The sequence below is a fragment of the Nocardioides sp. OK12 genome (genome assembly GCF_024341885.1).
Classification (GTDB): Bacteria; Actinomycetota; Actinomycetes; order Propionibacteriales; family Nocardioidaceae; genus Nocardioides; species Nocardioides marinisabuli.
This window is the reverse complement of sequence record NZ_BNET01000005.1, coordinates 1-225405: the sequence shown is the minus strand read 5'-3', so window position 1 is coordinate 225405 and position 225405 is coordinate 1. Positions and strand designations below refer to the sequence as shown.

General features: G+C 73.1%; 222 protein-coding genes and 1 tRNA gene (1 of these 223 only partly in view). 149 read left to right on the top strand and 74 right to left on the bottom strand.

The genetic code is table 11. The features are described 5' to 3' along the window. Both OCU29_RS14335 and OCU29_RS14330 read right to left on the bottom strand, forming a co-directional pair. On the bottom strand, positions 1–274 hold the 5' end (the start) of the coding sequence (locus OCU29_RS14335) for a sensor histidine kinase (RefSeq protein ID WP_261820447.1). 1781 nt of this gene lie to the left of the window's left edge; the window shows 274 of its 2055 coding nt (coding positions 1–274); the start codon lies at positions 272–274; its stop codon lies off the left edge, out of view. Positions 275–351: 77 nt separating this feature from the next. Continuing rightward, positions 352–792: a response regulator gene (locus OCU29_RS14330; protein ID WP_261820446.1), complete on the bottom strand. Its 441-nt coding sequence runs from the start codon at positions 790–792 to the stop codon at positions 352–354. A gap of 138 nt (positions 793–930) precedes the next feature. On the opposite strand from OCU29_RS14330, the gene OCU29_RS14325 reads away from it, so the two are divergent. Further along, positions 931–1905: a response regulator transcription factor gene (locus OCU29_RS14325; protein WP_261820445.1), complete on the top strand. Its 975-nt coding sequence runs from the start codon at positions 931–933 to the stop codon at positions 1903–1905. Here OCU29_RS14325 and OCU29_RS14320 read toward each other — a convergent pair. After that, positions 1902–3143: an alpha/beta hydrolase gene (locus OCU29_RS14320; RefSeq protein WP_261820444.1), complete on the bottom strand. Its 1242-nt coding sequence runs from the start codon at positions 3141–3143 to the stop codon at positions 1902–1904. The two genes, OCU29_RS14325 and OCU29_RS14320, sit on opposite strands and share 4 nt — an antisense overlap. A gap of 102 nt (positions 3144–3245) precedes the next feature. Here OCU29_RS14320 and OCU29_RS14315 point away from each other — a divergent pair, with 102 nt between their 5' ends. Further along, positions 3246–4661 (top strand): wax ester/triacylglycerol synthase family O-acyltransferase, encoded by a 1416-nt coding sequence (locus OCU29_RS14315; RefSeq protein WP_261820443.1) that lies wholly within the window; start codon positions 3246–3248, stop codon positions 4659–4661. Here the strand turns inward: OCU29_RS14315 and OCU29_RS14310 are convergent. Further along, positions 4642–5535, bottom strand: a complete 894-nt coding sequence (locus OCU29_RS14310) for an alpha/beta fold hydrolase (protein WP_261820442.1) — start codon at positions 5533–5535, stop codon at positions 4642–4644. The genes OCU29_RS14315 and OCU29_RS14310 overlap by 20 nt on opposite strands. Positions 5536–5657: 122 nt before the next feature. Between OCU29_RS14310 and OCU29_RS14305 the strand changes: the two genes are divergently transcribed. Genes OCU29_RS14305 through OCU29_RS14275 form a run of 7 tightly spaced genes read left to right on the top strand, consistent with a single transcriptional unit; the run spans position 5658 to position 11730 of the window. Beyond that, the gene (locus tag OCU29_RS14305; protein ID WP_261820441.1) at positions 5658–7844 is read left to right on the top strand and encodes an acyl-CoA dehydrogenase; all 2187 of its coding nucleotides are present in this window, start codon (positions 5658–5660) and stop codon (positions 7842–7844) included. Further along, complete coding sequence (locus OCU29_RS14300; RefSeq protein WP_261820440.1) at positions 7841–8380, top strand: MaoC family dehydratase N-terminal domain-containing protein; 540 nt, start codon at positions 7841–7843, stop codon at positions 8378–8380. Before OCU29_RS14305 ends, OCU29_RS14300 begins: the two co-directional genes overlap by 4 nt. Then, a complete protein-coding gene (locus OCU29_RS14295; RefSeq protein ID WP_261820439.1) occupies positions 8377–8784 on the top strand; it encodes a Zn-ribbon domain-containing OB-fold protein in 408 nt (135 codons plus the stop codon). Before OCU29_RS14300 ends, OCU29_RS14295 begins: the two co-directional genes overlap by 4 nt. Further along, positions 8781–9182 (top strand): MaoC/PaaZ C-terminal domain-containing protein, encoded by a 402-nt coding sequence (locus OCU29_RS14290; protein WP_261820438.1) that lies wholly within the window; start codon positions 8781–8783, stop codon positions 9180–9182. The genes OCU29_RS14295 and OCU29_RS14290 overlap by 4 nt, the downstream gene beginning before the upstream one ends. Next, positions 9179–10354: a lipid-transfer protein gene (locus OCU29_RS14285; protein WP_261820437.1), complete on the top strand. Its 1176-nt coding sequence runs from the start codon at positions 9179–9181 to the stop codon at positions 10352–10354. The genes OCU29_RS14290 and OCU29_RS14285 overlap by 4 nt, the downstream gene beginning before the upstream one ends. A 9-nt stretch (positions 10355–10363) precedes the next feature. Further along, the gene (locus tag OCU29_RS14280) at positions 10364–10840 is read left to right on the top strand and encodes an MOSC domain-containing protein (RefSeq protein WP_261820436.1); all 477 of its coding nucleotides are present in this window, start codon (positions 10364–10366) and stop codon (positions 10838–10840) included. A 32-nt stretch (positions 10841–10872) separates the two neighbouring features. Next, positions 10873–11730, top strand: coding sequence for a phosphotransferase family protein (locus tag OCU29_RS14275; protein ID WP_261820435.1), 858 nt, complete (start codon positions 10873–10875; stop codon positions 11728–11730). A 134-nt stretch (positions 11731–11864) separates the two neighbouring features. Here OCU29_RS14275 and OCU29_RS14270 read toward each other — a convergent pair whose 3' ends face one another. Then, positions 11865–12605 (bottom strand): dienelactone hydrolase family protein, encoded by a 741-nt coding sequence (locus OCU29_RS14270; RefSeq protein WP_261820434.1) that lies wholly within the window; start codon positions 12603–12605, stop codon positions 11865–11867. A 40-nt stretch (positions 12606–12645) separates the two neighbouring features. On the opposite strand from OCU29_RS14270, the gene OCU29_RS14265 reads away from it, so the two are divergent. Genes OCU29_RS14265 through OCU29_RS14255 form a run of 3 tightly spaced genes read left to right on the top strand, consistent with a single transcriptional unit; the run spans position 12646 to position 15184 of the window. Beyond that, positions 12646–13053, top strand: a complete 408-nt coding sequence (locus tag OCU29_RS14265) for a hypothetical protein (RefSeq protein ID WP_261820433.1) — start codon at positions 12646–12648, stop codon at positions 13051–13053. A 47-nt stretch (positions 13054–13100) separates the two neighbouring features. Then, the gene (locus tag OCU29_RS14260) at positions 13101–14609 is read left to right on the top strand and encodes a cryptochrome/photolyase family protein (RefSeq protein ID WP_261820432.1); all 1509 of its coding nucleotides are present in this window, start codon (positions 13101–13103) and stop codon (positions 14607–14609) included. Positions 14610–14632: 23 nt separating this feature from the next. Next, positions 14633–15184, top strand: a complete 552-nt coding sequence (locus OCU29_RS14255; RefSeq protein WP_261820431.1) for an SPFH domain-containing protein — start codon at positions 14633–14635, stop codon at positions 15182–15184. Positions 15185–15203: 19 nt separating this feature from the next. Here OCU29_RS14255 and OCU29_RS14250 read toward each other — a convergent pair whose 3' ends face one another. Continuing rightward, positions 15204–15518: a multidrug efflux SMR transporter gene (locus tag OCU29_RS14250; RefSeq protein WP_179616692.1), complete on the bottom strand. Its 315-nt coding sequence runs from the start codon at positions 15516–15518 to the stop codon at positions 15204–15206. Between the two features lie 42 nt (positions 15519–15560). Here OCU29_RS14250 and OCU29_RS14245 point away from each other — a divergent pair, with 42 nt between their 5' ends. The 3 genes from OCU29_RS14245 to OCU29_RS14235 are packed head-to-tail and all read left to right on the top strand — an operon-like array spanning position 15561 to position 17739. Then, positions 15561–16064, top strand: coding sequence for a 2'-5' RNA ligase family protein (locus tag OCU29_RS14245; RefSeq protein WP_261820430.1), 504 nt, complete (start codon positions 15561–15563; stop codon positions 16062–16064). 41 nt (positions 16065–16105) lie between these two features. Beyond that, positions 16106–17320 (top strand): DUF480 domain-containing protein, encoded by a 1215-nt coding sequence (locus tag OCU29_RS14240; RefSeq protein ID WP_261820429.1) that lies wholly within the window; start codon positions 16106–16108, stop codon positions 17318–17320. Next, complete coding sequence (locus tag OCU29_RS14235) at positions 17320–17739, top strand: glutaredoxin domain-containing protein (protein ID WP_261820428.1); 420 nt, start codon at positions 17320–17322, stop codon at positions 17737–17739. Before OCU29_RS14240 ends, OCU29_RS14235 begins: the two co-directional genes overlap by 1 nt. Positions 17740–17762: 23 nt before the next feature. On the opposite strand, the gene OCU29_RS14230 is transcribed toward OCU29_RS14235, so the two are convergent. Next, the gene (locus OCU29_RS14230; protein WP_261820427.1) at positions 17763–18641 is read right to left on the bottom strand and encodes a MaoC/PaaZ C-terminal domain-containing protein; all 879 of its coding nucleotides are present in this window, start codon (positions 18639–18641) and stop codon (positions 17763–17765) included. Beyond that, entirely contained in the window at positions 18641–20389 is a 1749-nt protein-coding gene (kstD, locus tag OCU29_RS14225) for a 3-oxosteroid 1-dehydrogenase (RefSeq protein WP_261820426.1), read from the bottom strand. Before kstD ends, OCU29_RS14230 begins: the two co-directional genes overlap by 1 nt. Before the next feature lie 35 nt (positions 20390–20424). Between kstD and OCU29_RS14220 the strand changes: the two genes are divergently transcribed. The 6 genes from OCU29_RS14220 to OCU29_RS14195 all read left to right on the top strand — a co-directional run bounded on the left by OCU29_RS14220 (position 20425) and on the right by OCU29_RS14195 (position 26132). Continuing rightward, entirely contained in the window at positions 20425–21357 is a 933-nt protein-coding gene (locus OCU29_RS14220; RefSeq protein ID WP_261820425.1) for an acetaldehyde dehydrogenase (acetylating), read from the top strand. Next, on the top strand, positions 21354–22442 hold the full coding sequence (gene dmpG / locus OCU29_RS14215; RefSeq protein ID WP_179616685.1) for a 4-hydroxy-2-oxovalerate aldolase: 1089 nt from the start codon (positions 21354–21356) through the stop codon (positions 22440–22442). The genes OCU29_RS14220 and dmpG overlap by 4 nt, the downstream gene beginning before the upstream one ends. Before the next feature lie 73 nt (positions 22443–22515). Next, positions 22516–23682 carry a 3-hydroxy-9,10-secoandrosta-1,3,5(10)-triene-9,17-dione monooxygenase oxygenase subunit gene (gene hsaA, locus OCU29_RS14210; protein ID WP_261820424.1) on the top strand — a complete coding sequence of 389 codons (1167 nt, stop codon included), beginning with the start codon at positions 22516–22518 and terminating at the stop codon, positions 23680–23682. Position 23683: 1 nt separating this feature from the next. After that, positions 23684–24577 carry a 4,5:9,10-diseco-3-hydroxy-5,9,17-trioxoandrosta-1(10),2-diene-4-oate hydrolase gene (gene hsaD / locus OCU29_RS14205; RefSeq protein WP_261820423.1) on the top strand — a complete coding sequence of 298 codons (894 nt, stop codon included), beginning with the start codon at positions 23684–23686 and terminating at the stop codon, positions 24575–24577. After that, positions 24574–25473: an iron-dependent extradiol dioxygenase HsaC gene (gene hsaC / locus OCU29_RS14200; protein WP_306799026.1), complete on the top strand. Its 900-nt coding sequence runs from the start codon at positions 24574–24576 to the stop codon at positions 25471–25473. The genes hsaD and hsaC overlap by 4 nt, the downstream gene beginning before the upstream one ends. Positions 25474–25490: 17 nt before the next feature. Beyond that, positions 25491–26132: a flavin reductase family protein gene (locus OCU29_RS14195; RefSeq protein WP_246305179.1), complete on the top strand. Its 642-nt coding sequence runs from the start codon at positions 25491–25493 to the stop codon at positions 26130–26132. Positions 26133–26156: 24 nt separating this feature from the next. Here OCU29_RS14195 and OCU29_RS14190 read toward each other — a convergent pair whose 3' ends face one another. Beyond that, positions 26157–27518, bottom strand: a complete 1362-nt coding sequence (locus tag OCU29_RS14190; RefSeq protein ID WP_261820422.1) for a CehA/McbA family metallohydrolase — start codon at positions 27516–27518, stop codon at positions 26157–26159. Between the two features lie 65 nt (positions 27519–27583). Here OCU29_RS14190 and OCU29_RS14185 point away from each other — a divergent pair, with 65 nt between their 5' ends. Continuing rightward, entirely contained in the window at positions 27584–28234 is a 651-nt protein-coding gene (locus OCU29_RS14185) for a hypothetical protein (RefSeq protein ID WP_179616682.1), read from the top strand. 90 nt (positions 28235–28324) lie between these two features. Here the strand turns inward: OCU29_RS14185 and OCU29_RS14180 are convergent, their stop codons facing one another. Together OCU29_RS14180 and OCU29_RS14175 are read right to left on the bottom strand one after the other, a co-directional pair. Further along, on the bottom strand, positions 28325–29260 hold the full coding sequence (locus OCU29_RS14180) for a type IV toxin-antitoxin system AbiEi family antitoxin domain-containing protein (protein ID WP_261820421.1): 936 nt from the start codon (positions 29258–29260) through the stop codon (positions 28325–28327). Positions 29261–29433: 173 nt separating this feature from the next. Continuing rightward, positions 29434–30597, bottom strand: coding sequence for a steroid 3-ketoacyl-CoA thiolase (locus tag OCU29_RS14175; protein ID WP_261820420.1), 1164 nt, complete (start codon positions 30595–30597; stop codon positions 29434–29436). A gap of 131 nt (positions 30598–30728) precedes the next feature. Here OCU29_RS14175 and OCU29_RS14170 point away from each other — a divergent pair, with 131 nt between their 5' ends. Together OCU29_RS14170 and OCU29_RS14165 are read left to right on the top strand one after the other, a co-directional pair. Further along, entirely contained in the window at positions 30729–31964 is a 1236-nt protein-coding gene (locus OCU29_RS14170) for a cytochrome P450 (protein ID WP_261820419.1), read from the top strand. Beyond that, positions 31961–33199, top strand: a complete 1239-nt coding sequence (locus OCU29_RS14165) for a cytochrome P450 (RefSeq protein WP_261820418.1) — start codon at positions 31961–31963, stop codon at positions 33197–33199. Before OCU29_RS14170 ends, OCU29_RS14165 begins: the two co-directional genes overlap by 4 nt. A 5-nt stretch (positions 33200–33204) precedes the next feature. Here OCU29_RS14165 and map read toward each other — a convergent pair whose 3' ends face one another. The 4 genes from map to OCU29_RS14145 are packed head-to-tail and all read right to left on the bottom strand — an operon-like array spanning position 33205 to position 37194. Then, positions 33205–33972: a type I methionyl aminopeptidase gene (gene map, locus OCU29_RS14160; protein ID WP_261820417.1), complete on the bottom strand. Its 768-nt coding sequence runs from the start codon at positions 33970–33972 to the stop codon at positions 33205–33207. A gap of 30 nt (positions 33973–34002) precedes the next feature. Further along, positions 34003–35166: a thiolase domain-containing protein gene (locus OCU29_RS14155; protein ID WP_261820416.1), complete on the bottom strand. Its 1164-nt coding sequence runs from the start codon at positions 35164–35166 to the stop codon at positions 34003–34005. Next, positions 35163–36215 (bottom strand): thiolase domain-containing protein, encoded by a 1053-nt coding sequence (locus tag OCU29_RS14150; protein ID WP_261820415.1) that lies wholly within the window; start codon positions 36213–36215, stop codon positions 35163–35165. Before OCU29_RS14150 ends, OCU29_RS14155 begins: the two co-directional genes overlap by 4 nt. Positions 36216–36237: 22 nt before the next feature. Continuing rightward, positions 36238–37194 (bottom strand): Zn-ribbon domain-containing OB-fold protein, encoded by a 957-nt coding sequence (locus tag OCU29_RS14145; RefSeq protein ID WP_261820414.1) that lies wholly within the window; start codon positions 37192–37194, stop codon positions 36238–36240. A gap of 58 nt (positions 37195–37252) precedes the next feature. Between OCU29_RS14145 and OCU29_RS14140 the strand changes: the two genes are divergently transcribed. Continuing rightward, on the top strand, positions 37253–38296 hold the full coding sequence (locus OCU29_RS14140; RefSeq protein ID WP_261820413.1) for an LLM class F420-dependent oxidoreductase: 1044 nt from the start codon (positions 37253–37255) through the stop codon (positions 38294–38296). A gap of 98 nt (positions 38297–38394) precedes the next feature. Then, entirely contained in the window at positions 38395–39996 is a 1602-nt protein-coding gene (gene fadD8, locus OCU29_RS14135; RefSeq protein ID WP_261820412.1) for a fatty-acid--CoA ligase FadD8, read from the top strand. A 21-nt stretch (positions 39997–40017) separates the two neighbouring features. Here fadD8 and OCU29_RS14130 read toward each other — a convergent pair whose 3' ends face one another. Further along, positions 40018–40848 carry a crotonase/enoyl-CoA hydratase family protein gene (locus OCU29_RS14130; protein ID WP_261820411.1) on the bottom strand — a complete coding sequence of 277 codons (831 nt, stop codon included), beginning with the start codon at positions 40846–40848 and terminating at the stop codon, positions 40018–40020. Positions 40849–40895: 47 nt separating this feature from the next. Between OCU29_RS14130 and OCU29_RS14125 the strand changes: the two genes are divergently transcribed. Both OCU29_RS14125 and OCU29_RS14120 read left to right on the top strand, forming a co-directional pair. Then, positions 40896–42533 carry an acyl-CoA synthetase gene (locus OCU29_RS14125; RefSeq protein ID WP_261820410.1) on the top strand — a complete coding sequence of 546 codons (1638 nt, stop codon included), beginning with the start codon at positions 40896–40898 and terminating at the stop codon, positions 42531–42533. A 31-nt stretch (positions 42534–42564) separates the two neighbouring features. After that, a complete protein-coding gene (locus OCU29_RS14120) occupies positions 42565–43668 on the top strand; it encodes a nitronate monooxygenase family protein (RefSeq protein WP_261820409.1) in 1104 nt (367 codons plus the stop codon). 66 nt (positions 43669–43734) lie between these two features. Here the strand turns inward: OCU29_RS14120 and fadD1 are convergent, their stop codons facing one another. Then, entirely contained in the window at positions 43735–45303 is a 1569-nt protein-coding gene (gene fadD1, locus OCU29_RS14115; RefSeq protein ID WP_261820408.1) for a fatty-acid--CoA ligase FadD1, read from the bottom strand. 384 nt (positions 45304–45687) lie between these two features. Here fadD1 and OCU29_RS14110 point away from each other — a divergent pair, with 384 nt between their 5' ends. The 4 genes from OCU29_RS14110 (at position 45688) to OCU29_RS14095 (ending at position 51055) form a co-directional block, all read left to right on the top strand. Next, the gene (locus OCU29_RS14110) at positions 45688–48471 is read left to right on the top strand and encodes a CHAT domain-containing tetratricopeptide repeat protein (protein ID WP_261820407.1); all 2784 of its coding nucleotides are present in this window, start codon (positions 45688–45690) and stop codon (positions 48469–48471) included. A gap of 75 nt (positions 48472–48546) precedes the next feature. After that, positions 48547–49140: an RNA polymerase sigma factor gene (locus OCU29_RS14105; RefSeq protein WP_261820406.1), complete on the top strand. Its 594-nt coding sequence runs from the start codon at positions 48547–48549 to the stop codon at positions 49138–49140. After that, positions 49137–49778 (top strand): hypothetical protein, encoded by a 642-nt coding sequence (locus OCU29_RS14100; RefSeq protein ID WP_261820405.1) that lies wholly within the window; start codon positions 49137–49139, stop codon positions 49776–49778. The genes OCU29_RS14105 and OCU29_RS14100 overlap by 4 nt, the downstream gene beginning before the upstream one ends. Next, on the top strand, positions 49778–51055 hold the full coding sequence (locus tag OCU29_RS14095; RefSeq protein ID WP_261820404.1) for a S8 family serine peptidase: 1278 nt from the start codon (positions 49778–49780) through the stop codon (positions 51053–51055). Before OCU29_RS14100 ends, OCU29_RS14095 begins: the two co-directional genes overlap by 1 nt. A 16-nt stretch (positions 51056–51071) precedes the next feature. Here the strand turns inward: OCU29_RS14095 and OCU29_RS14090 are convergent, their stop codons facing one another. Continuing rightward, positions 51072–52175 carry an acyl-CoA dehydrogenase family protein gene (locus OCU29_RS14090; RefSeq protein WP_261820403.1) on the bottom strand — a complete coding sequence of 368 codons (1104 nt, stop codon included), beginning with the start codon at positions 52173–52175 and terminating at the stop codon, positions 51072–51074. 5 nt (positions 52176–52180) lie between these two features. Further along, complete coding sequence (locus OCU29_RS14085; protein WP_261820402.1) at positions 52181–53368, bottom strand: acyl-CoA dehydrogenase family protein; 1188 nt, start codon at positions 53366–53368, stop codon at positions 52181–52183. A 132-nt stretch (positions 53369–53500) separates the two neighbouring features. On the opposite strand from OCU29_RS14085, the gene OCU29_RS14080 reads away from it, so the two are divergent. The 4 genes from OCU29_RS14080 (at position 53501) to OCU29_RS14065 (ending at position 56862) form a co-directional block, all read left to right on the top strand. Then, positions 53501–54676: a Rieske 2Fe-2S domain-containing protein gene (locus OCU29_RS14080; protein WP_261820401.1), complete on the top strand. Its 1176-nt coding sequence runs from the start codon at positions 53501–53503 to the stop codon at positions 54674–54676. Then, the gene (locus OCU29_RS14075) at positions 54676–54978 is read left to right on the top strand and encodes a hypothetical protein (protein WP_179616661.1); all 303 of its coding nucleotides are present in this window, start codon (positions 54676–54678) and stop codon (positions 54976–54978) included. The genes OCU29_RS14080 and OCU29_RS14075 overlap by 1 nt, the downstream gene beginning before the upstream one ends. A 4-nt stretch (positions 54979–54982) precedes the next feature. Beyond that, the gene (locus tag OCU29_RS14070) at positions 54983–56038 is read left to right on the top strand and encodes a ferredoxin--NADP reductase (RefSeq protein WP_261820400.1); all 1056 of its coding nucleotides are present in this window, start codon (positions 54983–54985) and stop codon (positions 56036–56038) included. A gap of 203 nt (positions 56039–56241) precedes the next feature. Then, positions 56242–56862 carry a hypothetical protein gene (locus OCU29_RS14065; protein ID WP_261820399.1) on the top strand — a complete coding sequence of 207 codons (621 nt, stop codon included), beginning with the start codon at positions 56242–56244 and terminating at the stop codon, positions 56860–56862. Positions 56863–56866: 4 nt separating this feature from the next. Here the strand turns inward: OCU29_RS14065 and OCU29_RS14060 are convergent, their stop codons facing one another. After that, entirely contained in the window at positions 56867–57538 is a 672-nt protein-coding gene (locus tag OCU29_RS14060) for an MBL fold metallo-hydrolase (RefSeq protein WP_261820398.1), read from the bottom strand. A 183-nt stretch (positions 57539–57721) separates the two neighbouring features. Between OCU29_RS14060 and uvrA the strand changes: the two genes are divergently transcribed. The 11 genes from uvrA to OCU29_RS14005 all read left to right on the top strand — a co-directional run bounded on the left by uvrA (position 57722) and on the right by OCU29_RS14005 (position 70047). Continuing rightward, a complete protein-coding gene (gene uvrA, locus OCU29_RS14055; protein ID WP_261820397.1) occupies positions 57722–60748 on the top strand; it encodes an excinuclease ABC subunit UvrA in 3027 nt (1008 codons plus the stop codon). Between the two features lie 52 nt (positions 60749–60800). Beyond that, positions 60801–61244, top strand: a complete 444-nt coding sequence (locus OCU29_RS14050) for a Rieske (2Fe-2S) protein (RefSeq protein ID WP_261820396.1) — start codon at positions 60801–60803, stop codon at positions 61242–61244. A 37-nt stretch (positions 61245–61281) separates the two neighbouring features. Next, positions 61282–63294 (top strand): excinuclease ABC subunit UvrC, encoded by a 2013-nt coding sequence (gene uvrC, locus OCU29_RS14045; protein WP_179616655.1) that lies wholly within the window; start codon positions 61282–61284, stop codon positions 63292–63294. Further along, positions 63291–64166, top strand: coding sequence for an RNase adapter RapZ (gene rapZ / locus OCU29_RS14040; RefSeq protein WP_179616654.1), 876 nt, complete (start codon positions 63291–63293; stop codon positions 64164–64166). The genes uvrC and rapZ overlap by 4 nt, the downstream gene beginning before the upstream one ends. Positions 64167–64173: 7 nt before the next feature. Then, positions 64174–65193: a uridine diphosphate-N-acetylglucosamine-binding protein YvcK gene (gene yvcK, locus OCU29_RS14035; RefSeq protein WP_261820395.1), complete on the top strand. Its 1020-nt coding sequence runs from the start codon at positions 64174–64176 to the stop codon at positions 65191–65193. A 19-nt stretch (positions 65194–65212) separates the two neighbouring features. Next, on the top strand, positions 65213–66199 hold the full coding sequence (gene whiA, locus OCU29_RS14030; protein WP_179616653.1) for a DNA-binding protein WhiA: 987 nt from the start codon (positions 65213–65215) through the stop codon (positions 66197–66199). Positions 66200–66343: 144 nt separating this feature from the next. Further along, the gene (gene gap, locus OCU29_RS14025) at positions 66344–67342 is read left to right on the top strand and encodes a type I glyceraldehyde-3-phosphate dehydrogenase (protein WP_179616652.1); all 999 of its coding nucleotides are present in this window, start codon (positions 66344–66346) and stop codon (positions 67340–67342) included. Positions 67343–67344: 2 nt separating this feature from the next. Next, positions 67345–68571, top strand: a complete 1227-nt coding sequence (gene pgk, locus OCU29_RS14020; protein ID WP_261820394.1) for a phosphoglycerate kinase — start codon at positions 67345–67347, stop codon at positions 68569–68571. Between the two features lie 5 nt (positions 68572–68576). Then, positions 68577–69386 (top strand): triose-phosphate isomerase, encoded by an 810-nt coding sequence (gene tpiA / locus OCU29_RS14015; RefSeq protein ID WP_261820393.1) that lies wholly within the window; start codon positions 68577–68579, stop codon positions 69384–69386. Positions 69387–69417: 31 nt separating this feature from the next. Next, positions 69418–69648 (top strand): preprotein translocase subunit SecG, encoded by a 231-nt coding sequence (gene secG / locus OCU29_RS14010; protein ID WP_179616650.1) that lies wholly within the window; start codon positions 69418–69420, stop codon positions 69646–69648. A 39-nt stretch (positions 69649–69687) separates the two neighbouring features. Beyond that, complete coding sequence (locus OCU29_RS14005) at positions 69688–70047, top strand: RNA polymerase-binding protein RbpA (protein WP_261820392.1); 360 nt, start codon at positions 69688–69690, stop codon at positions 70045–70047. A gap of 104 nt (positions 70048–70151) precedes the next feature. On the opposite strand, the gene OCU29_RS14000 is transcribed toward OCU29_RS14005, so the two are convergent. The 5 genes from OCU29_RS14000 to tkt all read right to left on the bottom strand — a co-directional run bounded on the left by OCU29_RS14000 (position 70152) and on the right by tkt (position 76820). Next, positions 70152–71111, bottom strand: a complete 960-nt coding sequence (locus OCU29_RS14000; protein WP_261820391.1) for a hypothetical protein — start codon at positions 71109–71111, stop codon at positions 70152–70154. 128 nt (positions 71112–71239) lie between these two features. After that, the gene (pgl, locus tag OCU29_RS13995; protein WP_179616647.1) at positions 71240–71971 is read right to left on the bottom strand and encodes a 6-phosphogluconolactonase; all 732 of its coding nucleotides are present in this window, start codon (positions 71969–71971) and stop codon (positions 71240–71242) included. Continuing rightward, positions 71968–73641: a glucose-6-phosphate isomerase gene (pgi, locus tag OCU29_RS13990; protein WP_261820390.1), complete on the bottom strand. Its 1674-nt coding sequence runs from the start codon at positions 73639–73641 to the stop codon at positions 71968–71970. The genes pgl and pgi overlap by 4 nt, the downstream gene beginning before the upstream one ends. After that, positions 73638–74744: a transaldolase gene (gene tal / locus OCU29_RS13985; protein WP_179616645.1), complete on the bottom strand. Its 1107-nt coding sequence runs from the start codon at positions 74742–74744 to the stop codon at positions 73638–73640. Before tal ends, pgi begins: the two co-directional genes overlap by 4 nt. Before the next feature lie 48 nt (positions 74745–74792). Next, entirely contained in the window at positions 74793–76820 is a 2028-nt protein-coding gene (gene tkt, locus OCU29_RS13980) for a transketolase (RefSeq protein WP_218877279.1), read from the bottom strand. Between the two features lie 257 nt (positions 76821–77077). Here tkt and OCU29_RS13975 point away from each other — a divergent pair, with 257 nt between their 5' ends. Further along, positions 77078–78007, top strand: a complete 930-nt coding sequence (locus OCU29_RS13975) for a heme o synthase (protein WP_179617527.1) — start codon at positions 77078–77080, stop codon at positions 78005–78007. A 355-nt stretch (positions 78008–78362) separates the two neighbouring features. On the opposite strand, the gene OCU29_RS13970 is transcribed toward OCU29_RS13975, so the two are convergent. The 3 genes from OCU29_RS13970 to OCU29_RS13960 are packed head-to-tail and all read right to left on the bottom strand — an operon-like array spanning position 78363 to position 80919. Beyond that, a complete protein-coding gene (locus tag OCU29_RS13970; RefSeq protein WP_261820388.1) occupies positions 78363–79217 on the bottom strand; it encodes a heme A synthase in 855 nt (284 codons plus the stop codon). Positions 79218–79231: 14 nt separating this feature from the next. Continuing rightward, positions 79232–80017, bottom strand: coding sequence for an ABC transporter permease (locus OCU29_RS13965; protein WP_261820387.1), 786 nt, complete (start codon positions 80015–80017; stop codon positions 79232–79234). Further along, the gene (locus tag OCU29_RS13960) at positions 80014–80919 is read right to left on the bottom strand and encodes an ABC transporter ATP-binding protein (RefSeq protein ID WP_179617525.1); all 906 of its coding nucleotides are present in this window, start codon (positions 80917–80919) and stop codon (positions 80014–80016) included. The genes OCU29_RS13965 and OCU29_RS13960 overlap by 4 nt, the downstream gene beginning before the upstream one ends. A 128-nt stretch (positions 80920–81047) precedes the next feature. Between OCU29_RS13960 and OCU29_RS13955 the strand changes: the two genes are divergently transcribed. From OCU29_RS13955 to OCU29_RS13885, 15 genes are all read left to right on the top strand, one after another. Then, positions 81048–81416, top strand: a complete 369-nt coding sequence (locus OCU29_RS13955; RefSeq protein WP_261820386.1) for a hypothetical protein — start codon at positions 81048–81050, stop codon at positions 81414–81416. Next, positions 81409–81819 (top strand): hypothetical protein, encoded by a 411-nt coding sequence (locus tag OCU29_RS13950; RefSeq protein ID WP_179616642.1) that lies wholly within the window; start codon positions 81409–81411, stop codon positions 81817–81819. Before OCU29_RS13955 ends, OCU29_RS13950 begins: the two co-directional genes overlap by 8 nt. Positions 81820–81867: 48 nt before the next feature. Beyond that, complete coding sequence (locus tag OCU29_RS13945) at positions 81868–82599, top strand: metalloregulator ArsR/SmtB family transcription factor (RefSeq protein WP_179616641.1); 732 nt, start codon at positions 81868–81870, stop codon at positions 82597–82599. Continuing rightward, the gene (gene sufB, locus OCU29_RS13940) at positions 82596–84014 is read left to right on the top strand and encodes a Fe-S cluster assembly protein SufB (protein WP_261820385.1); all 1419 of its coding nucleotides are present in this window, start codon (positions 82596–82598) and stop codon (positions 84012–84014) included. The genes OCU29_RS13945 and sufB overlap by 4 nt, the downstream gene beginning before the upstream one ends. A gap of 51 nt (positions 84015–84065) precedes the next feature. Next, positions 84066–85259, top strand: a complete 1194-nt coding sequence (gene sufD, locus OCU29_RS13935; protein ID WP_261820384.1) for a Fe-S cluster assembly protein SufD — start codon at positions 84066–84068, stop codon at positions 85257–85259. Beyond that, on the top strand, positions 85256–85591 hold the full coding sequence (locus OCU29_RS13930; RefSeq protein ID WP_179616638.1) for a non-heme iron oxygenase ferredoxin subunit: 336 nt from the start codon (positions 85256–85258) through the stop codon (positions 85589–85591). The genes sufD and OCU29_RS13930 overlap by 4 nt, the downstream gene beginning before the upstream one ends. A 31-nt stretch (positions 85592–85622) precedes the next feature. After that, positions 85623–86381, top strand: a complete 759-nt coding sequence (gene sufC, locus OCU29_RS13925; RefSeq protein ID WP_179616637.1) for a Fe-S cluster assembly ATPase SufC — start codon at positions 85623–85625, stop codon at positions 86379–86381. A 67-nt stretch (positions 86382–86448) separates the two neighbouring features. Then, a complete protein-coding gene (locus OCU29_RS13920; protein WP_179616636.1) occupies positions 86449–87714 on the top strand; it encodes an aminotransferase class V-fold PLP-dependent enzyme in 1266 nt (421 codons plus the stop codon). 13 nt (positions 87715–87727) lie between these two features. Next, a complete protein-coding gene (gene sufU, locus OCU29_RS13915) occupies positions 87728–88180 on the top strand; it encodes a Fe-S cluster assembly sulfur transfer protein SufU (protein ID WP_261820383.1) in 453 nt (150 codons plus the stop codon). A gap of 52 nt (positions 88181–88232) precedes the next feature. Beyond that, a complete protein-coding gene (locus tag OCU29_RS13910; RefSeq protein ID WP_218877274.1) occupies positions 88233–88598 on the top strand; it encodes a metal-sulfur cluster assembly factor in 366 nt (121 codons plus the stop codon). 26 nt (positions 88599–88624) lie between these two features. Next, positions 88625–89152: an ASCH domain-containing protein gene (locus tag OCU29_RS13905; RefSeq protein ID WP_261820382.1), complete on the top strand. Its 528-nt coding sequence runs from the start codon at positions 88625–88627 to the stop codon at positions 89150–89152. Positions 89153–89232: 80 nt separating this feature from the next. Next, positions 89233–89616, top strand: a complete 384-nt coding sequence (locus tag OCU29_RS13900; protein WP_261820381.1) for a VOC family protein — start codon at positions 89233–89235, stop codon at positions 89614–89616. 4 nt (positions 89617–89620) lie between these two features. Continuing rightward, positions 89621–90055: a VOC family protein gene (locus OCU29_RS13895; protein WP_261820380.1), complete on the top strand. Its 435-nt coding sequence runs from the start codon at positions 89621–89623 to the stop codon at positions 90053–90055. A gap of 4 nt (positions 90056–90059) precedes the next feature. Further along, positions 90060–90770, top strand: coding sequence for a maleylpyruvate isomerase family mycothiol-dependent enzyme (locus OCU29_RS13890; RefSeq protein WP_261820379.1), 711 nt, complete (start codon positions 90060–90062; stop codon positions 90768–90770). A 70-nt stretch (positions 90771–90840) separates the two neighbouring features. Further along, on the top strand, positions 90841–91716 hold the full coding sequence (locus OCU29_RS13885; protein WP_261820378.1) for an alpha/beta fold hydrolase: 876 nt from the start codon (positions 90841–90843) through the stop codon (positions 91714–91716). Between the two features lie 12 nt (positions 91717–91728). Here OCU29_RS13885 and OCU29_RS13880 read toward each other — a convergent pair whose 3' ends face one another. Further along, entirely contained in the window at positions 91729–92403 is a 675-nt protein-coding gene (locus OCU29_RS13880; protein WP_261820606.1) for a 4a-hydroxytetrahydrobiopterin dehydratase, read from the bottom strand. Between the two features lie 172 nt (positions 92404–92575). On the opposite strand from OCU29_RS13880, the gene OCU29_RS13875 reads away from it, so the two are divergent. From OCU29_RS13875 to OCU29_RS13835, 9 genes are all read left to right on the top strand, one after another. Next, on the top strand, positions 92576–93178 hold the full coding sequence (locus tag OCU29_RS13875) for a DUF4956 domain-containing protein (RefSeq protein ID WP_261820377.1): 603 nt from the start codon (positions 92576–92578) through the stop codon (positions 93176–93178). Then, positions 93175–94026 carry a polyphosphate polymerase domain-containing protein gene (locus OCU29_RS13870; RefSeq protein WP_261820376.1) on the top strand — a complete coding sequence of 284 codons (852 nt, stop codon included), beginning with the start codon at positions 93175–93177 and terminating at the stop codon, positions 94024–94026. The genes OCU29_RS13875 and OCU29_RS13870 overlap by 4 nt, the downstream gene beginning before the upstream one ends. Continuing rightward, positions 94023–95441, top strand: a complete 1419-nt coding sequence (locus OCU29_RS13865) for a CotH kinase family protein (protein WP_261820375.1) — start codon at positions 94023–94025, stop codon at positions 95439–95441. Before OCU29_RS13870 ends, OCU29_RS13865 begins: the two co-directional genes overlap by 4 nt. 487 nt (positions 95442–95928) lie before the next feature. Then, positions 95929–96150: a DUF2007 domain-containing protein gene (locus OCU29_RS13860; RefSeq protein ID WP_261820374.1), complete on the top strand. Its 222-nt coding sequence runs from the start codon at positions 95929–95931 to the stop codon at positions 96148–96150. Between the two features lie 113 nt (positions 96151–96263). Further along, the gene (locus OCU29_RS13855) at positions 96264–97703 is read left to right on the top strand and encodes a hypothetical protein (RefSeq protein WP_261820373.1); all 1440 of its coding nucleotides are present in this window, start codon (positions 96264–96266) and stop codon (positions 97701–97703) included. A gap of 30 nt (positions 97704–97733) precedes the next feature. Further along, positions 97734–98348: an acVLRF1 family peptidyl-tRNA hydrolase gene (locus OCU29_RS13850; RefSeq protein ID WP_261820372.1), complete on the top strand. Its 615-nt coding sequence runs from the start codon at positions 97734–97736 to the stop codon at positions 98346–98348. Positions 98349–98392: 44 nt separating this feature from the next. Beyond that, entirely contained in the window at positions 98393–99283 is an 891-nt protein-coding gene (locus tag OCU29_RS13845) for an ABC transporter ATP-binding protein (protein ID WP_179616625.1), read from the top strand. Beyond that, positions 99280–100869, top strand: a complete 1590-nt coding sequence (locus OCU29_RS13840; protein WP_261820371.1) for an ABC transporter permease — start codon at positions 99280–99282, stop codon at positions 100867–100869. The genes OCU29_RS13845 and OCU29_RS13840 overlap by 4 nt, the downstream gene beginning before the upstream one ends. A 67-nt stretch (positions 100870–100936) precedes the next feature. Further along, entirely contained in the window at positions 100937–101797 is an 861-nt protein-coding gene (locus OCU29_RS13835) for a phosphotransferase (protein ID WP_368858982.1), read from the top strand. 7 nt (positions 101798–101804) lie between these two features. On the opposite strand, the gene OCU29_RS13830 is transcribed toward OCU29_RS13835, so the two are convergent. Continuing rightward, the gene (locus OCU29_RS13830) at positions 101805–102764 is read right to left on the bottom strand and encodes a neutral zinc metallopeptidase (RefSeq protein WP_261820369.1); all 960 of its coding nucleotides are present in this window, start codon (positions 102762–102764) and stop codon (positions 101805–101807) included. 79 nt (positions 102765–102843) lie between these two features. Between OCU29_RS13830 and OCU29_RS13825 the strand changes: the two genes are divergently transcribed. The 3 genes from OCU29_RS13825 to OCU29_RS13815 are packed head-to-tail and all read left to right on the top strand — an operon-like array spanning position 102844 to position 107198. Continuing rightward, positions 102844–104442 carry an ABC-F family ATP-binding cassette domain-containing protein gene (locus tag OCU29_RS13825; RefSeq protein ID WP_261820368.1) on the top strand — a complete coding sequence of 533 codons (1599 nt, stop codon included), beginning with the start codon at positions 102844–102846 and terminating at the stop codon, positions 104440–104442. 43 nt (positions 104443–104485) lie between these two features. Continuing rightward, positions 104486–105283 carry an enoyl-CoA hydratase/isomerase family protein gene (locus OCU29_RS13820; RefSeq protein WP_261820367.1) on the top strand — a complete coding sequence of 266 codons (798 nt, stop codon included), beginning with the start codon at positions 104486–104488 and terminating at the stop codon, positions 105281–105283. Between the two features lie 43 nt (positions 105284–105326). Beyond that, entirely contained in the window at positions 105327–107198 is a 1872-nt protein-coding gene (locus OCU29_RS13815; protein ID WP_261820605.1) for an ABC transporter ATP-binding protein, read from the top strand. A 10-nt stretch (positions 107199–107208) separates the two neighbouring features. On the opposite strand, the gene OCU29_RS13810 is transcribed toward OCU29_RS13815, so the two are convergent. Then, positions 107209–108018 (bottom strand): SURF1 family protein, encoded by an 810-nt coding sequence (locus OCU29_RS13810; protein WP_261820366.1) that lies wholly within the window; start codon positions 108016–108018, stop codon positions 107209–107211. Between the two features lie 70 nt (positions 108019–108088). Between OCU29_RS13810 and moaA the strand changes: the two genes are divergently transcribed. Next, positions 108089–109087: a GTP 3',8-cyclase MoaA gene (gene moaA, locus OCU29_RS13805; protein WP_261820365.1), complete on the top strand. Its 999-nt coding sequence runs from the start codon at positions 108089–108091 to the stop codon at positions 109085–109087. Positions 109088–109112: 25 nt separating this feature from the next. On the opposite strand, the gene OCU29_RS13800 is transcribed toward moaA, so the two are convergent. From OCU29_RS13800 to OCU29_RS13790, 3 genes are all read right to left on the bottom strand, one after another. Next, positions 109113–109679: a hypothetical protein gene (locus tag OCU29_RS13800; protein WP_261820364.1), complete on the bottom strand. Its 567-nt coding sequence runs from the start codon at positions 109677–109679 to the stop codon at positions 109113–109115. 69 nt (positions 109680–109748) lie between these two features. Beyond that, positions 109749–109961, bottom strand: a complete 213-nt coding sequence (locus tag OCU29_RS13795) for an acetone carboxylase (protein WP_261820363.1) — start codon at positions 109959–109961, stop codon at positions 109749–109751. Continuing rightward, entirely contained in the window at positions 109958–110263 is a 306-nt protein-coding gene (locus tag OCU29_RS13790; RefSeq protein WP_261820362.1) for a DUF3099 domain-containing protein, read from the bottom strand. The genes OCU29_RS13795 and OCU29_RS13790 overlap by 4 nt, the downstream gene beginning before the upstream one ends. Positions 110264–110332: 69 nt before the next feature. Here OCU29_RS13790 and OCU29_RS13785 point away from each other — a divergent pair, with 69 nt between their 5' ends. The 5 genes from OCU29_RS13785 (at position 110333) to OCU29_RS13765 (ending at position 115694) form a co-directional block, all read left to right on the top strand. Next, complete coding sequence (locus tag OCU29_RS13785) at positions 110333–110545, top strand: dodecin (RefSeq protein WP_179616615.1); 213 nt, start codon at positions 110333–110335, stop codon at positions 110543–110545. 75 nt (positions 110546–110620) lie between these two features. Next, entirely contained in the window at positions 110621–111367 is a 747-nt protein-coding gene (fabG, locus tag OCU29_RS13780) for a 3-oxoacyl-ACP reductase FabG (RefSeq protein WP_179616614.1), read from the top strand. A gap of 43 nt (positions 111368–111410) precedes the next feature. Continuing rightward, entirely contained in the window at positions 111411–112181 is a 771-nt protein-coding gene (gene fabI / locus OCU29_RS13775; protein WP_261820361.1) for an enoyl-ACP reductase FabI, read from the top strand. 26 nt (positions 112182–112207) lie between these two features. Then, the gene (locus tag OCU29_RS13770) at positions 112208–113968 is read left to right on the top strand and encodes a Mur ligase family protein (protein ID WP_261820360.1); all 1761 of its coding nucleotides are present in this window, start codon (positions 112208–112210) and stop codon (positions 113966–113968) included. Positions 113969–114041: 73 nt separating this feature from the next. After that, the gene (locus OCU29_RS13765; RefSeq protein ID WP_261820359.1) at positions 114042–115694 is read left to right on the top strand and encodes a long-chain fatty acid--CoA ligase; all 1653 of its coding nucleotides are present in this window, start codon (positions 114042–114044) and stop codon (positions 115692–115694) included. Between the two features lie 127 nt (positions 115695–115821). Here OCU29_RS13765 and cphA read toward each other — a convergent pair whose 3' ends face one another. After that, positions 115822–118599 (bottom strand): cyanophycin synthetase, encoded by a 2778-nt coding sequence (cphA, locus tag OCU29_RS13760; RefSeq protein ID WP_261820358.1) that lies wholly within the window; start codon positions 118597–118599, stop codon positions 115822–115824. After that, positions 118596–119621, bottom strand: a complete 1026-nt coding sequence (locus OCU29_RS13755; RefSeq protein ID WP_179616610.1) for a cyanophycinase — start codon at positions 119619–119621, stop codon at positions 118596–118598. The genes cphA and OCU29_RS13755 overlap by 4 nt, the downstream gene beginning before the upstream one ends. Positions 119622–119713: 92 nt before the next feature. Here OCU29_RS13755 and OCU29_RS13750 point away from each other — a divergent pair, with 92 nt between their 5' ends. After that, entirely contained in the window at positions 119714–120235 is a 522-nt protein-coding gene (locus OCU29_RS13750) for a histidine phosphatase family protein (protein WP_179616609.1), read from the top strand. A gap of 17 nt (positions 120236–120252) precedes the next feature. Here the strand turns inward: OCU29_RS13750 and serB are convergent, their stop codons facing one another. Beyond that, positions 120253–121488: a phosphoserine phosphatase SerB gene (gene serB, locus OCU29_RS13745; protein WP_179616608.1), complete on the bottom strand. Its 1236-nt coding sequence runs from the start codon at positions 121486–121488 to the stop codon at positions 120253–120255. A gap of 107 nt (positions 121489–121595) precedes the next feature. Between serB and OCU29_RS13740 the strand changes: the two genes are divergently transcribed. Continuing rightward, positions 121596–124025: a zinc ribbon domain-containing protein gene (locus tag OCU29_RS13740; protein WP_261820357.1), complete on the top strand. Its 2430-nt coding sequence runs from the start codon at positions 121596–121598 to the stop codon at positions 124023–124025. Positions 124026–124041: 16 nt separating this feature from the next. Here OCU29_RS13740 and secD read toward each other — a convergent pair whose 3' ends face one another. Continuing rightward, complete coding sequence (gene secD / locus OCU29_RS13735; RefSeq protein ID WP_179616606.1) at positions 124042–126372, bottom strand: protein translocase subunit SecD; 2331 nt, start codon at positions 126370–126372, stop codon at positions 124042–124044. A 46-nt stretch (positions 126373–126418) separates the two neighbouring features. Next, a complete protein-coding gene (locus OCU29_RS13730; RefSeq protein ID WP_261820356.1) occupies positions 126419–127195 on the bottom strand; it encodes a hypothetical protein in 777 nt (258 codons plus the stop codon). Between the two features lie 36 nt (positions 127196–127231). Here OCU29_RS13730 and OCU29_RS13725 point away from each other — a divergent pair, with 36 nt between their 5' ends. From OCU29_RS13725 to OCU29_RS13710, 4 genes are all read left to right on the top strand, one after another. After that, complete coding sequence (locus OCU29_RS13725) at positions 127232–128026, top strand: ABC transporter ATP-binding protein (protein ID WP_261820355.1); 795 nt, start codon at positions 127232–127234, stop codon at positions 128024–128026. A gap of 48 nt (positions 128027–128074) precedes the next feature. Beyond that, positions 128075–128536, top strand: a complete 462-nt coding sequence (locus OCU29_RS13720) for an NfeD family protein (RefSeq protein ID WP_179616603.1) — start codon at positions 128075–128077, stop codon at positions 128534–128536. Positions 128537–128602: 66 nt separating this feature from the next. Beyond that, a complete protein-coding gene (locus OCU29_RS13715; RefSeq protein WP_261820354.1) occupies positions 128603–129706 on the top strand; it encodes an SPFH domain-containing protein in 1104 nt (367 codons plus the stop codon). 11 nt (positions 129707–129717) lie between these two features. Next, the gene (locus tag OCU29_RS13710; protein WP_179616601.1) at positions 129718–130491 is read left to right on the top strand and encodes a sulfite exporter TauE/SafE family protein; all 774 of its coding nucleotides are present in this window, start codon (positions 129718–129720) and stop codon (positions 130489–130491) included. Here the strand turns inward: OCU29_RS13710 and OCU29_RS13705 are convergent. From OCU29_RS13705 to OCU29_RS13695, 3 genes are read right to left on the bottom strand one after another with little or no spacing between them, the layout of a single operon-like run. After that, positions 130488–131471, bottom strand: a complete 984-nt coding sequence (locus tag OCU29_RS13705; protein WP_261820353.1) for an alpha/beta hydrolase — start codon at positions 131469–131471, stop codon at positions 130488–130490. The genes OCU29_RS13710 and OCU29_RS13705 overlap by 4 nt on opposite strands. 12 nt (positions 131472–131483) lie before the next feature. Next, entirely contained in the window at positions 131484–132326 is an 843-nt protein-coding gene (locus OCU29_RS13700; protein WP_179616599.1) for a glycerophosphodiester phosphodiesterase, read from the bottom strand. 49 nt (positions 132327–132375) lie between these two features. Next, complete coding sequence (locus OCU29_RS13695; protein ID WP_261820352.1) at positions 132376–133875, bottom strand: catalase; 1500 nt, start codon at positions 133873–133875, stop codon at positions 132376–132378. 139 nt (positions 133876–134014) lie between these two features. Here OCU29_RS13695 and OCU29_RS13690 point away from each other — a divergent pair, with 139 nt between their 5' ends. The 4 genes from OCU29_RS13690 (at position 134015) to OCU29_RS13675 (ending at position 137712) form a co-directional block, all read left to right on the top strand. Then, positions 134015–135148, top strand: a complete 1134-nt coding sequence (locus tag OCU29_RS13690) for a PP2C family protein-serine/threonine phosphatase (protein ID WP_261820351.1) — start codon at positions 134015–134017, stop codon at positions 135146–135148. 113 nt (positions 135149–135261) lie between these two features. Further along, a complete protein-coding gene (locus OCU29_RS13685; protein ID WP_261820350.1) occupies positions 135262–135930 on the top strand; it encodes a class F sortase in 669 nt (222 codons plus the stop codon). Between the two features lie 73 nt (positions 135931–136003). Next, positions 136004–137092 carry an LLM class flavin-dependent oxidoreductase gene (locus OCU29_RS13680; RefSeq protein WP_261820604.1) on the top strand — a complete coding sequence of 363 codons (1089 nt, stop codon included), beginning with the start codon at positions 136004–136006 and terminating at the stop codon, positions 137090–137092. Next, the gene (locus tag OCU29_RS13675; RefSeq protein WP_261820349.1) at positions 137089–137712 is read left to right on the top strand and encodes a CE1759 family FMN reductase; all 624 of its coding nucleotides are present in this window, start codon (positions 137089–137091) and stop codon (positions 137710–137712) included. Before OCU29_RS13680 ends, OCU29_RS13675 begins: the two co-directional genes overlap by 4 nt. A 28-nt stretch (positions 137713–137740) precedes the next feature. On the opposite strand, the gene OCU29_RS13670 is transcribed toward OCU29_RS13675, so the two are convergent. Beyond that, positions 137741–138271 carry a YbhB/YbcL family Raf kinase inhibitor-like protein gene (locus OCU29_RS13670; RefSeq protein ID WP_179616595.1) on the bottom strand — a complete coding sequence of 177 codons (531 nt, stop codon included), beginning with the start codon at positions 138269–138271 and terminating at the stop codon, positions 137741–137743. Between the two features lie 86 nt (positions 138272–138357). Between OCU29_RS13670 and cobA the strand changes: the two genes are divergently transcribed. Together cobA and OCU29_RS13660 are read left to right on the top strand one after the other, a co-directional pair. Further along, a complete protein-coding gene (gene cobA / locus OCU29_RS13665; RefSeq protein ID WP_261820348.1) occupies positions 138358–139653 on the top strand; it encodes a uroporphyrinogen-III C-methyltransferase in 1296 nt (431 codons plus the stop codon). Between the two features lies 1 nt (position 139654). Next, complete coding sequence (locus tag OCU29_RS13660; protein WP_261820347.1) at positions 139655–140458, top strand: RNA methyltransferase; 804 nt, start codon at positions 139655–139657, stop codon at positions 140456–140458. A 3-nt stretch (positions 140459–140461) separates the two neighbouring features. Here the strand turns inward: OCU29_RS13660 and OCU29_RS13655 are convergent, their stop codons facing one another. Beyond that, a complete protein-coding gene (locus tag OCU29_RS13655; protein ID WP_261820346.1) occupies positions 140462–141100 on the bottom strand; it encodes a hypothetical protein in 639 nt (212 codons plus the stop codon). Between the two features lie 29 nt (positions 141101–141129). On the opposite strand from OCU29_RS13655, the gene OCU29_RS13650 reads away from it, so the two are divergent. Next, positions 141130–141738, top strand: coding sequence for a hypothetical protein (locus tag OCU29_RS13650; RefSeq protein ID WP_261820345.1), 609 nt, complete (start codon positions 141130–141132; stop codon positions 141736–141738). 118 nt (positions 141739–141856) lie between these two features. On the opposite strand, the gene def is transcribed toward OCU29_RS13650, so the two are convergent. Beyond that, positions 141857–142453, bottom strand: a complete 597-nt coding sequence (def, locus tag OCU29_RS13645; protein WP_179616589.1) for a peptide deformylase — start codon at positions 142451–142453, stop codon at positions 141857–141859. A gap of 111 nt (positions 142454–142564) precedes the next feature. On the opposite strand from def, the gene OCU29_RS13640 reads away from it, so the two are divergent. Beyond that, positions 142565–143941 (top strand): acyl-CoA dehydrogenase family protein, encoded by a 1377-nt coding sequence (locus OCU29_RS13640; RefSeq protein WP_261820344.1) that lies wholly within the window; start codon positions 142565–142567, stop codon positions 143939–143941. Between the two features lie 13 nt (positions 143942–143954). Then, complete coding sequence (locus OCU29_RS13635; RefSeq protein WP_179616587.1) at positions 143955–145172, top strand: acyl-CoA dehydrogenase family protein; 1218 nt, start codon at positions 143955–143957, stop codon at positions 145170–145172. Positions 145173–145238: 66 nt separating this feature from the next. On the opposite strand, the gene OCU29_RS13630 is transcribed toward OCU29_RS13635, so the two are convergent. The 3 genes from OCU29_RS13630 to OCU29_RS13620 all read right to left on the bottom strand — a co-directional run bounded on the left by OCU29_RS13630 (position 145239) and on the right by OCU29_RS13620 (position 146725). Next, positions 145239–145898: a hypothetical protein gene (locus OCU29_RS13630; RefSeq protein ID WP_261820343.1), complete on the bottom strand. Its 660-nt coding sequence runs from the start codon at positions 145896–145898 to the stop codon at positions 145239–145241. A gap of 109 nt (positions 145899–146007) precedes the next feature. After that, positions 146008–146385 carry a hypothetical protein gene (locus tag OCU29_RS13625; protein WP_261820342.1) on the bottom strand — a complete coding sequence of 126 codons (378 nt, stop codon included), beginning with the start codon at positions 146383–146385 and terminating at the stop codon, positions 146008–146010. 52 nt (positions 146386–146437) lie between these two features. Further along, positions 146438–146725: a YiaA/YiaB family inner membrane protein gene (locus tag OCU29_RS13620; RefSeq protein ID WP_179616584.1), complete on the bottom strand. Its 288-nt coding sequence runs from the start codon at positions 146723–146725 to the stop codon at positions 146438–146440. Positions 146726–146879: 154 nt separating this feature from the next. Here OCU29_RS13620 and OCU29_RS13615 point away from each other — a divergent pair, with 154 nt between their 5' ends. Continuing rightward, positions 146880–148217, top strand: coding sequence for a DUF2252 domain-containing protein (locus OCU29_RS13615; RefSeq protein ID WP_261820341.1), 1338 nt, complete (start codon positions 146880–146882; stop codon positions 148215–148217). Here OCU29_RS13615 and galK read toward each other — a convergent pair. Further along, positions 148214–149404 (bottom strand): galactokinase, encoded by a 1191-nt coding sequence (gene galK / locus OCU29_RS13610; protein WP_261820340.1) that lies wholly within the window; start codon positions 149402–149404, stop codon positions 148214–148216. The two genes, OCU29_RS13615 and galK, sit on opposite strands and share 4 nt — an antisense overlap. A 59-nt stretch (positions 149405–149463) precedes the next feature. Between galK and OCU29_RS13605 the strand changes: the two genes are divergently transcribed. The 3 genes from OCU29_RS13605 (at position 149464) to OCU29_RS13595 (ending at position 152242) form a co-directional block, all read left to right on the top strand. Beyond that, a complete protein-coding gene (locus tag OCU29_RS13605) occupies positions 149464–149862 on the top strand; it encodes an ankyrin repeat domain-containing protein (protein WP_261820339.1) in 399 nt (132 codons plus the stop codon). A gap of 236 nt (positions 149863–150098) precedes the next feature. Then, complete coding sequence (locus tag OCU29_RS13600; protein ID WP_261820338.1) at positions 150099–150551, top strand: hypothetical protein; 453 nt, start codon at positions 150099–150101, stop codon at positions 150549–150551. Positions 150552–150808: 257 nt separating this feature from the next. Further along, positions 150809–152242, top strand: coding sequence for a GuaB1 family IMP dehydrogenase-related protein (locus OCU29_RS13595; RefSeq protein ID WP_179616579.1), 1434 nt, complete (start codon positions 150809–150811; stop codon positions 152240–152242). 33 nt (positions 152243–152275) lie between these two features. Here the strand turns inward: OCU29_RS13595 and OCU29_RS13590 are convergent, their stop codons facing one another. Then, a complete protein-coding gene (locus tag OCU29_RS13590) occupies positions 152276–152857 on the bottom strand; it encodes a LysR family substrate-binding domain-containing protein (RefSeq protein ID WP_261820337.1) in 582 nt (193 codons plus the stop codon). 188 nt (positions 152858–153045) lie between these two features. Between OCU29_RS13590 and OCU29_RS13585 the strand changes: the two genes are divergently transcribed. The 3 genes from OCU29_RS13585 to OCU29_RS13575 are packed head-to-tail and all read left to right on the top strand — an operon-like array spanning position 153046 to position 156163. Then, complete coding sequence (locus tag OCU29_RS13585; protein WP_261820336.1) at positions 153046–154092, top strand: acyl-CoA dehydrogenase; 1047 nt, start codon at positions 153046–153048, stop codon at positions 154090–154092. Continuing rightward, a complete protein-coding gene (locus tag OCU29_RS13580; RefSeq protein ID WP_261820335.1) occupies positions 154080–155456 on the top strand; it encodes a bifunctional PIG-L family deacetylase/class I SAM-dependent methyltransferase in 1377 nt (458 codons plus the stop codon). Before OCU29_RS13585 ends, OCU29_RS13580 begins: the two co-directional genes overlap by 13 nt. After that, complete coding sequence (locus tag OCU29_RS13575; protein ID WP_261820334.1) at positions 155453–156163, top strand: glycosyltransferase family 2 protein; 711 nt, start codon at positions 155453–155455, stop codon at positions 156161–156163. The genes OCU29_RS13580 and OCU29_RS13575 overlap by 4 nt, the downstream gene beginning before the upstream one ends. A 7-nt stretch (positions 156164–156170) precedes the next feature. Here the strand turns inward: OCU29_RS13575 and OCU29_RS13570 are convergent, their stop codons facing one another. The 3 genes from OCU29_RS13570 to OCU29_RS13560 all read right to left on the bottom strand — a co-directional run bounded on the left by OCU29_RS13570 (position 156171) and on the right by OCU29_RS13560 (position 158309). Further along, positions 156171–157670 carry an alpha/beta hydrolase gene (locus OCU29_RS13570; RefSeq protein WP_261820333.1) on the bottom strand — a complete coding sequence of 500 codons (1500 nt, stop codon included), beginning with the start codon at positions 157668–157670 and terminating at the stop codon, positions 156171–156173. A gap of 44 nt (positions 157671–157714) precedes the next feature. After that, entirely contained in the window at positions 157715–158092 is a 378-nt protein-coding gene (locus OCU29_RS13565) for a hypothetical protein (protein ID WP_261820332.1), read from the bottom strand. Between the two features lie 131 nt (positions 158093–158223). After that, a tRNA-Leu gene (locus OCU29_RS13560) sits at positions 158224–158309 on the bottom strand. Positions 158310–158457: 148 nt separating this feature from the next. Here OCU29_RS13560 and OCU29_RS13555 point away from each other — a divergent pair. The 3 genes from OCU29_RS13555 (at position 158458) to OCU29_RS13545 (ending at position 161141) form a co-directional block, all read left to right on the top strand. Beyond that, a complete protein-coding gene (locus OCU29_RS13555; RefSeq protein ID WP_261820331.1) occupies positions 158458–159810 on the top strand; it encodes a M20/M25/M40 family metallo-hydrolase in 1353 nt (450 codons plus the stop codon). Positions 159811–159980: 170 nt separating this feature from the next. Next, complete coding sequence (locus tag OCU29_RS13550; RefSeq protein WP_261820330.1) at positions 159981–160697, top strand: Type 1 glutamine amidotransferase-like domain-containing protein; 717 nt, start codon at positions 159981–159983, stop codon at positions 160695–160697. Positions 160698–160823: 126 nt separating this feature from the next. Continuing rightward, on the top strand, positions 160824–161141 hold the full coding sequence (locus OCU29_RS13545; RefSeq protein WP_261820329.1) for a hypothetical protein: 318 nt from the start codon (positions 160824–160826) through the stop codon (positions 161139–161141). Between the two features lie 87 nt (positions 161142–161228). On the opposite strand, the gene OCU29_RS13540 is transcribed toward OCU29_RS13545, so the two are convergent. Further along, a complete protein-coding gene (locus tag OCU29_RS13540) occupies positions 161229–162053 on the bottom strand; it encodes an undecaprenyl-diphosphate phosphatase (protein WP_261820328.1) in 825 nt (274 codons plus the stop codon). A 73-nt stretch (positions 162054–162126) separates the two neighbouring features. Here OCU29_RS13540 and OCU29_RS13535 point away from each other — a divergent pair, with 73 nt between their 5' ends. Both OCU29_RS13535 and OCU29_RS13530 read left to right on the top strand, forming a co-directional pair. Beyond that, a complete protein-coding gene (locus tag OCU29_RS13535; protein ID WP_261820327.1) occupies positions 162127–163074 on the top strand; it encodes an aldo/keto reductase in 948 nt (315 codons plus the stop codon). 61 nt (positions 163075–163135) lie between these two features. Continuing rightward, entirely contained in the window at positions 163136–163354 is a 219-nt protein-coding gene (locus OCU29_RS13530; protein ID WP_179616572.1) for a DUF5703 family protein, read from the top strand. Between the two features lie 25 nt (positions 163355–163379). Here the strand turns inward: OCU29_RS13530 and OCU29_RS13525 are convergent, their stop codons facing one another. Next, complete coding sequence (locus OCU29_RS13525; protein WP_261820326.1) at positions 163380–164360, bottom strand: magnesium and cobalt transport protein CorA; 981 nt, start codon at positions 164358–164360, stop codon at positions 163380–163382. Between the two features lie 53 nt (positions 164361–164413). Between OCU29_RS13525 and OCU29_RS13520 the strand changes: the two genes are divergently transcribed. Genes OCU29_RS13520 through mshC form a run of 4 tightly spaced genes read left to right on the top strand, consistent with a single transcriptional unit; the run spans position 164414 to position 167815 of the window. Further along, positions 164414–165184, top strand: a complete 771-nt coding sequence (locus tag OCU29_RS13520) for a histidine phosphatase family protein (RefSeq protein WP_179616570.1) — start codon at positions 164414–164416, stop codon at positions 165182–165184. A gap of 5 nt (positions 165185–165189) precedes the next feature. Continuing rightward, entirely contained in the window at positions 165190–165765 is a 576-nt protein-coding gene (locus OCU29_RS13515) for a DUF3090 domain-containing protein (protein WP_179616569.1), read from the top strand. A gap of 8 nt (positions 165766–165773) precedes the next feature. Continuing rightward, the gene (locus OCU29_RS13510) at positions 165774–166553 is read left to right on the top strand and encodes an SCO1664 family protein (RefSeq protein ID WP_261820325.1); all 780 of its coding nucleotides are present in this window, start codon (positions 165774–165776) and stop codon (positions 166551–166553) included. Positions 166554–166576: 23 nt separating this feature from the next. Further along, a complete protein-coding gene (gene mshC, locus OCU29_RS13505) occupies positions 166577–167815 on the top strand; it encodes a cysteine--1-D-myo-inosityl 2-amino-2-deoxy-alpha-D-glucopyranoside ligase (protein WP_261820324.1) in 1239 nt (412 codons plus the stop codon). Between the two features lie 21 nt (positions 167816–167836). Here the strand turns inward: mshC and OCU29_RS13500 are convergent, their stop codons facing one another. Then, positions 167837–168685, bottom strand: coding sequence for a PAC2 family protein (locus OCU29_RS13500; protein ID WP_179616566.1), 849 nt, complete (start codon positions 168683–168685; stop codon positions 167837–167839). Positions 168686–168871: 186 nt separating this feature from the next. Between OCU29_RS13500 and metH the strand changes: the two genes are divergently transcribed. The 5 genes from metH to OCU29_RS13475 all read left to right on the top strand — a co-directional run bounded on the left by metH (position 168872) and on the right by OCU29_RS13475 (position 176003). Further along, positions 168872–172609: a methionine synthase gene (metH, locus tag OCU29_RS13495; protein ID WP_261820603.1), complete on the top strand. Its 3738-nt coding sequence runs from the start codon at positions 168872–168874 to the stop codon at positions 172607–172609. A 2-nt stretch (positions 172610–172611) separates the two neighbouring features. Then, a complete protein-coding gene (locus OCU29_RS13490) occupies positions 172612–173292 on the top strand; it encodes an HAD family phosphatase (protein WP_261820323.1) in 681 nt (226 codons plus the stop codon). A 328-nt stretch (positions 173293–173620) separates the two neighbouring features. Continuing rightward, positions 173621–174052 carry a hypothetical protein gene (locus OCU29_RS13485; RefSeq protein WP_179616565.1) on the top strand — a complete coding sequence of 144 codons (432 nt, stop codon included), beginning with the start codon at positions 173621–173623 and terminating at the stop codon, positions 174050–174052. After that, positions 174049–175368 (top strand): sensor histidine kinase, encoded by a 1320-nt coding sequence (locus OCU29_RS13480; RefSeq protein WP_179616564.1) that lies wholly within the window; start codon positions 174049–174051, stop codon positions 175366–175368. The genes OCU29_RS13485 and OCU29_RS13480 overlap by 4 nt, the downstream gene beginning before the upstream one ends. Beyond that, on the top strand, positions 175365–176003 hold the full coding sequence (locus OCU29_RS13475) for a response regulator transcription factor (protein WP_258016975.1): 639 nt from the start codon (positions 175365–175367) through the stop codon (positions 176001–176003). The genes OCU29_RS13480 and OCU29_RS13475 overlap by 4 nt, the downstream gene beginning before the upstream one ends. 6 nt (positions 176004–176009) lie before the next feature. On the opposite strand, the gene OCU29_RS13470 is transcribed toward OCU29_RS13475, so the two are convergent. Beyond that, the gene (locus tag OCU29_RS13470) at positions 176010–176963 is read right to left on the bottom strand and encodes a PD-(D/E)XK nuclease family protein (RefSeq protein WP_261820322.1); all 954 of its coding nucleotides are present in this window, start codon (positions 176961–176963) and stop codon (positions 176010–176012) included. Positions 176964–177035: 72 nt separating this feature from the next. Between OCU29_RS13470 and OCU29_RS13465 the strand changes: the two genes are divergently transcribed. From OCU29_RS13465 to arc, 3 genes are all read left to right on the top strand, one after another. Continuing rightward, positions 177036–178181: a site-2 protease family protein gene (locus OCU29_RS13465; protein ID WP_261820321.1), complete on the top strand. Its 1146-nt coding sequence runs from the start codon at positions 177036–177038 to the stop codon at positions 178179–178181. 150 nt (positions 178182–178331) lie between these two features. Next, a complete protein-coding gene (locus tag OCU29_RS13460; protein WP_261820602.1) occupies positions 178332–179243 on the top strand; it encodes a tRNA (adenine-N1)-methyltransferase in 912 nt (303 codons plus the stop codon). 114 nt (positions 179244–179357) lie between these two features. Beyond that, the gene (gene arc / locus OCU29_RS13455) at positions 179358–181127 is read left to right on the top strand and encodes a proteasome ATPase (protein WP_179616561.1); all 1770 of its coding nucleotides are present in this window, start codon (positions 179358–179360) and stop codon (positions 181125–181127) included. A gap of 111 nt (positions 181128–181238) precedes the next feature. Here arc and OCU29_RS13450 read toward each other — a convergent pair whose 3' ends face one another. Further along, positions 181239–181865 (bottom strand): class I SAM-dependent methyltransferase, encoded by a 627-nt coding sequence (locus OCU29_RS13450; RefSeq protein WP_261820320.1) that lies wholly within the window; start codon positions 181863–181865, stop codon positions 181239–181241. Between the two features lie 42 nt (positions 181866–181907). On the opposite strand from OCU29_RS13450, the gene dop reads away from it, so the two are divergent. The 13 genes from dop to OCU29_RS13385 all read left to right on the top strand — a co-directional run bounded on the left by dop (position 181908) and on the right by OCU29_RS13385 (position 195444). Then, positions 181908–183416, top strand: coding sequence for a depupylase/deamidase Dop (dop, locus tag OCU29_RS13445; protein WP_306799024.1), 1509 nt, complete (start codon positions 181908–181910; stop codon positions 183414–183416). A 67-nt stretch (positions 183417–183483) separates the two neighbouring features. Continuing rightward, positions 183484–183681 (top strand): ubiquitin-like protein Pup, encoded by a 198-nt coding sequence (locus OCU29_RS13440; RefSeq protein WP_179616559.1) that lies wholly within the window; start codon positions 183484–183486, stop codon positions 183679–183681. Between the two features lie 2 nt (positions 183682–183683). Then, positions 183684–184523, top strand: coding sequence for a proteasome subunit beta (gene prcB, locus OCU29_RS13435; RefSeq protein ID WP_261820600.1), 840 nt, complete (start codon positions 183684–183686; stop codon positions 184521–184523). A gap of 4 nt (positions 184524–184527) precedes the next feature. Then, positions 184528–185307 (top strand): proteasome subunit alpha, encoded by a 780-nt coding sequence (prcA, locus tag OCU29_RS13430; protein ID WP_261820319.1) that lies wholly within the window; start codon positions 184528–184530, stop codon positions 185305–185307. A 48-nt stretch (positions 185308–185355) separates the two neighbouring features. Continuing rightward, positions 185356–186717 carry a Pup--protein ligase gene (gene pafA, locus OCU29_RS13425; protein ID WP_179616557.1) on the top strand — a complete coding sequence of 454 codons (1362 nt, stop codon included), beginning with the start codon at positions 185356–185358 and terminating at the stop codon, positions 186715–186717. A gap of 121 nt (positions 186718–186838) precedes the next feature. After that, on the top strand, positions 186839–187930 hold the full coding sequence (locus OCU29_RS13420; RefSeq protein WP_261820318.1) for an FKBP-type peptidyl-prolyl cis-trans isomerase: 1092 nt from the start codon (positions 186839–186841) through the stop codon (positions 187928–187930). A gap of 48 nt (positions 187931–187978) precedes the next feature. Then, complete coding sequence (locus OCU29_RS13415) at positions 187979–188965, top strand: YafY family protein (protein ID WP_261820317.1); 987 nt, start codon at positions 187979–187981, stop codon at positions 188963–188965. Continuing rightward, the gene (locus OCU29_RS13410; protein ID WP_261820316.1) at positions 188962–189978 is read left to right on the top strand and encodes a YafY family protein; all 1017 of its coding nucleotides are present in this window, start codon (positions 188962–188964) and stop codon (positions 189976–189978) included. The genes OCU29_RS13415 and OCU29_RS13410 overlap by 4 nt, the downstream gene beginning before the upstream one ends. Positions 189979–190051: 73 nt before the next feature. Continuing rightward, the gene (gene tatA, locus OCU29_RS13405; RefSeq protein WP_179616553.1) at positions 190052–190348 is read left to right on the top strand and encodes a Sec-independent protein translocase subunit TatA; all 297 of its coding nucleotides are present in this window, start codon (positions 190052–190054) and stop codon (positions 190346–190348) included. Between the two features lie 46 nt (positions 190349–190394). After that, positions 190395–191234, top strand: a complete 840-nt coding sequence (gene tatC, locus OCU29_RS13400) for a twin-arginine translocase subunit TatC (RefSeq protein WP_258016974.1) — start codon at positions 190395–190397, stop codon at positions 191232–191234. Then, positions 191231–191668 (top strand): hypothetical protein, encoded by a 438-nt coding sequence (locus tag OCU29_RS13395; RefSeq protein ID WP_179616552.1) that lies wholly within the window; start codon positions 191231–191233, stop codon positions 191666–191668. Before tatC ends, OCU29_RS13395 begins: the two co-directional genes overlap by 4 nt. Before the next feature lie 2 nt (positions 191669–191670). Further along, positions 191671–192552: a YegS/Rv2252/BmrU family lipid kinase gene (locus tag OCU29_RS13390; protein ID WP_261820315.1), complete on the top strand. Its 882-nt coding sequence runs from the start codon at positions 191671–191673 to the stop codon at positions 192550–192552. Positions 192553–192600: 48 nt separating this feature from the next. Further along, the gene (locus tag OCU29_RS13385) at positions 192601–195444 is read left to right on the top strand and encodes an RNA helicase (protein WP_261820314.1); all 2844 of its coding nucleotides are present in this window, start codon (positions 192601–192603) and stop codon (positions 195442–195444) included. 21 nt (positions 195445–195465) lie between these two features. On the opposite strand, the gene OCU29_RS13380 is transcribed toward OCU29_RS13385, so the two are convergent. Continuing rightward, complete coding sequence (locus tag OCU29_RS13380) at positions 195466–196374, bottom strand: 5'-3' exonuclease (protein ID WP_261820599.1); 909 nt, start codon at positions 196372–196374, stop codon at positions 195466–195468. A gap of 101 nt (positions 196375–196475) precedes the next feature. Between OCU29_RS13380 and OCU29_RS13375 the strand changes: the two genes are divergently transcribed. Further along, positions 196476–196937 (top strand): Lrp/AsnC family transcriptional regulator, encoded by a 462-nt coding sequence (locus OCU29_RS13375; protein ID WP_219633731.1) that lies wholly within the window; start codon positions 196476–196478, stop codon positions 196935–196937. Positions 196938–196984: 47 nt separating this feature from the next. On the opposite strand, the gene OCU29_RS13370 is transcribed toward OCU29_RS13375, so the two are convergent. The 5 genes from OCU29_RS13370 to OCU29_RS13350 all read right to left on the bottom strand — a co-directional run bounded on the left by OCU29_RS13370 (position 196985) and on the right by OCU29_RS13350 (position 203009). After that, positions 196985–198451, bottom strand: coding sequence for a KamA family radical SAM protein (locus OCU29_RS13370; RefSeq protein WP_179616548.1), 1467 nt, complete (start codon positions 198449–198451; stop codon positions 196985–196987). 77 nt (positions 198452–198528) lie between these two features. Then, on the bottom strand, positions 198529–199167 hold the full coding sequence (locus tag OCU29_RS13365) for a hypothetical protein (protein ID WP_179616547.1): 639 nt from the start codon (positions 199165–199167) through the stop codon (positions 198529–198531). Further along, positions 199155–200768 (bottom strand): amidohydrolase, encoded by a 1614-nt coding sequence (locus OCU29_RS13360; RefSeq protein WP_261820313.1) that lies wholly within the window; start codon positions 200766–200768, stop codon positions 199155–199157. Before OCU29_RS13360 ends, OCU29_RS13365 begins: the two co-directional genes overlap by 13 nt. Then, complete coding sequence (locus OCU29_RS13355) at positions 200765–202255, bottom strand: AMP-binding protein (protein WP_261820312.1); 1491 nt, start codon at positions 202253–202255, stop codon at positions 200765–200767. The genes OCU29_RS13360 and OCU29_RS13355 overlap by 4 nt, the downstream gene beginning before the upstream one ends. Then, the gene (locus OCU29_RS13350) at positions 202248–203009 is read right to left on the bottom strand and encodes an enoyl-CoA hydratase/isomerase family protein (RefSeq protein WP_261820311.1); all 762 of its coding nucleotides are present in this window, start codon (positions 203007–203009) and stop codon (positions 202248–202250) included. Before OCU29_RS13350 ends, OCU29_RS13355 begins: the two co-directional genes overlap by 8 nt. Positions 203010–203082: 73 nt before the next feature. On the opposite strand from OCU29_RS13350, the gene OCU29_RS13345 reads away from it, so the two are divergent. From OCU29_RS13345 to OCU29_RS13330, 4 genes are all read left to right on the top strand, one after another. Beyond that, positions 203083–203688: a TetR/AcrR family transcriptional regulator gene (locus OCU29_RS13345; RefSeq protein ID WP_261820310.1), complete on the top strand. Its 606-nt coding sequence runs from the start codon at positions 203083–203085 to the stop codon at positions 203686–203688. A gap of 361 nt (positions 203689–204049) precedes the next feature. Next, the gene (lnt, locus tag OCU29_RS13340; RefSeq protein WP_261820309.1) at positions 204050–205651 is read left to right on the top strand and encodes an apolipoprotein N-acyltransferase; all 1602 of its coding nucleotides are present in this window, start codon (positions 204050–204052) and stop codon (positions 205649–205651) included. After that, positions 205648–206487, top strand: coding sequence for a polyprenol monophosphomannose synthase (locus tag OCU29_RS13335; RefSeq protein WP_261820308.1), 840 nt, complete (start codon positions 205648–205650; stop codon positions 206485–206487). The genes lnt and OCU29_RS13335 overlap by 4 nt, the downstream gene beginning before the upstream one ends. Continuing rightward, positions 206484–207026 carry an FxsA family protein gene (locus tag OCU29_RS13330; RefSeq protein WP_179616542.1) on the top strand — a complete coding sequence of 181 codons (543 nt, stop codon included), beginning with the start codon at positions 206484–206486 and terminating at the stop codon, positions 207024–207026. The genes OCU29_RS13335 and OCU29_RS13330 overlap by 4 nt, the downstream gene beginning before the upstream one ends. Before the next feature lie 12 nt (positions 207027–207038). Here the strand turns inward: OCU29_RS13330 and OCU29_RS13325 are convergent, their stop codons facing one another. The 4 genes from OCU29_RS13325 to OCU29_RS13310 all read right to left on the bottom strand — a co-directional run bounded on the left by OCU29_RS13325 (position 207039) and on the right by OCU29_RS13310 (position 211358). Then, a complete protein-coding gene (locus OCU29_RS13325; protein ID WP_179616541.1) occupies positions 207039–207425 on the bottom strand; it encodes an RNA polymerase-binding protein RbpA in 387 nt (128 codons plus the stop codon). Between the two features lie 123 nt (positions 207426–207548). Next, positions 207549–208934, bottom strand: coding sequence for an MFS transporter (locus tag OCU29_RS13320; protein ID WP_179616540.1), 1386 nt, complete (start codon positions 208932–208934; stop codon positions 207549–207551). Beyond that, positions 208924–209706 carry a glycerophosphodiester phosphodiesterase gene (locus OCU29_RS13315; RefSeq protein WP_179617505.1) on the bottom strand — a complete coding sequence of 261 codons (783 nt, stop codon included), beginning with the start codon at positions 209704–209706 and terminating at the stop codon, positions 208924–208926. Before OCU29_RS13315 ends, OCU29_RS13320 begins: the two co-directional genes overlap by 11 nt. 98 nt (positions 209707–209804) lie before the next feature. Continuing rightward, positions 209805–211358: a UDP-N-acetylglucosamine 1-carboxyvinyltransferase gene (locus OCU29_RS13310; RefSeq protein ID WP_179616539.1), complete on the bottom strand. Its 1554-nt coding sequence runs from the start codon at positions 211356–211358 to the stop codon at positions 209805–209807. A gap of 98 nt (positions 211359–211456) precedes the next feature. Between OCU29_RS13310 and OCU29_RS13305 the strand changes: the two genes are divergently transcribed. Both OCU29_RS13305 and OCU29_RS13300 read left to right on the top strand, forming a co-directional pair. Further along, positions 211457–212488: a zinc-dependent alcohol dehydrogenase family protein gene (locus tag OCU29_RS13305; RefSeq protein ID WP_261820307.1), complete on the top strand. Its 1032-nt coding sequence runs from the start codon at positions 211457–211459 to the stop codon at positions 212486–212488. Then, positions 212485–214140, top strand: coding sequence for an alkaline phosphatase D family protein (locus tag OCU29_RS13300; RefSeq protein ID WP_261820306.1), 1656 nt, complete (start codon positions 212485–212487; stop codon positions 214138–214140). Before OCU29_RS13305 ends, OCU29_RS13300 begins: the two co-directional genes overlap by 4 nt. 1 nt (position 214141) lies before the next feature. Here OCU29_RS13300 and OCU29_RS13295 read toward each other — a convergent pair whose 3' ends face one another. Both OCU29_RS13295 and OCU29_RS13290 read right to left on the bottom strand, forming a co-directional pair. Then, positions 214142–214300 (bottom strand): hypothetical protein, encoded by a 159-nt coding sequence (locus OCU29_RS13295; RefSeq protein ID WP_179616537.1) that lies wholly within the window; start codon positions 214298–214300, stop codon positions 214142–214144. A gap of 195 nt (positions 214301–214495) precedes the next feature. Next, positions 214496–215503, bottom strand: a complete 1008-nt coding sequence (locus OCU29_RS13290; RefSeq protein ID WP_261820305.1) for a YeiH family protein — start codon at positions 215501–215503, stop codon at positions 214496–214498. Positions 215504–215595: 92 nt separating this feature from the next. Here OCU29_RS13290 and OCU29_RS13285 point away from each other — a divergent pair, with 92 nt between their 5' ends. From OCU29_RS13285 to OCU29_RS13265, 5 genes are all read left to right on the top strand, one after another. Then, the gene (locus tag OCU29_RS13285; RefSeq protein WP_261820304.1) at positions 215596–216486 is read left to right on the top strand and encodes a LysR substrate-binding domain-containing protein; all 891 of its coding nucleotides are present in this window, start codon (positions 215596–215598) and stop codon (positions 216484–216486) included. A gap of 41 nt (positions 216487–216527) precedes the next feature. Beyond that, a complete protein-coding gene (locus tag OCU29_RS13280) occupies positions 216528–217322 on the top strand; it encodes an alpha/beta fold hydrolase (RefSeq protein WP_261820303.1) in 795 nt (264 codons plus the stop codon). Between the two features lie 336 nt (positions 217323–217658). Beyond that, positions 217659–218276 carry a GrpB family protein gene (locus OCU29_RS13275; protein WP_261820302.1) on the top strand — a complete coding sequence of 206 codons (618 nt, stop codon included), beginning with the start codon at positions 217659–217661 and terminating at the stop codon, positions 218274–218276. Continuing rightward, positions 218273–219022, top strand: coding sequence for a tyrosine-protein phosphatase (locus OCU29_RS13270; protein WP_261820301.1), 750 nt, complete (start codon positions 218273–218275; stop codon positions 219020–219022). Before OCU29_RS13275 ends, OCU29_RS13270 begins: the two co-directional genes overlap by 4 nt. 8 nt (positions 219023–219030) lie before the next feature. Next, positions 219031–219402, top strand: a complete 372-nt coding sequence (locus OCU29_RS13265; protein ID WP_261820300.1) for a hypothetical protein — start codon at positions 219031–219033, stop codon at positions 219400–219402. On the opposite strand, the gene OCU29_RS13260 is transcribed toward OCU29_RS13265, so the two are convergent. Further along, entirely contained in the window at positions 219382–219684 is a 303-nt protein-coding gene (locus OCU29_RS13260; protein WP_261820299.1) for an NUDIX domain-containing protein, read from the bottom strand. The two genes, OCU29_RS13265 and OCU29_RS13260, sit on opposite strands and share 21 nt — an antisense overlap. A 21-nt stretch (positions 219685–219705) precedes the next feature. After that, entirely contained in the window at positions 219706–220983 is a 1278-nt protein-coding gene (locus OCU29_RS13255; RefSeq protein WP_261820298.1) for an HNH endonuclease signature motif containing protein, read from the bottom strand. 122 nt (positions 220984–221105) lie between these two features. Here OCU29_RS13255 and OCU29_RS13250 point away from each other — a divergent pair, with 122 nt between their 5' ends. The 3 genes from OCU29_RS13250 to OCU29_RS13240 all read left to right on the top strand — a co-directional run bounded on the left by OCU29_RS13250 (position 221106) and on the right by OCU29_RS13240 (position 223478). Next, positions 221106–221873 carry a 2-phosphosulfolactate phosphatase gene (locus OCU29_RS13250; RefSeq protein WP_261820297.1) on the top strand — a complete coding sequence of 256 codons (768 nt, stop codon included), beginning with the start codon at positions 221106–221108 and terminating at the stop codon, positions 221871–221873. A 145-nt stretch (positions 221874–222018) separates the two neighbouring features. Beyond that, positions 222019–223041 carry a cellulase family glycosylhydrolase gene (locus OCU29_RS13245; protein ID WP_261820296.1) on the top strand — a complete coding sequence of 341 codons (1023 nt, stop codon included), beginning with the start codon at positions 222019–222021 and terminating at the stop codon, positions 223039–223041. Next, a complete protein-coding gene (locus OCU29_RS13240) occupies positions 223038–223478 on the top strand; it encodes a DUF309 domain-containing protein (protein ID WP_261820295.1) in 441 nt (146 codons plus the stop codon). The genes OCU29_RS13245 and OCU29_RS13240 overlap by 4 nt, the downstream gene beginning before the upstream one ends. Here OCU29_RS13240 and OCU29_RS13235 read toward each other — a convergent pair whose 3' ends face one another. Together OCU29_RS13235 and OCU29_RS13230 are read right to left on the bottom strand one after the other, a co-directional pair. After that, positions 223479–224093, bottom strand: coding sequence for a GyrI-like domain-containing protein (locus tag OCU29_RS13235; RefSeq protein WP_261820294.1), 615 nt, complete (start codon positions 224091–224093; stop codon positions 223479–223481). It lies immediately after the preceding gene. A 12-nt stretch (positions 224094–224105) separates the two neighbouring features. Next, a complete protein-coding gene (locus OCU29_RS13230; RefSeq protein WP_179616524.1) occupies positions 224106–224498 on the bottom strand; it encodes a VOC family protein in 393 nt (130 codons plus the stop codon). Positions 224499–224552: 54 nt separating this feature from the next. Between OCU29_RS13230 and OCU29_RS13225 the strand changes: the two genes are divergently transcribed. Then, positions 224553–225332 (top strand): nucleotidyltransferase domain-containing protein, encoded by a 780-nt coding sequence (locus OCU29_RS13225; RefSeq protein WP_261820293.1) that lies wholly within the window; start codon positions 224553–224555, stop codon positions 225330–225332. The last annotated feature ends 73 nt before the right edge of the window (positions 225333–225405 follow it).

Sequence of the window (225405 nt, the reverse complement as noted above, 5' to 3'; positions counted from 1 at the left end):
CGTAGACAGAGGAGAGCGGGACCGGGCGGCCGCCCACGACGTTGGCGGCGGCCGACATCACCACCAGCAGTGCGAGGAGCATCGGCCAGTGCCGTCGGTCGTGGAGCAGCAGCAGACCGGCGCCGACGCCGGAGGCGGGCCACCAGGCCGCGACCTCGGTGCCGGGGACGGCGAAGCGCACGGCGACCACGCCGAGCACGAAGACCAGCGCCAGCAGTCCGGCAGCCGCCGCCACCGGGACGCGGCGTGTGGCCTCGACGGTGGGGGTGGTCACCCACCCATCATGGTTCCAGCGTGCCGCGGGGGGTGGACCCGGTGCCGGTGAGTCGCGCGTCAGGACCGGGTGCGTCGTCACCGGCTGCCCTGGGCCTCGCGGCAGTCCTCGGCCTGCAGCGGGTCGGCGTTCGGCGCACGGCGGTCCAGGTGCAGCTGGACGACGCGGGTCAGGTCCGCGACCCGGAAAGGCTTGGGCAGGTAGCCGTCGGCGCCGGCCGCGAGACCCGCGTCGATGTCCTCCGGCGCGGTCAGGGCCGAGAGCAGCACCACGGTGGTGCGCGGTCGGCGGCCGTGCGAGCGCCGCTCCATGCTGCGCAGCGACGCGGTGAACCCGATCCCGCCGAGCACCGGCATGCTCACGTCGACGATCGCCAGGTCGACGGGCTGCTGCTCGAGGTGGTCCAGCGCTCGGGCACCGTCGGGGCAGGTGGCGACATCGTGGCCCTCGGTGGTCAGCGCGAGCTCGACGAGCTCGCGGATGTCGTCGTCATCGTCCACGACCAGGATCGTCGCCATGTCGTCCTCCCTCGCCCCGAGCGGCTCCCGGGCTGTCCCCCCACCGTGGCCCCGTCGGCGTCGGGTCGGCGTGTGGAACGGTGCCGACGGTGTGAGGAAAGCGTGAGGATCGTCCTGGCGCGGCACTAGGCTCGCGACATGGCGAAGGTCCTCGTGGTCGACGACGACCCCGCGCTGCGCCAGGCCCTGCGCGGCGCGCTGGGACGGGTGGGCTTCGAGGTGGTGGTGGCGCCCGACGCCCGGGGCGGGCTGGACCTGCTGACCACGGCACGACCCGACGCCGTGGTGCTCGACCTCGGCCTCCCCGACGCCCACGGGCTCGACGTGGTCCGGCGCTTCCGGTCTCTCTCGACGGTGCCGGTGCTGATTCTCTCGGGCTCCACCGAGGAGTCGCGCAAGGTGCAGGCCCTCGAGGCCGGGGCCGACGACTACCTCGACAAGCCCTTCGGTGTCGAGGAGCTGGGTGCGCGGCTGCGGGCCCTCCTGCGGCGCAGCGGCGCCGCCGAGGGCGACCCGGCCGGCGCGCGGCCGGCGGTGCTCGACCTGGGCCGGCTCGTGGTCGACCTGGGTGCGCGGACGGTGGTCGTCGACGGCGACCCCGTGCACCTCACCCCCACGGAGTGGCGCCTGCTCGAGGAGCTCGCGGCCCACCCCGGCCGGTTGCTCACCCACCGCTGGCTGCTGGCCCGGGTGTGGGAGGAGGGGCGGGGCGAGGAGTCCCGCGCGGCCCTGCGCACCCACGTCCGGTCGCTGCGCGCCAAGCTCGGTGACCCCGCCGAGCGCCCCACCTACGTCGCCACCGAGAGCGGCGCGGGCTACCGCTGGATCGCCGCGCCGCCCGACGCGGCGCCGGCCGCGGTCGTCGAGGCCGGGCCGGACGTGGCTCCCGACACGCGCGCGCTGGTGCACGACCTCAACAACGCGCTGACCGCCCTGCAGCTCGGCGTGCACCTGGCCCAGGGCCGCCTCGAGCGCTCCTCCCTCGACGACGAGGAGCGCCGCGCGGTGCTCGCGCCGCTCGACCACCTCGACGCCACCCTCGCCCGGGCCGGGCGCCTGGCCGTGGCGCTGGAGCACCGCGCCATCGGCGAGCAGACCGCCCGGGGGGACTAGGTCGCGGCGCCGGCCCGGGCACTGCGGTGGGTGTGCCAGTGCCAGTGCAGGTAGCGGTCGATGGCCCGCACGACGTGCGCGCTGCGGATCGAGGGGAAGACGTCGAAGGCGTGCTGGGCGCCCGGCAGCTCGGCGTACACGACCGAGCGGCGCGAGGTGCTGCGCAGGCGCTCGACGAAGAGCCGCGCCTGCTCCACCGGCGCGAGCGAGTCGTGCCGGCCGTGGAGGACGAACATGTCGGGGGCCCGGTCGGTGACCTGCAGGATGGGGGAGGCGTCCTCGAAGACCTCCGGGTCCTCGGCCCAGCGGCGGCCCAGGACGCGCGGGCCCAGGAACCGGTCGCGCATCAGCTCGGCGGCGCGCACCCCGGTCGAGCCGGCGAAGTCGTAGATCCCGTAGTGCGGCACCGCGACCTGCACGCTGGTGTCGGCGTCCTCGAACCCGGGCTGCCACTCGCGACGGTGCGGCGTCAGCGCCGCGAGGGCGGCGAGGTGGCCCCCGGCGGAGCCGCCGGTGATGGCGATGTAGCCGGGGTCGCCGCCGTAGGCGCCGATGTGCTCGCGCACCCAGGCGATGGTCTTCTTGACGTCCTCGATCTGGGCCGGCCAGCGGTCGCGCGGGGCCAGGCGGTAGTTGACCGCCACGCACACCCAGCCCTTGGCCGCCAGGTGCTGCATCAGCGGGATCCCCTGCTGGTCCTTGCGGCCGATGGTCCAGCCGCCGCCGTGCACCTGGAGGAGCACCGGGGCGCCCTCGGGCGGGGGGTCGACCGGCCGGTAGACGTCGAGCATGCCCCGGCGCCCCAGTGCGTCGTCGTAGGCGATGTCGCGCTCCACACGCACCCGCGGCTCGCGCATCCGGAACGGGTAGACCAGCCGGCGCCACGGCAGGGCCAGGTCGGCCGGGCTCGGCCGCGTCTCCAGCCCGTCCTCGTAGTCGGCCCCGAGCGCCTCGGTCAACGACTCCTCGGCCACCCGGCGCACCCGTCGGCTCTGGTCGACGAGGTGGGCCAGGCCCGCCGAGCTGGCGGCGGCCAGGGCCAGGCCCCGGGCGTCACGGCGGGGGCCCGTCGCGTGGGCGGCGGCGTCGGCCACGGTGGCGGCCAGCACGTGCGGGGCCAGCTCGCCGACCAGCCAGCTGGGGAAGAACGAGAGCAGGGCCGTGCGGTAGCCCGGCACGGGGCGCACGGCGTTGGCCACGAGGGCAGCGGTCACGACCTGGCGTCGGAGGAAGGCCATGGCGCGCACTCTAGGGCGGCGGGGGAGCCGTCGCGGCAGGTGTGCGGAATCCGCGGACCTGTGCAAAACTAGAACACGTTTCATTCCTACGGAAGGCGCTCCATGGACCGGTTGTCGGGCCTCGATGCCAGCTTCTTGTACCTCGAGACCCCGGCGCAGCTGATGCACGTCTGCGGGCTGCTGGTGCTCGACGTCTCCACGATGCCGGGCGGCTACGGCTTCGAGCGCCTGCGCGCGGGGATCGAGGGCCACGTGCGCGACGTGCCGGCCTTCACCCGCCGCCTGCGCCGCGTGCCGCTGGGCCTCGACCACCCGGTGTGGGTGCGCGACAGGTCCTTCGACATCGAGCGGCACGTGCACCGGCTCGCCCTGCCCACGCCCGGCGGCTACCGCGAGCTCACCGAGCTCGCCGGTCACCTGGCGGGCCTGCCGCTCGACCGCTCCCGGCCGCTGTGGGAGATGTGGGTCATCGAGGGGTACGAGGGCGACAAGGTCGTGGTGCTGAGCAAGATGCACCACGCGACGGTCGACGGGGTCTCGGGCGCCAACCTGATCTCCCACCTGTGCGCGCTCTCGGCCACCGACGCGCCCCTGACCCCGGCCCCCCGGGCGACGCACGGGCGCGAGCCCGGCCCGGCTGAGCTGCTGGGGCGCGGGGTGCTCAGCACCGCCACCCGCCCGCTGCAGCTCGCCCGGCTGGTCAGCCCCTCGGCCACCCTGGTGACCAGGACCGTGGGCCGGGCCCGCAACGGCACGGCGATGGCCGCCCCGCTCACGGCCCCGCGGACCTCGTTCAACGGCACCATCACCTCGCACCGCAGCATCGGTCTCGCCGACATGGACCTCGAGCAGGTGCGGGCGGTCAAGAGGGCGACCGGCACGACCGTCAACGACGTGGTGCTGGCCGTGGCCGGCGGCGCGCTGCGCTCCTACCTGCTGGACCGCGGCGAGCTGCCCACCGACTCCCTGCTGGCCACCGTGCCGGTCTCGGTGCGCAGCTCCTCGCGGCGCTCCGACGGCGCCAACAAGGTCTCCGCGCTCTTCACCCGCCTGGGCACCGACATCGAGGACCCCCTCGAGCGGGTGCGCGACCTCGCCGTGCGCAACCGGCACGCCAAGGACCACCACAACGCGATCAGCGCCGACTCGCTGCAGGACTGGGCCGAGTTCGCCGCGCCCCGCACCTTCGGTCTCGCCGTGCGCGCCTACGCCGGTCTGCGGTTGGCCGAGAAGCACCCGGTGGTGCACAACCTGGTGATCTCCAACGTGCCGGGCCCGCCCGTCCCGCTGTACTTCGTGGGCGCCCGCATCGAGGCGCTCTACCCCCTGGGACCGGTCTTCCACGGTGCCGGGCTCAACATCACGGTGATGTCCAACGCGGGCGAGCTGCACGTCGGGGTGATCGCCTGCCGCGAGTCGATGCCCGACGTCGACGACCTGGTGCAGCGCTTCCCGGCGGCCCTCGACGAGCTGGCGGGGCTCGTGGACGGCCCCGGCGTCACCGCACCCGCGCGGTGACGGTGGCGGCCGCCTCCACGACGGCCGGCACGAACACCTCGGCCTCCAGCACGCAGGCGGCGTGGCCCGCCTCGATGTCGTGCACGGTGGCGCCCGGCACCGCGCGGGCCAGCGCGAGCTGACGAGCCGGCGGGATGACCCGGTCGCGGGTGGTCACCACGACGGCGGTCGGGGCGTCGACGCGCCCCAGCCACGGGCGGGAGTGGTGGCGCCCGAGCGCGGTGAGCGCCTCCGCCACCGCCCACGGGCTGGTGCTGCGGAACTCGCGCAGGGCCCACGCCTGGATGTCGGAGGCGTCGACGTCCAGCGCCCTGGCGGTCGAGCGGGCCGCGCGGGTGGCCACCCGGGACCGGGCGATGCCGCGCGTGCCGAGCATGGAGACCCCCATCCCGGTGAAGAACGCCCGCTCGGCCACGGTCAGCTGGAAGCGGTCGCTGGTGGCCGCCAGGACCAGGCCCGCCACCCGGTCCGGGTGCTGGCGCCAGACGCGCTGGGCGACCACGCCGCCCATCGAGTAGCCCGCGACCAGGGCCCGCTCCACGCCGAGCACGTCGAGGAGGGCCGCCACGTCGTCGGCGCAGTCGCGCAGCGAGAACCTCTCGCTGCGGATCCCCTGTCCGTGCCAGCGCTGGTCGAGGGTCACCACCCGGTAGCGCTGCGCCAGTCGGGGGATCGAGGGGAACCAGGTGAGCAGCCCGGTGCACCCCAGGGCGTGCAGCAGCACCACGGTCTGCGCCTGCGGCGAGGGGCCGGGGGTGTCGGTCACGAACGTGCTGCCGCGCCCGGGCAGCTCGACCACCCGCCCCGGCGGCACCTGCACGAACGGCACGTACGTCGAGGAGGTGAGCAGGTGTCGGGGGTGCGGGACTCGCAACGGGATGCTCCTGCGCCTTCGGTTCGGCGCGCCGGTCGTGCTGGTGCAGCACTGGCGCATGAGGTAGAACACGTTACAGTTCTTTGACGGATCACGCGTATGCAGAGAGTGGAGGCCGGGCCGTGGCGCAGGACGGGTACGACGTCGAGGAGCACCGGGAGTCGGTGGAGGCGGTGCGCGCGGTGGTGCGCGAGGCCCTCGACCGCGACGCCACCTGGGCCGACCTGGCCGCCGCCGGCCTGCTGGGCCTGCCGGTGCCCGAGGAGCACGGAGGCGAGGGGCTGGGGCTGGCCGAGGTCGGGGTGCTGCTGCACCAGACCGGGGCCCGGGCGGTCCGCCTGCCGGTGTGGGAGACCCTGGCCTGCGCGGTGCCGACCCTGGTCGGGCACGGCACCGACGCCCAGCGCAAGGAGTGGCTGCCCGGCGTGGCCGCCGGTGAGGTCGTGCTCAGCCCCGCGCTGCGCGAGCGCGGGGCACGACCCGGGGACCCGCCCACCACGACGTACGCCGACGGGGCGGTGAGCGGGCGCAAGATCGCGGTCACCCACGCCCTCGACGCCGCCCGCCTGCTGGTCACCGCCCGCGACGGCGAGCGGACCGTGGTCGCGCTGGTCGACCCGGCCGGCCCCGGGGTGCGGCTGGAGGAGTCGCCGTCGTCGAGCCGGATCGCCCGGCACACGGTCGTGCTCGACCTCGCCCCCGCCGAGCTGCTCGAGGACGGTGCTGCCGAGACGCTGCTCGCCCACGCGACCGCCGGCCGGTGCCTCACCGCCGCCGGCATCCTCGCCGGCGCCCGCGACCTGACCGCGGCCCACGTCAAGGAGCGCCGCCAGTTCGGGCGCGCGCTCGCGCAGTTCCAGGCCGTCGCGATGCAGGCGGCCGACGTCTACGTCGCCGCGCGCACCACCGAGCTCGCGGCCCGCAACGCCGCCTGGCGGGTCGGCACGGGCCTCGACGCGCGCGACGACCTCGCCGTGGCGGCGTACTGGGTGTGCGCCCAGGGGCCGGCGGCGCTGCGCACCTGCCACCACCTGCACGGCGGCACCGGCGTCGACGAGACCTACCCGCTGCACCGCTACTTCTCGTGGATCACCGACCTGGCCCACGACCTCGACACGCTCCCCGGCGACGTGCCGGTCGAGTCGGCCGCGGCCAAGAACCTCGAGCTCACCAGGGCCCAGCGCGAGCTCAAGGCCGAGGTGCGTGCCTACTTCACCTCGCTGGCCGGCGAGGACGAGCACCGCGAGATGGGCGTCGACAGGCACGGCGAGACCTACCAGCGCACCGTGCGCCGGATGGGCGAGGACGGGTGGATGGGTGTCGGTTGGCCCACCGAGTACGGCGGGCGCGGCCTCGGGGAGGTCGAGCAGACGATCTTCGCCAACGAGGCGCAGTGGGCCGACGTGCACCTGCCCGCGGTGACGTTGCAGACCGTCGGCCCGACCCTGATCCGCTACGGCACCCCGAAGCAGAAGGAGATGTTCCTCGAGCGCATCCTGCGCGGCGACGTGCACTTCGCGATCGGCTACTCCGAGCCCGACGCCGGCACCGACCTGGCCTCGCTGCGCACCACCGCCAGGCGCGAGGGCGACCACTACGTCGTCAACGGCCAGAAGCTGTGGACCACCGGCGGCCACCAGGCCGACTACCTGTGGCTCGCGGTGCGCACCGACCCCGACGCGCCCCAGCACCAGGGCATCTCGATCCTCATCGTCGACACCACCGACCCGGGCTACTCCTGGACCCCGATCATCACCGCCGACGGCTCCCACCACGTCAACGCGACGTACTTCAACGACGTGCGGGTGCCCGTCGACATGCTGGTCGGCGAGGAGAACCAGGGCTGGCGGCTGATCACCACCCAGCTCAACCACGAGCGGGTGATGCTCGGCCCGGCCGGGCGCATCGAGGGGCTGCGCGACCGGGTGGCCCGGTGGGCGGCCGCGCAGGGGGTGCTCGACCGGCCCGACGTCGTCGACGTGATGGGTCGGGTGACCGCCGCCTTCCGGGTCAACGAGCTGCTCAACTGGGACGTCGCCCGGGCCGGCGAGCACGGCGAGGTCTCGGTCGGCGACGCGTCGTCGTCGAAGGTCTTCGCCGCCGACCAGGTCCAGCACCTGGCCGCCGACCTGGTCGGGCTCGTGCACCGGCACGGCGACCCCGCCGAGCCCGCGACCCGCGCGCTGCTGGAGTACCTGGACGCCCAGGCCAAGCGCAACCTCGTGCTCACCTTCGGTGGCGGGGTGCAGGAGGTCCAGCGCGAGCTGATCGCCGTCTTCGGGCTGGGCCTGCCGCGGGTGCCGCGATGAGCGCGGAGGTGCAGGAGCTGCACGGGGTGGCCGCCGAGGTCCACGAGCGGGTGCTGGCCGAGGCCGAGCGGATCCGTGGCTGGGGTGAGGCGGCGCAGCGGTGGGCGCGCGACCCGGTCAACCAGCCGACGATCAACAACTGGGTCGAGGCGATGGGCAACGACAACCCGCGCTGGCGCGAGGGCGAGGCGCCGCCGTCCATGGCCCAGGTGTGGACGATGTACGGCCAGGGCGGCCGGGCCGGCGACGACGACCCGCTGCACGCGATGATGGGCGTGCTCACCGACGCCGGCTTCACCGCGGTGCTCGGCACGAACTCCGACCAGACCTATCACCGCACGCTGCGGGTGGGGGAGCGGGTGCGGGTGACGACCGCGCTCGACTCGGTGGTCGGGCCCAAGCGCACCGGCATGGGCGTGGGCTACTTCGTGACCTCGCGCTCGACCTGGTACGTCGACCACGACGGCGGCGAGTCGGAGGCGGTGGCCTCGATGCTCTTCCGGGTGCTGAAGTTCGTGCCGGGAGGTGCCACGTGAGCACCTCGACGAGCGCCGTGCTGCGGCCGCAGCAGAACCGCGACACCGCCTTCTTCTGGGAGGGCACCGCTGCGGGCGAGCTGCGGGTGCAGACCTGCAACGCCTGCGGGACCCTGCGGCACCCGCCCGGGCCGTCGTGCCCGGAGTGCCTCGCGCTGGACCGCGGCCACGTGGTCGTCTCGGGGCGCGGGACCGTCTTCTCCTACGTCGTGCACCGGCACCCGCCGGTGCCCGGCAAGCAGCTGCCGATCCTGATCGCGCTCGTGGAGCTCGAGGAGGGGCCGCGGATGCTCGGCGAGCTCCTCGACGTGGCCGACGACGAGGTCGAGATCGGGATGCCCGTGCAGGTCGAGCTGCGCCGCGTCGACGACGACCTGACCCTGCCGACCTGGAGGCGCGCATGACCACCCTGACCCCTGGTGCGGTGCTGCCGGAGTGGACCCTGCCGATCACGCCCACGCTGGTGGTGAGCACCGCGCTGGCGACCCGGGACTTCCAGGACGTCCACCACGACCGGGACGTCGCGCAGGCGGCCGGGTCGAAGGACATCTTCCTCAACATCCTGACCTCGACCGGGCTGGTCGAGCGCTACGTCACCGACCACCTCGGCCACCACGTCGACGTGCGCGGGATCTCGATCCGGCTGGGTGCGCCGGCGTACCCGTACGACACGCTGCGCTTCACCGGGGAGGTCGTCGGGGTCGCCGACGGGGTCGCGGAGCTGCGGGTGACCGGGGCGGTGTCGCTGGGCGACCACGTCATCGGCACCGTGCGCGTGGCCGTGGGGGAGGAGGCCGCGTGAGCCGCTCGCTGTCCGGGAGGGCCGCGATCGCGGGCATCGGCGCCACCGAGTTCTCCAAGGAGTCAGGGCGCTCGGAGCTGCAGCTGGCCGTCGAGGCGGTGCGGGCCGCCGTCGAGGACGCCGGGCTCACGATGGGCGACGTCGACGGGCTGACGACGTTCACCATGGACTCCAGCAGCGAGATCGCGGTGGCCCGCGAGCTCGGCATCGGCGAGCTGCGCTTCTTCAGCCGGATCAGCTACGGCGGCGGGGCCGCCTGCGCCACCGTGCAGCAGGCCGCGATGGCCGTCGCGACGGGTGTCGCCGACGTGGTGGTCTGCTACCGCGCCTTCAACGAGCGCTCCGGCGCCCGCTTCGGCCAGGTCTCGGTGGCCGCCAACACCCAGGTCAACACCAACGGGCTCGACAACGCCTGGTCCTACCCGATGGGCCTGGGCACCCCCGCGGCCACGGTCGCGATGCAGGCTCGCCGCTACATGCACGAGTACGGCGCCACCTCCGAGGACTTCGGCCGGGTGGCGGTCGCCGACCGCCGGCACGCGGCGACCAACCCGCACGCCTTCTTCCACGGCCGCCCGATCACGCTGGAGGACCACCAGGCCTCACGGATGATCGTCGACCCGCTGCACCTGCTCGACTGCTGCCAGGAGTCCGACGGCGGCCAGGCGATCGTGGTCGTCTCGGCCGAGCGGGCGCGCGACCTCGCGCAGAAGCCGGCGTACGTCACGGCCGCGGCGCAGGGCAGCGGGCGCGACCAGTTCGTGATGACCTCCTACTACCGCGACGACATCGGCATCCCGGAGATGGGCGTGGTCGGCCGCGAGCTGTGGCGCCAGTCGGGGCTGCGGCCCGACGACATGCCGATGGCGATCCTCTACGACCACTTCACGCCGTACGTGCTGATGCAGCTGGAGGAGCTCGGCTTCTGCGGTCGCGGCGAGGCGCCGGGGTTCGTGGCCGACGGGGCGATCGAGATCGGGGGACGGCTGCCCCTCAACACCCACGGCGGGCAGCTCGGCGAGGCCTACCTGCACGGGATGAACGGCATCGCCGAAGGGGTGCGCCAGGTGCGCGGCACCGCGGTCAACCAGGTCGAGGCCGCCTCGTCCTCGCACGTGCTGGTCACCGCCGGCACCGGTGTGCCGACCAGCGGGCTGGTGCTGTCGGCCTAGGCTCGTCGGGTGCCGACCGTCTCGCTGCTCCACACCGCCAAGGGCCGACGGCTCCCGATGCGTCCCTCCGAGCAGGTCGAGGTCGAGACCGCGCGGGGGATCGTCGGTGACCGCTACCACGGAGCCCGGCACCGCCAGGTCACGATCCAGAGCCAGCAGTCGCTCGACGAGGCCACCGAGGTCTTCGGCGCGGAGGTGCCGGCCGCGCTGACCCGGCGCAACATCACCGTCTCCGACGGCGTGGTGCCCCAGGCGCCCGGCAGCATCATCCGCGTCGGGCCGGTCGTGCTCGAGGTCGTGCGGGTCGCCGCGCCCTGCAAGCTGCTCGACGACACCATCGGTGTCGGGGCGCAGGCCGCCCTGCGCCGGCGCGGCGGGTCGGTGTGCCGGGTGCTCGAGGGCGGCGTCGTACGACTCGGCGACGCGGTCGCGCTCGACGGGGTCGACGAGTCCGAGACGCTCTTCGGCACCGCCGACGTGGGGTGAGGAAGCTGGATGCCGCTGGGCCTCGCGACCGCGTGGACCTGGGACCCGCGCTCGACTGGGCGGCGCGACGGACCTCGCAGGTCACGGGTTCACGGGAGCTGGTCGGCGGCTGGACGTCGACGATGCTGGCGCTGTCGACGCAGTCCCACCGAGACGTCGTCCTGCGGCTGGTGGACCGGGAGCCCTGGCGCAGCCACGGCGCCGGCCTGACCACCCGCGAGAGCGAGGTGCAGCAGGTCTTGGTGGGCACCGCTGTGCCGGCGCCGCGCTCCCTGGCCCTCGACGCCGACGGGGCGGCCTGCGGCGTCCCGGCCCACCTGATGACGCTCGTCCCCGGGGCGGTCGACGCCGACCGCGTGGACGACGAGTCGCTGGACGAGCTGGCCCGGGTGCTGGCCGCGGTCCACGACGTCCCGCCCCTCCCCGGGCTGCGGGCCTACGAGTCCTGGGCGTGGGAGGCGAAGCACGTCGTCCCGGCGTGGGCCTGCGACCGGGGTGTCTGGGAGGGCGCGTTCGACCTGCTGCGCACCGCGCCTCCCGCGCACGAGCCGCGGCTGGTCCACCGCGACTTCCACCACCGCAACGTGCTGTGGTCACGGGGGCGGGTGACCGGGGTCGTGGACTGGGTCGAGACGTCCGTCGGACCGACGTGGCTCGACGTCGCGCACTGCTGCACCAACATCGCCGTCCGCCACGGCAGCGACCGTGCCGACGCCTTCGCCGCGGCGTACGTCGCGCGGACCGGGGTCGAGCCGCAGCCGTACTTCGACGTCATGGACGTGGTCGGCTTCCTGCCGCCGCCGGGGCGAAGCGCCTGGGTGACGGCGTACGACGAGTGCCAGCGGCTCGAGCAGCACCTGCGGCGGGTCCTGCGCCGAGCGACCGGCTGAGGCGCCGAGGACCTCCTCGAAGAAGCCGAGCAGCGCCCGCACGTGGGTGGCGTCGCGGGCTCTCACCGCAGAGTGGTCACAGATGACGTCGCGGCGAGCGTCGGCGGTGTCGTCAGTGACCACTCCGCGCGGGGCTAGGCGCCGAGGACCTCCTCGAAGAAGCCGAGCACCCGGTCGACCGCCTCCTGGCGGCGGTGCACGGTCACGGTCGAGTGGCCCCGGCCGAGCAGGTCGACGCGGAGGAACGCGTCGCCGAGCTCGCGGTCGAGGGTGTCGAAGCGGGTCCCGGTGGTGGGGTCCTTCTCGAACTGCAGGCCCAGCACGCTGCAGCCGCGCCGCTTGACGGCGTCGAGGTCGGCGGGGGAGAGGCCCAGGTCGGCGGAGCGGCGACGACCGACGGCGAACGGCAGCGACGGCTGGCACAGCACCGGGGCGGCGACCGAGGTGTCGACGGCCATGGCGAGGGCGAACCCGCCGGTCAGGCACATCCCGAGCGCGCCGACGCCGGGGCCGCCGAGCTCGTCGTGCAGGGTGCGGGCGAGGTCGCGGAGCCAGGCCACGACCGGTGAGGTCTCCCCGGTGGCCATGACGGTGAACTCGCGGCTGATGCACACCCGGGGCAGGACCTTCGCGACCTGCCCCACGCTCATCGGGCGGCCGGCCTCGCCGAAGAGGTGCGGCAGCACCACGGTGTAGCCGGCGTCGACGAGCTCGTCGGCGAAGCCGACCACCTCGGCGGTCAGGCCGGGGATCTCGTGCAGCACGACCACGCCGGGCCCGGTGCCGCGGCGGTAGGTCGGGTGGGTGACCCCGTCGACGGTGTGCGAGCCGGGGGTCCAGGAGCCGGGCCAGTCCGGCCGGTCGGGCTGCGTCATGCGCCGACTCTAGGGGCGACGGCGCACCTAGGGTGGGCACATGCCCGGTCCCGTCCAGCCCGACCACCGCTTCCCCGTCGAGGACGGGGAGCGGCCCGCCCAGCTGCAGCACGACCTGCGACGCGTCCTGGTGGTCGCGACCTGGGTGCTGGCGGGCTTCGTCGTCCTCGCGCAGCTGCCGTGGGTCGTCGCGGCCTTCGCCGATGGCCCGGGAGCGGGCTGGTGGTGGCTGTCGGCGATCGTGCCGCACGTGTCGGTGCTCCTGGCGGTCCCGGTGGCCCCGCTGCTCGGTCTCGCCTGGGTGGGCGCGGGTTCCGGCCGCCCGGGCTCCGCTGCCGCGCGCGAGCCGTCCACGTGCGCCAGCACCCTGGCCAGCGTCGCCCTGCTGGTCCTGGTCCTGGAGATCCTGCTGGTCGGCACGGTCGTGGCGATGACGTGGGCCGGCTGACCCCGTGGGTGAGGGACCAGCGCGAGCGGCCTGCCTAGGGTCGGGTCATGCCGTCGACCGCGCACGTGCGGCTGGTGCTGCCGCACCAGCTCTTCGTCGAGCACCTCGAGGCGCCGAGCGGCACCGTCTTCGTGCTGGTCGAGCACGACCTGCTCTTCCGGCAGTACCGCTTCCACACCCACAAGCTGGTCCTGCACCGCGCCAGCATGCGCCGGTTCGCGGACCGGCTGCGCGAGGCGGGCTTCACCGTCGAGCAGGTCGACACCGACGGGCGCACCACCAGCCGGCGGGCGCTCGCCACGCTCGTCGAGCGGCTCGCGCCGCAGCAGGTGACGGCGTACGACGTCGTGGACGACTGGCTCAGCCGCGACCTGACCGCGGCGCTGGCCGACGGGGGCTACGCGCTGCGCGCCGAGGACGTCCTCGACTCCCCGTGCTTCCTCACCACCCGCGCCCAGCTGGCCGAGCACTTCGACGGCGCGTCGGGGCCGCGCGGGCGCAGCGCGCGGATGCAGCACTTCTACTCGTGGCAGCGCAAGCGCCTCGACGTGCTGGTCACCGACACGGGCGAGCCGGTGGGCGGTCGCTGGTCCTTCGACGAGGACAACCGCAAGAAGCTGCCGAGGGCGCACCCGGTGCCCCGGGTGTCGTGGCCCGGCCGGGACGAGCGGCACCCGCACGTCGAGGACGCGATCGCCTGGGTGCGCCGGGCCTTCCCCGACAACCCCGGCGACCCCGCCGGGTTCGGCTGGCCGACCTCGCACGACGAGGCGGAGGCGTCGTACGACGAGTTCCTCACCGAGCGCTTCGAGCAGTTCGGCCCCTTCGAGGACGCGATCTCGGCCACGCACCCCTACGTCTTCCACGCGCTCATGACGCCGGGGCTCAACATCGGCCTGCTCGACCCGCGCCACGTCCTCGAGCGCGCGCTCGACCACGCCGAGGCCCACGACGTGCCGCTGCCCAGCCTGGAGGGCTTCGTGCGGCAGGTGATCGGCTGGCGGGAGTACATGCGCGCCTGCTACGTGCTGTGGGGGCGCCGGCTGCGCAGCCGCAACCACCTCGAGCACGCCCGGCCGCTCGACGAGGGCTGGTGGACCGCGCAGACCGGGCTCGAGCCCGTCGACCTGGTGCTGCGGCGGGTGCTGGAGACCGGCTACGCCCACCACATCGAGCGGTTGATGGTGCTGGGCAACGCGATGTGCCTGCTGCGCACCGACCCCGAGGCCGTCCACGAGTGGTTCATGGAGATGTTCGTCGACGCCTACGACTGGGTGATGGTGCCCAACGTCCACGCGATGAGCCAGTTCGCCTCCGGCGAGGCGGTCACCACCAAGCCGTACGTGTCGGGGTCCAACTACCTGCGCAAGATGAGCGACCTGCCGCGCGGCGACTGGGAGGCCGACTGGGACGCCCTCTACTGGACCTTCGTGCGCGACCACCACGCGGTCTTCGCCGGCAACCCGCGCTCGCGGATGATCGCGAACCTCTACGACCGGATGGAGCCCGCGACGAAGGCTGTCCACAGCCGGCGCGCCGCTCGGTGGCTCAGCTGAGCGGTCCTCCGTACGATGCCGGCATGGGTCTGCTGCTCGGAGCTGCCATCCTCGTCCTGCCCGTCCTGCTGGTGTCCGCGGCCCTCGTCCGGGCGTCGCTGCTGCGCGTGCCCGAGGGGCACCGCGGCGAGCTGCTCGGACGTCCCGGCGTCCTGGAGCCCGGCTGGTCGTGGCGCTGGTTCGGGCGGTGGCGCCTGCGCCTGGTCGACCTGCGACCCCGGGAGATCGTCAGCCGCGACCCGTTGATCGCAGCGGACGACCTGATGACGACTGCCCGGCTGCGGCTCGTGGCCCGGCCTTACGAGATCCCCGGGGCCCCGACCCTCCCGTACTCGCTCAGCGACGAGGACCTGGCCGTGCTGTACGGGGTCGCCATCGCGTACCTGCGCCATGCTGCCAGCGAGACACCCGCCCAGCAGCTGGTCGCCGAGCAGCGCTCGCTCGGCGCGCGCCTGGAGTCCTTCGTCGGGGGCGCCCCGGTCTCGGCGGTCACGACGGTCGAGCTCGCGCTCGAGGTCGGCTACGACTCCGACCACCTGCCCAGGCGGCGCACCACCGTCCTCGAGACGGCGTGAGGGGCCGCCGCTCGGTGCCTCAGCTGACGAGCTTGAGGCCCACGATGCAGCCGACCAGGCCCACCAGCAGCGCGACGCGCGCCAGGTCGGCGGGCTCGTCGCCGGTGACCATCGCGTAGGCGACCGTCAGCGACGCGCCGATGCCGACCCACACGGCGTACGCCGTGCCGACCGGCAGGGTGCGCATCGCCTGCGCCAGGCCGAGCATGCTCAGCACCACCGCGACGCCGAAGACGACCGACGGCACCGGTCGGCTCAGCCCGTCGGACCGGCCCAGGGCCGTGGCCCACACCGCTTCGAGGACACCGGAGATCACGAGCACGAACCAGGCCATGCGGGTGATCGTGGCACGGGGGTGCCGGGGCAGGATGGGCGGATGCCGCGCCTGCACTCCTTCGAGCTGGTCCCCGACGACGCCGGGCAGGAGGCGGTGCGCGCCCAGTGGCAGGCGCTGCACGACGCGGGCCTGCCCTCGCAGCTCGACCACCGCGGCAGCACCAACGCCCCGCACGTCAGCGTCGTGGAGGCCGAGCAGCTGCCCGACGCCGCCTTCGACGTGGCCCGGGCCCGGCTCGCCCCGCTGCTGCCGGTCACCGCGCTGGTCGGCGGCGTGCTCCTGCTGGGCGAGGGCTGGGTCACCCTGGCGCGGCCCGTCCAGCTCGCCGACGACGTCGTACGCCGCGTGCTCGCGGTGCGCGTGCAGGTGCCGGAGCGGCGCCACCTGGGCTGGGTGCCGCACGTGACGCTGGCGCGCCGCCTGGAGCCGGGCGACGTGCCGCGGGCGCTGGAGGCGCTGGCCGGTGTCGACGCCGACCTCGAGCTGCGCCTGGGCGGGCTGCGGCACTGGGACCCCGACGCCGGCGAGGTGCACGACCTGTGAGTCGCCCGCGGCGCGGCCCGCGCGCCACGTAGGTTGGGCGCATGCTCGACCAGCCACTCGACGCGACCCAGCAGCGTGTCCTCGGCGCCCTGCTGGAGAAGCAGGTGACCGTCCCGGCCTCGTACCCGATGACGCTCGGCGCCCTGCGGACCGCCTGCAACCAGTCCAGCAGCCGCGACCCGGTCACCGACCTCGACGAGGAGCAGGTCAAGCAGACCGCCCACGCGCTCAAGGAGCGCGGCCTGCTGCGGATCGTGTGGTCCGACACCGGGCGCCGCACCCTGAAGTACCACCAGGCCCTCGACGAGGTGCTGGGCCTGGGCGACGACGAGCGGGCGCTGCTCACCGTGCTGCTGCTGCGCGGGGCGCAGTCGCCGGGCGAGCTGCGCACCCGCACCGAGCGGCTGCACACCTTCGCGGACCGCGACGAGGTGGCCGCCTGCCTGGCCCGGCTCGCCGCGCGCGAGGAGCCGCTGGTCCGCCAGCTCGAGCGCCGCCCCCGCGAGCAGGACCACCGGTGGGTGCACCTGCTGGGACCCACCGAGGCCGAGCCGGCCCCGGCGGCGGCAGCCCCGGTCGACCGGGAGAGCCCGCTCGCCGACGGCCCGGAGCGCCGCGACGAGCGGGTCCGCGCGGCGTACGCCGCCGTGGCCGGGCCCTACGCCGAGCGCTTCTCCGGCGAGCTCGACGACCTGCCGTTCGAGCGCTGGCTGCTCGAGCGGGTCGTGCAGGCCGCCGACGGGCTGCCGGTCGTCGACGCCGGCTGCGGGCCGGGCCACGTGACCGCCCACCTGGCGGGTCTGGGGGCCGACGCCCGCGGCCTGGACCTGACCCCCGAGATGGTCGCCCAGGCGCGCGAGCGGCACCCGGGGGTCCGCTACGAGACCGGCGACCTGCGCCGGCTGATGCGCCCGGAGTCCGCCGCCGGCTGGGGCGCGGTGCTGGCCTGGCACTCGCTGACCCACCTCGCCGGCTCCGAGCTGCCGGACGCCGTGGCCGCGCTGGCCCGCCCGCTGGCGCCCGGGAAAGTGCTGCTGGTCGCCCTGCAGGCCGGCCACGAGGTGCGCCGCCTGGACAGCTGGTTCGACGTCGACCTCGGGGAGGGCGGCCTCGGGTTCGTGCAGCACGACCCGGGCGAGGTCGTGGCGGCCGTCGAGGCGGCCGGCCTGGTCGACGTGGAGTGGTTCGTGCGCGGCCCGCGGGCGGCGCTGGGTGAGACCAGCCAGCGCCTCTACGTGCTGGGCGGGCAGCCCTGATGGGCCGCTGGGGCGGCTCCGCCGCGCTGCTGGTGGCGGCCGGGGTGATGCTCGGCAGCGACCCGGGTGTCGGCTCGGTGCTCGGCGCGCTGGTGATGATCGTGCTGGCGTTCCTGCTCTCGCCGCTGCTGTTCCCCAGCTCGCCGGGCGACGCGGCCGGGCGCAAGCGGGGGCGCGAGGAGCGGTTGCCGGTGGTCTACTGGCGACCGGGCTGCCACCACTGCCTCAAGCTGCGCCTGGGCCTGCTGCTGACCGGCAGGCGCGTCGTGTGGGTCGACATCTCCAGCGACCCCGACGCCCTCGCGCGCGTGCGCAGCGTCAACGGCGGCGACGCGACCGTGCCGACGGTGTTCTCGCGCGGGACCGTGCGCACGGCGCCGACGGTGCGGTGGGTGCGCGAGCAGCTCGACGCCCGCTAGGTCCGGCGCGCCCGCTCGGGGTCTCAGGCGAGGTCGAGGACGCAGTCGGCCAGCACCGGCGAGCCGTCGCGCCCACCACCGACGACCGTGGCCGAGGCGACGACCCGGTCACCCTCGCGCCAGCCCCGCACCCCGATCGTCTCCCCGGGGAAGACCACCCCCGCGAAGCGGGCGGTGAACCCGCCGACCGCGGCGGCGTCGCCGTCGAGCAGCTGCTCGGTCAGCTCGCGCAGCACGATGCCGTAGGAGCACAGCCCGTGCAGGATCGGAGCGGGGAAGCCGGCGGCCTGCGCGAAGGCGGGGTCGGCGTGCAGCGGGTTGCGGTCGCCGCAGAGCCGGTAGAGCAGCGCCTGCTGCGGGGTGACGTCGTACGACGTCTCGGTGTCGGGCGCCCTGTCGGGCAGCTCGACGGCCGCCGACGTGCCGCGCTCGCCGCCCCAGCCGCCCTCGCCGCGCACGAAGATCGACGAGCGGGTGGTCCACAGCGCGGTGCCGTCGTCGGTGGTGGCGGTGGCCTCCTGCCAGATCACGGCCGCCTTGCCCTTGTCCCACACGTCGCTGATCCGCGTCGACACGCTCGCCGAGCCCGACGGGGGCAGCGGGGCGTGCACGGTGATCGACTGCGAGCCGTGCACCACCTGGGCGAGGTCGATGTCGCAGCCGGGCAGGTCGAGCGGCGGCGGGTCGGTCTCGTGGAAGGTGGGGGCGACCACGCCGAAGGACGGCAGCACCTGCAGGCCGGGGCCGTCGAGGGTCCAGCGCAGCGCCGCCTCGTCGACCTGGTCGCCCGGGCGCGAGCCCGCGCCGATGCCCAGGTGGTAGAGCAGCACGTCGCTGGGTTCCCAGGAGAAGGTGCGGGTGCCGAGGTCGGCGCCGATCGCGAGGTCGGGGTCGATGGGCATCAGTGGGCCTCCTGCCCGGTCAGGTGCTCGACGGCGAGGTAGCCGAAGGTGAGGGCGGGTCCGATGGTGGCGCCGGGGCCCGCGTAGGTGCGGCCCATCACCGCCGACGACACGTTGCCCGCGGCGTAGAGCCCCTCGATCACCGAGCCGTCGGGGCGCAGCACCCGGGCCTTCTCGTCGGTGACCAGCCCGCCCTTGGTGCCGAGGTCGCCGGGCACGATCTTGACGGCGTAGAACGGCCCCTGGTCGATGCGGTGCAGCGACGGGTTCGGCGTGACCCTCGGGTCCGAGTAGTACTTGTCGTAGGCGGAGTCGCCGCGGTGGAAGTCCTCGTCGACACCCGTGGCGGCGAAGCCGTTGAACCGCTCCACGGTCGCGGTCAGGTGGGCGGCGGGCACCCCGATCTGCTCGGCCAGGGCCTCGAGCGAGTCGGCCTTCCTGATCACGCCCTCCTTGTACCAGCGCCCGGGGAAGGGCTGGCGCGGGCCGAGCCCGGCGAAGAGGTAGCGGTTGCGGTAGCGCTGGTCGATGACCATCCAGGCCGGCACGTGCTGCACGCCGGTGGCCTCGCCGGCGTAGATCTCGTGGACGGCCTCGACGTAGGGCAGGGCCTCGTTCATGAAGCGGCGCCCGTCGCCGTTGACGATGATCGAGCCGGGCAGGTTGCGCTCGGCCAGGCAGAACCACGGCCGCCCCGGCAGCGGGATCGTGGGGCCCCACCAGGAGTCGTCGAGCAGGTCGGTCTGCGCGCCGGCGGCGATGCCGGCCAGCAGCCCGGCGCCGGTGTTGAACTGCGACCCGGTGGTCCACTCGACCGAGGTCGGCTGCGGCTGGTACTTCTCGCGCAGCTCCAGGTTGCGCTCGAAGCCACCGCTGCCCAGCACCACCCCGCGGCGCGCGCGGATCTCGTGGCGCTGCCCGTCGCGGGTGACCCGGATGCCCACGACGCGGCCGTCCTCGAGGACCAGCTCGTCGAGCGCGGTGTCGTAGGCGACCGGCACGCCGGCCTCGACGAGCCCCTGGCGCAGGCCGATGACGATGGCGTTGCCCATCGCGTACATCCGGCGCCCGCGCAGGCCGGCGACGACCCGCTTCACCAGCACCCGCAGCATCGTGGCCGGGCCGCGCCAGGTGCGCATGCCCAGGCTGATCTTCCGGAAGTCGGCCTGGGTGACGATCATGTTGGCCGGCGCCTTGGTGTACGGCGGGTGCAGCCGCTCGAGCTCCTCGCCCAGGAACGAGGCGTCGAGCGGCACCGGCTCGCAGCTGCGCCCCGCCGCCCGCCCGCCCGGCTGCTCGGGCAGGTAGTCGCTGTAGCCGGGCACCCACGCGAAGCGCAGGGGGGTGCGCTCGCGCAGGAAGTCCATTACCTCGGGGCCGCGGCGCAGGTAGGTCTCGCGGCGCTCCAGCGGCACCGCGTCGCCCACGATCGCCTGGAGGTAGGCCATCGCCTGTTCGTGGTCGTCGGGGTCGACCTGGCCGGCCTCGCGCAGCGCGTAGTTGCCGGGGATCCACACGCCTCCGCCGGAGCGGGCGGTCGAGCCGCCGAAGTAGCCGCTCTTCTCGACCAGGAGGGTGTCGTGCCCGGCGGCACCGGCGGCCAGCGCGGCGGTCATCCCGGCGCCGCCGGCGCCCACGACGACGACGTCGACCTCGGTGGGCAGGGGGTCGGTGGCGGTGATGGTGCCGGTGGTGCTGCCGGTGGTGCTGCTGGAGGCGGCTCGAGGAGCGCGCGGCGTACCCGTCATGGCGCAAAACTGTAACAGGTTCTAGCATGGCGCCCGTGAGCAACCAGAAGCTGACCGCCGCCATCGTCGGGCCCGGCAACATCGGCACCGACCTGATGTACAAGCTGCTGCGCAGCGAGCACGTCGAGCCCCGCTGGATGATCGGTGTCGACCCGGCGTCCGAGGGTCTGCGCCTGGCCGCCGAGCGCGGCCTCGAGGCCTCCCACGAGGGCGTCGACTGGCTGCTGGCGCAGGACGAGCTGCCCGACCTGGTCTTCGAGGCGACCTCGGCCTACGTGCACCGCGAGTACGCCCCGCGCTACGAGGCGGCCGGCATCCGCGCCGTCGACCTGACGCCCGCGGCCGTCGGTCCCGCGGTCATCCCGCCGGTCAACGGCGAGGCCCACGCCGAGGCGCCCAACGTCAACATGATCACCTGCGGCGGCCAGGCCACCATCCCGATAGTCGCCGCGGTCTCCCGGGCCGTGCAGGACGTCGGTGGGGTGTCGTACGCCGAGATCGTCGCCTCGGTCTCCTCGATGTCGGCCGGCCCCGGCACCCGGGCCAACATCGACGAGTTCACCCGCACGACCGCGGCCGGGGTCGAGAGCATCGGCGGGGCCGCGCGCGGCAAGGCGATCATCATCCTCAACCCCGCCGAGCCGCCGATGATCATGCGCGACACGATCTACTGCGCGGTCCCGCCCGAGGCCGACCGCGACGCGATCCTGACCTCGGTGACCGCGATGGAGAAGGCGGTGCAGGAGTACGTGCCGGGCTACCGGCTGCTCCAGGAGCCGCAGCTCGACGAGCCCTCGCCGGCCACGCAGGGCCAGCTCAAGGTCTCGGTCTTCGTCGAGGTCGAGGGCGCCGGCGACTACCTGCCGCCCTACGCCGGCAACCTCGACATCATGACCGCCGCCGCGGCCCGCGTCGGGGACACCATCGCCCGATCGATGCAGGCCCTGGCCCTGGGAGCGACCCGATGAACCACTCGACCGGCATCGACGACCTGTCCCGCACCTGGAGCGGGCGCCACGGCGGCGACCTCGACCTGCGGCTGACCGACACCTGCCTGCGCGACGGCTCGCACCACAAGCGCCACCAGTTCACCACCACCGAGGTGCGCGACATCGTGGCCGCGCTCGACGCCTCCGGCGTGCCGGTGATCGAGGTGACCCACGGCGACGGCCTGGGCGGTTCGTCGTTCAACTACGGCTTCTCGCACACCCCCGAGCAGGAGCTGATCCGCACCGCCGCCGAGACGGCCGTGCGGGCCCGGATCGCGTTCCTGATGCTGCCGGGCGTGGGCACCAAGGACGACATCCGTGCCGCGCAGGACAACGGCGGCCAGATCTGCCGGATCGCCACGCACTGCACCGAGGCCGACACCTCGATCCAGCACTTCGGGCTGGCCCGCGAGCTCGGCCTCGAGACCGTCGGCTTCCTGATGATGAGCCACACCCAGCCGCCGGAGGTGCTGGCCCGCCAGGCGCGGGTCATGGTCGAGGCCGGCTGCCAGTGCGTGTACGTCGTCGACTCGGCCGGCGCGCTGGTGATGGAGCAGACCGCGGACCGGGTCTCGGCGGTGGTCGCCGAGATCGGCGACGTCGCCGACGTGGGCTTCCACGGTCACGAGAACCTCGGGCTGGGCGTCGCCAACACCGTCATCGCCGCCCGGGCCGGCGCCACCCAGATCGACGGGTCGGTGCGCCGCTTCGGCGCGGGCGCGGGGAACACGCCCCTGGAGGCCTTCATCGGGGTCTGCGACAAGCTCGGGTGGCGCACCGGGGTGGACTTCCTGCAGGTCGTCGACGCCTCCGAGGACGTGATCCGCCCCGCGATGCCCGAGGAGTGCCGCCTCGACCGGATGACGCTGATGATGGGCTACGCCGGCGTCTACTCCAGCTTCCTCAAGCACGCCGGCAACGCCGCCGAGCGCTACGACGTCTCCGGCGCCAAGATCCTGCTCGAGGCCGGCCGGCGCAAGCTGATCGGGGGCCAGGAGGACCAGCTCGTCGACATCGCGCTGATGCTGCGCGCCGAGGCCGACAAGGCGGCCGCGAACGGGTGAGGGCCGGTTACTTGTCCCTAACTAGAACGTGTTCTAATCTTGGTGGAACACGTTCCACCGACAGGAGATTGCGATGACCCAGGCTGTTCTCGACGGCGTGCGCGACCTGCTCCCGGGCCTCCGGGAGCGCGCAGACGAGGCCGAGCGTCTCCGGGTGGTGCCCGACGCCAACATCAAGGAGCTGGAGGAGACCGGCTTCTTCAAGCTCCTGCAGCCGCGCCGCTTCGACGGCCACGAGGCCGACCCGGTCGACTTCTACACCGCGGTGCGCGACATCGCCTCGGCCTGCGGCTCCACCGGCTGGGTGAGCAGCGTCGTGGGCGTGCACCCCTGGCAGGTCGCGCTGTTCGCCGACGAGGCGCAGCAGGCGGTGTGGGGCGAGGACACCAGCACCCGGCTCTCCTCCTCCTACGCACCCACCGGCAAGGCCGTGGTCACCGAGGGCGGCTACCGGCTCTCGGGCAAGTGGAGCTTCTCCTCCGGCGCCGACCACTGCAGCTGGGTGCTGCTCGGCGGCCTGGTCTTCGACGGTGACGGCAACGTCGTCGACTTCAAGACGTTCATGGTCCCGCGCTCGGACTACACCATCAACGACGTGTGGCACATGGTCGGGCTCGCCGGCACCGGCTCCAACGACATCGTCGTCGAGGACGTGTTCGTGCCCGAGGCCTTCACCCTCTCGATGGGCGAGACCGGCTCCTGCCGCGGGCCGGGCCAGGCGCAGAACACCAGCGACCTCTACAAGCTCCCCTTCCACTCGATCTTCACCGGCACCATCACCACCCCGATCATCGGGATGGCGATGGGCGCCTACGCCGAGCACGTCGAGATGCAGCAGCAGCGCAGCCGGGCGGCGTACCTGGGGGAGAAGGCCTCGAAGGACCCTTTCGCGATGGTCCGGATCGCCCGTGCCTCCAGCGAGATCGACGCCGCCTGGGCGCTGCTGGTGGGCAACATCCGCGAGGAGCAGGCCCACGTGGCCAGGGGCGAGCAGATCCCGCTGCGGCTGCGCCTGAAGGTGCGCCGCGACCAGGTCATCGGCTCCCAGCGCGCCATCGACGCCATCGACGAGCTCTTCGAGGCCTCCGGCGGCCGGGCGCTGACTCAGGGCACCTACCTGCAGCGCGCCTGGCGCGACGCCCACGCCGGGCGGGTGCACGCCGCGAACGACCCCGAGCGGGCGCTGCAGATGTTCGGCGCCCACGAGTTCGGCCACAAGGTCGACCCGGGGATGTACTGACGTGACCCCCGACTCCGTCCGGCACGAGGCCACCGTCGCCACCGACGCCGCGGGCAGGCTCACCCTGCGCTACTACGAGGCGGGGTCGCCCACCGACGTGGGTGGAGGGCTGCCGCTGGTGATGCTGCACGGCGGAGGGCCGGGCGCCTCGTCGTGGTCGAACTTCGGCCCGGCGCTGCCCGGCTTCGCCGAGTCGTTCCGCACGATCCTGGTCGACCAGCCCGGCTTCGGCGGCTCCGACAAGCCGCCGGTGGTGGGCAACTACTACCGCTTCGCCGCCGACGCGGTCGTGGCACTGCTCGACGAGCTGGGCATCGAGCGGGTGCACCTGCTGGGCAACAGCCTCGGCGGCGGCACCGCGATGCGGCTCGCGCTGTCGTACCCCGACCGGGTCGGCCGGCTGGTGCTGATGGGCCCGGGCGGGCTGTCGCTCAACCTCTTCCACGCCGACCCGACCGAGGGCGTGCAGCGGCTGATGGAGTTCGGGGGCGACCCGACGCCCGAGCGGCTGCGCGCCTTCATCTCCACCATGGTCGTCGACCAGTCGCTGGTCACCGACGAGCTGGTCGCCGCCCGGTACGCCGACGCCACCGCCCCCGGGGCGCAGGAGGCGATGCGCTCGATGGGGATGTCCTTCTGGAACCCCGAGACCGCCGAGGACGGCATGCTCTGGCGCGAGGCGCACCGGCTGCGCAAGCACACCCTGCTGACCTGGGGCCGCGAGGACCGCGTCAACCCGCTCGACGGGGCGATGGTCGCGCTCAAGCTGATCCCGCGCGCCAGCCTGCACGTCTTCCCGAACTGCGGGCACTGGGCCCAGATCGAGGCCGCCGAGGAGTTCCGCGAGGTGGCCACCGCCTTCCTCGCCCGCCACCACGAGAGGGCCCGCCCGTGAGCATCGACATCCGTTCCATGGGCTACGTGCGCGTGGCCAGCACCGAGCCCGAGCAGTGGCGCCACTTCGCCACCAAGGTCCTCGGCCTGGCCGAGGGGCGCGGCCCGCACCCCGACCACCTCTACTTCCGCATCGACGCGGTCTCGGCGCGGCTCGTGGTGGTGCCCGCCGACGTCGACCAGCTGGCCTGCACCGGCTGGGAGGTCGCCGACCACCGGGCGCTGCAGGCCGCGCGCGAGCACCTGAAGGAGGCCGGGGTCGCCTACGAGGAGGGCACCGCCGAGGAGCTCGACGAGCGGCGCGTCCAGGAGCTGGTGCGCTTCGAGGACCCCTTCGGCAACGTCTTCGAGCTCTTCCACGGCATCACCTACGAGTCGCGCCCCGTCGTGACGCCGTACGGCGCCCGCTTCGTGACCGGCGACCAGGGGATGGGCCACATCGTGGTGCCCGTCGACGACGACGTCGAGGCGCTGCGCTTCTACTCCGAGGTGCTCGGCTTCCGGCTGCGCGACTCGATGAGCATGCCCGGCGAGTTCGTCGGCAAGGAGCCCGGCTCGAAGGTGTGGCTGCGCTTCCTGGGCGTCAACCCGCGCCACCACTCGCTGGCCTTCCTGCCGATGCCGAACCCGGCCCGCTGCGTGCACATCATGCTCGAGGTCGAGGAGCTCGACGACGTGGGCCGCGCCCTGGAGCGGGTGCGCAAGCACGGGGCCCCGTTGTCGGCGACCCTGGGCCGCCACATGAACGACGAGATGGTCTCCTTCTACGTCCGCTCGCCGGGCGGGTTCGACATCGAGTTCGGCACCGACGGGCTGCAGGTCGACGACGCGCGGTGGGTCGCGCGGGAGTCGACGGCCGTCTCCTACTGGGGGCACGACTTCTCGGGTGGGCAGTGATGTCTAAGGTCGAGGTCATGTCGGAGCACCCCCAGATCCCCGAGGGGATGAGCGCTGACGCCCGGGAGACCTGGCCCAGCCCCGAGCTGATCGAGTCCTGGCTCGGCGACTCGGTCTACGACCTGCACCTCGGGCCCGGCGACGAGGTGGCCGTGGCCGCCGACGCCCCGGCCGCGGCCGCCGCCGCGCGTCGCTTCCGCGACGTGCTGAGCCAGTTCGGCTCCGGCGTGACGGTCGTGACCACGATGAGCGGCGACGAGCCGGTCGGGATGACCTGCCAGTCCTTCTCCAGCGTCTCCCTCGACCCCCCGCTGGTGATGTTCGTGCCCGCCAAGAGCTCGCGGGCCTGGCCGCTGATCCAGCGCGCCGGCCGCTTCTGCGTCAACGTGCTGGCCGCCGACCAGGCGGGGCTGTCCAACCAGATGGCCAGCCGCGGCGTCGACAAGTTCGCCGGCGTCGACTGGACGCCCTCGCGCCACACCGGCTCGCCGGTGCTCAGCGGCACCCTGGCCCACGTCGACTGCACCGTGCACGCGGTGCACGAGGCCGGCGACCACTACGTGGTGATCGGCCGCGCCCTCGACCTGCAGGTCGGGCCCGAGGACGCCGACCCGCTGCTGTTCTTCCGCGGCCAGTACCGCACCACCGCACCCGACTGACCTCTCAGCGGTCTGCGGCGGTCCTCAGCGGGTCTCCAGCCACCACGGGCTGGTGTAGGCGATGCCCAGGTCGTTGCACGGGTGGCCCTCGGGGCCCGGCGTCGCGTTGGGCTCGGCCGGGTCGGAGACGCGCACCAGCAGCCAGTCGCCGTCGGCCACGTCGACCTCGACCTTGACCTCCAGCACCGGGCCGACCTCGAAGTCGACGACCTCGACCACCTCCGGGGCGTCGGTGCCGGGGCGCAGCACCTGGGCGGCCAGGGGGCGCCCGCGCCACGACCGGTCACGGGCCAGGTCCAGCCGCAGCGTCAGCGTCGTACGGCCGCGGCGGGGCAGGGGGACGACCGAGCCCATCCGCACCGGGGCGCCCTGGCGGGTGGCGGCGGTGGCGTCGAGGCGCAGGCCGGAGGTGCGGGTGGCGAAGAAGCGGCGCTGACGCATTGCGCGCTTGACGCCTTGGCGGCTGTGGTCGCGCACCCACAGCCCCGTGCGGCCCTTGCCCTCGGGGAAGCCCCAGTCGGTGCCGTGCTCGTCGGTGACCCCGGTGATGCCGGTGCGCCAGCCGTTGTTGAGGCACACGCACAGCGGCGAGTCCCGCCCGTCGGCGAAGCCCTCGAAGAGGTAGTCGTCGCGCCGGTTGAACATCTCCAGGCCCACGACCTGGTCGCGCACCCGCTCGTCGTAGACGAACTCCTGGAAGCGGCCCGGCTCGCGGCCGGGGTGGTTGAAGCCGGCCAGCGCGCCCGCGCCGCCGTCGAGCACCAGGCCCGGCTCGCGGCGCAGCCACGACAGCAGCGGCTGCATCAGCCCCGCCTGCAGCACGTCGGTGTAGTGCTCGCTGAACCAGACGTTGACGTGGCCGATCAGCGGCTCGGACCACTCGAAGCCCCGGATGGCGGTGAACGCGCCGTCGACGTCCGCCGCGTCGGCGTACGAGCCGGTCGCGCGCCAGCCGCGCCGGGTCAGTCCGGCGACCTGGGTGTACTCCGGGGGCAGCAGGTCGGTGAGGACGTCGCCGAGCAGGTTGTCCGAAAGCGTCGCGTGGTCGGTGAGGGCGGCGACGTCGAGGCCGGCCTCGCGCATCGAGTCGAAGGCGTCGGCGGGGTCGCCGTCGCCGTCGCTGAGCAGGGTGTGGTTGTGCAGGTCGGCGTGCAGCAGGTGGGTGCCGCGGGTCAGCCGCGAGGTGCGCGAGGCACCGGTGCGCGAGGCCGGACTGCCGGCTGCGGCGGCCGCGCCGGTCAAGGTCCCCGCCGCGCCGGCCATCAGCAGGCCGGCGCCCGCCGCGCCCAGGGTGCTGCGGCGGGTCAGGCGGGCGCGGGTGGCCTCGTCGGGGGTGGTCAGCTCGCGGTGGGGCGCGTGGTGGGGCGCATGGTGGTCGTCGCACATGGTCGTATCAACGCATGCGGGGGCGTCCGGTTCGGGTCGGGCGGGTGAACGGTAGGTTCGGGCACGTGATCGCTCTGCCTGCCCACGGGTTCGTGATGCTCTCGATGCCCAAGTGCGCCTCGACGACGCTGGTCACCACGCTCAAGGGGCACGCCGAGATCCTGATGCGGGTCAACCCGCGCCTCAAGCACATGAACTGCCGCACCTTCACCCACCGCATGGTCCCGGTGCTGCAGGGCGCGGGCTACGAGCGCAGCGACTACGAGCTCGTCACCCTCTTCCGCGAGCCGGTCTCGTGGCTGGAGTCGTGGTGGCGCTACCGCCAGCGCCCGGCGCTCAAGGACAAGGCCGACGGCAAGTGGACCGGCGAGACCAGCTTCGACGACTTCGTCGCCGCCCACATCGACGGCGCCCCCGGAGGCATCACCGGCCGCCAGGCCCGCTTCGTGGCCCTCGACGACGACCTCACCATCGGCGTGGACCGCATCTTCGCCCTCGAGGCCGCCGACGTGTGGCAGTCCTGGATCGCCCAGCGGCTGGGCCAGCAGGTCGACCTGGTCACCAAGAACTGGTCCACCTCCACCGCCACCGCCGCCCTCTCCGACACCATGCGCACCCGCCTGCTCGAGCACTACGCCCCCGAGTACGACATCTACGAGCAGCTGCGCTCCGCCGGCGGCAGCTGGGCCGTCCCCTCCGGCTACCGCCCCGGCTGAGGCTGCTCCCGAGGGAGTTTCATCGGGTGCCCGATGGAACTCGCGCCACCTGACCGAAGGTTCGTGCGGGTGCCGCCAGTTCCGTGTCGCTCAGGCCGCCGCGGCGAGGTGGCGGCGCAGGCGAGCGATCAGCAAGCGCGGGTCCTCCAGGTCGGCCCAGGAGATCCGGATCACCGTCCACCCGGTCACGGCGCGGATCCGGTCCTCGCGGTCCTTCTCCCGCATCACCATCTGCTCGATGCTCTCGCCGTCGCGGCGGTGGCGGTGGTACTTCTCCTTGCCGTCGAACTCGACCACCAGCCGGTGCTCGGGCCAGGCGAAGTCGACGATGCCGAGCAGCCACCCCCGCTCGTCCCGGACCTCGAGCTGCTGGGTCGGCCGGGGGAGCCCGTGGTCGTCGAAGAGCAGGTGGCAGCGTGACTCGGCGACGCTCTGGGAGCCCTCGCGCGCGTGGTCGAGCTTGAGCGTCAGGTCGAGGTGGTCCGACCACTCACGCCGCACCAGCAGCATCGACCGGCACTCCTGCAGCGTGGTCAGCCCGGCTTGCAGGAACCAGTCGAGCACGCAGACGGCGGGGTCGCGGGCCAGCACGGCGGCCGCATCGAGCGCCGTCCGGGTCGGAGCGGTGATCCAGTGACCGTCACGACGCGAGATGTCCGAGACACGGCAGACGCCCTCGTGGTGGCGTACGCGCGCCTGGGTGCGGGTCCCGGGCGTCTCCAGCCCCGTCACGTGCGCGAGGTCGAGGGGCACCCGCCAGGCCGGCGCCCCGTAGGCGAGGGCCGCGCTCGTGTGGGACAGGGCCACGTCGGGGCCGTAGAGGCGCATCACCCCGCGGCAGAGCATCAGGTGGCGGGCGGCGGCGTCGGCAGCGGCGTACGCCGTGGTGGTGGCGTAGACGCCCTGGCGCAGCCGGGTCAGCTCGCCGCCGCGGCAGCGCCGGGCGATGGCGTTGTCGTCGATGCCGGCAGCGACCAGGTCCCGGCGCAGGACGACCCCGAGGTCGTCGATGAGGTGAGGCAGCATGCTGAGACCCTCACCCGGATCGGGGTTCGACGCACCCGGGCACCCTGGACCCTGTGGAGAACGCAGCGGCCCCGGCGCCGCGACCTCGCCCGGAACTGGCGCCACCTGACCAAAGGTTCAGCCAGGCAGCGCAAGTTCCATCGGGTACCCGATGAAACTTCGCCCGGCCACCCTCAGATCAGCTCGAGGAGGGTGCCGGTGGCCATGGCGCCGCCGGCGCACATGGAGACCAGGGCGGTGGAGAGCTCGCGGCGCTCGAGCTCGTGCAGGGCGGTGGTGATCAGGCGGGTGCCGGTGGAGCCGACGGGGTGGCCCAGGGCGATGGCGCCGCCGTTGACGTTGACGCGGTCGAGGTCGACGCGGTGCTGGCCGGCCCAGGAGAGCACGACGGAGGCGAAGGCCTCGTTGACCTCGAAGAGGTCGATGTCGCTGATCGCCATGCCGGTGCGGTCCAGGACCCGCTGGGTGGCGTCGATGGGCCCGTCGAGGTGGAAGTAGGGGTCGGAGCCGACCAGGCAGTGGGTCACGATCCGGGCGCGGGGGCGCAGACCGAGGTCGCGCGCCTTCGCCTCGTCCATGATCAGCACCGCCGAGGCGCCGTCGGAGATCTGCGAGGAGGTGCCGGCGGTGTGCAGGCCGTCGGGCAGCACGGTGCGCAGCCCGGCGAGCCCCTCGAGCGTCGTCTCGCGCAGCCCCTGGTCGGTGTCGACCAGACGGGTCCCGCCGGTGGGGGAGCCGTCCTCGCCCAGCACCGGCGCGTCGTACGCCGCGATCTCGCGCTTGAAGCGTCCCTCGTCGACCGCGACGCGGGCCCTCTGCTGGCTGGCCAGGCCGAAGGCCTCGAGGTCGGCGCGGGTCAGGCCGCGGTGGCGGGCGATCCGGTCGGCGGCCTCGAACTGGTTGGGCATGTCGATGGTCCAGTCGGCCGGGCGCGGGTCGCCGAGCCCGGCGGGCACGTTGGCGCCGAGCGGGATGCGCGACATCGCCTCGACGCCGCAGGCGATGCCGACGTCGATGGTCCCGGCGGCGACCATGTCGGCGACCAGGTGGGCCGACTGCTGGCCCGACCCGCACTGGGCGTCGATGGCGGTGCCGCCGGTGTGCTGCGGCAGCCCGGCGTGCAGCCAGGCACGGCGCACCATGTCGTTGGACTGCTCGCCGGCCTGGGTGACGCAGCCGCCGACGACCTGCTCGACGAGGTCGGCGTCGATGCCGGCGCGCTCGATCACCTGGCGCTGCACGAAGCCGAGCAGCTGCGCGGGGTGCACGCCGGCCAGCCAGCCGTTGCGCTTGCCGAGGGGGGTGCGGACGGCGTCGACGATCACTGGGGTGCCCATGGAAGCAAACTAGAACACGTTCTCAATCTGGACAAACAAATCTCGCCAGACGGCTACCGCCCCGTACTGCCGGTATGTAATCTCTCTCACTAGAACACGTTCCACTCGTCGCCACCGATGGAGAAGCGCCAGTGACCCAGCTCGACGCCCGTGAGACGGTCTTCGACCCCACCGACCCCGACACCATGGCGGTCCGGGTGCCCCACGACGAGATGCTGCGGATGCGCCGCACCGCGCCGGTCTCGTTCGTGCCCCAGGAGCCGCAGGCCCGGGCCGGCTTCCCCGACCACGAGGGCTACTGGGCCATCAGCCGGCACGCCGACGTGGCGGCGGTCTCGAAGAACCAGACCGACTTCTCCACCCGCGAGAACGGCGTCATCATCCGGATGGGCCCCGAGATGACCCGCGACGAGGTCGAGGGCTCGAGCTTCCTGCTCATCAACAACGACGCGCCCGACCACACCAAGCTGCGCCAGATCGTCTCGCGCGCCTTCACCCCGCGCGCGATCAACGCGCTGCACGACAGCCTCAAGGCGCGCGCGGAGAAGATCATCGACGACGCCGTCGAGAAGGGCGAGGGCAACTTCGTCGAGGACGTCGCCGCCGAGCTCCCGCTCCAGGCCATCGCCGACCTGCTCGGCGTGCCGCAGGAGGACCGCGGCCGGCTCTTCGAGTGGTCCAACCAGCTGATGTCGTACGACGACCCGGAGGTCGAGGGCGACCAGATGGTGGCCTTCGCCGAGATCCTCGCCTACTCGATGGCGCTGGCCGACGATCGTCGCCGGCACCCGCGCGAGGACATCGTGACCAGGCTCATCAGCGCCGACGTCGACGGCCGTGGCCTCACCGACGACGAGTTCGGCTTCTTCATGATCCTGCTGGCCGTGGCCGGCAACGAGACCACGCGCAACGCGATCACCTGGGGCCAGCACGCCTTCATGGCCGACCCCGCGCAGTGGGAGCTGTTCCGCGAGCAGCGCCCGCGCACCGCCACCGACGAGATCATCCGCTGGGCCACGCCGATCACCGCGTTCCAGCGCACCGCCCTGCGCGAGGTCGAGGTCGGGGGAGTGCTGGTGCCCCAGGGGGCGCGGGTCGGGCTGCTCTACGCCAGCGCCAACTTCGACGAGGACGTCTTCGAGGACCCCTTCACCTTCGACATCACCCGTGACCCCAACCCGCACCAGGCCTTCGGCGGCCACGGTGCGCACTACTGCATCGGGGCCAACCTGGCGCGCATGGAGGTCGACCTGATCTTCAACGCCATCGCCGACCGGGGGCTGCGCATCGAGCAACGGGGGGAGCCCAACCGGCTGCGCAGCGGCTGGGTCAACGGCGTCAAGGACCTGCAGGTGGCCTACCGATGAGCAGCAGCGTGGTGCCCGAGAGCTTCGACCCCACCGACCCCGACCTGATCTGGGAGGGCGTGCCGCACGAGCAGTTCCGTGCGCTGCGCGCCCAGGAGCCGGTGCACTGGGTCGAGCAGCCGCAGTCCTCGCGCGACGGGATGTCGACCGAGTCCGGCACCGGCTACTGGGCGCTGTCGCGCCACACCGACGTGTCGGCGGTCTCGAAGAACAGCAAGGACTTCTCGGCCTCCGAGAACGGGGCGATCATCCGCTTCGCGGAGGGGATGCAGCGCGAGCAGATCGAGCTGCAGCGCGTCATCCTGATCAACCAGGACGCGCCCGACCACACCGCGACGCGCCAGATCATCTCCCGCGGCTTCACCCCCCGCTCGATCGCCGCGCTCGAGGAGATCATGGAGCAGCGCGCCCACCAGATCGTGCGCGACGCGGTCGAGCGCGGCAGCGGCGAGTTCGTCGAGGAGATCGCCTCGGAGCTGCCGCTGCAGGCCATCGCCGACCTGATCGGGGTGCCGCAGGAGGACCGCCGCAAGCTCTTCGACTGGTCCAACGAGATGCTCGCCTCCGACGACCCCGACTACCACGGGGAGCCCGACGTCGCCGCCGCCGAGATCCTCGGCTACGCCATGGGACTCGCGGCCGAGCGCCGCGAGCAGCCGCGCGACGACCTCATCACCAAGCTGCTCAGCGCCGAGAAGGACGGGCGCGGCCTGACCGACGACGAGTTCGGGTACTTCGTCATCCTGCTCACCGTCGCCGGCAACGAGACCACCCGCAACGCGATCACGCACGGCATGTCGGCCTTCCTCGACCACCCCGAGCAGTGGGAGCTGTGGTGCCGCGAGCGGCCCGCGACGATGATCGACGAGGTGATCCGCTGGGCCACCCCCGTCAGCGTCTTCCAGCGCACGGCGCTGCGCGACGTGGAGGTCGGCGACGTCACCGTGCGTCGGGGCCAGCGCGTCGGGCTGTTCTACGCCAGCGCCAACTTCGACGAGGACGTCTTCGAGGACCCCTTCACCTTCGACATCACCCGCGACCCCAACCCGCACGTGTCGTTCGGTGGCCACGGCGCCCACTACTGCATCGGGGCGAACCTGGCCCGCCTCGAGGTCCGGGTGATCTTCGAGGCGCTCGCCGACCATGCGTCGGGCATCCGCAGGGTCGAGCCCGCTCGCCGGCTGCGGCACAGCTGGATCAACGGCATCAAGGAGCTCGCCGTCGCCTACCGCTGACGGGCTCAGTCGCGGGCGGTCAGCACCAGCGGGCCGTCGTCGGTGACGGCGATGGTGTGCTCCATGTGGGCGCCACGCGCGCCGTCGGCGCTGCGGATGGTCCACCCGTCGGCGTCGGTGTAGATCTCGTCGGTGGTGTGCACGAACCACGGCTCGATCGCGATGACGAGGCCGGGCTTGAGCTTGAAGCCGCGCCCCGAGCGGCCATCGTTGGCCACGTGCGGGTCGCCGTGCATGGTCCGCCCGACGCCGTGCCCGCCGAACTGCAGGTTGACCTTCAGGCCCTCGCCGCGCGCCACCTCGCCGATGGCGGCCGAGATGTCGCCGATCCGGTTGCCGACCTGGGCGGCCGCGATGCCGGCGGCCAGCGCCCGGTCGGTGACCTCGATGAGGCGCAGGTCCTCGGGCCGCGGCGTACCGACGACCAGCGAGAGCGCCGAGTCGGAGACCCAGCCGTCGACGCTGGCGGCGAAGTCGACGCTGAGCAGGTCGCCGTCGGCCAGGGTGTAGTCGTGCGGCAGGCCGTGCAGCACGGCGTCGTTGACCGAGGTGCACAGCACCTTGCCGAAGGGCGAGGCGCCGAACGAGGGGTGGTAGTCGATGTAGCACGACTCCGCGCCGCGCTCGCGGATCATCTCGTGGGCGACCGCGTCGAGCTCGAGCAGGTTCACCCCGACGTCGGCGACCTCGGAGAGGCGGGTGATGACGTCGGCGACGAAGCGGCCCGCGGGCCGCATCTGCTCGATCTGGGTGGGCGTGCGCAGCTCGATCATGGGCCGAGCCTACGGCCCGGTGCCGTCCCCTCAGGTGCTGGGCTTGTCGGCTCCCACGACCCACATCGCGAAGAACTGCGAGCCGCCGCCGTAGGCGTGGCCCAGGGCCTTGCGGGCCCCGTCGACCTGGTGCTCCCCGGCGGCGCCGCGCACCTGCAGCGCGGCCTCGCCGAAGCGCAGCATGCCGGAGGCCCCGATGGGGTTCGACGACAGCACGCCGCCCGAGCAGTTCACCGGCAGCCGGCCGTCCATTGCGGTCTCGCCGGCCTCGGTCAGCTTCCAGCCGGTGCCCTCCTCGGCGAAGCCCAGCGACTCCAGCCACATCGGCTCGAACCAGCTGAACGGCACGTAGATCTCGGCCGCGTCGATCTCGTCGATGGGGGAGGTGATGCCGGCCTGCTTCCACAGGTGGGCGGCCGCGTCGCGGCTGGCCTGGGGGTTGACCTGGTCGCGCTCGGCGGCGGTGGTGGCCTCGGAGCGCATCACGGTGCCGTGGATCCAGGCCGGGTTCGGCGATGCGGCCGCGACGTCCTCGTCGGCGATCACCAGGGCGCAGGCGCCGTCGGAGGAGGGGCAGGTCTCGTCGTAGCGGATCGGGTCCCACAGCATCTGCGAGGCCAGCACCGACTCCACGGTGGTGCCCTCGTTGTGCAGGTGGGCGTAGGGGTTGCGCAGCGCGTTGGTGCGGTCCTTGGCCGCCACGACCGCGCCGATGTGCCCGGGGGCTCCCGAGCGGCGGATGTAGGAGCGGACGTGGGGTGCGAAGTAGCCTCCGGCGCCGGCGTGCACGGGCATGTTGAACGGCACCGGCACCGAGAGCGCCCACATGGCGTTCGACTCCGACTGCTTCTCGTAGGCCACGGTGAGCACCTTCTTGTGCACCCCCGACTGCACCAGCGACGCGGCGACGATCGCGGTCGAGCCGCCCACCGACCCGGCGGTGTGCACCCGCAGCAGCGGCTTGCCGGCGGCGCCGAGCGCCTCGGCCAGGAAGAGCTCGGGCATCATCACGCCCTCGAAGAGGTCGGGCGCCTTGCCGACGACGATGGCGTCGATCTCGTCGAGACCCAGGCCGGCGTCCTCGAGGGCCCGGTCGATCGCCTCGCGGCACAGGCCGGCCATCGACACGTCGTCGCGCTTGGCACGGTGGTGGGTCTGGCCCACCCCGATCACGGCGGCGGGCTGCTTGCTCATCGCTGTCCTTCCAGGGTGCACACGAGGTTCTGCTGCAGCGCGGGGCCGCTGGTGGCGTGGGCGAGCGCCTTGTCCGACTCGCCGGCCCAGACCCGCCGCGCGGCCTCGCCGACGCGGATGCCGCCGGCCGAGAACATCGGGTTGCTGGTCAGGGCACCGCCCGAGGGGTTCACGCGCACGTCGTCGCCCAGGCCGAGCTCGCGGCGCAGCACCAGCTCCTGGTGGCTGAAGGGGGCGTGCAGCTCGGCGGTGTCGACGCCGGTCAGGTCGAGTGCCGCACCGGAACGGGCCGTCGAGGGCGAGCGGTTGAGGTCGCGGGTGCCCATGCTCATCGGGTCGACGTGGTGGGAGATGCCCGTGAGCCAGGCCGGCCGCTCGCGCACCTCGCGGGCCCGGTCGCCCGCGGCCAGCACGATCGCGGCCGCGCCGTCGGTGACCGGTGCGCAGTCGTGCTTGCGCAACGGGTCGGCGTACAGGGGCCGGGAGAGGAGGGCGGAGACCGAGGAGCCGCCCTTGCGCACGGCGTACTCGTTCTTCTCGGCGTCGGTCAGCGAGCGGTGGGCCACCTCGGCCATCGCCGTCTCGTCCCAGAGCCCGGCGTCGATGCCGGCGCGGGCCTGCAGGCCGGCCAGCGACACGGTGTCGGGCCACAGCGGGGTCATCGTGTACGGATCGAGCTGCAGGGCCAGGGTGCGCCGCAGGACGCCGGCCGAGCTCTTGCCGAAGGCGTAGACCAGCGCGGTGTCGACCTCGCCGGTCTGGATCTTGAGCCAGGCCTCGTACATCGCCCAGGCCAGGTCCATCTCCACGTGCGACTCGTTGACCGGCGGGATCACGCCGATCGCGTCGACGGCCTGGACGAACGAGAAGGAGCGCCCGGCCAGGTAGTCGGAGGAGCCCGAGCACCAGAAGCCGATGTCGCGCCGGCTCCAGCCGGTCTGCTCGTAGCACTCCGCGAAGAGCGGCACGAGCAGCTCCACGCAGGTGGGTGACCCGTCGAAGTCCTGCATCTGCCGCTGGGCGAACCCGACGACGGCGACGTCTCTCATCGTGTGCGTCTCTCTTCCGGGCTCAGAGGTGCTGGCTGTAGGTGTCGTACGCCGCGTCCGGCTCCCCGGTGGGGCGGAAGTGGCTGATGTTCTCGATGGTCGTGCCCCACTCCTCGCGCGGCTTCCAGACCGCCTCGACGCGCATCCCCATCCGGACCTCCTCGGCCGGGATGTCGAGGATCAGGTGCAGGAAGGCGATGTCGGCGCCGTCGAGGAGCACGTACGCCGAGACGTAGGGCGGGGTGATCCGCTGGCCCAGGAAGGGCACGTTGACGATGCAGAAGGTCGTCACGGTGCCGGTGTGGGCGAGCTCGACCTCGTCGGTGGTGGGCGTCCCGTCGGCCGGGCAGGCGCTGCGCGGCGGCACGTAGACCTTGGCGCAGGCCGGGCAGCGCTGACCGATGATGCGCCCCTCGGCGAGACCGCGGTAGAAGGCGGACTCCTCGGGCGAGGCGGCGTAGGTGTAGTCGAGGGCGACGGGGGTGACGACTCCGGTCACCGGGTCGAGCGTGCTGCGCGGCCGGTCCACGGGCGGCGCGCCGCCGGCTGCGGGCACGAAGCACTCGATGTCGGTGATCGCGCCGACCCGCTCGGGGCGCCAGCGCACCTGCACACGCATCCCGGTGGTCACGTCGTCGGGGGAGGCCACGTCGAGGGCGTGCAGGAACGGCTGGGTGGCCCCGTCCAGGAGCACCAGCGCGAAGGCGAAGGGCCGCTCCAGCGGCTGGGCGGCCACCGGCTCGGGGACCCACGTCCAGCTGGTGACGGTGCCGGTGGGGGAGACCTCGACGAAGTCGGTCGTGGCGGCGTGGGTGACCGGGTCGTACTCCGGTGGCGGCACCACGACCTCGCCGTCGCTGGTGCGGGCGGCGACGAGCACCCCGTCGCGCAGGCCGGTCAGGAACCGGCCCAGCACCGGCCCGGTCGACCGGGTGTAGTCGAAGGCGACGGTGACCGGGGCAGACAGGGTGCGCGACATGGCATGAAAGTAGAACACGTTCTATCTTCAGGGCAAGGGGTCTGGCAGGGTGTGGACCATGAAGTTGGGACTGCAGCTGGGCTACTGGGGCGCACAGCCCCCCACCCACCACGCCGAGATCGTCCGCGCTGCCGACGAGTCGGGCTTCGACTCGATCTTCACCGCCGAGGCCTGGGGCTCCGACGCCTTCACGCCGCTGGCGTGGTGGGGCCGGGAGACGAGCGCCGTGCGCCTGGGCACCTCGATCGTGCAGATGTCGGGGCGCAGCCCCGCCTCCATCGCCATGCACGCGCTGACCCTCGACCACCTCAGCGGCGGTCGGGTGGTGCTCGGGATGGGCGTCAGCGGCCCCCAGGTGGTCGAGGGCTGGTACGGCGAGCCCTTCGCCAAGCCGTTGGCGCGCACCCGCGAGGTCGTCGACATCATCCGCCAGGTGCTGCGCCGCGAGGGCCCGGTGACCAACGCGGGCCCCCACCACCCGCTGCCCTACACCGGCGAGGGCTCGGTCGGCCTGGGCAAGCCGCTCAAGTCGATCACCCACCCGCTGCGGGCCGACATCCCGATCTGGCTCGGCGCCGAGGGGCCCAAGAACGTGGCGCAGACCGCCGAGATCGCCGACGGCTGGATCCCCATCTTCTACACGCCCAGGTCCGCCGGCATGTACCAGGACTGGCTCGACGAGGGCTTCGCCCGGGAGGGGGCCCGGCGCACCCGGGAGACCTTCGAGATCGCGGCGACCTGCCACCTCCAGGTCGTCGCCGACGCCGAGGAGAAGCAGCGCGTGGTCGACGCCATGAAGCCGGTCGTGGCGCTCTACATGGGCGGGATGGGCGCCAAGGAGGCGAACTTCCACAACCAGGTCTTCGTGCGGATGGGCTACGAGTCGCTGGCCGCCGAGGTCCAGGAGCTCTACCTGGCCGGCAAGAAGGACCGGGCCACGGCGCTGGTCCCCGACGAGCTGGTCGACGACATGCACATCATCGGCACCGCCGGCGAGGTCAGGGAACGGGTCGCCCAGTGGGAGGAGACCGGCGTGACGACGCTGATGCTCTCCCTCGGCACCCCCGAGGAGGTCCGCTCCATCGCCGACCTCCTCGCCTGACCGCCCGTCGCCGAGCCGGCCGGTTCGAACGGGCCGGGTCGGCGATGTCGGGGGCGGGCCACTGGTGCGGAACTGGAACACGTTCTAGTCTCAGCGCCATGAGCGACACCGACCTGCGCACCGGCACCCACAACGGCCACCTGATGGTCGCCGCCCTCCGGCGGCACCGCACCAAGCCCGTGATGCACCTGGGCGACACCGTGCTGACCGGTGGCGAGACCGCCGCCCGGATCAGCCAGTACGCCCAGGCGTTCGAGTCCCTGGACGCGGGTCGTGGGGCGGCCGGGGCCCTGCTGGCCCTGAACCGACCCGAGGTGCTGTTCATCCTGGGCGCCGGGCAGACGCAGGGCTACCGGCGTACGTCGCTGCACCCGCTCGGCTCGTTGGACGACCACGCCTACGTCATCGACGACGCCGAGATCTCGGTGCTGGTCGTCGACCCGGTCTTCGCCGACCGTGCCGCCGGGCTGCTCGAGAAGTGCCCGGGCCTCGAGCAGGTCCTCACCATCGGGCCGGTCCCCGACCAGCTCGCCCACGTCGGCAGGGACCTCGTGGCCGCCGCCGCGGAGTTCGAGCCGAAGCCGCTCGAGGCGGTGCTGCTCCCGCCCGACCACATCACCTCGATCACCTACACCGGCGGCACCACCGGCAAGCCCAAGGGCGTCATCGGCCTCGCCCAGTCGTTCTCGACGATGACCGCGGTCCAGCTCTCGGAGTGGGAGTGGCCGACGAACCCGAAGTTCCTCATGTGCACCCCGTTGTCGCACGCGGGCGCGGCGTTCTTCGCGCCCACCGTGATCAAGGGCGGCGAGCTGCACGTGCTGACCAGGTTCGACCCGGCCGAGGTGCTGCGGGTGATCGAGGAGGAGAGGATCACCGCCACGATGCTGGTGCCCTCGATGCTCTACGCACTCATGGACCACCCCGACAGCCGCACCCGCAACCTGTCGTCGCTCGAGACGGTCTACTACGGCGCCTCGGCGATCAACCCGGTGCGCCTCAAGGAGGCCGTCGAGCGCTTCGGCCCGATCTTCGCCCAGTACTACGGGCAGTCCGAGGCCCCCATGGTCATCACCTACCTGTCGAAGGAGGACCACGCCGAGGCCGTCGCCTCCGGCAACGACGCCCGGCTGTCCTCCTGCGGCCGCCCCGCGGCCATGCTGCGCACAGCGCTGCTGGGCGACGACGGCCGTCCCGTGCCCGTCGGGGAGCCCGGCGAGATCTGCGTGGCCGGACCGCTGCTGTCGGGCGGCTACTGGAAGCTGCCGGAGGTGACCGCGGAGACCTTCCGCGACGGGTGGATGCACACCGGTGATGTGGCGCGCGAGGACGAGGACGGGTTCTGGTACATCGTCGACCGCACGAAGGACATGATCGTCACGGGTGGCTTCAACGTCTTCCCGCGCGAGGTCGAGGACGTCGTCGCCGAGCACCCCGCCGTCGCCCAGGTCGGCGTCATCGGCACGCCGCACGAGAAGTACGGCGAGGCCGTCACCGCGATCGTGGTGCTGCGCGAGGGCCACGAGCTGACCGACGAGGTGGTCGGCGAGATCCAGGACATGGTCAAGCAGCGCAAGGGGTCGGTGCAGGTGCCCAAGCAGGTGGTCGCGGTCGACGCGCTGCCGCTGACCGGGCTGGGCAAGCCGGACAAGAAGGCGCTGCGTGCCCGGTTCTGGACCGGCGGTCGCGCGGTGGGCTGACCCGGCCCTGCGCCCGGCGGGTCAGCGCCCCTGGAAGACCGGCTTGCGCTTCTCGAGGAAGGCCCGCGGGCCCTCCTTGGCGTCCTCGGACGAGAACACCGCGGCACCCACCGCGGCGTCGGCGGCCCAGCAGTCCTCCTCGTGCCGGCCCTCGGAGTCGCGCATCGTCCTGAGGATCGCCTGGACGGCCAGCGGGCCGTTGGCGGCCACCATGTCGGCCAGCTCGTGGGCCTTGGCCAGTGCCTGGCCGTCGGGGACGACGTGCCCGACGAGCCCCAGGTCCTTGGCCTCGGCGGCGCCGAGGGTGCGTCCGGTCAGCAGCAGCTCGGCCGCCACCGTGTAGGGGACCTGCCGCGGGAGCCGCACCGCCGAGCCGCCCATCGGGTAGAGCGACCAGCGCGCCTCGGCCACGCCGAACCTCGCCGACTCGCCCGCCACCCGGATGTCGGTGCCCTGCAGGATCTCGGTGCCGCCCGCGATCGCGGGTCCCTCCACGGCCGCGACGAGCGGCTTGGTCAGGCGGAAGCCCTTGAGCAGGCCCTTGATCACCGTCGGGTCGAACTCCCCGGACTCGAAGCTCTCCGAGGGCGGCTTGGCGTCGGCGGCCTGGAGGTCCATGCCGGCGCAGAAGTAGCCGCCGGCCCCGGTCAGGATGCAGACGCGGATGTCGTCGTCGCCGTTCACCCGGTCCCAGGCGTCCTCCATGATCCGCAGCATCTGCCCCGACAGGGCGTTGCGCCGCGACGGCCGGTTCATGGTCACCACGAGCGTGTGACCCACCTGCTCGACGAGGCAGTGCGGCTCCTCGAGGGGCGCGTCGGCGGGGGAGGTGGCGTCGCTCGGGGTCGTCATGCCGCGAGAGCCTAGCCAAGAACGAGAACGTGTTCTAGTCTCCCGATGTGGCCAAGAACATAGCTGACCTCTTCGAGCACGCCGTCGACGTCGTCCCCACCAACCCCGCCCTCAAGCTCGGTGACGAGGTGGTGACCTACGCCGAGCTGGAGGCCCGGGCCAACCGCCTGGCCCACCACCTGCAGGACCGGGGCGTCGAGCCCGGCCAGCACGTCGGCGTCTACGCCAAGAACTCGATCGACCACGTGGTGGCGATCCTGGCGATCCTCAAGATCCGCGCCGTCAGCATCAACGTCAACTACCGCTACGTCGAGAGCGAGCTCAACTACCTCTTCGACAACGCCGACCTCGTCGCCCTCGTGCACGAGCGCACCTACGCGCCCCTGGTCGCGGCCTGCGCGCCGCACCACGAGCGGCTCACCACGTTCGTGGCGATCCGCGACGTCAGCGACCCCGACGACGACAGCGACCTGTCCTCCTTCGGCGGCACCACGCTCGAGGACGCGGTGGCCGGGGCGAGCGCCGAGCGCGACTTCGCCGAGCGCAGCGCCGACGACCTGCACATCATCTACACCGGCGGCACCACCGGCTTCCCCAAGGGCGTGATGTGGCGCCACGAGGACTTCTGGCGGGTGCTCGGTGGCGGCATCGACTTCTACACCGGCGCCGACCTCGACGAGTACGACCAGTCCAAGCAGGCCACCGACCCGCGCATGGTCACCTTCCCGCTCAGCCCCCTGATGCACGGCGGCGCCCAGGCGGGCCTGCTGATGCACCTCTTCGCCGGCCACCTCACGGTGCTCGAGCCCAAGTTCGACGCGCAGCGCACCTGGGAGGTCGTCGAGCGCGACAAGGTGCAGCTGATCTTCATGACCGGGGACGCGATGGCGCGCCCGCTCATCGAGGAGTTCGAGCGCAAGGCCGCGACCGGCACGCCGTACGACGCCTCGAGCCTGTTCGCGATCTCCAGCAGCGCCGCGATCTTCAGCCACCCCATCAAGCAGCGCTGGCTCCAGGCCTTCCCCGACGCGATCTTCACCGACTCCGTGGGCGCGTCCGAGACCGGCTTCCAGGGCATGGGCATGCAGGACAAGGAGCACATCAGCACCGACGGCCCGGTCATCGGCCTGGGCCCGCGCAGCGTGGTCATCGGCGAGGACGGCCGCTTCCTGTCCATGACCGAGGACGTGGGTCGCACCGGACGCCTGGGCCGCGGCGGCTCGGTGCCCGTCGGCTACTACAAGGACCCCGAGAAGTCGGCCGCGACCTTCATCGAGATCGACGGCGAGCGCTACTCGGTGCCCGGCGACTTCGCCCGCATCGAGACCGACAACCGGATCACCCTGCTGGGCCGCGGCTCCAACTGCGTCAACACCGGCGGCGAGAAGGTCTTCCCCGAGGAGGTCGAGATGGCGATCAAGGGCCACCCGGCGGTCTACGACGTGCTGGTGGTCGGCATCCCCGACGAGACCTACGGGCAGGCGGTGGCCGCCGTGTGCGAGCTGCGCGAGGGCACCACGCTCGAGCTCGACGACCTGCGCGAGCACCTGCGCGACCAGCTCAGCGGCTACAAGCTGCCCCGGCACCTCACCATCGTCGACCGGGTGCCGCGCAACGCCACCGGCAAGGCGCAGTACGTCGCGGCCAAGAAGATGATCACCGACGCCAGCGCCGCCGCCGTCTGAGCACGGCCCACCCCCCACCAGGAGACGTCCCGTGCGCACCCCCCTCTGCGACCGCTTCGGCATCGAGCACCCGATCTTCGCCTTCACCCCCTCCGAGCACGTCGCCGCGGCGGTCTCGCGCGCCGGCGGGCTGGGGGTCCTGGGCTGCGTGCGGTTCAACGACCCCGCCGAGCTCGAGCGCACCTTGACCTGGCTCGACGAGAACACCGACGGCAAGCCGTACGGCGTCGACATCGTGATGCCGATGAAGGTGCCCACGGAGGGCTCCTCGGTCGACCTGGGCGCGATGATCCCCGAGGAGCACCGCCGCTTCGTCGACGAGACGCTGCTCAAGCTGGGGGTGCCGCCGCTGCCGGAGGGCGAGGGCCGCGAGGGCGTGCTGGGCTGGCTGCACTCGGTGGCCCGCTCGCACCTCGACATCGCGCTGGCGCACCGCCCGGTGCTGATCGCCAACGCGCTCGGCTCGCCGCCGGTCGACGTCATCGAGAAGTGCCACGAGCACGGGGTCGCCGTCGCCGCCCTGGCCGGCGCCGCCAAGCACGCCCTGAGCCACGTCGCCAACGGCGTCGACATCATCGTCGCCCAGGGCTACGAGGCCGGCGGGCACACCGGCGAGATCGCCAGCATGGTGCTGACCCCCGACATCGTCGACGCCGTCGGTCCCGACGTTCCGGTCCTCGGCGCCGGCGGCATCGGCTCGGGCCGCCAGGTCGCCGCGTCCCTGGCGTTGGGCGCCCAGGGCGTGTGGACCGGCTCGATCTGGCTCGGCACCGAGGAGTACCGCTCGCTGGCCGGCAGCGCCGGGTGGGAGACGGCCTTCCTGCGCGCCACCTCGAGCGACACCGTGCGCAGCCGGGTCTACACCGGCAAGCCGGCCCGCCTGCTCAAGACCAGGTGGACCGAGGCGTGGGCCGCCGAGGGCGCCCCCGCGCCGCTGCCGATGCCGCTGCAGAACCTGCTGGTCTCCGACGCCCACAACCGCATCAACGCCTCGGGCGACCCCGACGTCGTCGCGATGCCGGTGGGCCAGGTCGTGGGCCGGATGAACGAGGTGCGACCGGTCGCCGACGTGGTGGCCGAGCTCGTTGCCGGGTTCGAGGAGGCCGTGGCCTCGCTGGAGAAGGTGCGCGGCTGAGGCAGCCACCGCACGTGCGACGAGCCCCGCCCCGGACGACCGGGGCGGGGCTCGCTGCGTGCCGGGTCAGGCGTACGAGCGCCCGCGCTCCTCGCGGGTCCAGAGCGTCCCGCCGCCGGCGCTGACGCCCTGGGCGACCAGCTCGCGCTTGAGGACCTTGTTGGTGGCAGTGGAGGGCAGGTCGTCGTTGATCCGCACGTAGCGGGGCCAGGCCTTGGGGGAGAGGTCGGGCTGCTCGGCGAGGAACGCCTCGAGCTCCTGCGGGGTCAGCCTCGCCTCGTCCTCGAGCACGACCGCAGCCATCACCTGGTCACCCACGCGCTCGTCCGGGACGGCGTACACCGCGACCCGGCTGAGCCCGGGGAGCCGCTGCAGGATGCGCTCGATCGGACCGGCGGCCAGGTTCTCGCCGTCCACGCGCATCCAGTCGGCGGTGCGCCCGGCGAGGTAGATCCACCCGTCCGCGTCGCGGTAGGCCAGGTCGCCCGACCAGTACATGCCGTGGCGCATCCGCTCGTCGTCGGCGTCGGGGTCGTTGTAGTAGCCGGAGAAGTAGCCGCGGCCCTGGGTGTTGACCAGCTCGCCCACCGCCTCGTCGGCGTTGGTGAGAGCGCCGTGCTCGTCGAAGACCGCCACGGCGCACTCGGTGACGCTCTCGCTGTCGTAGATCGCCACGCCGTCCGCGCCCCTGCCGACCGACCCGGGCGGGGTGCCGTCCTCGCGCTGGATGATGATGGCCAGCTCGGTGGAGCCGAAGCCGTCGACCACGCGGCAGTCGAAGCGCCGCGCGAACTCCTCGATGTCGCGGTCGCTGGCCTCGTTGCCGAACGCCGCCCGCAGCGGGTTGTCGGCGTCGTCGTCGCGCTCGGCGGTGGCCAGCACGTAGGCCAGGGGCTTGCCGACGTAGTTCATGTAGGTCACGCCGTGCTTGCGCACGTCGTCGAGGAAGCGCGAGGCCGAGAACGTCGTCGGCACCATGGTCGCGCCGCAGGTCAGCGCGACCGCCCAGCCGGCCGCGACCGCGTTGGAGTGGAAGAGCGGCATCGCCAGGTAGCAGACGTCGTCGGGGCCCAGCGAGAAGCGGCCGACCAGGTCGAGGCCTGAGAAGACCGGCAGGATGTGGGGCACCTGCACGGCCTTCGGGTCGCCGCTGGTGCCGCTGGTGAAGATCATCATCATCGTGTCCATGGCGCCCACCTCGCGGTAGGGCACCAGCGGTCCCGCGGCCGCGACCTCCTCGGTCCACTCCGGGGAGTCGACGTCGACGACCCGGGCGCCGCCGAGGTCGAGGCCGGCCAGCAGGGGCAGGTGGGCCTCGTCGGTGAGCAGGACCTGGCAGTCGGCGCGTCGTACGTCGGCGGCGAGCGACTCGCCGCGGCGGGTGGTGTTGATCCCGCACAGCACGTAGCCGCCGAGGCCCGCGCCGGCCATCGCCCGCAGCATCTGGGGGCCGTTGTCGAGCAGGGTGCCGACGTGGGCCGGGCGCTGGGGGTCGACCGCGGCCACGAGCGCCGACGCCTCGGCGGAGGCCTCCGCGAGGTGCTCGCGCCAGGTCCAGGACCGGTCGCCGTGCACGAGCGCGGTGGAGTCGTCCTCGACCCGCTCGCGCAGCAGCTGCTGGATGTTCTCGGCCACAGGACCCCCTTGGTGGAACACGTTCTAGTTGACGCGTGTCAACATATGTCGCACGTCACACGAGGGTCAAGGGTCCCGGCCGGGGTCCCGTGGAGCCCCTTGGGGCGGTCGGCTCTTCTCGGGGGGAGGGGGGGTGGCCGACCGCCACCAGGGTGACGGCCATCGAGAGGGGGGATTCTCTGCCGTCGACCCCGACACTGCCGAGCCACCAGGTCGATCACAAGACTGTTGCGAGGGGCAGAGGCCGTGTACTCGCACGCGGGCGGTGTCGCCGGGAGGCCACTTTGATCCGGGGCCGGGACAGATTCCTCCGGCAGCCGCGGGGACACCTGATGATACCTCCGTGCGGGCCCGTCGCGGGCTGCTCTCGCGTACCTTCGGAGCGTGCCGGAGCCGACCGCAGACGACGAGCCCCGCCTGCTCGACGCGGTCCTGGACCGCGCGGGGGGCCTGGTGCACCGCCACCCCCGCCGGGCCGAGCGCCTCGCCGTGTGGGCCGACCGTCGCGCCGAGCGCGCCGCCGACCGCAGCCGCCTGGCCCGGGCCAGGTACGTGCGGGCCCAGATCATGACCGAGCGCGGCGAGCTCGACGCCGCCCTGGCGCTCATCGCCGACGCTCGACGGTGGTGGAGCGAGGCCGGGCACACCCTGGCCGCCCTGCGCACCGACCTGGGGCGCATGCACGTCCTCGACGACCTGGGGCGCCACCACGAGGCCATCGAGGTGGGCGAGCGGCTGGCGGCCGCTCTCGCCGAGCTGGGCACGGCCGGCGCCGCGGACGACGGGCAGGAGGCCCGCTACGTGCGGGCCCACGCCGTGAAGAACCTGGGGGTCGCCTACGGGCTGGTCGGCAGGCACACCGAGGCGCTCGAGGCCTACGCCCGCGCCGCGGACGAGTACGCCGCCCTGGGCCGGCACGACGAGACCGCGCTGCCCCTGGCCAACACCGGTCTCGAGCTGCTCGCGCTGGGCCGTCCCGTCGAGGCGCTGGCGGCCTTCGACAGGGCGATCGAGATCTTCGAGCGGGCCGACGACCCCGCGTTCGCCGCGCAGTGCCGGGGCGACGCCGCCCAGGCGCACCGCCAGCTCGGGCAGGTCGGCGAGGCCCTGCGGCTGCTGGAGGAGGCCCGAGGCAGCCTGGAGCGGCTGGGCGCCCTCACCGAGGCGGTGCGGTTGCGGCTCGCGCTGGCCCAGACCCACCTGGCCGTCGGGCTGTGGGACGAGGCGCGCGAGGCCGCCGGCTCCGCAGCGACCCAGGCCGCCGGGTCGGGGCTGCGCCACGACGAGGCACGCGCGCGCTTCCTGGTGTCGCTGTGCGACCTCGCGGAGGACCGGTGCGGGTCGGCGCTCGAGGAGCTGCAGCGGGCCGGGGCGCTCTTCGCCGAGGTCGACGACCGCCAGCACCTGGCCAGGGTGGCGCTGGCGCGTGCGCAGGGCCTGGCGGGGCTGGGCGCGGAGGACGAGGCGCGCGAGGCAGCGGACGAGGCGGTGGCCTCGCTGGAGGCGGGGGGCTGGCAGGTGCCGCTGGTGAGCGCACGGCTGCTGCGGGCGGACCTGGCCACCGACCCGGCCGAGGCCGAGGAGCGCCTGGGGGCGGTGGCCGCGCTGGTGGCCGGCCTCGACCTGCCCGAGCTCAGCTACGAGCACGAGCTGCGCACGGCCAGGGTGCTCCGCTCCCGCGGTGACCTGGACCTGGCGGCCGACCACCTGGTGCGGGCCTTGGCCGCGCTAGAGCGCGCGGCCGGGTCGCTGCCCGACTACGCGTTGCTGACGGCGTTCCGCATGCACCGCTCGCAGGCGCACGGCGAGCTGGTCGAGGTGCTGCTCGAGCGTGGCGGACCGGGGGACGTCGCCGCGGCCAGCCACGTGGCCGACGACGTCCGGGCGCGCACGCTCGCCGACCTGCTCGCCCGAGCCGCTGGCCGGGGACCGGTCCTGTCGGCGGCGGGCCGCGACCTGGGTGAGGCGTACGCCGAGCTGCAGGCGCAGTACCTCGCCGAGGAGCAGGCCCCGCCCGCGACGCCCACCCGGACCCGCGACCTCGAACGGCGGGTCAGCAGCCTGCGGACCCGCCACCTGGGCGGGGCCGCCGGACCGGGCGTGCGCGAGCGCGTGGCGGGACGCCGGGACGTGCTGGTGCCGACGCTGGCCTACCACGTCTCGGGCGACGACCTGCTGGCCTTCGTGCACCGACCCGACCGGGTCGAGGCGCGGCGGCTGCCCGGGGTCGTGGGCCGTCTGGGCCGCCTGCTCGACGACCTCGACGACCAGTGGAGCCGTGCCGCGATCGCCTCGGCGCACCTCGCCTCCGGCGCCCGGCCCCTGGTCGGGTCGGCCCGGGCCACGCTGCGCGACCTCCACGACCTGCTGGTCGAGCCGGTCGCCGACCTGCTCGTCGGCCTGGGGCCCCGGTTGTGCGTGGTGCCGGACGGCGAGATGGGGACCGTGCCGTTCGCTGCCCTGCACGACGGGCAGGCCCACCTGCTCGAACGGTGGACGATCACCCAGGCCCCGAGCCTGCTGGACGCGCACGGGGCCGCCCCGGACCTCCCGAGGGCCGCGCGGGCGGTGGTCGCCGGCGTGCCCGACGAGGACGCGCCCCTGGTCGAGCAGGAGGCACGGGCCGTCGCCGGCTGCCACCCCGGGTCGGTCCTCCTGGAGGGTCCGTCCGCCACGGTGGCGGCGCTGTCCGCCTCCGTGGCCGGCGCCGACGTGGTGCACGTGGCCTGCCACGGGCTGCACCAGCCGCAGGACCCCCTCTTCTCTCGCCTGCGGCTGCACGACCGTTGGCTGCCCTCGGCCGAGGTCGTCCAGCTCGACCTCGACGGTGCCCTGGTGGTGCTCAGCGCCTGCCAGTCGGGCACCCATGCCAGCCAGCGCGAGCCGGTCGGCCTGGCCTGGGCCTTCCTGGCGGCGGGGGCGGCGGGCGTGGTGGTCTGCCAGTGGCACGTGGCGGACGCGACGACCGCGGAGGTGATGGCGGCCCTGCACCGCGCGCTCGCGTCGGGGACGCCAGCCGACGAGGCGCTCAGGGCCGCGCAGCGCGACGCCGTGGCGGGCGGGCTGCACCCCTACTTCTGGGGCGCCTTCGCGCTGGTCGTGGGCCCGTCCAGGGCGCGCGCGGTGTCGGCGCAGAGGCTCCTTGATCCGACGGAGGAGGCGGTCTAGTCCACCGGTGACCTCCCGCGGGTGAGGCTCGTTGACTGGGTGTCGTGACCGCCGACACATGGAACCAGCCTGCCGATGCCACAGCACTCGTCGTCGCCCACCGGGCCGTCGTACGCCGACGGTCGTGCGCCGCTGTCCGACGCCGACCTGCTGCGCCGCATCCGCGCCGGCCACACCGAGTCGTGGGACGTCCTGATCGACCGGCACCAGCGGCTGGTGTACAGCGTGGCCCTGCGTAGCGGCCTGGACCCCGAGGACGCCGTCGACGTGGCCCAGTCGACCTTCCTGGCCCTGCTCGAGTCACAGGACTCGGTCAAGGACGACGAGCGCCTGGTGGGGTGGCTGGTCACCGTGACCCGACGCCAGGCCTGGCGGGTCAGGGAGCGGCGCAACCGCGAGCGTCCCGCGGCCCAGCCGCAGTCGCTCGACCCCGACGGGCTCGTCGACAGCGGGGGGCTGCTCGACTGGGAGCAGCTCAGCGTGCTGCACACGGCGCTCGACCAGCTCGGGAGCCCGTGCCGGGAGCTCCTCACGGCGCTCTACCTCGACGTGCGGCGGCCCACCTACGCCCAGGTCGCCCGCGAGATGGGGCGCTCCATCGGTGGCATCGGCCCGCTGCGCGGACGCTGTCTCTCCCGGCTGCGCCAGCTCGTGGCGGAGGCGTCGTGAACACCTCGGAGCCCCGCCCCCCGCGCTCGCTGGCCGCCGACTGGGTGGAGGGGCGCCTGTCGGCCCAGGACGCGGAGCACGCGGCCCGGCTGGCCGGGTCCGACGCCGACTTCCGCGCCGAGGCGGACTTCGTCCGAGAGGTGCTCGCGGCCGGTCAGGTGATGCCCCTGGTCGAACCGCCCCCGGTGCTGCGCCAACGGCTGCGCCAGTCCTTCCAGCAGTGGCACCGCGCGCCGTCCTCGCGGGTCTCCCAGCTCCTCGAGGTGGTCGCCTCGCTCGTCTTCGACAGCCACCGCCACCAGCTGGGCCTGGCCACCCGCGGCGCTGCGGCGACCATGCCGGGGCCGGCGCGCCACCTCGTCTACCGCTGCGAGCTGGCCGACCTGATGGTCGAGGCGCGGGTCGACGAGGACGCCGACCAGGTCGACCTGCGCGGCCAGGTCCTCCTCAGCCACGACACCGGTTCCCCGATCTTCACCGCGGAGGTCCTCTGCCCCGACCGGGCGACGCTGTCGGTCGACGCCGACGCCGTCGGCCGCTTCAGCGTGCTGGCGCCGCGAGGTGCCACGGAGCTGAGGGTCAGCAACGGGGAGATGACGATCATCGCCGAGCTCGACCTGCAGACCGAGGAGTCCTAATGAAGACCACGTCCCTGAGAGCCGTCGCCGCTGCCGTCCTGGCGGGGGCCCTGCTGGCCGTGCCTTCCCCGTCGTCGGGGGACCGGCGCGACGACGACGAGCGCGACCGGCGCGGCACCGACATCGTGGTGAAGCTCGACCCGGCCAGCGGCTACACCGCCCAGGACGTGGAGCGCGACTTCCCCGTCGTCCTGCACGACGACGTGCTCGCGTCGCGCCAGGTCTACCTCTACCGCCCCACCGACCCCGCGGCGTGGGACGACGACGATGACGAGAAGGACGCCGCGGAGCTGGCCAAGGACATCGAGAAGCACGACGGGGTCGTCTTCGCCGAGCCCGACGTCCGCACCGTCCTGGCCGACGGCCACTACCACAGCTGGCCGCAGGGGACGCCGAGGAAGATCGGCAAGAAGAGCAGGGCGTTCCTGCGCCAGCCGCTGGCCAAGCAGTTCAAGCTCAAGCGGGTCCACCGGATCAGCACCGGCCAGGGGGTGCGGGTCGCGGTGCTCGACACGGGCGTCGCCCGGAGCCACCCCGTCCTGCGCGGGCACCTGCGCGACGGCTACGACTACGTCGACGACGACAGCCGACCGGTCGACCGTGCGCGTGGCCTCGACGGCAACCAGAACGGTGTCGTGGACGAGGCCTACGGCCACGGCACCTTCGTCGCCGGCATGGTGCTGCTCGTCGCCCCCGACGTGACGATCGTCCCGATGCGGGTCCTCGACAGCGACGGCGCCGGCAGCATCTACCTGGTCGCGCAGGCGATCTGGGACGCCACCGAGCTCGGCGTCGACGTCGTCAACCTCAGCCTCGGCACCTCCGGCCGGGTCGAGTCCGACCTCGTGGACGAGGCCATCGAGCACGCCCACGCGCACGGTGTCGAGGTCGTGGCGGCGGCCGGCAACTCGGCCCAGGACCGCAAGGCCTATCCCGCGGAGCTGGACAAGGTGCTGAGCGTGACGTCGGTCTCGGTCGGCAAGGACTCGGTCTCGAAGTTCGCCAACTGGGGCGACTGGGTCGACGTGGCGGCGCCCGGCAGCCGGGTCCGCGGGCCGGTGCCCTCGCGCGGCTTCGCCCGGTGGGCGGGCACCTCGATGGCCGCGCCGCAGGTCAGCGGCCAGGTGGCGCTGCTGCGCGCTGCGGGCGCCGACCGCGAGGACGGGGAGAAGGCCGTGCAGGAGACCGCGCGCGAGTTCGCCAAGGACGAGCGCAAGCGGATCAAGCACGGCACGGTCGACCTGCTCTCGAGCCTGCGCTACCTCGCCTCCCGCTGAGCCCGGCCGCCGGCCCTCACGCGGGCTCGGCGGCCAGGCGGCGCCCGATCTCGAGCGCCTGCTCGGTAGCGCTGCCGAAGGCGAACTCGAACCGCTTGGCGGTCGTGAAGTAGCGGTGCGCCTCGCCGTCGAGGTCGATGCCGACACCACCGTGGACGTGCACGGTGGTGTGCGCCAGGCGGTGCGCGGCGTCGGCCGCCCAGAGCTTGGCCACGGCGACCTCGGTGTCGGCGGGCAGGCCCTCGGCCAGCCGCCACACCGCAGACCACAGCACCAGGCGCTGGCCCAGCACGTCGATGTAGCCGTCGGCCAGGCGCTGCGAGACGGCCTGGAAGGTGCCGATGGGACGCCCGAACTGCTCACGGGTGCGCGCGTAGCCGGCGGTGAGCTGCAGCGCCTCCTGGGTCACGCCGAGGAGCTCGGCGGCGGTGCAGACGGTCAGCAGGTGACCGAGCCGGGCAGCCGTGGCGTCGCCGGGGGTCCCGACCGGCTCGGCGGGCGTGCGTCCGAGCTCGAGGCGCGCCACGGTGTCGCCGTCGCTGGTGCGCCCGGTCGCCATCCCCAGTCCCGGCGCCCCCGCCTCCACGAGGAACACCCCCACGCCCTCCGGCGTGCTCGCGCTGACCAGGTACGCCGCGGCGGCGGCGCCGGCGCGCACCAGCACCTTGGTGCCGCTGAGCACCCACCCGTCGGCGTGCGGCTCGGCGGTGACGACCGGGTGCGAGGGCAGGTGGCTGCGCTCCTCGGCGACCGCAGCGGTGAGCACGACGGTGCCCTGACCCGCAGCGGGCAACCAGCGGGCCTGCTGGTCGGCGCCGGCGTGCTCGGCCAGCAGCAGGGCCGCGGCGCCGTGCACGGCCAGCGGCACCGGCGCGACGCGACGGCCCACCTCGACCAGCACCCGGCACAGCTCGACGAGGCCGAGCCCCGCGCCGCCGTGCGCCTCGGGGACCGCCAGCGACAGCAGGCCCGCGGAGCCGAGCTCGGCCCACAGCTCGCGGTCGAAGCGGTCGCCCGCGGCCTCGACGGCGCGCAGCCGCTCGGTGCCGGTCCGATCGGCCAGGATGCGTGCGGCGAGCTCGGCCGCCTCGTCCTGCTCGGGGGAGAACGTGAAGTCCATCCTGGTCACCTCTTCGCTGCCGGCAGGCCCAGGCCCACGTAGCCGATGATGTCTCGTTGGATCTCGTTGGTGCCGCCGCCGAAGGTCATCACCAGGGCGGAGCGGTGGTAGCGCTCGAGCCGCCCGGCGAGCACCGCGCCCTCGGAGCCGGCGGCGAGGCCGGCCTGCGGCCCGACCACCTCCATCAGGGACCGGTAGACCTCGGTGGCCAGCTCGGAGCCGTAGATCTTGGTGGCCGAGGCCTCGGCGGGCGAGAGGTCGACGCCCCGGTCGGCGTCGGAGGCCAGCTTCCAGTTCAGCAGGGTCAGCATCTCGATGCGTGCGTGCGCGCGACCGAGCGCGACCTGCACCCACTCGGTGTCGATCACCCGCTGGCCGTCGGGGTTCTTGGTCTCCTGCGCCCATCGGCGCACCTGCGCCAACGACTGGGTCAGCGGGGCCGACGACGTCAGTGCGACCCGCTCGTGGTTGAGCTGGTTGGTCATCAGCGACCAGCCGCCGTTGAGCTCGCCCACCAGGTTGCCGACCGGCACCCGCACGTCCTCGTAGTAGGTGGCGCTGGTGCCGACCCCGGCAACCGTGTGCACCGGGGTGTAGGAGAAGCCGGGGGAGTCGGCCGGCACCAGGATCATCGACAGGCCCTTGTGCCGCGGGAGGTCGGGGTCGGTGCGGCAGGCCAGCCACAGCCAGTCGGCGTACTGGACCAGCGAGGTCCACATCTTCTGGCCGTTGATCACGAACTCGTCGCCCTCCTGCACCGCGCGGGTGCGCAGCGAGGCGAGGTCGGTGCCCGAGCCGGGCTCGGAGTAGCCGATGGAGAAGTGCAGCTCACCGGCCAGGATGCGGGGCAGGAAGTACTCCTTCTGCTCCTCGGTGCCGTAGCGCATGATCGTGGGCCCGACCGTGTTGAGCGTCAGGTAGGGGATGGGCACGCCGTAGTCGGCCGCGACGTCGGTGAAGATGAGCTGGTCGAGCATCGAGCGGGCCTGCCCGCCGTACTCGGTGGGCCAGCCGATGCCCAGCCAGCCGTCGCTGCCGAGCCGGCGGATGACGTCCTTGTAGACACCGGCCTCGCCGAACTCCCCGGTGGCCGCCGACAGGCCGGCGCGCACCTCGGGGGTGACCAGGGCGTGGAAGTACTCGCGCAGCTCCTCCCGGAGGGCGAGCTGCTCGGGCTCGAGGGCCAGGTGCATGGTGGACTCCGGGTCTGCTCGGGGATCGAGGCGGTCGTGGGGGACCGCGCTCGGTGCGTGTGGCTGGCGCCACACGTCAGAAAACTATAACCTGTTCTCGTTTTGGTCCACCGGCACGACTGGGAGATCCACATGAGCGGCACGACGAGCAGCACGCCCCGCCTCCTCGACGCGGGGACCGCGCCGGAGCGCTACGCGCGGGGCTGGCACTGCCTGGGCCTGGCGAGCACCTTCGCCGACGGCCGGCCGCACAGCGTCGCCGGCTTCGGCGGTCAGCTGGTCGTCTGGCAGGACTCGCAGGGCGGCCTCAACGTCCTCGACTCCTACTGCCGCCACATGGGTGGCGACCTGTCGCAGGGCAGCGTGAAGGGTGACGAGATCGCCTGCCCGTTCCACGACTGGCGCTGGGGCGGCGACGGACGCTGCAAGTCGATCCCGTACGCCCGCCGGGTGCCGCTGCGTGCCCGCACCCAGACCTACGCCACCGTCGTGCGCAACGACCAGCTGCTGATCTGGCACGACCCCGAGGGCTCCGCGCCCGACCACGACCTGCTGCCGCCCGAGCTGCCCGGCGTCGGCACCGACGAGTACACCGGCTGGACGTGGGAGGTGGTGCCGATCGAGGGGTCCAACTGCCGCGAGCTGATCGACAACGTGGTCGACATGGCGCACTTCTACTACGTGCACCTGTCCTTCCCGACGAGCTTCCGCAACGTCTTCGAGGGGCCCCGCGCCACGCAGTACATGGAGTCCAAGGGACGCCCCGACGTCAGCGGCGGCTACGGCGACGAGGACCTCTTCCTGAGGTCGGAGGCCACCTACTACGGGCCGTCGTACATGATCAACTGGCTCGACGTGGACTACAAGGGCTTCCGCACCGAGGTGGTGCTGATCAACTGCCACATCCCGACCGGGCCCGACTCGTTCACGCTGCAGTACGGCATCACCGTCAAGAAGCCCGAGGGTCTCGACGAGGCCACCGCGCAGTTCATCGCCGCCAAGTACGCCGACATGTTCGGCAGCGGCTTCCTCCAGGACGTGGCCATCTGGAAGAACAAGGTGCCGGTGCAGAACCCGCTGCTCTGCGAGGAGGACGGGCCGGTCTACCAGCTGCGCCGCTGGTACGAGCAGTTCTACGTCGACGTCGCCGACGTGCGCCCCGACATGACCGAGCGCTTCGAGTTCGAGGTCGACACCACGAAGGCCAACGAGTACTGGCAGCAGGAGGTGGCCGCGAACCTCGAGCGGCGCAAGGCCGACGACGCGGCCGCGGCCGCCCGGGACTCGAGCGTCATGACGGGCACCTGATGGCCTCGTTCGTGCCCACCAGCGCCGAGACGCTGGAGGACCAGCGGCTCTACACCCAGGCCCGGCTCAGCACCGTCGCGTGCCTGGGCTGCGGGGCCGAGGTCGGGGTCAAGAAGAACAGCGAGCACCACACCTCGATCCAGTGGAGCACCGCGGCCCGCGAGCGGTGCCCCGAGCTGTCGGGACGCCCGTCCGACCCCTCCGGTCGCGGTCTCCAGCAGGGCTGCGGGCGGCTGGTCGCGAGCATCGAGGCCGCTGTGCGGGACGGAGCGGTCCCCGTCGGGGCCGAGGACGGATACTGAGGCCGTGGACACCGACATCTTCGAGCTCGAGGTCGTCGAGGTGGTCGAGGAGACCGCCGACGCCCGCTCCATCTCGTTCCGGGTCCCCGAGGGCGCCGAGGAGCACTTCCGCTACCGCCCGGGGCAGTTCCTGACCCTGGCCGTCCCCTCGGACCAGACCGGTGTCGCGGCCCGCTGCTACTCGCTCTCCTCGAGCCCCCACGACGACGGCCCGCTGACCGTGACGGTCAAGCGCACCGTCGACGGCTACGCCTCCAACTGGATCTGCGACCACCTGCGCCCGGGCTCGACCATCCGGTCGCTGGCCCCGAGCGGCATCTTCACCCCCGCCTCGCTCGACGCCGACCTGCTGCTCTTCGCGGGCGGCAGCGGCGTCACGCCGGTGATGTCGATCCTGCGCACCGCGCTGGCCCGAGGCACCGGACGCATCGTGCTGTTCTACGCCAACCGCGACGAGCGCTCGGTGATCTTCGCCGCCGAGCTGCGCCGGCTGGCCGCCGAGCACCCCGAGCGGCTGCACGTCGTGCACTGGCTGGAGTCGGTGCAGGGGCTGCCCGACCAGGCGCAGCTGCGGGCCTTCGCCGCCGAGCACGTCGACCGCGACGCCTTCGTGTGCGGCCCGGCGCCCTTCATGAAGGCCACCGTGGCCGCGCTGCGCGACCTCGACTTCCCGCGGGCGCGGCGGCACCAGGAGAAGTTCGTCTCGCTCGGGGGCAACCCCTTCGGGGAGGCCGTGGTCGTCGAGGTGACCGACACCGGCCCCGAGGGCGGCCCCGAGAGCGGCCCCGCGAGCCTGGAGGTGGAGCTCGACGGCACTACCCACTCCTTCGACGACTGGCAGCGCGGCACCACGATGCTCGAGCACCTCGAGGCCAAGGGCGTGCCCGCCCCGTTCTCGTGCCGCGAGGGGGAGTGCTCGGCGTGCGCGGTCAGGCTGCTGGAGGGCGAGGTCACGATGAGGCACAACGACGTCCTCGACGCCGAGGACCTGGCCGACGGCATCCGGCTGGCCTGCCAGTCGCTGCCGGCCGCCGACACCGTCCGGGCGACGTACCACTGAGCCGTCCCGCCGCCGGGCCGCACCGGGTGCTGCACGACGAGGCAACGTTAAATCCACGGGACGGTAACAGCGCTCCCAGGCCCGCGAGGGCCCACGCTCCGGTCTAGACCAGAAGTTCAAATGGTTGGCAACAGGTGTCGCGGGGGAACAGGGGTCGTTGAGATGGGTGTCCGCACCCGCCACCGACTCCCCTGGAGACCCTCATGGTCACCCCCGCCGTGCTCCTCGCCGTGCTCCTCGTCTGCTGCGCCGCCGCCCTCGCGTCGGGCCCGGTGGGCGAGCGCCAGCGCTCCCGCGAGCGCAACCGGCGGCTGCGCTACGTCGAGCGCCACCCGCAGCGGGTCAACCTCGGTGACATCGAGACGCTGATGCGTGCCCACGAGCTGCCCGAGGAGGAGATCCGCCTGCTCTCGGCCAAGGCCCGCAGCCGCGGGATGCGCCCGCTGACGATGTGGATGTGGGTCCAGCAGCGCGGCGTGCACACCCTCGCGGTCGTGGTGGCGGCCGACCTGTCCCACGAGGAGCTCATCGCCCACCTCGCGCACGGCACCGTGCCCGACCTCGCCGAGCTCGAGGTCTTCGCCGCGCTCAACGGGCTGACCCGCTCGGGTGCCGAGCCGACCCGCACGGTGCTCAGCACCTCGGCCGCCGTGGCGCCGCCGAGCCGGCCCGCGGCCCCCTCCGTCGGTCCGCGCACCCCGCTGGACGGCCCGGCCGAGCCCGCCCGACGGGCGCTGCCGCCGGTCACCGACCCGGGGTCGTGGCCCTACGGCGACATCCGCGACATCCTCGGCACCGACGGGCGCGACGGCTACGCCGCCTGAGGCGTCACCAGCCGCGCTCGCGCCACTGCGCGAGGTGCGGGCGCTGCGCGCCGATCGTCGAGTCGTCCCCGTGCCCGGGGTAGAACCAGGTCTCGTCGGGCAGCGTGGCGAAGATCTTGTGCTCCACCTCGTCGACGAGCTGGCGGAAGGCCGCCTCGTCGCCGAACGTCGCGCCCACCCCGCCCGGGAAGAGCGAGTCGCCGGTGAACAGGTGGGGGTGCCCCTCCGGGTCGTCGTACCTCAGCGCCACCGAGCCGGGGGTGTGCCCGGCGATCGCCAGGACCTCGAGGCGGCACCGCCCGACCTCCACGGTGTCGCCGTGCGCCAGCCGGCGGGTCACCTCGACCCCGGTCTGCTCCGTGACGGCGTCGGCGTCGGGCTCCCCGACGAGCACGGCGGCCCCGGTGGCCGCCACCACGGGCGCGAGGGCGCGGTGGTGGTCCCAGTGCTGGTGGGTGGTGACCACGCAGGCCAGCCCGGCACCTCCCACGAGCGGGAGCAGCGTGTCGGGCTCGGCCGCGGCGTCGACCAGCAGCTGCTCACCGGTCTCGCGGCAGCGCAGCAGGTAGCAGTTGTTCGACATCTCCGGGTCGACCGCGACCTTGGTGATGCTCAGGTGGGCCAGCTCGCGCACCTGCGGGTCGCTGCCGGGCCGGACGTCTCCTCGGTAGGTCATGGGCCCAGCATGCCGCGCCGGGCGTGACGAACGGCGCACCGGCCGGGTGTGGGTCGCAGGCCGTCGCGCTGGCACCGTTGTCGGTGGCGGGTGGCAGTGTGGCGACAGCGTGACGAGAACGTGCGTCCGCAGCGGCGCCGCCGTACCATCGCGAACGCGTGTTCGATCGACCAGGGAGACTTCGTGCAGGACCAGCTCATCATCCGGGGTGCCCGGGAGCACAACCTCAAGGACGTCTCGATCGACCTGCCCCGGGACTCCCTGATCGTCTTCACGGGCCTGTCCGGCTCGGGCAAGTCGTCCTTGGCCTTCGACACCATCTTCGCCGAGGGCCAGCGTCGCTACGTCGAGTCGCTGTCGGCGTACGCCCGCCAGTTCCTGGGCCAGATGGACAAGCCCGACGTCGACTTCATCGAGGGGCTCTCACCCGCGGTCTCGATCGACCAGAAGTCGACCTCGAAGAACCCGCGCTCGACGGTCGGCACCATCACCGAGGTCTACGACTACCTGCGGCTGCTCTACGCGCGGGCCGGCCGCCCGCACTGCCCCACCTGCGGTGCCCCCATCGAGCGGCAGACGCCGCAGCAGATCGTCGACCGGGTGCTGGCCCTCGAGGAGGGGCGTCGGTTCCAGGTGCTGGCGCCGGTCATCCGCGGGCGCAAGGGCGAGTACGTCGACCTGTTCTCCCAGCTGCAGACCCAGGGCTTCTCCCGCGCCCGGGTCAACGGCGAGACGCACACCCTCGACGCGCCGCCGACCCTCGACAAGCAGAAGAAGCACACGATCGAGGTCGTCGTCGACCGGCTCTCGGTCAAGGAGTCGAGCAAGCGCCGCCTCACCGACTCGGTCGAGACCGCCCTCGGGCTCGCCGGCGGGCTCGTGGTCTTCGACTTCGTCGACCTCCCGGCCGACGACGAGCACCGCGAGCTGCGCTTCAGCGAGAAGATGGCCTGCCCCAACGAGCACCCCATCGACGTCGACGAGCTCGAGCCGCGCTCCTTCTCCTTCAACTCGCCCTTCGGCGCCTGCCCGGCCTGCACCGGCCTGGGCACCCGCATGGAGGTCGACGGCGAGCTGGTGGTGCCCAACCCGGCCGCGACGCTGGGGGAGGGCGCGATCCAGCCGTGGAGCCACGCCCACGTCTCCGACTACTTCCTGCGCCTGCTCGGCGCCCTCGGCGGCGAGCTCGGCTTCGACCTCAACACGCCCTGGGAGGAGCTGTCCGCCTCCGCGCGCAAGGCGATCCTGGACGGCCACTCCCGCAAGGTCCACGTCGTCACCCGCAACCGCTACGGGCGCGAGCGCGCCTACGACGCGGCCTTCGAGGGTGTGCGCTCCTACGTCGAGCGCCGCCACCGCGAGGCGGAGTCCGACACCAGCCGTGAGCGCTTCGAGAGCTTCATGCGCGAGGTGCCCTGCCCCACCTGCGACGGCTCCCGGCTCAAGTCCGTCTCCCGCTCGGTGACGCTGACCTCCGTCGCCGCCGGCGAGCCGCGCCGCGCCGGGATCGCCGAGGTCTGTGCGCTGCCCATCAACGAGGCCTCGCAGTTCCTCAGCGAGCTCGACATGACCAGCCGCGAGCGCCAGATCGGCGAGCGGGTGCTCAAGGAGATCCACGAGCGCCTGCAGTTCCTGCTCGACGTCGGTCTCGACTACCTCTCCCTCGACCGGCCCTCGGGCTCGCTGTCGGGTGGCGAGGCGCAGCGCATCCGCCTGGCCACCCAGATCGGCGCGGGCCTGGTGGGCGTGCTCTACGTCCTCGACGAGCCCTCCATCGGCCTGCACCAGCGCGACAACCAGCGCCTCATCGAGACGCTGCTGCGGCTCAAGGACCTCGGCAACACCCTGATCGTCGTCGAGCACGACGAGGACACGATCAAGGTCGCCGACTGGGTCGTCGACATCGGTCCCGGTGCCGGCGAGCACGGCGGCCAGGTCGTGCACAGCGGCACCGTGCAGGACCTCTACGACCACCCCGACTCGATGACCGGGCAGTACCTCTCGGGCCGACGCGAGATCCCGGTGCCCGCCGTGCGCCGCCCGCGCATCAAGGGCCGCGAGCTCAAGGTCCTGGGGGCGCGCGAGCACAACCTGGCCGACGTCGACGTCTCGTTCCCGCTCGGGCTCTTCGTGGCCGTCACCGGCGTCTCCGGCTCGGGCAAGTCGACCCTGGTCAACGACATCCTCTACACCTCGCTGGCCAAGCAGATCTACAACGCCCGCTCCCTGCCCGGGCGCCACCGCGCGATCACCGGCACCGAGCACGTCGACAAGGTGATCCACGTCGACCAGTCGCCGATCGGGCGGACCCCGCGCTCGAACCCGGCGACCTACACCGGTGTCTTCGACCACGTGCGCAAGCTCTTCGCGGCCACGCCCGAGGCCAAGATGCGCGGCTACCTCCAGGGCCGGTTCTCCTTCAACGTCAAGGGCGGGCGCTGCGAGGCCTGCTCGGGCGACGGCACGCTCAAGATCGAGATGAACTTCCTGCCCGACGTCTACGTGCCGTGCGAGGTCTGCCACGGCGCCCGCTACAACCGCGAGACGCTCGAGGTGCACTACAAGGGCAAGACCATCGCCGAGGTCCTCGACATGCCGATCGAGGAGGCCGTCGACTTCTTCGCCGCGGTGCCCGCGATCTCGCGGCACCTGACCACGCTCGTCGAGGTGGGCCTCGGCTACGTCCGCCTCGGTCAGCCGGCCACGACGCTCTCGGGCGGCGAGGCGCAGCGCGTCAAGCTCTCCGCCGAGCTGCAGAAGCGCTCCACGGGCCGCACCGTCTACGTGCTCGACGAGCCCACCACCGGGCTGCACTTCGAGGACATCCGCAAGCTGCTGCTGGTGCTGGGCCGCCTGGTCGACTCCGGCAACACGGTGCTGGTCATCGAGCACAACCTCGACGTCATCAAGACCGCCGACTGGCTGGTCGACATGGGTCCCGAGGGCGGCTCCCGCGGCGGACTCGTGGTCGCCGAGGGCACCCCGGAGCAGGTCGCCGCGGTGCCCGAGAGCCACACGGGCCGCTACCTGGCCCCGCTGCTGGAGGGCAAGGAGGCCGAGCAGCCCGCGGGGATGCTGGCCGCCGACGAGGCGCCCGCCCCGGTGCGCGCCACCCGGCGCCAGGCCGCGGCGCGCGCCGCCAACGAGCGCGCGGCGACCACCCGGCGTACGCCCGCGAAGAAGACGAAGAAGCCGACCGCCAAGAAGTAGGTGCCCCATGTGGGGGTGTGCAGGGTGCTCGCCGCCTGCCTAGGCTGAGGCCATGAGCCAGCGAGCATCCTCGAGCCCGATCAGCCGCCGCCACGCCCTGGGCGGAGCAGCCGGGGTGGGCCTGGGGCTCCCGCTGCTGGCCGCCTGCGGCGGGAGCGACGACGACGCTGCGGCCAGCGACGACGAGACCAGCGCGGGCGTCGAGGCGGGGACCCCGCTGACCACCACCGACGCCGTCCCGGTCGGCAGCGGGGTGATCCTCGCCGAGGAGAAGGTCGTGGTGACCCAGCCGAGCGAGGGCGAGTTCAAGGCCTACGCCAACATCTGCACCCACCAGGGCTGCGCGCTCGAGAGCATCAGCGCCGACGGCATCCGCTGCCCCTGCCACGGCTCGGTCTTCGACGTGGCCACCGGCGAGCCGACCGACGGTCCTGCCGACAGCCCGTTGAACGAGCTGCCCATCACCGTCGACGGCGACTCGATCACCCTGGCCTGAGCGCCGGGCCGTCCCCGGCGGCTCGTAGGCTGGGGCGGTGCCCGACCGACCCGCCCGACCAGCCGCACGCAGCGCCCGCGGCCCGCAGTCCTACCGGCCCGAGCCGGGCTCGATCCCGACCGGTCCCGGGGTCTACCGCTTCCGCGACGCCAAGGGCCGCGTGGTCTACGTCGGCAAGGCCAAGAACCTGCGGGCCCGGCTGTCGTCGTACTTCCAGGACATCGCCCACCTGCACCAGCGCACCGCCACGATGGTCACCACGGCGGCCAGCGTCGAGTGGACCGTGGTCAACACCGAGGTCGAGGCGCTGCAGCTGGAGTACTCCTGGATCAAGGAGTACGACCCGCGCTTCAACGTCAAGTACCGCGACGACAAGTCCTACCCGTGGCTCGCGGTGACGGTGGGGGAGGAGTTCCCCCGGGTGATGGTCGGGCGGGGCGCCAAGCGCAAGGGCACCCGCTACTTCGGCCCCTACAGCCACGCCTGGGCGATCCGCGAGACCGTCGACATCCTGCTGCGGGTCTTCCCGATGCGCTCGTGCAGCAACGGCGTCTTCAAGCGCTCCGCCCAGATCGGCCGGCCCTGCCTGCTCGGCTACATCGACAAGTGCTCCGCGCCCTGCGTGGGGCAGGTCAGCGCCGAGGAGCACCGCGAGATCGTCGACGACTTCTGCGACTTCATGGGCGGGCAGACCCGGCCGTTCCTGCGCCGCATCGAGAAGCAGATGTACGCCGCCTCCGAGGCCATGGACTTCGAGAAGGCCGCCCGGCTGCGCGACGACCTCGGCGCGATGCAGCGGGCCCTGGAGAAGCAGGCCGTGGTGCTGGGCGACGGTGCCGACGCCGACGTGATCGCGCTGGCCGAGGACCCGCTCGAGGTCGCGGTGCAGATCTTCTACGTGCGCGGCGGGCGGATCCGCGGCCAGCGCGGCTGGGTCGCCGACCGGGTCGAGGAGGGCGGCACCGCCGAGCTCGTCGAGCACTTCCTGCTGCAGCTCTACGCGGGCGACTCCGAGTCGATCCCGCGCGAGATCCTGGTGCCGGCGTTGCCCACCGACCACGCGACCTTCGAGGAGCTGCTCAGCGAGCTGCGCGGCTCGCGGGTGCAGATCCGGGTGCCCCAGCGCGGTGACAAGAAGACGCTCCAGGAGACCGTGGCCTCCAACGCCGCCCAGGCGCTGGTGCTGCACAAGACCAAGCGCGCCAGCGACCTGACCACGCGCAACCGGGCCCTGGAGGAGATCCAGGAGGCGCTCGAGCTCGACGACGTGCCGCTGCGCATCGAGTGCTACGACGTCTCGAACCTCCAGGGCACCGAGGTGGTGGCCTCGATGGTGGTCTTCGAGGACGGGCTGGCCCGCAAGGGCGAGTACCGCAAGTTCGTCATCAAGGGCGTCGACGGCCAGAACGACGTCGCCTCGATGCACGAGGTGATCACGCGGCGCTTCCGCCGTCTGCTCGACGAGCAGGCCCGCTCCCAGACCGTCGAGGGCCAGGACGGGCCGATGCTCGTGGACCCCGAGACCGGCCGCCCCCGCAAGTTCGCCTACTCCCCGGGCCTGGTGGTCGTCGACGGCGGCCCGCCGCAGGTCGCCGCCGCCGTGCGCGCGCTCGACGAGCTCGGCATCGACGACGTACCCGTCTGCGGGCTGGCCAAGCGGCTCGAGGAGGTGTGGGTGCCCGGCCAGGAGGACCCGGTCATCCTGGCCCGCTCGTCCGAGGGTCTCTACCTGCTCCAGCGCATCCGCGACGAGGCGCACCGCTTCGCCATCACCCACCACCGCAGCCGGCGCTCGAAGACGATGGTCGAGAGCGTCCTGGACGACGTGCCGGGCCTGGGCGAGGTGCGGCGCAAGACGCTGCTGACGCACTTCGGCTCGTTGAAGAAGCTGCGCGCCGCGACCGTGGAGGAGATCTCGCAGGTGCCGGGCATCGGGGCGCGCACGGCCGCCTCGATCAAGGCCGCGGTCGCCCCCGAGGGCGGCTCCGGGGAGACTGCTCCGGTCATCGTTTCGGTGAACACCGCCACGGGAGAGATCGAGGAAGCATGACCCAGCAGCAACCGACCACCGGACCGCTCGTCGTGGTCACCGGGATGACCGGCGCCGGGCGCAGCACCGCGGCCAAGGAGCTGGAGGACCTCGGCTACTACGTCGTCGACAACCTGCCGCCCAGCCTGCTGCGCGACGTCGTCCGGCTGGTCGACGAGAGCCAGGGCGCCGGGCAGCCGATCGCGGTGGTCGTCGACGTGCGCTCGGGCTCCTTCTTCGGCTCGCTGCAGGCGAACCTGGCCCAGCAGGCCACCGGCCGCCGCGCCACGCTGGTCTTCCTGGAGGCCACCGACGACGTCTTGGTGCGCCGGCAGGAGGCCGCTCGGCGCCCGCACCCCCTGCAGGGCAGCGGCCGGCTCCTCGACGGTCTCGAGCGGGAGCGGGTCGTGCTGGCCGACCTGCGTGGCGAGGCCGACCTGGTCATCGACACCTCGGCGCTCAACGTGCACCAGCTCACCGCGCGCATCCGGGAGGCCTTCGGGTCCCCGGAGTCGACCGACCTGCGCATCCGGGTCGTGAGCTTCGGGTTCAAGTACGGCATCCCCGTCGACGCTGACTACCTCGCCGACATGCGCTTCCTGCCCAACCCGCACTGGATCCCCGAGCTGCGCCCCCACACCGGGCGCGACCAGGAGGTCTCCGACTACGTGCTCTCGCAGCCCGGCGCCGCGGAGTTCCTCGACGGCTACCTGCCGGTCCTCACCGGGGTGGCCGAGGGCTACCTGCGCGAGGGCAAGCGCTTCATGCGCGTCGCCATCGGCTGCACCGGCGGCAAGCACCGCAGCGTCGCGATGACCGAGGAGATCACCCAGCGCCTCGTCGACCTCGGGCTGCGGGCCACGGCCACCCACCGTGACCTGGGCCGCGAGTGAGCGCCGCGTGACGCCCTCCCGCCCCACCGACCGGGCCCAGTCGGTGGTGGCCCTCGGCGGCGGCCACGGCCTGCACGCCTCGCTGCGCGCGCTGCGGCGCCTCGTCGACGAGGTGGTGGTCGACGACCTGACCGCGGTGGTCACGGTCGCCGACAACGGCGGGTCGTCCGGCCGGCTGCGGGGCGAGTTCGGCGTGCTGCCGCCCGGTGACCTGCGGATGGCGCTGGCGGCCCTGTGCGGCCTCGACGAGTGGGGCGGCACCTGGGAGAGGGTGCTGCAGCACCGCTTCGCCGGCGAGGGCGAGATGAACGGCCACGTGGTCGGCAACCTGCTGATCGTGGCCCTGTGGGAGCAGCTCGGCGACCACGTGCAGGCCCTCGACCTGGTCGGCCGGCTCCTCGGCTCCGCCGGCCGGGTGCTCCCGATGGCCCTGACCCCGCTCGACATCACCGCGCAGGTGCGCGGCACCGACCCCGCCGACCCCGACGGGCTCACCCTGGTCCGCGGGCAGGTCGAGGTCGCCACCACCGACGGGGTGATCACCCGCGTCGACCTCGAGCCCGACGCCCCGCTGGCCTGCCCCGAGGCGCTGCAGGCCGTGGCCGACGCCGACTGGGTGGTGCTGGGCCCCGGCTCGTGGTTCAGCTCGGTGATCCCGCACCTGCTGGTGCCCGACCTGCGGCGGGCCCTGGTCGAGACCGAGGCGCGCGCCGTGGTCGTGCTCAACCTCGAGGAGCAGCCGGGGGAGACTGGGGGGTTCGGGCCCGCCGACCACCTCGCCGTGCTCGTCGAGCACGCCCCCGAGCTGGCCGTGCACACCGTCCTCGCCGACACCCGGATGGACCCCGCGGAGCACGAGCACCTGCGCGAGGTCGTGGGTGCCGCGGGGGCGCGGCTCGTCGTCGCCGACGTCGCCTCCGACGACGGCACCCCGCGCCACGACCCGGCCAAGCTGGCAGCGGCGTACGAGCAGATCATGCTGGGACAGGAGGCCGGCCCCGACGCCGACCTCGTGGCTCGACCGTGATCGTGGCAGGATCAGCGCCATGGCGATGACGGCACAGGTGAAGGCGGAGCTCGCCTCCACCCAGATCACGAAGACGTGCTGCCGCAAGGCCGAGGTGGCCTCGATGCTGCGCTTCGCCGGGGGGCTGCACATCGTCAGCGGCCGCATCGTGGTGGAGGCCGAGCTCGACACCGGTGCCGCGGCCCGGCGCCTGCGCCGCGACGTCTCCGAGGTCTACGGGGCCCAGTCCGACGTGGTGATGGTGCAGGGCAACGGCATCCGCAAGGGCAGCCGCTACATCGTGCGCGTGGTCAAGGACGGCGAGTCGCTGGCCCGCCAGACCGGGCTGCTCGACCAGCGCGGCCGGCCGGTGCGCGGGCTGCCGCCCGCGGTCGTCGCCGGCGGCGGCTGCGACTCGGTGGCCGCCTGGCGGGGCGCGTTCCTGGCCCACGGCTCGCTCACCGAGCCCGGCCGGTCCTCCTCGCTCGAGGTCACCTGCCCCGGCTCCGAGGCGGCCCTGGCCCTGGTGGGCGTGGCGCGACGCCTCGGCATCCAGGCCAAGGCCCGCGAGGTGCGCGGGGTCGACCGGGTCGTCATCCGCGACGGTGACGCCATCGGTCAGCTGCTCACCCGGCTCGGTGCCCACGAGTCGCTGATGGCCTGGGAGGAGCGCCGGATGCGGCGCGAGGTGCGGGCCACCGCCAACCGTCTCGCCAACTTCGACGACGCCAACCTGCGCCGCTCGGCGCGCGCGGCCGTCGCGGCCGGTGCCCGGGTCGAGCGGGCCATGGAGATCCTCGGCGACGAGGTGCCCGACCACCTCAAGCTCGCCGGCACCCTGCGCCTGGAGCACAAGCAGGCCTCCCTCGAGGAGCTCGGGCAGCTGCACGAGCCGGTGCTCACCAAGGACGCCATCGCCGGGCGCATCCGGCGGCTGCTGGCGATGGCCGACAAGCGCGCGGAGGACCTCGGCATCCCCGACACGGAGTCCTCGCTGACCCCGGAGATGATGGCCGAGGAGGGCTGAGGCCCGGTCCGGCACGGCTGCGGCACCCGGTTACCGGGACGTACGCCGGGACGGGGCTGCGACCTCGCCGACGGTGGCGATAGGGTCGGGCTGCACGCCGCTCCGGTCCCGGGGCGGGCCGTCAGCCACAGAGCAGGAGCAGCAGTGACCGTTCGAGTAGGTATCAACGGGTTCGGCCGGATCGGCCGCAACTTCTTCCGCGCCGTGCGCGCCTCCGGCGCCGACATCGAGATCGTCGGCGTCAACGACCTGACCGACAACGCCTCGCTGGCGCACCTGCTCAAGTTCGACTCGATCCTCGGGCGCCTCGACGCCGACGTCTCCGCGACCGAGGACGAGATCCGCGTGGGCGACCAGGTCGTCAAGACCTTCGCCGAGCGCGACCCCGCCAACCTGCGCTGGAGCGACCTCGGCGTCGACGTCGTCGTCGAGTCGACCGGCTTCTTCACCGACGCGACCAAGGCCCGCGCCCACGTCGACGCCGGCGGCGCCAAGAAGGTCATCATCTCCGCGCCCGCCTCCAACGAGGACATCACCGTCGTGATGGGCGTCAACCACGAGCTGTACGACCCCGCGCAGCACACGGTGATCTCGAACGCCTCGTGCACGACCAACTGCCTCGCGCCGATGGCCAAGGCCCTCAACGACGAGTTCGGCATCGTCAAGGGCCTGATGACGACGGTGCACGCCTACACCGCCGACCAGAACCTGCAGGACAACATCCACAAGGACCCGCGCCGCGCCCGCGCCGCCGCCCTCAACGTGGTGCCCACCTCGACCGGTGCGGCCAAGGCCATCGGCCTGGTCCTGCCCGAGCTCAAGGGCAAGCTCGACGGCTACGCCCTGCGCGTGCCCGTGCCCACCGGCTCGGCCACCGACCTGACCTTCGAGGCCGGTCGCGAGACCACCGTCGAGGAGGTCAACGCCGTGATCGAGAAGGCCGCCGACGGCCGCTTCCTGCGCTACTCCACCGACCCCCTGGTGTCCTCCGACATCGTCACCGACCCGGCGTCGTGCATCTTCGACGCGCCGCTGACCAAGGTCATCGGCAACCAGGTCAAGGTCGTCGGCTGGTACGACAACGAGTGGGGCTACTCCAACCGCCTCGTCGACCTCATCGGCTACATCGGCGAGACGCTCTGACGGTGGCCTCGCACACCGATCTCGACCAGCTGCTCGCCCAGGGGGTCGCCGGCAAGCGCGTCCTGGTCCGCTCCGACCTCAACGTCCCCCTCGAGGGTGCCGCCGACGCGCGCGTCATCACTGACGACGGACGCATCCGGGCCAGCGTGCCCACCATCCGCGCCCTGGCCGACGCCGGGGCGCGGGTGGTGGTCACCGCCCACCTCGGGCGGCCCCAGGGCGCCCCGGACCCGGCGTACTCGCTGGCGCCGGTGGCGGCCAGGCTGGGCGAGCTGCTGGAGCGTGACGTGGCCTTCGCCCGCGACACCGTCGGCGAGTCGGCCCACGAGACCGTCGCGGCGCTGGAGGACGGCCAGGTCGCGGTGCTCGAGAACGTGCGCTTCGACGCGGCCGAGACCAGCAAGGACGACGCCGAGCGCGGCGGCTTCGCCGACCGGCTCGCCGAGCTGGCCGACGTGTTCGTCTCCGACGGCTTCGGCGTCGTGCACCGCAAGCAGGCCTCGGTCTACGACGTCGCCCAGCGGCTGCCGCACGCCATGGGCGGGCTGGTGGCCACCGAGATCGAGGTGCTGCGCCGGCTGACCGAGACCCCGGAGCGGCCCTACGTGGTCGTCCTGGGCGGCTCGAAGGTCTCCGACAAGCTCGGCGTCATCGACAACCTGCTCGGCAAGGCCGACAAGCTGCTCATCGGCGGCGGCATGGTCTTCACCTTCCTCAAGGCCCAGGGCCACGAGGTCGGCAAGAGCCTGCTCGAGGAGGACCAGCTCGACACCTGCCGGGCCTACCTCGAGCGCGCGGAGGCCTCCGGCGTGCAGATCCTGCTGCCCGGCGACGTCGTGGTCGACACGGCGTTCCCCTCGGGCGACCGCTCGCCCGAGCCGCGCGTGGTGCCGGCGACCCAGATCCCCGCGGACTGCCTGGGGCTCGACATCGGTCCTGCGGCCGGCGCCGACTTCGCGGCCGCCCTGGCCGACGCACGCACCGTGTTCTGGAACGGTCCGATGGGCGTCTTCGAGGTCCCGGCCTTCTCCGACGGCACCCGCGCCGTCGCGCAGGCGCTGACCGGAGTGGACGGCCTCACGGTCGTCGGCGGCGGCGACTCCGCGGCCGCCGTCCGGGCGCTCGGCTTCGACGAGGCCGCGTTCGGCCACATCTCCACCGGTGGTGGGGCCTCCCTCGAGTACCTCGAGGGCAAGGACCTGCCCGGCATCGACGTCCTGGAGGACTGACCCACATGGCCCGCACCACCCCCGCCCCCGGGCGCACCCCGCTGATGGCGGGCAACTGGAAGATGAACCTGAACCACCAGGAGGCGGTGGTCCTGGTCCAGAAGCTCGCCTGGGTGCTCAAGGACAAGAAGCACGACCACGCCAAGGCCGAGGTGGTCGTCGTACCGCCCTTCACCGACCTGCGCTCGGTGCAGACGCTCGTCGACGGCGACCGGCTGCCGGTGCGCTACGGCGCGCAGGACGTCTCGGTGCACGAGTCGGGCGCCTACACCGGCGAGATCTCGGCCTCGATGCTGGCCAAGCTCGGCTGCTCCTACGTGGTCGTCGGGCACTCCGAGCGCCGTGAGCACCACGGCGAGACCGACCAGGTCGTCAACGCCAAGGCCCACCGCGCCCTGGGGGCCGGCATGACGCCCATCGTGTGCGTCGGCGAGGGTCTCGAGACCCGCCAGGCCGGCGAGCACGTGGCGTACTGCCTGGCCCAGGTCGAGGGCTCGCTCGCCGGGTTCACGCCCGAGCAGGTCGCCGGCCTGGTCGTGGCCTACGAGCCGGTCTGGGCGATCGGCACCGGCGAGGTGGCCACGCCCGACGACGCGCAGGAGGTCTGCGCGGCGATCCGCGAGCACGTGCGGGGCTCGCACGGCGACGCGGCCGCCGACGGCGTGCGCGTGCTCTACGGCGGCTCGGTCAAGGCGGCCAACGTGGCCGGCATCATGGCCAAGGACGACGTCGACGGCGCGCTGGTGGGCGGCGCGAGCCTGCAGGCCGAGGAGTTCGGCGGCATCTGCCGGTTCTACGACATGCCGGTCCTGTGACCCGCGGCGACGTGACGTAGGCTTCGCGACCGTGGAAACGTTCCTCACCATCATCCTCGTCCTCACCAGCTCCCTGATGATCCTGCTCGTGCTGCTGCACAAGGGTCGAGGCGGCGGTCTCTCCGACATGTTCGGTGGCGGCGTCTCGAGCTCGCTCGGCGGCTCCTCGATCGCGGAGCGCAACCTCGACCGGCTCACGGTCGGCATCGGCGTGATCTGGTTCGCCACCGTCATCTCGATGGGGCTCCTGCTCGCCTACTGATCCGTCCGTCCCTGTTCGACCGTCGTTGAAGGAGAGCTCGTGGCTGGTGGAGGAAGCGCGATCCGGGGCAGCCGGGTCGGTGCCGGACCGATGGGTGAGGCGGAGCGCGGCCAGGCCGCCCCCCGCCAGACGGTGACCTACTTCTGCGCCCGCGAGCACCGCTCGGTCGTCGCGTTCTCCGTCGAGGCCCAGGCCCCGGAGGCGTGGGACTGCCCCAAGTGCGGTCTGCCGGCCAGCATGGACGCCGACAACCCGCCCCCGGCGCCCAAGATCGAGCCCTACAAGACCCACCTGGCCTACGTGAAGGAGCGGCGCTCCGACGAGGAGGCCGCCGAGATCCTCACCGAGGCCCTCAAGCTGCTGCGCAGCCGCCGCAAGTCCGGCGACCTCATCTTCTGACCGACCCGGCGCCAGTTCCTCGCCGAGCCGGCGCCACTTCCTCGCCGAGCCGGCGCCACTTCCTCGCCGAGCCGGCGCCAGTTCCTCGCCGAGCCGGCGCCAGTTCACGTCGGCAGGCCTCGGCGCGACCTGGCTCTTGCATAGGCCTGGGCAGCGAGCCGGTCCACGTCGGCCAAGGGTCCGAAGACGTTCTCCTTGCGGAAGACGGCGATCGTCCAGCCCTGCTCGTCCGCGTCAGTACGTCGAGCCTGGTCGTGCGCGCGCTGCTCGGGGGAGGAGTGCCACTCCTCGCCGTCGTACTCGGCGCCGAAGCGGCTGTCGGGGTCCGCGAGGTCGAGCCGCGCCACGAATCGTCCAGCCTCCCAGACCTCCACCTGTGGCTCGACCGGGATGCGTCGCTCGACGAGTCGCAGACGTAGCACCGACTCGCCTGGCGACTCGGAGCGCCCGTCGGCCAGCGGAGCCACCGCGCGCAGGGTGCGGACCCATCGGGCGCCGGTGAACCGGTGTACGTGCGCCAGCAGCTCGTCCCGCTCGAAGGCACCGAGCCGGAGCATGGCGTCGAGTCCCGCGATAGCCCGCTCGGGCCATCTCACGCGCCCGAGGTCGAGCGCCGTCCGCAGCGGGGACGTGACCTGCACCCCCTCCATCTCGACCACGTCGGAGGCCAGAAGGCTGCGTTCGCCACCGTCGACCAGTCCGTTGCGCAGCCGACCGTGCCCGCGCCTGCGGAAGATCGTCAGCGGCATCACCTGCAAGTGCTCACCCGGTGCCAGCACCATCTCGGCACCGTGCAGCCACCCGGCGTGGCGGTCGCACACCACGGAGTCGGCCGGGATCACGAGCCGCAAGCAGGCCAACCGCAGGCGCGTCGAGTCGGGCGTGGTCGCAGCGACGTACACGCCACGGAGCGGGCGACTCAGGGCGCCTGCGGTGACGAGGGCAGTGAGCTGGTTCGGTCGCAGCCCGACCTCTCGGGCGGTCTGGTGGGTGAACGGTCGGTCCAGCGGGAGCGGGAAGTCGCTGGGCAGCTGACCGAGCATGAGGGCATGAGTGAGATCCATGCACCCGTTGTGCCCGCGCGGCCCTGGCCCAGACATGGGTGGCGGCGAGCTGTGGACAACCGAGGGAACTGGCGCCGACTCGGCGAGGAACTGGCGCCGGGTCGGCGGGGAACTGGCGCCGGGTCGGGTCAGAGGTGGGAGGCGGCGGGGCGGTCGAGGAACCAGGTGGTCTCCTCGCGGCCCCGGGGCACGCTGGCGGGGGTCTCCGCGGGCGTGGCGGCGGGGGAGAGGGCGCGGGCGACGGCCTCGGCCTTGCCCTCGCCGCTGACCAGGAACCAGGTGCTGCGGGCCCGGGCCAGGGTCGGGAAGGTGAGGGTGACCCGGTCGGGCGGCGGCTTGGGGGAGTCGTGCACCGCGACGACCGACCGCTCCTGCTCGTCGAGCTGGGGGAAGCCGGGGAACAGCGAGGCGACGTGCCCGTCGGGGCCGACGCCGAGCATCAGCACCTCGAAGCCGTCGGCACCGTGCTCGGCCAGCGCGTCGGCGTACCGCTCGGCGGCCTCCTCGGCGGTCGCGACGTCGTCGGTGGAGGGGACCTCGTGCACGTGCTCGGCCGGTACGCCGAGGGCGTCGATGAACGCTGCACGCGCCTGGCCGGCGTTGCGGTCCTCGGAGCCGGCGGCCACGAACCGCTCGTCGCCCCACCACAGCGCCACGCGCGTCCAGTCGACGTCGCTGGCGGCGCCGAGCCGTGCCAGCTCGGCGTGCACGGCGTCGGCGATGGTGCCGCCGGTCAGCACGACGTGCGGCACCCGGTCGGCGCTCTGGGCGTCGGCCAGGCGCGCCAGCAGCTCGCCGGCCACCGCGGTCGCCAGGGCCGCCGCGTCGTCGTGGACCTCGATCAGCGCTTCGGTGGTCATCCGGCTCCGTCCGTGCGCCGGTGGGCGCGGTAGTACTCGATCAGCGAGCGGGTGGAGGGGTCCTGCCCGGCCAGTGCGTCGGCGTCGCCGGCGACGGCGGGGCCGACCTCCTGGGCCAGCTGCTTGCCCAGCTCGACGCCCCACTGGTCGAAGCTGTCGATGCCCCACACCACGCCCTGGGTGAAGGTGATGTGCTCGTAGAGTGCGACCAGCTGGCCCAGCACCGAGGGCGTCAGCGCCGGGGCCATGATCGAGGTGGTCGGCCGGTTGCCGTCGAAGACGCGGGCCGGCACCACCGACTCCTCGGTGCCCTCGGCTCGCACCTCGTCGGCGGTCTTGCCGAAGGCCAGCGCGCGGGTCTGGGCGAAGAAGTTGGCCAGGAACAGCTCGTGGACGTCCTGCTCCCCGTCGCGCAGCGGGTGGGCAGGGGTGGCGACCGCGATGAAGTCGGCCGGGACCAGCCGGGTGCCCTGGTGGATGAGCTGGTAGAAGGCGTGCTGGCCGTTGGTGCCGGGCTCGCCCCAGAACACCTCACCGGTGCCGGTCGTGACCGGGGTGCCGTCCCAGCGCACCCCCTTGCCGTTGGACTCCATCGTCAGCTGCTGCAGGTACGCCGGGAAGCGGTGCAGCAGCTGGGCGTAGGGCAGCACGGCGTGGGTCTCGGCGCCGAGGAAGCTGGTGTACCAGATGTTCAGCAGCCCCATCAGGAGCGGGACGTTGGCGGCCGGCTCGGCGGTGCGGAAGTGCTCGTCGACCGCGTGCATGCCCGCCAGCAGCTCGGCGAACCGCTCGGGGCCGATCGCGACCACGAGCGAGGTGCCGATGGCGGAGTCGAGCGAGTAGCGACCGCCGACCCAGTCCCAGAACCCGAAGGCGTTGTCGGGGTCGATGCCGAAGTCGGCGACCTTGTCGAGCGCGGTCGAGACGGCGACGAAGTGGCGGGCCACGGCGTCGGAGGCGTCGACGTCGTCACCGAGGCCCTCGAGCAGCCAGGCCTTGCACAGCCGGGCGTTGGTGAGGGTCTCGAGGGTGCCGAAGGTCTTGCTGGACACGACGAACAGCGTGGTGGCCGGGTCGAGCCCCTCGAGGGTGAGCGCGGCGTCGCTGGGGTCGATGTTGCTGATGAAGCGGCACTCGACGCGCTCGTGCACGTAGGGCTTGAGCGCCTCGTACGCCATCACCGGACCCAGGTCGGACCCGCCGATGCCGATGTTGACCACGGTGCGCACCGGCTCACCGGTCGCACCCACCCACTCGCCGGAGCGCACCTTCTCGGCGAAGGCGTACACCCGGTCGAGCACCTCGTGGACGTCGGCGACGACGTCCTGGCCGTCGACGACCAGCTGCGCGTCGCGAGGCAGGCGCAGCGCCGTGTGCAGCACCGCGCGGTCCTCGGTGACGTTGACCCGCTCCCCGGCCAGCATCGCGTCGCGCCGCTCCGCGACGCCGGTCTGCTCGGCGAGCGCGAGCAGCTGCTCGAGCACCGTCTCGTCGACGAGGTTCTTCGACAGGTCGACGTGCAGGTCGGCCAGCGCGTGCGTCAGCCGGCCGGCCCGCTCGGGGTCGTCGGCGAACCACGCCCGCAGGTCCGGGTCGAACCCGGTGGCGTGCGCCGCCAGGCGGGCCCAGGCATCCGTCGAGCGCGGGTCGTGGGACGCCGTCGAGCTCATGCCCCGGCCTTCTCCATCTGACCCTGCACGGTCTCGACGAGCTCGGTCCAGGACTTCTTGAACTTGTCGACGCCCTCGGTCTCGAGGACCTCGATGACCTCGTTCCAGTCGACGCCGACCTCGCGGATGCGCTCGATCAGCGCACCGGCCTCGTCGCCGGTGCCGGTCACCTTGTCGCCCTGGACGTCGCCGTGGTCGGCGACGGCCTCGAGGGTCTTCTCCGGCATCGTGTTGACGGTGTCGGCGACCACGAGGTCGGTGACGTACATGGTGTCGGAGTAGTCGGGGTTCTTGACGCCCGTCGAGGCCCACAGCGGCCGCTGCGGGTTGGCGCCCGCCTCGGCCAGCCGCTTCCAGCGGTCGGAGGCCATGACCTCCTCGTACGCCGCGTAGGCGAGGCGGGCGTTGGCCACCGCGGCCTTGCCGCGCAGCTCGAGCGCCTCGTCGGTGCCGATCTTCTCCAGGCGGGCGTCGACCTCGGAGTCGACGCGCGAGACGAAGAAGGAGGCCACCGAGTCGATCGTCGACAGGTCGACGCCGGCCTCGTGCGCCTTCTCCAGGCCGGAGAGGTAGGCGTCCATCACGTCCTGGTAGCGGGTGATGCCGAAGATCAGCGTGACGTTGACGCTGATGCCCTCCGAGATCGCCGTCGTGATGGCCGGCAGACCCTCGAGCGTCGCCGGGATCTTGATCAGCACGTTGGGCCGATCCACGGCCTTCCACAGCGCACGCGCCGAGGCCATGGTGCCCTCGGTGTCGTTGGCCAGGTCGGGCTCGACCTCGATCGAGACCTTGCCGTCGTGCGCGGTCGAGCGGGTCACCGGCTCGAGCACGTCGCAGGCGTTGCGCACGTCCTCGGTGGTGAGCTCGAAGATCACCTCGTCGACGCCCTTGCCGTCGGCGACCAGCTGGCGCAGCTGCTCGTTGTAGCGCTCGCCGTCGGCGATGGCGCCGGCGAAGATCGTCGGGTTGGTGGTGACGCCGACGACGTGCTTGGCGGCGACGAGCTCGGCGAGGTTGCCGGTCTCGATCCGCTCGCGCGACAGGTCGTCGAGCCAGATGGACACACCGGCGTCGGACAGGGCCTTCAGGTTCTCACTCATGGTTCCTCCTGGTGCGGGTGCTGGTCTGGGGTGCGTACGTCGTCGGGCTCAGCCGGCCGCGGCGGCCAGGGAGTCCCGGGCCGCGTCGGCGACGGCCTGGGCCGTGATGCCGTACTCGGTGTAGATGCGGGAGTACTCGGCCGAGGCGCCGTAGGTCTCGATGGACACGATCCGACCCTGGTCGCCGACGACGTCGCGCCAGCCCATGGCGATGCCGGCCTCGACGGCCACCCGGGCCTTGACGGTCGCGGGCAGCACGCGCTGGCGGTAGGAGTCGTCCTGCGCGTCGAACCACTCGCGGCACGGCATCGACACGACGCGGGCGCGGACGCCCTGCTCGGCCAGCATGGCGCGGGCCTCGACGGCCAGCTGCACCTCGGAGCCGGTGCCCACGAGGATCACGTCGGGCTCGCCGCCCTCGGCGTCGATGAGCACGTAGCCGCCGCGGTGGACCTCGGAGGTGTCGGCGTAGCCGTCCTCGCCGCGGGGGAAGACCGGGAGGTTCTGGCGCGAGAGCGCCAGCCCGGCGGGCCGGTCGGTGGTGCGCATGATGTGCGCCCAGGCGGCCGTGACCTCGTTGGCGTCGGCCGGGCGGACGACGTCGAGGCCCGGGATCGCGCGCAGCGCGGCGACGTGCTCGACCGGCTGGTGCGTCGGGCCGTCCTCACCGAGACCGATGGAGTCGTGGGTCCACACGTAGGTGACCGGCAGACCCATCAGCGCGGCCAGGCGCACCGCGGGGCGCATGTAGTCGGAGAACGTCAGGAACGTGCCGCCGAAGACGCGGGTGCCGCCGTGCAGGGCGATGCCGTTCATGATCGAGCCCATCGCGTGCTCGCGGATGCCGAAGTGCAGCACGCGGCCGGCGTACGGGTCGCCCTTCCAGGAGTCGGTCGAGCGCTCGGCCGGGATGAAGGAGGGCGCGTCCTCGATGGTGGTGTTGTTGGAGCCGGCGAGGTCGGCCGAGCCGCCCCACAGCTCGGGCACCTTCGCAGCGATCGCGTTGATGACGGCGCCGGAGGCCTTGCGGGTGGCGACGTCCTTGCCGGCGGGGAACGACGGCAGGTCGGCGTCCCAGCCCTCGGGCAGGGTGCGGGTGCGCATCCGCTCGAAGGCGGCTGCGCCCTCGGCGTTGTCAGCGGCCCAGCGGGCGAACTCGTCGTCCCAGGCGGCCTGCGCGGCCTTGCCGCGCTCGACGGCGGCCCGGGTGTGCTCGAGGACGCCGTCCTTGAGCTCGAAGGTCTTCTCGGGGTCGAAGCCCAGGACCTCCTTGGTGGCCGCGACCTCGTCGGCGCCGAGCGCCGAGCCGTGGGAGGCGCCGGTGTTCTGGGCGTTGGGGGCGGGCCAGGCGATGATCGTCTTGAGGACGATGAAGCTGGGGCGGTCGGTGACCGCGTCGGCGGCCTCGATCGCAGCGTGCAGCTCGTGGACGTCCTCGACGTACTCGTCGCCGCCGTTGGTCCAGTCGACGGTCTGGACGTGCCAGCCGTAGGCCTCGTAGCGGGCCGCGACGTCCTCGGCCAGGGCGATGTCGGTGTCGTCCTCGATCGAGATCTGGTTGGCGTCGTAGATCACCGTGAGGTTGCCGAGGTTCTGCACGCCGGCGAGGGCGGAGGCCTCGGCGCTCACGCCCTCCTCGATGTCGCCGTCGCTGCAGATGGCGAAGACGCGGTGGTCGAAGAGCGAGGGGCCGTCACCGGCGGCGGGGTCGAGCAGCCCGCGCTCGCGGCGGGCGGCCATCGCCATGCCCACGGCGTTGGCGACGCCCTGGCCCAGCGGGCCGGTGGTGGTCTCGACGCCGGCGGTGTGGCCGTGCTCGGGGTGGCCCGGGGTCTTGGAGCCCCACTGGCGCAGCGCCTGGAGGTCCTCGATCTCCAGGCCCCAGCCGCCGAGGAAGAGCTGCGTGTAGAGGGTGATGGAGCTGTGCCCGGCCGACAGCACGAACCGGTCGCGACCGGCCCAGTCGGGGTCGGCGGGGTTGTGGCGCATCACCTTCTGGAACAGCAGGTACGCCGCCGGCGCCAGGCTCATCGCCGTGCCGGGGTGCCCGTTGCCGGCCTTCTCGACCGAGTCCATGGCCAGCACGCGGGCGGTGTCCACCGCGAGCTGGTCGGTGTCGGTCCACTCGAGGGAGGCGGGAGAGGTCACGGGGTTCCTTCCGATGGGGAACTACAGTCGTTTTCAGGTGCCACGGGGTGCAACAGAGCCCGGGCCCAGGCGATTCCGAGCCTACCGATGACGGGCAGTAGACTCTCATCCGCACCTCCCCACCTCACCCGTCTGCACATCGAGGACCCTTCGTGACCCACGCCGGCCAGTCGGCCGCTGACGCCCTGCACGACGACGCGACGGCGAGTGGCGGGCCCGGACCCGCACGGTTCCGGGACGTGGTGGCGGCGTACGTCGGCCTGACGAAGCCGCGGGTCATCGAGCTGCTGCTGCTGACCACGGTGCCGGTGATGTTCTTCGCCGCCCGTGGCGTACCGCCGCTGGGCCTGGTGGTGGCCACCGTCGTGGGCGGCACGTTCTCGGCCGGCTCGGCCTCGGTGTTCAACTGCGTCTACGACCGCGACATCGACGAGCAGATGCGCCGCACCCGGCGCCGCGCCCTGCCCCGCCACATCGTCAGCGCCCGCGCGGCGCTGGTCTTCGGACTGGTGCTGGGCGTGCTGTCGGTGGTCGTCCTCTACGTGTGGGTCAACCCGCTCTCGGCGCTGCTGGCCGTGGCCGCGGAGGCCTTCTACGTCTTCGGCTACACGATGGTGCTCAAGCGCCGCACGACCCAGAACATCGTGTGGGGTGGCCTCGCCGGCTGCTTCCCGGCCCTGATCGGCTGGACCGCCGTCACCGGCGAGCTGGCCTGGACGCCCGTGGTGCTCTTCATGGTCGTCTTCTTCTGGACGCCCCCGCACACCTGGGCCCTGGCGCTGCGCTACCGCGAGGACTACGCCAACGTCGACGTCCCGATGCTGCCCGTGGTGGCGCCGGCGCGCGAGGTGGGTCGCCAGATCGTCCTCTACTCGTGGGTGATGGTCGCCACCTCGCTGCTGCTGTGGCCCGTCGCCGGCACCGGCCCGGTCTACCCGGTCGTGGCCGCGGTCCTGGGCGCCGTCTTCCTGGTCGAGGCGCACCGCATGTGGGGCCGCACCAAGACCGCGGACGACCTGGCCACGATCCAGCCGATGCGGCTCTTCCACTCCTCGAACCTCTACCTCTCGCTGCTCTTCGTCGCCGTCGCGCTCGACCCCCTGCTCCTGGGCTGAGGCCCTCGGGCGCCGAGCCGGCCGGGTCGAACCGGCCGGGTCGCGGTCGTCGTCGGTCGAGCAGGGAGGAGCGCCAGCGACGAGCGTCGTCGAGACCCGGTGAGGTCCGTGGTCGCCGTACGCCGTGGGGTTGCGGGGTCTCGGCGACGCTCGAGCCTTCGGCCCTCGCTGCTCGACCAACGGCGGTGGTGCGCCGAGCCGGCTGGTGTGAACGGGTCGGTTCGTGGTCGCCGTACGCCGTGGGGTTGCGGGGTCTCGGCGACGCTCGAGCCTCCGGCCCTCGCTGCTCGACCAACGGTGACGCCCTCGCTGCTCGACCAACGGTGACGCCCTCGCTGCTCGACCGGCGGTGGGGCTAGGGGTGGCGGACGCGCAGGAGGGTCCAGGTGACGCTGGCGGAGAGGACGGCCGCGCCGAGGAGGTGGAGGCCGACCAGCAGGACCGGCAGGTCGGTGAAGTACTGCACGAAGCCGATCACGCCCTGGGCGAGCTCGACGCCCAGCAGCACCAGGGCGGCCTGGACCGCCTTGCGGGGGGCGCCCTGGACCAGCAGGGTCACGACCAGGCCGATGGTCAGGCCGAGCAGCAGGAAGACGGCGTCGGCGTGCAGCTGGCTCCACTGCGCCGGGTCGAGGCCGTTGCGCTCGGTGTTCGCGTCGCCGGCGTGCGGGCCGGCCCCGGTGACGACGGTGCCGAGGTAGAAGACCACCCAGGCGGCGGCGACCACGCCCCAGGCCAGGGCGACGCCCGGGCCACGGGCGGGGGGCACGGGCCGGTCGAGGACCTGCAGGAAGCGCACCGAGATCGCGACGAGCAGCAGCGAGAGCAGCAGGTGGAGCGAGACGATCCACGAGTTCAGGTCGGTGAGGACGGTGATCCCGCCGATGACCGCCTGCATGGGGATGCCCAGGCCGAGCACGACCGAGATCCGCACCAGCTCGCGGCGCCGGGTGCGCAGGGCCGCGACGAAGAGCAGCACGGCCACGGCGACGAGGACGAAGGTGAGCAGCCGGTTGCCGAACTCGATGGCCGAGTGGAACTCGAGCTCCCCGTGGGGGGTGAACGATTCGTCGGTGCAGCGCGGCCAGGTCGGGCAGCCGAGCCCCGAGCCGGTCAGGCGCACCGCGCCACCGGTGACCACGATGCCGATGTTGGCGACCACGGAGGCCCAGCCGGCCCAGCGGGCCTGGCGCAGACGGGTGGTGTGCACGTCGGGCACGGTCCTCACTCCCACTTGAAGGTGCGGGCGGTCAGCACGGTGCCCAGGGCCGCCCACCCCGCGAGCACCGCCAGGGGCAGGAGCGCCACCTGGCCGTCGATCAGGGCGCTGCGCATCCCGCCGCCCAGGGCGCCCGAGGGCAGCCAACGCACCACCTCGCCGAACCCGCCGTACGCCGTCGCCGGCAGCACGACGGCGCCCCCGGCCATCAGCAGGAGGTAGACGAGGTTGGCGGCGGCCAGCGTCGCCTCGGCGCGCAGCACGCCGGCCACGAAGAGGCCCAGCGCGGCGAACGCCGCGGTCCCGAGCGCCGCGGTCGCGACGGCGCCGCCGAGCGCGGCGGGGGCGGCCTCGGGCGACCAGCCGAGCAGCAGCGCGACGCCGCCGACGACGACGAGCTGGAGCAGCTCGACCAGCAGCAGGGCCAGGACCTTGCCGGCCAGCAGGCCGGTGCGGGGCAGGGGAGAGGAGCCGAGCCGCTTGATCACGCCGTAGCGACGCTCGAAGCCGGTCGCGATGGCCAGCGAGGTGAAGGCCGTCGACATCACCGCCAGCGCCAGCACGCCGGGGGTGAAGACGTCGACGGGGCGGCCGTCGAGCTCGAGGCCGACCCGCTCGGAGCCGGCGACGGCGCCGACGAGCACGATCACCGGGATGACGACGGCCAGCAGCAGCTGCTCGCCGTTGCGCAGCATAAGCCGCGCCTCCATGCGGGCCTGGGCCAGCACCTGGCGGGCCAGCGGCGCGCCGCCGGGCCGGGGGGTGAAGGTGCCGCTGCTGGGGGCGCTCACGACGGGTGCTCCTCGAGCTCGCGGCCGGTCAGCTGGAGGAAGACGTCCTCGAGGCTGCGGGTGCCGAGCGTCAGCGACTCGGGCAGGACCCCCTGCTCCTCGCACCAGCGCGAGACCCGCGCCAAGGTGGAGGCGTCGGCCGGCCCGGTGACCAGCAGGCTCAGCGAGTCGAGCAGGGTGACGCTGGTGCCGGGGCCCAGGGCCTCGGTGAGCGACTCGGGCGCGCCAGGCGGGAACGGGCGCGTCACGACGAGGCGGATCGTCGAGACGCTGCCGCCGCGGGTGAGCTCGAGCGGGGAGCCGGAGGCGATGAGCCGGCCGTGGTCGATGATGTGGACGGTGTCGGCGAGCCGCTCGGCCTCGTCCATGTAGTGCGTGGTGAGCACGACGGTCACGCCGTCGCCGCGCAGCTCCTCGAGCAGCTCCCAGGTGGTGCGCCGGGCCTGCGGGTCCATGCCCGCCGTCGGCTCGTCGACGAAGACGATCTCGGGGCGGCCCACCAGCGCCATCGCCAGGCCCAGGCGCTGCTGCTGACCGCCGGAGAGCCGGCGGTAGGGCGTGCGGCCGCACTCGGCGAGACCGAGCCGCTCGACGAGCAGGTCGTGGTCGACGGGGTGGGCGTGCAGCGCCGCGACGTGGCGCAGCATCTCCTCGGCCCGGACCCCGCTCCACGCGCCGCCGCCCTGCAGCATCACCCCGATGCGCGGCAGCAGCTCGCGCCGGTCGCGGACGGGGTCGAGGCCCAGCACCCGCACCCGGCCCTCCTGCGGGCGCCGGTAGCCCTCGCAGGTCTCCAGCGTGGTGGTCTTGCCGGCTCCGTTGGGGCCCAGCACCGCGGTGATCGAGCCGCGCGCGACCTGCATCGACAGCCCGTCGACGGCGGTCTTGTCGGCGTACCTCATCACCAGTCCGTCGATCGCCACTGCCGGGGCGTCGTCGGGGCGCGCGGCGTCGCGCGCGGGAGTCGGTGGCACCCCCGAAGTGTAGGGAGGCGACCGGAGCCCTCCGGGGCGGCCCTAGGCTGGCCGGCGTGAACGTGTGGCTCATGGCACTGGTGCTGGCGCTGACCGGGGTCGCCGTCGTGGCCACCGTGGTGATGGTGGTGCGCGACCAGTCGCCGCCCAGCGACCCCTACTTCCTGCTGCTCGGCGCGCTGGTGGTGGCGCTGCTGGTGCAGGTGGTCGTCGGGCTGGTCGCGCTGGCCCGCACCGACGCCGACGTCGCCGGGGCCACCTTCGTGGCCTACCTGCTCACCGCGCTGCTGGTGGTGCCCGTCGGCGCCGCGCTGGCGCTGGTGGAGCGCAGCCGCTGGGGCAACGTCGTGCTGCTGGTCGCGCTGATGACCGTGGCGGCCATGCAGGTGCGCCTCGACTCCCTGTGGACCGGCGCCGGTGCCTGAGTCCGCCTCGCACCTGGCCAGCGGGCCGGGCCGCGTGCTCGTCGCCGTGTACGGCGTCCTGGGCCTCGCCGCGACCGGGCGCTCGACCGTCCAGCTGCTCGGCCAGCCCGAGGAGGCCCCGCTGGCCTACTCGCTCTCGCTGCTGGCGGCCGTCATCTACCTGGTGGCCACCGCCAGCCTCCTGCGCAGCACGCCCCGCGCGCGCCTGGTGGGGTTGGTGGCCTGCTCGGTCGAGGCCGTCGGCGTGCTGGCCGTGGGGGTGCTGACCTACACGGCGCCCGACCTGTTCCCCGACAAGACCGTCTGGTCGCACTTCGGCCAGGGCTACGCCTTCCTGCCGCTGGTGCTGCCGTTCCTCGGTCTGGCCTGGTTGAGACGCACGTCACTGCCCGTGAGCGGGTAAGGATCCCCTTGCTTGAACGGCTCCGAGCATTAACGGCACACTGATGTTGTGGAATTCAACCGGACGACCGACGAGCCGACGCGCCAGCGCGTCGCGCGCTCGATCCTGGTCGACGGCCCCTCCACCGCAGCGGCCCTCGCCGAGCGTCTCGACCTGACCCCGGCAGCCGTGCGCCGTCACCTCGACCAGCTGGTCGAGGAGGGCGCGGTGGAGCCCCGCGAGCACCGCACCGCCGGTGCGCGCGGACGGGGTCGTCCGGCCAAGGAGTTCGCGCTCACCGAGCGCGGGCGCGAGGGCTTCGACCAGCAGTACGACGACCTCGCGGTCCAGGCGCTGCGGTTCCTGGCCGAGACCGGGGGCGAGGACGCCGTGCGCGCCTTCGCCGACCGGCGGATGGCCTTCATCGAGGACCGCTTCGAGGCCACCGCGGCCGAGAACCCCGACCTGAGCAAGGCCGAGGTGCTGGCCCAGCTCTTCTCCGAGGAGGGGTACGCCGCCACGGTGCGCCAGCTGCCCGGGCATGGTCCCGGGGCGCTGAGCGCGGGGGAGCAGCTGTGCCAGCAGCACTGCCCGGTCTCCCACGTGGCCCACGAGTTCCCCCAGCTGTGCGAGGCCGAGACCGCGGCGATCAGCCGCGTCCTCGACCACCACGTGCAGCGACTGGCGACGATCGCCCACGGCGACGGCGTCTGCACCACCTGCATCCCCGACCTGCCGGCCACGAGCCGGCGCACCACCCGTCCCACGACCCGCAACGAGAAGGAGTCGGTCACCTCATGACCTCGATCGAAGAACTCAACCCCGAGCTCCAGGGCATCGGTCGCTACGAGTTCGGCTGGGCCGACTCCGACGACGCGGGCGCCAACGCCACCCGCGGCCTCAACGAGGCCGTCGTGCGCGACATCTCGGCCAAGAAGTCCGAGCCGCAGTGGATGCTCGACCTGCGCCTGAAGGGCCTGAAGCTCTTCGACCGCAAGCCCATGCCCACGTGGGGCTCGGACCTGTCGGGCATCGACTTCGACAACATCAAGTACTTCGTGCGCTCCTCGGAGAAGCAGGCCGCCACCTGGGACGACCTGCCCGAGGACATCAAGAACACCTACGACAAGCTCGGCATCCCCGAGGCCGAGAAGCAGCGCCTGGTCTCCGGCGTCGCGGCCCAGTACGAGTCGGAGGTCGTCTACCACTCGATCCGCGAGGACCTCGAGGAGCAGGGCGTGCTCTTCCTCGACACCGACACCGCGCTCAAGGAGCAGCCCGAGCTGTTCAAGGAGTACTTCGGCACCGTCATCCCCGTCGGTGACAACAAGTTCTCCGCGCTCAACACCTCGGTGTGGTCGGGCGGCTCGTTCATCTACGTGCCGCCGGGCGTGCACGTCGACATCCCGCTGCAGGCCTACTTCCGGATCAACACCGAGAACATGGGCCAGTTCGAGCGGACCCTGATTATCGTCGACGAGGGCGCCTACGTGCACTACGTCGAGGGCTGCACCGCCCCGATCTACTCCTCCGACTCGCTGCACTCCGCGGTCGTGGAGATCATCGTCAAGAAGGGCGGTCGCTGCCGCTACACGACCATCCAGAACTGGTCGAACAACGTCTACAACCTCGTCACCAAGCGCGCGACCTGCGAGGCCGGCGCCACCATGGAGTGGGTCGACGGCAACATCGGCTCCAAGGTGACGATGAAGTACCCCGCCATCTACCTGATGGGCGAGCACGCCAAGGGCGAGACCCTGTCCATCGCCTTCGCCGGCGAGGGCCAGCACCAGGACGCCGGCGCCAAGATGGTGCACGCCGCCCCGCACACCTCCAGCTCGATCCTGAGCAAGTCGGTGGCCCGCGGCGGTGGGCGCACGTCGTACCGCGGCCTGATCCAGGTCAACGAGGGTGCGCACGGCTCGAAGTCCAACGTGCTGTGCGACGCGCTGCTGGTCGACCAGGTCAGCCGCTCCGACACCTACCCCTACGTCGACATCCGCGAGGACGACGTGTCGATGGGCCACGAGGCCAGCGTCTCGAAGGTCTCCGACGACCAGCTCTTCTACCTCATGTCGCGCGGCATGGAGGAGGACGAGGCGATGGCGATGATCGTGCGCGGCTTCGTCGAGCCGATCGCCAAGGAGCTGCCGATGGAGTACGCCCTCGAGCTCAACCGCCTCATCGAGCTGCAGATGGAGGGCGCGGTCGGCTGAGCGCCGCCGTCGTCCCCGCCCACCACCGCACCAAGAAAGCAATCACTGACTGTGACCGTGACTGATGCCGCCCGCGAGAGCGTGGCCTCCGCCCTCGAGGTCGACCGGGTGAACTCGCACCTGAACCCGCCGCCCTCCTACGACCTGGCCGACCACCCGGTGCCCACCGGGCGCGAGGAGGTGTGGCGCTTCACGCCGCTCAAACGGCTGCGTGGCCTCCTCGACGGCGAGGCCTCCTCGTCGTCGCTGACCTGGACCACCGAGATCCCGGCGGGGGTGACCCTCAGCGAGACCGACGCCGCCTCGGCGCGCCAGCTCGGTGAGCTGGCGCCCAACGACCGGCCCTCGGCGCTCGCCGTGGCCAACGCGGCCTCGGCGCTGCTGCTCGACGTGCCCGCCGACCTCGAGGTCGACGCGCCCGTCGTGCTGCGCCTGCACGGCGAGTCCGTCGACGACGTCGTCTGGGGCCACCACGTGCTGCGCTTCGGTGCCCACAGCAAGGCCACGGTCGTGCTGGTGCACACCGGTTCCGCCCGCTACAGCGCGACCACCTCGGTGATCGTCGGCGACGGAGCCCAGGTCAACGTGCTGACCCTGCAGGACTGGGACGACGACGCGGTGCACCTGGGCCGCGACGCCATCCGGGTCGGGCGGGACGCCTCGGTGCGCCACACCTCGATCAGCTTCGGCGGCGACCTGGTGCGCCTGCACGCCAACGTCGAGTACGACGGTCCCGGCGGCGAGGCCGAGCTCCTCGGCCTGTACTTCGCCGACGAGGGCCAGCACCTCGAGCACCGGCTCTTCGCCGACCACACCGCTCCCAAGACCAAGTCGAACGTCCTCTACAAGGGCGCGCTGCAGGGCCAGGGAGCCCACACGGTCTGGATCGGCAACGTGCTGATCCGCCCGGTCGCCGAGGGCATCGAGACCTACGAGGAGAACCGCAACCTGGTGCTCACCGACGGCTGCCAGGCCGACTCGGTGCCCAACCTCGAGATCGAGACCGGCGAGATCGAGGGTGCCGGGCACGCCTCGGCCACCGCGCGCTTCGACGACGAGCAGCTGTTCTACCTGCGCAGCCGCGGCGTCTCCGACGAGGAGGCACGCCGTCTCGTCCTGCACGGCTTCTTCAACGACCTGATCCGCAAGGTGGGGGTGCCGTTCCTCGAGGAGCAGATCACCGCCACCGTGGAGGAGGAGCTCGCGAAGAACGTGCTCAAGGGCTACCGGCCGGCCACCGCATGAGCCTCCAGCGCGCCTGCCGGCTCGACGAGGTGCCCGCCGACGAGGGCCTCGCCGTGACGGTCGACGACGTCGCCGTGGTCGTGGCCCGCGACGGCGACGACGTGCACGCCCTGCAGGACCTCTGCTCGCACGCGGCCGTCGCCCTCAGCGAGGGCGAGGTCGCCGGCGGGGTCATCGAGTGCTGGCTGCACGGCTCGTGCTTCGACCTGCGCACCGGCAAGCCCACCGGCCTCCCGGCCACCGAGCCGGTCTCGACCTTCCCCGTGGAGGTCCGTGACGGCGACGTGTACGTCGACGTGGCCAGCACGCTCAACGGCGTGACCCCCTCCTGAGACTTCTCCACCCAGAAAGAGAGACACACACATGAGCACCCTCGAGATCAAGGACCTCAAGGTCTCCGTCAGCACCGACGACGGCCCCAAGGAGATCCTCAAGGGCGTCACGCTGACCATCAAGGACGGCGAGACGCACGCGATCATGGGGCCCAACGGCTCCGGCAAGTCGACGCTGGCCTACTCGATCGCCGGCCACCCCAAGTACGACGTCACCGGCGGCACCGTGACCCTCGACGGCGAGGACGTGCTGGCCATGTCGGTCGACGAGCGCGCCCGCGCCGGCCTCTTCCTGGCGATGCAGTACCCCGTCGAGGTCCCCGGCGTCTCGGTGTCGAACTTCATGCGCACCGCCAAGACCGCCGTGGACGGCGAGGCCCCCAAGCTGCGCACCTGGGTCAAGGACGTCAACGCCGCGATGTCGCGGATGAACCTCGACGCCAGCTTCACCCAGCGCTCGGTCAACGAGGGCTTCTCCGGTGGTGAGAAGAAGCGCCACGAGATCGCCCAGCTCGAGCTGCTCGACCCGAAGGTCGCGATCCTCGACGAGACCGACTCCGGTCTCGACATCGACGCGCTGAAGGTCGTCTCCGACGGCGTCAACCGCTTCCGCGGGGGCGAGGGCAAGGGTGTCCTGCTGATCACCCACTACACCCGCATCCTGCGCTACATCGAGCCCGACTACGTGCACGTCTTCGTCGACGGCAAGGTCGCCGAGCAGGGCGGGCCCGAGCTCGCCGAGCAGCTCGAGGCCGAGGGTTACGACAAGTACCTGCCCGCCAAGGTCTGAGCACCTCACCGGACCCCGCAGCACCCCACGACCAGCCCACGACCAGCACCGACCGAAGGAGAGAGCGATGGACGGCCTCCTGCCCGACCTCGAGGTGATCCGCAAGGACTTCCCGATCCTCGAGCGCACCCTCGCCGACGGTCGGCCGCTGGTCTACCTGGACTCGGCGAACACCTCGCAGAAGCCGCAGTGCGTGATCGACGCGATGGTCGACCACCTCGAGCACCACAACGCCAACGTCGCGCGCGCCATGCACCAGCTCGGCGCGGAGTCGTCGGAGGCGTTCGAGGCCGGGCGCGACAAGGTGGCGGCCTTCATCGGGGCGCCGAGCCGCGACGAGGTGATCTTCACCAAGAACGCCACCGAGGCGCTCAACCTGGCCGCCAACACGCTGCTGTGGGCCGGCCCGCGGCAGGTCGGGCCGGGCGACGTCGTCGTCACGACCGAGATGGAGCACCACTCCAACATCGTGCCGTGGCAGATGCTCACCGAGCGCACCGGCGCCGAGCTGCGCTGGTTCACCTTCACCGACGAGGGCCACCTCGACCTCTCGCAGGTCGACGAGCTGATCACCGAGCGCACCAAGGTCGTCACGTTGACCTGGGTGTCCAACATGCTCGGCACGATCAACCCGATCGCCCAGATCGCGCGGCGCGCCCACGAGGTGGGTGCGCTCGTCGTGGTCGACGCCTCGCAGGCGGCCCCCCAGCTGCCGATCGACCTCGCGGCGATGCCCGAGGAGGAGCGGCCCGACCTGATGGTCTTCACCGGCCACAAGGTCGTGGGGCCCACCGGCATCGGCGTCCTGTGGGGCCGGCGCGAGGTGCTCGAGGAGCTGCCGCCGTTCCTGGGTGGCGGCGAGATGATCGAGACCGTGCGGATGGAGGGGTCGACGTACGCCGGCATCCCGCACAAGTTCGAGGCCGGTACGCCGCCGATCGTCGAGGCCGTGGGGCTCGGCGCCGCCGTCGACTACCTCGCGGCGGTCGGCATGGAGGCGGTGCACGCCCACGAGCAGGCGATCACCCGCTACGCCCTCGAGGGCATGCAGAGCGTCAAGGGGCTGCGCGTGCTGGGCCCGCTCGACGCCACCCAGCGCGGGGGAGCGGTCTCGTTCGAGATCGAGGGGCTGCACCCGCACGACGTCTCGCAGGTCCTCGACGTGCGCGGTGTCGCGGTGCGGGCCGGTCACCACTGCGCCCGCCCGGCGCACGCCCGCTTCGGCGTGCAGAGCTCGACGCGGATGTCGTCGTACCTCTACACGACGCCCGCCGAGATCGACGCACTGGTCGAGGCCCTGAACTACACCCGTTCGTACTTCAAGCTGGACTGAGGGGAGGAGCACCATGAGCGCCGAGCTCGACTCGCTGTACCAGGAGATCATCCTGGACCACTACAAGAACCCGCACCACAAGGGCCTGCGTGAGCCCTTCGAGGCCGAGGTCCACCACGTGAACCCGACCTGTGGTGACGAGATCACCCTGCGGGTCCACCTCGCCGACGGCGTCGTGCAGGACGTGTCCTACGACTCCGTGGGCTGCTCGATCTCGCAGGCCTCCACCTCGGTGATGGCCGATCTCGTGATCGGCAAGCCGGTCGACGAGGCGATGAGCATCCACGAGGAGTTCCTGACCCTGATGCAGGGCAAGGGCACCGTGGAGCCCGACGAGGAGGTGCTCGAGGACGGCATCGCCTTCGCGGGCGTCGCCAAGTTCCCTGCGCGCGTGAAGTGCGCGCTACTGTCGTGGATGGCCTGGAAGGACGCCACCGCCCGATCTCTGGAGGAATCCCGTGGCTGAGACCACTGCACCTGACACTTCGACCGTCGACCAGACCGTCGACCACGGCGACCTGCCCGAGGTCCCGCAGGCCGGCACCGGCCCGACCGGCACCGCCGCCCCCGGCGCCTCGGTGAGCATCGAGGACGTCGAGGAGGCGATGAAGGACGTCGTCGACCCCGAGCTCGGCATCAACGTCGTCGACCTCGGCCTGGTCTACGGCCTGCACGTCGACGAGGACACCAACCTCGTCGTCGACATGACGCTGACCTCCGCGGCCTGCCCGCTGACCGACGTCATCACCGACCAGACCGAGCAGGCGCTCGAGGGTCTGGTCAACGACGTGGCCATCAACTGGGTCTGGATGCCGCCGTGGGGCCCCGACAAGATCACCCCCGACGGCCGCGAGCAGCTGCGCGCCCTGGGCTTCAACGTCTGAGACCTCCTCAGACGTAGGCTGGGTCCATGACCGACCCGAGCACCGACACGACCGGCTCCGCCCTCACCGGGCGCGGGCCGGTCGAGTCGTTCTGGGACCTGGCCCGCTTCCACGCCAAGATGAACACCGCACCGTCGTACTTCGGCCCGACGACGCTGGAGATGGTGCCGCCGCCGGCGTGGGCGTTCGGTGCCACCAAGCAGGAGGCCGACGAGCTGCTGGCGCTGGTGCTGGCCGGCACCAAGACGGCCACCGCGAGCTCGCACGCCGACTACGAGCTCGAGGACGAGCCGCTGCCGCAGCCCGGCACCCTGGGCATCGTGCTCGACGGCGACGGGCACCCACGTGCGCTGGTCGAGACGACCGACGTGCGCGTGGTGGCCTTCGACCAGGTCGACGCCGAGCACGCCCACCTCGAGGGCGAGGGCGACCGGTCGCTGGAGCACTGGCGCGGCGCCCACGAGCGGTTCTTCGCCGAGCACGCCGCCCACGGGTTCGACCCGCAGATGCTGCTGGTCCTCGAGCGCTTCCGGGTCGTCTACGCCGGCGACTGAAAGGGTCCTGGGTCCCTTGACCCCGGCTGCCGCGAGGAGTCTGCTGGGAGGTCCACACGTGGACCGAGCAGGGAGGCAGCATGAGCGGCAAGGTGATGCACTTCGAGATCCCGTTCGACGACGGGGACCGGGCGCGCGGCTTCTACGAGAAGGTCTTCGGGTGGCAGATGATGCCGATCCCGGAGATGGACTACACGATGGTGTCCACGGGCCCCAGCGACCCGGAGACCGGGCCGACGGAGCCGGGCTTTATCAACGGCGGCATGTTCCAGCGCAGCGACGAGTTCCCGGGCAAGGGCCCCGGCATCGTCATCGACGTGGCCAGCGTCGACGAGGCGCTGCGCGCGGCCGAGGAGGCCGGCGGCAGGAAGGTCACCGACCGGACCCCCGTGGGCGACATGGGGTTCACCGGCTACTTCACCGACACCGAGGGCAACCTCGTCGGGGTCTGGGAGAGCGCCTGACCCGATGAGCGGCGTCAAGCAGGTCCAGGTGACCTTCGACTGCGCGGAGCCCGAGCGCCTCGCGCGGTTCTGGTGCGACGTCCTCGGGTACGTCGTCCCGCCGCCGCCCGCACGCTTCGCGTCGTGGGACGACTTCGAGGACGCGCTGCCGCCGGAGCGGCGCGGCAGCGCGTTCGCCTGCGAGGACCCCGACGGGACCGGCCCCCGGCTGTTCTTCCAGCGGGTGCCGGAGGGCAAGGAGGTCAAGAACCGGCTGCACCTCGACGTGCGGGTCGGCACCGGCCTCGTCGGGGCGGCGCGGGTGGAGGCGCTCGAGGCGGAGGGTGCGCGGCTGGTCGGGCTCGGTGCCCAGCGGGTGCACCTGGTCCGGGCCGACGGGTACGACGAGTCGTGCCTGGTGATGCGTGACATCGAGGGCAACGAGTTCTGCCTCGACTGAGGCCGTGCCCACCGCCCGCTACCGGGACCGGGTCGAGGAGGAGGCCGCCATGGATCTCTCACCGGAGCGTCGCAGCGACACCGAGCGTCGCTGGGAGCACATCGCACGCGCTCGTCTCGACCTCGCCGACCTGCTCGAGGCCCTGGAGCCGGAGCAGTGGGAGGCGCAGTCGTTGTGCTCGCAGTGGCGGGTGCGGGAGGTCGCCGGCCACGTCGCGATGACCCCGGCGGGCGAGCCGACCACGTGGGCGGTGGTCACCGGGCTGGTGCGCGCGCGGGGCCACCTGTGGAGCTTCGGGCGCGACGTGGCGATCGCCTGGTCGCGGCGGCCCACCCAGGAGATCGTCGACGTGCTGCGCGCCACGGCGGGGTCGCGGGCGATGCCGTCGCTGACGAACGCCGAGAACCTGCTGCTCGACGCTCTCGTGCACAGCCAGGACATCGCCGTGCCGCTCGGCATCGACCACCCGGTCCCGCCCGACGCCGGCGCCGACGCGCTGCTGCGCGCCTGGCGGATGGGGTGGCCGTTCTGGGCCCGCAGACGGTTGTCGAAGGTGAGCCTGGCGGCGACCGACGCGCCGGTCGTGCTCGGGTCGGGTCCACGGGTCGAGGGCGACCTGGCCACCCTGCTCCTGCTCACGACGGGCCGCTACGCCGCGGCGCTCCCGCGGCTCGAGGGCCCGGGCCTGCACCGCATCGTGCACCTCGACGCCTGAGGCGGGGCCCGGCGGACCGCACCCGGGGTACCGCAATGAGGAGACGAAGTTCGTCGCGTCATGGGGGATCGTGGAGAGCACCAGCCGGGGTGACCCCGGCGACGAGGAGGCAGTCGTGGAGCAGCGACGAACGCACAGCGCGACCACCGCGGACGGCGTCGACATCAGGGGGACCGTGCGCGGGCACGGGCCGGCGCTGGTGCTCCTGCAGGGCGTCATCGGAGACTGCGACCTCGACTGGGACCGGACTGTCGACCACCTCGTCGACCGCTTCACCTGCCACCTGCCCAGCATGCGAGGACGCGGCCTCAGCGGCGACCATGCCGACCTGGGGCTCGACCGCCTCATCGACGACATGGTCGACTACATCGAGAGCGTGGGGGAGGCGACCGGACTGACCGGCTGGTCGAGCGGTGGCAGCTGGGCCCTGGCCGCGACGGCACGTTCGAAGGCTGTCAGCGCGGCGGCGCCGTTCGAACCGGGGATGCTGAACCAGACCGACGCGGCCGACCAGGCGCTCATGGGTGGCGCCATCAACCGTGCCGCTGACCTGGTCGCTGCGGGAGACGGAGCGGCTGCGGCTCGCGCCTTCGCGGCCTTCCCGTTCTACGACCAGGAGATCGCGACGGCCGCCGACGGTGGCTACTTCGAGGCTGCCGGCGGCTACGTGCCGCACCTGCTCCAGGTCCTCCAGCGGGCGATGGCGTCGCAGGACCCCACGTCCGACCCCGCCGTGCTGGGCGCCGTCGACGTGCCGGTGGCGGTGCTCGTGGGGTCGGCCACCAAGCCGTTCTTCACCAGGAGTGCCCAGTACGTCGTCGACCACGTCCCGCACGCACGGGTGGAGGAGATCCACGGGGCGGCACACGCCGCACCGTTGACCCACCCGGCGGCACTGGCCGACGCGCTCGCCGACTTCTTCCAGACGGCCCAGCAGCCTGCCTGACCGGCCTCGACGTCAGCGGCCCTCGGGGGTGCAGAGGCACGCGCGGTTGCCGTCGGCGTCCTCCACGACCCAGTAGGCCGGCGCCGCGCTGTCGCTGACCAGCCGGCCGCCGGCGTCGAGGACCGCCTGGAGCCTCCGGGGCGCCTCGTCGTGGGGGACCCACACGTCGAGGTGCCAGCGCTGCTCGAAGGACTGCGCGGGCAGCGCGTGCTCCTCGTCGCCCTCCTCCGGGGTCTGCCACCACACCGTGGGGGCCTGCCCGGTGGGGTCGACCGGCTCGCCGTTGACGACCTCGCTGCCCAGCAGGGCGGCGTAGAAGGGCGCGAGCGGCGCGCCGTCGGCGGTGTCGAGGCCGAGGTCGACCTGGGTGAGGCCGCGGAGGTCGGCCTCGACCCCGAGCTCCGCTGCGTCAGCGCTGATCGTGCGCGCCAGGTCGACGTCGCGCACCGTCAGGCCGCCGACGTCGTGGCTGACGAGGGTCACGACGACGTCGGTGTAGGTCAGGGTCACGTCGGGGTGGTGGTCGGCGGCCTCGGCAGCCTCACCGATCCTGTTGACCAGCGCCAGGCCGGTCGCGAAGTCGCCGGTGCGGAAGCGCGCCTTGAGCCGTCCCAGGACCTGCCGCCAGTGCGCCAGGTCGGCCTCGCGCACCTCGGTCGCCGTCCACCGTCGTCGCCGCTCGTCCATGCTCCTCACCCGTCCCCTCGTCGGTCGCTGGTCCCGATGGTGCACCTCCACGGCGGCGCGCGCACCCCCTCGAGCACTCACAGGAGGCTGCCAGGTGGGTCGCAGCCGGCTCGTCGGTTGGCGCGGCAACCTCTGGTTCACCAACACCTGCTGAACGACGTAAGGACACCACGTGAACGCCCTCTACCTCTCCCTGGCCGACCTGGCCGCGATCGGCGTGCTCTGCTTCGCGGTCTACTACCCCCGCCACCGCCGCCGGGACCTGCTGGTGGCCTTCCTCGGCGTCAACGTCGGTGTCCTCGCCGTCACCACGGCCCTGGTCAACAGCGACGCCACGCTGGGGCTGGGCCTGGGGCTGTTCGGGGTGCTGTCGATCATCCGGCTCCGCTCCCTCGAGCTCGGCCAGCACGAGGTGGCCTACTACTTCGCAGCCCTCGCCCTGGGTCTCCTCGGCGGCCTGGGCTCGCTCGACCTGCCCCTCACGCTGCTGCTGATGGCCTGCCTGGTGGCCGTGATCGCCGCAGCCGACAGCCCGCAGCTCTTCGCCCGCGACCAGCAGCAGCTGGTGCTGCTCGACGGGGCCTACACCGACGAGGCGACCCTGCGCGCGGTCCTCGGCAGCACCGTGGGCGGCGAGGTGCGCAAGGTCGCGGTCCACAAGGTCGACCTGGTCAACGACACCACCCTGGTCGACGTGCGCTGGAGCAGCGTGCGGCCCGCCGCCGACCCGGTGCGGTCCGAGGCGACGCTGGGCCGGACGGCGGTGGACGCATGACCGCCACCATCGAGCCCCTCGCGACGCTGGGCGACCCACTGGCGCGCATCGACCTGCTCGCCGCGACGTCGCTGGAGGAGCTGGCCCAGGACGCCGCCCTCATGACGCGCACCGACCGCAAGTACGTCGTCCCCGCAGCCTCGCTGCCCGACCTCCTGGTGGCGCTCGAGGCGCTCGACGCCGGTCTGCGGGTGCTCGAGATCGAGGGACGCCGGCGCCACCGCTACGACTCGACGTACCTCGACACCCCCGAGCTCGAGGCCTACTGGCGGGCGGCACGTGGCCGTCGGCACCGGTTCAAGATCCGCGCCCGCCACTACCTCGACACCGGGGTGGCCTTCACCGAGGTCAAGACCCGCGGGGCGAGGGGCGCGACGGTGAAGGCACGCGTGCCCCGCGACGTCGCCCCGGTCGCGGGCGCCCACCCTGCGCTCTCGCGCCACGACGGCGCCTTCGTCGGCGCCGAGCTCGACGGCGCCGGCCTCGAGCACGTCGACGTGGCCACGCTGCGCCCGACCCTGCGCACCACCTACGTGCGCACCACGCTCTGGCTCCCGGGCTCCGGCTCACGGGTCACCATCGACGTCGACCTCGCCTGGTCGCTGCCCGAGGGCGCCGGCACGGCGCGGGTAGCGGGCCTGGCGGTCGTGGAGACCAAGTCGCCGGGCGCCCGGAGCGGCGTCGACCGGACGCTGTGGACCCAGGGGCACCGCCCCGAGCGGATCTCCAAGTACGCGACCGGCCTGGCGCTGCTGCACCCCGGCCTCCCCGCCCACCGATGGCACCGGGTCAGCACCCGCCACCTCCAGCCCCACCTCACCTACAGCCACGGACAGGAGTCCGCATGAGACCCACGACCCCCTTCACCCGCGCCGTACGACGCCGCGGCGCCGCCACCCTGGCGGCGCTGGCACTGGGCGTCGGCGGACTGAGCGCCTGCAGCGTCACCAGTGCCGCGACCTCCGCCACCAGCGCCGAGGGCAGCGTCTGGGACTCCACCAGCGTGCACGAGGTCGAGCTCGACATCGACGAGGACGAGTACGCCGAGATGCTGGCGACCTACCAGGAGAGCAGCGAGAAGGAGTGGCTCACCGCCGATGTGACGATCGACGGCCAGACCTTCAGCGACGCCGGGATCCGTCTCAAGGGCAACAGCTCGCTGCGCGGGGTCGACGCCGACGCCGACGCGGTCGACCTGCCGTGGCTGATCGACCTCGACAAGTTCGTCGACGGCCAGAGCCTCGACGGCTGGGAGCGCTTCGTCGTCCGCTCGAACACCAGCGAGACCGCGCTCAACGAGGCGGTCGCGCTCGAGCTGCTCGAGGAGGCCGGCCTGGCCAGCGAGGAGGCCGTCAGCATCAGCTTCTCGGCCAACGACAGCGAGTCGAGCCTGCGGCTGATGGTGCAGGACCTCGACGACCGGTGGGACGAGGCCAGCTTCGGGACCGACGGCACGCTCTACAAGGCCGAGGCCGGTGGGGACTACTCCTACCGCGGTGACGACGCCGCCGCCTACGAGGACGTCTTCGACATCGAGGCCGGCACCGAGGACTACGCGCCGCTCACCGAGTTCCTCCAGTGGCTCGAGGAGTCCTCCGACGAGGAGTTCGCCGAGGGGCTGGCCGAGCGTCTCGACGTCGACGCCTTCGCGACGTACCTGGCCTTCGAGGACCTGGTGGGCAACTTCGACGACATCGCCGGCCCCGGCAACAACTCGTTCCTGCGCTGGGACGCCGAGGCCGGGCAGATGACCGTCGTCGCGTGGGACCACAACCTCGCCTTCGGCCAGACCAACGGGGGCGGCGGTGCCGGCGGGTTCGGCGGCGGCCGTGGCGGCGGCGTACCGGGCGAGCTGCCCGAGGGCGCCGAGCTGCCGGACGGCGCCGAGCCGCCCGAGGGCGCCGGTCCGCCCCCGGGTGGGGAGCGTCTGGAGGGCCTCGTGGCCCCGGCCGACGGCGAGCGCCCCGAGGGCGGCCCGGGTGGTGGCGGGGGAGGCATGGGCTCCAACATCCTCTCGGAGCGCTTCCTGGCCGACGACGGGTTCGCGGCCCTGTACGACGCCGCCGTCGAGGACCTGAAGGCAGAGCTCTTCGACGACGGCTCCGCCCAGGAGGTCCTCGACGCCTGGACGGAGGTGCTGACCTCCCAGGCCGGTGACCTGGTCGACAGCGCCACCGTCGAGACCGAGGCTGAGGCGATCGCGTCGTACTTCGACGGGCACGCGGTCGACGAGACCGACGACGGCCCCGTGGCCGAGGGCTGAACGACCTTCGGGGTGGCGGTGCGTCGGCACCGACCTGCTGAGGCAGGAGGTTGCTGGCGCACCGCCGGTCGTTGCGAGGATCGCCAGGACGTGAAGGTTCCTCGTCGGGCATCGCCGTCCGAGGACCTCGCGCCTCCGACTGGGTGCGCCCACGCCCCGCGGGCCGGTCTGAGCCCTGCGGTCCCTACGCACTCGCAATGCCGAAGTGCGCAAGCGGTGTGGGCGGTGGCCCAGCAACCATTCGCATCCTGGATCCGGTTGCTGATGCACCGCTGACCTTGCCGGACGAGGGCCAGCGGTGAGCCGGCAACCGATCCAGCTGTCAGAACAGTTGCAGACGCACCGCCCGGTATCGCCGAGCCGCGTGCGCGCGAGAATGCACGCTTCCCCGTTGCGAGATCGGTGGGCTCAGCCTGCCGGAAGGACTCCGGCGGACGTGTTGGCGCGCTAAGTTCGGGACCAGTTGACGGGGAGGGAACCAGAGGACATGGCTGAACTGGTTCGGACGAACGATCCGGCGTTGCTGTCCGCGATCGAGGGGCTGCTGACTGCTGGCCAGATCCCGCACCACGTCGCGGACCGCCACGCGAGCAGCCTCGACGGGCTGATCGAAGTCATCAAGCAGAGGGTTCTGGTTCCGGACGAGTGGGAAGCAGAAGCGCGCGTCCTGCTCATCGACGCCGATCTGGGTGAGTGGCTGCGTCACTGAAGCAGCAGCGTCACGGATCGATTCCGTCCGTCCCGAGGTGGTCACGAGCACACATCCGTGCAGGTCAGGTGGGGTGTGCCGGGACTGTCGGTGCCGGGTGCTTGGGTGAAGGTATGAGCAGCGCGGCCCCGGTGAGCGACCTGGTGGAGGAGCAGATCCTCGCCAGGGCGGCGGCGTGTGCGGATGACCAGCGCCGGGCGGGGGTGGTGCTGTTGGTGCTGGCCTACGAGTGGGCGATCGCGCACCCTAAGCAGCGGCTCAGCTCCCGTGAGGCAGGCAGACCGGGCCGGGAGCAGGCGCGTGCCTACGGCGGGGACGGCACCCCGGAGGTCACCGAGTTCGCGGCCGCGACGTTCGGTGCCGCGATCGGGCGGACCACCTATGCGGGGCGGCGGTTGATGGCCGCGGCGCTCGATCTGCGGCTGCGCCTGCCGTTGCTGTGGTCACGGGTGCAGGCCCTGGAGGTCCGCGACTCCTACGCCATCCACGTGGCCGACAAGACCCGTGACCTGTCGAAGGTCGAGGCGGCCTGGGTCGACGGTGAGGTCGCCGAGGCCGCGGACGGCCGGCTCCCGTGGAGCAGGTTCGCGGCGCTGGTCGAGGGCAAGGTCGCTGCGGCGGCGCCGGCGCTGGCCCGCGAGGCCGAGGAACGCCGCGCGAAGACACGGTTCGCCAAGCGGATCGGGACCAGCGAGAACGGGATGGCCAGCTTCCTCATCCGCGCCCCGCTCCCGGTCATCGAGGCCCTCGACGGCGCGGTCACCGAGCTCGCGCGGCGCCTGCGCGCCACCCAGCCCGACCCGGTCAGCGACACCGGGCCCGACGAGACCGGGGACGCCCCGGACAGTTCCGGGAGCGTGGATGACCTGCGGGTGCACGCGGTGGCGCTGCTGGCCGACCCGGCCGCGGCCGCGCGGGCCGGTGAGGCCGGTGTGGACCTGCGGGACCTGATGCCTGATGTGACCCTGTTCGTGCACCTGCACGGCGGCGGTACGGCGGCCGGTGGGCGCGATGTCAACGCCGAGGGCGAGGAGCTGGACCGGGTCGCGCGCGTGGAGGGCCACGGCCCGGTCACCGAGTCCTGGCTGCGCGGGGTGCTGGGGCGCTTCGCGCGGTTCGTGGTGCGCCCGGTCATCGACCTGGCCGAGCAGAGCCCGGTCGATGCCTACGAGGTCCCGGCCCGGCACCGCCGTGCGGTGCAGCTGATGACCCCGGCCGACTGCTTCCCCTGGGGCGCCTGCACCAGCCGCACCATGCAGACCGACCACACCGACCCCCATGCACGCGGCGGGCCCAGCCAGGTCGGGAACTACGGGCCCCTCACCACCGCCCACCACCGGGTCAAGACCCACGGCGACTGGCAGGTCCGACAACCCTTCCCCGGCATCTACCTGTGGCGCGACGCCCACGACCACACCTACCTCGTCGACCACACCGGCACCCGCACCCTGACCCCACCCGGCCCACCACCCGCACCACCGCCGACCCGACCCCGCTCAGTCTTCGAGATCTACCAGCCCGACTGGACCCTCGACATCGACTACGCCGCCTGACGCGCGGCAGGCGAGGGATACGGTCGAGCCATGCCCGAGGTCCTCGTCCCCGCCGCCCGCGTCGAGCGGTGGATCCACAACTTCGAGGCGCGCCACGGGGACACCACCCTGACGCTCGTCGAGGGTGCCCTGACCGGCCTCGCGGTCGACGGGTCCAGCTTCACCGCGCGCCTCCCGCTCGCGACGGCGTACGACGCCGCGCCCGACGCGGCGGGTCTGGCGCGGGCGGCGGAGACGGCGGCCCCCGACGACTGGGGGGTGCTGCTGGTGCGCAAGGGCGGTTTCGCCGTCGCCCGGATGAGCGGCAGGACCATGGGGGAGTCGAAGACCGGGCAGCGCCACGTGCAGGGCCGCACCAAGGCCGGAGGCCAGAGCCAGCAGCGGTTCGCGCGACGCCGCGACAACCAGGCGCGCCAGGCCTACGAGGCCGCCGCCGACCACGCTGCCCGCATCCTCGAGGGCCTGCGGGGCCCGCTCGTGGTCGGCGGCGACCGCGGCGCCGTCGACGAGGTGCTCGCCGACCGGCGGCTGGCCGGTCTCAGCCCGGTCGACCCCTGGCTCGCCCTGCCCGACCCGCGCCGCAGCGTGCTCGAGCAGGGCGTCGCCGACGCGCTCTCGGTGCGGGTCGACGTGCACAACGCCTGAGGCACAGCCCGCCCAGGGACGCCGATCGGGTCTATGGTCGACAGGTGCGCCCCGACGTCATCGAGGTCCGTCAGCTGGTCAAGACGTTCGGGCGCGCACGCGCCCTCGACGGCCTCGACCTCCAGGTCAGTGCCGGGGAGGTGCACGGCTTCCTCGGCCCCAACGGCTCGGGCAAGTCGACCACCATCCGGGTGCTCCTGGGGCTGCTGCGCGCCGACGCGGGCCACCTGCGCCTGCTGGGCGGCGACCCCTGGCGCGACGCCGCCGCGCTGCACCGGCGGCTGGCCTACGTGCCGGGCGACGTCGCGCTGTGGCCCACGCTGACCGGGGGAGAGGCGATCGACCTGCTCGGGCGCCTGCGCGGCGGCCTCGACGTACGCCGGCGCGACGAGCTCGTGGAGCGCTTCGCCCTCGACCCGACCAAGAAGGCGCGCTCCTACTCCAAGGGCAACCGGCAGAAGGTGGCCCTGGTCGCCGCGCTGGCCGCCGACGTCGAGCTGCTCCTGCTCGACGAGCCCACCTCCGGCCTCGACCCGCTGATGGAGGCCCAGTTCCGTGACTGCGTGGCCGACTTCCGCGACGGCGGGGGGAGCGTGCTGCTCTCCAGCCACGTGCTCGGCGAGGTCGAGCAGATGTGCGACCGCGTCAGCATCATCAACGAGGGGCGTCTCGTCGAGACCGGCACCCTGGCCCAGATGCGCCACCTGAGCCGCACCGCGGTCGCCGCCCAGCTCCGCGGCCCCGTCGCCGGCCTCGACGCACTCGAGGGCGTCCACGACCTGGTCGTCGACGGCGACCGGGTGACCTTCGAGGCCGACCCGGACGCGCTCGAGCCAGCCCTGCGGCTGCTCCTCGACGCCGGGGTCGAGGCCCTGACGACCCAGCCGCCGACGCTCGAGCAGCTCTTCCTGCGCCACTACGGGGACCGGGTGTGAGCACCGACGGCCCCTTCACCGGCACCTGGGTCCTGTGGACCCAGGCCCTGCGGCGCGACCGCTGGCTCGTGCTCGGCTGGGGCGTGGCGCTCGCCGTCCTCTACTGGGCCCAGGCCTGGTCGGTCGACCGGCTCTACACCAGCGAGGGCGAGCTGGCCCGGATGGCCGCGGCGATGGAGCGCAACGACGCGATGATCGCGCTTGCCGGCCCGGCCCGCGCCCTCGACACCATCGGCGGCCAGGTCACCTGGCAGGCCACCGCGTTCGGTGCGGTGCTGCTCGGTCTCGTGGTCATAGCCGTCGTCACCCGCCACACCCGCGCCGAGGAGGAGTCCGGCCACGACGACCTCGTGCGCTCCGGCGTCGTGGGCCGCTTCGCACCCCCGGCGGCCGCGGTGCTCACCTCGGTCGTCCTCTGCGTCGTCTCCGGCGCGCTGGTCACCCTGTCGCTGGTGACCTACCCGCTCGCGGTGGCCGACTCGGTCGCGCTCGGCGTGGGTCTGGCGCTGTGCGGGCTCTGCTTCACCGGCACCACCCTGGTCGCGGCCCAGCTCGTGGCCAGCACCCGCGCGGCGCGCGGCATCGCCGGGGCGGTCGTGGCGGTGGCGTACGCGCTGCGGGCCGTGGGCGACGTCTCGGTGCCGGCGCTGTCGTGGCTGACCGCGATCGGCTGGTACCAGGCCATGCACGCCTTCTCGGGCCTGCGCTGGTGGCCTGCGCTGCTGCTGGTCGCCGCCGCCGGGATCAACCTGGCGCTCGCCGCGACGCTCCTGCTGCGCCGCGACATCGGCGCCGGCCTCGTGGCCAGCCGTCCCGGCCCGCCGCGCGCCGGCCGGGCCCTCAGCGGCCCGGTCGGCCTCGCGTGGCGCCTGCAGCGCGCCGGCGTCGTCGGCTGGAGCGTGGGCGTGGGCCTGACCGGTGTCGCGTACGGCGCCCTGGGCACCTCGGTGGAGGACCTGGTCGGGGACTCCGACATGGGCCGCGACCTGATGGCGCAGGGGGGCCTCGACCTCGTCGACGGGTTCTTCGCCACGATGCTGGTGATGATGGCGCTGCTGGCCACCGGCTTCGCCACCTCCTCGACCCTGCGACCACGCGGCGAGGAGGAGTCGGGGCTCGCCGAGCTGGTGCTCGCCACCCCGCTGGGGCGGGGCCGCTGGCTGCTGTCGTGGACCCTCGTGACGCTGCTCGGCACGGCGCTGGTCATGGTGGTCGGAGGGCTCGGCCTGGGGCTGGGCTACGCCTTCGTCAGCGCCGACGCCGGCCAGGTCGTCGCGTTCGTCGGGCCGCAGCTGCAGTACGCGCCCGGGGTGCTGCTGCTGGCGGCGCTGGCCCGGCTGGTGCACGGGGTGGCCCCGCGCCGTACCGCCCTGGCCTGGGGGCCGCTGGTGGTGGCCGTGGTGGTGATGTTCTTCGGCGAGCTGCTCGGGCTGCCGCGCTGGGTGCGGTGGTTCTCGCCGTTCGACCACCTGCCGCTGGTCCCGGCCGAGGACCCGTCGCTGGGCGCGGCGGCGGTGGTGGTGGCGCTGGCGCTCGCGCTCGGCGCGTCGGGCCAGTTGGCCTTCCAGCGCCGCGACATCGGCTAGCGTCGCGTCCGTGGCCCCGACGTGGCAGCCCGACCCGGACTGGCATCCGCTCCCTGGTGGGGCCGGCATGTCCACGATCGGGGTCTGGCGCACCAGCCTGGGCGAGCAGCCCGTGGCGGTGAAGCGCCTGGCCGCCCCCGGCGAGCACGACCCCGCCGAGCTGTCCGACCCCCACCACTTCGCCTACTGGCGCCGCGCCGCCGACGTGGTGACCTCGGGCGTGCTCGCCCGCACCCGGGGGCTGCGGCCCCCGGTGCGCTCCTTCGTCGAGGAGGACGTCGAGGGCATCACCCTCACCGAGGACTGGGTCGAGGACGCCGCCGTCAACGGGCTCTTCGCCGCCCACGCCCTGGGCCGCTTCGCCGGCACCCCGGTCCCCGACGTCGGGTGGCTCGCGCGCGACCAGCTGCGCGACCGGCTGCGTCGTACGGCGCACCGGGGCGGGTGGCCGACCCTGGCGCGCACCACCGTCGCCGACGTCGCCGAGCACCTGTGGACCCGGCGATCGGCGTTCCTCGACCGCGTCGACGCCCTGCCGCAGGCGCTCCAGCACGGCGACCCGACCCCGGGCAACCTCCCGGGGCGCGAGGGCGACGACGTGGTGGCCATCGACTGGTCCTGCCTGGGCACCGCCGCCGTCGGCGCGGACCTGGGCTACTACCTGCTCGCCGCCCGCGAGGACTTCGAGCCGTTGCTCGACGCGTACCTGCTCGGCCTGCCCGACGGGGCGGCCACCGCCGACCAGGTCGCGCTCGGGGCCCGGGTCACCGCCGTCTACACCGCGCTCAGCCGCGCCGAGTGGGCGCTGTCGCGGGTCGCCGGGGGAGAGGGCGCGCTGGCCGGCAAGTTCCGCCACCCCGCCGTCGCTCCCCACCTGCGGGCGCTCCAGCGCCAGTTCCCCCTGATCGAGGCGCTCCTCGACGCGTGAGCCGAGCTCAGAGGGAGCGGGCGGCGAAGGTGTCGCAGTCGGTGAGGTCGCCGCCGTCGAAGCCGACCCGGAACCAGCGCTGGCGCTGCGCGGCGGAGCCGTGGGTCCACGACTCCTCGTCGACCTGGCCCTGGGTCTGCTGCTGGATGCGGTCGTCGCCGACGCTGGCCGCGGCCTCGAGCGCGAGCGTGATGTCCTGGTCGGTGAGCTCGCTGAAGAGCGCGGTGCCCGAGGAGTCCTCGGTGGCCGTGGCCCCGCGCGCCCACATGCCGGCGTAGCAGTCGGCCTGCAGCTCCAGGCGCACCGCGTCGGAGGAGGGGCCCTGCTGGGTGCGGACCCGGCCCATCGTGCCCAGCACGTTCTGGACGTGGTGGCCGTACTCGTGGGCCAGCACGTAGGCCTCGACGAACCCGCCGTCGGGCCCGCCGAGCTGGCGCTCGAGCACCTCGTCGAAGAAGCCGCTGTCGAAATAGATCGTGTCGTCGGCGGGGCAGTAGAACGGGCCGACGGCCGAGCTCGCGGCCCCGCAGCCGGTGCCGACCTGGCCCGAGAAGGTCACCAGCGAGTCGGCGGGCCGGAAGTCGGAGCCGAGCGTGTCGCCCCAGTAGTCGTACAGGCTGTTCTCGACCGCGACCCGGGCGCAGTCGGCCGACTCGTTGGCGTCCTCACCGGTCTCGCAGGCGGCGTACCGGTCGGTGTCCTCGAAGCGCGAGGCGTCGAGGCTGCCGCCCGAGCCGAGGTCGAGGCCGGAGCCGCCGCCCATCAGCTGGGTGACGACGAAGAAGCCGACGGCGATGATGACCGCCACCACGCCGCCACCACCGGCCACGCCGCCGGGGATCGGCAGCGACGAGCCGCCGCGCCTCCCCGAGGACGGGAGGCCGCCGCGCGAGCGGCCACCGCCGCTGCTGCGACCCACGTCACGCGTGCGTCGGGTGTCGAGGCGGGCCTTGGGGTTGAACCTCACGTCGTGCCTCCTGGGCGGCCTGCGCCGCGGTGGCGGCGAATCGGTGGCTGAGGCTACCGACTCCTACGATTGGGCTCCTATGATCACCGCTCATCAGCTCGAAGTCCGTGCCGGCGCGCGTCTCCTGATGGAGGACGTGAGCTTCCGCGTGGCCGCGGGCGACAAGGTCGGCCTGGTCGGTCGCAACGGCGCCGGCAAGACCACCCTCACCAAGATCCTCTCCGGCGAGGCGCTGCCCGCCGGCGGCTCGGTGACCAGGAGCGGCGAGATCGGCTACCTGCCGCAGGACCCGCGCACCGGTGACCCCGAGGTCCTGGCCCGCGACCGGATCCTCTCCGCTCGCGGGCTCGACGACGTCGTACGCCGCCTGCGTGCGGCCGAGGAGCAGATGGGCTCCGACGACGCGGCCGTGCGCGAGAAGGCGATGCGCCGCTACAGCCGCGCCGACGACGAGATGCACGCGGGCGGCGGCTACGCCGCGGAGTCCGAGGCCGCCACGATCGCGGCCAGCCTCGGCATCCCCGACCGGATCCTGGGCCAGCAGCTCAAGACGCTCTCGGGCGGCCAGCGCCGCCGTGTCGAGCTGGCCCGCATCCTCTTCTCCGGCGCCGAGATCCTGATCCTCGACGAGCCGACCAACCACCTGGACGCCGACTCGATCGTGTGGCTGCGCGAGTTCCTCAAGGCCCACAAGGGCGGCTTCATCGTGATCTCCCACGACAACGAGCTGCTCGAGGCCACCGTCAACAAGGTGATGCACCTCGACGCCAACCGCACCGCCATGGACGTCTACAACATGGGGTGGAAGAACTACCTGACCCAGCGCGAGACCGACGAGGTACGTCGTCGGCGTGAGCGGATGAACGCCGAGAACAAGGCCAAGACCCTCACCGACCAGGCCAACAAGATGCGCGCGAAGGCCTCCAAGGCCCAGGCGGCGCAGTCGATGCTCAAGCGGGCCGAGAAGATGATGGCCGGGCTCGAGGGCGAGCGCGCGGCCGACAAGGTCGCCCGCATCAAGTTCCCCGCCCCGGCGCCGTGCGGCAAGACCCCGATCACCGCGCGCGAGCTGTCGAAGACCTACGGCTCCCTCGAGGTCTTCACCGGCGTCGACCTGGCCATCGACAAGGGCTCCCGCGTCGTCATCCTCGGCCTCAACGGCGCCGGCAAGACCACGATGCTGCGCATCCTGGCCGGCGTCGACCAGCCCGACACCGGCGAGGTCGTGCCCGGCCACGGCCTGAAGGTCGGCTACTACGCCCAGGAGCACGAGACGCTCGACACCTCGCGCACGGTGCTGGAGAACATGCAGTCCGCAGCGCCCCAGCTGACCGACGTCGAGGCCCGCTCGGTGCTGGGCTCGTTCCTCTTCTCCGGCGACGACGCCCACAAGTCCGCCCAGGTGCTCTCCGGTGGCGAGAAGACCCGGCTCGCGCTGGCCTCGCTGGTGGTCTCCAGCGCCAACGTGCTGCTGCTCGACGAGCCCACCAACAACCTCGACCCGGCCTCCCGCGAGGAGGTGCTGGCCGCGATCCGCAGCTACGAGGGCGCGATCATCCTGGTCACCCACGACGAGGGCGCGGTGCGCGCCCTCGAGCCCGACCGGGTGCTGCTGCTGCCGGACGGCGACGAGGACCTGTGGAACGAGGGGTACGCCGACCTGGTCTCGCTGGCCTGAGGCCGCCGGGGCCGGTGTCGGTGCCGGTTCCTAGACTCCGGGCATGACTCCTGAAGAGCTCGCCGCGGTCGGTCTGGTCGTCGAGGTCGAGGGGGCGGTCGCGACCGTCACCCTCGACCGTCCCGAGGTGCGCAACGCGCAGACCCCGGCGATGTGGCGCGGCCTCGCCACGATCGGCGAGCGGCTGGTCGCCGACGACGCCGTGCGCGTCGTGGTGGTGCGCGGCGCCGGCACCAGCTTCTCGGCCGGCCTCGACCGCGCGATGCTCGACCCGACCTCCTCGACCGAGGGCGTGGAGTCGGTGGCCGACCTGCTCAGCCGCAGCGAGGAGGAGATGTCGGCGACGATCGACGACTACCAGCGCGGCTTCACCTGGCTGCGCGACCCCTCGTTCGTCTCCATCGCCGCGGTGCAGGGCTACGCGGTCGGCGCCGGCTTCCAGCTGGCGCTCTCCTGCGACCTGCGGGTGCTCACCGACGACGCCCAGCTGTGCATGAAGGAGACGGCGCTGGGCCTGGTCCCCGACCTGACGGGAACAAAGCCCCTGGTCGAGGCGGTTGGGTACTCCAGGGCACTGGAGATCTGTGCCACGGCACGCATGGTCGGTGCCGAGGAGGCGGTGCGCATCGGCATCGCCCTCACCGCGGTGCCGACCGACCAGCTCGCTGCGACCGTCGCCCACCTCGCCGGGTCCCTGACCGCCCCGATGCCCGGGGCGGTGCGTGAGACCAAGGCACTGGTGCAGACGGCGGCCGCGTCGTCGCTGGAGGACCAGCGCCGCCTCGAGCGGGAGGCGCAGGGCCGACGGTTCCGCGAGGTCGCGAGCACGATGCAGCAGTGAGTGGGTCCGGCGACGGGCCAGTGAGGAGCGCGACGTGTCGGGGATGATGGGGGCCGGCATGGCCTGGCGCCACCTGAGGTCGGACCGCAGCGTGGTCAACAACCGGCTCTCGCGCCAGACGGTGCGCCGGGTGGTCGGCTTCGCCCGGCCCCACCGGGGCCTGATCTCGGTGTTCCTGGTGCTCACCGTCATCGACGCGTCGCTGGTGGTCGTCACCCCGTTGCTGGTCCAGAAGATCGTCGACGACGGCATCCTGGCGGGCGATCGCGGCCTCGTCACGCTGCTCGCGCTGGCCATGGCCGGCTTCGCCGTCTTCAACGCGGTGCTCAGCGTGCTGGCCGGCTGGCTCTCCTCGCGCATCGGGGAGAGCCTGATCTTCGACCTGCGCTCGCAGGTCTTCGCCCACGTGCAGCGCCAGTCGATGGCCTTCTTCACCCGCACCCAGACCGGCGCCCTGGTCAGCCGGCTCAACAACGACGTCATCGGCGCCCAGCGGGCCTTCACCTCGACGCTGTCCAGCACCGTCTCGAACTCGATCGCCGCCGTCGTCGTCGGCGTCACGATGCTGGCGCTGAGCTGGCAGGTGACGCTGCTGTGCGTCGCCCTCTTCCCGCTGCTCTTCCTGGCCTCCCGCTTCGTCAGCAACCGGCTGGCCGGGCTGACCCGCGAGCAGATGGACGGCAACGCCGACCTCGGCAACAACATGACCGAGCGGTTCAACGTGGGCGGCGCGATGCTGCTCAAGCTCTTCGGCCGTCGCGACGACGAGGACGCGCTGTTCCGCACCAAGGCCGCCAAGGTCCGCGACCTGGGGGTGCGGATCAGCCTGATCACCCGCATCTTCGGTGCCACGATGGTCCTGGTGCCCGCGCTGGCCACCGCGCTGGTCTACGGCGTGGGCGGTCAGCTGGTCATCAGCGACACGCTCACCATCGGCACCCTGCTGGCGCTGGCGACCCTGCTGCTGCGCCTCCTCGGCCCCCTGCAAGGTCTCTCCAACGTCCGCATCGACGTGATGACGGCGGTGGTGAGCTTCGAGCGGGTCTTCGAGGTGCTCGACCTGCCCTCCCTCATCGTGGAGAAGGACGACGCGGTGGTGCTGCCGCGCTCCGCGGCGCGGCTGGAGTTCGACCGGGTCGGGTTCACCTACCCGAGCGCCGCCGAGCTCTCCCTGCCCTCCCTCGAGGGCGTGGCGCGGCCCGAGGCCGGCGCCAGCGGCCCGGTGCTCCACGACGTCTCCTTCACCGCCGACGTCGGCCGGATGGTCGCGCTGGTCGGGCCGTCTGGTGCCGGCAAGACCACCGTCACGCACCTCGTGGCACGGCTGTACGACGCCACCTCGGGCACGGTGCGCGTCGGCGGCCATGACGTCCGCGAGGTCAGCCTGCAGTCCCTCGAGGACGCGGTCGGCTACGTCACCCAGGACGCGCACCTCTTCCACGACACCATCCGCGCCAACATGCTCTACGCCCGTCCCGGCGCCGACGACGCCGAGATCTGGTCGAGCCTCGAGGCCGCCCAGATCGCCGAGACCGTCCGGCGCCTGCCCGACGGGCTCGACACCGTCGTCGGCGACCGCGGCTACCGGCTCTCGGGTGGCGAGCGCCAGCGGCTCGCGATCGCGCGGCTGCTGCTGAAGTCGCCGGGCATCGTGGTGCTCGACGAGGCCACCGCCCACCTCGACAGCGAGTCGGAGGCCGCCGTGCAGCGCGCCCTCGACGCCGCCCTGGAGGGCCGCACCTCGCTCGTCATCGCCCACCGGCTCAGCACGGTGCGCAACGCCGACCTGATCCTGGTGCTCGACGAGGGCCGCATCGTCCAGTCCGGCACCCACGCCGAGCTGCTGGCCGAGGGAGGTCTCTACGCCGACCTCTACCGCACCCAGTTCGTCGACGACGTCTCCGCCCGCGGCTGACGCCGGGACGTCATGCGGTCGGGACGTCCGTCTCCGCCCGGCGCACGGCGTCCTGCGTCGGCTCGTCCTCCGACGACGTCGTACGCCGGCGCCGGGGGCCGCGGCGCTCGTCCCAGGCCAGGTAGAAGAACCCGCCCACGGCGAGCAGGCCGAAGAACCACCACTGCAGCCCGTAGAAGAAGTGCGGGCCGTTGTCGAGCTCGGGCATCTCGACGGGCTCGAGGGCGGTCGCGGGCTCCGGGTCCTCGGAGCGCAGGTCGACGAAGCCGCCGTACACCTCGCGCTCGATGGCCTCGCCGATGCGCTCGCTGCTCACCGCCCGGGTGGACAGGTCGCTGACCGCGGTGGAGTCGCCGCTGCCGTCGGCGCGCACCCAGCCGGAGATCTCGACCTCGCCGGCGGGCGGCTGCGGGACGTCGTCGGGCCGGGTGGTGCCGGCGGCGCGGGTGGCCAGCCAGCCGCGGTCGACGAGCAGCGTGGTGCCCGAGGAGGTCACGAGGGGGACGACCACGTCGACGCCCGAGGCGCCGTCCCGGGTGCGGTAGCGCACGATCACGGTGTCCTCGGGGGCGTACGTGCCGGTCGCGGTGACCACCCGCCACTCGTCGTCGGGATCGACGTCGCCGCCGGGGGAGAGGACCTCGTCGACGGGGGCGGGGGCCTGCTCCTCGTTGGCCAGCACCACCGCGTTGTCGGCCTTGCGCTGCTCGAGGCGGTCGAACTGCCACTGGCCGAGCCACCAGGCGCCGGCGGCGAGGACCACCACGGCGAGCCCGAAGAGCAGCCAGCGACGCGAGAGCATGAACCGGAACGAGCGCACGCCTCGAGGTTATCGGCCGGAGCGTGGCGAGCCCCGTCCTGGTGCCCGCCTCGCCCGTATGCTTCCTCACATGGAGCCACTTCTTCTCGAGGACCGCTACGGCCGGGTGGCGACAGACCTCCGGGTGTCGCTCACCGACCGCTGCAACCTGCGCTGCAGCTACTGCATGCCGGCGGAGGGCCTCGACTGGCTGCCCGACGACTCGGTGCTCACCGACGACGAGGTGGTGCGCCTGATCGGCGTCGGCGTGCGGCACCTCGGCATCGACGAGGTCCGCTTCACCGGCGGTGAGCCGCTGGTGCGTCGCGGGCTCGTCGACATCGTGCGCCGCACCCGCGAGCTGGGCCCCGACCTCGACATCTCGGTCACCACCAACGCGCTCGGGCTCTCCCGCAACGCGGGGGCGCTCAAGCAGGCCGGCCTCGACCGGGTCAACGTCAGCCTCGACACCGCCCGCGCCGACACCTTCCACCGCATCACCCGCCGCGACCGCTTCCACGACGTGGTGGCGGGCCTGGAGGCCGCGCAGGCGGCCGGGCTGGGGCCGGTGAAGGTCAACGCGGTGCTGCTGCGCGGCGAGAACGAGGACCAGGCACCCGAGCTCCTGGCGTGGTGCCTCGAGCGCGGCTACGAGCTGCGCTTCATCGAGCAGATGCCGCTCGACGCCCAGCACGGCTGGAGCCGCGAGGGCATGATCACCGCCGACGAGATCTTCACCAGCCTCGCGGAGGCCTTCACCCTCACCCCGGCCGAGGAGCCCCGGGGCAGCGCGCCCGCCGAGCTGTTCACCGTCGACGGCGGCCCCGGCACCGTCGGCGTGATCGCCTCGGTCACCCGCCCGTTCTGCGGCGACTGCGACCGGGTGCGGCTGACGGCCGACGGCCAGGTGCGCAACTGCCTCTTCGCCCGCTCGGAGTCCGACCTGCGTGCCGCGCTGCGCGACGGGGCCAGCGACGAGGAGCTCGCCCAGCGCTGGGTCGTGGCGATGCGCGGCAAGGCCGCCGGGCACGGCATCGACGACCCGACGTTCCTGCAGCCAGACCGCCCGATGTCGGCGATCGGCGGCTGATCCCCACCCCCGGGGTGGGGGAGGGTCAGGGTGAGGTCGTGTCGACCCCGAGGTCGACCACCAGCCGGGTCGGGTCGCCCAGCGCGCGCACCCGGAACGGCACCCGCCCGCCGGCGATCCCGGCGAGCACCTGCGTGTGGCCCTCGAAGGTGCCGACGACGTGCAGGTCGGTGACGCGGCCCGCGCCCGCAGGCACGACGCGACGCCCGCCGCGGTAGCCCTCGGCGCCGGGGGCCACGGTGCCGGAGGCGTAGATGTCGAGGACGACGTCGCCGCGGAGGTCGAGGGTCTCGCCGCTGCCGTCGAGCACGGCCACGTCGGTGTAGGCGACCGACCACCCCGGGACGCCGGTGCCGTCCAGCTCGAGGACGATCCGCTCACCACCCCGGCGGCGGCTCAGGCGGACGTCGGTCAGCACGAGGTCCCAGGGGCCCGAGTGCTCCGCCGAGCTGGTCGACGGGCCGTCTGCCTGCTCGGACGACTGCGCCGGCGTGCCTCGATCACCGGCAGCCGGCTCACGACCTGGGTCGGCCCCGCAGCCCGCGAGGAGCAGCAGGGCGCACCCGGCAGCCACCAGCCGTCGTACCGTCAACGTCCCCACCTCCGTCCACCGGTGGGACGCGCAGGCGCGAGGAGAAGTTGTCGCGGCGAGGAGGTGGGCTCAGACGGTGTGGTCGGCCCCCGCGTGGTGCTCGACGACCTCGATGAGGAAGCCTCGCGAGCCCAGGAACGTGCCGAGCGACTCGCGGTGCTCCGGGCAGGCCAGCCAGGCCTTGCGGCGCTCGGGGGTGTGGATCTTGGGGTTGCGCCACAGCAGGGCGTGCACGGCCGGCTGGGTGCAGCCCTTGGCCGAGCAGGAGTCGCTCTCGCTCATCGTCCACCCAGCCCGGCGCGCTGCGCGGAGCCCGCGGACTCCAGCTCGGGGGCCCCGAAGGCGCCGCTGCGCAGCTGGAAGCCGTCGACCCGGTTGGCCTGGGCGTTGGCCAGGACCACCGCGATGTAGGGCAGCACGAGCGCACCCACGATGAGGACCGGCCACAACCACGAGATCCCGGCGAGCCCGGCGACGCCGGCCCCGACGAAGCACGCCGAGCGCAGCGACATCGACAGCAGGTAGCGCTTCTGGCGCTTGCGGAGGTCCTCCTCGTGGCTCACCGCCGCCGTCGTGATCCGCACAGCATCGTCATCGCGTGCTCTCTGCCTGGCCATGACCTCGAGCGTACGTCGGCAGACTAGGCTCCCCATATGACCAATCGCACTTATCGCATCTCCGAGATCGTCGGCACCTCTCCGGAGGGCATCGACGCCGCCATCCGCAACGGCGTCGAGCGCGCCTCGCGCACCCTGCGCCACCTCGACTGGTTCGAGGTCACCCAGGTCCGGGGCCAGGTCAAGGACGGTGCGGTCGAGCACTTCCAGGTCGGTCTCAAGGTCGGCTTCCGCCTCGAGGACGACTGATCCTCCTGCGGCTCACGACGTGACGACCCGCGCGTGGTTTCTGGTACGCGCGGGTAATCACTAGCGTCGTCGAGCGTGAGCCAGAGCACCCAGCCGACCACGCCTGACACGACGTCCGAGCCCCGTTCCGTGCTGGTCACGGGCGGCAACCGCGGCATCGGCCGCGCCATCGCCGAGGCCTTCCTGGCCCAGGGCGACAAGGTCGCGGTCACCACCCGCAGCGGCGGCGCCCCGGAGGGCGCCCTCGACGTGCGCTGCGACGTGACCGACCCCGCCGCCGTCGAGGCGGCCTTCGCCGAGGTGGAGGCCGCCCACGGCCCGGTCGAGGTGCTGGTCGCCAACGCCGGCATCACCGCCGACACCCTGCTGCTGCGGATGAGCGAGGACGACTGGTCCTCGGTCATCGACACCAACCTGACCGGGTCGTTCCGGCTGGCCAAGCGCGCCAGCAAGGGCATGCTGCGCCTGCGGCGCGGCCGCATCATCCTGATCTCCTCGGTGGTCGCGATGCTCGGCTCCCCGGGGCAGGTCAACTACGCCGCCTCGAAGGCCGGCCTGGTCGGCGTCGCCCGGTCGCTGGCCCGCGAGCTCGGCTCGCGCTCCATCACCACCAACGTCGTGGCTCCCGGCTTCATCGAGACCGACATGACCGCCTCGCTGCCCGCCGAGCAGCAGGCCGAGTACGCCGCGCGCATCCCGCTCGGACGCCTCGGCGCGGCCGAGGAGGTCGCCGGCACCGTGCTGTGGCTCGCCGGGCCCGCGGCGGCGTACGTCACCGGCGCCGTGATCCCGGTCGACGGCGGCCTCGGCATGGGTCACTGAGACCCACCCCCAGCAGGACCCCACCTCACCCAAGGAGCAGACGATGGGCATTCTCGACGGCAAGCGGATCCTGGTGGCCGGGGTGACGATGGACTCCTCCATCGGCTTCGCGACCGCGAAGGTCGCCCAGGAGCAGGGCGCCACCGTGCTCATCTCCAACTTCGGGCGGGCGCTGGGCATCACCCGGCGCATCGCCAAGCGGCTCCCGGTCGAGCCGCCGGTCATCGAGCTCGACGTCACCGATGAGGAGCACCTGGCGCGGCTGCCCGAGCTGGTGGGCGAGCACGTCGACGGGCTCGACGGGGTGGTGCACTCGATCGCCTTCGGCAACCCCGAGACGCTGCTGGGCGGCAAGTTCCTCGAGGGCCCCTGGGACGACGTCGCACAGGCGGTGCAGGTCTCGGCGTACTCGCTGAAGTCGCTGACCACGGCCTGCCGCCCGCTGATGGCCGACGGCGGCTCGGTGGTCGGGCTGACCTTCGACGCCACCGTCGCCTGGCCGGCCTACGACTGGATGGGCGTGGCGAAGGCCGCGCTCGAGTCGACCTCGCGCTACCTGGCCCGCGACCTGGGACCCGAGGGCATCCGGGTCAACCTGGTCTCGGCCGGGCCGCTGAAGACCCTGGCGGCCAAGGCCATCCCCGGCTTCGAGGAGCTCGACTCGATGTGGGCCACCCGCTCGCCGCTCGGTTGGGACAACACCGACCAGGGGCCGACGGCCAAGGCGGTCTGCGCGCTGCTCTCCGACTTCTTCCCCGCGACCACCGGCGAGATCGTCCACGTCGACGGCGGCTTCCACGCGATGGGCGCCTGAGCGCGCGAGCCGGTAGCGTCGCGCCGGTGAGCGCACCAGGAGCAGGCCAGGACGTCGCCCCCACCACGCACGCGCTGGTCGAGCTGCGGGTGCTCGAGGGTCCCAACCTCTACTTCCCCCGGGCGGCGGTGAAGCTGACCCTCGACATCGGGGCCCTGGCCACCGCGCCGGTCGACGTCGCGCTGGTGCTCGCCGAGCGCATCGGGCTGGAGGGCGCCCGCCCCGGCGAGCCGGAGTCCGGCTTCCGTCAGCGCTTCGCGCTGCGTGCTGTCGCGCGGCTGGTGCGGGCCGTGGCCCAGGAGTCGGGCACCTCCTCGCTGGCCGTGCGGGTGCGCCCCACCAACGACGCCCACCAGGTCGTCGTCGCCTACCCGTGGGCCCATCGCGAGCGGGCCCGCGCGATGGGGCGCGCGGTCGCGTCGGTGCTCGACACCCTGGTGCCCGGCGACGACGGCGTCAGCACCGACCGGCTCTCGGCGGCCGTCTCGGTCGCGGCCGAGACCGTCGCCACCAGCGAGCCCGGCGACGCCCCGACGACCCTGGAGCCGCGGGTGCCCGTCGTGGCCGTCACCGGCACCAACGGCAAGACAACGACCTCGCGGATGGTCGCCCACATCGGCCGCGAGTGGGGCAAGGTCGTCGGCTGGTCCAACACCGACGGCGTGTACGTCGACGGGGTGCTCGTCGAGCCCGGTGACTACTCGGGGCCCAGCGGCGCCGGCCGCGTGCTGGCCCACGAGGAGGTCGAGCTGGCGGTCACCGAGACCGCCCGGGGCGGGATCCTGCTCAAGGGCATCGGGCTGACCCGCAACGACGTCTCGGTCGTCACCAACGTCTCGGCCGACCACCTGGGGCTGCACGGCATCGACACCCTCGACCAGCTCGCCGAGGTCAAGGCCGTGGTGCCCCGGATCACCGCGCCCGAGGGCTGGGCGGTGCTCAACGCCGACGACCCGCGGGTGCTCTCGATGCGCTGGGTGGTCAAGTCGCAGGTGTGGGTGTTCTCCCGCGACCCCGACTCGCCCGCCGTGCGGGAGGTGCTCGCCGACGGCGGCCGCGCCACCACCGTCATCGACGGCTGGCTGTGCGTCCTGGAGCCCGACGCCGACCCCGACCCGCTGCTCGAGCTGGTCGACGTGCCGATGACCCTGGCCGGGCTGAGCCACTACAACGTCGAGAACGCCCTGGCCGCGGCCTCCGCCGCGCTGGCGGTCGGGATCCCGCGCGAGGTCGTCGTCGCCGGCCTGCGCTCGTTCCTGCCCGACGCCGAGCACAACCCGGGCCGGATGAACTGCTTCACCGTGCCGGTCTCCGACGGCGAGGTCACCGTCGTGATGGACCTGGCCCACAACGAGGCCGGCCTCGAGGCGATGTTCGAGATCCTGCACGGCGTCCGCCCCGAGGGTGCCCGGGTGCTGCTCGGGATGGGGGTCGTCGGCGACCGCTCCGAGGAGCTGATCGAGAAGATCGGCGAGATCGCGGCGCGCGACGCCGACGTCGTGGCCATCGGTCACAAGGAGAAGTACTTCCGCGGCCGCACCCCCGAGGAGCTCGAGGGCCTGATGCGCGCCGGCGCCGAGCGGGTCGGCGTCACCGCCGTGCCGGCGTACCCGACGGAGGTGGGGGTGCTCTCGGCCCTGGTCGGCCAGGCGCTGCCCGGAGAGGTCGTGGGGCTGATGTGCCACGCCGACCGCGAGGGCGTCTACGAGTGGATCGCCGAGGCCGGGGGAGTCCCCGACACCGCCGAGACGCTGGCGGCGAAGGTGCGGGCCGCGCGCGCCGGGTGAGCCGCTCGGGTGCGGGTGGCAGGATCGTGACGCACAGCACACCGCCCCAGCGCACCCCCTCGGAGGACCCGCCATGCGCAGCACCATGCAGGACGACCAGCTCACCATCGGCGCCATCCGCCGCCACGTCGTCGACGTCCACCCCGACGGGGAGGTCGTGACCGCGACGCCCGACGGCAGCCGCACCACGTCGTACGGCGCCCTGGGCGAGCGCACCGCGCGCCTGGCCTCGGCGCTGCGGGGCCTGGGCGTCGACGCCGACCAGCGGGTCGCGACCTTCCAGTGGAACAACGTCGAGCACCTCGAGGCCTACCTGGCCGTGCCGTCGATGGGCGCGGTGCTGCACACGCTCAACATCCGGCTCTTCCCCGAGCAGCTGGTCTACGTCGCCAACCACGCCGAGGACCACGTCGTCATCGTCGACGACTCCCTGGTCGGGCTGCTCGCGCCGCGGCTGGGGGAGATGACGACCGTCGAGCACGTCGTGGTCGCCGGACCCGACGCCGGCGACGCCGACCTCGACTCCCTGCGCGCGAGCGGCAAGCAGGTGCACCTCTACGAGGACCTGCTGGCCGCCGCGTCGCCGGGCTTCGACTGGCCCGACGTGGACGAGCGCGACGCCGCGGCGATGTGCTACACCTCCGGCACCACCGGCAACCCCAAGGGCGTCGTCTACAGCCACCGCTCGGCGTACCTGCACTCGCTGGCGGTCTGCGGCGGCAACATCTCGGGGCTCTCCTTCGAGGACCGGGTGCTGCCGATCGTGCCGATGTTCCACGCCAACGCCTGGGGGCTGCCTTACTCGGCGATGATGAGCGGCGCGTCGCTGTGCATGCCCGACCGGTGGCTGCAGGCCGAGCCGCTGGTCCGCTTCGTGCGCGAGAGCCGGCCCACGGTGTCCGGGGGCGTGCCGACCGTGTGGAACGACGTGCTGCACCACCTCGACGACCACCCGGAGGCCCGGCTGGACTCGCTGCGCCTGGTCCTCTGCGGCGGCTCGGCGGTGCCGATCTCCCTGCAGCAGGCCCTGCAGGAGCGCCACGGCATCGTGGTGCGCCAGGCGTGGGGGATGACCGAGACCTCCCCGGTGGCCTCGACCGGGCTGCCGCCGGTCGGCTGCTCGGAGGAGGAGCAGTGGCGCTACCGGGGCACCCAGGGCCGGCTGGCGTGCGGGGTCTCGGCGCGGATCGTCGGCGACGACGGCAGCGTCCTGCCCCGCGACGGCGCCAGCGTCGGTGAGCTCGAGGTGCGTGGACCCTGGGTGACCGGGGCCTACTACCGGCCCGAGGAGGCCGAGCGCGAGGAGGCCGAGGCCAAGTTCCACGACGGCTGGCTGCGCACCGGCGACGTCGGGCACCTCGACGAGCGGGGCTACATCACGCTGACCGACCGGGCCAAGGACGTCATCAAGTCGGGCGGCGAGTGGATCTCCTCGGTCGACCTGGAGAACGCGCTGATGGGCCACGACGCCGTGCTGGAGGCGGCCGTGGTCGCCATCCCCGACGAGAAGTGGCAGGAGCGCCCCCTGGCCTCCGTGGTGGTGCGCGAGGGCGCCAGCGTCAGCGCCGAGGAGCTGCGCGCGCACCTGGCCCGCGACTTCGCCTCCTGGCAGCTGCCCGACGCCTGGACCTTCATCGACGAGGTGCCCCGCACCTCGGTGGGCAAGTTCGACAAGAAGGTCCTGCGCCGCCGCTTCGCCGACGGCGAGCTCACCGTCGAGCGGTAGCGGCCGACGGCCGAGCGGTCACTTCTGAACCTTCCACCGGTCAGTCCTGAACCACCGACCGGTCACCGCGCCGCAGGGGCGGGGTCGAAAGTGACTGGTCGGTGGTTCGAAAGTGACTGCTCGGCCGTCAGGCCTCGGGGTGGGGGGTGGCGACGTAGTCGGGGTCGGCGAGGGGGGAGTCGTCGGAGAAGCCGGCGCCGGCCTGGGCCTGCGGCGACCAGTTCTCGAGCTCGGTCATCACCGCCGCGTGCCGGTCGACGCACAGGACCACGAGGTCGCCGCGGTTGGCGCGCGACATGGCGTGGCGCACCGCGTCGTTCTCCTCGAGGATCTGCTCGACCTGCTTGCAGCGCGCCCCGGCGGCCATCGCCGAGCGCACCCCCTCGAGCACCAGCGCCGCGGTCTCGCCGCGCTCGCGCTTGCGCAGCGCCTCGTCCTCGCGCACCACCACGACGTCGAAGTGCTGCGCGGCGACCTCGCCGAGCTCGCGCATGTCCTGGTCGCGCCGGTCGCCCGCGGTGGCGATGACGCCGATGCGGGAGGGGCGGGCCAGGTCGTGGGAGCCCTCGAGGGAGTCGCCGACGCGGTCGACGAAGTCGCCGAGCATCCGCATGCCGGGGGCGTTGTGGCAGTAGTCGATGATGACGTTGACGCCGTTGACCTCGATCTCGTTGAGACGACCGGGGGAGAGGTAGTAGTTCGTCGAGAACGAGCGCAGGCCCTGGCGGATGTCGTGCAGCGGGGCGCCCGAGGCGAACGCCGCGGCGGCGGCCGCGAGCGCGTTCTGCACGTTCATCCGCGCCTTGCCGCCGAAGGTCGCTGGCAGCAGGTGGGTCCAGGCCAGCTGCATCTCGCGCGGGCCGTGCTTGACCACGATCATCTCGCCGCGCTCGGAGGGGTTGAGCACCAGCGCCTTGCCGCCGCGGCGGCAGTGGGCGTCGATCATGTCGCGGGTCTCGGTGCCCGGCTCGTCCATGGAGAACCACACCACCTGGCCCGAGCAGCGGCGCCGCATGTTGCGCACCAGCGGGTCGTCGGCGTTGAGCACGGCGTGCCCGTCGCGCGGGACCGCCTCGACCAGCACCGCCTTGACGTCGGCGAGCTGCTCGACGGTGTCGATGCCGCGCAGCCCCAGGTGGTCTGGGGCGACGTTGAGGACCACGGCCACGTCGTTGCGCTCGTAGCCCAGGCCCTCGCGCAGGATGCCGCCGCGGGCCACCTCGAAGACGGCCGTGTCGACGCGCGGGTTCTGCAGGACCATCCGGGCCGAGCGGGGCCCGGAGGCGTCGGCCCGGATCACCAGGCGCTCGTCGATGACCACGCCGTCGGTGGAGGTCATGCCGACCTTGCGGCCCATGCCCTTGAAGATGTGGCTGATCATCCGCGAGGTGGTCGTCTTGCCGTTGGTGCCGGTGACGGCCACGATCGGGATCCGCGACTTGGCGCCCGGCGGGAAGAGCATGTCGACGACGGGCTTGGCGATGAACTGCGGCTCGCCGATGGTCGGGTGCGTGTGCATCCGGAAGCCGGGGGCCGCGTTGACCTCGCAGATCGCACCGCCGGTCTCGCGCACCGGCTCGGTGATGTCGGGGCAGATGAAGTCGATGCCGGCGATGTCGAGGCCGACCATGCGGGCGGCCTCCTCGGCGATCTCGACGTTCTCGGGGTGCGCCTCGAAGGTGCGGTCGATGGAGATGCCGCCGGTCGACATGTTGCCGGTCAGCGCCAGGCGCACCGTGGTGCCCTCGGGCGGCACGTCGGACATCTCGAAGCCCTGCTCGCGCACCAGCTCGACGGCCGCGTCGTCGACCTTGATGCGGGTCAGCACCTTCTCGTGGCCCACGCCGCGGCGCGGGTCGGCGTTGGCGGTGTCGACGAGCTGCTCGACGGTGGAGGAGCCGTCACCGACCACGGAGGCGGGCACCCGCTCGGCGATCGCGGCGACCTTGCCGTCGATGATCAGGCAGCGGTAGTCCTTGCCGACGACGAAGGACTCGACGATCACGTAGCCGCGCCGCGACTGCTCGCGCGCCACCTCGAAGGCCTCACGGACCTCCTTCTCGTCCTGGAGGTCCAGGCAGACACCGCGCCCGTGGTTGCCGTCGAGCGGCTTGACCACGACCGGGTAGCCGATCCGCTCGGCCGCGCGCACACAGCCCTCGACGGTGCGCACCGACTCCTGCTTGGGCACCGGCAGCCCGGCGGCCGAGAGCAGCGAGGTGGTGAGGTCCTTGTCGGAGGCGATGTCGACGGCGATCGAGGAGGTCTGCGAAGTCATCGTGGCCCGGATCCGCTGGGCGTGGACGCCCTGGCCCAGCTGGACCAGCGAGTACTGGTTGAGCCGGATCCACGGGATGTCGCGCGAGACGGCCTCGTCGATGATGGCCTGGGTCGAGGGGCCGAACGCCGTGCGCTGGGCGCGGCGGATGAACTCCTCGAGCTCGACGTCCCAGTCGAAGTCGGGGTCGGCCTCGACCAGGTGGTTGACCAGGCGCACGGCCAGCCGGCCGGCGGCGAGGCCGACCTGCTCGTCGGCGTACCCGAAGATCACGTTGTAGACGCCCTCGCGGCCCTTGACCTGGCGGGTCTTGCCGCGTCGTACGTCGTGGCCCACGACCTGCTGGAGCGCGAGCGCGCAGTGCTCGGCCACGTGGCCCAGCCAGGTGCCCTCGTGCAGGCGCTCGACGAACCCGCCGCGCTTGCCGCGCGAGCACGAGTGCTCGCGCAGCCCCGGCAGCATCGCGACCAGGTGGTCGGTGAAGCCGGGCAGGGTGCTGGTCGGGAACTTCTCCAGCACGCCCAGGTCGACTACCAGGTGGATGGCCCGGTCGTAGGACCAGATGTTGGCTCCGCGGTAGACCCGGGTCTCGATGATGCTCAGGTCGGGGGTGGGGCGCTCGGTCATCGGTTCGCTCCGTTCTCGGGGGTGGTCACGGGCTGCTCGTCGAGGGGCGACTGCTCCGCCGAGCGGAGCTTGCGCAGGCGCGCCATGCGGCGCTTGAGGACGGTGGGCGAGGCGTCGGAGGCGGCGATGTCGCGCGCCATCCGGCGCAGGTCCTTGCCGAACTCCTCGAGCTCGGCGGCGTCCTCGGGGGCCACCTCGGTCTCGCCGGGCAGCAGCTCGCGGGCCGTCAGGTCGTACGTCGCCCCGGCCGGCAGCACGTGCAGCACGACGCCGCTGGCCAGCAGCGGTGCCGAGCGCTTGGCCTCGAAGGCGTTGGTGATCATCCGGGAGCCGTCCATGACGGTCACGGCGCCGCGACCGGAGACCCGCAGCAGCTCGCGCTCCTCGCCGGTCTCCTCGTCCACCTCGTGGGTGACGGTGGCGGCGGTGTCCTCGTCGACGCCGATGCCCAGCAGCTGGGGGCTCTGGGCCACGATCATCAGCAACCGACCGTAGCGGTTGCGCTGCTCGAAGTGCTGGTCGATCACCGACGACGACACCAGGCCCAAGCCGGCGGCCACCTGGGTCATCCGCTGCTTGGGCGTCGCCCCGCCGGAGCCGAAGGCCACCATGTGGCTGGACTGGATGCTGGCGCCGGCGGAGGTGCCGGCCACGACCGCTCCGCGGTGGTGGGCCCGCACGATCGCGTCGCCGACCGGTGTGCCGTTGAGCAGGCCCGAGAGCTTGAGCTGGTTGCCGCCGGTCATGAAGACGCCGGTGGCGTCGTCGAGCAGGGCGACCAGCGCCTCGTCGTGCGCCTCCTCGCGGGAGGCGGGGTCGACGCAGGCGACCTGGGGTGCGCCCAGCTTGCGGAACAGGGCGTCGTAGACCGCCATGATCTCCTCGCCGATCGAGGAGGCGGTGGGGATGACGACGATGCGGGCCTCGCGATCACCGCTGGCGGTGACGAAGTCCTGCAGGACGGTGCGGCGGCGCAGCTTGTCCTCCGCGCCGCCGATGATCATCAGGGGACCTCTGGGCATGGCGACACGCTAGGGCATGACGCTCCTCACCCCGCAGGTGCCGCGGCACGGCGGTGCTGGATCGGCGAGCAGGGGGCTGGCAGGGTGGATGGGTGAGCAGCGAGAACGCCCCCCGACGCCTGGTCCTGGCCCGGCACGCCCAGGCCGTGGACGCGGCCGCGACCGACGCCGCCCGCGAGCTGAGCCCCCGCGGGCGACGCGACGCCGAGGCGGGCGGCCGGTGGCTGGCCGAGCAGGGCGTCGAGCCCGACCACGCGCTGGTGTCCTCGGCGGTGCGCACCGCGCAGACCTGGGAGCACCTGTGCGCGGGGGCCGGCTGGTCGCTGGCGCCCGACCTCGACCGCGGTCTCTACGAGGCCGGCACCGACGCGGCGCTCGACCTGGTGCGGCTGGTGCCCGCCGAGGTCGGCACGCTGGTCGTGGTGGGGCACAACCCGACCATCGGGTCCCTGGCGCACCTGCTCGACGACGGCGACGGCGACCCCGGGGCCGTCACCGCGCTGCTGGGCGGCTACCCGACCTCGGCGCTCACGGTCTTCGCGGTGGGCACCAGCTGGGCCGACCTCGCCCCGGAGTCGGCGACCGTGCTGGCCCACCACGTCGCCCGCGGCTGAGCCACGGGCCGCACGGCTCAGACCGGCGGTGCCGGGGTGGTGATGCCGACCGCGCGGTCGGCGGCCTCCACCTCCTCGCGGCTGATGCCCATCAGGTAGATGATCGCGTCGAGGTAGGGCACGTTGACCGAGGTGTCGGCGGCGTCGCGCACCATCGGCTTGGCGTTGTAGGCGATGCCGAGACCGGCGGCGGCCAGCATGTCGAGGTCGTTGGCGCCGTCGCCGATGGCGATGGTCGAGGCCACGTCGACGCCGATCTCGGCGGCGAACTCGCGCAGCGCCCTGGCCTTGCCGGCGCGGTCGACGACCTCGCCGACGATGCGACCGGTCAGGCGCCCGTCGACGATCTCGAGCTCGTTGGCCCGGGCGAAGTGGATGCCCAGGTCGGTGGCGAGCCGGTCGGTGATCTGGGTGAAGCCGCCCGAGACGATGGCGAAGCGGTAGCCCAGCCGGCGCAGGGTCCGCACCATCGTGCGGGCCCCGGGCGCGAGCTGGATGGCGTCGTACACCTCGTGCAGGGCGCTGGCGGGCACCCCCTCGAGCAGGGCGACCCGTGAGCGCAGGGACTCCTCGAAGTCCAGCTCGCCGCGCATCGCGCGCTCGGTGACCTCCGCGACCTCGGCCTCGCAGCCGGCGTGCGCGGCGATCATCTCGATGACCTCGCCCTGGATGAGGGTGGAGTCGACGTCCATCACGATCAGGCGCATCCCGCGGCGCAGCAGGTTGGCGGGCTGCACGGCCACGTCGATGCCCTGGCTGGCGGCCTCGAGGGCCAGGAGCTCGCGCAGCCGCTCGGGCTCGGCCCCCGAGACGTGCAGGTCGAAGGCGGTGACGGGGTAGCGGGCCATCCGCTCGATGCGGTCGATGTTGGCGCCGGCCTCCGCGATCCGCCCGGCCACGGCCGCCATCGCCGAGGCGCTGAGCGGTGTGCCGAGCACGGTCACGTGGGAGCCGCCGCGGGCGGGGGGCCGGGTGTCGCCGGTGCCGGCCTCGACCTCGACGCTCATGTCGAGCTCGGCGGCGGTCTCCTCGACCGCGCGCTGCAGGCCCGCCGCGTCCTCGGGGACCGTCACCAGGACACCGAGGATGAGCCGGCGGCGCAGCCGGATCTGCTCGAGGTCGACCACCTCGACCCCGGCGCGGGCCAGGGTCGCGAACACCGCGGAGGTGACGCCGGGGCGGTCGCGGCCGGTCAGGGTGATCAGGAGCGTCTCGGGGCGTGCGCCCTCGGGCGGCGGGGATGGCTGGTTCATCGCAGGACGAGGCTAGCGCCGCCCGGCCCGGGGTTGAGCACCCGTACCCAGGCAGCTGAGTCCTTCGACCCTGGTGGCGGCCCGCCCCGGGGCGGTGTGCTGGATGCATGTCCTCCTACGCCCGCCCCGACCTGTGCCCCGACTGCGGGGCGGTGCTGCCGCAGGACCCGGTCTCGTGCCCCCGCTGCGGCCTGCCGCTGCGCGACCCGCTCGCCGACGAGCTGCTGGCGACGCTGCGGCGCGCCGACGAGCTGCTCGTGCGGCTGCGCGCGTCGGCGATCCCCGGCGCCCCGGCCGCCGGCCCCGCCCCCGCGTCGCGCCACCGCAGGCTCAGCCAGGCCACCGTGCCCCAGCTGCTGCTCGCGCTCGGCGCCGCCTGCCTGCTGGTCGCCGCCGTGGTCTTCCTCGCGGTGGCCTGGTCGTCGCTCGGGGTCGCCGGCCGCACCGCCGTGCTGCTCGTGCTGACGCTCTCGGCGGGCGGTGGCTCGCTGCTGCTCCGGCGCCACGACCTGGCGGCGGCCGCCGAGGCCGTCGCCGCGGTCGCGCTCGGGCTGGTGGTCCTCGACGTGCTCGGGGCCGCCGAGTCGGGCTGGGTGCCCGAGCCGGGCAGCGCCGGGTCGGGCGTCGTGCTCGGGTCGGCGCTCGCGGCGGCCGGGCTGGCGCTCTCGGCGCTGCACCTGCTGCTGGCCCGGGCCCGCCCCGTCGTGCCCCAGCTGGTCCCGGCACCGGCGCTGCTGGTGGTCGCGGGGGCGATGGCCGCCCTGGTCGACGACGGAGCCGGGGGTGGCTCCGGGGCCTGGGTCGGCGGCGTGCTCGGGTCCGGCGTGCTGGTGCTGCTCGGGGCCCGGCTGCGCCTGCCGGTCCTGCGGGCGGCGGCCGGGGCCGGGGGAGTGCTGGCCTGGTGGGTGCTCCTGGCGGTCTCGGTCGTCGACACCACCGACGACCTGAGCCTGCGCGGGCTGTGGGCCGAGGGAGGCGCGACGTGGCTGCTCTTCGCCGCCGTCCTCGCACTGCTGCCGCTGCTCGCCGGCGACGTACGCCGGCACCGGGCCGCGGTCGTGCCGGCCGTCGTGGCGCTGGCCCTGGTCAGCCTGGTCGTCGTGATGCCGGCCCTCGACGAGGGCGCCGACGCCGTCCTGGTCGCCACCGGCGCGGTCGTGGCCGCCTGGAGCCTGGTGGCGCTCGCGCTGGTGCTGGGGCCGCCGCGCCTGCCGGTCCGGGCCCGCGTGGTGCCGGTCGGGGCCGCCGTGGCCTTCGCGGCGCCGGTGCTCGGCCCCGTGGTGGCGATGCACATGAGCGCCGTGGACGCGCTGCTGGGCCTGGGCGACCCGTACTCCGCCGGGGCCGGGGTGCGGCTGGACGGTCCGGGCACGGCGTGGGACCCGCTGCTGCTGGTCCCGGCGGTGCTCGCGCTCGCGCTGCTGGCCCTGGTCGTGCTGGCGCTGGTCGCGCCGCGGGAGCCGTGGCGGCGCGCGGGCGTCGCCGGGACCGGCCTGGCGCTGGTCGTCTCGGTCCTGGCCAGCGCCGCGCTGCTCGACGCGCCGCTGGCGGCGCTGGTGGTGCCGGTGGCGCTCGTGTCGGGGGCGACGGTGGCGCTCGCGCCCCGGTCGGCGGCCGGGGTCGGTCTTGCGGTCGCTGCGCTGACGGCGCTGCTGGCCCTGCCGAGCGCGGCGCTGGCGGCCGTGACCGCCGGCCTGCTCACCCTCGCCCTCGGCTCCCGGGTCGTGCGCGCCGGGGGAGCCGCCGCCACGGAGGTGTGGGCCGCGCTGCCCGTGGCGGTCGTGGCGGCCCTCTGGGCGCTCGGGAGCGTGGTCGGCCTCGACGTCGCCCAGCGCGGCGCGGCGACCCTGGTGGTCGTCGGCGTGCTGGCCCTGCTGGTACGTCGTGCCGACATCGACGTCGCCACGGTGCTGGTCGCGCCGTGGCCGGCCGTCGCCGGCGTGCTCGCCGCCGACGACCTGTCGGTGTCGCTGTCGCTGCACCTGACCCTGGTCGGGGCCCTGCTCGTGGCCCGGGCCCTCACCGACGCCCGTCGCCGCCGGGTCGCCTGGGCGGGCGGGCTGCTGCTCGCCGCTGCGACCTGGGTGCAGCTGGCCGACATCGGGGTCGAGGCGCCCGAGCCCTACACCGCCCCCAGCGCCCTGGCGCTGCTCGTGGTGGGGCTGCTGGCGCTGCGTCGCACGCCCGGGCGCGGATCGGTCGAGACGCTGCTGCCGGGGCTGCTGCTGGCCGTCGTGCCCAGCCTGCTGTGGGTGCTGGCCCAGGACCCGGTGTCGTGGCGGGCGCTGCTGCTGGGGATGGGCTGCCTGGTCCTGGTGCTGGGCGGGACCCGGCTGGGCTGGCAGGCGCCGCTGCTCGTCGGCGGGGTCGCCGGCGCGCTGGTGGTGCTGCGCGAGCTGGCGCCGTACGCCGCCGCCACGCCGCAGTGGGTGCTGCTCGCGGCGGCGGGCGCCCTGCTGCTGGTCGTGGGGATCACCTGGGAGCGCCGGGTGCGCGACCTGAGGGTCGCGGGCGGCTACCTGGCGCGGCTGCGCTGAGGCCCCGTGGCGGGGCTCAGACGACCGCGCCGCTGTCGTCGGGCGTGCGCTCGACGCGCTTGGCCCGGGGCTCGCGCGGCTCCACCGGCCAGACCCGGTGCATCAGCACCGCCAGCGGGGTGGCGGTGAAGACCGAGGAGTAGGTGCCGACGACCAGGCCGATGAGCAGCGCGAGCGCGAAGTCGGTCAGCGAGTCGCCGCCGAGCACGAACAGGGCGCCCAGGATGAACATCGTGCCGAGACCGGTGTTGATCGTGCGGGGGACGGTGGCCAGCACCGCCTCGTTGCACGAGTCGGAGAAGGTCTCGCCGCCCTCACGGGTGCCGCGCCACTTCTCGCGCACCCGGTCGAAGACGACGACGGTGTCGTTGACGCTCAGGCCGATGACGGTGAGGATCGCGGCGAGGAAGACCCCGTCGACGGGCCGGCCGAGCCAGGCGAAGACACCGATGACGATCGAGACGTCGTGGAGCATGGCGATGGCGGCCGAGGCGCCGAAGACCCAGCGGAAGCGCAGCGCGAGGTAGAGCATCTGGGCGGCCAGGGCGATGCCGAGGGCGATCAGGGCCTTGTTGCGCAGCTCGTCGCCCAGGGACGGCCCGATCAGCGAGTCGGACTCGAGGTCGGAGCCCGGGACGGCGGCGGTGACGGTGTCGCGGATCAGCTGGGCCTGGTCGTTGTCGACGTCGCCGACCTTGACCACCAGGTCGCCGTCGCCGGAGGTCTGCACGACGGCGTCGTCGAAGCCCTCGTCGCCGAGGTCGGAGCGCACCGTCTCGACGTCGCCGGCGGTCGCGGCGGTCGTGGTGGTGAAGTCGAGCACCCGCCCGCCGGTGAACTCGACGCCGAGGTTGAGGCCGTTGAGCCCGATCCCGGCCAGCGCCGCGACGACCACGGCGGCGGAGACGGCCAGCCAGATCCGCGAGCGACCCATGATGTCGGGGTTCTTCTCGAGCAGGACGTCGTGGACCTTGCCGGTCTTCGCGAAGCCGGTCAGCGCCGGGCGGCGGCGCACGACCTTGCGCGAGGCGGCGAACTCGACCAGGACCCGGCTGATGACCATCGCCGAGAACATCGAGGCGATGACACCGATCGTGAGGGTCACGCCGAAGCCGCGGACCGGGCCGGTGGCCAGGAAGAACAGCAGGCCACCGGCGAGCAGGGTGGTGACGTTGGAGTCGAGGATGGCCGACCAGGCCTTCGAGAAGCCCGTCGAGATCGCGCGCGCCGGCGGCGCCCCCTGCTCGGAGCTCTCCTCCTTGGCTCGCTCGAAGACCAGCACGTTGGCGTCGATCGCCATGCCGATGGCGAGCACGAAGCCGGCGAGGCCGGGCAGGGTGAGGGTGGCGCCGAGCGCGACCAGGATGGCGTACGAGATGAGGGCGTAGCAGCCCAGCGCGACCACTGCGAGGAAGCCGGAGAGCCGGTAGGCGAAGGTGATGAAGAGGCCGGTCAGCAGCAGGCCGATCAGGCCGGCCTTGAACGAGGCGTCGATGGCCTCGTCGCCCAGCGTGGGGCCGACGACCTGCTGGGAGATGATCTCGACCGGCAGCGGTAGGGCGCCGCCCTCGATGAGCAGGGCGAGGTTCTGGGCCGAGGCCTCGGTGAAGCTGCCGCTGATCTGGGTGCGCCCGCCGAGCTGGCCCACGTCGCAGGTGGAGTCCTGGACCTGCGGGGAGCTGATGACCTCGCTGTCGAGGACGATCGCGATGCGGCGCTGGGGGTCGCCCTGCTGGAAGCAGGCGGCGTCGCCGGTCAGCGAGGCCCAGGCGTCCTGGCCCTTGCTGGCGAACTCGACGTCGACCACCCACTGCACGCCCTGCTCCTGGATGCCGGCGGTGGCGCTCGAGACGTCGTCGCCCTCGAGCTGGGCCGGGCCGAGCACGAGGGGCCCGCCGTCCTCGTCGGTGGTGGCGAAGCGGCCCTGCTTGTCGGTGTCGGGCTGCTGCGAGCCCTCCTCGGGCTCGTCACCGGTGTCGCCGACGATGCTGGGGTCGGTGCCGAGCACCGGGTGGAAGGTCAGGCGCGCGGTCCGGCCGACGACCTCGGCGGCCTCGCGCGGGTCCTCGACGCCGGGGAGCTCGATGAGGATGCGGTTCTCGCCCGAGCGCACGAGGGTCGGCTCGGTGACGCCGAGGGCGTCGACGCGCCCGCGCAGCACCTCCACGGCCCGGTCGGTGTTCTCGGCGTTGGCCTCGACCGTGTCGGTCGAGCTGGCCTCCAGGGTGATCTGGGTGCCTCCGGAGAGGTCCAGGCCGAGCTTGGGCGTCGAGCCCAGGGTCAGCAGGGCGGCACCGATCAGGACCAGGACGGCGACGAGGAAACGCCACCACGAGCTCTTGCGCATGACGCACATGTTCCGTCATGCGTTCTTTACGTCACACACCGGGCTCTCAGGAGGGCGGCCAGACCTCGGGCGAGCAGGCCGCCACCAGGGCCCGTCGACCGGCCCGGGCCAGCGGCCGTAGCGCCTGGGCCCGCGCGTCGGCCTCGGCGGCGCTGATCGCGCCGCCGTCGTCCTCGAGCGCCAGGTCGGTGATCTCCAGCGCCTGCAGCCCCCGGGCGGCGAGCTCGACGCAGCGGGCCGGGACGCCGGGCGGGGCGTCGAGCGCCTCGCGGTGGCGCAGGTCCATCAGCCGGTCGGCCACCTCGGGCCGCCAGCGCGCCACCTCGAGCCGGGCCAGCAGGTCGGCGGTGGCCGGCAGCGCCGCGCGCAGCGCCCGGTCGGCCTCGCCGACGTCGGGCAGCTGGCGGCGCGCGGCCGGCTTGGCCACCCAGGTGGTCGCCGCGCCGACGACGACCGGCACCAGACCCACGGCCCCCGGGGCGCCGGGGTGGGCACGCATGCCGGCCCCGGTCACCACCACGGCCTCCCCGGCCTCGAGGGCGGCGGCGTTGAAGACCGGGGGACCGCCCAGCCCGACGGGGTCGCCCTCGACGCCGAAGGCCGCGCCGATGGTGTCGGCGCCCTCGACGCGCAGGCGCCCCAGCCCGCCCAGCAGCGTCTCGGTCGCGTCGCCGCCCAGCCCCAGGGAGCCCAGGCCCGCGACCGCGTGCGTGGCCTGGTCGTCGACCACCGCGTCGACCACGAGGTCGGCCACCACGTGCCCGCGCAACCAGGCGGTGCCCCACCAGGCGAGGCGGGCGGCGGCGGGCAGGGGTGAGGTCACGGCGGCCGAGGGTACGCCGGTGGTTAGGGTGACGCCATGGCAGCAGTCCTCGAGTTCGCCGACGTCTCCGTCCGACGGGGCGCAGCCACCCTGCTCGACCGGGTCAGCTGGACCGTGGAGGAGGACGAGCGGTGGGTGGTGCTCGGGCCCAACGGCGCCGGCAAGACCACCCTGCTCCAGCTCGCCTCGGCCCAGATCCACCCCACCGACGGGGTGGCCGCGGTGCTCGAGGAGGTCCTCGGCACCGTCGACGTCTTCGAGCTCCGCCCGCGCATCGGCCTGACCAGCGCCGCACTCGCCGAGCGGATTCCGCGCCACGAGACCGTGCGTGACCTCGTCGTCTCCGCGTCGTACGCCGTCGTGGGGCGCTGGCAGGAGGAGTACGACCCGCTCGACCACGAGCGCGCCGGCGCGCTGCTGCGCGAGCTCGGGGCGCTGCACCTGGCCGACCGCACCTTCGGCACCCTGTCGGAGGGCGAGCGCAAGCGGGTGCAGATCTGCCGGTCGCTGATGACCGACCCCGAGCTGCTGCTGCTCGACGAGCCCGCCGCCGGGCTCGACCTGGGCGGGCGCGAGGACCTGGTCGCCACCTTGTCGATGCTGGCCTACGACCCCGACTCGCCGGCCACGGTGCTGGTCTCCCACCACGTCGAGGAGATCCCGCCCGGGTTCACCCACGCCCTGCTGCTGCGCGAGGGCCGGGTCGTCGAGGCGGGCCTGCTCGACCAGGTGCTGACCGAGTCGGCGCTCTCGGCGACCTTCGGGATGCCGCTGAGCCTGACCCACGAGGACGGGCGCTGGGCGGCGCGTCGTCGCACCCGCGCCCACTGAGCCGCGGCAGGTAAAGACCCGGCACCGCGCCCTGGGTAGGGTGAGGTCATGGACTGGTGGAGCGACAACAGCTGGGTCGGTTGGCTCGGGCTCGCCGCCGCCCTGGGTGTCGTCGAGATGTTCAGCCTCGACCTCATCTTCATGATGCTCGCGGTCGGTGCCCTGACCGGCGCCGTCGCGGGCGCCTTCGACCTGCCGCTGGCCCTGCAGCTGCTGGCCGCCTCGGCCGCGTCGCTGGCGACGCTGACCCTGCTGCGGCCCCGGCTGATCACCCGCCTGCACGGCGGCCCCGAGCTGACCCTGGGCCACGACCGGCTCCTGGGCACCCAGGGCCAGGTCACGATGCGCATCAGCGCCACCGACGTGGGCCGGGTCCGCCTGGCCGGCGAGGAGTGGACCGCGGCGCCGTACGACACGATGACCACCATCGAGCCCGGTGAGACCGTCGAGGTGCTGCAGATCCGGGGCGCCACCGCCTACGTCCACCCGGTGCCCAGGCTCGAGGCCTGACCGCACCCAGCACGCCCAGCACGCCCAGCACGACCGTCCGCACGTCCCAACCTCCGAGGAGAACCCATGGGTCTCGCCCTTCTCATCGTGGCCGCGGTGCTGTTCCTGTTCATCGCGGTGGTGCTCGCCAAGACGATCCGGATCGTGCCGCAGGCGCGCGCGGCGATCGTCGAGCGCTTCGGCAAGTACAAGAACACGCTCTCCCCGGGCCTGAACATCGTGGTGCCGTTCATCGACAAGGTGCGCTACGTCATCGACATGCGTGAGCAGGTCGTCAGCTTCCCGCCGCAGCCGGTCATCACCGAGGACAACCTCGTGGTCTCGATCGACACCGTCATCTACTTCCAGGTCACCGACCCCGTGGCGGCGACCTACGAGATCGCCAACTACATCCAGGCCGTCGAGCAGCTGACGATGACGACGCTGCGCAACATCGTCGGCGGGATGGACCTCGAGGAGACGCTGACCAGCCGCGACGAGATCAACACCCGCCTGCGCGGGGTCCTCGACGAGGCCACCGGCAAGTGGGGCCTTCGGGTCAACCGGGTCGAGCTCAAGGGCATCGACCCGCCGCCGTCGATCAAGGACTCGATGGAGAAGCAGATGCGCGCCGACCGCGACAAGCGTGCGCTGATCCTCACCGCCGAGGGTGAGCGCCAGTCGGCCATCCTGACCGCCGAGGGCCAGAAGCAGTCGGCCATCCTGACCGCCGAGGGCGACCGCGAGTCGCAGATCCTGCGCGCCCAGGCCGACCGCGAGTCGCAGATCCTGCGGGCCCAGGGCGAGGGCCAGGCCATCCAGACGGTCTTCCAGGCCATCCACGACGGCCAGCCCGACCAGTCGCTGCTGGCCTACCAGTACCTGCAGATGATGCCGAAGATCGCCGAGGGCGACGCCAACAAGGTCTGGATCGTGCCCAGCGAGATCGGCAAGGCGCTCGAGGGCCTCGGCTCGACGATGAACGACCTCAAGGGGATCCCGCAGGAGGTCGAGGGGCCGCTCAAGCGCGTCGACATGGGCCCCAGCGAGCCGAAGGTCCCCGAGACCGGTGGGACCAGCGGGTCGAGCAACGCGGCCGTCCAGGCCGCCATCGAGGAGGCGGCCAAGGCCGCCAACCCGGGTCGGGCGCGCGCCGAGTCCACCGAGCGTCCCCAGGGTGACGCCGAGTGACCACCGCCTAGATGGGGCTGCTCGAGACGGCCGTGATCCTGCTCGCCGGGGTCGCGGCCGGTTCCATCAACGCCGTCGTGGGGTCGGGCACCCTCATCACGTTCCCCACGCTGCTGGCCTTCGGTGTGCCGCCGGTGACGGCCAACGTCTCCAACAACGTGGGGCTGGTCCCCGGGTCCCTCTCGGCTGTCTGGGGCTACCGCCGCGAGCTGGCCGGGCAGCGTGACCGGGTGCTGCGCCTGGGCGCCGCCTCGTTCCTGGGCGGCACCGTGGGCGCCGTGCTGCTGCTGGTGCTCCCCGAGGACGCGTTCGCCACGATCGTGCCGGCGCTGGTGCTGCTCGGCGTCGTGCTGGTCGTGGTCCAGCCCAGCGTCGCGCGCCGGGTGGCCGCCCGGCGTGCCGCGCGGGACGCCGCCGGCGTGGCGGCGCGCGACGGGGCCGGGTGGGTGTGGCCCGCGGTGCTGGGCACCGGTGTCTACGGGGGGTACTTCGGCGCCGCCCAGGGCGTGCTGCTGATGGGGGTGCTCGGCATCGGCGTGGCCGACGACCTGCAGCGCCTCAACGCCGTCAAGAACGTGCTCGCCGCCATCGTCAACGGGGTCGCGGCGGTCGTCTTCGTGGCCGTGGCCTCCATCGACTGGACCATCGTCGCGGTGATCGCGGTCGGGGCCGTGGTGGGTGGCCAGATCGGCGCGCACGTGGGACGGCGGCTCCCGCCGCTGCTGCTGCGCGCGGTCATCGTGGTGGTCGGCCTGACCGCCTTCGTGGTGCTGGTCCTGGGCTAGGCGGGCGCCGGCGGGTCGCCCTCGACGTAGGCGCGGTGCCAGCGCTCGATCTCGGCGTAGGCGCGCTCACGGGCCTCGGGCCGTGAGAGCACCACGTCGTGGCGAGCCCCCGGCACCGCCACGTAGGTGACGTGCGCGCCCAGGGCGGTGGCCCAGCGGCGGATCTGCGGCACCTCGAGCACGATGTCGGCGGTGTGCACGTCGTCGCCCATCTCGGTGGGCACCGTGGAGCGGTCGGAGGAGAGCACCAGCACCGGCGCCGGCACGTCGAGGCCGCGCTGCAGGCGGGCGTGCCCGGTGCGCACCGCCCGCAACCAGCCGACGTACACCGCGAAGGACTCCAGGGGCTTCCAGGACAGGTCGAAGTCCCACTCGCCGCCGTGGTCGCGGTGCAGGCTGCGGCCGTAGAGGCCGGAGACGTCGCGGCGGATCTCGCGCATCGGCTGGCGGGCCCCGAGCTGCTTGATCACCGCGGTGCCCACGGTGCGCAGCAGCAGGCTGCCCTGCAGGTCGAGCCACGGCGAGTTGAGCACCAGCCCGGCCAGCTCGGCAGGCCGCTGCCGGTCGAGCCACAGCGAGGTGACGAGGCCACCGGTGGAGTGCGCCGCCACGACCACGCGGTCGTGGCGGTCACGCTCGGTGATGCGCTGCCAGGCGATCTCGAGCTCGGCGTCGTACTCGGCGAGGTCGGTGACGTACGTCGGGGTCTGGCCGGGGCGGATCGAGCGGCCGTACTTGCGCAGGTCGAGGGCGTAGAAGTCGTAGCCGCGCTCGAGCCACCACTGGGCGAAGCCGGTCTGGAAGAAGTAGTCGGCGAAGCCGTGCACGTAGAGCACGGCCCGCCCCGAGGGCCGGGGGGAGCGGTGGCTGACCAGGGTGGCCACCAGCGGGCCCTCGTGGTCCTCCCCGAGGTCGATGGTCTCGGCGAGCCAGGGCTCACCCAGCACGTCGGTGACGGTGCCGTCGTGGTCGGGCGACATGGCGGCAGTGTGTCAGGCGGGACGACGACGGGTGCGCGGCGGCCTCGGGGGACGCCCGCTGCGGTGGCGGGGGAACCCGTCGCGAGCGGTCAGGGCCAGGGCGGGCTCGTTGCTGGTCACCAGCCAGGCCCGGCCCGGTCGCATCCAGTAGCGCAGCGAGTCCTCGGTGTCCACGGTCCACACCAGCAGGGGCAGCCCCCGGCGGCGGGCGAAGGCGGCGACGCCGAGCCGCGCCAGGGTGTGCTTGGCCACGACCAGGTTGGCGCGCGACTCGGTGTAGCGCAGCCGCGGCAGCAGCTCGGAGACCCGCACGCGGACCTGGCGGTGCCAGGGGAGCCCGCGCACGCTGCGGCCCAGCGAGAGGCCGACGAGCAGGTCGTGGCCCTCCTGGTCCGACCAGTCGCGCACCGCGCGCACCGCCTTGTCCTCCAGGGTCGTCACGATGACCTGGTCGGCGCCCAGCACCTGCACCGCCCGCCGGGCCGCCTGGACCTCCCAGGTGGCCGCGGCCTCGGCGTACAGGCTGTCGGGGGAGGTGAACTTGAGGTCGATGTGGGCCCTGGTCACCCCGGCGAGCGCCTCCAGCACCTCCTCGTAGCGCAGGAAGTGGGGCGCCCGGGAGGCGAACTCCTCGAAGGAGAGCGCGGCGAGCGGGACCCGGCGGTCCCCGACCCACATCCAGTCGTCGTGGAAGAGCACGAGGGTGCCGTCGGCGCAGCGCTGGACGTCGAACTCGACGAAGTCGACCGCGAGGTCGAGGGCGTTCTCGAGCGCGACCCGGGTGTTCTCGAGCCCACGGTCACCACCGGCCCCGCAGCGGTGGGCACTGACCAGCACCGGCTCCTTGGCTCGCACGGGGCGCCACTCTAACGAGAGCGGCGCCCCGTGCCGGAGCGGCCGTGGTTCAGACGGTCTCGAGCGCCTCGGTGGGGTGCGGCGCGGGGTCGCCGTGCTGCCCGGCGCGCACGGCGTCCTCGATGCGCTTGCCGATCTGCTCGTCGACGTTGCGCCAGTACTCGAAGGCCCGCTCCAGGACCTCGTCGCTCACGCCGCCGGCGAGGTGCCCGGCGACGTTGGAGACGAAGCGCTCGCGCGCGGCGTCGTCCCAGACCTCGTTGACCATCGTGCGGGCCTGGCCGAAGTCGTCGTCCTCGGGACGCAGCGTGTAGGCCTCGCGCACCATGTCGCCGTCGGTCTCCCAGCCGTCCTCGGCGGGCCCGGTCAGGTCGGAGAACGGGTCGCCGTAGGAGTTCGGGGCGTACTTCGAGCGGTCACCGGTGTGGTCGTAGGCCATCGGGCCGTCGAACTGGTAGGTGTAGGCGCCCTCGACGCGGTGCCGGTTGACCGGCAGCTGCTGGTAGTTGGGGCCGATGCGGTAGCGGTGGGTGTCGGCGTACGCGAAGACCCGCCCCAGCAGCATCTTGTCGGGGGAGAACCCGATGCCCGGCACGATCGCGGACGGCTCGAAGGCGGCCTGCTCGATCTGCGCGAAGTGGTTCTCGGGGTTCGTGTGCAACGTCATCTTCCCGACCTCGATGAGCGGGTAGTCGCCGTGCGGCCACACCTTCGTCAGGTCGAAGGGGTTGAAGCGGTAGGTCTTGGCGTCCTCGTAGGGCATCACCTGCACCTTGAGGGTCCAGCTGGGGTGGTCCCCGGCCTCGATGGAGTCGAAGAGGTCGCGGCGGTGGAAGTCGGAGTCCTCGCCCGCGATGCGGTTGGCGTCCTCCTGGGTCAGGCACTCCACGCCCTGGTCGGAGATGAAGTGGAACTTCACCCACGACTTCTCCCCGGCCTCGTTGTAGAGCATGTAGGTGTGGCTGCCGTAGCCGTTCATGTGGCGCCAGGTCTTGGGGATGCCCCGGTCGCCCATCAGCCAGGTGACTTGGTGGGCCGACTCGGGGTTGAGGGTCCAGAAGTCCCACTGCATGTCGTTGTCGCGCAGCCCGTTGGCGCCGCGGCGCTTCTGGCTGCGGATGAAGTGCGGGAACTTCATGGTGTCGCGCACGAAGAAGACCGGGGTGTTGTTGCCGACGAGGTCCCAGTTGCCCTCGGAGGTGTAGAACTTCAGCGAGAACCCGCGCGGGTCGCGCCAGGTGTCGGGGGAGCCCATCTCGCCGGCGACGGTCGAGAACCGGGCGAGCATGTCGGTCTTCGCGCCGGGCTGCAGCACGGCCGCCCTGGTGTACTGCGAGATGTCGCCGGTGATCTCGAGCGTGCCGAACGCACCGGAGCCCTTGGCGTGCACGTTGCGCTCGGGCACCCGCTCGCGGTTGAAGTGCGCCATCTGCTCGATGAAGTGGTGGTCGTGCAGCAGGATCGGGCCGTCGGGGCCGACGGTGAGGCTGTTGCGGTCGCTGGGTGCGGGGGCGCCGTTGCCGGCGGTCGAGCCGTGGGTCTGGGTCATCAGGGTCCCTCCTGGGGGCGTGCGGACGTCGCTGTCGCTACCGTCGCCACCCTGCCCCCTTGTCTGGAGCCAGTCAAGAAAAGTCACCCCTTCGGGGTGTCGGCTCCCCGGCCCCGTCGCACCACCTAGTCTTCGGCCGGTGACCTCGAGGCCGGCGCGTGCGTGGACGGTGGTCGCGCGCCACGTGCAGGACCGCGTCGACGGGTGGCGCTCGGGCAGCCCGGCCAGCCAGCGCTACGTGGCGGTGGTGCTGCTGGGCCTGCTGACGGCCACGCTGGCGGTCCAGACGCTCAGCTACGGGGTGGCGCCGGTCGGTGTGGTCTTCGTGTGGCTGCTGGCCGGCATGCTGCTGCTGCGCTACCGCCCGCTCCTGCTGCTGGTCTCGTGGGCGCTGGTCGGGACGATCGGCGTCGCCGTCTCCGACGCGCTGGGCCCGGGCGAGCTCGAGTCGTCGCGGATCTCGGCCACGGTGTCGCTGGTGGTGGCCTCGGCGCTGGTGCTGCTCCAGTCGAGCCGGCAGCGCAGCGGCCTGCCCACCCTGCTGGGCGAGACCGTCCTCTCCGACCTGCGCGACCGCCTCCAGCGCCAAGGGACGGTGCCGCCGCTGCCCGAGGGCTGGCGCAGCGAGAGCGCCATGCTGGCCGCCGACTCCGTCGGCTACGCCGGCGACTTCCTGGTCGCCCGCCTCGACGAGCAGGCCCACCGCCTGGAGATGATCCTGGTCGACGTCGTCGGGAAGGGAGTGGCGGCCGGGACCGCCGCCCTGCAGTTCGCGGGCGCCCTGGGCGGGCTGCTGGGCGCCGTGCCGCCCGGGCGCCTGATGGAGGCCGCCAACGACTTCCTGCTGCGCCAGGAGTCCGACGAAGCGTTCGCCACCGCCGTGCACGTGGTCGTCGAGCTGCGCACCGGTGCCTACGAGGTGCTCAGCGCCGGGCACCCGCCGGTGCTGCGGCGCGAGGGGGGCTCCTGGCGCGTCGACACCGCCCGCGGCACCGCCCTCGGGGTCACGGCCCAGGCCGAGGTCGAGCCCAGCCGCGGCCGGCTCTGCCCCGGCGACGCGCTCATGTTCTACACCGACGGGGTCGTGGAGCGCCCGGGGGAGGACATCGACGACGGGGTCGAGTGGCTGCGCACGACCGCCAGCGACCTCACCGCCTCCTCGGGCCTCGACGGGCTGCCGCGCCGCGTGCTGCGCCGCGTGTCGCGGGGCGACGACGACCGCGCCGTGCTCGTCCTGCACCGCCTCCCCGACCCGGCCCACATCTCGCGCTGACCCGGCGCAGATCTCGCGCCGACCCGTCGCAGATCTCGCGCTGACCCGGCACGGATCCACGCCGGCGACGGGGTGGAGGTGTGGGCGGGGGTGTCCTCGGGCACCCTGGGTGCGTGCCCTCGCTGACCCTGGACCACCGCCAGCGCCGCCTGGTGCTCGCCCTCGTCGCGGTCGGCTCGCTGGTGCTGCTCGCCGTCCTCGCGGTGGTGGTGGCGCAGCGGCCCGGCGCGGGGCCCGGAGGGGCAGGATCGGCGCCCACGCCCGCCGCGAGCTCCGCGGAGGAGGCTGCCGCGGCCGGGGTGGACACCACCGAGGAGGCGACGTACGCCGAGGCGACGCCGGCCGACCCCGACCGCCTGCGCATCCCCGAGCTCGGCGTCGACGCGCCGGTGCGCGGCATCGAGGCCCCGGGGCGGGTGCTGGTGCCGCCGCGGGACCCGCAGCAGCTGGGCTGGTGGTCGGACGGGGCGCGCCCGGGGGCCGAGACCGGCAGTGCTCTCGTGGTCGGCCACACCGTGCACACCGGCGGCGGGGCCCTCGACGACCTCGAGACCCTCCAGACCGGGGACCGGATGACCGTGCGGTCCGACGGCGCCGACCTCGTCTACGCCGTCAGCACCGTGCGGGTCTACGACAAGGGCCGGATCGCGCGGGACGCCGGGCGGCTCTTCAGCCAGGAGGTCCCCGGGCGCCTGGTGGTGCTCACCTGCGAGGACTGGGACGGCTCGGGCTACCGCAGCAACGTGGTCGTGGTCGCCGAGCCGGTCGACCGGCCCGCCTGAGCCGGGAACAAGCCGGCCCCCGCCGCCGTTGGATCGACAGTTCGAGATTCAACTACAGGGGAGCGTGAGCAGCATGCAGCTCGGGATCTTCAGCGTCGGCGACGTGACGCCCGACCCGACCACCGGCCGGACCCCGACCGAGCAGGAGCGGATCCGCGCGCAGGTCGCGATCGCGCTCAAGGCCGAGGAGGTCGGCCTCGACGTCGTCGCGGTCGGCCAGCACCACAACCCGCCGTTCGTGGCCTCCTCGCCGACGACGACGCTGGCCTGGATCGGCGCGCAGACCGAGCGCATCGTGCTCTCGACCTCCACGACGCTGATCACCACGACCGACCCGGTGCGCATCGCCGAGGACTACGCCACGCTCCAGCACCTCACCGGCGGTCGCGTCGACCTGATGATGGGCCGCGGCAACACCGGCCCGGTCTACCCCTGGTTCGGCAAGGACATCCGCGAGGGCATCAACCTCGCCGTCGAGAACTACGCGCTGCTGCACCGGCTCTGGCGCGAGGACGTCGTCGACTGGCAGGGACGCTTCCGCACGCCCCTGCAGGGCTTCACCGCGACCCCGCGTCCGCTCGACGGCGTGGCGCCCTTCGTCTGGCACGGCTCCATCCGCAGCCCCGAGATCGCCGAGCAGGCGGCGTACTACGGCGACGGCTTCTTCCACAACCACATCTTCTGGCCGTCCGAGCACGCGGCCCGGATGGTGCGGCTCTACCGCGACCGCTTCGAGCACTACGGGCACGGCCGCGCCGACCAGGCCTACGTCGGGCTGGGCGGGCAGTTCTTCATGCGCAGGGACAGCCAGGCGGCGGTGCGCGAGTTCCGGCCCTACTTCGACAACGCCCCGGTCTACGGCCACGGCCCGTCGCTGGAGGACTTCACCTCGCAGACCCCGCTGACGGTCGGCTCGCCGCAGCAGGTGCTGGAGCGCACCCTGGGCTTCCGCGAGCACGTGGGCGACTACCAGCGCCAGCTGTTCCTCATCGACCACGCGGGCCTGCCGTTGAAGACCGTGCTCGAGCAGCTCGACCTGCTCGGCGAGATCCTCCCCGACCTGCGTGCGGGCTTCGCCGAGGGGCGACCTGCACACGTGCCCGACGCCCCGACCCACGCCGGGATGCTCGCCGCGCGGCAGCGGCAGGAGGTCACGGCATGACCCGGCTGGTGGTCCTCAGCGCCGGCCTGTCGGACCCGTCGTCGACCCGGCTGCTGGCCGACCGGCTCACCTCCGCGGTCGTGGGCCGGCTCGAGGCCTCTGTCGACGTCGAGGTGGTCGAGCTGCGCCGGCTCGCGCACCCGTTGGCCGACCGGCTCGTCACCGGCTTCGCCGGTGCGGAGCTGGCCGCCGCCCTGGAGGCGGTGCGCGGCGCCGACGCGCTGATCGCGGTCACGCCGGTCTACGCGGCGTCGTACAGCGGGCTCTTCAAGACCTTCGTGGACGTGCTGGAGCGCGACGCGCTCGACGGGACGCCGGTGCTCGTGGCCGCCACGGGAGGCACGGCCCGGCACTCGATGGTGCTCGACCACGCGCTGCGCCCGCTCTTCACCCACCTGCGGGCGACCGTGCTGCCCTCCGGGGTCTTCGCGGCCACCGACGACTTCGGCGACGCCGGTCTGGAGGCCCGGGTGGAGCGGGCCGCCGCCGAGTTGGCCGCCGCGCTGAACCCGGGCGCGGGGCCCCGGCGGCCGCGCGAGCGCAGCCTCGAGGCCGAGCTGGCCGAGCCCACGCCCTTCGAGGAGCTGCTGCGCCGCGCGGGCGCGGACCCGACGGGCTGACGTCCTTCGGCCAGGGTCCAGTGCCGCGTCAGTGCTGGTAGGTGCCGTGCAGCACCGCGCGGCCAGCGGTCTTGAAGGCCAGGTTGAACGAGACGACGGCCGGGCTGGCGTCGGAGTCCACGCCGAGGCTCTCCTCGGTGACGGCGTGCACCACGAAGAAGTAGCGGTGCACCTGGTCGCCGGGCGGCGGGGCGGCCCCGGCGAACGCCTTGGCACCCAGGTCGTTGCGGCACATGAAGGCCTGGCCCGGCAGGTCGGCACCCTCGGCGCCGATGCCGGCGGGCAGCTCGGTGGTGTCGGCCGGCAGGTCGACGAGCACCCAGTGCCAGAACCCGCTGGGGGTGGGCGCGTCGGGGTCGAAGCAGGTCACGGTGAAGCTCTTGGTGCCCTCGGGAGCGCCGCTCCACGAGAGCTGCGGCGAGGAGTCCCCGCCGTCGCCGACCTGGGCCGCGTCGAGGGGCGCACCCTCGCTGACGTCGGTGCTGGTCACCGTGAAGGACGGCACCGGGGGCAGGAGGTCGTAGGGGTTCGGGGCCACGGGGCGCTCGAGGTTGCTCATGTAGCCGAACGTAGCCAACGTCTCGGACCGTGACCACCACCCGGGCAGTGGCGCCGCCCGGGGGTGCGCCCGGGGAGCATGGGGCCATGGCTGCTCTCCCCGAGGACCCCACCACCGCCGCGACCGCGCACGAGCCGCCGCCGTACCCGGTCGGCCTGCGCCTCGCCGGACGGCGGGTCCTGGTCGTGGGCGGGGGACAGGTCGCGCAGCGCCGGGTGCCGGCCCTGATCGCCGCCGGCGCCGACGTGGTCGTCGTCGCCCCCGACGTCACCCCGGCCCTGGAGGGCATGGGCGCCGAGCTCACCTGGGTGCGGCGCCGCTTCGAGCCCACCGACGTCGACGGCGCGTGGTACGTCGTCGCGGCCACCGACGACGCCGAGGTCAACGCGGCGGTGCTGGCCGAGGCGGAGGCGCAGCGGGTCTTCTGCACGCGCGCCGACGACGCCCGCGAGGCGAGCGCCTGGACGCCCGCGGTCGGGCGCCACGACGGCGTGACCGTCGCGGTGCTCGCCAACCGCGAGCCCCGCCGCTCCGCGGCCGTGCGCGACGAGGTGATGACCGCGCTCCGCGACGGGCGGCTCACCGTGCGCGACGCCCACCACCGCACCGCCGGGGTGGTGCTCGTCGGGGGCGGGCCCGGCGACCCCGAGCTGGCGACGGTCGCCGCCCGGCACGCCCTGGCCAGCGCCGACGTCGTGGTGGCCGACCGGCTGGCTCCTCGTGAGCTGCTCGACGAGCTGCCGGCCCACGTCGAGCTGGTCGACGTCGCCAAGCTGCCGCGGGGGCGCCAGGCCAGCCAGGAATCGATCAACGAGGTCATCGTCGAGCGGGCGCTCGAGGGCAAGCGGGTGGTGCGCTTCAAGGGCGGCGACAACTTCGTCTTCGGTCGCGGCTTCGAGGAGATCCTGGCCTGCCGGGCCGCCGGGGTCCCGGTCAGCGTCGTCCCCGGCTTGACGTCGGCGATCTCGGTGCCCGCCGGTGTGGGGATCCCGGTGACCCACCGCGGCGTCGCCCACGAGTTCACCGTCGTGACCGGTCACGTGCCCCCGGGCCACCCGCAGTCGCTGGTCGACTGGGAGGCGCTGGCGCGGATGCGCGGCACCGTGGTGCTGCTGATGGCGGTGCAGAACGCCCCCGTGATCGCCGAGACGCTGATCGCCGGTGGTCGGCGCCCCTCCACCCCGGTGGCCGTGATCGTCGAGGGCACGATGCCCGAGGAGCACACGGTGCTGAGCACCCTCGCCGACCTCGCGCACGACATCGTCGAGCAGGGGGTCCGGGCGCCTGCGATCATCGTCGTCGGCGACGTGGTCGCCGTGGCCCGACCGGGCCACTACGCCGAGCCGGTGACGGTGCGGCCGGGCGACTTCGCGGAGGAGTGACGTGGCGCAGCTGGTGGAGGTCAGCGACCCGGACGACCCGCGGCTGCGCGACTACCGCGACCTGCGCGACGTACAGCTGCGCAAGGACCTCGAGGCCGAGCACGGGCTGTTCCTGGCCGAGGGCGAGAAGGTGGTGCGCCGCGCCGTCGAGTCCGGGTACGCCGCCCGCTCGTTCCTGATGGCCCCGCGCTGGCTCGACGGGCTCGCCGACGTGCTCGAGCGCTCCGAGGCGCCCTGCTTCGTGCTGAGCGAGGACCTCGCCGAGCAGGTGACGGGCTTCCACGTGCACCGCGGCGCCCTCGCCTCCCTCGAGCGCCGCCGGCTCCCACCGGTCGACGCCGTCCTCGAGGGGGCGCGCTCGGTGCTGGTGCTCGAGGACATCGTCGACCACACCAACGTGGGCGCGATCCTGCGCAGCGGCGCCGCGCTCGGCTTCGACGCCGCGCTGCTGGCGCCGCGCTGCGCCGACCCGCTCTACCGCCGCGCCATCAAGGTCTCCATGGGCGCGGTCTTCACGCTGCCGTGGACCCGCCTGCCCGGGTGGCGCGACGCGCTGCCCTCTCTCTCGGAGCGCGGCTTCACCACGGTCGCGCTCACCCTCGCCGACGACGCCGTACCGGTCGAGGAGGCCGTCGCCGGGCTCGACAAGGTCGCGCTGGTGCTGGGCTCGGAGGGGCACGGGCTCTCGGAGCGCTGGCAGGACAGCGCAGACCGGCGCGCGGTCATCCCGATGCACGAGGGCATCGACTCCCTCAACGTCGCCGCCGCCTCCGCGGTGGCCTGCTACGTCACCGCGCGGCGGTGAGCCTCACCGGCAGTCGGCCGGCCTGAACGAGATCGTCTGCTCGACCGGGACCTCGACCTGCCCCTCAGGCTCGTCCTCGCCCGACCACGTGGCCCGGACGGTGCCGATCTCGGCGGCCCGCTCGCCGGCGAGCACGTCGTCGTCGAAGCGCAGGTGGAACATCAGCAGGCCGGTCCGCCCCTCGGTGGCCGAGTAGAAGTCGACGCGGTTGCGACCCGCCCAGGAGACCTGGCGCTGCTCACGCAGCTCCGCCCGGTCGGGCCAGGCGTACTCGCCGCCGAAGGCGATGGTGCCGCCGAAGTTGGTGGGTGGGAGGTCGATCGCCGGACCGATCGACCGGACCCCGTCGCTGTCGACCAACGAGAAGTCCAGGTGCTCGACGTCGCGCAGGACCTCGTAGGTGACGTCGAGCCACGCGAGGTCGGGGTAGGGGCGGTCGTAGCAGGTGGTGCCGCTGGACATCGACTCGATCGTGATCGCGTCCTGGACGTCGCCGTCGTCCGAGCTGGAGGCGGGCGTGGTGGTCACCGTGACGGTGGCGGTCGGTGCCGCGGCGGGCGAGCCGTCTCCCTCAGCCGTGCAGGCCGACAGGGCGAGGGCGGTCAGTGCGGCGCCGGCGGTGACCCGAGAAAGGTAAAGCACGCCCGGAGACTATTGGCTACTTTCGCCCCATGGACCAACGACCCGCCGACTCCGCCTACCACCGCACCCTCCCGATCGGCGAGCGGCTCCCGGGCCGTCCACTGGTCGAGGACCGGCTCTCCTGCTTCGAGGAGGTCACGCTGCGCCCGTTGGAGCCGATGCTGGTGCCCGAGGCGCCGCGGGCGGGCGAGGCCGACCGCAGCGAGTGCGGTCACTGCCGGCCCTCGGAGCACACCATCTGGCACGACGACCTGTGGCAGGTGCGCTCGGGGTTCGTGCCCTTCGGGCTGCCGTTCGTGGGCGGGATCGCCCCGCGTGAGCACGTGCTGCTCGAGGACGCGCCGCTCGAGCTGCTCGCCACCCTGGGCCCGCTGCTGCAACGGGTGAGCAACGCGGTCAAGGCCGTGCCGGGCGTGGCCCGCACCCACCTGGCGCGCTGGGGCGACGGCTCGGAGCACTTCCACCTGTGGGCGCTGGCGCGCCCCGCCGGGATGATGCAGGGTCGCGGCGCGATGCTCGCGTTCTGGGACGACGTGCTGCCGCCGCTGCCCGATGACCTGCGCGTGGAGCACCTGCGCGTGGTCGCCGCGGCGCTGGCCGCCGACGGCGGGACCGCCTTCCCGGCGAGGGGTGCTTAGCGGCCCTGCATGAGTCCCCGGCCGACCGGTGACTCATGCACTTGTCAGGTGTTGCAACACCCACTAAGTGCATGAATCCCCGGCTGACCGGGGACTCATGCACCCGGCCAGGAGACCCTCACTCGGCGGGCCAGCCCTCCGGGTACTCCTCGACGGCTCGGTCGTGCTCCTTGGCGAGCTTCTTGCGCTGCTTGGTGGCCAGGCGGTCGCCGAAGACCGTGCCGCGGGTGTGGTCGGTCTCGTGCTGCAGGCAGCGGGCCAGCAGGCCGTCGCCGGTGAAGGTGACCGGTTCGCCGTCGAGCCCGGTGCCGTGCACGGTCGCGGTGTCGGGGCGGGCGCAGGGCACGAAGGCGCCGGGGTAGGACAGGCAGCCCTCGTCGGAGTCGTCGAGGTGGCGCTCCTTGCCCTCCGGGAGCTCGAGCTCGGGGTTGCAGACCACGCCGACGGTGCGCTCGCCCGACTCGTCGGGGCAGTCGAAGACGAAGACGGCCCGGTCGACGCCGATCTGGCAGGCGGCCAGGCCGACCCCGTCGGCGGCGTACATGGTGGCGACCATGTCGGCGACCAGGGCGCGCAGCTCGTCGTCGTACGTCGTGACCGGCTCCTGGGGGCGGTGCATGACCGGGGTGCCCCAGCGGGTGATCGGGCGGACCGTGCCGCCCTCGGGGAGGGGGCCGTACGGCGCGTGCTCGGGCTGCTCTGGCGGTGCGGGCATGCCCGCGATCCTAGGAGAGCCCCACGGCGCCCGCTAAACCAACGCTGCGCTGTGACCCGGACCACGCACCCACCTGTAGCGCAATGTGTAACTCACAGTTACATTGACGTCATGGACCTGACCAAGAGCCTCCCGGCGCGGCTGCGCCCCGGGGGAAGGCACGGGCTGGCGGACACCGAGGTGCGCGACCCCATCGGCTACGCCGTCGCCGCCCTCGGCAAGCTCGCCCAGAGCGACCTCCTCGACCGCGTGGGCCTGCGCAAGCAGGCCGAGCAGGCGGTCTTCACCGTCACCCGCACCGGCTTCCAGGCCGCCACCAGCGCCAACCGCGCCTTCACCCGCGCGGGCAGCCGGCAGAAGGCCGGCGTCCGGGTGCCGGCCGCGGCGCCGAAGGGCGTCTTCGACCTGACGCCCAGCGAGGACGAGCAGATGCTCGTCGACGTCGTGGGCGAGTACGCCGCCGAGGTGGTGCGCCCCGCCGCCGCGGAGGCCGACGAGGCGTGCGCCGCCCCCGAGCCCGTCCTCAAGGCCAGCCTCGACATCGGGCTGCCGATCCTCGGCGTGCCCGAGTCGCTCGGCGGCATCTCCGAGGAGCGCTCGGCCGTCGCCGGCACCCTGGTCGCCGAGGCGCTCTCCCGCGGCGACATGGGCCTGGCCGTGGCCGCCCTCGCCCCGGGTGCGGTCGCCACCGCCCTGGGCCTGTGGGGCACCGAGGCCCAGCAGCAGACCTACCTGCCCGCCTTCACCGGCGACGAGGTGCCGGCGGCCGCGCTGGCGATCAGCGAGCCCGCCGTCCTCTTCGACGCCCTCTCGCCCAGCACCACCGCCCGGCGCACGCCCGACGGCTTCGTCCTCGACGGGCTCAAGAGCGCCGTCGTGCGCGCCGCCGAGGCCGAGCTCTTCGTCGTGGGCGCCGTCCTCGAGGGCAGCCCGGTGCTGTTCCTGGTGGAGTCCTCGACCCCCGGCCTGAGCGTCGAGTCCGACCCCGGCATGGGCGTGCGGGCCGCCTCGATGGCCCGCCTGCGCCTCGAGGGCGTCACCCTGCCCGCCGACGCGGTCCTCGGCGAGACCGACGGCTCGACGTACGCCGAGTGCGTGCGGCTCTCGCGCCTGGCCTGGTGCGCCCTCGCGGTCGGCACCGGCCAGTCGGTGCTCGACTACGTGACCCCCTACGTCAAGGAGCGCCACGCCTTCGGCGAGCCCGTGGCGCACCGCCAGTCGGTGGCCTTCATGGTCGCCGACATCGCGATCGAGCTGCAGGCCATGCGCCTGCTGACCTACAAGGCCGCCGGCCGCGCCGCCGCCGGCAAGGACTTCTCCCGCGAGGTGGCGCTCGCGCGCCGGCTGTGCGCCGAGAAGGGCATGCGGATCGGCCTCGACGGCGTCCAGCTGCTCGGTGGTCACGGCTTCGTCAAGGAGCACCCGGTCGAGCGGTGGTACCGCGACCTGCGGGCCGTCGGCGTGATGGAAGGAGCCGTCCTCGTCTGAGGACAACCACACCATGATCAATCTGGACGACCCCAAGAAGTTCCGCCCGCTGCGCGACCAGGCCCACCAGGTCGCGATGAACATGCTGCGCCCCATCTCGCGCAAGTACGACAAGGCCGAGCACGCCTACCCCACCGAGCTCGACATGCTCGCCTCGATGATCGACGGGCTCTCGGAGTCCGGGGCCGCGGAGGGTGCCGGCGCCGCCGGCGTACGCCGCGACGAGAAGCCCGAGGAGAAGCAGGCGGGCTCGAAGAACGGCGCCAACCTGGCCTCGGTGCTCTCGATCGCCGAGATGTGCTGGGGCGACGTCGGCCTGCTGCTCTCGATGCCGCGCCAGGGGCTGGGCAACTCCGCCATCGCCTCGGTGGCCGACGACGAGCAGGCCGAGCGCTTCGACGGCGTGTGGGCCGGGATGGCGATCACCGAGCCGGGCACCGGCTCGGACTCCGCCAACATCTCGACCACCGCGGTCCTCGACGGCGACGAGTACGTCATCAACGGCGAGAAGATCTACGTCACCAGCGGCGACCGTGCCGACGCCATCGTCGTGTGGGCCACCCTCGACCGCGACCTGGGTCGCGCGGCGATCAAGTCGTTCGTGGTGCCCAAGGGCACGCCGGGCATGCGCGTCGACCGGCTCGAGCACAAGCTCGGCATCAAGGCCTCCGACACCGCCACGATCATCTTCGAGGACTGCCGGGTGCCGAAGGAGAACCTGCTCGGCTCCCCGGAGGTCGACGTCAAGCAGGGCTTCGCCGGCGCGATGGCGACCTTCGACAACACCCGCCCGCTCGTGGCCGCGATGGCCATCGGCTGCGCCAAGGCCTCGCTCGACCTGACCCGCGACCTGCTCGAGCAGGCCGGGGTGGTCATCGACTACGACCGTCCCGCGCTGACCCAGTCGGCTGCCGCAGCGAAGTTCCTGCAGATGGAGGCCGACTGGGAGGCCGCCCGCCTGCTGACGCTGCAGGCGGCCTGGATGGCCGACAACCGCGAGCCGAACTCGCTGGAGGCCTCGATGGCCAAGGCGAAGGCCGGGCGCGTCGGCTCCGACATCACCCTCTCCTGCGTCGAGCTGGCCGGTACCCTGGGCTACAGCGAGGTCGAGCTGCTCGAGAAGTGGTCGCGCGACTCCAAGATCCTCGACATCTTCGAGGGCACCCAGCAGATCCAGCAGCTGATCGTCGCGCGGCGGGTGCTGGGGCTCAGCAGCGCCGAGCTGAAGTAGCCCGGAGACGTACGACGGCCCGGGACCCACCGTGGTGGGTCCCGGGCCGTTCGTCGTGGTCGTGGCTCAGCTGTCGCTGGCCTGCTGCAGGGTCTCGGACTCCGAGGCGACCTGCTTGGCGGTCGCGGTGTCGACCAGCGGCTCGGTGCCCGCGTCGGCGGGCAGCTCGAGCTGCTCGGGGCCCTCGGGCTCCGGCGGGGCCGCCGAGGACGGGGTCGGCTCGGACTTGAGCGGGACCTGGTCGGCGGTCTTCGTCGGCGCCGGCTTCTTGGCCGCTGCCTTCTTGGGAGCCGCCTTCTTCACCGCCGTCTTCTTGGCGGTCGCCTTCTTCGCAGCCGGCTTCCTGGCCGGGCTCTTCTTGCCGGCGAACGCCGCGACGTCGGCCGGGGTCACGTCGACCTCGACGTCGGCGGCACCGGCATCGATGTCGGTGACCGGCTCGGTGCTCGTCTCGGTGACCGTCTCCGTGACCGGGGCTGCCGGGGCAGGCGCCGGCGTGGGCGCCTTGGCCGGCGCCTCGGGCGCGCCGGAGCGGCCGGTCACCTTGCCGACCAGGCTGCGTGCGGTGCCCTCGACGGCGAGCCGCCCCAGGGTGACGCCGGAGCGCACCTGGGTGGCTGCCTTGTCCGCAGCGGCGGCGGGGAGCTTGGCGACGCCGACGGCGAGGTCGGTCGCCACCTCGGCGACGGGGCCGACCACGGGGATCTTGGAGAGCGGGGTGGGCACGGGGGTGTCCTCCTGGGGATGGGGTGCCGGCGACCGAGCGGCCGCGGCGTGACCCCCAGAGTGAACCACCCGGTGCGGACGGTGGCCCCGCACCCAGGGGTGAGGGGCCTCAGGAGTCGGCGGGGCGCACCGGCTCCGGGGCCGGGCCGGGACGCCGCGGGGGGAGCCGGTCGCCCGGCGCCGAGCGCGGCGTACGGGGCGCGGCGGCGGCCGAGCCCACCTCGGGGCGGGGCGCGACCCGGGCCGCCACGTCGGCCGGCGTCACCTCGGGCGTGGCGGACGCCACCGGGTGCTCGGACGAGCGCTCAGCCGGCCGGTCCGCCCGGGTGCCCGGGGAGAGCGACAGGCCCCGCTCGACCCACGGCCGCGCCCGCTCCAGGGCCCGCCCGCCGAGACGCAGGCCGCTGTGCAGCGTGCCGAGGACGCGGCGTCCGACCTCCCCGGCGGTGGCGATCGTGCTGGTGCGCTGCTCGTCGGTGGAGCTCATGGGCAGGTCCTCTCGTCGACGTCGATCGGGTGCCCGGGCAGTCAAGCACGCCTCAGGAGACGGAGCGGAAGGGGTCGTGGTCGGCCAGGATCTTGTCGACGCGCGCCTGGTCGAGCCGGCTGACGACCGAGGAGGTCTCCTGGGCGTCGCGCACGCACTTGGCCAGGGTGAAGGCCGAGGTGGTCAGGTAGAGGGTGCCGAGGGCCAGGAAGGCGCGCATCCAGGGGTCGACGGGCAGGTACAGCACCGCGACGACCATGGCGAGCAGGGCCAGGCCGAAGGAGATGCCGGCCTGGGCGTAGAAGGCGCTGGTGGTCTTGTTCTGGGTGGGTTGGCTCATGGGTCCACCCTCGCCCGGCGCCCGGGGGCGGCGGACCCGTCGGCGTACGCATCTGCGCTGGGCCCGGGTACTCAGCCGGGTTGCTCGGCCAAGGCGCAGCAGGTAGCTCGGACGGGTGGCCTGCGCGGGCCGCGCCGCTGGCACAGTGGCCGGCATGGACGACCAGGACCGCACCGACACGATCATCGAGGTGCTCGGCGCCGCCTTCGCCGACCTGATGGAGGCCGACCCCGCCGCGTTCCGCGGCAAGTACCGCAAGATGGCGGCCGACCCGCACTCGTTCTACCGCGGCACGGCCTGCCTGTTCTACGCCGACGTCACCGGGGCCACCGGCGGGTCGGCGGGCTCGCAGGTCTGGAGCGAGGACTTCGCCGACGAGCGCAGCGGACGGATCTGGATCCACGGCGACCTGCACGTCGAGAACTTCGGCACCTACCTCAACTCCGACGGCCGCTTCGTCTTCGACGTCAACGACTTCGACGAGGCCTACCTGGGCCGCTTCACCTGGGACCTGCAGCGCTTCGCCGCGTCGCTGGCGCTCGTGGGCTGGCAGAAGGCGCTGCCCGAGCAGGACGTGCGCGACCTGGTCGAGCGCTACCTGCGGGCCTACCTCGACCAGGTCGACCACTACGTCGAGGCCGCCGACGACTTCGCGCTCTACCTGCACAACACCTCGGGTCCTGTCCACGACATGCTGCTGGAGGCCCGCGAGCAGCGCCGCACGGACCTGCTGGCGGCCAACACCACGCGCGGGGACGGCGAGCACCGGACCTTCCGCGACGACCCCAGCGTGCGCCGGCTCGGCGACGCCGAGCACGAGAAGGTGGTGCAGGCCTACCGCGACTACCTCGAGACGATCCCCGACGAGCGCCGCTCGCCGCGCGACGTCTTCTACGACCTCCACGACGTCGTCGGCAAGTCCGGCTTCGGCATCGGCAGCGCCGGGCTGCCGGCCTACAACCTGCTGATCGAGGGCCACAGCCAGGCCCTCGACAACGACGTCGTGCTGTCCATGAAGCAGGCCAACGTGCCGGCCGTGAGCCGCTTCGTCGACACGACCGAGGTCGACGACTACTTCGAGCACGAGGGGCACCGCACCGCCGTCAGCCAGCGCGCCCTGCAGGTGCACACCGACCCGTTGCTGGGCTACGCCGCCATCGACGGTGTCGGCTACGTGGTCGCCGAGGTCTCGCCGTACGAGGTCGACCTCGACTGGTCGGGCATCACCGAGCCCGAGCAGATGGCCGAGGTGGTCGAGCTGCTGGGCCGCGCCACCGCCAAGGTGCACTGCGCCTCCGACGAGGACAGCGACCAGGACCTGGTCGACTTCCAGGTCGAGGAGGCCGTGGTCGCCAGCGTGGGGGAGCGGCGCGACGAGCTCGTCGCCTGGGTCACCGACTTCGCCACCGCGTACGCCGAGCGGGTGCGCGCCGACCACGCGCTGTTCGTCGAGGCGTTCCGCGAGGGCCGGATCGGGATCTCCTCGACCTAGTCGCCCACGCGCCGGACCGACGCGCCCGGCCCGGGCTCGGCCAGCAGGTGGGCCGGCGCCGTGAAGCCGTCGCGCACGAACCGGAGGTCGATCGCGCGGGCCACCGCCTCGACCCGCTCGGCCGGCATCAGGGCCACGGCGGAGCCACCGAACCCGCCACCGGTCATCCGGGCACCCACGGCCCCCGCCTCCACCGCGGTCTCCACGGCGGTGTCGAGCTCGGGGCAGGAGATCTCGAAGTCGTCACGCATCGAGACGTGCGAGGCCAGGAGGAGCCGCCCGAGCGCCGCGTGGTCGTCGTCGGCGAACGCCTCGACGGTGCGGCGCACGCGCTCGATCTCGGTGGTCACGTGGCGCGCACGGCGGCGCAGCCGGTCGTCGTCGAGCGAGTCCACCTGCCCGGCGTCGGCCTCGCGCAGGGTCGGGACCTCCAGGCGGCGGGCGGCCTCCTCGCAGTCGGCCCGACGCTCGCCGTAGCCGCCGTCGACCAGCGCGTGGGAGACCCGGGTGTCGGTGACCAGCAGCCGCAGCCCGCTGGCCGCCAGCCCCAGGTCGACCGCACGTGAGGAGCCGTCGGCGAAGTCGACCAGCAGCGCCGCACCCGCCTCGGCGAGCATCGCCACCGTCTGGTCCATGCCGCCGGTGGGCGCGCCGACCACCTCGGTCTCGGCCCGTACGGCTGCGCGCACCAGCCGCTCCCGGTGGGTGTCGAGGTCGTGGCCGAGCAGCGCCACCACCGCGGTGCCCACCGCGCACTCCAGCGCCGCCGAGCTCGACAGCCCCGCCCCGACCGGCACGGTCGAGTCGACGAGCACGTCCACGCCGGGCACCTCCAGCGGCTCCCCGGCTCCGGTGCCCAGCGCCCACAGCACCCCGACGGCGTACGCCGCCCAGCCCTGCGCGCCGCCGGGGCCGCACCCGGCGAGGGTGCCCTCCCAGCCGCTGTCCTGCTGGAGGCTGGCGACGCGCACGACGTCGTCGTCGCGGCGACGCACCGCCGCGAACGTGGCGTGCGGGAGCGCGACGGGGAGCACCAGGCCGGCGTTGTAGTCGGTGTGCTCGCCCATCAGATTCACCCGCCCGGGGGCCCGCCCCACCACGTCGGGGGCCGCCCCGAAGCGGTCCTGGAAGTGCCGGACCAGGCGCCGGTGCACCTGGTCGGGGTCGCCGCTCTCCGTCCACGCCATGACCCCACCCTAGGGACGCCGACCCGCCGGGGTGGGCCTCCGGCTGCGAGCATGGGGGAGTGGACGAGCAGACGAGCCCCTCCGACGCCCCGACGCCCGACCGGCTCGACGAGCTGACCGGCCTGGCGCACCAGCTCCTCGACCTCGCCCGGCTCGGGCACGCGGAGCGGCTGCTCGCGTACGTCGACGCGGGCGTGCCGGTCGACCTCACCGACGCGCAGGGCAACACCCTGCTGATGCTCGCGGCGTACCACGGCCACGCGGCGGTCGTGCGGGGCCTGGCCGAGCGCGGTGCCGACGTCGACGCCCTCAACGACCGCGGCCAGTCGCCGCTGGCCGGGGCCGTCTTCAAGGACGAGCAGGCGGTGGTGGAGGCCCTGGTCGCGCTCGGCGCCGACCCGGACGCCGGCGCGCCGACCGCGCGGGAGACCGCGCAGATGTTCGGCCGCACCCTCTGAGCCTGGAGGACCGACTGGACCTCGTGCGTCGCGCCCGCTCGACCCGGCGAGGTCAGCGCCGTTCGGTCTCCCCAGCCAGGACGCGTCACGCTCGTGGCCATCAACGTGCGCGGCCCCGGACGTAGCTGCGGGCGACCGTGGTGCCGCCGACGATGGTCGCCACGTATCGTGCGCGTCGGCGCGCGCTGATCTGCCGCTTCGCTCGCGCCACTGCGGACAGGCGAATGCATGCCCCGATGCTTCAGCACGACAGCGGCATGTTTCGACACCCGCAGTCCGATGCGAAGGAACAGATGAACCTGTCTCAGGTGGATGAGAAGCTGCTTCGCCGACGGGTCTTTGCCGCTCCGCCCCTGATTGCCCTGCCGACCGCTGCCATAGCGGCCTGGGCGCTGTGGGGAGAGGTGCCGACCCTCGTGGCACTCGCCTTTCCTGCGTTCCTCTACGCGAGTGGACTGGTGTGCGGGATGTTGGTGGCGATCGAGAAGAACGACACCGAGTCGCAACCCCCCAGGTGGGGATTGCTCGTCGTTCCGGCGGGCATCTTCATCTTCTTCGCGGCAGGACGGGTGGCCTCACCCTTGGCCAACGCTCTTGCGGCGTCCTTTGTCGTTCTGCCCATGCTGGGCTGGTACTCCGTCCGGGCAGCTCGTGAGCTGGGGCGACGGAAGCAGTCAGGGACGCGATAGCGCGTGGCCACCCCGGCCAGAGCCGTTCTTGATCCCTCACCTGCCGCGGCCGCTGCTGCTCGTTCCCGTCATCGGCCCCTTCGTACGGCTGGGTGCAGCGCGTGGGCTGCGGGAGGCACCGGTTGGCGCTAGGAGCCCTGGGCGGCCAGTCGGTGGAACAACCGAGCTGAACGACGAGGTCCGTCCGCCTCTCCCGCGACCGGGAGCCAGAACGGTTGCTGGCCCACCGCCCGGCGCGGCGCCGTAGGGTCGCCACCGTGCGCTTCCTCAACGACGCGGCCCCGCCGCACGAGCTGACCTACGACGACGTGTTCATGGTGCCGGGGCACTCCTCGGTGGCCAGCCGCTACGACGTCGACCTCGCGACCAGCGACGGCACCGGCGCGACCATCCCGGTCGTGGTGGCCAACATGACGGCGATCGCCGGGCGCCGGATGGCCGAGACCGTCGCGCGCCGCGGCGGCATGGTCGTGGTGCCGCAGGACATCCCCGCCCCCGTGGTCAAGGAGGTGGTGGCGTTCGTCAAGAGCCGGCACCTGGTCCTCGACACCCCGATCGAGCTCGCACCGCACCAGACGGTCGCCGAGGCCCTCTCCCTGATGCCCAAGCGGGCCCACCGGGCCGCCGTCGTGGTCGACGAGGGCCGGCCGGTCGGGGTGGTGTCGGTGCAGGACTGCACCGACGTCGACCGGTTCGCCCAGGTGCACCAGGTGATGACCCGCACGCCGGTGACGATCAGCGACGACACCGACCCGCGCACCGCCTTCGACGCCATCGACGCCGCGCGGGCGCCGCTCGCGGTGGCGGTGGCGCCCGACGGCACCCTCACCGGGGTGCTTACCCGGGCGGGGGCCCTGCGGGCCACCCTCTACACCCCGGCGGTCGACGAGCGGGGCGGGCTGCGCGTCGCGGCCGCCGTCGGCGTCAACGGCGACGTCGGCGCCAAGGCCGAGCACCTGCTCTCCGCCGGCGTCGACACCCTGGTGGTCGACACCGCCCACGGCCACCAGGACCGGATGATCGAGGCGCTGCGCGCCGTCCGCGCGCTCGACCCGCAGGTCCCGGTCGTGGCCGGCAACGTCGTCGACGCGGGCGGCACCCGGGCCCTGCTCGCCGCCGGCGCCGACATCGTCAAGGTCGGTGTCGGGCCGGGTGCGATGTGCACGACCCGGATGATGACCGGCGTCGGGCGCCCCCAGTTCTCGGCGGTCCTGGAGTGCGCCGCGACCGCCCGCGAGGCCGGCGGGCACGTGTGGGCCGACGGCGGGGTGCGCCACCCCCGCGACGTCGCCCTGGCCCTGGCCGCCGGCGCCTCGAGCGTGATGATCGGCTCGTGGTTCGCCGGCACCCACGAGTCGCCGGGCGACCTGGTCGAGGACGGCGGCCGCTCCTACAAGGTGTCCTTCGGCATGGCCTCGGCGCGCGCCGTCGCGAACCGGACGTCGGGGGAGTCGGCGTACGACCGGGCCCGCAAGGGTCTCTACGAGGAGGGCATCTCGTCCTCGCGGATGTACCTCGACCCGCAGCGCCCCGGGGTCGAGGACCTGGTCGACGAGATCTGCTCGGGGGTGCGCTCGGCCTGCACCTACGCGGGCGCCTCGTCGCTGGAGGAGCTGCACGAGCGCGCCGTGGTGGGCGTGCAGTCGGCCGCCGGCTACACCGAGGGCCGTCCGCTGGCGACCTCCTGGTAGCCGTTGGTGGGGGCTGGGGGGCTGGAGGGGTGGTCAGCCCCGCGACGAGTTCGCGGTGCGCCCGCGCACGATGCCGATGAAGGTCTGCACCCGCGGGTCCTCGTTGTCGGTGCGCCACACCAGGCCCACCGTGGTGCCCTCGAGGTCGTGCACGGGGCGGTAGGTGACGTCCTTGCGCTGGTGCAGCCGGGCGACCGACATCGGCACCAGCAGCACCCCGGTGCCGGCGGCCACCGTCTCGACGGCCTCCTTGGTGCTCATCGGCGGCCAGTCGAGCTGCGGGGCGCGGGGCGTCCAGCCGGAGACGTGCGGCGCGACGAGCTGCTCGTCGGCCAGGTCCTCGGTGCCGACCTCCTCGACGACGGTCGCGACGTGCTCGTGGCCGACGACCGCGACCACGCGCTCCTCGTAGAGCTTGATGCAGTGCAGACCGTCGCGGTCGACGGGCAGCCGGGCCAGCACCACGTCGACCTCGCCGGAGCGGACCAGCCGCTCCTGCTGGTCCTCCTCCACGGGCACGAGCTCGAGGGGGTCGCGCGAGCGGTCGCGCCAGGTGCGCGCCCACTTGTCGGGGGTGGCGCCGGTGACGAAGCCGACGCGGAAGGGAACAGGCACCGCACGAGACTACCGGCGGGACCTCCTCCACTCCTAAGGGTGAAAGACGCGCCAGGACGTTTGACGCTGCCGGTCTAGGGTCAAGAGACAGGTGTCGCGGGCCCGGCGCCCGTACGGAGCACTTACGCAGCTGTTCCCGACAGGGCCGGGCCGGCGGCGCACGTCCGGCACGACGAGGAGAGCACTGCATGGACCCCTGGGTGCCGCTGGCCCCGCACGCCGTCGCCCCGCACGAGCCGTGGCAGCAGCATGTGTGCGACGCGCTCGGCACCCTCAAGCGCGGTGACCTCGTCGGCCACCTCGAGCTCGCGGCCGAGCTCGGACCTGCGGCCCCACGCCCGGCCGGCGGCTCGACCCGCGGCCTGTGGGAGCTCCTCGCCACCCTGGGGGCCCACGACCTCCAGCTCGCGCGCGCCGTCGAGCCCCACCTCGACGCCCTGGCGATCCACGACGAGGCCGGCTCCGGCGCCCCGACGGGCAGCACCTGGGGGGTCTTCGCCGCCGAGGGCCCGGGGGCGCGCCTGACCGCCCGCCCCGCGGGCGAGGGCTGGGTGCTGGAGGGCACCAAGCCGTGGTGCTCGCTGGCCGCGCACCTGAGCCACGCGCTCGTCACGGCCTGGGTCGACGACGAGACGCGCGGCCTCTTCGCCCTCGACCTGCGCGGCCCGGGCGTGCGGACCGCCGGCGCCGACGGCTCCTGGGTGCCGCGGGGGCTCCCCGACATCGTCAGCACCGCCATCGAGGTCGACGGCGCCGGCGCCACGCCGGTCGGCGGCCCTGGTTGGTACCTGCGCCGCGACGGCTTCGCCTGGGGAGGCATCGGCGTCGCGGCCGTCTGGTACGGCGGCGCGGTGGGGCTGGCCCGCCGCCTCGCGCGGCCCGCCGGCCGTCCGCTCGACCAGGTGGGGCACCTGCACCTCGGCCTGGTCGACCAGCACCTCACCGCGGCCCGGGCGACGCTGGCCGAGGCCGCCGCGCTGGTCGACGCCGGCACCGTGTCCGGCGACGAGGCCGCTGCGCTGGCCACCCGGGTGCGCTCGGTGGTGGCCGCGGCGGCCGAGGGGGTGCTGGCCTCCTGCGAGCACGCCCTGGGTCCCGGGCCCCAGGTCGGCGACGCGGCGTACGCCGCCGGGCTGGCCGACCTGCGCCTCTACCTGCGCCAGCACCACGCCGAGCGCGACCTGGCCGCGCTGGGGCGCGGCAGCGACGAGCACGGAGCCTGGTGGTCGCGGTGACGGCGGCCTTCCGGCACGACTCGCCGGGCACCCCGGCGAGCGCCTGGCACGAGGACCGGCGGTGGTCCGCGCTGCCGCTGCTCGAGCTCAGCGCCCGCGACGGGCGTCGGCTCGAGCGGGTCGTGGTCGTGGCCGCCCACCCCGACGACGAGTCCCTGGGTGCCGCCGGCCTGATGACGCGGCTGCTGGTCCTGCCCGACGAGCAGCGTCCTGAGATCGAGGTGGTGCTCCTGACCGCCGGGGAGCGCAGCCACCCCGCCTCGCCCACGCACTCGAGGGAGCGGCTGGCCGCGCTCCGGCTCGAGGAGTCGCGCGCGGCGGTGCTCGCGCTCGGCGGGGCCGCCGAGCAGGTGGCGCTGACCTGCTGGGGCTCGGCCGACGGGGCCGTCGCCGACGACGAGGCCCGCTGGACCGAGCGCCTCGCGACCCTGATCGGCGACGGCAGTCGCACCCTGCTCGTGGGCCCCTGGCGCCACGACGGGCACCCAGACCACGACGCGGCGGGCCGGATCTGCGCCGCGGCCGCCCGGCGTACCGGGGCCCGGCTGCTGGAGTACCCGATCTGGTTCTGGCACCGCGCACAGCCGCAGGACGCCCCGTGGGTCGACCTGCGCCGGCTGCCGCTCGACCCGGCCGCGTGCACGGCCAAGCGCGAGGCGGTGCACTGCCACACCACGCAGGTCCGCCCGCTCTCGGAGGCGCCCGGCGACGAGACCCTGCTGCTGACCGGCATGCTCGCGCACTTCCTGGGCGAGCAGGAGGTCTTCGTCGAGGCCCCCGCGCGCGACGAGACGCTCGACGCCCTGCACCGCGAGGTGGAGGAGCCCTGGGGCGCCGACACCCGCTGGTACGAGGAGCGCAAGCGCGCCCTCGCGCTGGCGATGCTGCCCGACCGGCGCCACGGACGCGTGCTCGAGGTCGGGTGCTCGACCGGCGTGCTGACCCGGGAGCTGGCCGGGCGCTGCGAGGAGGTGCTCGCCGTCGACTCCAGCCCGGCCGCGGTCGCGGCGGCCCGGCGACGCAACGACGACCTGCCGCACGTCGAGGTGCAGCAGCGGCTGCTGCCCGAGGACTGGCCGGACGGTCGGTACGACGTGGTGGTGGTCAGCGAGGTCGGCTACTTCCTGAGCCCCGTCGACCTCGACTCCCTGGTCCGGCAGGTCGCCCACGGGCTGACCCGCGACGGTGTGGTGCTGCTGGCCCACTGGCGGCACCCGGTGCAGGGGTGGCCGCTCGACGGCGCCGCCGTGCACCGCGCGTTCGAGGCCCTGCCCGGGTGGAGCCGGATCGCGCAGTACCAGGACCGCGACGTCGAGCTGCTGCTGCTCGGGCCTCCCAGCCGGATGCCGGACCCGGCCGCGTGAGCGGCGTCGAGTCGTTCGTGGTGGTCGTCCCCGTCCACGACGAGCAGGAGGTGCTGGGTGCCTGCCTGGCCTCGGTGGCCGCGTCGGCCGAGGCGCTGCGCGAAGGGTCAGCGCTCGCGCCGCGCCTGGAGGTCGTCGTGGTGCTCGACGCCTGCACCGACGCCAGCGCCGAGGTGGCCGCGACCCACGGCGTGCGGGTCGTGACCACGGCCGCCCGGTGCGTCGGCACGGCGCGCGCCCTGGGCGTCGAGGCGGCCACCCGGGGGCTGCCGGCCCGGCCCGACCGGGTCTGGGTGGCCACGACCGATGCCGACACCCAGGTGCCGACGTCCTGGCTGGCCGACCACCTGGCCGCCGCCGAGGGCGGCCACGACCTGCTGGTCGGCCCCGTGCTGCCCGACCCCGACGGGCTGGACGCACCGGTCCTGGCCGCCTGGCACGAGCGGCACCGCAGCGGCCACCTGCACGTGCACGGCGCCAACCTCGGGGTGCGCCTGTCGGCGTACCTCGAGGTCGGCGGCTTCGGCGACCTCAGCACCGGCGAGGACGTCGCCCTGGTCCGGGCGCTGCTGGAGCGGGGAGCCTCCACGGTGCGCCAGGGCCGCCCGGTCGTGACGTCGGCGCGCGAGCGGGGCCGGGCCCCCGACGGGTTCGCCGGCTACCTGCGGGCGCTGCGGCTGGCGGTCGCTGAGGGCGCTTCGGCGTGACTCAGGCTCAGCAGCCGACGTCGGTCAGGTCGCCGTCGCGCAGGGTGCGCCGGGCGGCGTCGAGCCGGTAGGCGGAGCAGTAGTAGAAGCTGAGGTGCTCGTCGCGTCGCAGCCGCACCGGCGTCCAGGTGCCGCCGCCGGTGGGCTCGAGGTAGTCGACGCGCGGACGCAGCAGCGCCCTCGGTCCGCCCCGGTGCTTGAGGTAGCGGTCCAGCCAGCGCTGCACGGTGACGCTGGTCAGCGCCTGGCCCCACCGGCTGGCCGGCAGCACCAGCGGGATGTCGGTGTACTCCAGGTGGGTCGAGGCACGGGGGACCAGCATCATCGAGTCGACGCCCGCCGCGTCCCAGGCGTCCCAGCCGGTCGCCCGCTCGCGGGCCGGGTCGGGCCCCTCGGGGGACGGCTGGGGGGAGATCGAGCTGCCGCCCGAGAGCAGCCACGGGGAGACGGCGAAGCCGTACTCCGACTGGATCCCTAGCGCCGGCACCACCGGGGTCACCTCGTCGTCGCCGGAGGTGGAGCCGAGCTTGTCGAGGGCCACCACGGTGGCCACCCGCCGGTCCACGGCCTGCACCTGCGACACCGCCGCGGCCCCGAGCGAGTGGCCGATGACCGCGATCCGGCGGTCGCGACCGGGGGTGAAGGGGCGTCGGTCGCGGCGGCGGTCCAGCAGCCGGTGGAAGGGGTTGGCGGCGTCCACGCGAGCACCCTGGCTGCCGGGGTTGGCGTAGGGCCGCCGCGGGGTGGAGAGCAGGAAGGACAGCGCGTCGCGGGTGCCCACCTCGAAGTTGGCCTGCTGCTGGAACGGGACGCCCGGGCAGCCGGTCATCTCGCCGGTCACCTCCCCGGGGAGCGGGTCGGCGGTGGGGTCGCAGAACGGGAACACCGACCCCTCGGGGTGCGGGAACGTCTCGCTGCTGCCCTGGCCCTGCACGTCGTAGCTCAGCACGACGTAGCCGCGCTCGGCCAGGTCCTGGCCGAGCCACTCGTACATGCCCTCGGAGCCCTGCACCGAGCCCGGGGTGATCACCACGCCGGGGAACGGGCCCCGCAGGCGGCGGCCGGTGTAGGGGTCGCGGGCGCGCCAGGCGGGCGCCCACACGGTGCCGCGCAGCAGGGCGCCGTACCGGTTGGTGAACGCGACGCGCTGCGAGCGGCCCCGGGTCTCCGACCAGGAGGCGCGCAGCGGGTTGCCGACGTCCCAGCCGGGCACCAGGTTGCCGGCGGTGAGTGCGGGGCGGGTCGGTTCGGCGACCTGGGTCAGCAGCTGCGCGACGCTGGTCAGGCTGCTCTGGGTGACGAGGGCCGGCAGGTAGGCGGGGTTGCGCAGCTGGCCGCCCTCGCCGTGGATCCGGCCGTAGGCGTCGGCGACGTTCTGGAGGTCGCGCTGCACGTAGGCGGGGGAGCCGGGTGCGGGGTCGTCCGCGCTCGCGGTGGCGGGCGCGGTCGCGCCCAGGCCCAGCAGCGCAGGGACGGTGAGCAGGGCGAGCAGGCGTGAGCGGGGCACGTGGGGCTCAACGACCCGGGCGGTGCCGGGGTACGCCGCTCGGCTCAGGGGAGGTGGACCGTGCCGCCCCCGTCGCGGGTGCGGGCCAGGAGGTCCTGGCGCGAGAGCGACCAGTGCCCGCAGTCGCACCAGGCCGGGACCTCGTCGACGACCAGGGGACCGGGCTCGAGCAGGTCGGTGAAGGTGTGCCCGGGGCCGCCACCGTCGTGCGCGGTGTCGACGAAGTCCTTGGAGCCGTGGGCGTGCGGCCCGGTCGGGGCCTGGTAGACCAGCCCGGCCCGGGTGTCGTAGACGGCCGCGAGGTGGTGGGCGTGCCGGCACTGGACGTTGAGGACCCGGTGGTCGGTGGTCCTGGTCAGGACGTTGGTCAGGTCGGCCATCGCCTGCTCGGCCTTCGTGCGGCTGTCGGGTTGCGGGCTCATCCGTCCACGGTGCCCGCGCGTCCGGGCCGGGGCCAGGGGCGAACGACCCCTGGCCAGGGACCTTGGCCAGCAAGCGTGACCAGGGAGCTCCGAAATGAAGAAAAGGCCCCGTGGAGCCGGGGCCCTTCCAGTGTCCGAGGGGGGACTTGAACCCCCACGCCCTAATACGGGCACTAGCACCTCAAGCTAGCGCGTCTGCCTATTCCGCCACCCGGACGAGTGCGGTGGAACAGTAACAAAGCAGGGGCCGAAACCTCGCATCGGCCCCGTCGGACCAGCGTACGCCGCGTCCCCAGGGGCCCGCGTCCCTCGCGCCCCACCCGTCACGGGGTGGACAGCCACCGTCGCGGTGCCATGCTGGAGCCATGTCGACCCCCGCCGAGGACCCCCGCCCGGAGAGCATCCCGCAGACCGACGCACCGCGCGGCTACGACCCTGCTGCGGAGGTGGTGGAGATCTGTCGGGACCTGATCCGCATCGACACCTCCAACTACGGCGACCAGGAGGGGCCGGGGGAGCGCAAGGCCGCCGAGCACGTCGCGGCGCTGCTCGACGAGGTCGGCATCGCCTCACAGCTCTTCGAGTCCGAGCCGGGGCGCACCAGCGTGGTCGCGCGCTGGGGCGGCACCGAGGGCGACGCACTGCTGCTGCACGGCCACCTCGACGTCGTACCGGCGGCGGCCGAGGACTGGCAGGTGCACCCGTTCTCCGGCGAGGTGCAGGACGGCTACGTCTGGGGTCGCGGAGCGGTCGACATGAAGGACTTCGACGCGATGCTGCTCAGCGTCGTGCGCGCCCGCCAGCGGGCCGGACGGATCCCCTCGCGGCCGATCGTGCTGTGCTTCACCGCCGACGAGGAGGCCGGCGGCCACAAGGGGGCCGAGATCCTCGTGCGCGACCACCCCGAGCTCTTCGAGGGCGTGACCGAGGCCGTCGGCGAGGTCGGCGGCTTCTCGGTGACGGTGCGCGGTCGCCGGATGTACCTCGTCGAGGCCGCCGAGAAGGGGATGGCCTGGATGCGCCTGACCGCCCGCGGTCGCGCCGGGCACGGCTCGATGCTCAACACCGACAACGCGGTCTCGCGGCTGACCGCCGCCGTGGCGCGCATCGGCGCCCACGACTGGCCGGTGCGGCTGACCCCCACGATGGAGGTGCTGCTGGCCAGCGTCGGCGACCTCGCCGGGGTGCAGGCCACCCCTGAGAACGCACCGGACCTGATCGAGGAGTTCGGCGGCGCGGCCCGCATGCTCGGCGCGGTCATCTCCAACACCACCAACCCGACCATGCTCAGCGCCGGCTACAAGGTCAACGTCATCCCCACCGAGGCCACCGCCCACGTCGACGGCCGCTTCCTGCCCGGCTTCGAGGACGAGTTCTTCGCGACCCTCGCCGAGCTCGTCGGGGAGGGCGTGGAGATCGAGCACCTCTCCCACCAGCAGCCCTGGGAGACGCCGTACGACGGCGACCTGGTGCGCGCCATGAACCGCTCGATCCTCAGCGAGGACCCCGAGGGCATCGTGGCGCCGTACCTGATGAGCGGCGGCACCGACGCCAAGCACTTCCGCAAGCTCGGGATGCGTTCCTACGGCTTCGCTCCGCTGCGCCTGCCCGCCGACCTCGACTTCACCGCGCTGTTCCACGGTGTCGACGAGCGGGTGCCGGTCGACGCGCTCGAGTTCGGTGCCCGCGTCTTCGACACGTTCCTCGACGACGTCTGAGTGGATGTGGCCTTAGCCGCTTGGGCCTGGCGAGATGGCGGCCGCATCCTCACAGGGACACTCCAAGCCAATGTGTAGGCGCAGAACTCTGGCATCGTGACGTTGTGATCTCGCCCGATGCCGGCCCTGACGTTGCTCTCGGGTCCCGCGTGCACCTCGTCGGAGGCGGGGTGGACAGCATCGCTTCGGAGCAGGTTCTTGCGCCGTTCATCGAGGACGTTTTCCGAGGTAGCCGACGCGGTGGGACCGGGCCACGCCTGCTGCTGGTCATGGCGAATGACACCGGCAGGGCAGCGGAGTTCCGTCCCGCGTACGTCGAAGCCCTCGACTCGGCGGTCGAGGACAGCTTCGACTACGTCGACGTGTGGCTGGACGAGAACTCCACGCTGCAACCCGCCGCGCTCGAGTTGGTGGACGGGATCGTCGTCGCGGGCGGGCCCACGCCGGTCTACCGCGATGGCCTCGCGGCCGCCGCCGGGGCAGTGAAGGAGGCAGTGGCCAACGGCGTGCCCTTCTTGGGCTTTTCCGCGGGTGCCATGGTCAGCGCATCGATGGCCCTCATCGGCGGCTGGCGAGACTCCGGCAGGCCGGTCTGCCACGAGGACTGGTCCGAGGGCTTGGACGAACTGACCACAGAAGCGGGCTTGGCGCTGGTCGACTTCACGGTCGATGTGCACGCGACACAGGGTGGTCTCTTGACCCGAGCCTTGTCCTTGGCATGCCATGTCGGGATCGACAGGATTGTCGCCATCGACGAGGGGACGTGCTTGTCCGTGCCGATCGGATCTCGCATGGACCAGGGGTGGCAGATCTCCGGCGCCGGCTTCGCCTGGGTCATAGACGCAGCACATCCCGGTGCTCCGTCTGTCCGGCGAATCGCTGAGTAGCCATCAGCCCGGAGGATGGAAGGGCCGCTCTCGGCAGTGAGCGCGGCGCTGGGTTGGTGGCGGTCGGACCAGGCCGCCACCTGCAGCCCACATCGAGGTCCGCGGTCACGCGACAGGTGGCGCAGGGTGGTCGCGATGCAGGCCACCTGGAGCCAGCCTGCCGACGAGGTGGTGGTGTTCTCGAACGACTTCGCCAGTCGCCGGGAGCGGCCCAGTTGGAGCTGGCCCGTTTTGACGCGCCAGGCGTACCGGATGGGCTTCAGCAGCGCCCAGTGCTCGTCGGTGAGGTCAGTTGAGTACCGCCTGCGGCACACGGTGCCGATCCAGCCGATGTCGACAGTCACGGCCAATAGGGACACACCCAGTGAGCCGTCGGGGGCCTCCGGGCCGGCGGTGAGCTGGCAACCGTCGCCGGTGGACGTCCAGTTGCTGGTCCACCGCTGACGCAGGTGGAAGCAGGGCGGCGGTGCGCTGGCAACCGAACTCCCACCAGGGACGGTTGCTGAGCCACCGCCCGCCCCCGACCGGCCGTCAGGCGGTCAGCACGCCGGCGCCCAGCAGCACCAGGACCGCGCTGCCGAGCAGCACCCGGTAGATGACGAACGGCGTGTAGGAGTTGGTGCTGACGTAGCGCAGCAGCCACGCGATGGCGGCGTACCCGACGATGAAGGAGACGACCGTGCCCACCAGCGTGGGCCCCCAGCCGTAGGCGTTGTCACCGCCGGGGATCTCGGAGAGCTGGAAGAGGCCGGCGCCGACGACGGCCGGGATCGCCAGGAGGAACGCGAACCGGGTCGCGGCCGCCCGCTCGAAGCCCAGGAACCGGCCCATCGAGATCGTGGCGCCGGAGCGCGAGACGCCCGGCACGAGCGCGGCCGCCTGCGCCAGGCCCATCAGCAGCGCGTCACGCAGCCCCATCTTCTTGATGGCGCGGTCGTTGCGGCCGAACTTGTCGGCGATGCCCAGCACGAGACCGAGCACGATGAGCGTGGTGCCGATGATCCACAGGCTGCGGAAGTCCTGCTCGATGACGTCCTTGAGCGCGATGCCCAGCACCACGATCGGCAGCGAGCCGAAGATGATGTACCAGCCCATCCGGACGTCGACGTGGCCGCGCCACTCGGGCTGCACCAGCGAGCGCAGCCACGTCGAGGCGATGCGCCAGATGTCGTGGCGGAAGTAGATGAGCACCGCCAGCTCGGTGCCGATCTGCACCACCGCGGTGAACGCCGCGCCCGGGTCGCCCCACCCGAAGAGCTCGGGAAAGATCCGCAGGTGGGCGCTGCTGGAGATCGGGAGGAACTCGGTGAGCCCTTGGATGAGGCCCAGCACGACAGCCTTGAGGAGGTCCAGCACGCGGGTCAGCCTAGGAGACGCCCTCGGGCGAGCCGACGCCGACTCACGCGTCGGGCGCCGCTAGGTTGTGGCCATGCAGCAACGCTCACTGGGCGCGACCGGGCTCCGCGTCTCCCGACTCGGCCTGGGCACGATGACATGGGGCCGTGACACCGACGAGCACGAGGCCCGTGACCAGCTGGTCTCCTTCGTCGAGGCCGGCGGCACGCTCGTCGACACCGCCGCGGCGTACGCCGACGGGCACTCCGAGGAGCTGCTCGGCTCGTTGATCGGAGACGTGGTGCCCCGCGACGACGTCGTGCTGGCCACCAAGGCCGGCCTGGGCCTGCACAAGGGCCGGCTGCGCGTCGACACCTCGCGCGGACGGCTGCTGAGCACCCTCGACGCCTCCCTGCGCCGCCTCGGGGTCGACCACGTCGACCTGTGGCAGGTGCACACCTGGCACGACGGCGTGCCGCTGGAGGAGACGCTGTCGGCCCTCGACCTGGCCGTCAGCAGCGGTCGGGCCTCCTACGTCGGCATCTCCAACTACTCCGGCTGGCAGAGCGCGCAGGCCGCCACCTGGCAGCGCGCCGTGCCCGGGCGCACCGTCCTGGCCTCCACCCAGGTGGAGTACTCGCTGCTCAACCGCGGCATCGAGCACGAGGTGCTGCCCGCCGCCGAGGCCACCGGCCTCGGGGTGCTGGCCTGGTCGCCGCTGGGGCGCGGGGTGCTGACCGGCAAGTACCGCACCGGCACCCCGGCCGACTCGCGCGCCGCGACCTCGCAGTTCTCCTCCTTCGTCGAGGCCTACCTCGACGAGCGCTCCGCCAGCGTGGTGGAGGCGGTCGCGCGCGCCGCCGACGGCCTCGACCTCAGCCCGCTCCAGGTCGCCCTCGCCTGGGTGCGCGACCGGCCCGGCGTGACCGCGCCCGTGGTCGGGGCGCGCACCGCCGCCCAGCTGGCCAGCGCCCTGGAGAGCGAGGACGTCGTGCTGCCGGCCGAGATCACCGCCGCGCTCGACGACGTCTCGGCCGACTGAGCGGTCTTGAGGCGGTCGGCCAGACTGTCTCCCGCACCACCGTCCCACCCGAGGAGGCACCATGAGCCGCACCCCGCTGCGACCCGTGCGTCGAGGCGTCGAGTGGGAGTTCGACCGGGTCTCGTTCTCCCGCGAGTTCAGCCGCAACGTCGTCACCAAGCTCCTCGTCGAGCGCGCCGAGCACGGCGGCTGGGAGCTCGACCGGGTCAACATCACCGCCGACGGCACCCGTCGGGTGGTGCTGCGCCGCAAGATCATCCGGGCGGTGCGGACCGCCTGAGGCGCTCACCCCGCACCGCGGCGGGTCACCACCAGCCGGAGCGCCGGAACTGCCACCACAGCAGGGCCGAGGCCGCGACCATCAGCACCAGCGCGAACGGGTAGCCCAGGCTCCAGCCCAGCTCGGGCATATGGTCGAAGTTCATGCCGTAGACCCCGGCGATCAGGGTCGGGACCACCACCAGCGCCGCACCCGCCGAGATCTTGCGCATGTCGTCGTTCTGCTGCAGCTGGATGCGCGCGACGTGCACGTCGAAGGCCGTGGAGAGCAGTGCGTCGAGGTTGTCGACGAGCTCGGCGGCGCGGTGCAGGTGGTCGAGCACGTCGCGGAAGAACGGGCCGGCCTCGGGGTCCACGCCGTGGACGCTGCCCTCGGTGAAGCGCTGCAGCGGGTCGCGCAACGGCTGGACCGCACGGCGCACCTCCGCGATCTCGCGCTTGAGCGTGTAGATGCGCACCGAGTCGTTGGTGCGGGCGGGGGAGAGGACCGACTCCTCGACCTCGTCGACGTCGACCTGCAGCTCGTCGACCACGCTGAGGTAGCCGTCGACCACCCGGTCGCACACCGCGTAGACCACCGAGGACGGGCCGTGGGTGAGCACCTGCTCGCTGGTCTCCAGGAACGTGCGCGCCGGGCTGAGCTCGAGGCCCTGGCCGTGGCGGACGCTGACCACGAAGTCCGCACCGACGAAGAGGCTGACCTCCCCGGTCTCCACGGCGTCGTCCTCGTCGACGTACCAGAGCGTCTTGAGGACCAGGAAGAGGCCGTGCTCGTAGCGCTCGAGCTTCGGCCGCTGGTGGGCCTTGACCGCGTCCTCCAGGGCCAGCTGGTGCAGGTCGAAGGCCGCGCCGACCGAGGCGAGCTCGTCGGGGTCGGGCTCGTGCAGCCCCACCCACACGAAGCCGCCCCGCTCGCCGGCATGGGCCCGCAGCGCCGCGTAGTCGGCGCTCTCGCAGTCCACCGGGGTCCGGGTGCCGTCGTGGTAGACGGCGGCGTCGACGATCACGGGGCCACGCTAGTGCCCCGGACGGGTGGGGGCGCCCGGCTACAGTCCCCGGCATGGCCACGATGGTGCTGATCCGGCACGGACGCACGACCGCCAACGCCACCGGCGTCCTCGCCGGGCGCAGCCCCGGCGTCGAGCTCGACGAGACCGGCCGCGCGCAGGCGCAGCGTGCCGGGGAGCGCCTGGCCGGGGTCCCGCTGGCCGCGGTGGTGACCAGCCCGATGCTGCGCTGCGGCCAGACGGCCGAGGCGGTGCTGGCCCACCAGCAGGCGCCGCCCCCGGTGCGCACCGAGGACGGCGTCACCGAGTGCGACTACGGCGACTGGCAGGGGCGCGCCCTCAAGGAGCTGGCCGGCGAGGCGTTGTGGCGCACGGTGCAGAGCCAGCCCTCGGCCGTGACCTTCCCCGGCGGGGAGACGATGGCCGGCATGCAGGCGCGCGCCGTGCACGCCGTACGCCGCCTCGACGCGCAGGTCGAGTCCGAGCACGGTCCGGGCGCGGTGTGGGCCGTGGTCAGCCACGGCGACATCATCAAGTCGGTGCTGGCCGACGCCCTGGGGCTGCACCTCGACCTCTTCCAGCGCATCGGTGTCGACCCGGCGTCGGTCTCGATCGTGCGCTACACCGAGCAGCGGCCCTACGTCCTGGCCAGCAACACCCACGCCGGGGACCTGTCGTGGCTGGCCCCCGCCCCCGACGCCCCTGGGGACGCCGAGGCGGCCGGCGACGCGCCCGTGGGCGGCGGGGCCGGACCGGAGGGGGCCGACCGCGAGGCCGCCGCACCACCGGGTGGGTCGGGCCGTCCCACGGCGCCCCTAGGCTGAGTCGCATGCCAGTCGTCCACGCATTCGACCCGCCGGAGCGCTTCGTGACCGGCACCGTCGGCGAGCCCGGGTCCCGCACCTTCTTCCTCCAGGCCCGCAGCGGCACCCGCGTCATCAGCGTCGCGCTGGAGAAGCAGCAGGTGGCAGCCCTGGCCGAGCGCGTCGACGAGCTGCTCGACGAGGTGATGAGCTCGGAGACCTCGACCGCGGTGATCCCCGCCGTGGCACCGCTGGGCCTGCAGGACACCGAGCCGCTGGAGCAGCCCATCGACGAGGAGTTCCGCGCCGGCACGATGACCCTGTCGTGGGACCCCGACGACGAGCGGATCGTCATCGAGGTCTTCCCCTACACCGAGGCCGCGGTGGTCTCGCCCGAGCAGGTCGACCAGGACTTCGAGGAGCCCGAGCCCGACGAGGTGCTGCTGGTCCGCCTCGAGGCCGGCGCCGCGCGCGCCTTCGTGCAGCGCACCGAGCAGGTCCTGGAGGCCGGGCGGCCCAGCTGTCCCTTCTGCGGCAACCCGATCGACCCCGACGGCCACCTCTGCGTGCGCGCCAACGGCTTCCGCAGGCGCGAGCCCTGAGCGACGCCATGACGGGCACCCGCGACCTCGTCGAGGACGAGCTGGAGCTGCAGGGACGGATCCTGCCGGCCTCCAACGCGACCTTCCTCGGCACGATCGGCGAGCTGCAGGTCGTCTACAAGCCGATCGCCGGCGAGCGGCCCCTGTGGGACTTCCCCGGCGCGGTCCTGGCGCACCGCGAGGTCGCGGCGTACGTCGTGGCGCAGGCGTTCGCCGGCCCCGGCGAGCCGGTGCTGGTGCCTCGCACCTGGCTGCGCGAGGGGCCGCACGGGCCCGGGATGGTCCAGGAGTGGCAGGAGCCCGACCCCGACGTCGAGGCGGTCACCCTGGTGCCGGCCGGCACGGCGCCCGAGGGCTACCTGCACGTCTTCGACGGCTACGACGCCGACGACCGGCTGGTCTCGCTGGTCCACGAGGACACGGCCGCCCTGCGCTCGATGGCGGTGCTCGACGTGCTGCTCAACAACGCCGACCGCAAGGGCGGGCACGTGCTCGCGATGCCCGACGGGCGACGCTACGGCGTCGACCACGGCATCGCCTTCCACACCGAGCCCAAGCTGCGCACCGTCCTGTGGGGCTGGCTCGGGCGCCCGCTTGAGGAGCACGACCGGGCCGCGGTCGAGCGGGTGCGCGCCGCCGTGGGCGGCGAGCTCGGTGCGGCCCTGGCGCCGCTGCTCGGGGACGCGGAGATCGAGCACCTGGCGCGCCGCTGCGCCCGGCTGCTGGCCCGCGGGGCCATGCCCGCACCCGACGCGGGCGGCCCGGCGATCCCGTGGCCGCCGTTCTGAGGCCCACCCTCTAGGCTCCACCCATGCGTGCCTGGTCTGCCCCGGAGATGCCCACCCTCCCCGTGAGCGGACCGGTCGTCTCGCTGCACGACACCCCGAGCGGGGCCCGGCGCGAGGTGGTGCCCGAGGGCGCCGCCCGCCTCTACGCCTGCGGCATCACGCCCTACGACGCGACCCACATGGGCCACGCGGCGACGTACGTCGGCGTCGACCTGCTCCACCGGGCCTGGCGCAACGCCGGTCACGACGTCACCTTCGTGCAGAACGTGACCGACGTCGACGACCCGCTGCTCGAGCGGGCCACCAAGGTCGGCGTCGACTGGGTGGCCCTCGCCGAGCGCGAGACCGAGCTCTTCCGCCAGGACATGCAGGCGCTGCGGGTGCTCCCGCCGCAGGCCTACATCGGCGCCGTCGAGTCGATCCCGCTGGTCATCGACCTGATCGAGCGGCTCCGCGACGCCGGGGCGGTCTACCGGGTCGAGGACGACTGGTACTTCTCGGTGCACGCCGACCCCGCCTTCGGCGAGGAGTCCGGCCTCGACCGCGAGGCGATGCTGCGGATCTTCCCCGAGCGCGGCGGCGACCCCGACCGGGCCGGCAAGAAGGACCCGCTGGACTGCCTGGTCTGGCGCGGTGAGCGCCCCGGCGAGCCGTCGTGGCCCAGCCCCTTCGGCCCCGGCCGGCCCGGCTGGCACGTCGAGTGCACGGCGATCGCGATGGAGCACCTCGGCAGCGACTTCGACGTGCAGGCCGGCGGCAGCGACCTGGTCTTCCCCCACCACGAGATGTGCGCCGGGCACGCCCAGGTCGCCGAGCCCGGCAGCCGCTTCGCGCAGGTCTACGTGCACGCCGGGATGGTCGCCTACGACGGCGAGAAGATGTCGAAGTCGAAGGGCAACCTGGTCTTCGTCTCAGCGCTGCGCCACGCCGACGTCGACCCGATGGCCATCCGGCTGACGCTGCTGCGCCACCACTACCGCGCCGACTGGGAGTGGACCGACGCCGACCTGCTGGCCAGCGTCGACATGCTCGCCACCTGGCGCCGGGCCCTCTCCCTGGGCGCAGGCGCACCCGCGGCGCCCGTGGTCGAGGCCGTCCTGGCGGCGTGCGCCGACGACCTCGACGCCGCGACCGCGGTGGCCGCCGTCGACGCGTGGGCGAGCGCCACCCTGGGCACCGGCGGGCTGGCCGACGCCTCCGACCCGCACGCCGCGCTCGCGGTCCACCAGGTCCTCGACGCCGCGCTCGGCCTGTCGCTCTGACCTCGGGGCGGTCGGGTCGGCTCAGTCGTCGCCCTGGCGCCGCTTGAGGTAGCGCTCGAACTCCCGCGCGATGGCCTCGCCGGAGGCCTCGGGCAGGTCGGTGGTGTCGCGGGTCTCCTCGAGGGCCCGCACGTAGTCGGCGACGTCCTCGTCGTCCTCGGCCAGCTCGTCGACGCCGCGCTCCCAGGCGCGGGCCTCCTCGGGCAGCTCGCCCAGCGGGATGGAGATCTCCAGCAGGTCCTCGATCTGGCCGATCAGCGCCAGGGTGGCCTTGGGGCAGGGCGGCTGGGCGACGTAGTGCGGCACCGCGGCCCAGTAGGAGACCGCCGGCATGTCGACGCGCACGCAGGCGTCCTGGAAGACCCCGACGATCCCGGTCGGCCCCTCGTACGTCGACTGCTCGAGCTTGAGCCGGTCGACCAGCTCGGGCTCGGTGGCGGTGCCGGTGACCGGGATGGGCCGGGTGTGCGGGGTGTCGGCCAGCAGCGCCCCCAGGGTGACGACGAGCTCGCCGCCGAGCTCGTCCACGGCGGCCAGGAGCTCTGCGCAGAACTGGCGCCAGCGGATGTTGGGCTCGATGCCCCGGACCAGGATGATGTCGCGGCCCAGGTCGGGGGGAGAGGCCACCGCGATCTGGGTGGTGGGCCAGGTGATGCGGCGGTGGCCCAGCTCGTCGCTGCCCACGACCGGGCGGTTGACCTGGAAGTCGTAGAAGTCCTCGGGATCCACCGAGCCGACCACCCGTGCGCCCCAGGCGAGCATCAGGTGGTCCACGACCGAGGAGGCGGCGTCCGCGGCGTCGTTCCAGCCCTCGAAGGCTGCGATGACGATGGGGTCGACCAGGTCCGGGGCGTCCTCGATCTCGATCACCGACCCAGCGTAGTCACCCGCCGGTTCACCTCCCCGGGGATTTCGCCCGCCGCGCGCGGCGGTGTCACCATTCGAACACCCTGTCCAGCCTTCGGACACCCCTCCTAGGCTGGCCGGACCCGCTCGGGGCGCCGCCGGTGCCCCACGAGAGGAGATCGTGTGAGCCGGAGCAGCAGCGAGACCCCCATGGAGCCCGTGGGGCCGGGGGAGTGGCGCGACGACGCCACCGACGAGCTGCGTGCGGCCCTGGGCCGCAGGATCCTGGTCATCGACGGCGCGATGGGCACCGCCATCCAGCGCGACCGGCCCGACGAGGCCGGCTACCGCGGCGAGCGCTTCGCCGACTGGCCCAGCGACCTGGTCGGCAACAACGACCTGCTCACCCTGACCCGGCCCGACATCATCGAGTCGATCCACCGCGAGTACCTCGAGTCCGGCGCCGACCTGATCGAGACCAACACGTTCAACGCCAACTCGGTCTCGCTGGCCGACTACGGCCTCGAGGCGCTGGCCTACGAGCTCAACCTCGAGTCGGCCCGCCTGGCCCGGCGCGCGGCCGACACGGTGGCCACCCCCGAGCGGCCCCGCTACGTCGCCGGCGCCCTGGGCCCCACCACGCGCACCGCCTCCATCTCCCCCGACGTCAACGACCCGGGAGCCCGCAACATCAGCTTCGACGCCCTGGTGGCGGCGTACCGCACCGCAGCGCTCGGCCTGGTCGACGGCGGCAGCGACCTGCTCATCATCGAGACGATCTTCGACACCCTCAACGCGAAGGCCGCCATCTTCGCCGTCGAGTCCCTCTTCGAGGAGCTCGGCCGCCGCTGGCCGCTGATCATCTCCGGCACCATCACCGACGCCTCCGGTCGCACCCTGTCGGGCCAGACCACCGAGGCGTTCTGGAACTCGGTGCGCCACGCCCGTCCGCTCGCCGTCGGCCTCAACTGCGCCCTCGGCGCCCGCGAGATGCGGCCCTACGTCGCCGAGATCTCCCGGGTCGCCGACACGTTCGTCTCGGTCTACCCCAACGCCGGGCTGCCCAACGCCTTCGGCGAGTACGACGAGGCCGCGGCCGAGACCGCCGCGGTCGTCGGCGAGTTCGCCGAGGCCGGCTTCGTCAACATCGTCGGCGGCTGCTGCGGCACCACCCCCGCCCACATCGCCGCAATCGCCGACGCGGTGCGCGAGCAGCAGCCGCGCCGGCCCGCCGAGGTGCCCCCGGCGATGCGCCTCTCGGGGCTCGAGCCGTTCACCATCGACGCCGACAGCCTCTTCGTCAACGTCGGCGAGCGCACCAACATCACCGGCTCCGCACGCTTCCGCAAGCTCATCAAGGACGGCGACTACGACACCGCCCTGAGCGTCGCGGCCCAGCAGGTCGAGAACGGCGCCCAGGTCATCGACGTCAACATGGACGAGGGCATGATCGACGGGGTCGCGGCCATGGACCGCTTCACCAAGCTCATCGCCAGCGAGCCCGACATCAGCCGGGTGCCGGTGATGGTCGACTCCTCGAAGTTCGAGGTGATCGAGGCCGGGCTCAAGAACGTGCAGGGCAAGCCGATCGTCAACTCGATCTCGCTCAAGGAGGGCAAGGAGGCGTTCGTCGCCCACGCCCGCCTGTGCCGCAAGTACGGCGCCGCCGCGGTGGTGATGGCCTTCGACGAGGACGGCCAGGCCGACAACCTGCTGCGCCGCCAGGCGATCTGCGAGCGCGCCTACCGGATCCTGGTCGACGAGGTCGGCTTCCCGGCCGAGGACATCATCTTCGACCCCAACGTCTTCGCGGTCGCCACGGGCATCGAGGAGCACGCCTCCTACGGCCAGGACTTCATCGAGGCCACCCGCTGGATCAAGGCGAACCTGCCGGGCGCCAAGGTCTCCGGCGGCATCTCCAACGTCAGCTTCTCCTTCCGCGGCAACAACCCGGTGCGCGAGGCGATCCACGCGGTCTTCCTCTTCCACGCCATCCGGGCCGGCCTCGACATGGGCATCGTCAACGCCGGCGCCCTGGTGGTCTACGACCAGGTCGAGCCCGAGCTGCGCGAGCGCATCGAGGACGTCGTGCTCAACCGGCGCCCCGACGCCGCCGAGCGGCTCCTGGAGATCGCCGAGGAGCACAACCGGGTCGGGGAGGCCAAGGAGGCCGCCACCGAGGAGTGGCGCGCCCTGCCGGTCGGCGAGCGGATCACGCACGCGCTGGTCAAGGGCATCGACACCTACGCCGAGGCAGACGCCGAGGAGCTGCGCCTCGAGATCGCGGCCCGCGGCGGGCGGCCCATCGAGGTCATCGAGGGCCCGTTGATGGACGGCATGGACGTCGTCGGCGACCTGTTCGGGGCCGGCAAGATGTTCCTGCCGCAGGTGGTGAAGTCGGCGCGGGTGATGAAGAAGGCCGTGGCCCACCTGATCCCGTTCATCGAGCAGGAGAAGGTCGACAACCCCGAGTACGCCACCGCCAAGGACACCAACGGCACCATCGTGATGGCCACCGTCAAGGGCGACGTCCACGACATCGGCAAGAACATCGTCGGCGTGGTGCTGCAGTGCAACAACTTCGAGGTCATCGACCTCGGCGTGATGGTGCCGGCCCAGAAGATCCTCGACACCGCCCGCGAGGTCGGCGCCGACATCATCGGGCTCTCCGGCCTGATCACCCCCTCGCTCGACGAGATGGTCACGATGGCCACCGAGATGCAGCGCCAGGGCCTCGAGATCCCGCTGCTCATCGGTGGCGCCACCACCTCGCGCGCGCACACCGCGGTCAAGGTCGACCCCCGCTACGACGGCCCGGTCGTGTGGGTCAAGGACGCCTCGCGCTCGGTGCCCACGGCCGCGGCGCTGCTGCACGCCGAGCGGCGCGCGCCGCTGCTGGCCGACCTCAAGGCCGACTACGACTCGCTGCGCGAGCGGCACTCGCACAAGACCGACCGGCCCAAGCTGTCGTACGCCGACGCGCGGGCCAACGCCACGCCGATCGACTGGAGCGGCTACCAGCCGCCCGCGCCGCGCACTCCGGGCACCCACGTGCTCGACGACTACGACCTGGCCGAGCTGCGCGACTACATCGACTGGCAGCCGTTCTTCAACGCCTGGGAGATGAAGGGGCGCTTCCCCGACATCCTCAACAACCCCGCCACCGGCGAGGCCGCGCGTCGCCTCTACGACGACGCCCAGGAGATGCTCGACCGGGTCATCGCCGAGAGGTGGATCACCGCCCGCGGTGTGTTCGGGTTCTTCCCCGCGGCCGCCGAGGGCGACGACACCATCGTCTACGCCGACGACGAGCGCACCTCCGAGCGCACCCGCCTGCACCACCTGCGCCAGCAGGGCCAGCACCGCGACGGCGTGCCCAACAAGTCGCTCGGCGACTTCGTCGCGCCGGTCGGGACCGGCCTGGCCGACCACGTGGGCGCCTTCGCGGTCACCGCCGGCATCGGGCTGCCCGAGCGGGTCCAGGCGTTCAAGGCCGCCAACGACGACTACAACGCGATCCTGCTGGAGTCGCTGGCCGACCGGCTCGCCGAGGCCTTCGCCGAGCGGTTGCACGAGCGTGTCCGCACCGACTTCTGGGGCCACCAGCCCGAGGAGCGGCTGAGCAACGAGGACCTCATCGCCGAGCGCTACCAGGGCATCCGCCCCGCTCCCGGCTACCCGGCCTGCCCCGACCACACCGAGAAGCTCACCCTGTGGGAGCTGCTCGACGTCGAGGCCAGCACCGGCATCTCGCTGACCGAGTCGATGGCGATGTGGCCCGGCGCCTCGGTGTCGGGGTGGTACTTCAGCCACCCCCAGTCGCAGTACTTCGTCGTGGGCAGGCTGGCCCGGGACCAGGTCGAGGCGTACGCCGAGCGCAAGGGCTGGACCCTCGCCGAGGCCGAGCGCTGGCTCTCGCCCAACCTCGGCTACGACCCGGAGGACTGAGCGTGCCCGGCACCGGCTCCGACCGTGCGACCCACCGGCCCGCAGCCCTGCTGTGGGACATGGACGGCACCCTGGTCGACACCGAGCCCTACTGGATCGAGACCGAGTTCGCGCTCGCCGAGCGGTACGGCGGCACCTGGACCCGCGCCCAGGCCCTCGACCTGGTCGGCAACGACCTGCTCGCCTCGGGGCGCTACATCCGCGAGCACATGGGCATCGACCGGACCCCCGAGCAGATCGTCGAGGAGCTCCTCGACGGGGTCGTCGCCCGCGTCGAGCAGGCGGTGCCGTGGGTGCCCGGCGCGCGCGAGCTGCTGCTGGCGGCCGTCGAGGCCGGCATCCCGTGCGCGCTGGTGACGATGTCCTACGAGCGCTTCGTCGCGCCGATCCTCGCCCACCTGCCGCCCGAGACGTTCCGGGTGATCGTCACCGGCGACAAGGTCGAGATGGGCAAGCCGCACCCCGAGCCCTACCTCACCGCGGCCGCCGCCCTCGGGGTGGACCCGGCCGACTGCGTGGCGATCGAGGACTCCAACACCGGCGCCAAGTCCGCCGCGGCCGCCGGCTGCACCGTGCTGGTGGTCGAGAACCACGTGCCGGTCCTCGAGGGGCCGCGCCGGGTGCTGCGCCCCACCCTGGAGGGCCTGGCGCCGCAGGACCTGGCCGACATGCTGCTGCCCTGACCATGGTCCCGGCCCTCCTGGGCGCCGGGGGTACTAGTACCAGCGGACGATGGCGGCCCGCACCCCCGCGGGAGCAGTCTGGGACCACTCGGAACGACGGGACCAGGGCACCTGACCCGCCGTACCGGCCGTGCTCGACAGCGCCACCACGTCCCACCCTGGACGAGCGGCGCCCGACCGCCCAGCGGTCGGGTGGTGGCGGTGCCGAGCACGGCCGGGACCGAGGTTCCAACCGGGTTTCCCTGGTCGTCCGGTCACTGTGCGTGCGATCCTGTGACGACCCACCCGAGCGCCGCGTCGACGCGGCCCGCAGACCCTGAAGGCGACCATGAGCCACCCCGAGCGCAGCACCTCCCGCGGGTGGGCCGCCCGCCTCGCGCTGCCCGCGGCGGTGGCCGTCGCGGCGGCTGCCCTGGTGTCCCCGGCGCCCGCGCAGGCCAAGAAGGCCAACGTCGTCGCCGAGGGGCCCTGCAAGGAGTCGCCGAGCAGCACCTGGAAGCTCAAGGTGCAGCAGGAGGAGAACGGCAGCCTCACCGTGATCGCCGCCGTCTTCAGCGACGACACCGACGAGTGGCGCTGGAAGCTCAAGCACAACGACGACGTGTCGGCCAAGGGCACCGTGACCGCGCGCGACGCCGACCGTTCCTTCCGGATCAGCCGTTCCATGCTCGACTTCAGCGGTCCCGACGAGATCACCTTCCGGGCCGGCAACAAGGACAGCGACGAGGTCTGTCGCGGCGACGTGACCTTCAACGGGTGAGCACGATCGGCTCGAGCCGCACGACCTGGGTGCGCAGCCCGGTCTTCCTGTTCGTGGCCGTGAGCGCGGTGCTGGTCGGGGCGATCTTCGTGGCCACCAACGTCATCGCCGACGACGCGGCCACCGACGCCGCGCGGGCCCAGGCCGAGTCGGTCAGCGAGCTGCTGGCGCAGACCACGGCCGAACCGTACGTCGGCAACGGCCTGGTCACCGGCAAGCCGGGCGCCTACGACAAGTTCTTCCGCAAGGCGCCGAACCTGCTCCAGGCGCGCGACGTCGAGAGCGTCGACCTCTTCGCCACCGACGGCACCCTGATCTACAGCCAGGACGACCCGGAGGTGCTGCCGGTCGTCAGCCGCGAGCGCTACTCCCTCAGCACCGCCCAGCGCCGTGTGCTCGAGGAGGGCGGCACCGGCTCGGAGCTGGCCGACCCGACGTCCGCCCGCAGCCTCGACCGCAACGGCGACGAGGAGGGGCTGGTCAAGATCTACACCCGGATCGAGACGCCGAGCGGGGAGCCGGTGCTCTTCGTGGCCTACTGGGCCCTCGACGGGCTCGAGGCCAGCCGCAGCGAGATCTTCGGCTCCTTCCGCTGGATCACCCTGGGCCCGCTGGTGCTGCTCTCGCTGGTCTCGGCGGTGATGCTGGGCCTGCTGACCATGCAGGTACGGCGCGCCGGCCGCGAGCGGGAGCGGCTGCTGGAGGCGGCGATGTCGGCCTCCGACGCCGAGCGTCGCCGGATCGCCCGTGACCTGCACGACGGCGTCGTGCAGGACCTCGCGGGCACCGCCTTCTCGCTCTCCGCCGTGGCGCGCGACCCCCAGGTGCCCGGTGAGGCGCGCGCCCGGCTGACCAGCGCCGGCGACTCGTTGCGCGACGGCCTGCGCTCGCTGCGCTCGCTGCTGGCCGAGATCCACCCGCCCGACCTGCACGGCAAGGGGCTGGCCTCGGCGATCGCCGACCTGCTCGCCCCGGTCAGCGCGGCCGGGATCACCGCCTCGCTCAGCGTCGAGGACGTCGAGGACGCGCCGGGGGCCGAGGTCACCATGCTGTGGCGGGTGACCCAGGAGGCGGTGCGCAACACGGTGCGGCACGCCGAGGCCTCCACCCTCGCCGTCACCGTGCGGGGGCACCGGGACGGGAGCCTGCTCGAGGTCGTCGACGACGGCATCGGCTTCGACCAGGACTGCAGCCGCGGCCCCGAGCACTTCGGCCTCACCGGCCTGCGCAGCCTGGTGACCGACGCCGGCGGTCGCCTCGAGGTGCGCTCCGCGCCGGGCGAGGGCACGACCGTGCGGCTCGAGGTGCGCCGGTGAGCGCGCCGGGCGGCCCGGTGCCGATCCGGGTCGTGCTGGTCGACGACCACGCGGTGATCCGCGCCGGGCTGGCGCAGCTGCTGGCCTCCACGCAGGACATCAGCGTCGTCGGTCAGGCCGGGGACGGCGACGGCGCCGTCGAGGTGGTGCGCGAGGTCCGGCCCGACGTGGTGCTGATGGACCTGCAGATGCCCGGGGTCGACGGGGTCACCGCCACCCGGCGCGTGTGCTCGGAGATGCCGGGGGTCGACGTGCTGGTGCTTACCAGCTTCTCCGACGCCGAGCGCATCATCGACGCCCTCGACGCGGGCGCCGTGGGCTACCTGCTCAAGGACGCCGACCCCGACGACGTGCTGTCCGGCATCCGCGCCGTCGCGCGCGGCGAGTCGCCGATCCACCCCAAGGCCGCCCGGGCGCTGCTCGGGGCCCGGTCGGCCACGTCACGCCCGCAGCTCACCGCCCGCGAGGTCGAGGTGCTGCGCCTGGTGCGCGACGGCCTGGCCAACAAGCAGATCGCGCGCCGGCTCGAGATCAGCGAGCGGACCGTCAAGGCCCACCTGACCTCCGCGTTCTCGCGCATCGGGGTCGTCGACCGCACCCAGGCCGCGGTGTGGGCCCAGCGCCAGGAGCTCTGAGCCGGCTCAGGACCCCTGCGTCTTCTCCTGGGTCTTCTCCTGCGCCTCTGCCTGTGTCTTCTCCTGGGCCCGCTCCGGCTCCGGCAGCGGCGGCGGGGTGCCGCCCCAGGCGGGGCAGATCGCCTTGTGGGCGCACCAGTCGCACGGCCGCCCCCGGTTGGGCAGCCACTCGCCGCTCTCGCGGGCGGTGCTGATGGCCGCCCAGATCGCCTCGACGCGCCGCTCGGTGGCCAGCAGGTCGTCCTCGTCGGGGCGGTAGCGCACGATCTCGCCGTTGCCCAGGTAGACCAGCTGCAGCAGCGCCGGCACCACGCCCCGGGTCCGCCAGAGCACCAGGGCGTAGAACTTCATCTGGAACAGCGCCCGCTGCTCGAAGCCGACCGCGGGGGAGCGACCTGTCTTGTAGTCGACGACGCGCAGGGCCCCGTCGGGGGCCACGTCGAGCCGGTCGACGAAGCCGCGCAGCAGCAGCCTCGACCCGAGCACCGTCTCGACGTACAGCTCCCGCTCGGCGGGCTCGAGGCGGGTGGGGTCCTCGAGCGTGAACCACCGCTCGAGCACGGTGCGGCACGAGGCCAGCCAGTGCGCGAGGTCGAGCGGCGGCCCGCCCTGCTCCGGGGGAGCGAACAGCTCGGCCAGCCCGGGCTCGGCCTCCACCAGCGTCTCCCAGGCGGGCTCGAGCATCGCGGCGGCACGCTGCGGGGTCCGCTCGGCGGCCGGCAGGTCGAAGAGGTCCTCGAGCACCTTGTGGACCAGGGTGCCGCGCGTCGCGTCGGCCGACGGCGGCTCGGGGAGACGGTCGACGGTGCGGAAGCGGTAGAGCAGCGGACAGGTCACGAAGTCGCCGGCCCGGCTGGGCGAGAGGGCCCCGACGACCTCGACGCCGTCGACGGGCGTCGAGACCCGCTCGGCCGGCGACGGGACCGGCGAGGGGGCGGGCCCGGGGGACGTCTGGCTCATGGCGCGACCCTAGGCGCCGCCTCCGACAGGGCGCGCAGGAGGCGTCGCACGGGGGTCGGATAGCCTCGAGTAATGTCCTCGAGCCCGTCCGAGCCCGGCTCGTCGCCACGTCCGCCGGGAACCCTCAAGGTCGGCACCATCGCCGGCAGCGACGTGCTCGTCTCGACCTCCTGGTTCCTGGTCGCGGGGCTCATCGCGGTGCTGGTCGCACCGGTGGTCGACCAGGTCCAGCCGGGCCTCGGTGCGCTGAAGTACGTCGCCGGCGCGGCGTTCGCGGTGCTGCTCTACGGCTCCGTGCTGCTGCACGAGGCCTCCCACGCGGTCGTGGCCCGGCGCTTCGGCTTCACCATCTCCTCGATCACGCTGCACTTCCTCGGCGGGATGACCGCGATCGAGGGGGAGGCGCGCCGCCCGCGCGAGGAGTTCGCGATCGCGGTCGTCGGCCCGCTCACCTCCATCGCGGTCGGGCTGGTCGCGCTCGCGCTGCGCCCGGTCACCCCGGAGGGCCTGCTGCTGCTGGCCGTCGAGGGCCTGGTCGTGGCGAACCTGCTGGTCGGGGTGCTCAACCTGGTGCCGGGCCTGCCGCTCGACGGCGGCCGGGTCCTGAAGTCGGTCGTGTGGGGCGCCACGGGCAACCCCCACCGCGGCACCCTGGTCGCCGGCTGGGGCGGGCGGGCGACGGCCGTCGCCGTGCTCGTCTGGCCGCTGGTGCAGGAGCAGGTCACCGGCGACCCGCCCGACCTGCTCGACTTCGTGCTCGTCCTGGTCATCGCGATGTTCCTGTGGAGCGGCGCCAGCGCCGCGATGACCTCGGCCCGGCTGCGGGCGCGGCTGCCGTCCCTGGTCGCGCGCGACCTCGCCCGGCGCACCCTCAGCGTGCCGGCCGAGCTGCCGCTCGCCGAGGCGGTGCGCCGCGCCAACGACGCCCAGGCCGGCGGCATCGTCACCGAGGGACCCACGGGCGAGCCCGTCGGCCTCGTCAGCGAGGCGGCGCTGCTGGCCACCCCGCTGGAGCGGCGGCCGTGGGTGCCGACCTCCAGCGTGGCCCGCAGCCTCGAGGCGGGCCTGCGCCTGCCGGTGGGGATCAGCGGTGAGGAGCTGGTGCGCGCCATCACCGCCACCCCGGCCGCCGAGTACCTCCTGGTCCAGCCCGACGGCTCGGTCTACGGGGTGCTGGCCACCGACGACGTCGACCGGGCCTTTCGCGAATCGCGCTGAGCCGGGGCCGCGGCCTAGGGTTCGGCCGTGCCTGAGCAGCAGAACCCGACCGTGGACGACGCCCCGACGACCGACGCCGACCAGCCGGCCGGGGCGGAGCAGCAGACGGGTGCGGCGTACCCGGACGTGCCGGCGGAGGCCTGGTCGGGGGTGCACCGCGGCCCGCTGCGCGAGGGGGAGTGGGTGCGCCTGACCGACAGCAAGGGCCGCAAGCACAACTTCGAGCTGGTCGCCGGCAAGCGCTTCTTCTCCAACAAGGGCCACCTCGAGCACGACGACCTGATCGGGCGCGAGGAGGGCTTCACGCTGGCCAGCTCGGCCGGCGGGGAGTACCTGGTCTTCCGTCCGCTGCTCTCGGAGTTCGTGGTCTCGATGCCGCGCGGCGCCGCGGTCGTCTACCCCAAGGACGCCGCCCAGATCGTCGCGATGGCCGACATCTTCCCCGGTGCGCGCGTCGTCGAGGCCGGCGTCGGCTCCGGCGCCCTGACCTGCTCGCTGCTGCGCGCGGTGGGCCCCTGGGGCCGGGTGTCGTCGTTCGAGCGCCGCGAGGAGTTCGCCGACGTCGCCCGCCGCAACGTCAACCAGTTCTTCGGCGCCCCGGCCGACCAGACCCACCCCGCCTGGGAGCTCACCCTGGGCGACCTCGCCGAGGCGCTGCCGGCCTCGGGCGAGCGCTGCGACCGCATCATCCTCGACATGCTCGCCCCCTGGGAGTGCCTCGACGCCGCGGCCGGCGCCCTGGTGCCCGGCGGGATCGTGTGCGCCTACGTGGCCACCACCACCCAGCTCTCCCGCTTCGTGGAGACGGTGCGCGCCCACGGCGGCTTCACCGAGCCGCAGCCGTGGGAGAGCCTGGTGCGCGACTGGCACGTCGAGGGCCTCGCGGTGCGTCCGGGCCACAAGATGATCGGCCACACCGCCTTCCTGGTCACCGCCCGCCGCCTGGCCCCCGGCCAGAAGCCGCTGCGCAAGACCCGTCGCCCGGCTCCCGGCGCCTACGGGCCCGACTACTCCGGCCCGCGTCCGCCGGGGCTGCCGGTGGAGCCCGCGCCCGAGGACTGAGACACCGGCCGGGCCCCCGCGGCCCGGTCCGGCAAATCTGCGCCGCCTCCCGGCGAGCCTCTTCCCTGACGCAGCGTCGCGGGTAGGGTCGAGTTCCACACAGGAGGTGCGCTGATGTCGACGTCCGATGGCAACTCGAGCACGGGTCGTTCCCGCCCGTCCGGTCGCAGCCCGGAAGAGCTGCTGGACCAGGTGCGCTTCCTGGAGGCCGAGGTCTCCGACCTGCGCCGCCGTCTCGGCGAGAGCCCCGGGTCGTCCCGGGGCCTGGAGATGCGCCTCAGCGACGCCCAGCGCTCGCTGGCCGCCGTCACCTCGCAGAACGAGCGGCTGGCCCAGACGCTGCGCGAGGCCCGCGACCAGATCACCAAGCTCAAGGAGGAGGTCGACCGGCTGGCCCAGCCGCCGGCAGGCTTCGGCACCTTCCTGGCCCGCAACGACGACGACTCGGTCGACGTCTTCACCGGCGGGCGCAAGCTGCGCGTCACGGTGAGCCCGGGCGTCGACCTCGACGCCCTGACCCGCGGCCAGGAGGTCATGCTCAACGAGGCGATGAACGTCGTCGCGGCCCTCGACTTCGAGCAGGTCGGCGAGGTCGTGATGTTCAAGGAGCTGCTCGCCGACGGCGAGCGGGCCCTGATCATCGCCAACGCCGACGAGGAGCGCGTGGTGCGCCTCGCCGAGCCGCTGCGCGGCGACACGATCCGCGCCGGCGACTCGCTGCTGCTCGACAGCCGTGCGGGCTACGTCTACGAGAAGGTCCCGAAGTCCGAGGTCGAGGAGCTCGTGCTCGAGGAGGTCCCCGACATCGCCTACGAGTCGATCGGCGGCCTCACCGGCCAGATCGAGGCGATCCAGGACGCGGTCGAGCTGCCCTACCTCTACCCCGAGCTGTTCAAGGAGCACGAGCTCAAGCCGCCCAAGGGCGTGCTGCTCTACGGCCCCCCGGGCTGCGGCAAGACGCTGATCGCCAAGGCCGTGGCCAACTCGCTGGCCAAGAAGGTGGCCGCCAAGACCGGTGCCGAGGGCAAGTCGTACTTCCTCAACATCAAGGGCCCCGAGCTGCTCAACAAGTACGTCGGTGAGACCGAGCGCCACATCCGCCTGGTCTTCCAGCGGGCGCGGGAGAAGGCCAGCAGCGGCACCCCGGTCATCGTGTTCTTCGACGAGATGGACTCGCTGTTCCGCACCCGCGGCAGCGGGGTGTCCTCCGACGTCGAGAACACCATCGTCCCGCAGCTGCTGAGCGAGATCGACGGCGTCGAGCTGCTCGAGAACGTGCTGGTCATCGGTGCCTCCAACCGCGAGGACATGATCGACCCGGCGATCCTGCGCCCCGGTCGGCTCGACGTGAAGATCAAGATCGAGCGCCCGGACGCCGAGTCGGCGCGCGACATCATCAGCAAGTACCTCACCGCCAGCCTGCCGCTGCACAGCGACGACGTCAGCGAGTTCGGCGGCGACCGCCAGGCCTGCGTCGACGCCATGATCCGGGCCACGGTCGAGCGCATGTACGCCGAGACCGAGGAGAACCGCTTCCTCGAGGTGACCTACGCCAACGGCGACAAGGAGGTCCTCTACTTCAAGGACTTCAACTCCGGCGCGATGCTGCAGAACATCGTCGACCGGGCCAAGAAGATGGCGATCAAGGACCTCCTCGACCACGAGCAGCGCGGCCTGCGCGTCAGCCACCTGCTGCAGGCCTGCGTCGACGAGTTCAAGGAGAACGAGGACCTGCCCAACACCACCAACCCCGACGACTGGGCGCGGATCTCGGGCAAGAAGGGCGAGCGGATCGTCTTCATCCGCACCCTGATCACCGGCAAGCAGGGCACCGAGCCCGGTCGTTCCATCGACACCGTCGCCAACACCGGCCAGTACCTCTGAGCCGCGACCACGAGCAGTCACTTTTTCACCATCGACCAGTCACTTGTGCACCCGGTTCGGTGCGAAAGTGACTGCTCGGTGGTGCGGAAGTGACTGGTCGGCCGAGGCCGGTCAGGCGGGGCGGGTGGCCACGGCGCGGTAGCCGTAGCCCCACGGGCGGGCCAGGGCCGGGCCGGGGAGGTAGCGCTCCTCGCGCTCCTCGAGGTGCAGGCCGGCGCTGGCCACCAGCCGGAGCGGGTCCCGGGTCAGGTGGCACCCGCCCGCGACCCGGCGCTGGAGGGGCTCGAGGCGGTGCTGCCAGGCGCGCACCCGCTCGTCGGGGGAGCGGCCGTGCTCGAGCAGGTGCAGGCGGCCACCGGGGCGCAGCACCCGGTGCACCTCGCGCACGGCCAGCTCGGCGTCGGGGATCGTGCACAGGCTGAAGGTGCACAGCACGGCGTCGTACGCCGCGTCGGGTGCGTCGAGGCGCTGGCCGTCGAGACCCACCCGGCGCACCGGGACGCCCGCCTCGTCGCGGCGCTGCTGCGAGAGGCCCCAGGCGAGGTCGGAGGGCTCGACGGCCTCCAGCGAGGTGACCGCCGCAGGCAGGTGCGGCAGGTTCAGCCCGGACCCGAAGCCGATCTCGAGCACCCGGCCGTGCAGGCCGGTGCAGGTGGCGGCCCGCAGCTGCTGCACCGGCCCGGTCGACAGCGCGCGGTCGACCAGGCGCGGCAGGACGCGCTCCTCCCACAGGCTCATGCGGCGAGCGTACGGCGGGGCGTCGCCGCGTAGGCTCGTGGCATGAGTGTGAGACGGGTGATGGGCACCGAGGTCGAGTACGGCATCTCCGTGCCCGGACAGCCCAACGCGAACCCGATGGTGGCCTCGTCGCAGGTCGTCAACGCCTACGCCAGCGCCACGGTCCGGGCCCGGCGGGCCCGCTGGGACTTCGAGGAGGAGACGCCGCTGCGCGACGCGCGCGGCTTCGACATGGCGCGCCAGGTGGCCGACCTCTCGCAGCTCACCGACGAGGACCTCGGCCTGGCCAACGTCATCCTCACCAACGGCGCGCGGCTCTACGTCGACCACGCGCACCCCGAGTTCGCCACCCCCGAGGTCACCACCCCGCTCGACGTGGTGCGCTGGGACAAGGCGGGCGAGCAGGTGATGCTCGACGCGGCCCGTCGTGCCGGCCAGCTGCCCGGGGGCGGGCCGATCGTGCTCTACAAGAACAACACCGACGGCAAGGGCGCCTCCTACGGCGCCCACGAGAACTACCTGATGCGCCGCTCCACCCCGTTCGCCGACATCGTGCACCACCTGACCCCGTTCTTCGTCAGCCGCCAGGTCGTCTGCGGGGCCGGCCGGGTGGGCATCGGGGCCGACGGGCGCGAGCACGGCTACCAGATCAGCCAGCGCGCCGACTTCTTCGAGGTCGAGGTCGGCCTGGAGACGACGCTCAAGCGCCCGATCATCAACACCCGCGACGAGCCGCACGCCGACCCCGAGAAGTACCGGCGCCTGCACGTCATCATCGGCGACGCCAACCTGGCGGAGGTATCGACGTACCTCAAGGTCGGCACCACCGCGCTGGTGCTGGCGATGATCGAGGACCGCTTCATCGGCCCCGACCTGAGCGTCGAGGGTCCGGTGGCCGCGCTGCGGGCCGTCTCCCACGACCCGGGCCTGGGCCACCTGCTCACCCTGCGCGACGGACGCCGTCTGACGGCCGTCCAGCTGCAGCTGGAGTACCTCGACCTGGCCCGCAAGTACGTCGAGGACCGCCTCGGCGCCGACGCGGACGCCCAGACCCTCGACGTCCTGGCCCGCTGGGAGTCGGTGCTCGACCGGCTCGAGCGCGACCCGATGTCGCTGGCCGGCGAGCTCGACTGGGTCGCCAAGCTCAAGCTCCTCGAGCAGTACCGCGACCGCGACGGTCTGGCCTGGGACGACGCCAAGCTCCAGCTGATCGACTACCAGTACAGCGACATCCGCCCCGAGAAGGGCCTCTACCAGCGCCTCGTCGGCGCCGGGCGCATCGAGCGGCTGCTCGACGACGCCTCGGTCGAGGACGCCATGCACGACCCCCCGACCGACACCCGGGCCTACTTCCGCGGCCGCTGCCTGGAGAAGTTCCCCGACGCGGTGGCCGCTGCCTCGTGGGACTCCGTGATCTTCGACCTGCCCGGGCGCGAGTCGCTGCAGCGGGTGCCGACGATCGACCCGCTGCGCGGCAGCCGGGCCCACGTCGGCGAGCTCATGGACCGCTGCACCAGCGCCGAGGAGCTCTTCACCGCGCTGACCCGCTGACCCGTCGCGGCGTGTCGCACGGCGAGGACCCGCGTGCGGAGTCGGCACGCTCGGCTAGGGTCGGAGCATGGCCCAGGAGCAGAAGCAACCGCGCAAGTCGACGGAGACCGAGGAGACGGTCGAGACCGCCCCGGAGACCGATGTCGCCGAGCGCAAGGAGGCGCTCGACAACGACATCGATGACATCCTCGACGAGATCGACGACGTGCTCGAGTCCAACGCCGAGGACTTCGTGAAGTCCTTCATCCAGAAGGGCGGCCAGTGAGCGTGGGGGACCCCCGTCTGCCGGCCGCCTACCTGCAGCCCGGCACCTCGTCCTTCGCCGACTTCCTGGCCTCCCAGTCGCCCGAGCTGCTGCCCGGGCGCCGCTCGCTGCCGCCCGGCCAGGCCGGTGAGCTGGCCCCGCACGGCACCACGATCGTGGCCGCGACGTACCCCGGCGGCGTGCTGCTGGCCGGTGACCGCCGGGCCACGATGGGCAACATCATCGCCTCGCGCGACATCGAGAAGGTCTTCGCCACCGACGAGTACTCCGCCGCCGGCATCGCCGGCACCGCGGGCCTGGCCGTCGAGCTGGTGCGGCTGTTCCAGACCGAGCTGGAGCACTACGAGAAGATCGAGGGTGCCCGGCTGTCCATGGACGGCAAGGCCAACCGGCTCTCGGCGCTCATCCGCGGCAACCTGGGGATGGCCATGCAGGGCCTGGCCGTGGTGCCGCTCTTCGTCGGCTACGACGTCGACGTCGCGGCCGGTCGCATCTTCAGCTACGACGTCACCGGCGGGCGCTACGAGGAGACCGGATACCACGCCGTGGGCTCCGGCTCGCTCTTCGCGCGCGGCGCCCTGAAGAAGCTCTACCGCCCCGACCTCGACGAGGACGACGTGGTGACCCTGGCGATCCAGGCGCTCTACGACGCCGCCGACGACGACTCCGCCACCGGTGGCCCCGACGTGGCGCGGCGGATCTTCCCGATGGTGCACCTGATCACCGCCGAGGGCGGTCGCACGGTCGAGGAGGAGCGCGTCGCGGAGGTCTCCGAACGCGTCATCGCCGGCCGGATGGGCCGGCCCGACGGACCCCACGCCCCGCTGACCGGAGGTGCCTGAGCCGATGAGCGCTCCCTTCTACGTCTCGCCCGAGCAGCTGATGAAGGACCGGGCCGACTTCGCGCGCAAGGGCATCGCCCGTGGCCGCTCGGTCGTCGCGGTCCAGTACGCCGACGGCATCCTCTTCGCCTCCGAGAACCCCTCGCAGGCCCTGCACAAGGTCTCCGAGATCTACGACCGCATCGCCTTCGCTGCCGTGGGCCGCTACAACGAGTTCGAGAACCTGCGCATCGCAGGCGTCCGGCTCGCCGACATGCGCGGCTACGCCTACGACCGGCGCGACGTCACCGGGCGCGGCCTGGCCAACGCCTACGCCCAGACGCTCGGCACCATCTTCTCCAGCGGCGGGGAGAAGCCCTACGAGGTCGAGCTCTTCGTCGCCGAGATCGGCCGCAGCAGCGCCGAGGACCAGCTCTACCGGCTGACCTACGACGGCCAGGTCGCCGACGAGCACCAGTACGCCGTCATGGGCGGCGCGGCCGAGTCGGTGGCGGGCTACCTCCAGCAGCACTACCGTCCCGACGCCGACCTCGACAGCGCCCTGGCGCTGGCGGTGGCGGCCCTGGGCCACAACGAGACCGAGGACCGCTCCATCGCGGCCGAGGACCTCGAGGTCGCGGTGCTCGACCGCACCCGCACCCAGCCCCGCAAGTTCAGCCGGCTGAGCCCCGCGCGGATCCAGACGGTGCTCGCCCGCCCGGCCGCCCCTGCTGCCCCGACCGCCCCGACCGCCCCGGCCGCGCAGGCACCGGAGGACGGGGACGAGCCGCCCGTCGCCCCCTGAGTCCCGGAGGTCCCCCCACGACGACCACGGTGGTCGTAGTGTTCACACATGGACCGTCGGATCTTCGGGATCGAGAACGAGTACGGCGTCACGTGCACGTTCAAGGGGCAGCGACGGCTCAGCCCCGACGAGGTGGCGCGCTACCTGTTCCGCAAGGTCGTCAGCTGGGGCCGCAGCAGCAACGTGTTCCTGCGCAACGGGGCCCGGCTCTACCTCGACGTCGGCAGCCACCCGGAGTACGCGACGCCCGAGTGCGACGACATCACCGAGCTGGTCACCCACGACAAGGCAGGTGAGCGGGTCCTCGAGGGGCTGCTCCTCGACGCCGAGCAGCGCCTGCACGACGAGGGCATCGCCGGCGAGATCTACCTGTTCAAGAACAACACCGACTCCGCCGGCAACTCCTACGGGTGCCACGAGAACTACCTGGTCGGCCGGGCCGGCGAGTTCTCGCGGCTGGCCGACATCCTGATCCCGTTCCTGGTCACCCGCCAGATCATCGTGGGGGCCGGCAAGGTGACCCAGACCCCGCGGGGCGCGTCGTACTCGGTCTCGCAGCGCGCCGAGCACATCTGGGAGGGCGTCAGCAGCGCCACCACCCGGTCGCGACCGATCATCAACACCCGCGACGAGCCGCACGCCGACGCCGAGAAGTACCGGCGCCTGCACGTCATCGTGGGTGACTCCAACATGTCGGAGACCACCACGATGCTCAAGGTCGCCAGCTGCGACCTGGTGCTGCGGATGATCGAGGAGGGCGTGGTGATGCGCGACCTCACGATGGAGAACCCGATCCGCGCCATCCGCGAGATCGCCCACGACACCACCGGTCGGCGCAAGGTGCGCCTGGCCAACGGCCGGGAGGCCAGCGCCCTGGAGATCCAGGGCGAGTACCTCGCCAAGGCCCGCGACTTCGTCGACCGGCGCCAGATCAGCACCCCGGTCATCGAGCAGGCCCTCGACCTGTGGGAGCGCACCATCAAGGCCGTCGAGTCCGACGACCTCGGCCTGGTGGACCGCGAGATCGACTGGGTCATCAAGTGGAAGCTGATCGAGGCCTACCGCGCCAAGCACGGCCTGCCGCTGGGTCACGCCCGCGTCGCCCAGCTCGACCTGGCCTACCACGACATCCACCGCGGCCGCGGTCTCTACTACCTGCTCGAGAAGCGCGGCCAGGTCGCGCGCGTGACCACCGACCTGAAGGTCTTCGAGGCCAAGTCGGTGCCCCCGCAGACCACCCGCGCGCGGCTGCGCGGCGAGTTCATCCGCCGCGCCCAGGAGCGGCGCCGCGACTTCACCGTCGACTGGGTGCACCTCAAGCTCAACGACCAGGCCCAGCGCACCGTGCTGTGCAAGGACCCGTTCAAGGCCTACGACGACCGGGTCCAGCGCCTGATCGAGGGCATGTAGCCCGACGCCGCCCCGGCGGGCCAGGGGAGGGGTGCCTGGGCCGGGCCGATAAGGTGCTCGGGGTCACCGGCGCAGGCGCAGGTGACCACCTCCGAGTCTCGTGATGTGAAGGATGTTGCCGGTGTTGCGACGCCCCGGACGGCCCACGGCCCTCCTCGTACCTGCCCTGCTGATCCCGGCCCTGGCGGCCTGCGGGTCGGACGGTTCCGACGACGTGCGCAGCGTGGTCTCCTCGGTGGAGGTCACCGGCGAGGTCGGGGAGGAGCCCCAGGTCGAGTGGACCGAGGACGTCGACGCGACCGGTGACATCGAGGTCGAGGTCCTCGAGGAGGGCGACGGCGTCGAGCTCGAGGACGACTCGCCGGTGCTGGTGCAGTACCTGCTCAGCAACGGCTTCGACGAGTCGACCGCCCTCAGCACCTACGCCGACGCCGCGCCCGAGGTGCTCGACCTGGGCTCGGGGGAGCTGCCCGAGGTCTTCTCCGAGGCGCTGTCGGGTCGCAGCGTCGGCGACCGCGTCGCGGTGGGCTTCGAGTCCTCCGAGCTGTTCGGCGAGGTCGGCAACGCCGCGCTCAACATCAACAACAAGGACCCGCTGCTGCTGGTCATGGACGTGATGGGTCCGACCCCGGTCGACGTGCCCTACGCCGAGGAGGGCGAGGGCATCGCCCCCGACCTGGTCCTCGGCGACGACGGCCTGCCCGAGTCGATGCTCTTCAAGGGCATCCCCAAGCCCACCGGTGAGCTGCAGGTCGAGACCGTCGTCGAGGGCGGCGGGCCCGTGGTGCGCAAGGGCGACTCGGTGATGGTCGACTACCTCGGCTCGGTCTACGCCAAGCCCAAGCCCTTCGACACCAGCTTCGGCGACACCCCCATCGTGGGCGTCCTGGGCCAGGGCGGCTTCGTCGACGGCTGGATCCAGGGGCTGTCGGGCCAGACCGTCGGCAGCCGCGTGTGGCTGGCCATCCCGCCCGAGCTGGGCTACGGCGCTGAGGGCAACGAGTCGGCCAAGATCAAGGGCACCGACACGATCTACTTCCTGGTCGACATCCTCGGCGTGGCACCCCGTCCGGCCGCGGCCGACGAGGCCGAGCAGGCCGCGCAGGAGGAGGCCGAGGCCGAGCTCGGCGAGGAGGAGCCCCAGGCTCCCAGCCCGGCGGTCTCCGAGGAGCCCAGCGCGCCCGGCGACACCGAGAGCCCCGCCGCGCAGTAGCAGGTCGGGGACCCAGCAGGCACGGACGAGAGCACGAGGAGGGGTGGCATGGCGGCGGTCCGCAAGAGCGAACGGTTGATGAACCTGCTCATCATGCTGCTCGTGCAGCGGCACTTCGTGCCCAAGCAGCGGATCCGCTCGATCCTCTACCCGGGCTCCACCGACGAGGCGTTCGAGAAGATGTTCGAGCGCGACAAGGAGGAGCTGCGCAGCCTCGGCGTCCCGATCGAGGTGGGCCACATGGACGCCTACTTCGACGACGAGCCCGGCTACCGCATCCAGCCCGAGCAGCTGGGGCTGCCCGCGATCGAGCTCGAGGCCGACGAGGCCGCCGTGATCGGCCTGGCGACCCGGGTCTGGCAGCACGCCCGGCTGGCCGAGGCCACCACCGACGCCGTGCGCAAGCTGACCGCGGCCGGTGTCGAGGTCGACGTGAGCGCCCTCGACATCGTCGAGCCCCGGCTCAGCGCCGACGAGCCCTCCTTCGACGTCTTCTGGGAGGCCACCCAGGAGCGGTGCGCGGTCGAGTTCGACTACCGCACCGCCTCCTCCACCGAGGTCACCACCCGGCACCTGCAGCCGTGGGGCGTGGCGCGCCACGCCGGGCGCTGGTACGTCGTGGGTCTCGACACCGACCGGGGCGAGGAGCGGGTCTTCCGGCTCTCGCGCGTGCAGGGCCAGGCCCGGCGCACCGGTCCGGCGGCGGCGTACGACGTGCCGCCGGGCACCGACCTGCAGGCCCTGACCCGCCGCCTGGCACCCACCCCGGCGCCCGAGCAGGCGGTGCTGCTGGTGCGCCGCGGCGCCGGCCACCTGCTGCGCCGCGGCGCGGAGAGCATCGAGACCGACGTCGTGGGGCCCGACGACGCCACCACCTGGGACCGCGTGGTGCTGACCCGCAGCGCGCTGGGCCTGGCCGACGAGGTGCTGGGCCACGGCAGCGCCGTGGTCGTCGAGGAGCCCACGAGCCTGCGCGCCGAGGTCGTCTCGCGGCTGCGCACGACCCTCGAGGCACGCGCGGGGGAGGCGTCGTGAGCGAGCCCACCGCCCGGCCCCCGGCCTCGGGCGCCAAGGACCAGGTCGCGCGCCTGCTGACCCTGGTCCCCTACCTGCACGCCCGCGAGTCGGTGCGGCTCGACGAGGCCGCCACGGCCCTGGGGGTCAGCCCCCAGCAGCTGCTCAAGGACCTCAAGGTCCTGCTCATGTGCGGGCTGCCGGGCGGCTACCCCGACGACCTGATCGACGTCGACCTCGACGCGCTCGAGGACCCGGGCGGCGACGGGGTCATCCGCATCTCCAACGCCGACTACCTCTCCCGCCCCATGCGGCTGACCCCCACGGAGGCCAGCGCCGTCGTGGTGGCGCTGCGCGCGCTGCGCAACGGGGCCAGCCCCGACACCCGCCAGGTCGTCGACCGGGCCCTGGCCAAGCTCGAGGCGGCCGCCGCCGAGGCGGTCTCGGCGCGCATCGACCCGGGCCGCGACGGTGCCGACGTCGACACCGCCCTGCTGGCCCGGCGCCTGCAGGAGGCCACCACGGCCGGCCGGCAGGTGCGCCTGACCTACTTCGTGCCCGCGCGCGACGAGGAGTCCGAGCGCGTGGTGGACCCGCGGGGCGTCGTGACCGGCCAGGGCTGGAGCTACCTCGACGCCTACTGCCACAGCGCCGAGGCGCCGCGGCTGTTCCGCCTCGACCGGATCAGCTCCGCCGAGGTCCTCGACTCCGCGACCACCACCGACCCCGAGCCGCCGCGGGACCTGTCCGAGGGGCTCTTCGCGCGCTCGAGCAGCACCACGGTGGCCACGCTGCGGCTCGCCGCCCCGGCGCGCTGGGTCGTCGACTACTACCCCGTCGAGGAGGTCCGCGCCCTGGGGGAGGGGCCCGACGCCGCCTGGGAGGTCGACCTCCTGGTCGCCGACGAGCGCTGGCTGACCCGGCTGCTGCTGCGCCTGGCCCCGCACGCCCGCCTGGTGCGCCCCGAAGAGTTCACCGACTCGTTCCTCGCCGAGGCAACCCGGACGCTCGGTCTCTACGAACAACTCACGTAGCATGAAGACGTTCGCGCCCGCCGGCCGAGCCGTCCGCGTGCGATGCCCAGACAACAGAAGGTAGTGAAGCTCCATGACCCCCATGATCGGAATGCCCCAGGGTGCTGAGTGGCTGGTCATCCTGGCCATCGTCATCATCGTGTTCGGTGCCGCCAAGCTGCCTGAGCTCGCCCGTGGCACGGGTCAGGCGCTGCGCATCTTCAAGTCCGAGACCAAGGGTCTGCGCGACGACGACAAGGACGACGACGCCAAGGACGCGCAGGCCACGGTGACCCCGGACCCCACGCCCACCGAGCTGCCGCCGGCCCGCACCACCGAGGCCGCGCCCGAGGGCAGCACCTCGCCCTCCGCCGACAAGCACCACGGCTGAGCAGCCGGACCCACCCAGCGCCGCCGCCTGATACGCCCCTGCCCTCGTGTCGACCATCTCCGGGATCGCCAAGCTCTTCATCGGCAAGCCGATGCACCCTGTCGGAGCCGACGGGCGGATGGCGCTGTCGGACCACCTGCGCGAGCTGCGGGCCAGGGTCCTCAAGGTCGCCCTGACCCTGGTCCTGGCCGTCGCGGTCGCGCTGTTCTTCTTCGACCAGCTCTTCGACCTGGTGCTCGGGCCCTACAACAGCGCCCGGGAGAAGCTCGGTGACGAGGTCACCTTCCCCTCGACCAGCGGCGCGGGCGGCGGTCTGCTGCTCTACCTCAAGCTCTGCGGCTTCGCCGCGCTGGTGGCCACCAGCCCCGTGTGGCTCTACCAGATCTGGGCGTTCATCCTGCCGGGCCTGCACCCCCACGAGCGCAAGTGGACGCGGGTCTTCGCCGCCATCGCCGGGCCGCTGTTCCTCGGCGGCATCATGCTCGGCTACCTCACGCTGCCCAAGGGCCTGGAGATCCTGATCGGCTTCAACCCCGAGGGCATCGTCAACATCGTCGAGTTCTCGGAGTACCTGCAGTTCTTCACCCGCACCCTGCTGGTCTTCGGCATCGCCTTCGAGATCCCGGTCTTCGTGGTGCTGCTCAACCTCGCCGGCGTCGTCTCCGGCGCCAGCCTCGGCAAGCACCGGCCCTGGGTGGTCATCGGCATCTTCATCTTCGCCGCCGTCGCGACGCCCTCGGCCGACCCCTTCACCATGACCTTCATGGCGGTGCCGATGGTGCTGCTGTTCTTCGTCGCCGAGATCATCGCCCGCTTCAACGACCGCCGTCGTGCCAAGCGCAAGATCAACGCCGGGCTCTCGCCCGACGAGGCCTCGCCCCTGTGAGCGCCCCCGACCACGCGCCCGGCGCGCTGAGCGAGGTCGACCCCTTCGACCTGCCCGAGTGGCTCGGCGAGCACGACGTCACCTGGAGCGCGGGGTCCGGGCTGCGCACCGGTCACCGGGTCAGCGGCCTGCTGGCGGGCGACGGGGAGCAGGAGCAGCACCCCTGCGACCTGCTGGCCGTGGACGAGGCCTACCCGCGCCCGGTCCTCGACGACCAGTCCCGCTCCCGGGCCCACCTCGCCTGGCGCCACGGCCAGGTGCTGCTGCTGGCCGACGAGGTCTCACCGCTGACCCTGGCGGTGCCCGGCACCGCCGTCGACGCCGACCTGGCCCTCGACGCGCTCAGCCGCCTCGCCAAGGCCGTCGGCGCCTCGCCGGAGCACTACTCGGTGCTGCTGCGCATCGGCCGCGACGCCGGCCCCGGACGCGGCTGAGCATGCGCGAGGTCGCGCTGCTGACCAACCCCACCGCGGGCCGGGGACGTGGCGCCCGGGCCCGGGCCGCCGCGCTGCCGCGGCTGCGGGCCGCCGGGCTGTCGGTGCGCGACCTGCAGGGCCGCGACGCAGCGGAGGCCGCCGACCTGGCGGCCGAGGCGGTGGCCGCCGGGGTCGAGGCGCTCGTCGTCGTCGGTGGCGACGGGCTGGTGCACCTGGCCACGCAGGTGCTCGCCGGCACCCGCACCCCGCTGGGACTGGTGCCCGCCGGCACCGGCAACGACGTCGCCCGCTACCTCGACCTGCCCCGACGCGACCCCGCGCAGGCCGCCGACCGCGTCGCAGCGGCGGTCCTGGGCGGGCGCAGCCACCCGGTCGACCTGGCCCGCAGCGGCTCGCGCTGGTTCGTCACGGTGCTGTGCGCCGGCTTCGACGCGGTGGTCAACGAGCGGGCCAACACGATGACCTGGCCCCGCGGCCAGATGCGCTACAACCTGGCCACGGTCTCCGAGCTGCGCACCTTCACCCCGCTGCCGTACGTGCTCGAGCTCGACGGCACCACGGTCGAGCTCGAGGCGATGATGGTCTCGGTCGGCAACGGGCCCTCCTTCGGCGGGGGCCTGCGCATCACCGAGGGCGCCCTGCTCGACGACGGGCTGCTGGACGTGGTGGTGATCCGGCCGATGAGCAAGCCGGCACTGGTGCGCACCTATCCCCGGTTGTTCTCCGGCACCGTCGCCTCCCACCCCGCCTACGAGCACCACCGGGTGCGCCGGGTGCGGGTCAGCGCGCCCGGGATCGTGGCGTACGCCGACGGCGAGCGCTTCGGTGCGCTGCCGCTGGAGATCGAGGCCGTGCCGGCCGCGCTGCACGTGCTGGGCTGACGGGGCGGGCTGACGGTCGGGTTCGCGGCCTCACGTAGGTTGGGGGCCATGACGACCGACGAGCTGTCCCCGTCGGAGCGGTACGCGCAGTTCCGGCGTACCCGCGAGCACCCGGTGCTCAAGGACTTCCGGGACCTCTACTCCTTCCCCCTCGACGAGTTCCAGGTGCAGGCCTGCCGCGAGATCGAGGAGGGGCGCGGCGTGCTGGTGGCCGCCCCGACCGGCTCGGGCAAGACGATCGTGGGGGAGTTCGCCATCCACCTGGCTCTGGCCACGGGGCGCAAGGCGTTCTACACCACCCCGATCAAGGCGCTGTCGAACCAGAAGTACCACGACCTGGTCGACCGCTACGGCGCCGACCAGGTGGGCCTGCTGACCGGTGACAACACCGTCAACGGCGAGGCACCGGTCGTGGTGATGACCACCGAGGTGCTGCGCAACATGCTCTACGCGAGCTCCTCGACCCTGATGGGCCTGGGCTTCGTGGTGATGGACGAGGTGCACTACCTCGCCGACCGCTCCCGCGGCGCGGTCTGGGAGGAGGTCATCATCCACCTGCCCGAGTCGGTGGCGCTGGTCTCGCTGTCCGCGACCGTCTCGAACGCCGAGGAGTTCGGCGAGTGGCTCGAGACCGTGCGCGGCGAGACGACGACCATCGTGGAGGAGAAGCGCCCGGTGCCGCTGTTCCAGCACGTGATGGTCGGGCGTCGTCTGCTCGACCTCTTCGCCTCCTCCGACGTCGACGCCGCCGCCGGCTTCGTCAAGGAGGGTGCCCCGGTCAACGACGACCTCCTCAAGGTCGCCCGCGACGACTGGGCCGCCTCGCGGCTCAAGGACCGCCGCTCGCCGCGCGGGCGCTCCCAGCCGGGGCGCAAGGGCCCGGCCCAGGGCGCGACGCAGGTCGGCAACGGGCGCAAGGTCTGGATCCCCAGCCGTGCCGACGTCATCGACCGCCTCGACCGCGAGGGCCTGCTGCCCGCCATCGTGTTCATCTTCAGCCGCGTCGGCTGCGACGCGGCGGTCACCCAGTGCCTCAACGCGGGGATCCGGCTGACCAAGCCGGAGGAGCGCGACGAGATCTTCGCCTACGTCGAGAACGCCTGCTCGCACCTGTCGGCCGAGGACCTGCACGTCCTGGGCTACCACGACTTCCTCGACGGCCTCACCCGCGGCGTCGCCGCCCACCACGCCGGGATGCTGCCGGCCTTCAAGCAGTGCGTCGAGGAGCTCTACGAGCGCGGCCTGTGCAAGGTCGTCTTCGCCACCGAGACCCTCGCGCTGGGCATCAACATGCCCGCGCGCACCGTCGTCATCGAGAAGCTCTCGAAGTGGAACGGCGAGACGCACGCCGACATCACCCCCGGCGAGTACACCCAGCTGACCGGTCGCGCCGGTCGCCGCGGCCTCGACACCGAGGGACACGGGGTCGTGCTGTGGCAGCCCGGCATGAACCCGCGCGAGCTGGCGGGGCTGGCCTCGACGCGCACCTACCCGCTCCGCTCGTCGTTCCGCCCGTCGTACAACATGGCCGTCAACCTGGTCCACCAGTTCGGGCGGCACACCGCGCGCGAGCTGCTGGAGCAGTCCTTCGCGCAGTTCCAGGCCGACAAGGCCGTCGTCGGGCTCGCCCGCCAGCTGCGCAAGAGCGAGGACGCGCTCGAGGGCTACGCCGAGGCCGCGCAGTGCCACCTCGGCGACTTCATGGAGTACGCCGGGCTGCGCCGCCGCATCAGCGACGTCGAGAAGGGCGCCAGCAAGGCCCGCCGTGACGACCGGCGCGCCGAGGCGATCGAGTCGCTGCGGCTGCTCAAGCCCGGCGACGTGATCGAGGTGCCCACCGGCAAGTTCGCCGGGTACGCCGTCGTGGTCGACCCGGGCTGGTCGCCCGAGGGGCCGCGGCCGCTGGTCGTGACCCTGGAGAAGCAGTCGCGCCGCCTGGCGATGATCGACTTCCCCGAGCCGGTCCAGGCCCTGACCCGGCTGAAGATCTCGCGCTCCTTCAACGCCCGCAACCCGCAGATGCGCCGCGACCTCGCCGCCCAGCTGCGGATGCGCACGCGCGACCTGCCGCCGCGTCACCTGCGCCAGGGCCCCAAGGGCGCCAAGGCGGCGGGTCGGGCGCACAGCGGGGAGCCCAGCGCCTGGGAGAGCGAGGTCTCCGAGCTGCGCCGGCGGCTCAAGACCCACCCCTGCCACGAGTGCCCCGACCGCGAGGACCACTCGCGCTGGGCCGAGCGGCACTTCAAGCTCGAGCGCGACGCCCGCACCCTCGAGCGGCGCGTCGAGCAGCGCACCAACACCGTGGCCCGCCAGTTCGACCGGGTCTGCGAGGTGCTGACCGCGCTGGGCTACCTCAGCGACGAGGGCGCCGACGCGGTGGTCACCGAGCAGGGCATGCACCTGCGCCGGCTCTACTCCGACATGGACCTGGTCGCGGCGGAGTCGCTGCGCCTGGGCGTGTGGGACAGCCTGACTCCGTCGGGGCTGGCGGCCGCGCTGTCGACGCTGGTCTTCGAGGCCCGGCGCCCCGACGACGCCTCGTCGCCGCGGGTGCCCGGCGGGGCCACCAAGGAGGCCATCGGCTCGATGATCCGGCTGTGGGGGGACCTCGACCGGCTCGAGAAGGAGCACAAGCTCGACTACCTGCGCCAGCCCGACCTGGGCTTCGCCTGGATCGCCTACCGCTGGTGCGAGGGCGACGACCTCGACGACGTCCTCGGGGAGAGCGAGCTGGCCGCCGGCGACTTCGTGCGCTGGATGAAGCAGCTCCTCGACCTCGCCGGCCAGGTCGCCGACGCCGCCGGTGACTCGCCGGTGCGGCGTACCGCCCGGGAGGCCATCGGCTCGATGCGCCGCGGCGTCGTGGCCTACTCCGGCGTCACCGAGGAGTAGCCGGCTCGGCCCGGGTGGCGGTCAGAGGGTGGCCAGCACCGCGTTCAGGCGCTCGACGGGGCTCTCCAGACCCCACCGGGCCGCCAGCTCGGCGAGCCGGTCGGGGTCGGCGGGGGAGCGGGGCAGTGCGAAGCCGGTGCGGTCGAGGTCGAGGGTGCGCCGCACGGCGACGACCTCGGGCGCCACGGCCAGGTAGTCGGCCGCCGCCTTGATCTTGGCCCGCGGCCCCGGGCCCATCCCCGAGTCCGGGTCCTCGGCGGCGGCGATGATGCCGGCCATGTCGCCGTGGCGGGCCAGCAGCGTCGCGGCGGTCTTTTCGCCGACCCCCTTGACCCCGGGCAGGCCGTCGGAGGCGTCGCCGCGCATGGTCGAGAAATCGGCGTACTGCCCAGCGTCGACGTCGTACTTGGCGCGCACCCACGCGTTGTCGACCCGCTCGTGCCTGCCCACCCCGCGCGCGATGTAGAGCACCCGCACGTCGGCCTCGTCGTCGACGAGCTGGAACAGGTCACGGTCGCCGGTCACGATGTCGACCGGCTGGCCGGCACCGGTGGCGAGGGTGCCGATCACGTCGTCGGCCTCGGCCTCGGGGGCGCCGACGACCTTGATGCCGTAGGCGGCCAGCACGTCGCGGATGATCGGGATCTGCACCTGGAGCGGGTCCGGCACCTCCTCGACGTCGGGAGAGGTCTCGACCTCCTCCTCGACCCGGTGCGCCTTGTAGGTCGGCACCAGGTCGACGCGCCACTGCGGGCGCCAGTCGTCGTCCCAGCAGCAGACCAGGTCGCTGGGCTGGTACTCGTCGACCAGGCGGGTGATGAAGTCCAGGAGCCCGCGCACGGCGTTGACCGGCGTGGTGCCGTCGGGGGCGAGGATCTCGGGCACCCCGAAGAAGGCACGGAAGTACATCGAGGCGGTGTCGAGGAGCATCAGGCGGCCGGGCTGCTGGGTCACCCGCGCAGTCTTGCAGGGCCGGCGGCCGGACGCAGCCGCGGGACGAGGTCTAGGCTGACGCCGTGAACCAGCCTGCCGTGGAGCCCACCGACCGCAAGATCTTGTCGTTGCTGGCCCGCGACGGCCGGATGTCCTTCACCGACCTGGGCAGGGCGACCGGCCTGTCGACCTCCGCGGTGCACCAGCGGGTCAAGCGGCTCGAGCAGCGCGACCTGATCCAGGGCTACGGCGCGACCATCAACCATGCCGAGATCGGCGTGCCGCTGGCCGCGTTCATCTCCATCCGCCCCATCGACCCCTCGCAGCCCGACGACTGCGCCGCGCGCCTGGAGCACATCGAGGAGATCGAGTCGTGCTGGTCGGTGGCGGGGGAGGAGTCCTACGTGCTGCTGGTGCGCTGCACCTCCCCGGCGGCGCTGGAGGACCTGCTGGCCCGGGTGCGGGCGGCCGCGAACGTCTCGACCCGCACCACCATCGTGCTGACGACGTACTACGAGAACCGCCCGGTCACCGGGACCGTCGAGGACGAGCCGGGCTGAGCCCGGCCCGTCCCACGCGGCCACCAGGCCTGATCACCAGGCCTTGATCACCAGGCCTGCAGCGCCGCCGTACGACGCGACGCCTCGGCCACCTCGGCGGCCTTGAGCGCCGACTCGTCGAGACGGCCGTGCTCGGCCCACCAGCGCTGGCCGGCCTCGGGCAGCGTGTGGATCGGGTCGTAGTACTCGTAGGTGCGCGAGAGCGCCTGGGCGTCGTCGGCCTCGATGGAGGTGCGGTAGTTCTTGGTCCAGTAGGAGATGCCGCGCTCGGTGTCGTAGTCGGCGAGCTGGTGCACCCAGCGCTTGCCGACGAACGGGACGTCGCAGACGATGCGCGGCGTCGCGAAGCCCGGCAGGTAGCCCATGATGTGGTGCTGGAGGCGCTGGGCGTCGGCGACCGAGACCCGCCAGTGCTCCGAGAACGGGATCATGTCGCACATGTAGAAGTAGTAGGGCATGATCTGCGCGCCGTCGAGCAGCGAGAAGCACAGGTCGAGCAGCGCGTGCGGGTCGGCGTTCACGCCGTTGAGCAGCACGCCCTGGTTGCGCACGTCGCGCACACCGGCGTCGAGCATCGCGCGCGAGGCCTCGGCCACCAGCGGGGTGACGGACTGGGCGTGGTTGGCGTGGGTGTGGATGGCCAGGGACACCCCGCGGGCGCGGGCCGTCCCGGCCACCCGGCTCATCCCCTCGACCACGTCGGGCTGCAGCCAGTGCTGGGGCAGGCCGACCAGGGCCTTGGTGGCCAGGCGGATGTCGCGCACGTTCTCGATCTCCAGCACCGAGGTCAGGAAGGCCTCGAGGCGGGGCCACGGCATGTTCGCCACGTCGCCGCCGGAGACCACCACGTCGCGCACCGACGGCGTGCGGCGCAGGTAGTCGAGCATGTCCCCGATCCGGTCGTTCGGCTTGCCGGCGAACTTCAGCTTCTCGATCGTCGGGGTGGAGTTGCCGACCAGGTCCATGCGCGTGCAGTGCCCGCAGTACTGCGGGCAGGTCGGGAGCAGCTCGGCGAGCACCTTGGTGGGGTAGCGGTGGGTCAGGCCCTCGGTGGCCCACATGTCGTGCTCGTGCAACGAGTCGCGGGTGGCGTGGGGGTGCGAGGCCCAGTCGGTGCGGCGGTCGGAGAAGACCGGCAGCATGTAGTGGCGCACCGGGTCGGCGTAGAACGCCTCGGTGAGCGACCCCGGGCCCGCCGGCTCCACGTGCGGCACCATCGTGTTCATCATCTGCGGCGGCACCAGCATCGACATGGTCGCGCGCTCGGCCTGGTCGCGCTCGAGGTCGGCGTAGAACCGCTCGTCGACGAGGTCGCCCATCAGCTCGCGCAGCTGGCGCACGTTCTTGACGCAGTGCGCGCGCTGCCACTGCACCGAGGCCCACTCCTCCGCGGTGACGTCGCGCCACCCGGGGAAGCGGGTCCAGTCGGGCTCGACCAGCTCGGCGCGCCGGTAGGGGTAGGGCTGCCCGGTGGCGTCCTCGACCAGGGACGCGATGGAGGTCTCGATGCTCATGGGAGCAACGATGCCAGAAGGATCTGCGGCCTGTCGAACGAAACGCCGGAAGATCTTTCGTCGACCTCCGTCGACCCTCAGGGCAGCGCGCTCGCCTCCAGGGTCCGTCGTACGACGGGGTGGTCGCCGGCCAGCCCGTAGCGGTGCTCGTAGGCCACCCGCACGATGTCGGCCACCGGCGGACGCACCCAGGCACCCAGCGTGCGGCACATCAGCCGCATCGGGGGGGCGTGGCCGGCCAGGTCGCCGTCGTGCGGGGGCCGGTAGTCGACGACCGGCAGGAGCTCGCCGGCGTTGCGCTCGTAGAAGCGGATGCGCCGCCGGTGCTCCTCGACGTGCTCGGCGTCCAGGCCGGGCTCGTCGGGGTCCTCGACGTCCCACACGAGCAGCGCACCGCCCTCGCGGGCCAGCAGCGTGGCCAGCTGGTCGAGCATCGCCGAGCCCGTGCCGCCGCCGCGCGCGCCCACCGCGTAGTAGCGCAGGAACGTCCAGCCGGTCGTGCCCAGCGCGCGCACCACCGCCAGGCCCTCGGGCCGGCCGTCGGGGTCCAGGCGCACCAGCAGCCGGTCGGCCAACAGGTCGCCGAAGGGTACCCGCAGGTCGGCCGGGAACGCCTCGTCGTAGATCTCTCGCACCAGCGCCAGCTGGTCGGCCGCCAGTGCGGCGGCCTCCACCAGTGGGTGGTCCTCCTGGGTCTGCATGATCATGCTTCCCACACCACCTCTCCTCCCAGGACGGTACGCAGGACGGTGAGGTCGCGGATCACCCGGGGGGACACCGTCGCGGGGTCGTCGTCGAGGACGGCCAGGTCGGCCAGCTTCCCCGGCGCGATCGTGCCCCGGTCGTGCTCCTGGTGCGAGGCGTGCGCCGAGCCCAGCGTGTAGGCCGTGAGGGCCTCCAGGCCGGTGATCGCCTCCTCGGGACCGCACTCGCGGCCCGAGTCGGTGCGCCGGTTGACCATGTCGTGGATGCCCAGCAGGGGAGTGCCGTCGACCACGGGCCGGTCGGAGCTGCCCGGCGCCACGATCCCCGCGTCGAGCAGCGAGCGGTAGCGGTAGATCCAGGAGGCGCGCTCGGCCCCGAGCGCGCGCAGCATGCCGTCGCCGATCTCACCCACGAACCGGCCCTGCGGCACCGGCACCACCCCCAGGGCGGCGGCCCGGGCGACCTGGTCCGGCCGCGAGACCCCGAAGTGCTCGATGCGGTGCCGCACGTCGGGCCGCGGCCAGCGCCGCTGCGCCTCCTCGTAGGCGTCGAGCACCAGGTCGATGGCCGCGTCGCCGATCGCGTGCGCGGCCACCCGCCAGCCCGAGCGGTGCGCGCCCAGGATCCGATCGCGCAGCGCGTCGGCGTCGTCCTGCAGGTAGCCCTTCTCGCCCGGTGTGTCGGCGAACTCGTCGGTGAGCGCGCAGGTGTGCCCGATCAGCGAGCCGTCCGAGAAGATCTTCACCGGTCCCAGCCGGAGCCGGTCGTCGCCCAGCCCGGTGCGGATGCCCAGGTCGAGGCCCAGGCCCAGGTCGTCGTCGGCGTGCCCCTCCAGCGGGCGCAGGGCGTCGGCAGCCACCATCAGCTCGACCCGCAGCGGCAGCCGCCCCTGCGCGCGCGCCTCCTGGTAGGCCGCCACCTCCACCGGGCTGCGGCCGATCCAGCCCCCGCCCACGCCGGCCTCGACCACCGAGGTCAGCCCCTGGCTCAGGTAGACCTGCCCGGCCCGCTCGATCGCGTCGACCAGCCGGGCCACCGGGTAGGGCAGCACCAGGTCGTTGACCAGGTGCTGGGCCTGCTCCTGCAGCAGCCCGGTGGGCCGCCCAGCGGCGTCGACGACGACCCGCCCGCCCGGCACCTCGACGGCGGCCTCCGAGAGCCCCAGATCGGCCAGCAGGGCGCTGTTGACCACGCACATGTGACCGGAGGTGTGGCGCAGCCACACCCGCCGCCCTCCGGCGGCGCGGTCGAGGGCGTCGCGCTCGGGGTGGGCGCCGAGCTTGTTCTCGTCGTAGCCCGCGCCCACGACCCACGCGTCGGGCGGGAGGTCGCGCGCCCGCTCGGCCACGGCGTCGTACAGGGCCTCGAGGGAGGGCAGGCGCAGGTCGAGCTCGGCGAGGGACTGCCCGAACCAGGCCATGTGGTTGTGGGCGTCGTGGAAGCCCGGCACGACGACGGCACCGTCGAGGTCGAGGACCCGGTGGGCCGCGACGTCGTCGTCGACCGCGACGACCCGGTCGCGCCAGATCGCGACGCTGCGGGCCACCCGGTCGCGACCGGGGCCCTCGAGGGTGCGCACCCGGGCGTTGGTCAGCAGCAGGTCGGCCTTCACCGGGAGCCTCCCCGGGGTGCCGGCGCGGCGGTGCGGGCCGCCTCGGCGCGCAGCACCGCCTTCTCGACGCGGTGGGAGGCCGTCAGCGGCAGCTCCTCGCGCAGCGCCCAGCGGCTGGGCACCTTGAAGGGCGCCAGCCGCTCCTCGCACCAGCGCGCCAGCTCGTGCTCGTCGGCGCCGGGAGCGACGACGAAGGCCATCACCTCCTCGCCGCGCACGTCGTCGGGCACGCCCACCACCCCGGCCAGGCGCACGGCCGGGTGCGCGAGCAGCACCTCCTCGACCTCGACCGCGGCGATGTTCTCGCCGCTGCGGCGAATCATGTCCTTGAGCCGGCCGGTCAGGTAGACGCGTCCGTGGTCGTCGAGGCGGGCCAGGTCGCCGGTGGGGAACCAGCCCTCGGCGTCGAAGGGGGAGTCGAGGCCGAGGTAGCCCAGCATCATCCCGGGCCCGCGCAGCCACAGCTGGCCCTGCTCGTCGAGGCGCACCTCGCGGTGCGCGGCCGGCCGGCCCAGGCACCCGGTGCCGACGAGGGCGGCGTGCTCCTCGGCGCCGACGCGGATGTCGGCCCCGGTCTCGGTCATCCCGAATGCCTCGTACCAGCCGACGCCCCAGCGCGCCTCGAGCTGGGCGTGCAGGGCGGGCGGGATCGCCGAGCACTGCACCGCGCGCACCCGGTGGTCGCGCTCGTGCGGGTCGGGCGGCATCCGCAGCAGCAGGGTCGGCATCGAGGCCAGGCAGTAGAAGTAGGTGACGTCGTGCTCGCGCACCTTCGCCCAGAAGGTCGAGGGGTGGAAGCCGTCGAGCACCACCAGGTGCGCCCCGGCCATCAGTGCCGCCGCCACGTTCCACTGCGGGTCGACGTAGTGGAAGGGCTGGGCGGTGAGCATCACGTCGTCGGGGCCGAGGTGGGGGAACTCCGTGACCATCGAACCGCCGAGGGTGGTCCAGTAGCGGTGCGTGAGCAGGCAGCCCTTGGGCCGGCCCGTGGTGCCGGAGGTGTACTGCACGTTGACCACCGCGTCGGGGTCGACGCGGCCGGCGATCGACGACGGCGCCGGGTCGCGGGGCGCCTGCAGGTCGGCCGGCGAGAGCACCTCGACGCCGCCGGTCAGGTCGACGGCGCTGCGCACCAGGTCGTGGTGCTCCTCGGCGGCGACGACCAGCCGGGCACCGGAGTCGGCGAGCACGTGCCCCAGGTCGTCGTGGCGGTAGCGCACGTTGAGCGGCACGCTGGCGGCCCCGAGCCGCTGCAGCGCGAGCCACAGCAACGGCGAGTCGGCGCTGTTGCCGGTCATCACGCCCACCCGGTCGCCCGCGACCACGCCGCGGGCGGCGAGGGCGGCGGCGTACGCCGCACTGGCCCCGGCCACCTCGGCGAAGGACCAGGTGGTGCGGTCGTCGGCGCCCAGGTCGAAGGTCCACGCCGGCCGGTCGGGGTGCCGGCCGGCTGCTTCGTCGAGGTGCTCGACCAGCGTCTCAGCCACGGCCGAACCCCTCGCGCGGCGCCTCGCCCTCGCCCGAGAGCGAGGTGAGCACGGCGTGCTCGACCTCGCGGCCCATCGCCTCCTCCATCGTGGAGTCGAGACCGCCGTCGAGCACCTTCTTGGCCAGCGAGAGCGCGAGGGCGGGGCGCTGGGCCATCCGCCGCGCCAGGTCGAGCGCGACCTCCTCGTGGGTGCCGGCCGGCACCGCGCGAGCCACCAGGCCCATCGCGGCGGCCTCGGTGCCCGAGACCCGCTCGCCCAGCAGCAGCAGCTCCTTGGCCCGCGCCCAGCCGACCAGCACCGGCAGCAGCCGGGAGACCCCACCGGTGACCGAGAGGCCCACCGAGACCTCGGGGAACCCGAAGGCGGCGTCCTCGGCGGCGACCACCACGTCGCAGGCCAGCGCGAACTCGCACCCGGCCCCCAGCGCGTAGCCGTGCACCGCGGCGACCACCGGGCCGGGGAAGCGGCGCACCAGGCGGGTGACGTCTTGGATCTCCTCCAGCCGCTCGCGCGTCTGCAGCGGCGTCTCGGTCGGGGGCTCGGCCTTGAGGTCGTGGCCGGCGCAGAAGGCGCGCCCCCGCCCGGCCAGCACCACCGCGCGCGCCCCCTCGGCGAGCGCGAGCTCGAGCGCGGCCGCGAGGCCCCGGGTCAGCGCCTCGTCGACGGCGTTGAGCCGCTCGGGGCGGTTGAGGTGGATGGTGGCCACGCCCTGGCCCGCGGCACTGTCGTGGTGGTACTCGACCGGCTGCACCGGCGTCCTCCCTGCTCCGGGGCCACGCGGGGCGTGGCCGTTCGATCGATCGATCGACCGATAGCATAGGCCCATGACCCCCACCGGCGAGCGCGTGCGCCGCGCGGCGCTCGAGCTCTTCGCCGAGCGCGGCTTCCACGGCACCGGCATCCGCCAGCTGGCCGAGCACGCGGGGCTGTCCAGCGCCACGCTCTACCACTACATGGGCACCAAGGAGGACCTGCTGGTCGAGCTGATGCGCGCCAGCCTCGAGCGGCTCGTCGCGGCCGCCGACGACGTCCTCGCCCACCACACCGGCGCGACGGCGCGGTTGGGCGCCCTGGTGCGCCTGCACGTCACCAGCCACGCCGAGCGTCCGCTCGAGACCCGGGTGGTCGACGACGAGGTGCACGCGCTGTCGCCCGAGCGCCGCCGCGAGGTGGTCGCCCTGCGGGACCGCTACGAGGGCGCCTGGCAGCAGGTCATCGACCAGGGGCTGGCCACCGGCGCGTTCTCCGTGGAGTCCGCCGCGGTCGTGCGGCGGGCGCTGCTGGAGATGTGCAGCGGCGTCGCCCGCTGGTTCGACCCGGCCGGGCCGGTCGCCCTCCCCGACCTCGCCGACCAGTACGCCGTGCTGGCGCTGCGGCTGCTCGGCGCCGACGCCCGGCGTGTCGGGGGCGACACGCCGCCACCGGTCTAGATTTCCCGGCACTTTCGGCGTCGGAGCACACCCGTGCTGACCTGCGGTTTTAATCGTCTGTGCAGGTCAGCGGCTTCTTGACACTCCTCGGCGCCCCGGGCCAGTGTGAGCCGTCCGCTCGTGCAGGTCGTGGCGAGCGGACCGACGTCCGAGTGGCCGTGTCGGAGGGTGGGGTGCCAAACACCTGTCCGACACTGTTCGCGGAGGTCGGTCCGCCCCGCGGGAGCGGGCGCGGGAGGATCCCCAGCCCCCTAGACAACAGCCCGCCACGGCAGCCGGTCGTGCACCGGGCTGGACCGAAGGCGCCGGCGGATCCTCCCGCCCCTCTGCACCCCGTCGGCCCGCCCCGTAGCCTGGGCCCGTGCCCCAGCGCCTGGTCCTCGCCCTGCTCGCCGGCGTGCTCCTGGCGATGGCCTACGAGCCGTTCGCCGTGCCCGTCCTCGTCCCGGTGCTGGTGCCGCTGGCGGTCGCCGCGCACACGCTGCTGACCCGCGGCCTGGGCCTGCGCCGTGCCTTCGCCGTCGGCCTGGCCTTCGGGGTCGGGTTCTACTACGTGCACATCTACTGGATGACCACCGTCGCCCTGGCCGCCTGGCTCGGGCTCTCGGCCGTCCAGGCGCTCTTCTACGGCCTGCTCGGCAGCGCCGTGGCGCTGCTGACCCGGCTGCCGGCGTGGCCGCTGTGGGTCGGCACCGCATGGGTCTCCATGGAGGTGTGGCGCAGCGGCTGGCCCTTCAGCGGGATGCCCTGGGGCCGACTGGGCTTCGCCGTGGTCGACACCCCGGTCGCCGCCACGCTGCCGTACGTCGGCATGGCCGGGGTCACCTTCCTGCTCGCGCTCGCCGGCGCGGCCCTAGCCGCGGTGCTGGTCTCGCCCGGCCGCACGCGCCTGGTCGCGCTGGGCACGCTGGCGGCGGTCGTCGCGGCGGTCGGCGTGGCGGTGGCGCTGCCCTGGAGCAGCCCGGCCACCGGCTCGGTGACGGTGGCGGTGGTCCAGGGCGACGTGCCCGGACCCGGCAACGACATCCTCTACGACTTCCGCCAGGTCACCGAGAACCACGTGCAGGCCACGGTCGACCTCGCCGACGACGTCGCCGCGGGGCGTGCCCCGGCGCCCGACTTCGTCGTGTGGCCCGAGAACTCGACGGCCACCGACCCGTTCCGCGACGCCGGCACGAACGCCGGCATCCTGCGGGCCACCGAGGCCATCGGCGTGCCGGTCCTGGTCGGTGCCCTGGTCGACGGGCCTCCGGGGGCGGTGCTCAACCAGGGCATCGTGTGGGACCCGGTGACGGGGGCGGGGGAGCGCTACACCAAGCGCCACCCGGTCGCCTACGGCGAGTTCATCCCGTTCCGCGGCACCCCCCTCGAGCTGGCCTTCGGCGACCTGGCCCGCATCCAGCGCGACATGCTGGTCGGCACCGGCAAGGAGCCGTTGAGCATCGCCGGCACCGAGGTCGCCGGGGCGATCTGCTTCGACGTCGCCTACGAGGACGCGATCTACGACCAGGTCGGCCGCGGCGCCGAGCTGCTCACGGTGCAGACCTCCAACGCCACCTTCATCTTCTCCGACCAGGTCGACCAGCAGTTCGCGATGACCCGGCTGCGCGCCCTGGAGACCGGCCGCGCCACGGTCGTGGCCTCCACCAACGGCGTCACCGGCGTGATCGACGCCGACGGCGGGGTCGTCGCGACCGCCGTCATCCAGGAGACCGAGGTGCTGGTCGAGGAGCTGGCGCTGCACGAGGGGCTCACCCCGGCGGTGCGGATGGACCGGCTCCCGTGGCAGGTCGCGGTGGGTCTGACGCTCCTGGCCCTGACCGCCTCCCTGCTCCCGTACAGTCGCGCGCGCCGGACCCGCCGCCTGCGACGCAGCGCGGCCGGGGACGGTCGACCCACCCACGACGGCGGCGCCACCCCGCCGCCACGACGAGGAGCCGACGCGATGGCGGAGCAGCCGTGAGCCGCGCCGAGACCGGGGCCCGTGTGGTCATGGTCGTGCCGACCTACGACGAGGCCGAGAACCTGGCCTGGGTGGTGGGGCGGCTGCACGCGGCACAGCCCGGCATCGACGTGCTCGTCGTCGACGACGGCTCGCCCGACGGCACCGGCCGCATCGCCGACGAGCTCGCCGCGGCGGACCCGCGCGTCGGCGTGCTGCACCGCACCGCCAAGGAGGGGCTGGGCGCTGCCTACCGGGCCGGCTTTGCCCGAGCCCTCGAGGAGGGCTACGAGGTCATCGGGGAGATGGACGCCGACGGCTCCCACCAGCCCGAGCAGCTGCACCGGCTGCTGGAGGCGCTCGACGACCCCGCCGCTCCCGCCGACCTCGTGATCGGGTCGCGCTGGGTGCCGGGCGGCTCGGTGGTGAACTGGCCGCGACGCCGCGAGGCGCTCTCGCGCGGCGGCAACCTCTACGTGCGGGCCCTGCTCGGGGTGCAGGTGCGCGACGCGACGGCCGGCTACCGGCTCTTCCGCCGCTCCACCCTCGAGCGGATCGACCTCGCCTCGGTGCGCTCGACCGGCTACGTCTTCCAGACCGACCTGGTCGTGCGCACGCTGCGCGCCGGGATGCTGGTGCGCGAGGTGCCCATCGAGTTCGTCGAGCGGGTGCGCGGTGACTCGAAGATGAGCGGCGCGGTCGCCGTCGAGTCGCTGAAGCGGATCACCGCCTGGGGCCTCACCGAGCGCCGCGAGCAGGCGCTCCGGCTGCTGCGCCGCCGCCCGACCCCGCAGAGCAGCACCACCACCACCCACGGCACCCACGGCACGCACGGCACCCACGGAGGATCCCGATGAGCCACCCCGCAGCAGGCCCGCGTCGACGAGGAGGGCTGGGCTGGGTGCTGCTCGTGCTCTTCGTCGGGCTCCCGCTGCTCGAGCTCTACATGGTCATCCAGGTCGGCCAGGTCATCGGCGCGGGCTGGACCATCCTGCTGCTGGTGCTCGACAGCGTCGTCGGCGCGGTCGTCGTACGACGCGAGGGCGCGCGGGCCTGGCGGGCCCTGACCGACACGCTGGCGCGCGGCGGCGTCCCGGCCAAGGAGCTGGCCGACGGGGGACTGGTGCTGGTCGGCGGCACGCTGCTGCTGACCCCGGGCTTCGTCACCGACGCGCTCGGCCTGCTGCTCGTGCTGCCGGTGACCCGCCCGCTCTTCCGCGGGCTGCTGACCCGGGCGGTGGCCGCGCGGCTGGTGCCGGTCGGGTTCCCCCGCCCCGGCAGCCGCCCCGGCAGCGGGCACGGCACCCACCCCGGAGACGCACGACGCCCCGGACCGGGCTCGGGGCCGGTGGTCCGGGGCGACGTGGTGGACGGGTCCGAGGACCCCTCCGACTAGCTCACAGCCGGCTCAGGTGCGCGCGGCGCGCTTCTTCGCGTTCGCCTTGTGCAGGTGGGCGGGGCCGATCTGGCCGCCGCGCAGCAGGTCGAGGCGCTCCTTGAGGATCTCCTCGAGCTCCTTCTCCGAGCGGCGCTCCAGCAGCATGTCCCAGTGCGTGCGCACGGGCTTCTCCGCCTTCACCTCGCGCTCGATCCCCGAGGTGCTCTCGGCCTCGGCGCCGCAGCGGGGGCACTCCCACACCGCCGGGACCTCGGCCTCGACCGACATCGTGATCTCGAACTCGTGCGCCTGCGGGCAGCGGTAGCCCACCTGCTGGCGCGCCGCGAACTCGATGCCGCGTTCGTCCTCGAAGCTCTGGCCTCCGAGCCGTGCTCCTCGTAGCGTGCGCTCTGCCATGAGGCACCTCCAGTCCTGTCGTCCTCGTGCGCTCGCAGTCGCGCTCTCGAAGTGTTCAACGGTAGCGAGGACGCAAAGATTCCGGCAATCGCCGCGGGGGGTGAGACCCCGTGACGAGCGCCGCTAGGAGGGCTGCACGAGCGCGGAGTCCTCGCGCACGCCCGAGCGCACCGGCAGCAGCAGGAGCAGGCCCACCAGCAGCACCAGCAGGATGCCCAGGATCCCCCAGTACTGCGCGTCGTCGTTGTCGGTGACCCCGGTCACGGCGGCGCCGACCGCGATCGAGATCGACCAGGCCGCCGGGGCCAGGAAGCTCACTGCCCGCCCGGTGGTGGCGTAGAGGCCGAACACCTGGCCCTCGTGGCCCTCGGGGATCAGCCGGGCCAGGAAGGTGCGCGAGGCGCTCTGGGCGGGGCCGACGAAGACCGCGAGCAGCAGCCCGAAGGTCCAGAAGATGGTGCTGCCGCCGGCGTTGAGGGCGAAGACCGCCAGCCCCGCGCCGATCATGCAGACCAGCGAGAAGACGATGACGCGCTTGGGCCCGATCCGGTCGTCGAGCACCCCGAAGCCGATGGTGGCCAGCCCGGCCACCACGTTGGCGGCGACGCCGAAGATGATCACGCCGCCGGCCGAGAAGCCGAAGGTGCCGGCCGCGAGCACGCCGCCGAAGGTGAACACGCCCGCCAGGCCGTCGCGGAAGACCGCCGAGGCCAGCAGGAAGCGCACGGTGTTGCGGTCGGTGCGCCACAGGTCGCCGACCATCGCGAAGAGGTGGCGGTAGGAGGCCACGATGCCCACCCGCGGGCCGCGCGGGGTGCGCTGCGCCTTGTCGTCGCGCAGGGTGATGAGCACCGGCAGCGAGAAGACCAGGGTCCACACGGCGCACACGAGCATGGTGACCCGCACGTCCATGCCGTTCTCGCTGGTGATCCCGAAGAGCCCGACGTCGGGGCTGATCAGGCCGAAGTAGACGACGAGCAGCAGCACGATGCCGCCGATGTAGCCGAGCCCCCAGCCGAGCCCCGAGACCCGGCCGATGGTGCTGGCCGTCGAGATCTCGTTGAGCATCGCGTTGTAGTTGACCGAGGCGAACTCGAAGAAGATGTTGCCGCTGGCCAGCAGCACCAGGCCGAGCCAGAGGTACTCCTCGGAGGGCTCGACCAGGAACAGCGCGGCCGAGACCGCCACCACCAGCATGGTGTTGACCGCCAGCCAGAAGCCGCGGCGCCCCGAGCGGTCGGCGCGCTGGCCGGTGATCGGGGCGAAGAGCGCGACCAGCAGCCCGGCCCCGGCCAGTGCCCAGCCCAGGTTGGTGTCGGCGTCGGGCCCGAAGGAGTCGGAGGTGATGTAGACGCTGAAGACGAACGTGGTGATGACGGCGTTGAAGGCCGCCGACCCCCAGTCCCACAGCCCCCACGCGTAGACCGGCCAGCCGAAGCGGGGCCGCCCTCCCGACGGGGGACGGGCCCCCGCGGCGGGCGTCGTGGACGCGGTGCTCTCAGACGTCATCTCGGGTTCCCTCCCATTGGCCGCGCTCGGTGAGCACGGCGCGCAGCACGTCGGTGCGGTCGGTGAAGAGACCGTCCACGCCCAGCTCGAGGAGGTGCTGCATCTCCGCGGGCTCGTCGATCGTCCACACGTGCACGTGGGTGCCGGCCGCGTGCGCGCGGCGCACGAGGCCGGGCGTCACCACGCGCACCGAGCGCCCGCGCACGACCGGCAGCCGGCGCCGGTGCGGGACCTGGAGCGCCGCGACCCGGCCGCGGGTCAGGGCGCGGGCGAGCCGGGCGCTGGGCAGCAGCCGGAAGGCCAGCACCTCCCACGGGTGGGCCGAGGTCGGCACCCGGCCCCGGGTCAGCCGGCGGAAGGTGGCGAGCCGGCGCGGCGAGAAGGAGCCGACCAGCACCCGGTCCCAGGCGTCGTGCGCCGAGACGAAGTCGGCCAGCGCCGCGACCGCGCCCTCGGACTTGATGTCGATGTTGAAGCGCGCGTGCTCGAAGCGCTCGAAGAGCTCGGCGAGCGTCGGCACCTGCTCGCGACCACCCACGCTGGCCTCGCGCACCTGCTCCAGGGTCAGGTCGGCGATCGCGCCGCTGCGGTCGGTGACCCGGTCGAGCACGCTGTCGTGGAAGGCCAGCAGCACCCCGTCCCGGGTGACGTGGACGTCGGTCTCGAGGTAGGCGTAGCCCAGCGCCACCGCGTGCTCGAAGGCCGCGACGGTGTTCTCCAGCCCCTCGATCTCGGGGTGGAAGGCACCGCCGCGGTGCGCGAGCGCGAGCACCGACCCGGGTGGGTCGAGCACCCGGTCCAGGTAGGCGAAGCCCGTGGTCGGGGGAGTCGCCGGAGAGGTCACCGGAGCAGTATCACCCGCCCCGGGCCTCAGATGTCGCGGAAGGTCTCGATGTTGGCGCCGAGCTCGTTGAGCCGCTCGGCCAGGTCCTCGTAGCCGCGGTGGATGACGTACGTCGAGCGCAGCACGCTGGTGCCCTTCGAGGCCAGCATCGCCAGCAGGATCACCACGGCCGGGCGCAGCGCCGGAGGGCAGACGATCTCGGTGCCGGAGAAGTGCGTGGGCCCCTCGATCATCACCCGGTGCGGGTCGAGCAGCTTGACCTGGGCGCCGAGCTTGGTCAGCTCGGTCAGGTAGATCGCCCGGTTCTCGTAGACCCAGTCGTGCAGCAGCGTCTGGCCCTGCGCCACCGCGGCGATCACCGCGAAGAACGGCAGGTTGTCGATGTTGAGGCCCGGGAACGGCATCGGGTGGATCTTGTCGAGCGGTGCCTTGAGCGCCGAGGGCCGGGTGGTGATGTCGACCAGGCGGGTGCGGCCGTTGCGGGCGACGTACTCCTCGGAGCGGTCGTAGCCGAAGCCCATCTCCTCCAGGGTCGCCAGCTCGATCTCGAGGAACTCGATGGGGACCCGCTGGATGGTGATCGTGGAACCGGTGACGATGGCGGCCGCCAGCAGCGACATCGCCTCGATCGGGTCCTCGGAGGGGGCGTAGTCGATGTCGACGTCGATCTCGGTGCGCCCGGTGACGGTCAGCGTCGTGGAGCCCACGCCCTCGACCTGCACGCCGAGGCGCTGCAGGTAGAAGCACAGGTCCTGGACCATGTAGTTGGACGAGGCGTTGCGGATCACGGTGGTGCCCGGGTGCAGCGCCGCGGCCATCAGCGCGTTCTCGGTGACGGTGTCGCCGCGCTCGGTCAGCACGATCGGACGCACCGGCTCGACGGCCCGGTCGACGACCGCGTGGTAGCTGCCCTCGGTCGCCTTCACCTCGAGGCCGAAGGGGCGCAGCGCCGACATGTGCGGCTCGACGGTGCGCTCGCCGAGGTTGCAGCCGCCGGCGTAGGGCAGGTCGAAGGTCTCGGCGCGGTGCAGCAGCGGGCCCAGGAACATGATCACCGAGCGGGTACGGCGGGCGGCGGCCTCGTCGATCGCGTCGAGGCGCAGCTCCTTGGGCGGGATGATCTCGAGGTCGTTGTCCTCGTTGAGCCAGCGGGTCTGCACGCCCAGGCTGCCCAGGACCTCGAGCAGGCGGTTGACCTCCTCGATGCGCGCGACCTTGCGCAGCGTGGTGCGGCCCCGGTTGAGCAGCGAGGCGCACAGCAGCGCGACACCGGCGTTCTTGGAGGTCTTGACCTCGATCGAGCCGGACAGGGTGGTGGGGCCCTGGATGCGCAGGTGGGTGGGGCCGGCGCCGAGGGCGACGATCTCGGAGTCGAGGGCGGCGCCGATGCGGGCCAGCATCTCGAGCGAGAGGTTCTGGTGGCCCTTCTCGATGCGGTTGATGGCGCTCTGGCTGGTGGCCAGGAGCTCGGCCAGCTGGTGCTGGGTCAGGCCACGGTGCTTGCGGGCGTCGCGGATCAGGTTGCCGATGCGGCCCTTGTAGCCCTCGGAACCCTCGCTGCTGCGTGCGTCGTCACTCATGCGGACGACGGTAACTCACATGTGAGATAGCGTCACACCGCCGCGAGGTCGCCGCGCCGGGGGAGGCGGGCGGGGGTGACGGATGCCATGCTCGGGGCATGCGAGCCACCACCATCCACGGCACCCGTGACATCCGCTTCTCCCTCGACGTGCCCGACCCCACGATCCAGCAGCCCACCGACGCCATCGTGCGCGTGACCAGCGCGTGCATCTGCGGCTCCGACCTGTGGCCCTACCGCGGCGAGAACGACATCACCGCCGGCGACACCATCGGCCACGAGTGCATCGGCGTCGTCGAGGCGGTCGGCGACGACGTGCGCCAGGTGAAGGTCGGCGACTTCGTCGTCGTCCCCTTCGACCACTGCGACAACACCTGCGCCCACTGCCGCGCCGGCATGCAGTCGGCCTGCGTCAACCTCGGCATGACCAGCAGCGGCCAGGGCGAGTACGCCCGCGTCGTGCAGGCCGACGGAACGCTCGTCGTCGTCCCCGACATCGGCGAGCAGGGCCCCGACAAGGCGCTGGTGCCGCACCTGATGGCGCTCTCCGACGTGATGCCCACCGGGTGGCACGCCGCCGTGGCCGCGCAGGTGCGCCCCGGCGGCACCACCGTGGTCGTCGGCGACGGCGCGGTCGGCCTGTGCGGCGTGCTGGCCGCGGCCCAGATGGGCTCCGAGAAGGTCGTGCTGATGTCGCGCCACGAGCCCCGCCAGGCGATCGGGCGCGCCTTCGGCGCCACCCACGTCGTCGCCGAGCGCGGCAAGGAGGGCGCCGCGGCGATCAAGGAGATCACCGAGGGCATCGGCGCCGACGCCGTGCTCGAGTGCGTGGGCACCGACCAGGCGATGGGCACCGCGTTCGCGGTCGCCCGCCCCGGCGCGACCGTCGGCTTCGTGGGCGTGCCCCACGGCGTCGAGCTGCCGGTGCGCCGGATGTTCCAGAAGAACGTGGGCCTCGCCGGGGGCATGGCCCCGGTGCGCGAGTACCTGCCCCACCTGCTCGGCCTGGTCCTCGACGGCAGCATCGAGCCCGGCAAGGTCTTCGACCTGACCCTGCCGATGGACAAGGTCGCCGAGGGCTACCAGGCGATGGACGAGCGACGCGCGATCAAGGTGCTCCTGGAGCCGTGAGCCTGCTGCTCGGGCCGCTGCTGCGCCACGTCGACACCGACTCGGCCACCGTGTGGGTCGAGACGGTGTCGGCCGGCGTGGTGGCGGTCCGGGCGGGGGACCGCTCGGGCAGTGCGCGCACGTTCGCCGTGCACGGGCACCACTACGCGCTCGTCGAGGTCGGCGGCCTCGAGCCGGGCAGCACGACGCCGTACACCGTCGAGGTCGACGGCGAGCAGGTCTGGCCCGAGGCGGGCTCGCCGTACCCTCCCTCCACGATCCGCACCCTCCAGCCGGGCCGGCCGCTGCGGCTGGCCTTCGGGTCCTGCCGGGTCAGCGTCCCGCACGACGAGGCCACCCACGCGCAGTTCGGGGTCGACGCGCTGCGCACCTACGCCCTGCACCTGGCCGGGCTCACCGGCACCGGGGACGAGACGGTGCCCGACCTGCTGCTGCTGCTCGGCGACCAGGTCTACGCCGACGAGACCAGCGAGGCGATGCGCGACTTCATCGCCGCGCGACGCGACCCCGCGCAACCGCCGGGCTGGGAGCTGCAGGACTACGAGGAGTACGCCGAGATCTACCGGCTGGCGTGGAGCGACCCGGCCAACCGCTGGCTGCTCTCGACCCTGCCGAGCGCGATGATCTTCGACGACCACGACATCCGCGACGACTGGAACACCAGCGCCAGCTGGCGCCGTGACATGTGGGCCACCGACTGGTGGCGCGACCGGATCGTCGGCGGGCTCGCGGCGTACTGGGTGCACCAGCACCTGGGCAACCTCGACGCCCGGGGCCGCGCCGAGGACCGGCTGTGGCGGCTCGTCGCGGCCCACGAGGGCCCCGACGAGCTCGACCTCAGCGACGAGATCGACGCGGTCGTCGAGCGGGCCGACAAGGAGCCCACGTCGTTCCGGTGGAGCTTCGCCCGCGACTTCGACACCCAGGCGCGTCTGGTCGTGGTCGACTCCCGGGCCGCGCGGGTGCTCGAGGACGAGCGCCGCTCGATGATCGACGACGACGAGATGGCCTGGCTCGACGACCAGCTGCGCGGCGACGTCGACCACCTGCTGGTCGGCACCTCGCTGCCCTTCCTGCTCTCACCGGGGCTGCACCACGTCGAAGCAGCTGTCGAGGCGGTGGCCGGCGGGCTGCTCGGTCGGCCGGGCATGGTCGTGGGGGAGTGGGTGCGCCGGGTGCTCGACATCGAGCACTGGGCGGCCTACCAGGAGGGCTTCGCCCAGGTCGGGGGCATCGTGCGGGACGTGGCCACCGGGCGGCGGGGCCGGGCGCCGAGCACGATCACGTTCCTCTCCGGCGACGTCCACCACAGCTACCTGGTCGAGGCCCAGCCGGCGGGCGGGGCGAGCGCCTCCAGCCGGATCCTGCAGGCGGTCTGCTCGCCGATCCGCAACCCGCTGCCGCACGTCGTCCGGGCCGGCGTGCGCCTGGCCTCGCGCGGCCGGGCCCGGCCGGTCGGGCGGCTGCTCGGGCGCCGGGTGCCGCCGTCGCCGCTGCACTGGCGGATGACCCACGGCCCGTGGTTCGACAACCTGCTGGCCACCCTCGAGGTCCGCCCCGAGGGGTTGCGGCTGACCTGGTCGACCGGGGTGGTCGTCGACGGCGACCACGACCGGCCGCGGTGGCGGCGGGTGGCCGAGGTCGACGTCTGAGTCAGGCGTCGACGAGGCGCTGCGGCGCCGCGAGCGGCTGGCAGTCGCAGCCGCTGTCGCAGGCGAGGTAGACGTGCATGCCGTGCCCGCAGCGCTGGCAGGGCCGGTCGTGCGAGAGGTGGATGCTGCCGGGCTGGTCGTGCTGGACGGTGTCCCACATGGTGCTGCTCCTGGTGAACGGACCTCCGGGGAGCCACCCCTGGCTCCCGGTCCACACCACGAAGGTAGACACGCGAGGACGCGCTGACGGGCGAACGCGCCGCGTGTCCCCGACCAAGGATGCGATATCCCCAGGACGGGGGATGGGGGCATGGCCCGAACGGACTACCCGAGCCGGGACCGGGGTGCTGCCGCCTCAGCCGAGGGCGAGCACGAGGCCCAAGGACGTCCCGGCGGCGACGGTCGTCGAGAGCGTGGCGAGCAGCAGCCGCCGACGGGGGATCGGCCACAGCTCGCGCAACCTCATCCCCAGGCCCAGGCCGAACATGCCGGCGGCCAGCAGCAGCGTGGTGACGTGCTCGGCCCCGGCGAGCACGGGCGCCGGCAGCAGACCGGTCGAGCGCAGCGCCACCATGGCCACGAAGCCGACCAGGAACCAGGGCACCAGCGCGACCCCCACGCCACCCCCGGCGCCGCTGCCGCGGGCCGCGACGAGGTAGGTCGGGGCGAGCAGCGCGACCCGCCCCAGCTTGACCGTCATGGCCACCGCGACCGCACCGCTGCCGACCACCGAGGCCGCGGCCACCACCTGGGCCACCTCGTGGATGCTGGCGCCCGCCCACACGGCCGCCTGCTCGGTGGTGAGGCCCAGGCGGGCGCCGGCCCAGGGCACCAGGACGATCATGGCCGTGCCGAAGACGGTCACCAGCGCCACCGCGTGCGCGACGTCCTTCTCCCGGGCCCGCACGGCGTCGTCGACGGCCGCGATCGCGGCGGCGCCGCAGATCGAGAACCCGGCTGCGAGCAGGGTGACGAACCCGCCGTCGAGACCCATCCGGGCCCCCGCCCACCGGGTGAACGAGAAGGTGGCGCCCACCGTGACCACCACGACCACGATGCCGCTCACGCCGATCGAGTCGATGTCGGCCAGCGGCAGGCGCAGGCCGAGGACCACCACCCCCAGCCGCAGGAGCAGCCGGGTCAGCGCGGCGTGGCCGTCGAGCAGCCGGTGGGAGCCGAGGCGCGTGTTGGCCACCAGGGCGCCGATGAGCAGCGCCACCAGCAACGGACCCAGCAGCGGCAGGCGGCTGCTGACCCCGACGGCCGCGAGGGCGGCCGCCAGCGGCACGACGGCGCGGGCTGCGAGGGCTGTCCTGGCCGGGCGGGTGGGGTGGCCGAGGTGGCCGGGATGAGTCGTCGTCACGCGTCCACGATGGGCGCATCGAGCGCAGGGGAGTAGAGGGCAGGACCGAGCGGGTCATCACCTGCGCCTATGGCTGGGCATAGGCTGGGCTCATGACCCCGGACCTCGACCTCGAGACGCTGCGGCTGCTCGTCGCCGTCTCCGAGACCGGCAGCCTCAGCGCCGCCGCCGCCCAGCGGGGCATCTCCCAGCCCGCGGCCAGCGCCCGGGTGCGCGAGTTCGAGAGCCGCTGGCGCCTCGCGGTCGTGCACCGCTCGGCCCGTGGGTCGCGGATGACCACCGACGGCGAGGCGGTGGTCTCGTGGGCGCGGGGGGTGCTGCACGCGGCCGACACGATGCGGGCCTCGATGGGTGCCCTCACCGGCCGGCGCAGCGCCGGCGTCACCGTGGCGGCGAGCCTGACCGTGGCGGAGTACCTGCTGCCGCGCTGGCTCGGTGAGCTGCACCAGCGCCGACCCGAGGTCCAGCCGGTGCTCAAGGTCGTCAACAGCGACACGGTCGCCGACGCGGTGCGGGCCGGGGAGGCCGACATCGGCTTCATCGAGTCGGCCCGGCTCCCGGTCGGGTTGGCCCGCGCCGGGGTCGGTCACGACCGCCTGGTCGTCGTCGTGGCGCCGGGGCACTCGTGGGCACGACGGCGTACGCCGCTGACGCGCGCCGAGCTGCGAGGGGCGCGCTGGGTGCTGCGCGAGAGCGGCAGCGGCACCCGCAGCACCTTCGACGCCGCCCTGGGCTCGGACCCCGAGGTGGCGCTGGAGGCCACCTCGACCGCCGCGCTGGTCGGGGCCGCGGCCGCGGGCGTCGGCCCCGGGGTGGTCTCGGGCATGTCGGTGCGCGCCGAGCTCGAGCTGGGCCGGCTCGTCGCGGTGCCCACCGAGCTCGACCTGGGCCGCCCGCTGACCTGCGTGTGGCGGGGCGAGGAGCGGCTGGCCGAGGCGGCCGCCGACCTGCTGTCCATCGCCATCGAGGCCTCGCGCGGCTGACCGGCCGCGACGCTCGCGGCCCGGGCCCCTAGCCTGGGCGCGTGAGCGAGACGAAGGCCGCCATCCACAGCACCGAGGTCGGCGAGGCGGGGGCGCGGGTGGTGTTCCTGCACGGCCTCTTCGGCCAGGGCCGCAACTTCACCCAGATCGCCAAGGCGCTGGCCCCCGACTTCCACAGCCTCCTGGTCGACCTGCCCAACCACGGCCGCTCCCAGTGGACCGAGACGTTCTCGTACGCCGAGACCGCCGACCGGGTCGCCGAGCACCTGGCCGGGTCGTTCGCGGCCGACGGCCCGGTGCACGTGGTGGGCCACTCGATGGGCGGCAAGGTCGCGATGCTGCTGGCGCTGCGCCACCCCGAGCTGGTCGAGCGGCTCGTGGTCGTCGACATCTCCCCGGCGCCCAGCGAGGGGGCGGGGGAGTTCGAGCACCTGCTGGGCAGCCTGGCCACCCTGGAGCTCTCGGGTCTCGCGCGCCGCAGCGACGCCGACGACGCGCTGGCCGAGGCGATCCCCGACGAGCGGGTGCGCGGCTTCCTGCTGCAGAACCTGCGCTCCAGCAGCGACGGCTTCGCCTGGCAGGCCAACCTGGGGCTGCTGCGCGACGAGCTGGCCGCCATCGGCGACTTCCCCCACGTCGACTCGACCTTCGACCACCCGGTGCTGTGGATGGCCGGCGAGCGCTCCGGCTACGTCACCGCCGACGCCGAGCAGGAGATGGAGCGGCTCTTCCCGCGCACGGTGCAGGTGACGATCAAGGGCGCCGGGCACTGGGTGCACTCGGAGAAGCCCGAAGCCTTCGTCTCGGCCCTGCGCACCTTCCTCGGCGCCGGCTGAGACCACGACACGACCCCCGGGGTCCGGACGCACGACGGCCCCCGACGCGGTGTGCGTCGGGGGCCGTGCGTCTCACATCCGTGGATCAGCGACCGGTGCGGTCCCAGGTGCGCTGGTGCCACGGCACGAACGCCTCGAGGATCTCGGAGTCGAAGCGACGGAACAGGGTCATGATGGTGGTCATGCGCACCTCCTTGGGTGTGATCGGGTTCAGTGTCCGCAGGCTCCACCAGGTGCCTGCATGTACCAGTGTGGGGCCCATAGCAGGGCAACCCAACCCGGCGACCACATGATGTCGCTCACGTTCGCTGGCGCTCGGTCGCCTACTCTCCGAGGATGCCCTCGCGCCACGACATCGTGACCTTCCACGACCCGCCCGTGCCGCCCGGTTCCACCATGTACGTGCCCGGTGCCGGACCCGCCCGCGAGGTGCACGTCGAGGAGCCCGACGAGCGCTGGTCCGGCTGGTTCGACGACCTCGCCGGCCGGGTGCGCCAGGCCCTCGGGTGGCGGGTCCTGGACCTGCAGCACATCGGCTCGACGTCGGTGCCGGGGCTGGCCGCCAAGCCGGTCGTCGACATCGACCTGGTGGTCGCCGACGCCGCCGACGAGGCGGCGTACGTGCCGGCGCTGGAGGCGCACGGCTTCGAGCTGCGGGTGCGCGAGCCGTGGTGGTTCGAGCACCGGGTGCTGCGCCACACCCACCCGCGCTGCCACCTGCACGTCTTCGGCCCCGACGCGCCCGAGCCGGTCAAGCACCGGATCTTCCGCGACTGGCTGCGCGGCAACCCCGACGAGCGTGATCTCTACGCCCGCGCCAAGCGCGAGGCCGCCGAGGTGGCGCGAGCGGCGGGGGAGCACTCGATGCAGTACAACGCCCGCAAGGAGAAGGTCGTCCGCGAGATCTACGCCCGGGCGTTCGCGGCCGCCGGGCTGCTGGACGGTCCGTCGTGAGCACGACGCCGAGCGCGCCGGGCTGGGAGGGTGCGCGCAACCTGGCCGACCTCGGCGGTCTCCCGCTGACGGGCGGCGGACGCACGGCGCACGGCGTGGTGTGGGCCTCGGGTGCGCCCGACGAGATCACCGACCAGGGCTGGGCGGAGGCCCGGGCTGCGGGCCTGCGCCGCGTCGTCGACCTGCGCAACGCGGTCGAGCGGGAGCAGGCCGTGACGCCCGAGGGCGTCGAGGTGGTGCACGCGCCGACCGAGGATCCCTACGACGAGGAGTTCCTGACCGAGTGCGGGCCGTGGCTCGACCACCCGAGGTCGTGGACCCCCAACCTGGAGCGCTACCCCGACAAGATCGCCCGGGCCGTGCTCGCGGTCGCCGAGGCCGACGGGGGAGTGCTGCTGCACTGCGCGGGCGGCCGCGACCGCACCGGCATGGTCGGCTCGCTGCTGCTGGTCCTGGCCGGCGTGGACGTCGAGGGCGTCGTCGCCAGCTACGAGCGTGGGTTCCGCGGCGCGGCCGAGCACCGCGGCCACACCCTGGCCTACGACACGAGCAGCGGACAGTGGACACCCGACCTGCCCGACGAGGCCTGGGAGGCCGACGAGCTCGACCACGCCCTCGCCGACCGGCGCCCGGCCCTGCGGGAGTGGTGCGCCACCTTCGACGTGGTCGGCTACCTGGACGCGGCGGGCGTCGGCCCCGACGCACGACGGCGGCTGGCCGGGCGGCTGCGGGGGAGCGACGCCTGATGGATCGCGTGATCCTCACGAGCAACCTCGCGTCCGGCGCCGTCTTCCTCGCCGCCCTCGCCGTGCTCACGTGGCCGCTGGCAGCCCTGGCGTCGATCTACGTGGTGTCGGCGAGCGCGTTCCTGGCGGCGGCGTACGCGCGCGACGGACTCGTCCGCCGCCTCGAAGCGGTCGTCTGGATCGCTCCCTGGGTGGCCGCGGTCGCGCTGTGGGCGTGGATCCTCGCCGGTGTCGACGGCGGCACGCCGTGGCTGCTCACGCTCGGTGTCGCCGTGGCGGTCGCCACGCCGTCCTACCTGGCGTGGCAGGCAGGCGCGCTGGCAGTGCGCCAGCTGATGGCGTGGCACCGAGCGGGCCGGTCAGCGCAGGCGACGGCGTAGGCGGGCGCCCCACCCGCCCGCGACGCCGGGATAGAGGGGCAGTGGCTCCACGATCTCGAACAGCTCGAGGTCGTGGACGTCGGCTTCCAGCTCTTCGCGCACCTCGCGACGGATGGCATGCCTGTGCGTCTCGCCGAGCTCGACGCTGCCACCGACCAGGCGGTGGTAGCCCAGGGGGTTCTCGGTGGTGGGCGGGTTCAGGCTGACGGCGTGCGCCGTCCCATCAGTGTCGGGGGCAAGCAGCATCGCCTTCACCCGGATGAAGGAACGGTCGAGGGGCATGCCGTGACGGTAGAGGTCGGTCTAGGTCCGACGGTGGAACTCGACCTGGTTGCGCTCGACGACCCTGGTCTCGTAGGCGGGGTCGTGGGCGCGGCGGTGGTGGTGACCGCAGAGCAACCGACCTCGCCCCAGGTCGGTCAGCCCGTCGTGGGACCACAAGTCCTCGTGGTGGGCGTCGCACATGCCGGCCGGTGCGTCGCACCCGAGCGCGGTGCAGCCACCGTCACGGACGGTCATGGCGATGCGCTGGGGACCGGAGAAGAACCGCCGCGTGCGGCCCAGGTCGAGGATCTCGCTGTCGCCGCCCAGCACCGCCGGCAGCACCCCTGCCTGGCAGGCCAGCCGACGAGCGGTCCCGGCAGAGATGCGGGAACCGGTGTCGAGGGTCGCGGCGGCGAGCGCGCCGCTGAGGGTCGCGGTGGTCATGGTGACGACCACCGCAGCGTTGACGCCGCCGCTGCGGGGCAGGTCGCGCGGGTCGAGGCGTTCGACGAGCTCGACGAACGCCCGGCCCCACCGCGACCGGGAGGGCTTGCGCACCTGCTCGGTCCCGCCTGCGTCGTCTGCGTCGGCCGCGTCGGCCGCGTCGGCCCCGGACCGGTCGTCGCGACGCGGGGAGGCGTAGGCGATCAGCACCTTCTGCAGCATCTCCGCCGCGAGGGTCGGGATCGTGAAGCTGCCGCGGGTGCGGCCGTCGCCCTGGTCTCGCATCCGGAAGGACGCGGTGCGATCGGCTTCGCGCTCCTCCTCGGCCAGCTTCTCGGCCTCCCACGCCTCGCCGACCTCGGGGGCGACGACGTCGAGGATGCGGCGGCCCAGCACGCGCAGCGCCTTGGCGTCGTGGACGCGGGCGAGGCTGACCAGGGCCGCCTCGGCCTGGGCGAGGACCCCGGCGTCGAGGTCGTCGGGCAGCTCGTCGAGCGCCCGCGCCACGACCTGGGCCTGCTCGAGGTTGAGGTCGCCGGCGCCCAGGGCTCCCCGCAGCACGTCGTACCGGCTCAGTGCGGCGGCGAAGCGGGTCTGACGCACGGCGTCACGCTTGGTCGTGATCGTGGCGTTGGCCAACCAGACCGCGACCGACGGGGCCGCCGAGCGCTCCTGGACGGCCACCGTGTCGGCGTGCCCGAGCACGCGCGCCTGCAGCTCGGCGAACCGCGACTGGGCCCGCGCGAGGTCGGTCAGCAGGTCGGCCGTGCCCGACTGGCTCAGCGACCAGGTGGGTGTCTCGGCCACCTGGTCGAGAGCCGAGTGCACACGCGCGACGGCCTCGGCGAGGGGGTGCCGGGTCGTCGTGGTCATGACTTCATCCAAGCAGGCAGCACCGACAGTCCGGCCTGCTCAGAGGGCCCTCGTCGAAAACTTTTTCGAGAACTTTCCGCAGCCACCGATCGGCCCGGGGGAGTCCCGGTTAGGGTGCGGTCGTGGACGAGATCCTCGGTCAGCGCGACCATGCCGTCCGTCTCGACTGGGGTCCCGTGGGCGCTGCCACCGCGTCCGCCGACGTGAGCGTCGTCGTCGACGTGCTGAGCTTCTCGACGTCGGTGACGATCGCCGTCGAACGCGGGATGCACGTGCTGCCGTTCGCCTGGAAGGACGCCCGCGCCGCGGCGTACGCCGAGCAGCAGGACGCCACGCTCGCGGTCGGTCGCCTCGAGGCCGCCCGTGGCGACGGCGTACCGGCGCCGTCCCTGTCGCCGGCCGGGCTGCTGACCTGCGAGCCGGTGCCGAGACTGGTGCTGCCCTCGCCGAACGGATCGACCATCTCCGCTGCGCTCCAGGACACCGGGACCCAGGTGCTGATCGGCTGCCTGCGCAACGCGAGCGCAGTGGGCCGACGCCTGGCTCACGAGATCAGCGCAGGCCGCTCGGTCGCGGTGATCGCCGCAGGGGAGAGATGGCACCAGGACGACTCCCTGCGACCTGCTCTGGAGGACCACCTGGGCGCCGGGGCGGTGCTGAGCGTCCTGTTGGAGCTCGGGTACGACGACGAGATGAGCCCTGAGGCACGTGCGGCCGCCGCGCTGTGGACGTCGACGGTCGGTCAGCTCGCAGCGACGATGCGCGACTGTGTCGGCGGGCGCGAGCTGGCGTCCAAGGGGTTCGCCGACGACGTCACCGTGGCCGCTGACGTCGATGCCTCCCGCGTCGTGCCCGTACTCGTCGGCGACGCCTTCCGCAAGGCCGGCTGAACGCCCGCTCGAGCCCCTTATCATTCCATCCTGAGTTCGCCGATAACTTACATTATGTCAAGTAACGCGGAACTGGGTGGCTGTTGCAGACCCAACGCCCGTGCACACGACCTCCCCTGCATCGAGCCTGGCTACCGTGGCCGCCGTGGACGCCGCCCGACACCTGACGCCGTTGGAGGTGGGGGTCCAGTTCCACGGCACGTGGGACCACTACACCGACGCCGACCGGGGGGTGCTGCTGGACCGGCTGGTCGACATGCGGGCCACGTGGGTGCGGCTCGACGTCTCGTGGGCGATGCTCCAGGGCTCCCCCGGCCCCATCGACCCAGACGCCTGGGGACCTCGGCTCATCGACCGGGTCGTCTCGATGGCGCACGCGCGGGGGCTGAACGTGCTCGGCACGCTGTGGCTGACCCCGGCGTGGGCGGTTCCGAGCACCGGTGAGCGCTCTGCGCCCCGCGATGCCCGTGACTACGGCGAGGCGTTCGGGTGGGCGGCAGAGCGTTGGGCGGGCAAGGTGCAGGCCTGGGAGGTCTGGAACGAGCCCAACTCCGCCGACTTCCTGGCCGGGGCGACCCCAGAGACCTACACCGACCTGCTGCGCGCGGCGTACGAGGCCACCCGGGCCCGGTCGGGCGCCGACGGCGTCCAGGTCGTCTACGGCGGCACGATGCACAACGACGTCGAGTGGATAGAGCGCACCTACCGCGCCGGGGCCACCGGGCACTTCGACGTCATGGCCACCCACCCGTACCAGGTGCCCGCGGACACCGGTCCGCTCGACGGCGACGGCTCGCACCCCTGGCAGTTCGCCCACCTCGGGGCCGTGCACGACCTCATGCAGCGCTACCGCGTGGAGTCCCCGCTGTGGCTGACCGAGCTCGGCTGGTCCTCGCACCCGAACACGGGCTCCGAGCCCGCCTGGGCCAAGGGCGTGACGGAGGCCGACCAGGCTGCCCACACGGTGGCGGCCCTGACGGAGACGGCGCGGCGCTACCCCTTCGTCGAGAAGGTGTTCTTCTACGCGGCGCGCGCGGAGCCAGGCACTGACGACCACCAGGGCGGCTACGGGATCATGAGCACCACGATGCAGCCGAAGCCGGTCTACCACGCGCTGCGCGACTGGCTCTCCGGGCGCCCGTCCCCGACGGCTAGGGTCGACGGATGACCTCGACCGGACGCGACCGCGACGACGACGGGCGAGCTCGACAGGCTCGGCCCCGCGATGCCCTCGGACGACCGCTGCCCTACGACGCCGTCGGCGTCGAGCCGGTCTCGGAGGACCCGCTGCCGCCGCTCGAGACGCTCGCCGCCGCGCGTGAGCTGCTCGACGTCGGTCGACCGTTCTCCGCGCACGAGGTCCTCGAGGCCCGCTGGAAGGACTGCCCCGAGGCCGAGCGCCCGCTGTGGCAGGGCCTGGCCCAGCTCTGCGTCGGCCTCACGCACGCCCGGCGCGGCAACCCCACCGGCGCGCAGCGCCTGCTCGAGCGCGCCACCGGCCACCTGACGGCGTACGCCGGCACGGCCGGACCGACGTACGGGCTCGAGATCGACGACGTGGTCGACCGGGCACGTCACTGCATCGAGACCGCGGTCCCCGAGTAGTCAGGCGGGGCGGACGGGCTGTCGCAGGATGGTGCGCTGCCTCTCGGGCGCCGTCCGTCTCCGGTCGCTGAGGTAGATCTCGTGGTGCTTGCCCGTCATCCGCAGGCCGCGATCGGCGATGTCGGCATGCATCCGCTCCAGCACCTCCGCCTCCTCGTCGAACGGTCCGACGTGCAGCGTCTGCACGCACCGCCCCTCGCTCAGCGTCTCGAGGCGCACGTCGTCGAGCCGCTCCGGCCGGTCCCCCGCGCCGACCTGCTGCAACGCAGCGTCGACGAGCGCCTCGTCGATCCAGTCCGGCAGCACGAGCAGCAGGGTCCAGTGCCACCGGGCCTTGTCCCGCCTCGACGTGAACGACGCCATGTCGTCGGCCCACCACAGGCCCTCGAGCGGTGGCACGACGTAGTCGCGGCCGAGGTCGCGCTTGCTGGCGAACTTGGTCCGGTAGGCCACCGGGTAGAGCGCCGCGACCGCGCCGGTGAAGTCGGCCGAGGTGTTGGGGTCGCCGTGCCCGTCGACCGCCAGGTACGTCGCCGTCGCGACGTCGACCACGTCGAACCGGCCCCGGGGTGCCCGGTAGGTGGCGATCGTGCGCTTGAGGTCGACCTTGGCCATGCCAGCCCAGCCCTACGCCTGGCTGATGCCGGCGTCCTCGGCGCTGGTGGACAGCACGCAGAACTCGTTGCCCTCGGGGTCGCCCAGCACCACCCAGCCGCCGTCGGCCATCCCTCGACGGTCGTCGACGACGCTGGCCCCCAGCGCGACGATGCGCTCGACCTCGGCGTCGCACGTCGTCCCGACCGGGCGCAGGCACAGGTGCATCCGGTTCTTGACGGTCTTGGACTCCGGCACGCGCAGGAACTCCAACCATCGACCACCGGGGCCGCGCAGCTCCGCCTCGTCGTCGCCCCAGGCGCCGTCGGGCACGACGTGGAAGTCGTCGAGGACCTGCTCCCACCAGCGAGCCTGGGCTACCGGGTCGTGGGCGTCGACGCAGATGTTGGCGACACGAGAGGCCATGCCCAGCACCCTAGGTGGCACGGCGAGGCACCGCGAGTGCCTACCTTTGCTGTCGTGGCCCCTCTCCCCCGCCCCGTCGCGGACCTCACCCAGACCTACCTGCACGAGGTCGACGGGCGGCTCCCCGGCCGCCTCGCCGGGCTGTTCCTGCACGGCTCGCTGGGCTGGGGCGAGTTCTTCGCCGGCAGCGACGTCGACTTCGTCTGCGTGTGGCACGAGCTGCCGCGAGGTGCGGAGCTCGACCTCCTCGAGGAGGCGCACCGGGCGACCTCGGCACGACACCCTGCCCCTGCGTACGACGGCTTCCACTGCACCACCGACGACCTGACCGCCGATCCCACGACCCTGGGGCCCCGGCCGGTCCACTACCAGGGCGTCTTCTCGCCGGGCGGAGGCACCGACATCAACCCCGTGACGTGGCACGAGCTGGCCCAGCGACCCGTGGTCGTCCGGGGCCACCTGCCCACGGTGCGGACCGACCCGGCGCAGCTGGCCCGCTTCACCCGCGACAACCTCGACACCTACTGGCGCTCCCTGCTCGAGCAGCTGACCGCGGAGGGACCGGTAGCGGTGGGCACGCAGGACGACGCGGTCGCCTGGACGGTGCTGGGCTGCGCCAGGCTGCACCACCTGCTGACCCGAGGAGAGCTCACCTCCAAGAGCGGCGCGGGCCGGCACGTCCTGGCCCACCTCGACGTCCGCTGGCATCGCTTGGCCAGGGAGGCGCTGCGTGTGCGGGAACAGCCGGGCTCGCCCGGGCTGTACGACGACGCCGGTCACCGGGGTCAGGACACCCTCGACCTCCTCGAGCACGTCGTGTCGACGCAGACCTAGGTGTGATGACCAGGCACGTTGGTCGAGATCGTGTGACGACACGATCTGATGTGTAGATGGGTGAAGACCTCCC

Bases quoted from the DNA above. Each gene is read 5' to 3' on its own strand.
- sufB (WP_261820385.1), top strand. From the start codon at position 82,596: ATGACCTCGATCGAAGAACTCAACCCCGAGCTCCAGGGCATCGGTCGC.
- OCU29_RS13720 (WP_179616603.1), top strand. From the start codon at position 128,075: ATGGACTGGTGGAGCGACAACAGCTGGGTCGGTTGGCTCGGGCTCGCC.
- OCU29_RS14095 (WP_261820404.1), top strand. From the start codon at position 49,778: ATGAAGACCACGTCCCTGAGAGCCGTCGCCGCTGCCGTCCTGGCGGGG.
- OCU29_RS13850 (WP_261820372.1), top strand. From the start codon at position 97,734: ATGCCCGAGGTCCTCGTCCCCGCCGCCCGCGTCGAGCGGTGGATCCAC.
- OCU29_RS13710 (WP_179616601.1), top strand. From the start codon at position 129,718: ATGGGGCTGCTCGAGACGGCCGTGATCCTGCTCGCCGGGGTCGCGGCC.
- OCU29_RS13785 (WP_179616615.1), top strand. From the start codon at position 110,333: ATGACCAATCGCACTTATCGCATCTCCGAGATCGTCGGCACCTCTCCG.
- OCU29_RS14180 (WP_261820421.1), bottom strand. From the start codon at position 29,260: ATGCTGCCTCACCTCATCGACGACCTCGGGGTCGTCCTGCGCCGGGAC.
- dmpG (WP_179616685.1), top strand. From the start codon at position 21,354: ATGAACCACTCGACCGGCATCGACGACCTGTCCCGCACCTGGAGCGGG.
- cphA (WP_261820358.1), bottom strand. From the start codon at position 118,599: ATGACCGAGCGCCCCACCCCCGACCTGAGCATCATCGAGACCCGGGTC.
- OCU29_RS13450 (WP_261820320.1), bottom strand. From the start codon at position 181,865: ATGAGCCTGTGGGAGGAGCGCGTCCTGCCGCGCCTGGTCGACCGCGCG.
- OCU29_RS13670 (WP_179616595.1), bottom strand. From the start codon at position 138,271: ATGAGCAACCTCGAGCGCCCCGTGGCCCCGAACCCCTACGACCTCCTG.
- OCU29_RS13325 (WP_179616541.1), bottom strand. From the start codon at position 207,425: ATGGCAGAGCGCACGCTACGAGGAGCACGGCTCGGAGGCCAGAGCTTC.
- OCU29_RS13635 (WP_179616587.1), top strand. From the start codon at position 143,955: ATGATCAATCTGGACGACCCCAAGAAGTTCCGCCCGCTGCGCGACCAG.
- OCU29_RS13285 (WP_261820304.1), top strand. From the start codon at position 215,596: ATGACCCCGGACCTCGACCTCGAGACGCTGCGGCTGCTCGTCGCCGTC.
- OCU29_RS13555 (WP_261820331.1), top strand. From the start codon at position 158,458: ATGTCGACCCCCGCCGAGGACCCCCGCCCGGAGAGCATCCCGCAGACC.
- OCU29_RS13370 (WP_179616548.1), bottom strand. From the start codon at position 198,451: ATGAGCATCGAGACCTCCATCGCGTCCCTGGTCGAGGACGCCACCGGG.
- OCU29_RS14105 (WP_261820406.1), top strand. From the start codon at position 48,547: ATGCCACAGCACTCGTCGTCGCCCACCGGGCCGTCGTACGCCGACGGT.
- OCU29_RS13415 (WP_261820317.1), top strand. From the start codon at position 187,979: ATGGCGGCGGTCCGCAAGAGCGAACGGTTGATGAACCTGCTCATCATG.
- OCU29_RS13255 (WP_261820298.1), bottom strand. From the start codon at position 220,983: ATGACCACGACGACCCGGCACCCCCTCGCCGAGGCCGTCGCGCGTGTG.
- OCU29_RS13820 (WP_261820367.1), top strand. From the start codon at position 104,486: ATGACTCCTGAAGAGCTCGCCGCGGTCGGTCTGGTCGTCGAGGTCGAG.
- metH (WP_261820603.1), top strand. From the start codon at position 168,872: ATGGAGCCCGTGGGGCCGGGGGAGTGGCGCGACGACGCCACCGACGAG.
- rapZ (WP_179616654.1), top strand. From the start codon at position 63,291: ATGACCCAGCAGCAACCGACCACCGGACCGCTCGTCGTGGTCACCGGG.
- OCU29_RS13515 (WP_179616569.1), top strand. From the start codon at position 165,190: ATGCCAGTCGTCCACGCATTCGACCCGCCGGAGCGCTTCGTGACCGGC.
- serB (WP_179616608.1), bottom strand. From the start codon at position 121,488: ATGAACCAGCCATCCCCGCCGCCCGAGGGCGCACGCCCCGAGACGCTC.
- OCU29_RS14140 (WP_261820413.1), top strand. From the start codon at position 37,253: ATGAAGTTGGGACTGCAGCTGGGCTACTGGGGCGCACAGCCCCCCACC.
- OCU29_RS13600 (WP_261820338.1), top strand. From the start codon at position 150,099: ATGCTTCAGCACGACAGCGGCATGTTTCGACACCCGCAGTCCGATGCG.
- OCU29_RS13230 (WP_179616524.1), bottom strand. From the start codon at position 224,498: ATGGCCTCTCGTGTCGCCAACATCTGCGTCGACGCCCACGACCCGGTA.
- pgl (WP_179616647.1), bottom strand. From the start codon at position 71,971: ATGACCACCGAAGCGCTGATCGAGGTCCACGACGACGCGGCGGCCCTG.
- def (WP_179616589.1), bottom strand. From the start codon at position 142,453: ATGCCCGCACCGCCAGAGCAGCCCGAGCACGCGCCGTACGGCCCCCTC.
- OCU29_RS13235 (WP_261820294.1), bottom strand. From the start codon at position 224,093: ATGGCCAAGGTCGACCTCAAGCGCACGATCGCCACCTACCGGGCACCC.
- OCU29_RS13880 (WP_261820606.1), bottom strand. From the start codon at position 92,403: ATGGACGAGCGGCGACGACGGTGGACGGCGACCGAGGTGCGCGAGGCC.
- dop (WP_306799024.1), top strand. From the start codon at position 181,908: ATGAGTGTGAGACGGGTGATGGGCACCGAGGTCGAGTACGGCATCTCC.
- OCU29_RS13615 (WP_261820341.1), top strand. From the start codon at position 146,880: ATGGACGACCAGGACCGCACCGACACGATCATCGAGGTGCTCGGCGCC.
- OCU29_RS13535 (WP_261820327.1), top strand. From the start codon at position 162,127: ATGCAGCAACGCTCACTGGGCGCGACCGGGCTCCGCGTCTCCCGACTC.
- OCU29_RS13640 (WP_261820344.1), top strand. From the start codon at position 142,565: ATGGACCTGACCAAGAGCCTCCCGGCGCGGCTGCGCCCCGGGGGAAGG.
- OCU29_RS13835 (WP_368858982.1), top strand. From the start codon at position 100,937: ATGTCCACGATCGGGGTCTGGCGCACCAGCCTGGGCGAGCAGCCCGTG.
- OCU29_RS14130 (WP_261820411.1), bottom strand. From the start codon at position 40,848: ATGACGACCCCGAGCGACGCCACCTCCCCCGCCGACGCGCCCCTCGAG.
- OCU29_RS13765 (WP_261820359.1), top strand. From the start codon at position 114,042: ATGCGCAGCACCATGCAGGACGACCAGCTCACCATCGGCGCCATCCGC.
- OCU29_RS13485 (WP_179616565.1), top strand. From the start codon at position 173,621: ATGAGCCACCCCGAGCGCAGCACCTCCCGCGGGTGGGCCGCCCGCCTC.
- OCU29_RS13275 (WP_261820302.1), top strand. From the start codon at position 217,659: ATGCCCTCGCGCCACGACATCGTGACCTTCCACGACCCGCCCGTGCCG.
- OCU29_RS13565 (WP_261820332.1), bottom strand. From the start codon at position 158,092: ATGAGCCCGCAACCCGACAGCCGCACGAAGGCCGAGCAGGCGATGGCC.
- mshC (WP_261820324.1), top strand. From the start codon at position 166,577: ATGCGTGCCTGGTCTGCCCCGGAGATGCCCACCCTCCCCGTGAGCGGA.
- OCU29_RS13865 (WP_261820375.1), top strand. From the start codon at position 94,023: ATGAGACCCACGACCCCCTTCACCCGCGCCGTACGACGCCGCGGCGCC.
- OCU29_RS13725 (WP_261820355.1), top strand. From the start codon at position 127,232: ATGGCAGCAGTCCTCGAGTTCGCCGACGTCTCCGTCCGACGGGGCGCA.
- OCU29_RS13815 (WP_261820605.1), top strand. From the start codon at position 105,327: ATGATGGGGGCCGGCATGGCCTGGCGCCACCTGAGGTCGGACCGCAGC.
- tkt (WP_218877279.1), bottom strand. From the start codon at position 76,820: ATGGACTCGGTCGAGAAGGCCGGCAACGGGCACCCCGGCACGGCGATG.
- OCU29_RS14250 (WP_179616692.1), bottom strand. From the start codon at position 15,518: ATGGCCTGGTTCGTGCTCGTGATCTCCGGTGTCCTCGAAGCGGTGTGG.
- moaA (WP_261820365.1), top strand. From the start codon at position 108,089: ATGGAGCCACTTCTTCTCGAGGACCGCTACGGCCGGGTGGCGACAGAC.
- OCU29_RS14265 (WP_261820433.1), top strand. From the start codon at position 12,646: ATGCCCGGTCCCGTCCAGCCCGACCACCGCTTCCCCGTCGAGGACGGG.
- OCU29_RS13855 (WP_261820373.1), top strand. From the start codon at position 96,264: ATGAGCAGCGCGGCCCCGGTGAGCGACCTGGTGGAGGAGCAGATCCTC.
- OCU29_RS14060 (WP_261820398.1), bottom strand. From the start codon at position 57,538: ATGACCTACCGAGGAGACGTCCGGCCCGGCAGCGACCCGCAGGTGCGC.
- OCU29_RS14320 (WP_261820444.1), bottom strand. From the start codon at position 3,143: ATGGCCTTCCTCCGACGCCAGGTCGTGACCGCTGCCCTCGTGGCCAAC.
- OCU29_RS13465 (WP_261820321.1), top strand. From the start codon at position 177,036: ATGTCCTCGAGCCCGTCCGAGCCCGGCTCGTCGCCACGTCCGCCGGGA.
- OCU29_RS14090 (WP_261820403.1), bottom strand. From the start codon at position 52,175: ATGGACTTCACGTTCTCCCCCGAGCAGGACGAGGCGGCCGAGCTCGCC.
- OCU29_RS13675 (WP_261820349.1), top strand. From the start codon at position 137,089: ATGACCCGGCTGGTGGTCCTCAGCGCCGGCCTGTCGGACCCGTCGTCG.
- cobA (WP_261820348.1), top strand. From the start codon at position 138,358: ATGGCTGCTCTCCCCGAGGACCCCACCACCGCCGCGACCGCGCACGAG.
- OCU29_RS13380 (WP_261820599.1), bottom strand. From the start codon at position 196,374: ATGCTCCTCGACACCGCCTCGATGTACTTCCGTGCCTTCTTCGGGGTG.
- tal (WP_179616645.1), bottom strand. From the start codon at position 74,744: ATGAGTGAGAACCTGAAGGCCCTGTCCGACGCCGGTGTGTCCATCTGG.
- OCU29_RS13795 (WP_261820363.1), bottom strand. From the start codon at position 109,961: ATGAGCGAGAGCGACTCCTGCTCGGCCAAGGGCTGCACCCAGCCGGCC.
- tatA (WP_179616553.1), top strand. From the start codon at position 190,052: ATGACCCCCATGATCGGAATGCCCCAGGGTGCTGAGTGGCTGGTCATC.
- OCU29_RS13755 (WP_179616610.1), bottom strand. From the start codon at position 119,621: ATGCCCAGAGGTCCCCTGATGATCATCGGCGGCGCGGAGGACAAGCTG.
- OCU29_RS14065 (WP_261820399.1), top strand. From the start codon at position 56,242: ATGGTCACCCCCGCCGTGCTCCTCGCCGTGCTCCTCGTCTGCTGCGCC.
- kstD (WP_261820426.1), bottom strand. From the start codon at position 20,389: ATGACGGGTACGCCGCGCGCTCCTCGAGCCGCCTCCAGCAGCACCACC.
- OCU29_RS14155 (WP_261820416.1), bottom strand. From the start codon at position 35,166: ATGAGCAAGCAGCCCGCCGCCGTGATCGGGGTGGGCCAGACCCACCAC.
- map (WP_261820417.1), bottom strand. From the start codon at position 33,972: ATGATCGAGCTGCGCACGCCCACCCAGATCGAGCAGATGCGGCCCGCG.
- OCU29_RS13680 (WP_261820604.1), top strand. From the start codon at position 136,004: ATGCAGCTCGGGATCTTCAGCGTCGGCGACGTGACGCCCGACCCGACC.
- galK (WP_261820340.1), bottom strand. From the start codon at position 149,404: ATGGCGTGGACGGAGAGCGGCGACCCCGACCAGGTGCACCGGCGCCTG.
- OCU29_RS13900 (WP_261820381.1), top strand. From the start codon at position 89,233: ATGAGCGGCAAGGTGATGCACTTCGAGATCCCGTTCGACGACGGGGAC.
- OCU29_RS14190 (WP_261820422.1), bottom strand. From the start codon at position 27,518: ATGTGCGACGACCACCATGCGCCCCACCACGCGCCCCACCGCGAGCTG.
- OCU29_RS14075 (WP_179616661.1), top strand. From the start codon at position 54,676: ATGGCCTCGTTCGTGCCCACCAGCGCCGAGACGCTGGAGGACCAGCGG.
- OCU29_RS13705 (WP_261820353.1), bottom strand. From the start codon at position 131,471: ATGTCGCCCGACCACGACGGCACCGTCACCGACGTGCTGGGTGAGCCC.
- OCU29_RS13320 (WP_179616540.1), bottom strand. From the start codon at position 208,934: ATGACGTCTGAGAGCACCGCGTCCACGACGCCCGCCGCGGGGGCCCGT.
- whiA (WP_179616653.1), top strand. From the start codon at position 65,213: ATGGCGATGACGGCACAGGTGAAGGCGGAGCTCGCCTCCACCCAGATC.
- OCU29_RS13960 (WP_179617525.1), bottom strand. From the start codon at position 80,919: ATGAGGTACGCCGACAAGACCGCCGTCGACGGGCTGTCGATGCAGGTC.
- OCU29_RS14175 (WP_261820420.1), bottom strand. From the start codon at position 30,597: ATGGGCACCCCAGTGATCGTCGACGCCGTCCGCACCCCCCTCGGCAAG.
- arc (WP_179616561.1), top strand. From the start codon at position 179,358: ATGTCGACGTCCGATGGCAACTCGAGCACGGGTCGTTCCCGCCCGTCC.
- OCU29_RS13920 (WP_179616636.1), top strand. From the start codon at position 86,449: ATGGACGGCCTCCTGCCCGACCTCGAGGTGATCCGCAAGGACTTCCCG.
- fadD8 (WP_261820412.1), top strand. From the start codon at position 38,395: ATGAGCGACACCGACCTGCGCACCGGCACCCACAACGGCCACCTGATG.
- OCU29_RS13620 (WP_179616584.1), bottom strand. From the start codon at position 146,725: ATGAGCCAACCCACCCAGAACAAGACCACCAGCGCCTTCTACGCCCAG.
- OCU29_RS13930 (WP_179616638.1), top strand. From the start codon at position 85,256: ATGAGCCTCCAGCGCGCCTGCCGGCTCGACGAGGTGCCCGCCGACGAG.
- OCU29_RS13260 (WP_261820299.1), bottom strand. From the start codon at position 219,684: ATGCCCCTCGACCGTTCCTTCATCCGGGTGAAGGCGATGCTGCTTGCC.
- secD (WP_179616606.1), bottom strand. From the start codon at position 126,372: ATGCGCAAGAGCTCGTGGTGGCGTTTCCTCGTCGCCGTCCTGGTCCTG.
- OCU29_RS14000 (WP_261820391.1), bottom strand. From the start codon at position 71,111: ATGGATCTCACTCATGCCCTCATGCTCGGTCAGCTGCCCAGCGACTTC.
- OCU29_RS13530 (WP_179616572.1), top strand. From the start codon at position 163,136: ATGAGCCGCACCCCGCTGCGACCCGTGCGTCGAGGCGTCGAGTGGGAG.
- OCU29_RS14290 (WP_261820438.1), top strand. From the start codon at position 8,781: ATGACCACCCTGACCCCTGGTGCGGTGCTGCCGGAGTGGACCCTGCCG.
- prcA (WP_261820319.1), top strand. From the start codon at position 184,528: ATGAGCGCTCCCTTCTACGTCTCGCCCGAGCAGCTGATGAAGGACCGG.
- OCU29_RS13470 (WP_261820322.1), bottom strand. From the start codon at position 176,963: ATGAGCCAGACGTCCCCCGGGCCCGCCCCCTCGCCGGTCCCGTCGCCG.
- OCU29_RS13345 (WP_261820310.1), top strand. From the start codon at position 203,083: ATGACCCCCACCGGCGAGCGCGTGCGCCGCGCGGCGCTCGAGCTCTTC.
- OCU29_RS13870 (WP_261820376.1), top strand. From the start codon at position 93,175: ATGACCGCCACCATCGAGCCCCTCGCGACGCTGGGCGACCCACTGGCG.
- OCU29_RS13585 (WP_261820336.1), top strand. From the start codon at position 153,046: ATGGACCCCTGGGTGCCGCTGGCCCCGCACGCCGTCGCCCCGCACGAG.
- OCU29_RS14260 (WP_261820432.1), top strand. From the start codon at position 13,101: ATGCCGTCGACCGCGCACGTGCGGCTGGTGCTGCCGCACCAGCTCTTC.
- OCU29_RS14330 (WP_261820446.1), bottom strand. From the start codon at position 792: ATGGCGACGATCCTGGTCGTGGACGATGACGACGACATCCGCGAGCTC.
- OCU29_RS13295 (WP_179616537.1), bottom strand. From the start codon at position 214,300: ATGTGGGACACCGTCCAGCACGACCAGCCCGGCAGCATCCACCTCTCG.
- OCU29_RS14255 (WP_261820431.1), top strand. From the start codon at position 14,633: ATGGGTCTGCTGCTCGGAGCTGCCATCCTCGTCCTGCCCGTCCTGCTG.
- OCU29_RS13905 (WP_261820382.1), top strand. From the start codon at position 88,625: ATGACCGACCCGAGCACCGACACGACCGGCTCCGCCCTCACCGGGCGC.
- OCU29_RS14195 (WP_246305179.1), top strand. From the start codon at position 25,491: ATGTCGGAGCACCCCCAGATCCCCGAGGGGATGAGCGCTGACGCCCGG.
- OCU29_RS14325 (WP_261820445.1), top strand. From the start codon at position 931: ATGGCGAAGGTCCTCGTGGTCGACGACGACCCCGCGCTGCGCCAGGCC.
- OCU29_RS13695 (WP_261820352.1), bottom strand. From the start codon at position 133,875: ATGACCCAGACCCACGGCTCGACCGCCGGCAACGGCGCCCCCGCACCC.
- OCU29_RS14315 (WP_261820443.1), top strand. From the start codon at position 3,246: ATGGACCGGTTGTCGGGCCTCGATGCCAGCTTCTTGTACCTCGAGACC.
- OCU29_RS14245 (WP_261820430.1), top strand. From the start codon at position 15,561: ATGCCGCGCCTGCACTCCTTCGAGCTGGTCCCCGACGACGCCGGGCAG.
- OCU29_RS14240 (WP_261820429.1), top strand. From the start codon at position 16,106: ATGCTCGACCAGCCACTCGACGCGACCCAGCAGCGTGTCCTCGGCGCC.
- OCU29_RS14300 (WP_261820440.1), top strand. From the start codon at position 7,841: ATGAGCGCGGAGGTGCAGGAGCTGCACGGGGTGGCCGCCGAGGTCCAC.
- tpiA (WP_261820393.1), top strand. From the start codon at position 68,577: ATGGCCCGCACCACCCCCGCCCCCGGGCGCACCCCGCTGATGGCGGGC.
- OCU29_RS14230 (WP_261820427.1), bottom strand. From the start codon at position 18,641: ATGCCCATCGACCCCGACCTCGCGATCGGCGCCGACCTCGGCACCCGC.
- sufC (WP_179616637.1), top strand. From the start codon at position 85,623: ATGAGCACCCTCGAGATCAAGGACCTCAAGGTCTCCGTCAGCACCGAC.
- pgi (WP_261820390.1), bottom strand. From the start codon at position 73,641: ATGAGCTCGACGGCGTCCCACGACCCGCGCTCGACGGATGCCTGGGCC.
- OCU29_RS13240 (WP_261820295.1), top strand. From the start codon at position 223,038: ATGACCTCGACCGGACGCGACCGCGACGACGACGGGCGAGCTCGACAG.
- OCU29_RS13825 (WP_261820368.1), top strand. From the start codon at position 102,844: ATGATCACCGCTCATCAGCTCGAAGTCCGTGCCGGCGCGCGTCTCCTG.
- OCU29_RS13625 (WP_261820342.1), bottom strand. From the start codon at position 146,385: ATGAGCTCCACCGACGAGCAGCGCACCAGCACGATCGCCACCGCCGGG.
- OCU29_RS13895 (WP_261820380.1), top strand. From the start codon at position 89,621: ATGAGCGGCGTCAAGCAGGTCCAGGTGACCTTCGACTGCGCGGAGCCC.
- hsaA (WP_261820424.1), top strand. From the start codon at position 22,516: ATGACCCAGGCTGTTCTCGACGGCGTGCGCGACCTGCTCCCGGGCCTC.
- OCU29_RS13390 (WP_261820315.1), top strand. From the start codon at position 191,671: ATGCGCGAGGTCGCGCTGCTGACCAACCCCACCGCGGGCCGGGGACGT.
- OCU29_RS13385 (WP_261820314.1), top strand. From the start codon at position 192,601: ATGACGACCGACGAGCTGTCCCCGTCGGAGCGGTACGCGCAGTTCCGG.
- OCU29_RS14165 (WP_261820418.1), top strand. From the start codon at position 31,961: ATGAGCAGCAGCGTGGTGCCCGAGAGCTTCGACCCCACCGACCCCGAC.
- OCU29_RS13440 (WP_179616559.1), top strand. From the start codon at position 183,484: ATGGCCCAGGAGCAGAAGCAACCGCGCAAGTCGACGGAGACCGAGGAG.
- OCU29_RS13650 (WP_261820345.1), top strand. From the start codon at position 141,130: ATGGACCAACGACCCGCCGACTCCGCCTACCACCGCACCCTCCCGATC.
- OCU29_RS14235 (WP_261820428.1), top strand. From the start codon at position 17,320: ATGGGCCGCTGGGGCGGCTCCGCCGCGCTGCTGGTGGCGGCCGGGGTG.
- OCU29_RS13330 (WP_179616542.1), top strand. From the start codon at position 206,484: ATGAGCCACCCCGCAGCAGGCCCGCGTCGACGAGGAGGGCTGGGCTGG.
- OCU29_RS14145 (WP_261820414.1), bottom strand. From the start codon at position 37,194: ATGTCGCGCACCCTGTCTGCCCCGGTCACCGTCGCCTTCGACTACACC.
- OCU29_RS14085 (WP_261820402.1), bottom strand. From the start codon at position 53,368: ATGCACCTGGCCCTCGAGCCCGAGCAGCTCGCCCTCCGGGAGGAGCTG.
- OCU29_RS13510 (WP_261820325.1), top strand. From the start codon at position 165,774: ATGACGGGCACCCGCGACCTCGTCGAGGACGAGCTGGAGCTGCAGGGA.
- OCU29_RS14050 (WP_261820396.1), top strand. From the start codon at position 60,801: ATGAGCCAGCGAGCATCCTCGAGCCCGATCAGCCGCCGCCACGCCCTG.
- fabI (WP_261820361.1), top strand. From the start codon at position 111,411: ATGGGCATTCTCGACGGCAAGCGGATCCTGGTGGCCGGGGTGACGATG.
- OCU29_RS13310 (WP_179616539.1), bottom strand. From the start codon at position 211,358: ATGAGTGACGACGCACGCAGCAGCGAGGGTTCCGAGGGCTACAAGGGC.
- OCU29_RS13520 (WP_179616570.1), top strand. From the start codon at position 164,414: ATGGCCACGATGGTGCTGATCCGGCACGGACGCACGACCGCCAACGCC.
- OCU29_RS13715 (WP_261820354.1), top strand. From the start codon at position 128,603: ATGGGTCTCGCCCTTCTCATCGTGGCCGCGGTGCTGTTCCTGTTCATC.
- OCU29_RS13860 (WP_261820374.1), top strand. From the start codon at position 95,929: ATGGCTGAACTGGTTCGGACGAACGATCCGGCGTTGCTGTCCGCGATC.
- pafA (WP_179616557.1), top strand. From the start codon at position 185,356: ATGGACCGTCGGATCTTCGGGATCGAGAACGAGTACGGCGTCACGTGC.
- OCU29_RS13305 (WP_261820307.1), top strand. From the start codon at position 211,457: ATGCGAGCCACCACCATCCACGGCACCCGTGACATCCGCTTCTCCCTC.
- OCU29_RS14150 (WP_261820415.1), bottom strand. From the start codon at position 36,215: ATGAGAGACGTCGCCGTCGTCGGGTTCGCCCAGCGGCAGATGCAGGAC.
- OCU29_RS13740 (WP_261820357.1), top strand. From the start codon at position 121,596: ATGTCCTCCTACGCCCGCCCCGACCTGTGCCCCGACTGCGGGGCGGTG.
- OCU29_RS14080 (WP_261820401.1), top strand. From the start codon at position 53,501: ATGAGCGGCACGACGAGCAGCACGCCCCGCCTCCTCGACGCGGGGACC.
- sufU (WP_261820383.1), top strand. From the start codon at position 87,728: ATGAGCGCCGAGCTCGACTCGCTGTACCAGGAGATCATCCTGGACCAC.
- OCU29_RS14270 (WP_261820434.1), bottom strand. From the start codon at position 12,605: ATGACGCAGCCCGACCGGCCGGACTGGCCCGGCTCCTGGACCCCCGGC.